Annotated in this window: 183 protein-coding genes, 3 tRNA genes and 1 riboswitch (2 of these 187 running past the window's edge); of the genes, 110 read left to right on the plus strand and 76 right to left on the minus strand. The window is 43.0% G+C overall.

Annotated features, from left to right (window positions below):
• Together frr and pyrH are read right to left on the minus strand one after the other, a co-directional pair.
• A protein-coding gene (frr, locus tag ACO6S0_RS00820; RefSeq protein WP_422350157.1) for a ribosome recycling factor crosses the window boundary here: on the minus strand, nucleotides 1-11 show its start. Its footprint begins 544 nt before the window's first position; the window shows 11 of its 555 coding nt (coding positions 1-11); it begins with the start codon at nucleotides 9-11; its stop codon lies beyond the left edge, outside the window.
• 42 nt (nucleotides 12-53) lie between these two features.
• Complete coding sequence (gene pyrH / locus ACO6S0_RS00825) at nucleotides 54-761, minus strand: UMP kinase (protein ID WP_422350158.1); 708 nt, start codon at nucleotides 759-761, stop codon at nucleotides 54-56.
• 164 nt (nucleotides 762-925) lie between these two features.
• Between pyrH and ACO6S0_RS00830 the strand changes: the two genes are divergently transcribed.
• From ACO6S0_RS00830 to ACO6S0_RS00845, 4 genes are read left to right on the plus strand one after another with little or no spacing between them, the layout of a single operon-like run.
• Nucleotides 926-1477 carry an RNA polymerase sigma factor gene (locus ACO6S0_RS00830; protein ID WP_422350159.1) on the plus strand — a complete coding sequence of 184 codons (552 nt, stop codon included), beginning with the start codon at nucleotides 926-928 and terminating at the stop codon, nucleotides 1475-1477.
• Nucleotides 1478-1481: 4 nt separating this feature from the next.
• Nucleotides 1482-2276, plus strand: a complete 795-nt coding sequence (locus ACO6S0_RS00835; RefSeq protein WP_422350160.1) for a hypothetical protein — start codon at nucleotides 1482-1484, stop codon at nucleotides 2274-2276.
• Nucleotides 2277-2332: 56 nt separating this feature from the next.
• Nucleotides 2333-3199 (plus strand): DUF4097 family beta strand repeat-containing protein, encoded by an 867-nt coding sequence (locus tag ACO6S0_RS00840; protein WP_422350161.1) that lies wholly within the window; start codon nucleotides 2333-2335, stop codon nucleotides 3197-3199.
• 3 nt (nucleotides 3200-3202) lie between these two features.
• Nucleotides 3203-4018, plus strand: coding sequence for a DUF4097 family beta strand repeat-containing protein (locus tag ACO6S0_RS00845; protein WP_422350162.1), 816 nt, complete (start codon nucleotides 3203-3205; stop codon nucleotides 4016-4018).
• 68 nt (nucleotides 4019-4086) lie between these two features.
• Here the strand turns inward: ACO6S0_RS00845 and tsf are convergent, their stop codons facing one another.
• The 4 genes from tsf to rplM all read right to left on the minus strand — a co-directional run bounded on the left by tsf (nucleotide 4087) and on the right by rplM (nucleotide 7196).
• Nucleotides 4087-4911, minus strand: a complete 825-nt coding sequence (gene tsf, locus ACO6S0_RS00850) for a translation elongation factor Ts (RefSeq protein ID WP_422350163.1) — start codon at nucleotides 4909-4911, stop codon at nucleotides 4087-4089.
• A 106-nt stretch (nucleotides 4912-5017) separates the two neighbouring features.
• Complete coding sequence (rpsB, locus tag ACO6S0_RS00855; RefSeq protein ID WP_422350164.1) at nucleotides 5018-6145, minus strand: 30S ribosomal protein S2; 1128 nt, start codon at nucleotides 6143-6145, stop codon at nucleotides 5018-5020.
• Nucleotides 6146-6354: 209 nt separating this feature from the next.
• Nucleotides 6355-6741: a 30S ribosomal protein S9 gene (gene rpsI, locus ACO6S0_RS00860; protein ID WP_422350165.1), complete on the minus strand. Its 387-nt coding sequence runs from the start codon at nucleotides 6739-6741 to the stop codon at nucleotides 6355-6357.
• Complete coding sequence (gene rplM / locus ACO6S0_RS00865) at nucleotides 6741-7196, minus strand: 50S ribosomal protein L13 (RefSeq protein WP_138835580.1); 456 nt, start codon at nucleotides 7194-7196, stop codon at nucleotides 6741-6743. Before rplM ends, rpsI begins: the two co-directional genes overlap by 1 nt.
• A gap of 248 nt (nucleotides 7197-7444) precedes the next feature.
• Between rplM and ACO6S0_RS00870 the strand changes: the two genes are divergently transcribed.
• A complete protein-coding gene (locus tag ACO6S0_RS00870; RefSeq protein ID WP_422350166.1) occupies nucleotides 7445-10096 on the plus strand; it encodes a DUF5916 domain-containing protein in 2652 nt (883 codons plus the stop codon).
• Nucleotides 10097-10109: 13 nt separating this feature from the next.
• Here ACO6S0_RS00870 and ACO6S0_RS00875 read toward each other — a convergent pair whose 3' ends face one another.
• The 5 genes from ACO6S0_RS00875 to hppD all read right to left on the minus strand — a co-directional run bounded on the left by ACO6S0_RS00875 (nucleotide 10110) and on the right by hppD (nucleotide 15857).
• Nucleotides 10110-11222 carry a pyridoxal phosphate-dependent aminotransferase gene (locus tag ACO6S0_RS00875; protein ID WP_422350167.1) on the minus strand — a complete coding sequence of 371 codons (1113 nt, stop codon included), beginning with the start codon at nucleotides 11220-11222 and terminating at the stop codon, nucleotides 10110-10112.
• A complete protein-coding gene (locus ACO6S0_RS00880; RefSeq protein ID WP_422350168.1) occupies nucleotides 11219-12130 on the minus strand; it encodes a flavin reductase family protein in 912 nt (303 codons plus the stop codon). Before ACO6S0_RS00880 ends, ACO6S0_RS00875 begins: the two co-directional genes overlap by 4 nt.
• A 30-nt stretch (nucleotides 12131-12160) precedes the next feature.
• Nucleotides 12161-13381, minus strand: a complete 1221-nt coding sequence (fahA, locus tag ACO6S0_RS00885) for a fumarylacetoacetase (protein WP_422350169.1) — start codon at nucleotides 13379-13381, stop codon at nucleotides 12161-12163.
• A gap of 95 nt (nucleotides 13382-13476) precedes the next feature.
• Nucleotides 13477-14634, minus strand: coding sequence for a homogentisate 1,2-dioxygenase (locus tag ACO6S0_RS00890; protein ID WP_422350170.1), 1158 nt, complete (start codon nucleotides 14632-14634; stop codon nucleotides 13477-13479).
• Between the two features lie 89 nt (nucleotides 14635-14723).
• Entirely contained in the window at nucleotides 14724-15857 is a 1134-nt protein-coding gene (gene hppD, locus ACO6S0_RS00895; protein ID WP_422350171.1) for a 4-hydroxyphenylpyruvate dioxygenase, read from the minus strand.
• A 188-nt stretch (nucleotides 15858-16045) separates the two neighbouring features.
• Here hppD and ACO6S0_RS00900 point away from each other — a divergent pair, with 188 nt between their 5' ends.
• Nucleotides 16046-16498: a MarR family winged helix-turn-helix transcriptional regulator gene (locus ACO6S0_RS00900; protein WP_422350172.1), complete on the plus strand. Its 453-nt coding sequence runs from the start codon at nucleotides 16046-16048 to the stop codon at nucleotides 16496-16498.
• Nucleotides 16499-16527: 29 nt separating this feature from the next.
• Here ACO6S0_RS00900 and ACO6S0_RS00905 read toward each other — a convergent pair whose 3' ends face one another.
• The 4 genes from ACO6S0_RS00905 to ACO6S0_RS00920 all read right to left on the minus strand — a co-directional run bounded on the left by ACO6S0_RS00905 (nucleotide 16528) and on the right by ACO6S0_RS00920 (nucleotide 22474).
• Nucleotides 16528-16890, minus strand: coding sequence for a nuclear transport factor 2 family protein (locus ACO6S0_RS00905; RefSeq protein ID WP_422350173.1), 363 nt, complete (start codon nucleotides 16888-16890; stop codon nucleotides 16528-16530).
• Between the two features lie 49 nt (nucleotides 16891-16939).
• Nucleotides 16940-18475 carry an arylsulfatase gene (locus ACO6S0_RS00910; RefSeq protein WP_422350174.1) on the minus strand — a complete coding sequence of 512 codons (1536 nt, stop codon included), beginning with the start codon at nucleotides 18473-18475 and terminating at the stop codon, nucleotides 16940-16942.
• Between the two features lie 13 nt (nucleotides 18476-18488).
• Nucleotides 18489-21329, minus strand: a complete 2841-nt coding sequence (polA, locus tag ACO6S0_RS00915; RefSeq protein WP_422350175.1) for a DNA polymerase I — start codon at nucleotides 21327-21329, stop codon at nucleotides 18489-18491.
• Nucleotides 21330-21481: 152 nt separating this feature from the next.
• Nucleotides 21482-22474 (minus strand): isoaspartyl peptidase/L-asparaginase family protein, encoded by a 993-nt coding sequence (locus ACO6S0_RS00920; RefSeq protein WP_422350176.1) that lies wholly within the window; start codon nucleotides 22472-22474, stop codon nucleotides 21482-21484.
• A 109-nt stretch (nucleotides 22475-22583) separates the two neighbouring features.
• Here ACO6S0_RS00920 and ACO6S0_RS00925 point away from each other — a divergent pair, with 109 nt between their 5' ends.
• The 3 genes from ACO6S0_RS00925 to ACO6S0_RS00935 all read left to right on the plus strand — a co-directional run bounded on the left by ACO6S0_RS00925 (nucleotide 22584) and on the right by ACO6S0_RS00935 (nucleotide 24983).
• Complete coding sequence (locus ACO6S0_RS00925; protein ID WP_422350177.1) at nucleotides 22584-23306, plus strand: copper homeostasis protein CutC; 723 nt, start codon at nucleotides 22584-22586, stop codon at nucleotides 23304-23306.
• 55 nt (nucleotides 23307-23361) lie between these two features.
• Nucleotides 23362-24597 carry a metallophosphoesterase gene (locus tag ACO6S0_RS00930; RefSeq protein ID WP_422350178.1) on the plus strand — a complete coding sequence of 412 codons (1236 nt, stop codon included), beginning with the start codon at nucleotides 23362-23364 and terminating at the stop codon, nucleotides 24595-24597.
• Nucleotides 24598-24686: 89 nt separating this feature from the next.
• The gene (locus tag ACO6S0_RS00935; RefSeq protein ID WP_036382448.1) at nucleotides 24687-24983 is read left to right on the plus strand and encodes a thioredoxin family protein; all 297 of its coding nucleotides are present in this window, start codon (nucleotides 24687-24689) and stop codon (nucleotides 24981-24983) included.
• A gap of 24 nt (nucleotides 24984-25007) precedes the next feature.
• Here ACO6S0_RS00935 and ACO6S0_RS00940 read toward each other — a convergent pair whose 3' ends face one another.
• Nucleotides 25008-28337 (minus strand): DUF2723 domain-containing protein, encoded by a 3330-nt coding sequence (locus tag ACO6S0_RS00940; protein ID WP_422350179.1) that lies wholly within the window; start codon nucleotides 28335-28337, stop codon nucleotides 25008-25010.
• A 206-nt stretch (nucleotides 28338-28543) separates the two neighbouring features.
• On the opposite strand from ACO6S0_RS00940, the gene ACO6S0_RS00945 reads away from it, so the two are divergent.
• Nucleotides 28544-28615 (plus strand) — tRNA-Gln (locus tag ACO6S0_RS00945).
• Nucleotides 28616-28788: 173 nt separating this feature from the next.
• Here the strand turns inward: ACO6S0_RS00945 and ACO6S0_RS00950 are convergent.
• A complete protein-coding gene (locus ACO6S0_RS00950; protein ID WP_422350180.1) occupies nucleotides 28789-29028 on the minus strand; it encodes a CBU_0592 family membrane protein in 240 nt (79 codons plus the stop codon).
• Entirely contained in the window at nucleotides 29028-29630 is a 603-nt protein-coding gene (locus ACO6S0_RS00955) for a TetR family transcriptional regulator (RefSeq protein ID WP_422350181.1), read from the minus strand. Before ACO6S0_RS00955 ends, ACO6S0_RS00950 begins: the two co-directional genes overlap by 1 nt.
• A 270-nt stretch (nucleotides 29631-29900) precedes the next feature.
• Here ACO6S0_RS00955 and ACO6S0_RS00960 point away from each other — a divergent pair, with 270 nt between their 5' ends.
• The 7 genes from ACO6S0_RS00960 to infB all read left to right on the plus strand — a co-directional run bounded on the left by ACO6S0_RS00960 (nucleotide 29901) and on the right by infB (nucleotide 42591).
• A complete protein-coding gene (locus tag ACO6S0_RS00960) occupies nucleotides 29901-31148 on the plus strand; it encodes an alkaline phosphatase family protein (protein WP_422350182.1) in 1248 nt (415 codons plus the stop codon).
• A 36-nt stretch (nucleotides 31149-31184) separates the two neighbouring features.
• Entirely contained in the window at nucleotides 31185-34406 is a 3222-nt protein-coding gene (locus ACO6S0_RS00965) for a SusC/RagA family TonB-linked outer membrane protein (protein WP_422350183.1), read from the plus strand.
• Between the two features lie 30 nt (nucleotides 34407-34436).
• Nucleotides 34437-36227 carry a RagB/SusD family nutrient uptake outer membrane protein gene (locus ACO6S0_RS00970; protein WP_422350184.1) on the plus strand — a complete coding sequence of 597 codons (1791 nt, stop codon included), beginning with the start codon at nucleotides 34437-34439 and terminating at the stop codon, nucleotides 36225-36227.
• 213 nt (nucleotides 36228-36440) lie between these two features.
• Entirely contained in the window at nucleotides 36441-38024 is a 1584-nt protein-coding gene (locus ACO6S0_RS00975; RefSeq protein WP_422350185.1) for a sulfatase family protein, read from the plus strand.
• Between the two features lie 128 nt (nucleotides 38025-38152).
• Nucleotides 38153-38614 (plus strand): ribosome assembly cofactor RimP, encoded by a 462-nt coding sequence (rimP, locus tag ACO6S0_RS00980; protein WP_422350186.1) that lies wholly within the window; start codon nucleotides 38153-38155, stop codon nucleotides 38612-38614.
• A 13-nt stretch (nucleotides 38615-38627) separates the two neighbouring features.
• Nucleotides 38628-39860, plus strand: a complete 1233-nt coding sequence (gene nusA / locus ACO6S0_RS00985) for a transcription termination factor NusA (protein WP_422350187.1) — start codon at nucleotides 38628-38630, stop codon at nucleotides 39858-39860.
• A 43-nt stretch (nucleotides 39861-39903) separates the two neighbouring features.
• Nucleotides 39904-42591 carry a translation initiation factor IF-2 gene (gene infB, locus ACO6S0_RS00990; RefSeq protein ID WP_422350188.1) on the plus strand — a complete coding sequence of 896 codons (2688 nt, stop codon included), beginning with the start codon at nucleotides 39904-39906 and terminating at the stop codon, nucleotides 42589-42591.
• Nucleotides 42592-42985: 394 nt separating this feature from the next.
• Here the strand turns inward: infB and ACO6S0_RS00995 are convergent, their stop codons facing one another.
• Nucleotides 42986-43357 (minus strand): SPOR domain-containing protein, encoded by a 372-nt coding sequence (locus ACO6S0_RS00995; protein ID WP_420402136.1) that lies wholly within the window; start codon nucleotides 43355-43357, stop codon nucleotides 42986-42988.
• A gap of 235 nt (nucleotides 43358-43592) precedes the next feature.
• On the opposite strand from ACO6S0_RS00995, the gene ACO6S0_RS01000 reads away from it, so the two are divergent.
• The 20 genes from ACO6S0_RS01000 to ACO6S0_RS01095 all read left to right on the plus strand — a co-directional run bounded on the left by ACO6S0_RS01000 (nucleotide 43593) and on the right by ACO6S0_RS01095 (nucleotide 73919).
• Nucleotides 43593-44933, plus strand: coding sequence for a cytochrome c3 family protein (locus ACO6S0_RS01000; RefSeq protein WP_422350189.1), 1341 nt, complete (start codon nucleotides 43593-43595; stop codon nucleotides 44931-44933).
• 32 nt (nucleotides 44934-44965) lie between these two features.
• Nucleotides 44966-48091: a TAT-variant-translocated molybdopterin oxidoreductase gene (locus ACO6S0_RS01005; protein WP_422350190.1), complete on the plus strand. Its 3126-nt coding sequence runs from the start codon at nucleotides 44966-44968 to the stop codon at nucleotides 48089-48091.
• Between the two features lie 33 nt (nucleotides 48092-48124).
• Complete coding sequence (nrfD, locus tag ACO6S0_RS01010; RefSeq protein ID WP_422350191.1) at nucleotides 48125-49849, plus strand: NrfD/PsrC family molybdoenzyme membrane anchor subunit; 1725 nt, start codon at nucleotides 48125-48127, stop codon at nucleotides 49847-49849.
• Between the two features lie 2 nt (nucleotides 49850-49851).
• A complete protein-coding gene (locus ACO6S0_RS01015; protein ID WP_422350192.1) occupies nucleotides 49852-50379 on the plus strand; it encodes a DUF3341 domain-containing protein in 528 nt (175 codons plus the stop codon).
• A gap of 4 nt (nucleotides 50380-50383) precedes the next feature.
• Nucleotides 50384-50953 carry a c-type cytochrome gene (locus tag ACO6S0_RS01020; RefSeq protein ID WP_422350193.1) on the plus strand — a complete coding sequence of 190 codons (570 nt, stop codon included), beginning with the start codon at nucleotides 50384-50386 and terminating at the stop codon, nucleotides 50951-50953.
• Between the two features lie 15 nt (nucleotides 50954-50968).
• On the plus strand, nucleotides 50969-52309 hold the full coding sequence (locus ACO6S0_RS01025) for a quinol:cytochrome C oxidoreductase (RefSeq protein ID WP_422351858.1): 1341 nt from the start codon (nucleotides 50969-50971) through the stop codon (nucleotides 52307-52309).
• Nucleotides 52310-52336: 27 nt separating this feature from the next.
• On the plus strand, nucleotides 52337-53395 hold the full coding sequence (locus ACO6S0_RS01030; RefSeq protein ID WP_422350194.1) for a cytochrome c oxidase subunit II: 1059 nt from the start codon (nucleotides 52337-52339) through the stop codon (nucleotides 53393-53395).
• 41 nt (nucleotides 53396-53436) lie between these two features.
• Nucleotides 53437-55254 carry a cytochrome c oxidase subunit I gene (locus ACO6S0_RS01035; protein ID WP_422350195.1) on the plus strand — a complete coding sequence of 606 codons (1818 nt, stop codon included), beginning with the start codon at nucleotides 53437-53439 and terminating at the stop codon, nucleotides 55252-55254.
• A 104-nt stretch (nucleotides 55255-55358) separates the two neighbouring features.
• Nucleotides 55359-56198, plus strand: a complete 840-nt coding sequence (locus tag ACO6S0_RS01040; RefSeq protein ID WP_422350196.1) for a GIN domain-containing protein — start codon at nucleotides 55359-55361, stop codon at nucleotides 56196-56198.
• Between the two features lie 7 nt (nucleotides 56199-56205).
• Nucleotides 56206-57231 carry a Holliday junction branch migration DNA helicase RuvB gene (gene ruvB / locus ACO6S0_RS01045; protein ID WP_422350197.1) on the plus strand — a complete coding sequence of 342 codons (1026 nt, stop codon included), beginning with the start codon at nucleotides 56206-56208 and terminating at the stop codon, nucleotides 57229-57231.
• Nucleotides 57228-58556 (plus strand): cytochrome P450, encoded by a 1329-nt coding sequence (locus ACO6S0_RS01050; RefSeq protein WP_422350198.1) that lies wholly within the window; start codon nucleotides 57228-57230, stop codon nucleotides 58554-58556. The genes ruvB and ACO6S0_RS01050 overlap by 4 nt, the downstream gene beginning before the upstream one ends.
• Nucleotides 58556-59473, plus strand: coding sequence for a tRNA epoxyqueuosine(34) reductase QueG (gene queG / locus ACO6S0_RS01055; protein ID WP_422350199.1), 918 nt, complete (start codon nucleotides 58556-58558; stop codon nucleotides 59471-59473). Before ACO6S0_RS01050 ends, queG begins: the two co-directional genes overlap by 1 nt.
• Before the next feature lie 147 nt (nucleotides 59474-59620).
• A complete protein-coding gene (locus ACO6S0_RS01060; RefSeq protein WP_422351859.1) occupies nucleotides 59621-61279 on the plus strand; it encodes an MFS transporter in 1659 nt (552 codons plus the stop codon).
• A gap of 104 nt (nucleotides 61280-61383) precedes the next feature.
• Nucleotides 61384-63684 (plus strand): NADP-dependent malic enzyme, encoded by a 2301-nt coding sequence (locus ACO6S0_RS01065; RefSeq protein WP_422350200.1) that lies wholly within the window; start codon nucleotides 61384-61386, stop codon nucleotides 63682-63684.
• A 95-nt stretch (nucleotides 63685-63779) separates the two neighbouring features.
• Nucleotides 63780-64361, plus strand: coding sequence for a Holliday junction branch migration protein RuvA (ruvA, locus tag ACO6S0_RS01070; RefSeq protein WP_422350201.1), 582 nt, complete (start codon nucleotides 63780-63782; stop codon nucleotides 64359-64361).
• A gap of 26 nt (nucleotides 64362-64387) precedes the next feature.
• Nucleotides 64388-71485 (plus strand): cell surface protein SprA, encoded by a 7098-nt coding sequence (gene sprA, locus ACO6S0_RS01075; protein ID WP_422350202.1) that lies wholly within the window; start codon nucleotides 64388-64390, stop codon nucleotides 71483-71485.
• A gap of 111 nt (nucleotides 71486-71596) precedes the next feature.
• Nucleotides 71597-71977, plus strand: coding sequence for a glycine cleavage system protein GcvH (gene gcvH, locus ACO6S0_RS01080; RefSeq protein ID WP_422350203.1), 381 nt, complete (start codon nucleotides 71597-71599; stop codon nucleotides 71975-71977).
• On the plus strand, nucleotides 71970-72371 hold the full coding sequence (locus ACO6S0_RS01085; RefSeq protein ID WP_422350204.1) for a VanZ family protein: 402 nt from the start codon (nucleotides 71970-71972) through the stop codon (nucleotides 72369-72371). Before gcvH ends, ACO6S0_RS01085 begins: the two co-directional genes overlap by 8 nt.
• A 52-nt stretch (nucleotides 72372-72423) precedes the next feature.
• Nucleotides 72424-73128 carry an energy transducer TonB gene (locus tag ACO6S0_RS01090; RefSeq protein WP_422350205.1) on the plus strand — a complete coding sequence of 235 codons (705 nt, stop codon included), beginning with the start codon at nucleotides 72424-72426 and terminating at the stop codon, nucleotides 73126-73128.
• 221 nt (nucleotides 73129-73349) lie between these two features.
• Complete coding sequence (locus ACO6S0_RS01095) at nucleotides 73350-73919, plus strand: hypothetical protein (RefSeq protein ID WP_422350206.1); 570 nt, start codon at nucleotides 73350-73352, stop codon at nucleotides 73917-73919.
• A gap of 24 nt (nucleotides 73920-73943) precedes the next feature.
• Here the strand turns inward: ACO6S0_RS01095 and ACO6S0_RS01100 are convergent, their stop codons facing one another.
• On the minus strand, nucleotides 73944-74366 hold the full coding sequence (locus ACO6S0_RS01100) for a hypothetical protein (RefSeq protein WP_422350207.1): 423 nt from the start codon (nucleotides 74364-74366) through the stop codon (nucleotides 73944-73946).
• 120 nt (nucleotides 74367-74486) lie between these two features.
• On the opposite strand from ACO6S0_RS01100, the gene ACO6S0_RS01105 reads away from it, so the two are divergent.
• Both ACO6S0_RS01105 and ACO6S0_RS01110 read left to right on the plus strand, forming a co-directional pair.
• Nucleotides 74487-74726 (plus strand): helix-turn-helix domain-containing protein, encoded by a 240-nt coding sequence (locus tag ACO6S0_RS01105; RefSeq protein ID WP_422350208.1) that lies wholly within the window; start codon nucleotides 74487-74489, stop codon nucleotides 74724-74726.
• A gap of 19 nt (nucleotides 74727-74745) precedes the next feature.
• Nucleotides 74746-74985 carry a helix-turn-helix domain-containing protein gene (locus tag ACO6S0_RS01110; RefSeq protein ID WP_422350209.1) on the plus strand — a complete coding sequence of 80 codons (240 nt, stop codon included), beginning with the start codon at nucleotides 74746-74748 and terminating at the stop codon, nucleotides 74983-74985.
• A 411-nt stretch (nucleotides 74986-75396) separates the two neighbouring features.
• Here the strand turns inward: ACO6S0_RS01110 and ACO6S0_RS01115 are convergent, their stop codons facing one another.
• Nucleotides 75397-76287: an MBL fold metallo-hydrolase gene (locus ACO6S0_RS01115; protein WP_422350210.1), complete on the minus strand. Its 891-nt coding sequence runs from the start codon at nucleotides 76285-76287 to the stop codon at nucleotides 75397-75399.
• A 127-nt stretch (nucleotides 76288-76414) separates the two neighbouring features.
• On the opposite strand from ACO6S0_RS01115, the gene cyoE reads away from it, so the two are divergent.
• The 17 genes from cyoE (at nucleotide 76415) to tsaB (ending at nucleotide 92108) form a co-directional block, all read left to right on the plus strand.
• Entirely contained in the window at nucleotides 76415-77317 is a 903-nt protein-coding gene (cyoE, locus tag ACO6S0_RS01120; RefSeq protein WP_422350211.1) for a heme o synthase, read from the plus strand.
• 4 nt (nucleotides 77318-77321) lie between these two features.
• Nucleotides 77322-77903 carry a cytochrome c oxidase subunit 3 gene (locus ACO6S0_RS01125; protein ID WP_422350212.1) on the plus strand — a complete coding sequence of 194 codons (582 nt, stop codon included), beginning with the start codon at nucleotides 77322-77324 and terminating at the stop codon, nucleotides 77901-77903.
• A gap of 93 nt (nucleotides 77904-77996) precedes the next feature.
• Nucleotides 77997-78971 carry a cytochrome c oxidase subunit 3 gene (locus tag ACO6S0_RS01130; protein ID WP_422350213.1) on the plus strand — a complete coding sequence of 325 codons (975 nt, stop codon included), beginning with the start codon at nucleotides 77997-77999 and terminating at the stop codon, nucleotides 78969-78971.
• 46 nt (nucleotides 78972-79017) lie between these two features.
• Nucleotides 79018-79401, plus strand: coding sequence for a cytochrome C oxidase subunit IV family protein (locus ACO6S0_RS01135; RefSeq protein ID WP_422350214.1), 384 nt, complete (start codon nucleotides 79018-79020; stop codon nucleotides 79399-79401).
• A gap of 71 nt (nucleotides 79402-79472) precedes the next feature.
• Nucleotides 79473-80105: a hypothetical protein gene (locus ACO6S0_RS01140; protein ID WP_422350215.1), complete on the plus strand. Its 633-nt coding sequence runs from the start codon at nucleotides 79473-79475 to the stop codon at nucleotides 80103-80105.
• The gene (locus ACO6S0_RS01145) at nucleotides 80086-80832 is read left to right on the plus strand and encodes an SCO family protein (protein ID WP_422350216.1); all 747 of its coding nucleotides are present in this window, start codon (nucleotides 80086-80088) and stop codon (nucleotides 80830-80832) included. The genes ACO6S0_RS01140 and ACO6S0_RS01145 overlap by 20 nt, the downstream gene beginning before the upstream one ends.
• On the plus strand, nucleotides 80832-81365 hold the full coding sequence (locus ACO6S0_RS01150) for a DUF420 domain-containing protein (protein WP_422350217.1): 534 nt from the start codon (nucleotides 80832-80834) through the stop codon (nucleotides 81363-81365). The genes ACO6S0_RS01145 and ACO6S0_RS01150 overlap by 1 nt, the downstream gene beginning before the upstream one ends.
• An 85-nt stretch (nucleotides 81366-81450) precedes the next feature.
• Nucleotides 81451-81633: a hypothetical protein gene (locus ACO6S0_RS01155; protein WP_422350218.1), complete on the plus strand. Its 183-nt coding sequence runs from the start codon at nucleotides 81451-81453 to the stop codon at nucleotides 81631-81633.
• 114 nt (nucleotides 81634-81747) lie between these two features.
• Entirely contained in the window at nucleotides 81748-82992 is a 1245-nt protein-coding gene (locus ACO6S0_RS01160; protein WP_422350219.1) for an ABC transporter permease, read from the plus strand.
• A 17-nt stretch (nucleotides 82993-83009) separates the two neighbouring features.
• Nucleotides 83010-84269 (plus strand): ABC transporter permease, encoded by a 1260-nt coding sequence (locus tag ACO6S0_RS01165; RefSeq protein ID WP_422350220.1) that lies wholly within the window; start codon nucleotides 83010-83012, stop codon nucleotides 84267-84269.
• A gap of 37 nt (nucleotides 84270-84306) precedes the next feature.
• On the plus strand, nucleotides 84307-85419 hold the full coding sequence (locus ACO6S0_RS01170; RefSeq protein WP_422350221.1) for an efflux RND transporter periplasmic adaptor subunit: 1113 nt from the start codon (nucleotides 84307-84309) through the stop codon (nucleotides 85417-85419).
• Nucleotides 85420-85516: 97 nt separating this feature from the next.
• On the plus strand, nucleotides 85517-86218 hold the full coding sequence (locus ACO6S0_RS01175) for an ABC transporter ATP-binding protein (RefSeq protein WP_422350222.1): 702 nt from the start codon (nucleotides 85517-85519) through the stop codon (nucleotides 86216-86218).
• Nucleotides 86211-87440: an ABC transporter permease gene (locus ACO6S0_RS01180; RefSeq protein WP_422350223.1), complete on the plus strand. Its 1230-nt coding sequence runs from the start codon at nucleotides 86211-86213 to the stop codon at nucleotides 87438-87440. Before ACO6S0_RS01175 ends, ACO6S0_RS01180 begins: the two co-directional genes overlap by 8 nt.
• A 58-nt stretch (nucleotides 87441-87498) precedes the next feature.
• Nucleotides 87499-88698, plus strand: coding sequence for an ABC transporter permease (locus ACO6S0_RS01185; RefSeq protein WP_422350224.1), 1200 nt, complete (start codon nucleotides 87499-87501; stop codon nucleotides 88696-88698).
• A gap of 43 nt (nucleotides 88699-88741) precedes the next feature.
• Nucleotides 88742-89857 (plus strand): efflux RND transporter periplasmic adaptor subunit, encoded by a 1116-nt coding sequence (locus tag ACO6S0_RS01190; protein WP_422350225.1) that lies wholly within the window; start codon nucleotides 88742-88744, stop codon nucleotides 89855-89857.
• Between the two features lie 40 nt (nucleotides 89858-89897).
• Entirely contained in the window at nucleotides 89898-91247 is a 1350-nt protein-coding gene (locus ACO6S0_RS01195) for a TolC family protein (protein WP_422350226.1), read from the plus strand.
• A 183-nt stretch (nucleotides 91248-91430) separates the two neighbouring features.
• A complete protein-coding gene (gene tsaB, locus ACO6S0_RS01200; protein ID WP_422350227.1) occupies nucleotides 91431-92108 on the plus strand; it encodes a tRNA (adenosine(37)-N6)-threonylcarbamoyltransferase complex dimerization subunit type 1 TsaB in 678 nt (225 codons plus the stop codon).
• On the opposite strand, the gene ACO6S0_RS01205 is transcribed toward tsaB, so the two are convergent.
• From ACO6S0_RS01205 to ACO6S0_RS01220, 4 genes are all read right to left on the minus strand, one after another.
• Complete coding sequence (locus ACO6S0_RS01205) at nucleotides 92105-92926, minus strand: mechanosensitive ion channel family protein (RefSeq protein ID WP_422350228.1); 822 nt, start codon at nucleotides 92924-92926, stop codon at nucleotides 92105-92107. The genes tsaB and ACO6S0_RS01205 overlap by 4 nt on opposite strands.
• A 24-nt stretch (nucleotides 92927-92950) precedes the next feature.
• The gene (locus ACO6S0_RS01210) at nucleotides 92951-95059 is read right to left on the minus strand and encodes a thioredoxin domain-containing protein (RefSeq protein WP_422350229.1); all 2109 of its coding nucleotides are present in this window, start codon (nucleotides 95057-95059) and stop codon (nucleotides 92951-92953) included.
• 63 nt (nucleotides 95060-95122) lie between these two features.
• Nucleotides 95123-95323, minus strand: a complete 201-nt coding sequence (locus tag ACO6S0_RS01215; protein ID WP_136466086.1) for a dodecin family protein — start codon at nucleotides 95321-95323, stop codon at nucleotides 95123-95125.
• Nucleotides 95324-95393: 70 nt separating this feature from the next.
• The gene (locus ACO6S0_RS01220) at nucleotides 95394-96290 is read right to left on the minus strand and encodes a NifU family protein (protein ID WP_422350230.1); all 897 of its coding nucleotides are present in this window, start codon (nucleotides 96288-96290) and stop codon (nucleotides 95394-95396) included.
• A 124-nt stretch (nucleotides 96291-96414) separates the two neighbouring features.
• Here ACO6S0_RS01220 and ACO6S0_RS01225 point away from each other — a divergent pair, with 124 nt between their 5' ends.
• Entirely contained in the window at nucleotides 96415-97410 is a 996-nt protein-coding gene (locus ACO6S0_RS01225; RefSeq protein ID WP_422350231.1) for a type IX secretion system membrane protein PorP/SprF, read from the plus strand.
• 50 nt (nucleotides 97411-97460) lie between these two features.
• Here the strand turns inward: ACO6S0_RS01225 and ACO6S0_RS01230 are convergent, their stop codons facing one another.
• Nucleotides 97461-98630 carry a VWA domain-containing protein gene (locus ACO6S0_RS01230; protein ID WP_422350232.1) on the minus strand — a complete coding sequence of 390 codons (1170 nt, stop codon included), beginning with the start codon at nucleotides 98628-98630 and terminating at the stop codon, nucleotides 97461-97463.
• Nucleotides 98631-98867: 237 nt separating this feature from the next.
• Between ACO6S0_RS01230 and ACO6S0_RS01235 the strand changes: the two genes are divergently transcribed.
• The 7 genes from ACO6S0_RS01235 (at nucleotide 98868) to ACO6S0_RS01265 (ending at nucleotide 112239) form a co-directional block, all read left to right on the plus strand.
• Nucleotides 98868-101045, plus strand: coding sequence for a tetratricopeptide repeat-containing sensor histidine kinase (locus ACO6S0_RS01235; RefSeq protein ID WP_422350233.1), 2178 nt, complete (start codon nucleotides 98868-98870; stop codon nucleotides 101043-101045).
• Entirely contained in the window at nucleotides 101045-101776 is a 732-nt protein-coding gene (locus ACO6S0_RS01240) for a LytR/AlgR family response regulator transcription factor (protein ID WP_422350234.1), read from the plus strand. Before ACO6S0_RS01235 ends, ACO6S0_RS01240 begins: the two co-directional genes overlap by 1 nt.
• Before the next feature lie 13 nt (nucleotides 101777-101789).
• Nucleotides 101790-102308: a gamma carbonic anhydrase family protein gene (locus tag ACO6S0_RS01245; RefSeq protein WP_422350235.1), complete on the plus strand. Its 519-nt coding sequence runs from the start codon at nucleotides 101790-101792 to the stop codon at nucleotides 102306-102308.
• 220 nt (nucleotides 102309-102528) lie between these two features.
• On the plus strand, nucleotides 102529-103410 hold the full coding sequence (gene fabD / locus ACO6S0_RS01250; protein ID WP_422350236.1) for an ACP S-malonyltransferase: 882 nt from the start codon (nucleotides 102529-102531) through the stop codon (nucleotides 103408-103410).
• A 165-nt stretch (nucleotides 103411-103575) separates the two neighbouring features.
• Nucleotides 103576-109293, plus strand: a complete 5718-nt coding sequence (locus tag ACO6S0_RS01255; RefSeq protein ID WP_422350237.1) for a Calx-beta domain-containing protein — start codon at nucleotides 103576-103578, stop codon at nucleotides 109291-109293.
• 7 nt (nucleotides 109294-109300) lie between these two features.
• Nucleotides 109301-110290, plus strand: coding sequence for a type IX secretion system membrane protein PorP/SprF (locus ACO6S0_RS01260; protein ID WP_422350238.1), 990 nt, complete (start codon nucleotides 109301-109303; stop codon nucleotides 110288-110290).
• Between the two features lie 2 nt (nucleotides 110291-110292).
• Nucleotides 110293-112239, plus strand: a complete 1947-nt coding sequence (locus ACO6S0_RS01265) for an OmpA family protein (RefSeq protein ID WP_422350239.1) — start codon at nucleotides 110293-110295, stop codon at nucleotides 112237-112239.
• Here the strand turns inward: ACO6S0_RS01265 and ACO6S0_RS01270 are convergent, their stop codons facing one another.
• Nucleotides 112240-113493 (minus strand): NRAMP family divalent metal transporter, encoded by a 1254-nt coding sequence (locus ACO6S0_RS01270; RefSeq protein WP_422350240.1) that lies wholly within the window; start codon nucleotides 113491-113493, stop codon nucleotides 112240-112242.
• Between the two features lie 728 nt (nucleotides 113494-114221).
• On the opposite strand from ACO6S0_RS01270, the gene ACO6S0_RS01275 reads away from it, so the two are divergent.
• From ACO6S0_RS01275 to ACO6S0_RS01320, 10 genes are all read left to right on the plus strand, one after another.
• Entirely contained in the window at nucleotides 114222-114815 is a 594-nt protein-coding gene (locus ACO6S0_RS01275; RefSeq protein ID WP_422350241.1) for an RNA polymerase sigma factor, read from the plus strand.
• A 200-nt stretch (nucleotides 114816-115015) separates the two neighbouring features.
• Nucleotides 115016-116080: a FecR family protein gene (locus tag ACO6S0_RS01280; RefSeq protein WP_422350242.1), complete on the plus strand. Its 1065-nt coding sequence runs from the start codon at nucleotides 115016-115018 to the stop codon at nucleotides 116078-116080.
• A gap of 195 nt (nucleotides 116081-116275) precedes the next feature.
• The gene (locus ACO6S0_RS01285; RefSeq protein ID WP_422350243.1) at nucleotides 116276-119677 is read left to right on the plus strand and encodes a TonB-dependent receptor; all 3402 of its coding nucleotides are present in this window, start codon (nucleotides 116276-116278) and stop codon (nucleotides 119675-119677) included.
• A 4-nt stretch (nucleotides 119678-119681) separates the two neighbouring features.
• Entirely contained in the window at nucleotides 119682-121421 is a 1740-nt protein-coding gene (locus tag ACO6S0_RS01290; protein WP_422350244.1) for a RagB/SusD family nutrient uptake outer membrane protein, read from the plus strand.
• Nucleotides 121422-121525: 104 nt separating this feature from the next.
• Nucleotides 121526-124831 carry a VCBS repeat-containing protein gene (locus ACO6S0_RS01295; protein ID WP_422350245.1) on the plus strand — a complete coding sequence of 1102 codons (3306 nt, stop codon included), beginning with the start codon at nucleotides 121526-121528 and terminating at the stop codon, nucleotides 124829-124831.
• Between the two features lie 59 nt (nucleotides 124832-124890).
• Nucleotides 124891-125943: an alpha/beta hydrolase gene (locus tag ACO6S0_RS01300; protein ID WP_422350246.1), complete on the plus strand. Its 1053-nt coding sequence runs from the start codon at nucleotides 124891-124893 to the stop codon at nucleotides 125941-125943.
• Between the two features lie 63 nt (nucleotides 125944-126006).
• A complete protein-coding gene (locus tag ACO6S0_RS01305) occupies nucleotides 126007-126606 on the plus strand; it encodes a TetR/AcrR family transcriptional regulator (RefSeq protein WP_422350247.1) in 600 nt (199 codons plus the stop codon).
• A 196-nt stretch (nucleotides 126607-126802) separates the two neighbouring features.
• Nucleotides 126803-129187: an efflux RND transporter permease subunit gene (locus ACO6S0_RS01310; protein ID WP_422350248.1), complete on the plus strand. Its 2385-nt coding sequence runs from the start codon at nucleotides 126803-126805 to the stop codon at nucleotides 129185-129187.
• Between the two features lie 28 nt (nucleotides 129188-129215).
• Nucleotides 129216-129998, plus strand: coding sequence for an outer membrane lipoprotein-sorting protein (locus ACO6S0_RS01315; protein ID WP_422350249.1), 783 nt, complete (start codon nucleotides 129216-129218; stop codon nucleotides 129996-129998).
• 139 nt (nucleotides 129999-130137) lie between these two features.
• Complete coding sequence (locus ACO6S0_RS01320) at nucleotides 130138-131346, plus strand: hypothetical protein (protein ID WP_422350250.1); 1209 nt, start codon at nucleotides 130138-130140, stop codon at nucleotides 131344-131346.
• Nucleotides 131347-131449: 103 nt separating this feature from the next.
• Here the strand turns inward: ACO6S0_RS01320 and ACO6S0_RS01325 are convergent, their stop codons facing one another.
• The 9 genes from ACO6S0_RS01325 to ACO6S0_RS01365 form a co-directional block, all read right to left on the minus strand.
• Nucleotides 131450-131887, minus strand: a complete 438-nt coding sequence (locus ACO6S0_RS01325; RefSeq protein ID WP_422350251.1) for a DoxX family protein — start codon at nucleotides 131885-131887, stop codon at nucleotides 131450-131452.
• Nucleotides 131888-131954: 67 nt separating this feature from the next.
• On the minus strand, nucleotides 131955-132506 hold the full coding sequence (locus ACO6S0_RS01330) for a Crp/Fnr family transcriptional regulator (protein ID WP_422350252.1): 552 nt from the start codon (nucleotides 132504-132506) through the stop codon (nucleotides 131955-131957).
• A gap of 146 nt (nucleotides 132507-132652) precedes the next feature.
• Entirely contained in the window at nucleotides 132653-133513 is an 861-nt protein-coding gene (locus tag ACO6S0_RS01335; RefSeq protein WP_422350253.1) for a hypothetical protein, read from the minus strand.
• Between the two features lie 165 nt (nucleotides 133514-133678).
• Nucleotides 133679-134554: a DMT family transporter gene (locus ACO6S0_RS01340; protein WP_422350254.1), complete on the minus strand. Its 876-nt coding sequence runs from the start codon at nucleotides 134552-134554 to the stop codon at nucleotides 133679-133681.
• Nucleotides 134555-134663: 109 nt separating this feature from the next.
• Entirely contained in the window at nucleotides 134664-136898 is a 2235-nt protein-coding gene (locus ACO6S0_RS01345) for an alpha-L-fucosidase (protein ID WP_422350255.1), read from the minus strand.
• A 21-nt stretch (nucleotides 136899-136919) separates the two neighbouring features.
• Complete coding sequence (locus tag ACO6S0_RS01350) at nucleotides 136920-138083, minus strand: alpha-hydroxy acid oxidase (protein WP_422350256.1); 1164 nt, start codon at nucleotides 138081-138083, stop codon at nucleotides 136920-136922.
• Between the two features lie 35 nt (nucleotides 138084-138118).
• Nucleotides 138119-138973: a fumarylacetoacetate hydrolase family protein gene (locus ACO6S0_RS01355; protein ID WP_422350257.1), complete on the minus strand. Its 855-nt coding sequence runs from the start codon at nucleotides 138971-138973 to the stop codon at nucleotides 138119-138121.
• A 114-nt stretch (nucleotides 138974-139087) separates the two neighbouring features.
• The gene (locus ACO6S0_RS01360; protein ID WP_422350258.1) at nucleotides 139088-140419 is read right to left on the minus strand and encodes an L-fuconate dehydratase; all 1332 of its coding nucleotides are present in this window, start codon (nucleotides 140417-140419) and stop codon (nucleotides 139088-139090) included.
• A 93-nt stretch (nucleotides 140420-140512) separates the two neighbouring features.
• Complete coding sequence (locus tag ACO6S0_RS01365) at nucleotides 140513-141379, minus strand: AraC family transcriptional regulator (protein WP_422350259.1); 867 nt, start codon at nucleotides 141377-141379, stop codon at nucleotides 140513-140515.
• 412 nt (nucleotides 141380-141791) lie between these two features.
• Here ACO6S0_RS01365 and ACO6S0_RS01370 point away from each other — a divergent pair, with 412 nt between their 5' ends.
• The 5 genes from ACO6S0_RS01370 to ACO6S0_RS01390 all read left to right on the plus strand — a co-directional run bounded on the left by ACO6S0_RS01370 (nucleotide 141792) and on the right by ACO6S0_RS01390 (nucleotide 149640).
• Entirely contained in the window at nucleotides 141792-142796 is a 1005-nt protein-coding gene (locus ACO6S0_RS01370; RefSeq protein ID WP_422350260.1) for a LacI family DNA-binding transcriptional regulator, read from the plus strand.
• Nucleotides 142797-142898: 102 nt separating this feature from the next.
• Nucleotides 142899-145853, plus strand: coding sequence for a PSD1 and planctomycete cytochrome C domain-containing protein (locus tag ACO6S0_RS01375; protein WP_422350261.1), 2955 nt, complete (start codon nucleotides 142899-142901; stop codon nucleotides 145851-145853).
• A complete protein-coding gene (locus tag ACO6S0_RS01380; RefSeq protein ID WP_422350262.1) occupies nucleotides 145853-147304 on the plus strand; it encodes a DUF1501 domain-containing protein in 1452 nt (483 codons plus the stop codon). Before ACO6S0_RS01375 ends, ACO6S0_RS01380 begins: the two co-directional genes overlap by 1 nt.
• A gap of 11 nt (nucleotides 147305-147315) precedes the next feature.
• Nucleotides 147316-148239 carry a hypothetical protein gene (locus tag ACO6S0_RS01385; RefSeq protein WP_422350263.1) on the plus strand — a complete coding sequence of 308 codons (924 nt, stop codon included), beginning with the start codon at nucleotides 147316-147318 and terminating at the stop codon, nucleotides 148237-148239.
• 9 nt (nucleotides 148240-148248) lie between these two features.
• Nucleotides 148249-149640 carry a c-type cytochrome domain-containing protein gene (locus tag ACO6S0_RS01390; protein ID WP_422350264.1) on the plus strand — a complete coding sequence of 464 codons (1392 nt, stop codon included), beginning with the start codon at nucleotides 148249-148251 and terminating at the stop codon, nucleotides 149638-149640.
• 15 nt (nucleotides 149641-149655) lie between these two features.
• Here ACO6S0_RS01390 and iolG read toward each other — a convergent pair whose 3' ends face one another.
• Nucleotides 149656-150657 carry an inositol 2-dehydrogenase gene (iolG, locus tag ACO6S0_RS01395; protein WP_422350265.1) on the minus strand — a complete coding sequence of 334 codons (1002 nt, stop codon included), beginning with the start codon at nucleotides 150655-150657 and terminating at the stop codon, nucleotides 149656-149658.
• Between the two features lie 426 nt (nucleotides 150658-151083).
• Between iolG and ACO6S0_RS01400 the strand changes: the two genes are divergently transcribed.
• The 5 genes from ACO6S0_RS01400 (at nucleotide 151084) to ACO6S0_RS01420 (ending at nucleotide 159177) form a co-directional block, all read left to right on the plus strand.
• Complete coding sequence (locus ACO6S0_RS01400) at nucleotides 151084-151674, plus strand: RNA polymerase sigma-70 factor (RefSeq protein ID WP_422350266.1); 591 nt, start codon at nucleotides 151084-151086, stop codon at nucleotides 151672-151674.
• 139 nt (nucleotides 151675-151813) lie between these two features.
• Nucleotides 151814-152959, plus strand: a complete 1146-nt coding sequence (locus tag ACO6S0_RS01405) for a FecR family protein (RefSeq protein WP_422350267.1) — start codon at nucleotides 151814-151816, stop codon at nucleotides 152957-152959.
• A gap of 184 nt (nucleotides 152960-153143) precedes the next feature.
• On the plus strand, nucleotides 153144-156722 hold the full coding sequence (locus tag ACO6S0_RS01410) for a SusC/RagA family TonB-linked outer membrane protein (RefSeq protein WP_422350268.1): 3579 nt from the start codon (nucleotides 153144-153146) through the stop codon (nucleotides 156720-156722).
• A gap of 11 nt (nucleotides 156723-156733) precedes the next feature.
• Nucleotides 156734-158731, plus strand: coding sequence for a SusD/RagB family nutrient-binding outer membrane lipoprotein (locus tag ACO6S0_RS01415; protein WP_422350269.1), 1998 nt, complete (start codon nucleotides 156734-156736; stop codon nucleotides 158729-158731).
• A 107-nt stretch (nucleotides 158732-158838) separates the two neighbouring features.
• Nucleotides 158839-159177 carry an SdrD B-like domain-containing protein gene (locus tag ACO6S0_RS01420; protein ID WP_420398679.1) on the plus strand — a complete coding sequence of 113 codons (339 nt, stop codon included), beginning with the start codon at nucleotides 158839-158841 and terminating at the stop codon, nucleotides 159175-159177.
• 295 nt (nucleotides 159178-159472) lie between these two features.
• Here ACO6S0_RS01420 and ACO6S0_RS01425 read toward each other — a convergent pair.
• The 3 genes from ACO6S0_RS01425 to mutS form a co-directional block, all read right to left on the minus strand.
• Nucleotides 159473-159557, minus strand: a tRNA-Leu gene (locus ACO6S0_RS01425).
• A 72-nt stretch (nucleotides 159558-159629) separates the two neighbouring features.
• Nucleotides 159630-159702 (minus strand) — tRNA-Gly (locus ACO6S0_RS01430).
• Nucleotides 159703-159898: 196 nt separating this feature from the next.
• Nucleotides 159899-162481: a DNA mismatch repair protein MutS gene (gene mutS / locus ACO6S0_RS01435; protein WP_422351860.1), complete on the minus strand. Its 2583-nt coding sequence runs from the start codon at nucleotides 162479-162481 to the stop codon at nucleotides 159899-159901.
• A 143-nt stretch (nucleotides 162482-162624) separates the two neighbouring features.
• Here mutS and ACO6S0_RS01440 point away from each other — a divergent pair, with 143 nt between their 5' ends.
• Nucleotides 162625-163176, plus strand: coding sequence for an RNA methyltransferase (locus tag ACO6S0_RS01440; protein ID WP_422350270.1), 552 nt, complete (start codon nucleotides 162625-162627; stop codon nucleotides 163174-163176).
• Nucleotides 163177-163280: 104 nt separating this feature from the next.
• On the opposite strand, the gene folK is transcribed toward ACO6S0_RS01440, so the two are convergent.
• Entirely contained in the window at nucleotides 163281-164426 is a 1146-nt protein-coding gene (gene folK, locus ACO6S0_RS01445; protein ID WP_422351861.1) for a 2-amino-4-hydroxy-6-hydroxymethyldihydropteridine diphosphokinase, read from the minus strand.
• 67 nt (nucleotides 164427-164493) lie between these two features.
• Here folK and sppA point away from each other — a divergent pair, with 67 nt between their 5' ends.
• From sppA to ACO6S0_RS01460, 3 genes are read left to right on the plus strand one after another with little or no spacing between them, the layout of a single operon-like run.
• Nucleotides 164494-166254, plus strand: a complete 1761-nt coding sequence (gene sppA, locus ACO6S0_RS01450; RefSeq protein WP_422350271.1) for a signal peptide peptidase SppA — start codon at nucleotides 164494-164496, stop codon at nucleotides 166252-166254.
• Nucleotides 166255-166256: 2 nt separating this feature from the next.
• The gene (locus ACO6S0_RS01455; protein WP_422350272.1) at nucleotides 166257-166964 is read left to right on the plus strand and encodes a queuosine precursor transporter; all 708 of its coding nucleotides are present in this window, start codon (nucleotides 166257-166259) and stop codon (nucleotides 166962-166964) included.
• Nucleotides 166965-167003: 39 nt separating this feature from the next.
• Complete coding sequence (locus ACO6S0_RS01460; RefSeq protein WP_422350273.1) at nucleotides 167004-169682, plus strand: AsmA-like C-terminal region-containing protein; 2679 nt, start codon at nucleotides 167004-167006, stop codon at nucleotides 169680-169682.
• Here ACO6S0_RS01460 and ACO6S0_RS01465 read toward each other — a convergent pair.
• Together ACO6S0_RS01465 and ACO6S0_RS01470 are read right to left on the minus strand one after the other, a co-directional pair.
• Nucleotides 169679-170503 carry an endonuclease/exonuclease/phosphatase family protein gene (locus ACO6S0_RS01465; protein WP_422350274.1) on the minus strand — a complete coding sequence of 275 codons (825 nt, stop codon included), beginning with the start codon at nucleotides 170501-170503 and terminating at the stop codon, nucleotides 169679-169681. The genes ACO6S0_RS01460 and ACO6S0_RS01465 overlap by 4 nt on opposite strands.
• A gap of 24 nt (nucleotides 170504-170527) precedes the next feature.
• Nucleotides 170528-171322, minus strand: a complete 795-nt coding sequence (locus ACO6S0_RS01470) for a DUF2797 domain-containing protein (RefSeq protein WP_422350275.1) — start codon at nucleotides 171320-171322, stop codon at nucleotides 170528-170530.
• Between the two features lie 101 nt (nucleotides 171323-171423).
• Between ACO6S0_RS01470 and ACO6S0_RS01475 the strand changes: the two genes are divergently transcribed.
• Nucleotides 171424-172944 (plus strand): GH3 auxin-responsive promoter family protein, encoded by a 1521-nt coding sequence (locus ACO6S0_RS01475; protein WP_422350276.1) that lies wholly within the window; start codon nucleotides 171424-171426, stop codon nucleotides 172942-172944.
• A 165-nt stretch (nucleotides 172945-173109) separates the two neighbouring features.
• Entirely contained in the window at nucleotides 173110-173649 is a 540-nt protein-coding gene (locus tag ACO6S0_RS01480) for a hypothetical protein (protein ID WP_422350277.1), read from the plus strand.
• Here ACO6S0_RS01480 and clpX read toward each other — a convergent pair.
• The 7 genes from clpX to ACO6S0_RS01515 all read right to left on the minus strand — a co-directional run bounded on the left by clpX (nucleotide 173646) and on the right by ACO6S0_RS01515 (nucleotide 180729).
• Complete coding sequence (clpX, locus tag ACO6S0_RS01485) at nucleotides 173646-174881, minus strand: ATP-dependent Clp protease ATP-binding subunit ClpX (protein ID WP_422350278.1); 1236 nt, start codon at nucleotides 174879-174881, stop codon at nucleotides 173646-173648. The two genes, ACO6S0_RS01480 and clpX, sit on opposite strands and share 4 nt — an antisense overlap.
• A gap of 92 nt (nucleotides 174882-174973) precedes the next feature.
• The gene (gene clpP, locus ACO6S0_RS01490; protein ID WP_422350279.1) at nucleotides 174974-175654 is read right to left on the minus strand and encodes an ATP-dependent Clp endopeptidase proteolytic subunit ClpP; all 681 of its coding nucleotides are present in this window, start codon (nucleotides 175652-175654) and stop codon (nucleotides 174974-174976) included.
• Nucleotides 175655-175744: 90 nt separating this feature from the next.
• Complete coding sequence (gene tig, locus ACO6S0_RS01495; protein WP_422350280.1) at nucleotides 175745-177067, minus strand: trigger factor; 1323 nt, start codon at nucleotides 177065-177067, stop codon at nucleotides 175745-175747.
• A 99-nt stretch (nucleotides 177068-177166) separates the two neighbouring features.
• Entirely contained in the window at nucleotides 177167-177511 is a 345-nt protein-coding gene (locus ACO6S0_RS01500) for a phage holin family protein (protein ID WP_422350281.1), read from the minus strand.
• 76 nt (nucleotides 177512-177587) lie between these two features.
• A complete protein-coding gene (locus ACO6S0_RS01505; protein ID WP_422350282.1) occupies nucleotides 177588-179111 on the minus strand; it encodes a G-D-S-L family lipolytic protein in 1524 nt (507 codons plus the stop codon).
• 131 nt (nucleotides 179112-179242) lie between these two features.
• Entirely contained in the window at nucleotides 179243-180013 is a 771-nt protein-coding gene (locus ACO6S0_RS01510) for an alpha/beta fold hydrolase (protein WP_422350283.1), read from the minus strand.
• Nucleotides 180013-180729, minus strand: coding sequence for a pyridoxine 5'-phosphate synthase (locus ACO6S0_RS01515; RefSeq protein ID WP_422350284.1), 717 nt, complete (start codon nucleotides 180727-180729; stop codon nucleotides 180013-180015). Before ACO6S0_RS01515 ends, ACO6S0_RS01510 begins: the two co-directional genes overlap by 1 nt.
• A gap of 88 nt (nucleotides 180730-180817) precedes the next feature.
• On the opposite strand from ACO6S0_RS01515, the gene ACO6S0_RS01520 reads away from it, so the two are divergent.
• From ACO6S0_RS01520 to murI, 8 genes are all read left to right on the plus strand, one after another.
• Nucleotides 180818-181474: a CBS domain-containing protein gene (locus tag ACO6S0_RS01520; protein ID WP_422350285.1), complete on the plus strand. Its 657-nt coding sequence runs from the start codon at nucleotides 180818-180820 to the stop codon at nucleotides 181472-181474.
• A 1-nt stretch (nucleotide 181475) separates the two neighbouring features.
• Nucleotides 181476-182357 (plus strand): NAD kinase, encoded by an 882-nt coding sequence (locus ACO6S0_RS01525; protein ID WP_422350286.1) that lies wholly within the window; start codon nucleotides 181476-181478, stop codon nucleotides 182355-182357.
• A 112-nt stretch (nucleotides 182358-182469) separates the two neighbouring features.
• Nucleotides 182470-183156 carry a DUF6089 family protein gene (locus ACO6S0_RS01530; RefSeq protein WP_422350287.1) on the plus strand — a complete coding sequence of 229 codons (687 nt, stop codon included), beginning with the start codon at nucleotides 182470-182472 and terminating at the stop codon, nucleotides 183154-183156.
• Nucleotides 183157-183158: 2 nt separating this feature from the next.
• On the plus strand, nucleotides 183159-183899 hold the full coding sequence (locus tag ACO6S0_RS01535) for an isoprenyl transferase (RefSeq protein WP_422350288.1): 741 nt from the start codon (nucleotides 183159-183161) through the stop codon (nucleotides 183897-183899).
• Nucleotides 183871-186540 (plus strand): BamA/OMP85 family outer membrane protein, encoded by a 2670-nt coding sequence (locus tag ACO6S0_RS01540; protein WP_422350289.1) that lies wholly within the window; start codon nucleotides 183871-183873, stop codon nucleotides 186538-186540. Before ACO6S0_RS01535 ends, ACO6S0_RS01540 begins: the two co-directional genes overlap by 29 nt.
• Nucleotides 186541-186640: 100 nt before the next feature.
• Entirely contained in the window at nucleotides 186641-187477 is an 837-nt protein-coding gene (locus ACO6S0_RS01545) for an OmpH family outer membrane protein (RefSeq protein ID WP_422350290.1), read from the plus strand.
• A gap of 49 nt (nucleotides 187478-187526) precedes the next feature.
• Nucleotides 187527-188036, plus strand: coding sequence for an OmpH family outer membrane protein (locus ACO6S0_RS01550; RefSeq protein WP_420398708.1), 510 nt, complete (start codon nucleotides 187527-187529; stop codon nucleotides 188034-188036).
• An 88-nt stretch (nucleotides 188037-188124) separates the two neighbouring features.
• On the plus strand, nucleotides 188125-188904 hold the full coding sequence (murI, locus tag ACO6S0_RS01555) for a glutamate racemase (RefSeq protein ID WP_422350291.1): 780 nt from the start codon (nucleotides 188125-188127) through the stop codon (nucleotides 188902-188904).
• 3 nt (nucleotides 188905-188907) lie between these two features.
• Here murI and ACO6S0_RS01560 read toward each other — a convergent pair whose 3' ends face one another.
• Together ACO6S0_RS01560 and ACO6S0_RS01565 are read right to left on the minus strand one after the other, a co-directional pair.
• Entirely contained in the window at nucleotides 188908-189399 is a 492-nt protein-coding gene (locus tag ACO6S0_RS01560) for a dihydrofolate reductase (protein ID WP_422350292.1), read from the minus strand.
• Nucleotides 189396-189785 (minus strand): 2TM domain-containing protein, encoded by a 390-nt coding sequence (locus tag ACO6S0_RS01565; RefSeq protein WP_422350293.1) that lies wholly within the window; start codon nucleotides 189783-189785, stop codon nucleotides 189396-189398. The genes ACO6S0_RS01560 and ACO6S0_RS01565 overlap by 4 nt, the downstream gene beginning before the upstream one ends.
• Before the next feature lie 53 nt (nucleotides 189786-189838).
• On the opposite strand from ACO6S0_RS01565, the gene ACO6S0_RS01570 reads away from it, so the two are divergent.
• Together ACO6S0_RS01570 and ACO6S0_RS01575 are read left to right on the plus strand one after the other, a co-directional pair.
• The gene (locus ACO6S0_RS01570) at nucleotides 189839-190918 is read left to right on the plus strand and encodes an aminotransferase class V-fold PLP-dependent enzyme (protein ID WP_422350294.1); all 1080 of its coding nucleotides are present in this window, start codon (nucleotides 189839-189841) and stop codon (nucleotides 190916-190918) included.
• Between the two features lie 162 nt (nucleotides 190919-191080).
• Nucleotides 191081-191377, plus strand: coding sequence for an isoamylase early set domain-containing protein (locus tag ACO6S0_RS01575; RefSeq protein WP_420398713.1), 297 nt, complete (start codon nucleotides 191081-191083; stop codon nucleotides 191375-191377).
• A gap of 70 nt (nucleotides 191378-191447) precedes the next feature.
• Here ACO6S0_RS01575 and ACO6S0_RS01580 read toward each other — a convergent pair whose 3' ends face one another.
• Genes ACO6S0_RS01580 through ACO6S0_RS01600 form a run of 5 tightly spaced genes read right to left on the minus strand, consistent with a single transcriptional unit; the run spans nucleotide 191448 to nucleotide 196138 of the window.
• Nucleotides 191448-191729, minus strand: a complete 282-nt coding sequence (locus ACO6S0_RS01580) for a DUF427 domain-containing protein (protein WP_422350295.1) — start codon at nucleotides 191727-191729, stop codon at nucleotides 191448-191450.
• Nucleotides 191730-191733: 4 nt separating this feature from the next.
• A complete protein-coding gene (locus tag ACO6S0_RS01585; RefSeq protein ID WP_422350296.1) occupies nucleotides 191734-192702 on the minus strand; it encodes an L-histidine N(alpha)-methyltransferase in 969 nt (322 codons plus the stop codon).
• 16 nt (nucleotides 192703-192718) lie between these two features.
• Nucleotides 192719-193879: an ergothioneine biosynthesis protein EgtB gene (gene egtB / locus ACO6S0_RS01590; RefSeq protein ID WP_422350297.1), complete on the minus strand. Its 1161-nt coding sequence runs from the start codon at nucleotides 193877-193879 to the stop codon at nucleotides 192719-192721.
• Between the two features lie 37 nt (nucleotides 193880-193916).
• Nucleotides 193917-195410 (minus strand): sensor histidine kinase, encoded by a 1494-nt coding sequence (locus ACO6S0_RS01595; protein ID WP_422350298.1) that lies wholly within the window; start codon nucleotides 195408-195410, stop codon nucleotides 193917-193919.
• Nucleotides 195411-195412: 2 nt separating this feature from the next.
• On the minus strand, nucleotides 195413-196138 hold the full coding sequence (locus ACO6S0_RS01600) for a response regulator transcription factor (protein WP_422350299.1): 726 nt from the start codon (nucleotides 196136-196138) through the stop codon (nucleotides 195413-195415).
• Nucleotides 196139-196363: 225 nt separating this feature from the next.
• Here ACO6S0_RS01600 and ACO6S0_RS01605 point away from each other — a divergent pair, with 225 nt between their 5' ends.
• Nucleotides 196364-198106: a hypothetical protein gene (locus tag ACO6S0_RS01605; protein WP_422350300.1), complete on the plus strand. Its 1743-nt coding sequence runs from the start codon at nucleotides 196364-196366 to the stop codon at nucleotides 198104-198106.
• 75 nt (nucleotides 198107-198181) lie between these two features.
• Here ACO6S0_RS01605 and ACO6S0_RS01610 read toward each other — a convergent pair whose 3' ends face one another.
• The 4 genes from ACO6S0_RS01610 to ACO6S0_RS01625 form a co-directional block, all read right to left on the minus strand.
• Nucleotides 198182-198994, minus strand: a complete 813-nt coding sequence (locus tag ACO6S0_RS01610) for a phytanoyl-CoA dioxygenase family protein (protein ID WP_422350301.1) — start codon at nucleotides 198992-198994, stop codon at nucleotides 198182-198184.
• A gap of 75 nt (nucleotides 198995-199069) precedes the next feature.
• On the minus strand, nucleotides 199070-200143 hold the full coding sequence (locus ACO6S0_RS01615) for a hypothetical protein (RefSeq protein ID WP_422350302.1): 1074 nt from the start codon (nucleotides 200141-200143) through the stop codon (nucleotides 199070-199072).
• A 156-nt stretch (nucleotides 200144-200299) separates the two neighbouring features.
• Nucleotides 200300-201103, minus strand: coding sequence for a helix-turn-helix domain-containing protein (locus ACO6S0_RS01620; protein ID WP_422350303.1), 804 nt, complete (start codon nucleotides 201101-201103; stop codon nucleotides 200300-200302).
• A gap of 37 nt (nucleotides 201104-201140) precedes the next feature.
• Nucleotides 201141-201617 carry a DinB family protein gene (locus tag ACO6S0_RS01625; protein WP_422350304.1) on the minus strand — a complete coding sequence of 159 codons (477 nt, stop codon included), beginning with the start codon at nucleotides 201615-201617 and terminating at the stop codon, nucleotides 201141-201143.
• 162 nt (nucleotides 201618-201779) lie between these two features.
• Here ACO6S0_RS01625 and ACO6S0_RS01630 point away from each other — a divergent pair, with 162 nt between their 5' ends.
• The gene (locus tag ACO6S0_RS01630; protein WP_422350305.1) at nucleotides 201780-201983 is read left to right on the plus strand and encodes a hypothetical protein; all 204 of its coding nucleotides are present in this window, start codon (nucleotides 201780-201782) and stop codon (nucleotides 201981-201983) included.
• A gap of 14 nt (nucleotides 201984-201997) precedes the next feature.
• Here ACO6S0_RS01630 and ACO6S0_RS01635 read toward each other — a convergent pair whose 3' ends face one another.
• The 12 genes from ACO6S0_RS01635 to ACO6S0_RS01690 all read right to left on the minus strand — a co-directional run bounded on the left by ACO6S0_RS01635 (nucleotide 201998) and on the right by ACO6S0_RS01690 (nucleotide 213933).
• Nucleotides 201998-203935, minus strand: a complete 1938-nt coding sequence (locus ACO6S0_RS01635) for a hypothetical protein (RefSeq protein WP_422350306.1) — start codon at nucleotides 203933-203935, stop codon at nucleotides 201998-202000.
• Nucleotides 203936-204084: 149 nt separating this feature from the next.
• Nucleotides 204085-204513, minus strand: a complete 429-nt coding sequence (locus ACO6S0_RS01640; protein ID WP_422350307.1) for a hypothetical protein — start codon at nucleotides 204511-204513, stop codon at nucleotides 204085-204087.
• A gap of 61 nt (nucleotides 204514-204574) precedes the next feature.
• Complete coding sequence (locus tag ACO6S0_RS01645; RefSeq protein ID WP_422350308.1) at nucleotides 204575-205282, minus strand: hypothetical protein; 708 nt, start codon at nucleotides 205280-205282, stop codon at nucleotides 204575-204577.
• Between the two features lie 10 nt (nucleotides 205283-205292).
• Nucleotides 205293-205724, minus strand: a complete 432-nt coding sequence (locus ACO6S0_RS01650; protein WP_422350309.1) for a hypothetical protein — start codon at nucleotides 205722-205724, stop codon at nucleotides 205293-205295.
• A gap of 26 nt (nucleotides 205725-205750) precedes the next feature.
• Entirely contained in the window at nucleotides 205751-206332 is a 582-nt protein-coding gene (locus ACO6S0_RS01655) for a cysteine hydrolase family protein (protein ID WP_422350310.1), read from the minus strand.
• A 6-nt stretch (nucleotides 206333-206338) separates the two neighbouring features.
• On the minus strand, nucleotides 206339-206842 hold the full coding sequence (locus tag ACO6S0_RS01660; protein ID WP_422350311.1) for a hypothetical protein: 504 nt from the start codon (nucleotides 206840-206842) through the stop codon (nucleotides 206339-206341).
• A gap of 136 nt (nucleotides 206843-206978) precedes the next feature.
• A complete protein-coding gene (locus ACO6S0_RS01665; RefSeq protein WP_422350312.1) occupies nucleotides 206979-208745 on the minus strand; it encodes an arylsulfatase in 1767 nt (588 codons plus the stop codon).
• Between the two features lie 52 nt (nucleotides 208746-208797).
• Nucleotides 208798-209622 carry a thymidylate synthase gene (locus ACO6S0_RS01670; protein ID WP_422350313.1) on the minus strand — a complete coding sequence of 275 codons (825 nt, stop codon included), beginning with the start codon at nucleotides 209620-209622 and terminating at the stop codon, nucleotides 208798-208800.
• Nucleotides 209623-209951: 329 nt separating this feature from the next.
• A complete protein-coding gene (locus tag ACO6S0_RS01675; protein ID WP_422350314.1) occupies nucleotides 209952-211415 on the minus strand; it encodes a NupC/NupG family nucleoside CNT transporter in 1464 nt (487 codons plus the stop codon).
• Between the two features lie 8 nt (nucleotides 211416-211423).
• The gene (locus ACO6S0_RS01680; protein WP_420398745.1) at nucleotides 211424-212056 is read right to left on the minus strand and encodes a bifunctional nuclease domain-containing protein; all 633 of its coding nucleotides are present in this window, start codon (nucleotides 212054-212056) and stop codon (nucleotides 211424-211426) included.
• 89 nt (nucleotides 212057-212145) lie between these two features.
• Nucleotides 212146-213114: an electron transfer flavoprotein subunit alpha/FixB family protein gene (locus ACO6S0_RS01685; protein ID WP_422350315.1), complete on the minus strand. Its 969-nt coding sequence runs from the start codon at nucleotides 213112-213114 to the stop codon at nucleotides 212146-212148.
• A gap of 72 nt (nucleotides 213115-213186) precedes the next feature.
• A complete protein-coding gene (locus ACO6S0_RS01690) occupies nucleotides 213187-213933 on the minus strand; it encodes an electron transfer flavoprotein subunit beta/FixA family protein (RefSeq protein WP_422350316.1) in 747 nt (248 codons plus the stop codon).
• A 171-nt stretch (nucleotides 213934-214104) separates the two neighbouring features.
• On the opposite strand from ACO6S0_RS01690, the gene ACO6S0_RS01695 reads away from it, so the two are divergent.
• The 4 genes from ACO6S0_RS01695 (at nucleotide 214105) to ACO6S0_RS01710 (ending at nucleotide 220837) form a co-directional block, all read left to right on the plus strand.
• Nucleotides 214105-215082 carry a pyruvate dehydrogenase complex E1 component subunit beta gene (locus ACO6S0_RS01695; RefSeq protein WP_422350317.1) on the plus strand — a complete coding sequence of 326 codons (978 nt, stop codon included), beginning with the start codon at nucleotides 214105-214107 and terminating at the stop codon, nucleotides 215080-215082.
• A gap of 164 nt (nucleotides 215083-215246) precedes the next feature.
• Nucleotides 215247-217742: a DUF5686 family protein gene (locus ACO6S0_RS01700; protein ID WP_422350318.1), complete on the plus strand. Its 2496-nt coding sequence runs from the start codon at nucleotides 215247-215249 to the stop codon at nucleotides 217740-217742.
• A 77-nt stretch (nucleotides 217743-217819) separates the two neighbouring features.
• Nucleotides 217820-218347 (plus strand): inorganic diphosphatase, encoded by a 528-nt coding sequence (locus ACO6S0_RS01705; protein WP_422350319.1) that lies wholly within the window; start codon nucleotides 217820-217822, stop codon nucleotides 218345-218347.
• A gap of 114 nt (nucleotides 218348-218461) precedes the next feature.
• On the plus strand, nucleotides 218462-220837 hold the full coding sequence (locus ACO6S0_RS01710) for a sodium-translocating pyrophosphatase (protein WP_422350320.1): 2376 nt from the start codon (nucleotides 218462-218464) through the stop codon (nucleotides 220835-220837).
• Nucleotides 220838-220936: 99 nt separating this feature from the next.
• On the opposite strand, the gene ACO6S0_RS01715 is transcribed toward ACO6S0_RS01710, so the two are convergent.
• The 3 genes from ACO6S0_RS01715 to ACO6S0_RS01725 form a co-directional block, all read right to left on the minus strand.
• Entirely contained in the window at nucleotides 220937-221641 is a 705-nt protein-coding gene (locus tag ACO6S0_RS01715; RefSeq protein ID WP_422350321.1) for an energy transducer TonB, read from the minus strand.
• 127 nt (nucleotides 221642-221768) lie between these two features.
• On the minus strand, nucleotides 221769-223145 hold the full coding sequence (locus ACO6S0_RS01720; RefSeq protein ID WP_422350322.1) for a TlpA family protein disulfide reductase: 1377 nt from the start codon (nucleotides 223143-223145) through the stop codon (nucleotides 221769-221771).
• 73 nt (nucleotides 223146-223218) lie between these two features.
• Complete coding sequence (locus tag ACO6S0_RS01725) at nucleotides 223219-223833, minus strand: deoxynucleoside kinase (RefSeq protein WP_420398754.1); 615 nt, start codon at nucleotides 223831-223833, stop codon at nucleotides 223219-223221.
• A 327-nt stretch (nucleotides 223834-224160) separates the two neighbouring features.
• Between ACO6S0_RS01725 and metK the strand changes: the two genes are divergently transcribed.
• The 4 genes from metK to thrA all read left to right on the plus strand — a co-directional run.
• Nucleotides 224161-225414 carry a methionine adenosyltransferase gene (gene metK / locus ACO6S0_RS01730; RefSeq protein ID WP_422350323.1) on the plus strand — a complete coding sequence of 418 codons (1254 nt, stop codon included), beginning with the start codon at nucleotides 224161-224163 and terminating at the stop codon, nucleotides 225412-225414.
• A 106-nt stretch (nucleotides 225415-225520) separates the two neighbouring features.
• Nucleotides 225521-227455 (plus strand): CocE/NonD family hydrolase, encoded by a 1935-nt coding sequence (locus ACO6S0_RS01735; protein ID WP_422350324.1) that lies wholly within the window; start codon nucleotides 225521-225523, stop codon nucleotides 227453-227455.
• 99 nt (nucleotides 227456-227554) lie between these two features.
• Nucleotides 227555-227688, plus strand: a riboswitch (SAM riboswitch).
• Between the two features lie 158 nt (nucleotides 227689-227846).
• Nucleotides 227847-229121: an O-acetylhomoserine aminocarboxypropyltransferase/cysteine synthase family protein gene (locus ACO6S0_RS01740; RefSeq protein ID WP_422350325.1), complete on the plus strand. Its 1275-nt coding sequence runs from the start codon at nucleotides 227847-227849 to the stop codon at nucleotides 229119-229121.
• A gap of 21 nt (nucleotides 229122-229142) precedes the next feature.
• Nucleotides 229143-230686, plus strand: partial view of a bifunctional aspartate kinase/homoserine dehydrogenase I gene (gene thrA, locus ACO6S0_RS01745; RefSeq protein WP_422350326.1) — the 5' end (the start) only. Its footprint extends 1843 nt past the window's final position; 1544 of the gene's 3387 nt are visible here — the first part of the coding sequence; the start codon lies at nucleotides 229143-229145; the stop codon falls past the right edge of the window.

A 230686-nucleotide genomic window follows, 5' to 3' on the forward strand; every position in this document is an offset into this window, starting at 1 on the left:
TCTTCGTTCATAATCCTAAATTTTTACTTCTGGCATCAAAGCTCGTACCAATTTTAGATATTGACCACGGTTCCAATGTTCTCCCCAGAAACTATTCGCATAAGGTTGCCCCGGGTATTCATATCAAAGACCACAATGGGCAGCTCGTTTTCTTGGCTTAACGTAAAGGCGGTGGTGTCCATCACTTTCAATCCTTTGGAGAGGACCTCGTTAAAGGAAATGGAATCAAATTTGGTCGCGGTTTTGTCTTTCTCTGGATCCGACGTGTAGATACCATCTACCCGGGTACCTTTGAGAATCACATCGGCCTTGATTTCAATGGCTCGAAGTACCGCTGCAGAATCTGTGGTGAAATACGGATTTCCAGTTCCACCTCCAAAAATTACCACTCTTCCTTTTTCCAAGTGACGCATGGCCCTCCTTCTGATAAACGGTTCGGCTACCTCATTGATTTTGATGGCAGACTGCAATCGTGTTTCCACGCCTTGCAATTCCAGTGCGCTTTGCAGGGCCAGACCATTGATTACCGTTGCCAGCATGCCCATATGGTCACCTTGAACACGGTCCATGCCTTGGCTTGCTCCGGACAGGCCCCTAAAAATGTTGCCACCTCCAATAACAATGGCAACCTCAATGCCCTTTTCCACTACGGCCTTTATATCTTCCGCATATTCTGCAAGCCGTTTGGCATCTATTCCATATTGTTGTTCGCCCATTAGGGCTTCTCCACTAAGTTTTAGTAAAACTCTTTTGTATTGCATTGAGGATATCTTGAAGTCCGGACAAAAATAATCAAAAATATTTATGGGAATTGGTGGAACTAACGATGGTTTTCCATCAAATTGAACAAAAAAAATCATAGATTCTGTAACCATCTAAAAAATGGGCAGTATATCATTCAACAAGCCAAAAAAACACCATCAAATTGCAAAACCTAACCGACGACATGCTCATGCTCAAAGTAAAATCCGGGGATTTGGATAAGTTGGGCTTATTGTATGAGCGACATAAAAAAAGGCTCTTTGGATTCTTTTACAACTTGGGCAACAATCCGTCGGTTAGTGAGGATTTGGTTCAGAATGTATTCGTACGCATGCTCAAATACAGAAGTTCGTATGCTGGAAACGGGTCGTTTGCAGCTTGGATGTTCAGAATGGCGAGGAATGTCAATTATGATTACCACAAAAAAACTGCGAAAAACAAAATAGCAGTGGGTACCGATCCCGAGGATGTCCGTGTTGAAACTGATACGTTTTCGGAAAAGGTGGATATGGAGGATAAGGCCTATCAAATTAAAAGGGCCATGGCGCAACTGCCTGATGAAAAAAGGGAACTGTTGGTACTCAGTAAATACAGGGAAATGAAATTCAAGGAAATTGGAGAAACCATTGGATGTTCCGAAGGTGCAGCCAAGGTAAGGGTGCATAGGGCCTTGAAGGAGTTAAGAAATATTTTTTTACAACTAGAAACGGTTTAAAGACATGGATAAGGAACAATTGAAAATACAAATGATGGATTACCTGTCAGGCAGTATGCATGAAAACGAGATGAAGGAGTTTGAAAAACTGTTGCAAGATTCCCCAGGGTTACAATTGGAAATGCAAGCGCTGATGGATACTTGGGATATGGTTGGAAATCTAAAAACACCCGAACCATCCGAAGCCATGGATACTGCTTTTTTTGACATGCTTTCCAAAGAAATGGACAAGCAGAACCAGAAAGCGACAAGCAAAAGTTTTCCCCTTTGGTTTTGGCCACTCCCTAAGGCACAATGGGTATTTGGACTTTTGCTTTTGGGTTTGGGAATAGCAGTAGGGTATTTTTTGAATTCCAAGAACGAGGAGTTGCCTGTGGACAATGTTGTGGTCAATGAGGAAACGGAAAGTGTTAGGCAGAAATTAGTCTTGACCTTATTGGAACAACCTTCCGCCAATCAGCGATTGCAAGGCGTAAGCGAAGCCAACAAATTTGAAGATGCCGATGAGATTGTAATTAAGGCATTGCTTCAAACCCTTAACCAGGATTCCAACGTAAATGTTCGCTTGGCAGCCATAGAATCCCTGACCAATTATGTTGACCATCCGATCGTGCGTCAGGGGTTAGTGCAGTCCATCCCCAATCAGGAATCGCCAATTCTTCAGATTACCCTGGCCAACTTAATGGTGGCCCTACAGGAGAAAGCATCCATTGAACCTTTTAGGCAATTGCTCCAAGAAAGAAAGTTGGATACAACGGTGCAGAAGAAAATCAAAAATTCAATAGAATCAATAATCTAGCTTATTTATCAATCGCCCTTGTGGCATAATCAAATCACGAACAGTCAAATTAAAAAATGATGAAACAATTAATTTTTATGGCAAGTCTGAGCCTTTTGGTGGCCTTGCCTGGGTTGCATGCCCAAAAGAAGGAGTTTAGGGAAATGATCAAGAAGGAAATTGCCTTTTCCAACCAATCCGATCATAGCCTGATTGTAAAGAATGTCTTTGGGAATATTACTGTTGAAGGTTATGGTGGTACCCAAGTTGTTGTGGAAGTGGAGAAAATCATTTCAGCAAAAAACCAAGCGGATTTGGACTTGGGGAAGCAAGAGTTGAATCTAGGGGTCATTGAGAAGACCGGGCAAATAGTTTTATATGCTGATGCCCCATATGCGGATTTTGATGGGGAAAACTTAAGATTCAATTGGTGCAACAACCACGATGAACCTTCTTATGGGCATATCTTGAATTTTAAGATTAAGGTCCCAAATAAAATTCATGTCAATGTAAGCACCGTCAACGATGGAGAGGTGACCGTTAAGAACACCCGTGGAGAAGTTGTAAGTGCGGAGAACATCAACGGAGGTATTACCCTTACGGATATTACAGGAACAACTAAAGTCCATTGTATCAACGGGGATGTTAACATATCCTATGCCACCAACCCCAAGAATGCCTCAACCTATTATTCCTTAAATGGGGATATAACCATTGCGTATCAAAAGGCATTGTCTGCCTCCATCTCATTTAAAAGTATGAATGGGGAGCTATATACCGATTTTGATGTGAACAAACAGTTCATGAAAACGGATAAGACCATGGAAAAGGGAAATAAGCCCAAATACAGGTTCGAAGCTAAACCCGTGGTGCAAATAGGCTCTGGACTGGTAGACCACGATTTTGAAACTTTAAATGGAAATGTATTCATCAAAAAAATATAAGTCATGAAGAATATTAAAGCATTAGTAATTCTGGCCGTTACCATTTGTATGGTTGAGGGTACCGCACAAGAAAAGAGCATAGATTTGTTCGCTGTGCCATTGAGTAATCCACAAAACCCTGGAAAATTGGTTATTGACCAAATATCGGGTTCCATTTCCGTTGAAGCGTATGACGGGAAAGAAGTGGTGATCAAGGCTTCTTTTGGAGGGGAGCATGACCATGATGATGGGCACAGGGAAAAGAATGGCCTGAAAAGAATCAATAGTTCATCATTGAACATTGGTGCCGAAGAAAAAGATAATGTGGTGCATGTGATCAATGAGCAATGGAACAAGGCAACCCACCTTCATGTAAAGGTGCCAAAGGCCTTTTCGGTTAAACTCTCCACAGTCAATGATGGTGATATTAGTGTGAAAGGAATCAGCGGTGAAATGGAAATAACCAATGTCAATGGGGAAATTGTCTTGGAAGGAGTCAGTGGTTCTGCCACCGCAGATACGGTAAACGGGGATGTTAAGGTAGATTTTCAGAGCATAACCCAAGATGCCAACATGGCTTTTAGTAGTTTAAATGGAGATTTGGATATTACCTTTCCCAACAGCCTTAAGGCCAACGTGAAGGCTAAAACGGATATGGGGGATATTTACACCGATTTTGATATGAAAGTTGCTGCCAATCAACCTGAGGTCAACCAGAATTCTTCTTCTGGAACGTATAAGGTAAAGATTGAACAATGGGTCAGGGGTACCATAAATGGAGGAGGCCCTGAAATGCTGTTCAAAACCTTTAATGGAGATATTTTGATAAAATCGAAATAAAATAGCTCAGGCATAAACAAAAAAACGCTCCCAATGGGGAGCGTTTTTCTTTTATGGGTTTAGGAAGTTTATCCTAAAGCTACTCTTTGGAATCCGGTTACCTCCAAATCGGAGTCAACAGATTTTACGTATTGTGCAACACTTTGCTTGCTGTCCTTGATAAAGGCTTGGTTAACCAAGGTGTTGTCTTTGAAGAAACGCTTCAATTTTCCTTTGGCAATGTTTTCCAACATAGCTTCAGGCTTTCCTTCTTGACGCAATTGATCTTTGGCAATCTCAATTTCCTTGTCAATAACGGACTGATCTACACCTTCCTCGTTAAGGGCAACAGGGTTCATAGCTGCGGCTTGCATGGCAACATCTTTAGCTGCTTCAGCGGCACCATCAACAGATGCTGACAAACCTACCAATGTAGCAATTTTGTTACCAGCGTGGATGTACGATCCAACGAATGGGGCGTCCAATTTCTCAAAGCTTCCAATTTCGATTTTCTCACCGATCACACCAGTTTGCTCTGTTAATTTTTCAGCAACGGTCATCCCGTTAAAGGGAGCAGCCAAGAAAGCATCTTTGTTGTCAAAACCAAGGGCTAGATCAGCTAGATCGTTGGCAAGGGTAACAAAGCTCTCGTTTTTGGCCACAAAATCAGTCTCACAGTTCAAGGAGATAATCACACCAGTAGAGCTTTCTGCGTTTACTTTTGCAATAGCAGCTCCTTCAGAGGAATCCCTGTCCGCTCTTTTGGCAGCTACCTTTTGTCCTTTTTTACGAAGGATTTCAATTGCTTTATCAAAATCACCATCAGCTTCAACCAAAGCATTTTTGCAGTCCATCATTCCCGCTCCGGTGGTCTTTCTTAGTTTATTTACTTCTGCGGCGGTAATCTTTGCCATAATTTGATTTTTTTAGTCTTTTCCGCTAAAGCGGAAATCTTTTTAAAATTTATGTAAAATAAACACTGTTGGCAGTGTTTTGTTTTAGCCTAATGTTATCAATTGATTATTCTACGCCTCCTTTGGCGTTGTCTTGCCATTCCTTTAGCTCATCCCACTTGCCATCGGCAGCCATTTGAGCTTGTTTTGGCCAAGAAGTTGGATCCAAATGCGCCATTCTTGAGCTGGCTTCCGTTAGGATTTCCTTGATTTTCTCAGGATCCGCTTTCGCCAATTTTGCATAGGTGTCAATTCCGCTATTTACAAGAGCTTCTGCTGCTTTGGGTCCAGCGCCTTCAATTTTGGTCAAGTCGTCGGCTTTAGCTGCTTTTGGCTCCTCCTTGGTTTCCTCTTTGGCAACTTTCTCTACTTTAGGCTCTTCTTTTTTAGCCTCAACAGCAGGTTTTTCCTCTTGCACTGGCTCAGCTGCCTTCTCGGCTTTAGCAGGAGCTTCCTCTTTAGCTGGCGCTTCCTTGGCAGGTGTTTCTTTTTCCTCTTTGTCGTTTTTGCGTTCTGCCAAACCTTGGGCAACAGCTTCCGTTACCTGTCCCATGATCACCTCAATGGATTTTCCAGCATCATCATTGGCAGGAATTACATAGTCAATTGGTCTTGGGTCTGAGTTGGTATCCACTATCGCAAAGATTGGGATGTTCAACTTTTGGGCCTCTTTAACTGCAATGTGCTCTCTCATGGTATCCACGATGAAAATTGCACCTGGCAATCGGGTCATATCAGCAATGGAACCCAAGTTTTTTTCCAACTTTGCTCTTAGACGGTCTACTTGCAATCTTTCTTTTTTGGAAAGCGTGTTGAACGTTCCGTCTTTTTTCATGCGGTCAATGGCCGCCATTTTCTTAACCGCCTTACGGATGGTTACGAAATTGGTCAACATACCACCTGGCCATCTTTCAGTGATGTAAGGCATGTTGATTTTGGATACTTTGTCTGCGACAATATCCTTAGCTTGTTTTTTTGTGGCTACAAAAAGAATTTTTCTACCGGAAGCAGCAATTTTCTTGAGGGCTTCGTTGGCCTCATCAAGTTTCGCTACTGTTTTGTAGAGATTGATCACGTGAATCCCGTTACGCTCCATATAGATGTAAGGAGACATGTTTGGGTTCCACTTTCGGGTTAGGTGTCCAAAGTGCACACCTGCTTCCAATAAGTCTTTAACTTCGACGTTACTTGCCATTTTTTTGTACTTAGTTTACGTTCCGTTGTAGTAGCAATGGATTGGTGGTTGCAAAACTGCGCGCCCAGCCCATTTAGATGCTAAACTAAATTCCAAAAAGTTCGTTTTTTCCTTTTTGGAACAACGACAACTTGGTTAAAAATATAACCCTGAAATGCATCAGGGTTTTCAATGAACTTATAATATGTGGTGCAAATGCACCGAAAATCCTAACGTTTGGAGAACTGGAATTTCTTACGGGCTTTCTTCTGACCGAATTTCTTCCTTTCCACCATTCTTGGATCCCTGGTCAAAAGACCTTCGGGCTTAAGAACGGTTCTGTTCTCTTCATTTATTTCGCACAAAGCTCTGGACAATGCCAAACGAACAGCTTCCGCCTGTCCAGTGATTCCTCCACCGTAAACATTTACCTTAACATCGTAAGTGTCTTCAGTTTCGGTCAAGGTAAAAGGTTGTTTTACCTTGTATTGCAATGGAGCAGTGGTAAAGTAATCCTTTAATTCCTTTTTGTTTATGGTGATGTTTCCTTTTCCTTCAGAAACATATACTCTTGCTACAGCAGTTTTTCTTCTACCAATCTTATGAACCACTTCCATTATTTGTAGTCGTTTAAGTTTATTGCTTTTGGCTTTTGTGCCTCTTGACCGTGCTCTGCACCGGCATATACTTTAAGGTTTCTGAATAAATCAGCTCCCAATCTGTTTTTGGGCAACATTCCCTTAACAGACTTTTCAATAAGTCTTTCAGGATGCTTTTCCAATATTTCTTGTGCAGTAGTGGAACGCTGTCCTCCTGGGTATCCAGTATATCTTTGATACTCTTTGTCGGCCCATTTGTTTCCGCTCAAGTTAATTTTTTCAGCATTGATAACAACGATGTTATCGCCACAATCTACATGGGGGGTAAAGTTTGGCTTGTGTTTACCTCTTAGCAACTTGGCTACTACAGATGACAATCTACCTAATGTCTCTCCCTCAGCATCAACCAATAACCATTGCTTATCAACGGTAGATTTATTGGCAGAAATAGTCTTATAACTTAATGTGTCCACTTCTAGAATATTAGTGATTTAAAAACCTATCCCGAATTACGGGCTGCAAATGTACAATTATTAGATTGAATTACAAATGGTTGATTGGGAATATTTTTGACTTTTTGTTTAGTCACGAAAAAGCTTGCTTTGGAAGGGTCAAAACTATCCCATTCTTTTGTTAAAATTAAGCAAATGTTGAAGCCTACTGTAACTGTTCCAAAATTTGCTGGTCTTTAGGGTAGCAAATCAATCAAAAAACATTTAAAGTGTCCAGACTAATCATCTTTGTACCTTTGCTTTTTCTTGGCCTTCAACTAAAAGCACAGGACTCAACAGCCGTAGTTCCCAAGAAGATTTATGTTACAACATCCATAGGAGGAGAACAGCCTCCTGCAATAGATGGTCGGTTGGATGACCCGGTTTGGAATCTCGTGGAATGGGCTGGAGATTACATCGAATTGCAGCCCGATGAGAATACTGCCCCAACCCACCAAACCAGGTTCAAAATTGTATATGACAACAAGAACCTATATATAGGTGTACGCTGCTACGATTCTGAACCGGATAAAATTGTAAAGCGAATGTCCCGTAGGGATGGTTTTGAAGGCGATTTTATCGAATTCAATATTGACAGTTATCATGATAAACGAACGGCGTTCTCATTTACCACAAGTGTATCTGGGGTTAAGGGGGATGAGTTTGTCTCCAATAACGGAACCAATTGGGATGAAAGTTGGAACCCCATTTGGTATACCAAAACCAATATTGATGAAGAGGGTTGGACTGCTGAGTTCAAAATTCCATTGAGCCAATTAAAATTCGGCTCTTCTGAAAACCAAGTTTGGGGGCTGCAGTCCACCCGAAGGATATTCAGGGCAGAGGAACGTTCCGTGTGGCAGCGAAAGCCCATCGACCAGCCAGGTTGGGTTAGTGAGTTTGGTGAACTACATGGATTAAAGAATATTGAGCCTCAAAAGCAGTTGGAAATCCAACCGTACACCGTTACCAGCGGCGAAACCTATGAGGCGGAGGATGGGAATCCCTTTAGGGATGGAAACGAAAGTGATTTTACCCTTGGCTTGGATGCCAAAATTGGAGTGACCAATGACCTGACCATGGATGTGACGGTAAATCCCGACTTTGGGCAGGTAGAAGCAGACCCATCGGCCATTGCCCTGGACGGATTCCAAATTTTCTTTAGGGAGCAGCGGCCATTTTTTGTGGAGAACAAAAACATATTCGATTTCCGACTTTCGGAATCAGAGGCGGGGAACACCTTTGGATTTGATAACCTTTTTTATTCACGGCGAATAGGCAGAAGCCCCCAAGGCTCTGTGGATGCAGGGGATGATGAATTTGTGAACCAACCTGACAAAACACCTATTATTGGAGCAGCAAAATTCAGTGGTAAAACCAAAGATGGTTGGGCCATAGGGATTCTGGAAAGTGTGACGGCTAAGCGATATGCTGCCATCAGAAATGAAAATGGAGAAGAACGTAGGGAAATGGTGGAACCGCTGACCAATTATTTTGTGGGCCGATTGCAAAAGGACTTTAATGACAGAAACTCATATATCGGAGGGATATTTACCGCCACAAATCGAGACAATCTTAACCAAGCACTTGATTTTCTGCATAAATCGGCCTTTACTGGGGGGTTGGATTTTAAGCACCAATGGGCCAATCGGGATTGGTATGTGGAAGGGAATGTCATATTCAGCCATGTAAAAGGAAGTCCAGAGGCAATACAAAACACACAGGAATCCATTACACATTTGTTTCAACGGGTAGGGGCGAATCACGTGGAGTTGGACGCTGAAAGAACATCCTTGTCGGGAACTGGTGGGAATGTTCAAATTGGAAAAATTGGAAATGGTCATTGGAAGTTTGAATCCGGAGGTACGTGGCGATCCCCAGAACTGGAAATAAATGACCTTGGGTTTCAGCGGCAATCCGATGATATCAGGCACTATACCTGGATTGGGTACCAGACCCTTAAACCTGATAGCACTTTTAGAAGGGTGGGCATTAATTATAACCATTGGACGGCATGGGATTTTGGAGGGAATCACAATTACTTGCAATTCAATACCAACAGTTGGCAAAACTGGAAAAACAACTGGTTTACCAACGTCGGGTTCAATTATGCACCCATTGAATATGACAATTTTGCCCTACGTGGTGGCCCAAGATTAAGATCCTCCCCTTGGATTAGTTTTTGGAACAGTATAAACACGGACAATAGAAAAAAGCTTCGCTTTAGCGCTTTCCATAGAGGGACAAAGACAGTGGACAACTCCTTGAAATTCTATTTGATAGAAGCGGGGTTTGTTTATCAGCCTATCAATGCGTTACGTATTTCGGCCTTTCCCTCATTGAGCATCAACCATAACAAGCTCCAGTACATCGATAATTTTGATGAGGTCAATGGCTCGGCCCGCTATCTAAATGGGGAGGTCAACCAGCGTACTTTGAGCATGTCCCTACGTTTGAATTATAACATTAGCCCTAATTTGACCATTCAATACTGGGGACAACCGTTTATATCCAGAGGGCGTTATTCCAACTTTAAACATATCTCCAATGCTGGGGCCAAGACTTTTGAAGACCGATTCACGGCTTACGCCCCAGAGCAAATTAGCTTTTCAGAGGATGTGTTCTCGGTGGATGATGATTTGGACGGGGATGTGGATTTTACCTTTGATGACCCCGACTTTTCCTTTGTGCAATTCCGCTCCAACCTTGTTGTTAGATGGGAGTACATCCCGGGTTCAGAGATTTTTCTGGTCTGGTCCCAAGACGTGTCCCAGTCTGGGGATCCCACGGCTGGACTGCTACCAAGTTTGGGGGACAATATTTTTGGTCAGAAACCACAAAACATCTTTTTGTTAAAGGCGACGTACAGGTTTGTGCTTTGACCAAGCTTATATTTTATTGCTTTGCAAGCGTCTTGATCTTTTCCAGCGCCATCACCAATGCTTCATTGGCCTCATGGTCACCAATAGTAATCCTTACTTTTCCAGGTGCCCCAAATTGGGAAACAGGCCGGACCATTATACCTTGCTCCATCAAGATTTCGGTAAACTCGAGTTCTGGTAACGGAGGATCTATTAGAAAAAAGTTGGCTTGGGAGGGCCAGTGGGCAATTCCCATCCTATCAAAAGCTTCGGAAAGAAATTTACGGCCCTCGTGAACTGTTTCTACCGTCTTTTGGATAAAAGCCACATCTTCCAAAGCGCCAATACCAGCTTCAAGGGAAGTAAGCGGCAACAGAAAGGGTTTGTGAATCTGTCCGAGGTATTTTGCAATTTTTTCGGTGGTATACCCATAACCAATACGTTGTCCGGCCAATCCATAGGTCTTGGAAAAACTGTTGATGCCAATGATGTTCAAACCCTTTTGCACATATGGTAAAGCGGTTACATAATCCGGGGCGTCCGCAAAATGTCGGTAGACCTCATCAAAAACCACTAAAATGTTATTTGGGATTTTATGGAAAAAGTCATCTAGAACCGACTTTGGAATATAGGTGCCCGTAGGGTTATTGGGGCTGGTCAAAAAGACAATTTTTGTTTTTGGGCCAATGGCATTTAAAATACCTTCCAGGTCCAAGGTGTAATCTGGTTCCAATAGCGGAATATCCACCTGTACCGCACCATACCATCTAGAAAAAACGGAATAGGGCAGAAAACAGGGATTGGAAAAAATGACCTCATCCCCCTCATTGATAAACGCCCTTAAGACCATATCAATAACCTCGGAACCGCTGTTGCCACAGATGAACTGATCGGCCGCCAGTTGGTGGTCAAAATCCTTTACCAGGGCTTCCCGTAGTCTAATATCGGTCTGGTCTGGATAAATATGTACTTTTTGGGCAGCCTTGAGCAAAGCCTCCGTTGCTTTGGGAGATTGTCCCAAAGGATTCTCGTTGGAAGAAAGCTTATATATTTTTTTGTCCTTGGAAGGAGGAATGCCTTTTCCGCCTTCGTAAGCTTTTTTGGGCTGCAGATATGGTTTAAAAATGGACTCGATTCCTTTGCTCATGCTTCAAGTTTTTCAGCATACATAAGAACTGCCAATGCCTTTTCTGTTTGTTCGTCCATCAACATACGTTGTGATAACCAGTGCAGTTCTTTTTTCAATTTCTGTGGATTTCCGTTCAATTTCTTTTGCATCATTCGGATTTCATCATCTTTGGCTACCATGTCAATTTCATCCGCAGTGGGTAACTGTTCCAAATTGCCCAGTCTTCCCAAATTGTTACCTGTTAAAACAGGACTGTTTCTGATCCCGGAAGGTAATCCATCCACCCCCATACCTTTAGTTCTAATGGGTTTGGGAATTTCAAAAAGTGAGGCGGTGCTGGCTCGGGTATACCAACTTCCACCCATTCTTCCTACCAAGTCCAATTTTAAGGGATCCAATTTGCCCTCCTCATCCAAAAACTGATCCTGAATATGTATCAATTCAACCTTGGCCATGATAAGGTTGCCGGCTCCCTGGCCATCGCCCAATTCAATGATTCGATCTACGGTACACTCAAATGAAACCGGTGATTCACCTACTCTTGGAGGTTTTACTTTTGCGCTGGGCACTTGGGTCAGTCCGGATTTGACAAATTCATTGACGTCCTTATCATAGGCCGTGCTGGAGAGGGACATTTGCTCTACAATTGGGAAATCCACAATATTGATGACTGCCTCCGGAACTTCCTGTACATTTTGAAGCGAATGTTTGGGTATATTGTTCCTACCCCTAGCTGGAGAAAATATCATGATTGGGGGATTGGAACTAAAAACATTGAAAAAGCTGAATGGACTTAAATTCACATTTCCATCGGAATCAACAGTACTTACAAACCCGATCGGCCTAGGGGCTACGGAAGTAAGTAAGTACGAATGCAATTCAGGCTGGGAAATGGAATTGGGATCAATGGTCTTTATGCTGGACATGGATTGGATTTATGTAGTGCTAAGATAAATCTATTTTGCCGGAAGCACCTTGGTGGAAACCTCTCCAAAGCCAACGCGAACTCCATCTTTTTTTGCATGTCCGCGCATGATCACTGTATCTCCGTCCTGGATGAACTTACGTTCGGTACCATCCTTCATTTGAAGGGGTTTGGTTCCCATCCAGGCCAGTTCCAGCATAGAGCCATAGGATTTCTCATCTTTCCCTGAAATAGTGCCAGAACCGTACAAGTCCCCAACATTGATGTTACAGCCATTCACCGTATGGTGAGCCAATTGCTGTGCCATGTTCCAATACATGTATTTGTAATTGGAATTGCAGATAGTCTGTTCTTCCACTCCCTCGGGCTGAAGGGCAACTTCCAAGTTGATGTCGTAGTTTTTGTCGCCCTCAAACTCCAGATAGGATTGCACCTTGGGCTCCTGGACGGGTCCGGCAACACGGAAGGGCTCCAAAGCCTCCATGGTTACGATCCAAGGCGAAATGGATGAGGCAAAGTTCTTGGCCAAAAATGGCCCTAGCGGAACATACTCCCACTTTTGAATATCCCTGGCCGACCAATCGTTGAAAAGCACCATTCCGAAAATGTAATCCTCAGCTTCTGCCGTCGAAACGGATTCACCCAGAGTTGTGTTTTTTCCTGTGATAAATGCCATTTCCAGCTCAAAATCCAAGCGAGCCGATGCTTGGAACACGGGAGTTGAAGCATCCTTTGGCAAAACCTGACCTTTGGGTCTGTGAATAGGTTCGCCACTTAAAATAATGGAAGATGCCCTTCCATGGTATCCCACGGGAATGTGCTTCCAATTGGGCAAAAGTGCATTTTCTGGATCACGGAACATCATGCCCACGTTGGTGGCGTGTTCAATGCTGGAATAGAAATCGGTATAGTCCCCAATGTATACGGGCATATGCATTTGAGCCTCGGACTGAAGGACAAAGAGTTCTGGTTTTCCGGCTAAAATGGAACTTTCATCTTTTAACCAATGCTGAATATCAATCCTAACTTTTTTGGTAATGGATTTTCCCAAAGCGATAAAATCGTTAAGCGTGTCCTTCTCCAGAACGGCGGTATTAAACTCGAAAACATCCAACTCCGCGACTGCAGCTAGGTCTAAAATGTGTTCTCCGACTGCTATTCCAGCCCTTGGGCTTCTATCTCCAGTGGAAAAGATTCCGAAGGGAAGGTTGTGTATTGAAAAATCTGAATTTTCAGGTATGTTGATGATCATTTTTTATAGATATTAGATTTGAGACATTAGATATTAGAAACGTTCATTGAATCTGAAAGAACTCTCACATCTAGATTCTAACGTCTAACTTCTTGCTACTCCACCCAAGATTTGTAATAACTTCCATCATCAATCTTGAGTGCATTCTCAGTGACTTGTAGTGTTTTAAAGGTATCTATCATCACGGCAAGTTCTTCCGTGCCCTTTTTGCCAATACTAGCTTCATAGGTGCCAGGATGTGGTCCATGCGGAATTCCAGCTGGGTGCAAGGAAATATATCCTGGTCCAATTCCTGTTCTACTCATAAAATCCCCATCCACATAGTACAGCACTTCATCGGAGTCTATGTTGGAATGATTATATGGTGCTGGAATGGCTTTTGGGTGATAGTCGTACAATCGCGGACAGAACGAGCAGATGACAAAGGCACCGGTTTCAAAAGTTTGGTGCACAGGAGGCGGTTGGTGCACACGCCCCGTAATAGGCTCAAAATTGTGAATGGAGAACCCGTATGGGAAATTATATCCATCCCAGCCCACCACATCAAAAGGGTGGGTGTTGTATACCAAACTGTGCAGCATGCCCTGCTTTTTTACCTTGATGACAAAATCACCTTTTTCATCATAGGTTTCCAGGTCTTGTGGTAGTTTATAATCCCGTTCACAGAAAGGGGAATGCTCCAATAATTGTCCAAACCAGTTACGATACCTTTTTGGGGTGTAAATAGGGTGGAAGGACTCGGCATATAAAATGCGGTTGTCCTCTGAATCAAATTCTATCTGATAGATCATCCCTCTGGGAATGATCAGGTAATCCCCATATTCGAATGGAATATTGCCCAAAAACGTTCGCAAAGTTCCAGTGCCTTTGTGGATAAAGAGCATTTCATCTGCATCCGAGTTTTTATAGAAATACTCGGTGAGGGATTTTTTTGGAGCTGCCAGTCCAATATGAACGTCACTATTGACCAAAAGCGGTTCTCGAGCATCCAAAAAATCATCTTTTGGCTTTACATCGAACCCAATTAATTTACGGGAAGCAATGTTGTGGCTCACGGCTATTTTTGGATTTACATCAATAGAATCACCTATGGCAGAAACCTGTGTAGGCCTGTGCTCATGATAGATTAAGGAAGACATCCCATCAAAACCAATGGTGCCAAACAATTGTTCATAATAAAGACTTCCGTCCGGCTTGGTGAACTGGGTATGCCTTTTCTGTGGAATTCTTCCAAGTTTGTGATAAATCGGCATGGATTTTAATTTTGAGTTGGGAGTAAAGAGTTATGAGCTTAAGTAAACAACAATGTACCTTAACCCATAACTCAGCACTCTTAACCTAATTAATGCAAAGTACCTCTTACTTCTTGTTCGCGTTCAATGGCTTCGAACAGTGCCTTAAAGTTACCTTTTCCAAATGATTGTGCACCCTTTCTTTGGATGATTTCGAAGAACATGGTAGGTCTAGGCTCCACAGGACGGGTAAAAATCTGTAGCAAATACCCCTCATCATCGCGGTCAACCAGGATGCCAAGCTCTTTTAGCGGAGCAATGTCCTCATCAATTTGTCCCACACGATCCGTAACGGCATCGTAGTAAGTGTCCGGGACGCGAAGAAATTCGACCCCACGGCTTCTCAATTGACGCACTGTGGTAATAATATCGTCCGTGGCCACCGCAATATGCTGCACGCCTTCGCCTTCATAAAAATCAAGGTACTCCTCAACCTGGGATTTCTTTTTACCCTCGGCAGGTTCGTTGATCGGGAACTTGATACGTCCGTTGCCGTTGCTCATTACCTTGCTCATCAAGGCGGTGTATTCTGTGGAAATATCGTTGTCATCAAAGGATAGAATGTTCACAAAGCCCATTACTTTTTCATAGAACTCTACCCAGTAGTCCATTTTGTTCCATCCTACATTGCCCACCATATGATCAACATATTTTAAGCCTGTGGGTTCTGGGTTGTAGTCTGGAGTTTCCCATTTCTTGTACCCGGGCATAAAAGTGCCTTCATAATCCTTGCGCTCCACAAAAATATGAACGGTCTCTCCGTAGGTGTAGATTCCAGAGCGGACGATTTTGCCCGTTTCATCTTCCATCACTTCTGGTTCCATATACGATTTGGCCCCTCTTTCCATAGCCGCGTTGTAGGCATAAGTGGCATCGTCTACCCATAGGGCAACTACCTTGATACCATCTCCGTGTTGATCAATATGTCTACCTATATCCGTCCCACTTTTAAGGGGAGAGGTAAGCACCAAGCGAATCTTGTCTTGAATTACCACATAACTTTCGCGATCGGTAAGTCCCGTTTCCAAACCGGCATAGGCATATGACTGAAAACCAAAAGCGGTCTTGTAGAAATGGGCTGCTTGTTTGGAATTGCCCACGTAGAGCTCAATGTAATCGGTGCCGTTGATGGGCATAAAATCCTGAGCGGAGTCATGAATTTTAGGGATTGCAGTAGTTTCCATAGGTGTTATATTTTGATGTGAGATAAAAATTGTTGTTAATGCAACAAAAATATGAAATTTGAATTGATCTTTTGGGATTGGAAACATAATTTTTGTTAAAATTGACAAGGGTTTTACCTGACGGGTGAAAATGGATACATTAGTAAGGTGATTTTCAAAAAGGTGATGGACGAAAACAGGCGTAGTGAATGCTGAATCAAATTGATGAAATATCGGGTATTGGGCTTCATTTGGACTTGGTTCTGAGAAGGATTCAGGAGGCCTATCTAAAAAAGTTCGAGGAACTTGGAGTGGATCTGACCATTGAGCAATGGGTGATTTTGCACCGCATATCCGAATTGGGCAAAACGGCTTCCCAAAGGGATATAGTACGTTCCAATTTTCGAAATCGTGCGACTACCTCAAGAGTTATTGGAAAGCTGGAGAAAAAAGGTTGGATAAGCAAAACTCGGTTTGATGGAGATCAAAAACGCTTCAAATTGGAACTCACCAGAAAGGGAAAGAAGATTATTAAATTGGTTTTGCCCCATGCAGTAAACCTTCGTAAACTCGCTATCAAGGATTTGGACAATGAGGACTTTGAAATATTCCTAAAGGTCTTAGTCCAGATTGGTTACAATTACTACTCCAATGAGATGTAGTTAAGGTAGCTGCGCTTCTTTAATTGATTTCAATTGGGCATGGATAGTTTTCTGTCTTCGTTGATCTCGCCCTCAATATTGTAATAGGCCACTATCTTGTAGATAAGGTTGTTCATGGTATAATGCCACTCCGTTACTTCTAATCTAAATGCTTCTTTTATGGCCGTGTATCGGATGCATGCTTTGTTTGAGTCCGAAATCAAGTCATGGATTTCAAATGTATGCCCCAAGAATTTATCCTTGTTTGCCTTTACCAGATCCAGATATGCCGTTTTTCCTTCAATGGTCCCATAGGGACTGGTGTGGGCAAAATCATCGGAAATAGGTAAATCCTCAAACTCACCGGTTTCCCAAAGTCGAAACCACTCTTTTGCCAATGCTTTGGATTCCATATTTGTATGAATTAAATACCTTTCTACATGATTGGAGACTGGGGTCAGCTTACTTATCTCCCAGCTCAGCAAACTTAAAGCGATCATTGACCGCCGGCTCGTGTTCCTGCTCCATGATTCGGATTATTTTTTCAACAACCTCTGGATATTGGTCCGCCAAATCGTGGGCTTCCTTAAGGTCATGGTCCAAATCATAGAGCTCTATTTTAAGATTGCCCTCAAAAATGTTTTTCCGGATGCCTTTCCATTTGCCCATTCTAACAGCTTGCTGCCCTTTGTAGCTGGGGAATTCCCAATAAAGAAAATCATGTTCTTGCTGTTTGGAACCTAGTAGCGTTGGTTTAAAACTTATCCCATCCACATTGTTGGGAAGTGGAACATCCACTATGTCGCAAAGTGTGGGCAGTACATCATAGAAAACGGAAATGTGGTTGGACACACTCCCTGCCTTGATCTTCCCAGGCCAGCTGGCCACAAACGGAACACGGATACCCCCTTCATAGACGTGGCCTTTGGTTCTTCCTGCACCATTGGTAAAAGGTTTTGAGCTCTCGAAATACTCAAAATCAGCACCTCCTGTATAGGTAGGGCCGTTATCGCTGCAAAACATGATCAAAGTGTTTTCGTAGAGCCCCAATTCCTTCAGTTTGGCAACCAGTTCTCCCAACTGCTGGTCTAACATAGTAATCATAGCAGCATAGCTTGCCCGAGGATAGGGATTGGGGAAATAGCCTTTGTTCCCAACATATGGCTCTTCATCGCCAATTTGCTCTCTGTACGGAGCAGCGTATTTTTTTGGAATCTGTAGCGGTAAATGGGGAAGGGGGGAAGCGTAATAAAGAAAGAAATTGTTGTCTTGGTGCTGCGCTATAAATGAAAGTGCCTTTTTGTGGATCAAGTCAGGGGCATAATCTTTTTGATAATACATATCATAATTAGATTCATCCCTGGGATCTGCCGAAGCATCCAGCCTGGCATGGGGAGCAATAAGCTCGTTGTTCAAATAGACTTTGGTTTCATTTTCCCATAAATGGCTGGGATAAAGATTGTGTGCCTGTCTTTGGCAGTTGTACCCATAAAAGGAATCAAACCCCTGTTTGGTAGGAACCCCTTCGGTTTCCGGAGCCCCAAGACCCCATTTGCCAAACACTCCAGTGACGTAATTGGCCTCTTTGAGTTTTTTGGCCAAGGTGACCGTGTTTTTGGGAATTGGGCGCTGTCCTTCCAGCTTGGTATTGGTAAAAGCCTTTTTGTAATCCCAAACCTCTCCACGTTCCCGCCATTCATCATTTCCTCGGATGTACGCATGGCCCGCATGCTTGCCGGTCATCAAAATGTAACGGGCAGGGGCACAAACGGGTGCTCCGGAATAGTGCTGCGTAAAAAGCATGCCCTCTTTGGCCAAGGCATCAATATGCGGGGTTTTGATTTTTTCCTGACCATAAACGCCAACCTCACCATAACCCAGGTCATCAGCCAAAAAATAGATAATGTTGGGTTTTTTAACGGGCTGTTGGGCATTAAGTTCTGGAACCAAGCAAAAGGTGACTAGAATGAATAATGCAATCTGTAGGATTCTTGACATGTTAAATATTGGATTAATGCGCCTCCAGCCAGTTATCCCCAAGACCCATTTCTACATCTAGGGGAACAGCTAGCTCATAGGCATTTTCCATTTCGGTTTTGATTAATTTTTTGACTTCCTCCAACTCGGGTTTATAGGCATCAAAAACCAATTCATCGTGAACCTGTAATAACATCTTGGTTTTAAAGCCACCTTCGGTGAGTTTTTTGTGGATGTTGATCATGGCAATTTTGATGATGTCAGCGGCGCTCCCTTGAATGGGTGCGTTCACCGCGTTTCGTTCCGCTGCGCCCCGCACTACTTGGTTACCCGCGTTGATATCCTTCAAATACCTTCGTCGGCCCAATACGGTTTGGACATATCCGTTGTCGCGGGCAAAATCCACTTGGTCTCCCATGTAATTCCGAAGTTTCGGATAGGTTTTGTAATAGGTCTCAATAAGCTCTTTGGCCTCAGTTCGGTTAAGATCCGTTTGATTACTCAATCCAAATGCCGAAACCCCATAAATGATTCCGAAATTGACGGTTTTGGCATTGCTCCGCTGTTCCCGGGTCACCTCTTCAATGGGCACATTGAAAACTCTGGAAGCCGTGGACGCATGGATGTCCTCCCCATTTTTAAAAGCTTCTATCATGGTATCCTCCTCACTCAAGGCCGCAATAATGCGGAGCTCTATCTGGGAATAATCCGCAGCAAGCAAGGTGTAGTTTTCATCCCTCGGGATAAACGCTTTTCTAACCTGTCTTCCCCGCTCCGTTCGGATAGGGATGTTCTGCAGATTGGGATTGTTACTGCTCAAACGGCCGGTAGCGGCCACGGTTTGCATATAATCGGTATGGACCCTGCCACTATGCGGTTGGACCTCATTGGGTAAAGCATCTACATAGGTGCTTTTAAGTTTGGTAAGGCCTCTAAAGTCCAAAACGTTTTGAATAATTTCATGGTCCTTGGCCAAATAGGAAAGCACGTCTTCCGCTGTGGAATACTGACCCGTTTTGGTTTTTTTGGGTTTGTCCACCAATTTCAGTTTCTCGAACAGTATTTCACCTAACTGTTTGGGTGATGCTATATTGAATTGTTCGCCGGCTGCCTCATAGATTTTTTGTTCCAACGATTTAATGTCCTTGTCTAGCTCCTCGGATAGGTCATTGAGAAAAGCTTTGTCCAGATTGATGCCTTCGGTTTCCATATCAGCAAGTACCCTGAGCAGTGGAACTTCAATATTTTCGAAAAGCTCGTCGGTTTTTGCTTCTGCCAATTCGGGTCTGAAATGCTCCGCCAGTTGAAGGGTGATATCGGCGTCTTCGGAGGCATACTCCGTTTGCTTATCCAAAGGCACCTGACGCATACTCAATTGGTTTTTTCCTTTTTTGCCGATAAGCTCCGTAATGGAAACAGGAGTATAGTTAAGGTAGGTCTCGGCCAAAACATCCATATTGTGGCGCATATCCGGATTGATGAGGTAATGGGCCAGCATGGTATCAAAGAGCTTTCCTTTGACCTCAATCCCATAATTTTTCATCACTTTGATGTCGTATTTCAGGTTTTGCCCTACCTTTTCTATGGCCTCTGATTCAAAAAATGGCCTTAGTATTTCCAAAATTTCCATGGCCTTTTCCCGTTCTTCGGGAATTGGAACATAATAACCTTTTTTGGCTTCCCAGCTAAATGCAATACCCACGAGTTCTGCTTCCAACGGATTGATGGAGGTGGTTTCCGTATCAAAACAAACCGAAGTCTGTTGCATCAACTTTTCCATAAAAATTTGAAGCCCAAGACCGGGCAGGATGCTTTGGTACAGATGGGAAACATCGGATACCGTATTTCTACTGTTGGCATCTTTGATGGTGGCTGGAGCTGCGCTGGGATCTGCTCCAAACAAACTGAATTGGCCACTACCGGCCGCTTGGGGTTTGGGAGCGGTGGGCTTTCCTTGGGTAGGCGTAGTTGTAGCCGGGACTTCAGCTTCACCAGAAAATATCTTAATGAATTGCTCTTTTAGTCTCCTGAATTCCAGATCATCAAAAATCTGCTGCACTTTGTTTCCATCGGGTTCAGACATTTCATAATCGTCCGCATTGAAAGTGACATCACAATCCGTTTTGATTTCGGCCAACTTTCGTGACAATCGGCCCAACTCAGCATTGGCTTCTACTTTCTCCTTCATTTTTCCCTTAAGCTGGTCGGTATTGGCCAAAAGTCCTTCCAAAGAATCGAATTCGGCCAGGAATTTCTTCGCCGTTTTGTCTCCAACTCCGGGTAGGCCAGGAATATTGTCACTAGCATCGCCCATCATTCCCAAATAATCGATCACCTGTTCCGGGCGTTGCACCCCAAAGCGTTTTTGCACCTCTGGAATGCCCCATATTTCAATTCCATTGCCCATTCGGGCTGGACGATACATGAAAATATTTTCGGAAACCAATTGCCCAAAATCCTTATCCGGGGTAACCATAAAAACTTTGTAGTCCTCTTTTTCAGCCTGTTTTGCCAAGGTGCCGATAATATCATCGGCCTCATAACCTTCCAAGACCACCACGGGAATATTCATGGCCCTTAAAATATCCTGGATGTAGGGAACCGCTATGCGGATGGCATCCGGAGTTTCGTCACGGTTGGCTTTATACTCTTCAAAGAGTTCGGTACGTTCCACGCTTCCGCCCTTGTCAAAACAAACCGCCAAATGGTCCGGCTTTTCCCGTTTGATCACATCAAAAAGGGAATTCACAAACCCCATAATGGCAGAAGTATCCATCCCTTTGGAGTTTATCCTAGGGTTTTTTAGCAAGGCATAATATCCTCTAAAAATAAGGGCGTAGGCATCCAGAAGGAAGAGTCTTTTCTGATCGGACATAGTGTTGGGTTAGAAGTATGAAATTAAAAATGCGAAGCTTGTTTTCACCATAGTAATCGCACAGTTTTTAAAGGTAGAAAAAGAAGTTGAAATCAAGAAACAAGAGCCAAGAACTCTTGTATCCAGAAGCGAAGCGGTCCAACATCTCCTGTCTAACCTTGATAAAAACTTTCCACCGTTTTGTTTTCGTGTCCTTTTTCGGAATATTCCCGATAGGTGAATCCAGGATGTACACAGTAACCCCCTGTTTCCCCCTTTTTGTTCACCGCTATAAAGCCAATCTGGAAATCCTTTCGGCCTTCATTTTTTTTCATGATCCGCTTAACCCCTTCTTCGCAAGCTTCTTGGGGCGATTTTCCTTGACGCATGAGTTCCACGATCAGAAAACTGCCTACCGTTCGGACTACTTCTTCCCCAACTCCAGTTGCTGTGGCTCCTCCAACTTCATTGTCCACAAATAAACCAGCACCAATAATAGGGGAGTCCCCTACACGGCCGGCCATTTTGTAGCCCATTCCGCTCGTGGTGCAGGCCCCGGCAATGTCCCCATTTTCATCAATGGCCAACATTCCAATAGTATCGTGGTTTTCAATATTGATAATGGTCTCATACTTGGAAGTTTTTTTCCATTCCTCCCATTCTTTTTTGGATTGCTCGGTGAGTAGGTTCGTCTTTTCAAAACCCTGTTCGTAGGCAAAAAGTTCGGCACCTAATCCAGCCAACATTACATGGGGTGTTTCCTCCATGACCTTTCTGGCCACCGAAATAGGGTGGGCAATGTTTTCCATGCACAAGACCGCGCCGCAATTGGCATCTTTGTCCATAATACAGGCATCCAAGGTAACTCGGCCTTCACGATCAGGTCTTCCCCCTACGCCTACGGTTTGATTACTGGTATCTGCCTCTTCCACCATTACTCCGGCTTCTACGGCATCAAGAGAGCTGCCGGAATTGCTCAATACTTCCCAAGCCTTTGCAGAGGCATTTTGAAAGTTCCAGGTACAAATAACTATGGGTTTTACAGCGTTGGTTTGGGGCAAAGCGGGTGCTTTTGTGGTTTCGGTTTTACAGGAGGCCAAAACAGGGGTGGACAATAATCCCGCCGTGGTCAAGCCAGATTTTTTAAGAAACTTTCTTCTTTGCATGGATCGTTAAGGTTTGGATGGTTTGTTCCTGATGCTTTTCCCGTTCCGAATTTTGCAGCATCGGAAGTCAATATTTTTGTTGTTATTTTGAGTTTATAAATATAGGAATATGCTGGTAGAAGTTTGCGCCAATTCGCTGGAATCTGCACTGAATGCCCAAGAAGCTGGGGCAGATAGAATTGAACTTTGCTCCGAGTTGGGGGTAGGGGGAATCACCCCTTCCGCTGGACTTATCACATTGGTAAAAAAGGCCTTGAAAATCCCGGTGCACGTGCTTATAAGACCCCGTGGAGGTCATTTTACCTATACCGATGCGGAATTCAGGACCATGAAGCAGGATATAGAAGTTTGTAAGGACTTGGGTGTGGAAGGTATTGTTTCTGGGGTTTTGCATCCGGATTTTGGACTGGATGTTGATCGCACCCGGGAATTGATCAATGTGGCAAGACCTATGCGATTCACATTTCACCGCGCCTTTGATTGGGTGCCTGACCCTCAAAAAACCTTCAAGCAATTGGAAGCAATGGGAGTGGATTGTTTACTGACTTCAGGTCAAGAAACCTCTTCAGAAATAGGGTTGGAACTTTTAAAGGAGCTGAATTCCATTTCCAAGGGAGTAAAAGTTATGGCGGGCGGTGGTATCAAATTGGGGAATGCGGAGCAATTTAAGTCTGCGGGTCTAACGGCCATTCATTTGTCCGGAACCTCTTTTGGAAACACCATTGCGTTGGAGAGTAAAATTTCAATGAATTCCAATACCCATCTTCGGGAAGATCAGGTGGCCGTAACAAATTTGGAAACCGTTCGTCAAATTGTACGGCGCGTTAAATAAACGCAAAAAGCCGATTGTTCGTTAAGGAAAGAAATATCTTTATAAAAAAGTTTGCATGCCCAGGTTTTTAATCATTTTATCCATTGTTTATATAGTACTGGCCATTTATGGTTTTCAAGGTTTTAAGACCCTTTTTAAAAGTACTTGGATTCAAATGCTGTATGGGGGACTGTTTTTAGCGGCCTTGCTCAATTTTATCATACGAGTGCTCAATTACACCCCAGGCGATGGGGTTCGTGGTCAGATAGCCACGGCAGGTGGAATTTTCTTTTCGTTTCTGATGCTGGGTCTCGTTTTGGGAATCGTCCTCTTGTTGGAGGATGTGGTGCGACTCTTTGTCTTTGGATATAACAAAATTGCGGGGTTGACAGAACTGCAGACCAAGTTTTTTCCATCCCGAAGAAAGTTTATAAGCGCGATTGGACTGGGAATTGCAGCCTTGCCATTTGGCGCTTTGCTCTATGGAATGTATAGGGGGAAATACAATTATAAGGTGCTTACCTATGAAATGGAATTTGACGATTTGCCAGATGCCTTTGATGGCTATCGGATAACACAAATCTCCGATGTGCATAGCGGAAGTTTTGATAACCGAAACAAGGTGGCCTATGGTATTGATCTGATCAATAAGCAACAAAGTGATGTGATTCTTTTTACAGGGGACATGGTCAACGATAAGGCGGTGGAGATGGAACCCTGGGCAGACCTTTTTTCGACATTGGAGGCAAAGGACGGCAAGTATTCCATTTTGGGGAACCATGATTATGGGGATTATACGGAATGGCCTTCGGATGAGGCCAAGGCCCAAAATCTTCAGGATTTAAAGGACCTTCAAAAAGAGATGGGCTTTGACCTGCTTTTGGATACGCATCGCTATTTGGAAAAGGATGGCCAACGCATTGCTCTTCTTGGTGTTGAGAACTGGGGTAGGGGCGGATTTAAAAAAGCAGGTGATTTGGAAAAAGCTAAGGCCGGTGTGTCCAAGGATGACTTTAAAATTTTGATGAGCCATGACCCCTCGCATTGGGAAGATGTGGTGATTCATGACGATTACCATTTTCATTTGACCCTTAGTGGGCATACGCACGGAATGCAGTTTGGGGTTGAGATTCCGGGCTGGGTAAAATGGAGTCCGGTAAAATGGCGTTACAAATATTGGGCTGGGGTGTATGAAGAGCTCAACCAATTTATTAACGTGAACCGAGGGTTTGGATTTATTGGTTATCCGGGGCGTGTGGGTATCTGGCCGGAGATTACTGTGATTACCTTAAAAAAGAAAGGTTTAACGTGAAATTAACGTTGTCTTTTCTCGGTTATATAAGGGCCTATACAGGATTTTAACAAATTTTCTTACTTTTGGTTGGTAAACCCAGATAATACATGTCAAAATTCGGCGAACTTATCGATTTAAAAGTACCAGTATTATTGGACTTTTATGCGGAATGGAACGAACAATCCACTTCTATGCACCCTGTGCTGCGTGATGTTGCTGCGGCTTTAGGTGATAAGGGAAAAGTGATTAAGATTGATGTTGATAAAAACAAGGAGTTGTCGCAGGCACTTCGAATCAAAGGTTTACCTACCCTTATGATTTACAAAAAGGGTGAGATGGTATGGCGGCAGAGTGGAGAGCAAGATGCCAATACCCTGATTGGGATTTTAAATGAATATATTTAAAGCGCAAGGTTTAACCTCGCTTTTTTATTCCAAGATTTCCGCAGAGTCCTGAACTGCTTCAATAGTGTCCAACGGAATGGAATCTCCCATATCTGGATCAGGTACCGGTTCTTCAAACATTTCCTCATCATCCCCCACAAACTGAGAGAACTTGTCAATGTATTCATTGAATATTATGGTTTCCGATTCGGCTTTCTCACGGTCTTGGTTTTCAATTAGGATGTCGATGTTTCTTCGGTAAGCCTGCATGTCCGCTAAAATATCATCAATTCTGTCGTATTGCTCATCCAGCGGTACTGCGGAATAGTATTCCAAGCGCTCTTGATACACCTTTTTAAGTTTTTCAAAAAGAGCATGAGCCTTTTCTGTTTCACCTACCTTGTAATACCCATCCACATAAGGTTCTACAAAGGCGTAAAACCCAAACTCTTCCACGGGCATATTGGTAATGGCAATATCAATGATGTCTTTGGCTTTATCGACTTTTCCCTCTTCCAATAATTTCTCCATTAAACGCGCCAGATTGCTTCTAAAAGACAGTCCTTGGGAACGGGTTTGCGGGTCATGATAGATTTCAGTGTCCCCAGAATTTCCCCAATCCCATTTTTTGACAATGTTGTACATAAGGTCGGAGTCAATTCTACCCATTTCAAAAGAGCTTTCATTTTTTGTCTTGATGGGAACTAATTTATAGACCAAACCATCCAACTGAAGATAGTCTTTCATCCAGATGTATTCCGCTCTATCAAAACTTCCCCCTGAAAAGTAAATAGGTCGTTTCCAATCATTGTTGGCAATCAAATCCAACATTAGGATGCGGTTTTTGGGCAAAGCCCCTTGCGGCAAATCAATATCAATATAGTCCAATATCTGGTCGGCATCCTCTGGCTTAACCAATCCGCTCTCCAATACATTTTGCTTGTTGACGGGAATACGGATTTTGTTGGTGGGATAGTAGATGACATTGAGTGTACCTTCTGGAATCTCGCTGATATCCACACCCTGTTTTTCCAATAGATAGCGGTATTTGTTCTGCGGCTTGTCGCTGTCAATCCAGTTCACAAAATCCTTGATGTCCCATCTGCTATCGGTAATAGCTTGATAATAGACAGCATCCCTTGAACCATATCGGTATTTATCATGGGTTAGCTGCGAAGGAATGGGCTCACTTTCATAAGCTTTTCGTTTCATTTGGTCTATATACCAATCGGTGGCGAACAAACTGGTGTTTACAATACGTACGTCAGTTCTATGGCCTTCAATTTCTTGTGCATACCACAATGGGAAGGTATCATTGTCCCCAATGGTAAAGAGAATGGCGCCTGCATCTTCCTGACAAGAATCCAAATAGGCTTTGGCCGTGGAATTGGCTGTATAGCGATTGGAACGGTCGTGATCATCCCAGTTTTGAAATGCCATCAAGAATGGGACCGACAGCAGGCATATGGTGGTTAGTGCCGGTGCGGCAATTTTGGCTGAAATGAGCTTTCTGAATTCATCAAACAGGCCATAGACGCCCATACCTACCCACATGCTAAAGACGTAGAACGATCCTACTAAGGAATAATCCCGTTCCCTGGGCTGAAAAATGTACGGATTGGTGTAGAATTGAATGGCTATACCCGTAAACATGAAAAAGACAAACAGGACCCAAAACTGTTTCGGGTTTTTGGAAATCTGGAAGACCAGTCCTATAATCCCCAGAAGAAGGGGCAGGAAGAAATACGTATTTCGGGCTTTGTTGTTTTTCCAATCACTAGGTAAATTATCCTGACTGCCCAATCTTAGGCTGTCAATAAAACCAATGCCGCTCAACCAATTCCCGTTTTCGTCATAACGCCCTTGGACATCGTTTTGTCTACCTGCAAAATTCCACATAAAATAGCGCATGTACATATAGCCAAACTGGAATTCGATCATGTACTGAATATTTTGCCCCAAAGTAGGAGGCTCCACTTCAATATACTCTCCAAACTCACGAAGGAACCTGACATATTGCTCAGCATCCAGTTCTCCCCGATCATAGGCAGCTTTAAATTGCGAAACAGCCTCCCTTAGGTCATTTCGAGAAATGTATTCTGATTTAATCCTAAAATCAAGAACGCCAAAATATCGCATGTAATTTTCAGCATGCTGATCGCTCCAAAGTCTGGGCAAAAGACCCACATGCTTTTCATTGGGCCCTTGCATGGCCCCTTTATAATTGTTGACAATCACATATTTGCCCAAGGTTTCATCCTTTTCATATTTTGGGCGGTCATCCTTGTCCTCCCCGGCAGGCGCAAAGGTGTCTGAGTAATAGGCTCCGTAAAATGGACTCTCAACCCCGGGATACTGTTCACGGTTATAGTACGCCAAAAGAGAACGGGCATCGGAAGGGTCATTTTCGTTGACCACGGTCTTGGCATTGGCACGAATAGGCAACATTAACCAAGATGAAAATCCTAGAATCAGGAACATCAAACACAGCACAATGAGGTTTCCTGTGCGAAAATCATTTTTCCGTGTATAGCGAAGCGCAAAATAAAAGGCGGCCACAAAAAGCAATCCCATAATAATGGTTCCAGAGTTGAATGGCAACCCAATACTATTGATGAAAAATACTTCGCTCCATCCAAAGAGTTTTAGTACGTATGTAAGGGAAAATTTGTAGACCAACATCAACACGGCAATCACCGATATGTTGGCCAACAGAAAATTCTTGATGTTGGTTTCTTTATATCTCTTGAAATAGAACAATAAACCTATGGATGGAATGGCCAAAAAGCCCATGAATTGGATTCCGAAGGTAAGACCGATCACAAAGCAAATGAGCAATAACCATCGATGACCTCTTGGTTCGTCAAGGTTATCCACCCATTTAAGTCCAAGCCACAACAAAAGGGCCATGATCAGACTGGCCATGGCATATACTTCGGTCTCCACCGCGTTAAACCAAAAACTATCTGAAAAAGTAAAGGTCAAGGCACCCACAAGTCCACTTCCAAAAACAGCAATGGCCTTGCTGTTGCTAAGGCCCTTCTTCTTTACAATCAGTTTACGGGTCAGGTTGGTAATGGTCCAAAACGTGAACAGAACCGCAAATGCACTGGACACCACGGATACGGCATTCACCATAAGGGCAATCTTGGAGGGGTCGCCAAAGGCAAACATGGCAAAAAAGGCACCTATCATTTGCAATAGAGGCGCACCTGGCGGATGCCCTACTTGAAGTTTGGCAGAGGTGGTAATGTATTCACCGGCATCCCAAAAACTCCCGGTGGGTTCTATGGTAAGGGCGTAAACAATAAAAGCTATGGCGAAGGAAACCCACCCTAGGATGGTATCCCATTTTCTGAAGTTTGCTGCAAACATAAAGATGGTCTTAACCAGTTGGGGCGAATTTAGTAAATATAGTAGAGACGTCTGGCGAATTTTGGAAAAGCTTTAACATGGGCCACTCTGGAAAAATCCTTCGGATTCTTGTGAAATTATTTGCCGAAACAAAAGTTTGTTATAAATTTGCACGCTCAAATACCAAATCTTGTAATTGGTTTTTCAAGTGAGGTTGAGAATGGTACTGGCCTATGGTGTAATTGGTAACACAGCTGATTTTGGTTCAGTCGTTCAAGGTTCGAGTCCTTGTAGGCCAACAGAAAACCTCCTTATTTTCAAAATAAGGAGGTTTTATTTTTTATGGGATTATATTGGCGAACGGATCAGTTGGGCCCTATGGAACTGCTAATATGGGAAACGAAACCCTTCTTAGCCGGATGGTCCTCCACCAGCTCTTAAAGTACTGAATGAAAATTCCCCTCCCCAGTTTTTAGTTTCTGAAGAATTTAATCAATCCGTAGCACGCTATCATGCCCCAAGCCAAATTGATGAAAACAACCGCCCAAGCGGAATGGTGGGTACCGTTGATTACGAACAGGATACTTCCTGCAATATTGAACCAATGGTAAATAGGTTGGTCCGAACGCCATTTTTTGCTGATCAGCATATAATACGACCATAAAAAGCAAAAGGTGCCTACCCAACCCAGGGATTCAAAAAAGACATTCATTAATCTGGATACTTAAAGAGACTTAGACAATGGTCAATATAGATTTTCTGTTGTTTTTTATGTATCCTATCATTTTGATTGAATAGTCCCAAGTAGTAATATGAGCCGTCTATCAGAGCAAAAATGATTTCCGTCAGTTCATTGATATTTGTGTTTCTGATGACTTGGTTGGTATGGGCTTGTTGCAACTTTTCCTTCAGTACACCGTGTAGTTTAAGCAGATATTGTTTAAAACTGTCGTTGAAAGTTGTGTTCCTATAGATAAGGGCATAACAGTTGTAAAAAACCCCATCATCAAAATACTGGTTCCATTTTCTGGAGAAAAGGCTTTTGATCAGATTTTCCAAATCCTTACGTGTCTCGATCACACCACTGTTGTTTGTCGTCATTACATTTAAGTGCTGTTCCAGAATGTATTCATTGAGTCCGATCAACAACTCGTCCTTTGTGTTAAAGTAGTGCATGACCAAGCCATTGCTTATACCCATAAAATCGGCGACTTTGGCAATGGAAGCATTTTCAAGACCGGTTTCTTTGGCCACCTCATAAAAGGCTTCAACGATTTCCAATCTTCGGGTTGGTCCTAGTTTTTTTCTTCCCATACTGGTTTTTCTTGCTACAAAATTCTGAAGGTATTCCCTCTTAAATGATCGACAATGATACTTCTTTTTTGTGATATTTAAATTGAATGGTCATTCAATTTATTTTGCATAAAACTTTGTCCATTAATTGTTTTTTAATAATATTGAACGACCATTCAATTTATTTTACAATATAGTAACAATGAATTAAATATTTATTAATTGAGTGGTTGTTCAATTTATATTCCTTTGACCTGTTTTTAAAAATCACTAAAAAGCCACCAAATAATTATGAAAAGATCTTATGTACTTTTTATGGTCAGCCTTTTGATTCACAGTGTAGGCTGGGTACAACTTAAAGCTTCGGACTCTACTGCAAAGAAAGTAGTGTTCATAATTGTAGACGGTATTTCTGCTGATCAACTAAAAACCGCAAAAACTCCATACTTGGATGCTATCGGAGCTCTCGGCGCATACTCTGATGCCTATGTTGGCGGAATTGCAGGAACATATTCAGAAACCCCAACCATCTCTGCCGTAGGCTACAATAGTCTTCTTACCGGCACTTGGGCCAATAAACATAATGTTTGGGGCAATAGTATTAAAGCTCCCAACTATAACTACCCAACAATTTTTAAGCTTTTTAAAGATCAATACCCAAATGGCACCATAGGTGTTTTCTCTTCTTGGTTGGATAACCGGACCAAATTGGTTGGAGAAGGTTTGAAAGAGACTGGGGCCATTAAAGTTGACTATGCTTTTGATGGTTTGGAGCACGATACCATAAACTTTCCCCACGACAAGAGAAGAAACTTTATGAAACTCATTGATTACTCTGTGGCTGACCATGCTGCCGAGACCATTTTTGAAAAAGCACCTGACATTTCTTGGGTTTACTTGGAGTTTTCAGATGATATGGGTCACGGCTTTGGAGATAGCAAAAGATTCAATGCGGCCGTGCAGTTTGAAGATAAGTTGGTGGGCAAGATATGGAACGCTGTAAAAAAAAGGGAAAAAATGTATAACGAGGATTGGCTTTTGGTGGTAACCACAGACCACGGAAGGAGCGCCAAGGATGGAAGGCACCATGGAGGTCAAACGGAAAGGGAGCGTAGCACATGGATTGTCATGAATGAAAAAAATACCAACTCCTATTTTAAAAACCATACCCCGGCTATTGTTGATATCCTTCCCACCATACTGGATTTTATGGACATCGATGTTCCTGTTGATATCAAGAGGGAATTGGATGGGGTGTCACTCATACGTCCTGTCGATGTAGTTGCGTTGAAGGCCAAAAAACAGAAGCGACATCTTCAGGTTACCTGGAAGAACCTCTCAAAAACCAAAGGAAAGTTATATGTGAGTCCCAGCAATCAATTCAATTCTGGCGGCACCGACAACTACAAACTATTGGCTACTGTGTCCACAGAAAGTGAACAGATAAGCATTCCGCTAAAAAAAATCCCCAAGGACTTCGGTAAACTGGTATTGGAAACACCCAATACGTTGCTGAATTTCTGGATTACAGAAAAATAACCAAACCAAAACTAAAACAATCATAATTCGATGAGAATGAAAAACAATTTACTTCTAATACTGTTTTTGGCCATGGTTTCCCTTGTTCAAGCGCAAAGGGAAATTACGGGGAAGGTCGCAGATGAGTCCGATGTTCCCTTGGCCGGTGTTACCGTTATCATAAAGGGAACCACTGTGGGAACTGTAACGGATTTCGACGGCAATTACCTTATCAATGCTGAGGAAGGGCAGGCATTGATTTTTTCTTACCTAGGATTTTTGGAAAAAACTGTGACTGTTGGTGCTTCAGATACTATCCATGTTGTACTTCAAGAAGATGTGCAGGGACTGGATGAGGTCGTTGTGGTTGGATTTGGCACAGAAAAAAAGGTAAACTTGTCAGGGGCGGTCAGCAATGTTTCCATCAAGGATTTGGATACTAGGCCCATAAACAATGTCACGCAAGGTTTACAGGGTATTTCGCCAGGTTTGAACATTGATTTCAACAGTGGTGAACCTGGAGCAAACCCTGTAGTGAATATTCGTGGTTTTACCTCTATCAATGGTGGAGACCCACTTATTATTATTGACGGTGTTCCATCTGATGTTTCCCTGTTGAATCTAATAGCACCAGAGGATATCCAGAACATTTCGGTTTTAAAAGATGCCTCTTCGGCTGCAATCTATGGGGCAAGGGCCGCATTTGGGGTTTTGCTCATAACCACCAAGACCGGAAACAGTGAAAAAATGAATATCAATTATAATACCTATGCAACGGTAGGAACCCCAACGGTTGTCCCGAATAAGACCGCAGACCCCTATATTTATTTGGCACTTCAAAAGTTGGCGGAGGACAATACACCATGGACAGGAGTAGGAACTTCTGCCGAAAGGCTTATTTGGGCACGTGAACGAAGCGATGACCCCCACGGTACGGTAGGGGTAAGGGAAAGCGTTAACAATCCTGGTTTTTGGGAATATATGGGGAATAGGAACTGGGAAAACTATTTCTTGTCCAACAACACCTTTTCGCAAAACCACAACCTAAGCTTTACAGGTGGCTCCGAAAAAGTGAACTATTATATGTCCGCTTCGCACAATAAGCACAATGGATCTTTAAAAATAGCGGATGACTTTTTTACCCGGACCGGGATCAGAACCAAGGTAAATGCAAAACTTACCGATTGGCTTACTCTTGGGAACAATACCTCTTATTTGATTTCCAAGCGTAAAAACCCATCCTATTTCAATATTCAAACACTTTACAATTTTGCTCCAACCGACTGGGATAAAAATCCTGACGGTAGCTGGGCCAATACCGGTGTTGGGCGAATGGGCGCACGGTTGACCGACGGAGGAGAGGAAGTAGACCGAATAAACACTTTTCAGACAACCTTTAATGCGGAGGCTTGGTTGGTCAGAGATTTTTTAAAGGTTAACGGGGAATACACTTTTCAAAAAGAAAATGAAAATTACGACGCATTTTACTCCAAATACAATATAGGTTACGGTCCGGACGACGTTCGGGAGGAAGGTGTAAATGAAGTCTGGAAAGATCTAGGGGATAAACAGTATCAGGTTTTGAACATATATGCCACGCTTAAAAAGACCTTTGGAGACCACGCATTGACGATTCTCGGGGGATACAACCAAGAAGAGTACCGTTATGACTACACCGACTTGAAAAGAGAAGGCGTTATATCGTCCTCCCTCCCCACATTGCAATTGGCAACAGGAACACTTTTTGGCAATCAATATATACGTTCATGGGCGTTACGAGGTGTGTTTTATAGGGCCAATTATATCTATAAAGACAGATATATCTTGGAGTTCAACGGTCGGTATGACGGTTCGTCAAAGTTTCCGCAAGACAAGCGTTTCGGATTTTTCCCATCCGTTTCTGGGGCGTGGAACATAACTAAGGAGGGTTTCATGGAAAGTCTTCATCCTGCAGTAAGTTTGTTAAAGCTTCGGGCGTCCTACGGCTCTTTGGGAAATCAGGATGTGGGGCCATTTGACTATATACCTTCCATGAGCTCAAGTTTGGGCAACTATATTGTTGATGGGGAATTGCCGCTACAAATAACTTCTCCGGCCCTTGTTTCAAATAATTATACCTGGGAGGAAGTGGTGTCTAAAAACATTGGTATTGATTTGGGCTTGTTCAATAACAAGTTCAATGCCACCTTCGATTATTTTGTTAGGGATACCAAAGGAATGCTAACCCTTGGAAAAGATTTGCCCGGGGTTTTGGGGGCAAGTGAGCCCAAAGAGAATGCCGGAGACCTGAGAACAAAAGGTTGGGAGTTGGCTCTGACCTATAGAGACAGCTTTGGTGATCCGAACAAACCTTTCAATTTTGGAGCCAGGTTCAATTTGAGTGACAGTAAATCCACCATAACACGTTTTGACAACCCCAATAACAGCCTGTTGCAATATTATGAAGGAATGGAAATCGGGGAGATTTGGGGACTTACCTCCAATGGATTTTTCAGGAACCAGGCCGAGATTGATGCCTTGGACCAGACCAGTGTTATTCCGTGGGGAGCGTTGGATATTGTTGAGGGATGGCCAAAGTACGTCGATATGGATGGAAACCAAGTTATTGAAAAGGGTTTGACAGCTGATGATTCCAAAGACTTAAGAGTCATAGGGAATATGTTGCCGAGGTTACGTTTTGGATTGAACTTGGATTTTAATTGGAACAACTTTGATCTAGGGGTGTTCTTGCAAGGGGTTGCCAAAAGAGACTACTATCCACGGGATTACCTATACTGGGGCTTCTACCAGCAACCTTACTCAGGAGGCTACGTGCACTTGCAGGATTTTTATAGACCAGCCGATGACAATGGGAATCATTCCCAGTCGTATATCAATGCAGGATTGGCAAGCGCCAATACCGATTCAACATATCCCATTTTGCAGGCATGGTTGGCGGATAGAAACTTAGGAGAGCGAATAGATCAAGCGCAAGGATTGGCTATTCCACAAACGGCCTATCTGTTGGATGGCTCGTACCTCAGACTAAAAAATATCACTTTTGGATATACCATTCCATCAAAATTTATGAAAAAGACGGGAATCACGAGCTTGAGAGTTTACTTCAGTGGGGATAATCTGTTTGAATGGTCTGAGATTGCAGATTTCTTTGACCCAGAAGCCGTTTCTGATGTCACCGAACGGATAGATCCCGGTTATAGCCCGGGAAGAGGTGAAACCAGTGGGTATCAGTATCCCTACCAGAGGAAGTATTCCTTGGGAATCAATGTTAACTTTTAATTCAAAAAATAACGACTAACAGAAACAATAATGAAAAAGATTTTCAACTTAGGTTTAACCATGGTGCTGATATGGGTGTCATCGTGCAATGATGATTTTCTGGAGCGCCTACCTGAAACGGAGATAGCGGTGGACAATTTTTTCAATACGGAAGAAGACCTGTCCATCTACATCAATGGGCTGTACAATTTCCCTGGCTTCGGTATTTATTTTGATGATGAAGCTACTGATAATGCTGCCACTACCGGGAGCAGGGAAATAAAATTGATCATGACTACCGAAGCCAATTCATCCACTATAACATCTGGATGGGACTGGGGACAACTCCGGGATATCAATTTGTTTTTGGAAAATTCAGGGAAGGCCAGTGTTACAGAGGATGTAAGAAACCATTACAACGGTGTAGCCCGTTTTTTCCGGGCGCAATTTTACATGGAAAAAATTAAACGCTACTCCAATGTTCCATGGTATGATAAGGTCTTGACCACGGATTCGGAAGATTTATACAAACCAAGTGACCCGAGGGAAGTTGTGGTAAGCAAGATTTTCGAGGATTACCAATTTGCCATTGATAATGTTTTTGAAAGTCAACCTACCGGGGCAGTTAATAAATGGGTTGTTTTGGCCTACGCCAGCAGAAATGCACTGTTTGAAGGTACGTTCAGAAAATATCATGATGAACTTAATCTACAGGGTTCCGCCAATGCCTATTTAGAACTTGCCTCGAGTTATGCAAAACAAATTATGGACAGTGGCGTGTTCGCCGTCCACAATACCGGTAATCCCGCTACGGATTACTATAGTTTGTTTATCAGTGAGGATTTAGGCTCAAACTCTGAGGTGATTTTCTCCAACATTGCAGTGGCCAATGTTAAAAACAGTGGGTTTAGCGTAACCGTCTTTGGAAACTATGAAATGTCTCCCACTAAAGATTTGGTGGAAAGTTACCTGATGGCAGATGGCACCTATTTCAGCGATCAAGCAAATGCTGATACCATGACCTTTGTGGAAGAATTTACAGATAGAGATCCAAGATTGAGCCAGACATTTTCCTTTCCCGGTTGGGAACTGATTAATGTGACCAACTACTCCGCTGGGGTTAGCAATTATGTACAGCAGCTTAACAAAAACTTTACAGGGTACCATCAAATAAAAGGGTTTTTGAACAGTGTGGATCAGGATTACAGAAATGAAGTTGATGCCCCCATCCTTCGCTATGCCGAAGTATTGTTGAATTATGCCGAGGCCCAAGCTGAATTGGGAACCCTGTCACAAAATGTTTTGGATCTTACCATAAACCATTTGAGAAATAGGGTAGGAATGCCAAACTTGTCCATGGGAATTGCCCCAGACCCAATACAGGCTGGTAGATATCCTGGTGTTAACGACCCCGTATTGTTGGAGATAAGACGTGAAAGAAGAGTGGAATTTGCCCAAGAAGGAAGAAGGTTGGACGACCTTACCCGTTGGAAAGGAGGGAAGTTGATGGAAAAGGAACCTGTCGGGATGTACTTTCCTGGCCTTGGAAGATATGATCTAACGGGTGACGGAGAAGATGATATCATCTTAATTGATGCCACGGAAACAGTTCCCGAACCTGATAATAGGGAAACCAATGGGTTAGGAGTTACCTTGATATATTATCGCGCTGGGAACGTTGGTGATGACGTTGATGTCTATCTTACCAATGGTACAAGTGGTAATGTTATTGCTACCCCAGAGCGCGGAACTTTTGAAGAGCCAAAACATTATTACAGGCCTATTTCTGCCTCAGAAGTTACGCTGAATCCCAGTTTGGAACAGGTTTTTGGATGGGAATAGATTTTGTAAAGTTGATTTCATAGGTATAGTTTGAGTTAGTTATGTATGATGAAGGCGCAGTTTTTTAACTGCGCTTTTGTTATGTTTTATATTCCTCGGAGTCAAGGTTGGATGGCCGATAGAAAATGAAGCGAAATCCCGATTTCTAAGGAAATTGGGATTTTTTGTTTGACCTATTTTAGGTACATTCATCCCTTAAACCAACCTAGGGAAATGAAGAATCAACCAAACCTCCTTTTATGCCTTGTTTTACTGGTAATCACTATTAGTTGTGTCGAAAAAACGGAACCCAAAAAACCAGAGCAAAAACCAAACATTATTTTCGTTTTGGCCGATGATTTAGGCTACGGGGATATTACCGCTTTCAATGAAAACAGCAAAATCAAAACTCCACATTTGGACATGCTGGCCCAAGAAGGAATGCGATTTACGGATGCACATACCTCGTCTGCCGTTTGTACTCCAACCCGATATGGAATTCTTACGGGGAGATACAATTGGCGAAGCGAACTAAAACAAGGCGTACTTATTGGAGCCTCCAAGGCATTGATTCCAAATACAAGAACAACCGTGGCCGCTGTCTTAAAGCAGAGTGGCTACAACACCGCCTTTATTGGCAAATGGCATTTGGGATGGGATTGGGCTTTAAAGGATCCAAATCAGGAACCCACCACGGGTTGGCAAGACACTACCTTTGTCAATATTGATTACACCAAGCCTGTTACAAACACCCCCAATGACCTTGGATTTGACTATGCCTATGGGCATAGCGGCTCCTTGGATATGGCACCCTATGTTTATGTGGAAAATGGAATGGCCACCCAGGTACCGGATTCCAGTACGGTAAACACCGGGAAGTATTCTTGGTGGAGAAAAGGGCCCACTTCCAAAGATTTTATCCATGAGGATGTCACCCCAAACTTTTTCCGTAGAGGCATTAAATATGTAAAAGAACAAGCCAACAAGGAAAAGCCCTTCTTTTTATATTTGGCACTACCCTCACCGCATACACCTATCCTTCCCACGGAAGAATGGCAGGGGAAAAGTGGACTTAATCCGTATGGCGATTTTATGATGATGGTAGATGATTATATGGGGCAATTGAATGCGGCAATCAAGGAAGCGGGTGTGGAAGAAAACACCTTAATCGTGTTTACGAGTGATAATGGGTGTTCGCCAGCAGCAAAAATTGATGAGATGACCGAAAAAGGACATTATCCAAGTTATGTGTATCGAGGGCACAAAGCCGATATTTTTGAGGGCGGACATAGAGTGCCCTATATCGTAAAATGGCCCGCTAAAGTGCAAAAGGGCTCGGTAATGGATCAGACTATTTGTACTACCGACTTTATGGCGACTTCGGCCGCCATAGCAGGATATCAATTAAAGGATAACGAAGGGGAGGACAGCTATAACATACTACCTCTTTTAACACAACAAACAATTGAAGGGGATTTTAGGGAGGCCACGGTACATCATTCCATTAATGGAAGCTTTGCCATCCGAAAAGGAGATTGGAAATTGATTATGTGTCCAGGTTCCGGGGGATGGAGTTTTCCAACACCTAACAACAAGGAAGCTTTGGAGGACTTGCCCAAAATTCAGTTATACAATCTTAAGAATGACCCAGCAGAAGCCAAGAATTTACAAGCTTCAAATCCTGAAAAAGTGGAGGAACTAAAAACCTTATTGACCAAATATATTCAGGAGGGTAGGAGTACTCCCGGTTTGGCACAGCAAAATGATGGGGAGGACAAGAATTGGGACCAATTATGGTGGATGGATGAGGCCAACTAATGGAATTGCCCAGTAGGCTGTTGCCCACAATTTTGCAGACTCTTAAATTATTGTATCTTTGCACCACTGAACGGATATAAATGTATTCATGAGGGGACTTCGAGTCCCCTCTTTTATTACTTGATTTTATGTTGAGGGAAAAAGTGGAACAGCTACTGGACAAGGCTTTGGAGGAACGACCTTCCTTGTTTTTGATAGATTTCACGATAGGAAGTGACAGTACAATCCGCGTGGTGTTGGATGGTGACCAGGGTGTCAATCTTCAGGATTGTATGGACGTTAGCAGGGCCATAGAGCACAATCTGGATCGGGAAGAGGAGGATTTTTCTTTGGAGGTAACCTCTGCAGGAGCCACTTCCCCACTTCAATTACCGCGTCAGTTCAGAAAAAATGTGGGAAGAAAATTAAAGGTCAGGACCAGCGACAACGAATGGGAAGGTACGCTTACCCAGGCCAATGATGATCATATTACCCTGGAGTGGAAGGCGAGAGAGCCCAAACCCGTGGGTAAGGGAAAAGTTACGGTTCAGAAAAAAGAGGTGATTGCCTTTTCTGATATCCATCAAGCAAAAGTTATTTTAAAATTTTAATCGTAATTCAAAAATGGAAAACCTAGCGCTCATCGAATCCTTTTCGGAGTTTAAGGACGATAAGTTTATAGATAGGGTAACCCTTATGGCAATTTTGGAAGATGTTTTCCGAAATGCCCTGAAGAAGAAATTTGGTTCTGACGAGAACTTCGATATCATTATCAACCCTGATAAAGGGGATTTGGAGATTTGGAGAAACCGTATAGTTGTGGAAGACGGAGAAGTGGAAGAACCCAATGAGGAAATATCGCTTTCCGAAGCGAGAAAAATTGAGCCCGATTTTGAGGTGGGTGAAGATGTTTCCGAAGAAGTGAAGCTAATGGATTTGGGAAGAAGAGCCATCTTGGCCTTGCGCCAAAACCTGATTTCCAAGATTCACGAGCACGATAATACCACCATCTACAAGCAGTTTAAAGACTTGGAAGGTGAAATTTACACCGCAGAGGTGCACCACATTCGCCATAAAGCCATCATCTTGTTGGATGATGAGGGCAATGAGATCATTCTGCCCAAGGAAAAGCAAATCCCTTCGGATTTCTTCCGAAAAGGAGATAATGTAAGAGGAGTGATTGAAAGTGTGGAACTCAAAGGGAACAAGCCCGCCATTATCATGTCCAGAACTTCCCCCGTATTCTTGGAGCAATTGTTCTTCCAAGAGATACCAGAGGTATTTGACGGCTTGATTACCATTAAAAAAGCGGTGCGTATTCCTGGAGAAAAAGCTAAGGTTGCCGTGGACTCTTATGATGATAGAATTGACCCTGTTGGGGCTTGTGTGGGGATGAAAGGTTCAAGAATCCATGGAATTGTCCGTGAATTGGGCAATGAAAATATTGATGTGATTAACTGGACCAACAACTCCCAATTGATGGTGACAAGGGCGTTGAGTCCAGCCAGGGTTTCATCCGTTAAGTTGAACGACGAGAAGAAAACGGCCCAGGTTTATTTGAAGCCTGAGGAAGTTTCCAAGGCAATCGGTAGAGGAGGGCACAATATTCGTTTGGCTGGTCAATTGACTGGTTATGAGATTGATGTGTTCCGGGAAGGTGTAGAAGAAGATGTGGAGTTGACCGAATTCTCAGATGAAATCGAAGGTTGGGTGATCGAGGAGTTCAAGAAAATTGGATTGGACACAGCCCGAAGCGTTTTGGAACAAGACGTAGCCGATTTGATCAAACGTACAGATTTGGAAGAGGAAACGGTTGTTGAAGTGGTACGAATTCTTAAGGAGGAATTTGAAGATTAAACTATATATTAGCAGCAAATTTAAGGGCTAGGAAAAACAATTTATGGCAGGAAACCCAACAATAAGGCTTAATAAAGTTCTCAGGGAGTTGAACATTTCACTGGATAGGGCCGTGGAATATCTTGCGTCCGCAGGACACGAGGTTGAAGCACGTCCTACTACCAAGATTACAGATGAGGTGTATCAAGTGCTGTTGGATGAATTCCAAACGGATAAGAGCAAAAAAGTTGCTTCCAAAGAAGTAGGTGAGGAGAAAAGGAAGGAGAAGGAAGCGCTCAGAATCCAAATGGAGCAGGAGCAGGAAGAAAGAAGGCTTGCCAGGGAACGAAGAAACGCCGACCAGGTCATTAAGGCCAAAGCGGAACTTTCGGGACCTAAAACTGTTGGGAAGATTGATTTGGACCATAAGCCCGAGGCACCCAAAGAAGAGGAGAAGCCTGTTGTTGAAGAACAGCCCAAGGTTGAAGTGGAGAAAAAACCTGCCGAGCCCAAGGTTGAAAAAGCAGCCAAACCGGTGGAGGCCAAAAAAGTGGAGGCCGAACAACCCAAGGAGCCAGAGGCCATTCAAACCCAATACAAAAAGCTATCCGGTCCCAAGATTACTGGGGATAAAATTGACTTGTCCCAATTCAACAAGCCTAAGAAAAAGAAAGAGGAGACCAAGGCCAAAACTGGAGATGCTGCTGATTCAAGCGCAGACAGAAAGAAAAGGCGTAAGCGAATAATAAGCAAGAACAACCCGCAATCTGGGAACGGTCGTCCAAACCAAAGAGGTAACAACGGTCCTGGAAGAAGGGGGCAACGTTCGTCGGTTCCTAAAGTTGAGCCAACGGAAGAAGAAGTACAAAAGCAGGTACGGGAGACCCTTGAAAAACTTCAAGGCAAATCCAGTAAAGGAAAAGGGGCAAAGTATAGAAGGGAGAAAAGAGATCAGCATCGTCAGCAGACAGAGAAAGATCTGGAACAACAAGAACTGGAAAGCAAGATTCTTAAGGTAACAGAATTTGTTACGGTGAATGAAGTTGCTACGATGATGAATGTGTCCACAACCCAAATTATATCTGCCTGTATGTCCTTGGGGATCATGGTGACCATGAACCAACGTTTGGATGCGGAAACGCTTTCCATTGTTGCTGAGGAATTCGGCTTTGAAGTGGAGTTTGTCACAGCAGAAATTGAAGAAGCCATTGAAGAGGAGGTGGATGCTCCAGAGGACTTGCATCCAAGAGCACCGATCGTTACCGTAATGGGTCACGTGGACCACGGTAAAACCTCCTTGCTGGATTACATCAGGGAAGAAAATGTAATTGCAGGTGAAAGTGGTGGAATTACCCAGCACATTGGTGCTTATGGTGTAACCTTGGAAGGGGGGCAAAAGATAACCTTCTTGGATACTCCAGGTCACGAAGCCTTTACGGCCATGCGTGCTAGGGGTGCCCAGGTAACGGATATTGCTATTATTGTAGTTGCTGCGGATGACGATATTATGCCGCAAACCAAAGAAGCGATAAGTCACGCCCAGGCGGCCAATGTACCTATTGTTTTTGCTATAAATAAGATTGATAGGCCTACGGCCAATCCAGATAAAATTAAAGAAGGACTTGCAGCCATGAACCTTTTGGTGGAAGATTGGGGAGGTAAGATCCAATCCCATGATATTTCGGCCAAAACAGGTCAGGGGGTAAATGAGTTGTTGGAGAAGGTATTGTTGGAGGCAGAATTGCTTGAACTTAAGGCCAACCCTGAAAAATTGGCCTCTGGAACTGTGGTTGAAGCCTTCTTGGATAAAGGTCGAGGTTATGTGTCCACCATTTTGGTGCAGGCAGGAACCTTGGAAATTGGAGATTATGTTTTGGCAGGAACCTGTAGTGGTAAAGTAAAGGCCATGCAGGATGAACGAGGGAAGAATATCAAAAAAGCCGGGCCGGCAACGCCTATTTCCATTTTGGGATTGGATGGAGCGCCCCAGGCAGGAGATAAATTCAATGTATTGCAGGATGAACGTGAAGCGAAGCAAATTGCGACCAAGCGTTCCCAATTACAACGCGAGCAATCCGTTAGGACGCAGCGACATATTACCTTGGATGAGATTGGAAGACGAATTGCCCTTGGGGATTTCCAGGAATTGAACATTATTCTCAAGGGGGATGTGGATGGTTCGGTGGAAGCCTTGACGGACTCCTTCCAGAAGTTATCTACGGATGAGATTCAGGTGAATATTATCCATAAGGGTGTAGGAGCCATTACGGAATCTGATGTGTTGTTGGCGAGTGCTTCAGACGCCATCATTATCGGGTTTAACGTTAGACCAATGGGCAATGCCCGTGCGGTGGCCGATAAGGAGGAAATCGATATCAGAATGTACTCCATTATCTACGACGCCATCAACGATTTGAAGGATGCCATGGAAGGGATGTTGTCTCCAGAAATGAAGGAGGAGATTACCGGAAATGCAGAAATCAGGGAGACCTTCAAGATTTCCAAGATTGGGACCATTGCAGGTTGTATGGTGACCACAGGTAAGGTCTTTAGAAATTCCCAAATTCGTTTGATCAGGGATGGGGTAGTCATCTTTACAGGTGAGCTGGCGTCATTGAAACGATTCAAGGATGATGTTAAGGAAGTGTCCAAAGGATACGATTGCGGTCTTCAGATTAAAAACTACAACGATATTAAGGAAGGGGATATCGTAGAGGCCTTCCAAGAAGTCGCAGTAAAGAAGAAACTGTAATTTCGAAAATAATCACACTCCCGCTTCGGCGGGATTTTTTTTGCTTTAATGTTAGGTGCTGGGTGCTGGGTGCTGGGTGCTGGGTGCTGGGTGCTGGGTGCTTGGTGAGTTGAAGGAATTGAAAATTGAAAATAAAAAATTGATTATAGTAAGTTGGGATTTGGAATTTGGAGCTTGGTACTGGAAATTTAGAACTTGGAATCTTTAAGTCTTGAGTCTTTAGTCTTGGTTCCTGAGTTTTGAACTTGAACTTGAATTTTGAGCTTGAACTTACCTAATCTGCCCACCGAGTTGGAATTTGGTGCCTGTAATTTGGAATTTTATGACCTTAGCGCGAGTCTTGAGTCTTACATCTTGAATCTTGGGTCTTGGGTCTTGAGTCTTGAACTTGAGCTTACCTAGAATTGCTCTCCGGTTTTAGCAGCATCGCATCCGGGTACTTTTTCCGAACTTCAAGATATTTACGCTCGGCTTCCAATTTGGTTTTAAACTTTCCCAAACGAACACGATAGGTTGGGGATTCAAACTCAATTTTGGAGTACCACCCGGGAAAATCAATATCTATTTTTGACTTTAGGTTTTGTGCCTTTTGATAGCTTCCAAAGCCCACTTGGATTTGATAATAATCGGCTTTGGAATTTACTTGGGCGTAAAGTTTCATCAATTCGTCAATCCTTGGATCCTGATCAATCACAACCTGTCCTTCTTGAGCAGATAGGTTGTAAGTCAAACCAATCAAAATCAGTGCTAAAGCATAAGTTTTCATGTTATTTTCAAGCTTATCGGATTCGTCCTTGTACAAATGTAATTTTTTAGGGATTATTCCATCTACTTTCAACTTATTTAGAATAGTTATAAATTAGAAATTATAGATCCCTTAACATTTTGAAAAATGACCTTATTCCGTACTTTTGTCTGCGATTTTAGGCCACCCAAATGCTATTGTTCTCAGTATCAATTGGAATAATCGTGCCAAAGATTTCGATAGAAATTCTGTTAGTATGAAAAAGGTTTTATACCGCCATCTATTTTCAAAAGTTTTAGGTTTCTCTCTCCTACTTTTTTCCGTTTCATTTTATGCGCAAGAGGAAGCTTCTGCTGATGTTGCAGCGGGAGGTGATCCCGTAAAGGGAAAGCAGCTGTTCAATCAGAATTGTGCAGCCTGTCATGCCTTGGATCGTAAAATGACCGGGCCTGCCTTGGCCAACGTGGAAAGTAGGCTGTCCGAAGATGAAGGTTTGGACAAGGAGTGGCTTTACACATGGATTAAGAACAGTCCGGGAATGATTAAGTCCGGAGATGCATACGCCAATAAGATTTATGCGGAGTACAATCAGGCGGCGATGACCGCCTTCCCTACGCTGTCCAATCAAGATATTGATGATATTTTGGCCTATACCGCAGCTCCCCCGCCTGCTCCTGCAGTACCAGCGGCTACTGCTGCGGCAACTGGAACCGGGGAATCTGAAGGAGGTATTTCCAATGAAATGATTCTTGGGGCGTTGGCTCTAGTCTTTGGTCTATTGGTGGTTATGTTGATCTTGGTAAACAATACCTTGAGAAGAATCGCAGAGGCCAATGGGGTTGATTTGGAAAAAGACAAAGCCGAAAAAGGACTTCCTATCTGGAAAGCCTTCGTGAAAAACCAGTTCTTGGTTTTGGTCAGTGCTATTTTCTTGTTGTTGGCCAGTGGGTATTTTGCCTATGGATGGATGATGCAGGTTGGTGTTGACCAAGGATATGCTCCTGTTCAACCTATTCACTATTCCCATAAAATTCACGCGGGAGACAATAAAATCGAATGTAAGTATTGTCATTCATCAGCTAGGGTTTCCAAAACTTCGGGAATTCCTTCCTTAAATGTATGTATGAACTGTCACAAATCCATTTATGAGTACAAAGGCAATCCAGAAGGACCTAGTGCAGAGGATTTGGCAAACGGTTATACCAATGAGTTCTACACTGGCGAAATCAAGAAATTATACAAGGCCGTAGGATGGGATGAGGAAGAGCAAAGATATACTGGGGAAAGTCAGCCAGTGGAATGGGTTAGAATTCACAACCTTCCTGACTTTGCCTATTTCAATCACTCCCAGCACGTTTCCGTTGCAGGTATTGAGTGTCAGACCTGCCACGGTCCGGTAGAGGAAATGGAAATAATGGAGCAGTATGCGCCATTGACTATGGGGTGGTGTGTTAACTGTCACAGGGAAACCAACGTAAAAATGGAGGGTAACGAATATTATGCTGCCATCCATGCTGAGCTTTCCAAAAAGTACGGCGTTGAGGAATTGACCGCTGCAATGATGGGTGGTATGGAATGTGGTAAGTGTCACTATTAAGAATTAAAAGAAGATAATCTCAGATATATCGTATGGCATCAAACAAAAAATATTGGAAGAGCGAAGCGGAGCTAAATCCGAACGATTCCATTGTTGAGACGCTAAGACAAAACGAATTCATGGAACAAATCCCTGTGGATGAGTTTTTGGGCGACAAAGAAAATCTGTCGGCCACAACTACCAACAGAAGGGACTTCTTGAAATATGTTGGTTTCAGCACGGCGGCAGCTACCGTTGCAGCCTGTGAGGGACCTGTGCATAAATCCATTCCTTATGTGGTGCAGCCGGACAATATCGTTCCTGGTGTTGCCAACTACTACGCGACCACCATTGCGGATGGATTTGATTTTGCCAGTATTTTGGTGAAAACCCGTGAAGGGAGACCCATCAAGATTGAGAACAATACAGATGCCAAGATAAATGGAAGTGCCAATGCCAGAGTGCAGGCTTCTGTTCTATCCTTATATGATAGCAAGAGAGTTCAAGGGCCATCCCAAGGTGGAGAGCCTATAGATTGGAAGATATTGGATGCCAATGTAAAGGCTAAACTGGGTAACCTTAAGGGTTCCAACAGGCAAATTGTTTTGTTGACCCAAACCTATGCAAGTCCATCCACAGATAAATTAATTGCCGAGTTCAAGGCGGAGTATGGTGACAATGTAAATCATGTGGTTTATGATGCCATTTCTGAGGATGCTGCCTTAAATGCATTCAACGCGGCTTACGGAGAGCGTGCCTTGGCAGATTACAATTTTGAAAAGGCAGACCTGATTGTTTCTTTCGGTGCTGACTTTTTGGGAGATTGGCAAGGTGGTGGATACGATAGTGGATACGCCAAAGGTCGTGTGCCAAATCACGGTAAAATGTCCAAGCATGTGCAGTTGGAGGCCAATATGTCCTTGACTGGTGCCAATGCGGACAAGCGTTATCCAATGACACCGACCCAACAGAAAATAGCGTTGGCCAAACTGTATAGCAAGCTAAACGGTAGCAACTTGGGTGGAGGTACTTCGGATGTGGATGCCGCTGTGGACAGTGTTGCTGCGCAAATCAAAAAAGCTGGAAGCAAGGCTGTGGTGGTAACGGGATTGAATGATATTCATGCACAAACTGTGGTGTTGGCCATCAATAAATTGTTGGCCAGTGAAGCTTTTGATGCAGAAAATCCAAGATATGTTCGTCAAGGGGATTCGGCCAAAGTAAACAAGTTGATTACCGATATGAATGCCGGTCGTGTAGGGATTTTGATTATGGACGGGGTAAACCCAGCCTATTCTTTGCCGAACGCTGCAGAGTTCATTGAGGGTCTTGGAAAAGTGGATGTTTCGGTTAGTTTTTCATTCAATAATGATGAAACCGCACAGTCCTCCCAATTCGTGGCAGCTGCTTCCCATTACTTGGAGTCTTGGGGTGATGCCGAATTTAAAAAAGGACAATACAGCTTGACCCAACCCGCTATTCGTGAACTTTTTGATACACGTCAGTTCCAAACTTCTTTGTTGAACTGGTTGGGCAAGAATCAGACCTACTACGAATACATAAAAGAAAATTGGAATACTTCACTATTGCAAGGTGGGGATTGGAATCAGGCACTTCAAGATGGTGTTTTTGTTCCTGCTGCGGTTGAAGAAGAAGAGGCTGCTGTTGAAAGTGTTGCCGAAAGTACGGATGGAGATGAGGCGGAAAGCATTGCTCCAATATCTGCGGCAGTAAATTCTTTGGTAAACAGTACCAGTTCTGGAACGGAACTAGTGTTGTACTCCAAAGTAGGAATGGGGGATGGTAAGCAGGCCAACAACCCATGGTTGCAAGAATTCCCGGACCCTGTTTCCCGAGTTTCTTGGGACAACTATGTAACGGTATCCAAAGCTGATGCTGAAAATCTGGGTCTTGAAAACTACAATGTGGCCGATGGTGGATTGAACGGTAGTTATGTAAACCTTACTGTAGATGGTACAACATTAAATAATGTTCCTGTGATCATTCAGCCAGGACAGGCGCCAGGTACCGTGGGACTTTCCTTTGGGTATGGTCGTGAAGCTGGAATGAAAGCTGAAATGGCCACTGGAGTAAATGCCTATGCGTTGTACAAGAACTTCTCCGATGTTCAGTCCGTGAGCTTGGAAAAAGCTTCCGGTGACCACGAGTTTGCCTGTGTTCAGTTGCATAAAACCCTTATGGGAAGGGGAGATATCATCAAGGAAACTACCTTGGAGATTTTCAATACCAAAGACCATCACGAGTGGAACCCAATGCCGCACGTAAGCTTGAACCACCAGGAAATTCCGGTTACTTCTCCGGATGCTGATTTGTGGGAAGAGTTTGATCGTTCCATCGGACATCACTTTAACCTATCCATCGACCTGAACGCTTGTACAGGTTGTGGGGCATGTGTTATTGCCTGTCATGCAGAGAACAATGTTCCTGTCGTGGGTAAAGAAGAGATAAGACGTTCCAGGGATATGCACTGGTTGCGTATAGATAGATATTATTCTTCAGAAGAGACCTTTGAGCAGGACAATGAAAAGAAAGAGGGTCTAGAAGGCTTGTTTGGCGATCAAGGAACCTTGGGTGGATTAGGACAGATGGAAGATGCCTCTGCAAATCCTCAGGTTGCATTCCAGCCTGTAATGTGCCAGCACTGTAACCATGCACCTTGTGAAACCGTTTGTCCAGTAGCTGCTACCTCGCACGGTAGACAAGGGCAAAACCAAATGGCTTATAACCGTTGTGTAGGTACGAGATATTGTGCCAACAACTGTCCTTATAAAGTTCGGCGATTCAACTGGTTCTTGTACTATGACAATGACGAGTTTGATTTCAATATGAACAACGACCTTGGGAAGATGGTCATTAACCCGGATGTAAATGTACGTTCCAGAGGAGTTATGGAAAAATGTTCCATGTGTATCCAAATGACCCAAAAAACCATTTTGGATGCCAAAAGGGATGGTCGTGAGATTAAGGATGGGGAATTCCAAACGGCTTGTTCAGCTGCTTGTAGCAGCGGAGCCATGGTGTTTGGGGACATTAACGATGAGCACAGCAAGATTGCCGAATTGAAGGAGGATGATAGAATGTACCACTTGTTGGAGCATGTGGGAACCAAACCCAACGTGTTCTATCATGTTAAGGTAAGAAATACCAACGAGGCTTAATCAATTAATAAAGAAGTAACTAGAAGATAAATTATGGCGTCGCATTACGAAGCACCTATTCGAAAGCCCTTAGTACTTGGAGATAAAGGATACCATGATGTTACCGTGGATATTGCCGCTCCAGTAGAGGGAAAGGCCAATAAGCAGTGGTGGATTGTATTTTCCATTGCCTTGGTTGCATTACTTTGGGGTATAGGATGTATTATTTACACCATTTCCACAGGTATCGGGGTTTGGGGTCTGAACAAGACCGTAAACTGGGCCTGGGATATTACAAACTTCGTTTGGTGGGTAGGTATTGGTCACGCAGGAACCTTGATTTCTGCGGTATTGCTGTTGTTTAGACAGAAATGGAGAATGGCGATCAACCGTTCTGCAGAAGCAATGACCATATTCTCTGTTATCCAGGCCGGTTTGTTCCCAATTATTCACATGGGACGTCCATGGTTGGCCTATTGGGTATTGCCTATTCCAAACCAATTTGGTTCGTTGTGGGTAAACTTTAATTCACCTTTGCTTTGGGACGTATTTGCAATCTCTACCTATTTATCGGTATCCTTGGTGTTCTGGTGGACGGGTCTGTTGCCTGACTTTGCGATGATCAGGGATAGGGCCATTAAACCATTCCAAAAGAAAATATACAGCCTGTTAAGCTTCGGTTGGACAGGTAGGGCAAAAGATTGGCAACGATTTGAGGAAGTTTCCTTGGTATTGGCAGGTTTGGCTACACCACTTGTACTTTCGGTACACACTATTGTATCCTTTGACTTTGCCACCTCGGTAATTCCTGGATGGCACACCACCATCTTCCCGCCGTACTTTGTTGCGGGAGCTATTTTCTCAGGATTCGCCATGGTAAACACCCTCTTGATCATCATGCGTAAGGTATGTAACCTGGAGGCCTATATTACCGTTCAGCACATAGAGCTGATGAACATTGTGATCATGATCACGGGATCCATTGTGGGTTGTGCCTATATCACGGAGTTGTTCATTGCTTGGTATTCAGGAGTAGAGTACGAACAGTACGCGTTCCTAAATAGGGCTACAGGGCCTTACTGGTGGGCATACTGGTCTATGATGACCTGTAACGTGTTCTCGCCGCAGTTCATGTGGTTCAAGAAATTACGTACCAGTATCATGTTCTCATTCTTTATTTCCATTGTGGTAAACATAGGAATGTGGTTTGAGCGTTTTGTGATCATTGTAACCTCTTTGCACAGAGATTACCTGCCCTCTTCTTGGACAATGTTCTCACCAACTTTTGTGGATGTTGGAATCTTTATTGGAACCATCGGATTCTTCTTTGTATTGTTCCTGTTGTATTCCAGAACCTTCCCTGTAATTGCGCAAGCGGAGGTGAAATCCATATTGAAATCTTCAGGAGAACGATTCAAGAATCTTCGTGAAGCTGGAAAACCGCTATATGAAAAACCTTCAAAAGGAGGTAAAGTGGAAAAAGCAGCCGCAACAGAAGCAAAACCTGAGGCAGATGCGAAGCAAGTGGCATCCCTGTTGGGAGCTATCGGAACCTTTGATGCTGAAACAGATCAGGCAGACGATTTGAAAAAAGTTAAGGGGATTGGACCTCAAATGGAGGAAACCTTGAACCAAATCGGGATTTATACCTTCGCTCAGGTAAGTAAAATGACCGAGAAAGAATATGATTTGCTGGATTCGATCACAGGCTCGTTCCCAGGTAGGGCACAGCGGGATGATTGGGCTGGACAAGCTAAAAAATTAAACGATAAAAAGTAGTTATGGCTTCAAAAGTTATACAAGCACTTTATAATGATGACGATGTGTTGATGCAAGCTGTCAAAAAGGTGAGGGCGGAACATCATCATATTGAGGAAGTGTATACCCCTTTTCCTGTACACGGTCTGGACAAGGCCATGGGACTTGCGGATACACGGATTGCAATCACATCTTTTATGTACGGATGTTTGGGTCTTGCGGTGGCCATTACCATGATGAACTATATCATGATAGAAGATTGGCCCCAGGACATTGGTGGTAAGCCAAGCTTTAGCTACTTGGAAAACATGCCGGCCTTCGTTCCCATCATGTTTGAGATGACCGTTTTCTTTGCCGCTCACTTGATGGTGATCACATTTTACCTTAGAAGTAGAATGTGGCCTTTTAAGAAAGCTGAAAATCCAGATGTAAGAACAACTGATGACCATTTTTTAATGGAAATCGGGCTACATGATAACGAAGATGAGTTGACCGCCTTGTTGTGGGATACTGGAGCTGTGGAACTAAAAGTTACAGAAAAGGAGTCGTAATAATATGAAGCATTTAGGTAAAATAGGTGTTGTTTTAGTTTTGGTTCTGTCCATGGCTTCGTGCGCGGATAAGAATAGCCCAAACTACCAGTATATGCCAAACATGTACGAACCGGTTGGGTATGAAACCTATCAAGGAGTGGATAATGGTTTGTTCCCTCAAGGAACAGAAGCCCTTCTTCCACCGGAAAATACGATTTCTAGAGGCTATATGCCCTATAAGTTTGAGAACACCTTGGAAGGAAAGGATTTGGCCAGATTGGAGCCAAGCCCGTTGGATTCACTTCAAAGTCAGGCCAATTTGGCAAAAGGAAAGGAATTGTACGATATCTATTGTGCCATTTGTCACGGACCTAAAGGAAAAGGACAGGGTACTTTGGTAAAGCGTGAAAAAATATTGGGTGTGCCCAGCTATGATGATGTGGCCCGTAATATTACCGTGGGAAGTACCTATCATACCATATATTATGGTTTGAACTCCATGGGTTCATATGCCGCTCAACTTGCCAATGAGGAAGAAATGTGGCAAGTGTCCGAGTACGTGATGAAGTTAAAGGAAGACCTAACAAAATAATTGGATAAGTATACTATGTACACGTTTTCAAACAGACTTAAAATAGGATCTTTCATAGCCATGGCAGTAGGACTGATTTTTTTAGTGATCGGTTTTGCCTCTGCCCCAAGCACTGTGGAAGAAGCTAAGGCAATTGTGGCATCTGCCCATCATGATGATCATGGTGGTGGTCATGCCGAGGCAGCAGATGATGCACATGGTGAAGCAGCTGGTCACGGACAGGAAGCTGCACATGAAGAAGGGCATGATGCATCCCACGATGAGCATTTGTTGCACCAATTGCAAAACAGACCTTGGTCTGCCTTATATGTAGCCGCATTCTTTTTCTTTATGATTGCCCTTGGGGTTTTGGCGTTCTATGCCATTCAAAGAGCTGCTCAAGCCGGATGGTCGCCACTATTGTTTAGGGTAATGGAAGGGATTACGGCATATCTGGTTCCAGGTGGTATTATCGTATTTGTGATTTTGGTACTTTCAGTACTGCACATGAACCATATGTTTGTATGGATGGATGCGGATGTTGTGGCCCATGATAAGTTGTTGCAGGGCAAAGCAGGATATCTTAACCCAACGTTCTTTTTGGTAAGAGCTGCCATTTTCTTGGGAGGTTGGATTTTCTACAGGGAGATTTCCAGAAAACTATCCTTGGCTCAGGATGAATCTGATGACAATACCAACTTTGTAAAGAATTTTAGATGGTCTGCCGGTTTCTTGGTATTCTACCTGGTTACTGAGTCCATGATGTCATGGGACTGGATCATGAGTTTGGATCCGCACTGGTTTAGCACGCTGTTTGGCTGGTACGTATTTGCCAGTATGTTTGTTTCCGGTATCACGGTAATAGCTATTGTAAGCATCTACTTGAAGTCCAAAGGCTATTTGGAAAATGTGAACGACAGCCATATTCATGATTTGGCCAAGTTTATGTTCGCCATTAGCATTTTCTGGACCTACCTTTGGTTCTCGCAGTTCATGTTGATTTGGTATGCGAACATTCCAGAAGAAGTAACCTACTACATAGCAAGATTCCAGGATTACAAATTACCTTTCTTTACCATGTTGGTCATGAATTTCGTATTCCCATTATTGGTATTGATGAATAGTGATTACAAGAGAATAAACTGGTTTGTGATCATGGCCGGTATTGTGGTGCTGTTTGGTCACTATTTGGATGTGTACAACATGGTAATGCCTGCAACAGTGGGTGATCAATGGCATTTTGGAATTCCTGAAATTGGTGGAATACTGTTCTTTGGTGGATTGTTTGTTTTCTGGGTGTTCAACACCTTGACCAAGCATCCTTTACAGCCCAAGCGAAATCCATTTGTTGAGGAAAGTAGACAATTTCATTATTAATACGATTAAGTCTTAGAGCAATATACAATGACTGCATTATTAACATTGACTGTTTTAGTACTGGTGGCAATTGCAATCTGGCAAATGACCAAGATTTTTGAATTGTCCCAACTTAAAGCGGAAGAAACTGGAGTGGCAACGGACAAGGATAACAAGTACAATGGTTATCTAATGTTTACATTTTTATTCTTCATTTACGGTATTACCATCTTTAGCTTTGCGAAGTACTCCAAGGTATTGTTACCGGAAGCTTCTTCAGCGCATGGAGGTGGATACGACCAATTGATGTGGGTTTCCTTCGCCATCATTTTTGTGGTGCAGACCATTACCCAGGCTCTTTTGCACTATTTCGCGTACAAATACAGAGGTGAAAAAGGGAAGAAAGCCCTTTTCTTTGCGGACAATGACCGTTTAGAGTTCATCTGGACCATTATTCCAGTTATCGTATTGGCAGGTTTGATTCTTTGGGGATTATACACTTGGACCAATATCATGGATGTGAATGATGAGGACGATCCGTTAATTGTTGAATTGTATGCCCAGCAGTTTAATTGGACTGCCCGCTATGGTGGTGAAGACAATGTATTGGGAGATGCCAGTGTAAGACTTATTGATATTGATAGGGCCAACGTTTTGGGATTGGACGAATCCGACCCCAATGCAGCTGACGATATTTTGGTTAAGGAATTGCATTTACCAGTAGGTCGCAAAGTGAATTTTATGATGCGCTCACAAGATGTATTGCACTCCGCATATATGCCTCACTTTAGAGCGCAAATGAATTGTGTGCCGGGTATGATCACACAGTTTTCTTTTACGCCGACCATTACTACTGAGGAGATGAGACGCAACCCGGATGTAGTGGACAAGGTGAAAAGAACAAACGCATTAAGGGCCAAATGGGCTGCCGAAGGCAAACCCAACTCCGACCCTTGGGAATTCGATTATGTATTGCTTTGTAACAAGATTTGTGGAAAATCCCACTACAACATGCAGATGAAAATCATAGTGGAAACCGAGGAAGAATATAACAAGTGGATTGCAGAACAAGCTACTTTTAAGGAAACTGTAGCCTCTGCCGAGTAAGAAAGGCCATCAAAAAATAAAAACAAAATTTAAAGAAGATTATGTCAGCTACTGGACACGAACACGGACACGAAGATCACGGACATCATCATAAGGAAACCTTTATAACCGAGTACATCTTTAGTCAAGACCATAAGATGATTGCCAAGCAATATCTTATTACTGGGGTGTTGATCATGGGCTTTATTGGTATTGCCATGTCTTTGCTTTTCAGAATGCAATTGGCCTGGCCAGGTGAATCTTTTTCCGTTTTTGAAGGATTGTTGGGCAAATGGGCTCCAGGTGGAGTAATGGATGCCGACATTTATTTGGGCTTGGTGACCATGCACGGTACCATTATGGTATTCTTTGTGTTGACAGCTGGCTTGAGTGGTACCTTTAGTAACCTTTTGATTCCATTGCAGATTGGGGCCAGGGATATGGCTTCCGGTTTCTTGAACATGCTCTCTTTCTGGATGTTCTTTTTGTCTGCTGTGATTATGGTGATTTCACTTTTCGTGGAAGCAGGTCCTGCAGCAGCTGGATGGACCATTTATCCTCCCTTGAGTGCCCTGCCTATGGCGCAAGCTGGTTCAGGTGCAGGGATGACACTGTGGTTGGTCTCCATGGCCATATTCATTGCATCATCGCTATTGGGATCCTTGAATTATATTGTGACAGTACTGAATCTAAGGACCAAAGGGATGTCCATGACACGTCTTCCCTTAACTATTTGGGCTTTCTTTGTAACAGCGGTTATTGGGGTAATTTCTTTCCCAGTACTTCTTTCAGCAGCTTTGTTGCTGATTATGGACAGAAGTTTTGGAACATCCTTCTTCCTTTCGGATATCTTCATCCAAGGTGAGGTATTGCATTATCAGGGAGGTTCTCCTGTACTGTTTGAGCACTTGTTCTGGTTCCTGGGTCACCCAGAGGTATATATCGTAATTCTGCCTGCTATGGGTCTTGTATCCGAAGTGATGGCAGTAAATGCCCGTAAACCAATTTTTGGATATAGGGCTATGATTGCATCTATCTTGGCCATTGCCTTTTTGTCAACAATTGTTTGGGGGCACCACATGTTCATTTCAGGGATGAATCCATTCCTTGGTTCGGTATTTACCTTTACAACTTTGTTGATCGCAATTCCATCCGCAGTAAAAGCATTTAACTGGATAACTACACTTTGGAAAGGAAATCTGCAGCTCAATCCGGGCATGCTCTTTTCCATTGGTATGGTTTCTACCTTCATTACTGGTGGTCTAACAGGTATTATTCTAGGGGACAGTGCCTTGGATATCAATGTGCATGACACTTATTTCGTGGTCGCCCACTTCCACTTGGTAATGGGTATCTCGGCACTTTATGGATTGTTCGCTGGGGTGTACCACTGGTTCCCAAAACTCTTCCAAGGAAGAATGATGAACAAGAATTTGGGCTATGTCCATTTCTGGATTACGGCCATAGGTTCTTACGGTATCTTCTTCCCCATGCACTTTGTTGGAATGGCTGGAGTACCACGAAGATATTATGAGAATACAGCATTCCCTATGTTTGACGAATTAACCAATGTTCAGGTGTTGATGACGGTTTTTGCCATTATCACAGCTGGAGCACAATTGGTGTTTGCATTTAATTTCGTGTACAGTGTGTTCTATGGAAAGAGGGGATCATTGAATCCTTGGAAGGCTACTACTTTGGAGTGGACCGCACCACAGGAGCATATCCATGGAAACTGGCCTGGAGCCATTCCACATGTACATCGCTGGGCATATGATTACAGCAAAACCTATGAAAATGGGGAGTACATTATAGCTGGTCAGGATTTTGTTCCGCAGACCATACCGCTGCAAGACAATGAAGAAGAGCTGAATCATTAGCGAAAAAGATAAAACAAGGCCCATCCCATTAGGATGGGTTTTTTGTTTCCAGGGTTTGGTACGGCAATTGTTATTGCTAATTGTAATATCTTTAATAATCCGTAATGCGAACACTTTTGAAAAATCTAGCCATAGTTCTTTTACTGCTGTTTAATCTGACTGCATTCGCACAGCGCAAGCCCAAAATAAAGGGGAGCAGGATTGTAACGGAAGTCAACGGCGAACTTCCCATGTTTAATGCCGTACAGCTCAATGACGATCTGAATATTGTCCTGAAAAAATCATTTGGGCCGGGATATAAAATAGAAGCGGACGACAACTTGATTGATATCCTCAAGTTCAACGTTGTGGACGGTACCTTGATCATAAGCTCGTTTTATGATGTTACCTCCAAGAAGAAATTGGATATAACCATAGAATTTACCGAGTTACAGGCCATTGTGGTCAAAGAAGGCAGTATTACCTCTGAAGATATCATCAACAGCGATGAACTTTTTGTGGATGCTTTTGCGAACACAAGGTTAAACCTTCAGGCCAGCGCCGCGGTTATGGACATTCGCATGGAAGAAACCAGTCGTGGTGATTTTAATGTGGATGTGGACTCTCTCAACATTTCCGTAAATCAAAGGGCAGAGGCCTATGTGTATGCCGTAAATGAAGTGGGCTTGGTAGATTTGGAGCAGAATGGCTCTTTGACCTTGGAAGGTACTTCGGACAGGATTGAGGCCAATCTAACGGATAATTCCAGATTAAAGGCTGAAAGAATGGAAGCGGCAGCTGTCAAAGCAAAGTTGGAAAACAGTGCCACGGCTCGTTTGAATGTGTATCGTGAACTCGAGCTCAGCGCAATAGATAATACAAGGACCTATCTCTACGGGAATCCCCGCATAACTCTTCTTGAGTTCTTGAATACCGCACAACTTATAAAAAAGGAGGAACAATAATTACCCTATGAACGAAAACCTGGATCCAACATCGGAAAATTTTTCCCAGGAAGAGCTGGATATTGAAAGGGCTTTGAGACCTATTACCTTTGACGATTTTACCGGTCAGGAGCAGGTGCTGGAGAACCTTAAGGTCTTTGTGCAGGCTGCAAACCTTAGGGGTGAGGCATTGGACCATACCTTGTTTCATGGTCCACCCGGATTGGGCAAGACCACCTTGGCCCATATTTTGGCCAACGAATTGGGAGTGGGAATCAAGGTTACCTCCGGACCCGTTTTGGACAAACCAGGAGATTTGGCTGGACTGTTGACCAATCTGGAGGAGCGAGACGTATTGTTTATAGATGAGATCCATCGCCTGAGCCCAATTGTGGAAGAATATCTGTATTCGGCCATGGAGGACTACAAAATTGATATTATGATTGAAACGGGCCCCAATGCCAGAACGGTACAGATCAATTTAAGCCCGTTTACCCTTGTGGGAGCTACCACCCGTTCAGGCCTGTTGACGGCTCCTATGCGAGCGCGTTTTGGTATTCAAAGCCGATTGCAGTATTATCACACCGAACTGCTCTCTACCATTGTGCAGCGAAGTGCAGATATTCTTAAAGTTCCCATTACCAACGATGCAGCCATTGAAATTGCCGGAAGAAGCAGGGGAACACCCAGAATTTGCAATGCCCTTTTGAGGAGGGTGAGGGATTTTGCCCAAATCAAAGGGAACGGAAACATTGATATGGATATTTCCAAATTTGGATTGAAAGCCCTGAATGTGGATGCCCATGGCTTGGACGAGATGGACAATAAAATCCTTTCTACCATTATTGATAAATTCAAAGGAGGCCCCGTTGGTATAACCACTTTGGCCACCGCGGTTTCGGAAAGTGCGGAGACTATTGAAGAGGTCTATGAGCCATTTCTCATTCAACAGGGTTTTATTATGCGAACCCCAAGGGGTAGGGAAGTCACGGAATTGGCCTATAAACACTTGGGGAAGATCAAAGGAGGAACCCAAAGCGGTCTTTTTGAATGAAGAAGGTACCTTCCATTTCCACTTTTAAGGTTTTTGCCAACCGACGTACCATCCAGAAAAACCCGCTGAATTTCCATCACAGGAATTTTAAGAAATTGGGAGATACTTTTAGCGTGTCCATCCCCGCCGAAGGAGGGGTAATCTTTACCCGGGATCCAGAATTGGTGAAGCAAGTACTTCAGAAAAAGCACAGAAGCTTTGAAAAATCAAAGTTGCAGACGAGAGACCTGGCCAAATATATTGGGCAGGGATTGTTGACTTCAAACGGGGAGCATTGGCGAACCCATAGACGAATGATCCAACCGGCCTTTCATCAGAAAAAACTGAAAGGACTTATTGGAATTATGAGATCTGCCATTCAGGAAGAGTTGGATAGAATTGAGCCTGGCTCAGACGTCAATGTTATCCCGTTAATGGGGGACTTGGCTTTTCAAGTAGTGGCAAAGACCTTGTTCAGTCATAATGATATTAGGCAGCCCATGGCGGAGCTAAAACAAATCACCGAAGCCAATCAGAACATGTTGGTGACCGAAATGCGAAGACCCTATTTCAGATGGTGGTATCGTCTCACAGGAGAAATCGGCAAACATATAGGGTTCAGTGATCGCGCTCGGGATATTCTTAATGGCCTGGTGGAAAATAGACTGGCTCAAAATGTGGACAGGGATGATTTGTTGGACATGCTCCTGAAGGCCACTTACGAAGATGGGACGCACATGCCCAGAAAGCAACTATTGGATGAATTGATGATCTTGTTTACGGCAGGATATGAAACCACAGCCAGTGCCCTTTCTTTTACGTTGTATTTTTTGGCAAAGAATCAATTGGCACAGGAAAAAATATTGGACGAGATTACCAATTTGGGCAAAACGCAATTGGAGTGGCAAGACTTTGCCAAGCTGCCCCTGACATCTTCAAGCATTAAAGAAGCCATGCGGCTGTACCCACCAGCTTATTTTATGGATAGGGTGGCCACAGAAAACACGGACCTCAATGGGATTGAAATAAAAAAAGGAGGTATGATCCTACTTTCCATTTTCGAATTGCATCGACACCCATCATTTTGGGAAAGTCCCTATGAATATCAAGTGGACCGATTTGTAGGGCTGGACAGTAAAGAGTATGGTAACTACTTTTATCCCTTTGGAGCTGGACCAAGAATGTGCATTGGCAATGCCATGGCCACCTATGAAATGATTCTTACCGTGGGAGAAATCGTAAAAAACTTCAAATTGTCCACCAAAATGGAAAAGGTTGAAATAAACCCTTTGATTACCTTAAAGCCATTGGATATCCAAGTGAATTTTGAAAGAAGGAATAGCTAATGGGAGCCGCTGAAAACACTAGACGAATCAAAGCAGAGGCCAAACGCCTCGGTTTTTTGTCTTGTGGTATCTCCAAAGCCGTTTTTCTGGAAGAGGAAGCTCCACGTCTTGAGAAATGGCTCAAGCAGGGCATGCATGGGGAGATGCAATACATGGAGAACCATTTTGATAAGCGTTTGGATCCCACCAAATTGGTGGAAGGTTCCAAATCTGTGGTTTCATTGTTGTTGAACTATTTTCCGGAACAACATCAAATAGAGGATACATACAAGATTTCCAAATACGCCTATGGAACGGACTATCACTTTGTGATCAAGGATAAACTAAAATCCCTTTTACAATTTATCCAGGAAGAGATTGGGGATGTCCATGGCAGGGCCTTTGTGGATTCGGCCCCCGTTTTGGACAAGGCTTGGGCAGCCAAAAGTGGCCTGGGATGGATAGGCAAGCACAGCAATTTACTGACCCAACAAATGGGGTCTTTTTATTTTATTGCCGAGTTGATCATTGATTTGGATTTGGAGTACGATGCTCCAACCACTGACCATTGTGGTACCTGTACGGCTTGTATTGATGCCTGCCCAACTGAGGCTATTGTGGAGCCCTATGTGGTAGATGGTAGTAAGTGTATTTCCTATTTCACTATCGAGCTCAAAAATGAGATTCCAACCGAGTACAAGGGGCAGTTTGACGACTGGATGTTTGGTTGTGATGTATGCCAGGACGTATGTCCTTGGAACCGATTCTCCAAACCACACCAGGAACCTTTATTCAACCCGCATCCGGAATTATTGATCATGGAACGGAAGGACTGGGAAGAGATCACAGAAGAGGTTTTTAAAAAAGTGTTCAAAAAATCGGCGGTAAAAAGAACCAAATTCCAAGGGTTGACCCGAAATATTAAATTTCTGAAATAGGGAATTGCAAAATTTCAAACGTTTTCGTTGCCGATATCTCGATTTCAGTAGTGTTATTTTATAAATCCTCTATGGAAAACACTATATTGAAGGAACTTAAAGACAATAGGCGATACCTGGCCTTGGATTAAATCTCCCTCAGATATGATGAAGATCACAAAACCCCGATTGAGTTTTTGGCAAATTTGGAATATGAATGTGGGATTTTTTGGAATCCAGTTCAGTTTTGGTTTGCAGCAAACTGCGGTAAATCCAATATTCTCTTTTTTGGGTGCGCATCATGAAGAGTTACCGTTGTTGAATTTGGCAGGTCCTGTAACCGGTTTACTGATTCAACCCATTATCGGAGCCATCTCAGATAGAACGTGGTCGCCAAAATGGGGAGGCCGGAGAAAGCCATTCTTTTTAATTGGAGCTATTTTGGCCAGTTTGTGCCTTTTTGCATTTCCCTTCAGCCCAGAACTTTGGTTTGCTGTAGGGTTACTCTGGATTCTGGATGCGGGTAACAACACGGCCATGGAACCCTATAGGGCTTTTGTAGGGGACAAACTTCCAGATGAGCAATTGACTTTTGGATACCAAATGCAAAGTTTGTTTGTGGGTGCTGGAATCACATTGGCCAATTTTTCACTGTTCCTTTTTCAGGATTGGTTTAGCGTACCTACAGAAACTGCCGATTTGTGTAGTACCGGTGTTGAAGCTGCTAACAGTATTCCAAAATGGGTGTACTATTCCTTTTTCCTTGGAGCCATAGCATCCATTGGAACAGTGTTATGGTCGGTTTGGAAAACGCCTGAAATACCACCTTCTGATGAGGAGTTAAAAGAAATTAGGGAATTTAATGCGGGCAAACCATCCCCGGTAATTCAAATTTTTAGCGTTTTATTGGTGATTTTCTCTGTACCAATGGCCTTGGGATTTGTCTTGGGCGAAATGGCTCCAGTCCTATATGAGGATATCAATGTTTGGGTGATTATTGTACTCTTTTTTGCTTTTTTATGGCTTTTTGCACTTTATAAGATTATTAAAAGGAATCCGGATAAACCCAGTATAAAAAAATTGGGGGATGTTCTAAATCCCTTTGTTGAGGCCGCCGATGCAATTGGCGAAATGCCCAAATTTTTATGGAAGCTTTCCGCGGTATATTTTTTCCAATGGTATGCACTTTTTGTCTATTGGCAGTTTATCACACCTATGCTGCGAAACAGTTTATACGGAATTACCAATGCCGACAACGAAAAGTTTGAGGCCCTCACCGAAGCTTGTAGGGAAGGTGCTGTTTTAAGCACGGAGGATATGGCGTTTGCACAGAATGTACAAGCCCTGGCAGAACAGGCATTGGCCCAAACCGGTTTAATGAACGGGACGTATAATCTAGTGACTATGTTGGTAGCTTTGGCCCTTGTGCCCATTGCTTCCAAAATAGGCTCTAAATTGGTTTATGTTTTTTGCTTGTTCCTAACGGGCATTGCCATGCTGAGCATGCCCTACATTAACGATCAGTGGTTACTATTGGCCCCTATGGTGCTATTTGGAATTGGTTGGGCAGCAATGATGGGAATTCCTTATGCAATGGTTTCCAAAGTGATTCCTGAAGAACGCCGGGGAGTATATATGGGCATTGTGAACATGATGATTGTAATCCCCATGCTTATTCAAACCGTTTCTTTTGGCCCAATCATTAAGAACGTATTGGACAATGATGCCGTAAATGCCATTCTATTTGGAGGTATATTTTTTGTTATTGCAGGAGTCTTGGCCATGCGGTTGAATATTTCCAAAAATGAGGAGGTGAATACCCCATAATGGAATTACCATAAAGGTATTTATTGGAACATCTAAAGGGTAAGTTGCATTTTTGACTTATTATCTACTGGAATGCCATAAATTTACCCCTTCAAACTTTAGGTATGAGTAAAGAGAAACAACGACGGGAGGCATTATTGTACCATGCCAAACCCCAGCCCGGTAAGATAAAAATAGTTCCCACCAAACCCTATGCCACCCAGCGCGATCTGGCCTTGGCATATTCTCCAGGTGTGGCGGAACCCTGTTTGGAAATTGAAAAGAACAAGGAGGACGTCTATCGCTATACAGCCAAAGGTAACATCGTAGCCGTAATTTCCAATGGAACAGCTGTTTTAGGTCTGGGGAATATTGGCCCCGAAGCATCCAAACCTGTGATGGAAGGGAAAAGTTTGCTCTTCAAGATTTTTGCTGATATCGACGGAATGGACATTGAATTGGACACCACTGATGTTGATAAATTCATAGAGACCGTCAAGACCATCGCACCAACTTTTGGTGGGATAAACTTGGAGGATATTAAAGCTCCGGAAGCTTTCGAGATAGAAAGACGTCTAAAAGAGGAACTGGACATTCCGGTGATGCACGATGATCAACACGGAACAGCCATTATCTCTGCCGCCGCATTGATCAATGCGCTGGAAATAGCCCAAAAGAAAATCGAGAAAGTGAAGATCGTGGTCAGTGGAGCCGGGGCTGCGGCCGTTTCCTGTACCCGGTTGTACAAGGCATTCGGGGCCAAGGCAGAGAACATTGTAATGCTGGACAGTAAAGGCGTTATCCGAAAGGATCGGGAAAACCTTTCCCAGGAAAAAATGGAATTCGCTTCAGATCGGAAAATAGATACATTGCAAGAAGCAGTGAAAGATGCGGATGTGTTTATTGGACTGTCAATTGCCAATATAATGACTCCAGAAATGCTGTTGTCCATGGCCAAGGACCCCATAGTTTTTGCAATGGCCAATCCGAATCCGGAAATTGAATATGGCCTTGCCTGTAAAACGAGGAAGGACGTTATTATGGCTACCGGAAGGTCTGACCATCCCAATCAGGTGAACAACGTACTAGGGTTTCCATTTATTTTTAGGGGCGCTTTGGATGTTAGGGCCACCAAGATTAATGAAGAAATGAAAATGGCAGCGGTCCGGGCTTTGGCCGATTTGACCCGGGAACCCGTTCCGGAACAGGTCAACATAGCTTATGACACCACAAGATTGGCCTTTGGTAAGGAATATATCATTCCCAAACCTTTTGACCCCCGTCTGATTACCAAAATTCCACCCGCAGTGGCCAAGGCGGCCATGGAAAGTGGGGTGGCAAAAGCACCCATTCAGGATTGGAAAAAATATGTGGAGGAACTGTACCAAAGGTCAGGGAACGACAATAAAGTAGTGCGGTTAATGCATAATAGGGCACGGATGAATCCCAAGCGGATTGTTTTTGCCGAAGCAGAGCTCCTGGATGTGATGAAAGCAGCACAGATTGTTCATGAGGAAGGCATAGCAATACCCATTCTTTTGGGGAATAGGGAAATCATTGAAGGACTCAAAAAAGAATTGGATTTTGATGCTGAGGTGGAAATAATCGACCCTAGATCGGAAGAGACCAAGGAGGTGAGAACCCGATATGCCATGAAGCTGTGGGAATCCCGGAAAAGGAAAGGTGAAACCCAATACAGTGCCCGAATCAATATGGGGAAGCGAAATTATTTTGGCGCCATGATGCTGCTGGAAGGCGATGCTGACGGAATGATTTCAGGGTATTCCAGATCGTATCCCAAGGTGTTGAAGCCCGTTTTTGAGGTGTTGGGCAGGGCCAAAGGGGTTACTAATGCATCAACGGTCAATATTATGATCACGGATCGTGGGCCCTTGTTTTTGGCGGATACCTCCATTAACATAGATCCCAATGCCGAAGAATTGGCAGAAATTGCCCAAATGACCGCCAATGTTGCCGGTACTTTTGGATTTAACCCGGTGATGGCATTGTTGTCTTATGCCAATTATGGATCATCCAGCCACCCCAATGCCCGAAAAGTAAGAGAGGCAGTGCGCATCTTGCATGAGCGTAACCCAGATTTGGTGGTCGATGGGGAAATCCAAACCGATTTTGCGTTGGATCAGGATTTATGCCATAACAATTTCCCATTTTCCAAATTGGCAGGAAAAAAAGTGAATACCTTGATTTTTCCCAATTTGGATTCGGCAAACATTACGTACAAACTTTTAAAGGGATTGCATAATGCAGAATCCATTGGACCAATTATGGTAGGTCTGCGCAGATCGGCCCATATTTTACAATTGGGTGCCAGTGTGGATGAAATGGTAAACATGGCAGCAGTTGCCGTAATTGATGCCCAAGAGCGAGAAAAACGAAGAATGGCCCATATGCAAGGGGAAGATTAAACCTTATGTTTCAATAACCAATAACCAATAACCAATAACCAATAACCAATAACCAATAACCAATAACCAATAACCAATAATCCAAAACTCCAAACATGATTACCCATCTATCCGGAAAACTGGTCGAAAAAAATCCCACCTATGTAATTATTGAATGCAATGGGGTTGGTTATTTTTTGAACATATCCCTGCACACTTTTTCACTTTTAAAGGATGAGGAAAACATCAGACTTTTTACCCATTTGCAGGTTAAGGAGGATTCCCATACCCTGTTTGGATTTGTGGAGAAGGCAGAACGCGAGATTTTTAGACTTTTAATTTCAGTTTCAGGTATTGGATCGAGCACCGCACGAACCATGTTGTCTTCTTTATCCCCGACCCAGGTTAGGGATGCCATTGCCAACGGGGATGTCCCTTCCATACAGGCAATCAAGGGGATAGGAGCCAAAACTGCCCAACGGGTAATTTTAGATCTTAAAGACAAGATTTTAAAAGTCTATGATATGGGCGAAGTTTCCCTTCAATCAAACAATACTAGCAAAGAAGAAGCGTTATCTGCTTTAGAGGTTCTTGGTTTCGTTAGAAGACAATCTGAAAAGGTTGTGGACAAGGTACTGGCCCAAGACCCTGCACTAAGCGTTGAGGACATTATTAAACTGGCGCTGAAAAATTTGTAACTAGTTTGAAAAGAGGGGCAAAACCGATGCTTAAATCGCTGAGATTTAAGTACTTTTTCTTTTATATATGTTTTCTGATGGCCACTACCGTAATGGGCCAGGAAACTACCGAGCAGGTACAGGACTCTGTTAAAACAGGTGTTGCCCTTGGTAAGTTGATATTGGAAAACCCCAATAGTATTATTGCAAAATACACCTACGACCCCAAACTGGACCGATACATTTATACGGAAAGCATTGGGGATTTTGATATCACCCATCCCATTATTTTGACTCCCGACCAATATTTCGATTTGGTCCGAAAGGAGCAGATGAAATCCTATTTCAAGGAAAAAATAGATGCCTTTACAGGGAAAAAAGAAGGAAGCGAGGAAGCGCGTAAGAACCTTTTGCCCAATTTTTATGTGAACAGCAGCTTTTTTGAGTCCATTTTTGGAGGAAATACTATAGAAGTCATTCCGCAAGGTTCTGTTGCCATGGATTTGGGAATCTTATGGCAGAAAAATGACAATCCGGCCCTTTCTCCAAGAAACCGGACCAATTTGTCCTTCGATTTCGACCAGCGTATCAGCTTAAGTCTTTTGGGTAAAGTGGGGGAACGGCTTCAAGTCACTGCTAACTATGATACAGAGGCTACCTTCGATTTCCAAAATCTGGTAAAACTGGATTATACGCCCACCGAGGATGACATCCTGAAAAAGATTGAGATAGGAAATGTGAACATGCCACTCAACAGTTCGTTGATTACCGGTGCCCAAAGTCTATTTGGTGTTAAGACGCAACTGCAATTTGGAAAAACTACGGTTACTGCCGTTTTCTCCGAACAGCGTTCCCAAAACAATACCGTAGTGGCCCAAGGAGGGGGAACACTCAACGAATTTTCCCTCACCGCTTTGGATTATGACGAGGATAAGCACTTCTTCTTGGCCCAGTACTTTAGGGATAACTACGATCGCGCCTTGTCCAACTATCCTTTTATTAGGAGCGAAGTACAGATTACCCGTTTGGAGGTATGGGTCACCAACCGAAACCAACAAACCTTGAATGTACGTAACGTTGTTGCCATTCAGGATTTGGGAGAAGCAGAGTTGGGCCAAAACGGAAACCCCAAAACCAGAATTGGGATAGCGGGCGGTGCACCTGCGGGCTTTTTCAATGTTTTTGGCAATGATGTACCTCCACAAAACGGTGCCAACGATTTTGACCCCAACCAAATTGGAACCGGAGCGCTTACGGAATCCATTAGGGATATTGCTACCGTGGAACAAGGATTCAATGTTCCCGGATATCAAGTAAACCAAGGATTTGATTATGCCATTCTTGAAAATGCCAGAAAATTGGAGCAGGGGAGGGATTATCAATTCGATACCCAACTAGGGTATATCTCCCTAAACCAAAGATTGAGCAATGATGAGGTGCTTGGGGTGGCCTTCCAATACACTATAGGGGACCAAGTATATCAAGTAGGGGAATTTGCCAATGGCGGAGTAGATGCTACAACGGTGTCCGGAGGAGTAAATCCCATTATAGAAAACAATACGCTCATCTTGAAATTGCTCAAGAGTAACATCACCAATGTGGATGATCCCATCTGGGATTTGATGATGAAAAACATCTATGCCACAGGAGCTTTTCAGTTGAGTCAGGAAGATTTTAAATTGAATATCCTGTATTCAGATCCTACACCACGAAATTACATTACCCCGGTCGATCCCAACCAAGGATGGCCTACTGGGTTGGAGGAAAGAATATTGATCGATGTCTTCAACCTAGACCGATTGAACATCTACAACGATGTGCAGCCCGGTGGGGATGGTTTCTTTGATTACGTCCCGGGAATTACCGTGGACACGCAAAGTGGACGTATCATCTTTACCAAGGTGGAGCCTTTTGGGGAATTCTTGTTCAACCAACTGGGCGGGGGGACGTATGATGTTGAAAACGATCAGGGATACAATCCCAATCAGCAACGGTATGTGTTCCGTAATATGTATGCCAAAACCAAGGCAGCTTCCTTACAGGATGCCGAAAAGAACCGTTTCCAAATCAAGGGGCGATACAAATCCGAAGGAAACAATGGTATTCCCATAGGAGCCTTTAACGTGCCAAGAGGTTCTGTACGGGTCACGGCAGGAGGGAGACAACTTCAAGAAGGCATTGATTACACCGTGAATTACCAGGCAGGTACGGTTCAGATTTTGGACCCCAGCTTGGCAGCCTCCAACACCCCCATCAACATTTCGGTGGAGAACAATGCGGTGTTTGGGCAGCAGACCCGAAGATTTACCGGGGTGAACGTGGAGCACAAGTTCAATGACAAGTTTGTTTTGGGCGGAACCATTCTCAATCTGAATGAAAGGCCCCTGACCCAAAAATCCAACTTTGGGGTGGAGCCAGTCAACAATACCATTTTTGGTTTGAACGGAAACTTCAGTACAGAGTTGCCCTTCTTGACCCGGTTGGCCAACAAATTGCCCAATATTGACACCGATGTGCCTTCCAACCTATCGCTACGGGGAGAAGTGGCCTTTTTAAAGCCAAATTCACCTAAAAATGCTGATTTTCAAGGTGAAACAACGACTTATTTGGATGACTTTGAAGGGGCACAGGCCCTTATCGACATCCGTTCCAGCTTGGGTTGGTCCTTGGCCAGTCCACCTGTGGAATTCTTGCAGGACAGAACGGATATTGATGTGGGATATGAACGGGCAAAAATGGCTTGGTATACCATTGATCCCATATTCTATACCAACCAAAGACCTTCTGGAATTTCCGATAATGATATTTCCCTGAACGAAACCCGTAGGGTTTTTATCAATGAAGTCTTTACGGAAACCGATATAGCCCAAGGACAGACCCAGGTACAAGGAACCTTGGATATGGTCTATTATCCCAACGATAAAGGACCGTATAACGCGAATCCCAATTTTGCCGCAGAGACCCCCCAGGATAAATGGGCGGGTATTATGCGCCCATTAAGCAGTACCAATTTTGAGCAATCCAACGTGGAATTTGTCCAGTTTTGGGTATTGGATCCCTATATAGGCGGGCAAGCCAACCCAGCCAATTCTGGAGAGCTGGTCATCAATCTCGGGAATATTTCAGAAGATATTTTAAAGGATGGCCGCAAGCAATATGAAAACGGATTGCCGGCAAGCACCAATAACGAAATTCCTCGAGCCACTATCTGGGGACAGGTACCTTCCACCCAATCTCTGGTCTATGCCTTTGATGCCGATGAAAGCAATCGAACTTTACAGGATGTTGGTTTTGATGGTTTGAATGATGCCGAGGAAGCTGCCATATACAATGGCCCCAGTGAAGACCCTGCTTTGGATAACTATCAATACTATTTGAACCGTGAGGGTGGCATTTTGGAACGTTATTTTGACTTTAATAACCCAGATGGCAACTCGCCAGTGGCCGTGACCAACACCAATAGAGGTTCCACCACCTTGCCCGATGTAGAGGATATAGACCGTGACCTTACCATGAACACGGTAAACAGTTATTACGAGTATCGCATCCAAATTAGGCCAAACACCGATATCAATGATCAATATGTTACCGATATCAGGGAGGGACTTACACCAGACCTTCCCAATGGAACCCAATTGAACCGAAGATGGATTCAGTATAAAATTCCTTTGAGCGATTTTACAGAAGCAGTTGGGGGAATCACGGATTTCCGTTCGATTAGTTTTATGCGGATGTATATGACCGGTTTTCAGGATGACATGGTCTTGCGTTTTGCCACCTTGGATTTGGTAAGGGGAGATTGGAGAACCTATACAAATTCCTTGCAGCCCGATATTGATAACGATCCTTCGGATGATGGTACCGTAACGGATGTGAATACCGTTAATATTGAAGAGAATTTTGGACGTCAACCCATTCCTTATGTGTTGCCTCCGGGCGTTGTTCGGGAGCAGTTGAACAACAATAACACCATCATTCGCCAAAATGAGCAATCACTTTCATTTGTGGTGGAGAATTTGGAATCCCAGGATTCCAGGGGGGTGTTTAAAAATGTCAACATTGATGTAAGGCAGTATGAGCGAATCAAGATGTTCATGCACGCCGAAAAGATTTTAAATGGGGATTATTCGGATGACGATACACCCCTTGTTGGTTTCCTACGGATTGGAACGGACTTTTCGGAAAACTTCTATCAGATAGAACTCCCGCTTCAGTTTACATCCTTTAATGTGACCTCCGCAGATGAGATTTGGCCCGATGTAAACCAAATCAACGTTGCCCTGAGTGATTTGAACAAGGTGAAGTCGAGAGGCATTGCTGAACAGACCCTAAATCAAATCAACTATTATGAAATTGTGGATGGCGAAGCTGTTCCAGTAGATGAATTTGCCCCTAGAACATTGGGAAGGTTACGAATTGGTATCCGAGGTAATCCATCTTTGGGAAGTATAAGGGGGATGATGGTAGGGGTCAAAAATATTGATGACTTGCCTGCACGAGGAGAAGTTTGGTTCAACGAACTGCGTTTGGCTGGTTTGGATAACAATGGAGGTTGGGCTGCCATAGCCGCTATGGACGCCAATATGGCCGACTTTGCCAATGTTACGGCAACAGGAAGCAAAAGTACTTCTGGCTTTGGTTCAATAGATCAAATGCCTAACGAGCGATCTAGGGAGGACGCCATTTCCTATGATGTGGTCACCAATGTGAACGTGGGCCAATTGCTCCCTAAAAAATGGGGCATCCAGGTTCCGTTCAACTATGGAATATCAGAAACCTTGATCACCCCGGAATTTGATCCTGTATACGACGATCTTAAATTGGATGACAGAATTGCCGCCGCAACTACAGCAGAAGAGGCAGAAAGCATTAAGGAACAAGCTGAAGACTATACCAAAAGAAGGAGTATAAACTTGATCGGAGTTCGAAAAAATCGCGGTGCCGAGGCGAAGGAGAATTTCTTTGATGTTGAGAACTTTACCTTTAACTACTCCTATAACGAAACCAACCATCGGGATTTTGAAGTGGCTGACCTGCGTGATCAGAATGTCACCACAGGATTTGTATATAACCACAATTTTAAGCCAGCACCGGTGGCGCCTTTCGCCAAAAACGATTCTTTGTTGACGGGCAAATATTGGCAGTGGCTCAAGGATTTGAATTTTAATTTGCTACCTACCAGTCTTTCGGTAAATGCCAATTACAATCGCTCATTTAACCAGCAACGTTTTAGGGATGTGTTGGAACCTGGAGTGGATGCCTTGGAATTGCCCTTGTTACAACAGCGTAATTACCTTTTCAATTGGCAGTACACTTTAAACTATAGTATCAGCAAGTCTTTACGATTGAATCTGACCGCTTCCAATAACAATATTGTCCGCAATTATTTTAATGTGGATGCAGACCCGGATTCAGGAATCAACGAAGCCCTTGATCTATGGGATGGATTTTTTGATATTGGGGAACCCAATCGTCATCAGCAGAATATGCAGTTGAACTATGACCTCCCCACAGCTAAGATTCCGTTTTTGGATTTTGTCAACGCCCAATACAGCTACACTAGCAATTTTGATTGGCAACGAGGCGGGGATGCCCTGCTTGAGGTGGCTGGTGAAAACATTAACACCGTTCAAAATGCCAGCACCCATAATTTAACCGCTAATTTGACCATGCAGCGTTTTTACGACTACTTGGGATTGAAAAAGCGGGATGGCAAAGTCACCGCAGCCCAAGCACGTCAGCGTAGGGACAAAGCAGGAAACCCAGCTTCGGGAACGGATGAAAAACCTATTAAGAAGACCAGTAAAGGTTTCAATACCTTGGTGGATGTGTTGACCATGGTGAAACGGGTGAATGTAAATTACAGCAGAAATAGCGGAACGGTATTGCCTGGGTATACCCAGTCCATTGGATTCATTGGAACTGCAAGACCTAGTTTGGGCTTTGTTTTCGGAAGTCAATCTGACGTGCGGTACGAGGCAGCACGAAATGGATGGTTGACCACATTCCCTGAATTTAATTCGCAGTACATGCGAAACACCAACCGTCAACTGAACATTACGGCCACGGCCCAACCAACCCAGGATCTGACCATAGATTTGACTGCTGATCGATTGTTGACCAGTAGCTCACAGGAAAACTATAGTCCGGAAGAATGGATCAATCAACAGGATGGGCTGATCAATGAGTTGGGAAATTTCAGTATTTCCACCATCATGATCGGAACCATTTTCAATAAAAGTGACGAGTTTGATTCCAAAACCTTTGAGCAGTTCAAGGCCAATCGTATTACCATTGCCAATAGACTGGTTTCGGACAGGGGACAAACCCCAGGGCCTTTGGATGATGATGGCTTCCCGCAACGTTATGGAAAAACGCAGCAAGAAGTCTTGTTGCCTGCCTTCTTTGCAGCCTATACTGGTCAGGATGTAAACCGGGTGAATTTGGATACCTATCGCGAAATTCCCATCCCCAATTGGAACATCAAATACACAGGTTTGATGAAAAACCGTTGGTTCAAGAAGAAATTCAAGCGATTCTCATTGAGCCATGGCTATAGGGCGTCTTATAGCGTCAATTCCATCCAGAGTAATTTGGAACGCCAAAACGGGCAGTTTGATCCTGAGACCGAAGACCTATTACCTGAAAATATTATCAACAATGTGGTATTGACAGATCAGTTTAATCCGTTGATCCGCATGGATTTTGAGATGAAAAACTCCTTTAGTTTCTTGGCCGAAGTACGTACGGACAGGGTATTGACCTTGAGCTTTGACAACAATTTGATGACAGAGATCAATGGAAAGGAATATACCTTGGGATTGGGGTACCGATTCAAAGATGTAAAATTTGTAACCAATATTGGGGGTGAAAGAACCCGACTTAAGGGTGATTTGAACCTAAAAGCGGATCTGTCCTTGAGGGACAATATTACCATTATCAGAAATCTTGATATTGATAACAACCAAATTACTTCGGGCCAGAAATTGGCTTCTCTAAAGTTTACCGCGGATTATGCATTAAGCAAAAGTTTAAATGCCCTGTTCTTCTACGATCATTCCTTCTCTAAGTTTGCGGTTTCCACGGCATTCCCACAGACTACCATCAACGCAGGATTCACGCTTAGGTACAATTTCGGGAACTAAAATATATCGGAATTTGAGCCGGTTTATAAAGCCAATATTTTTGTTGCAAAGTTTACTTGAAAAGCTATATCCGATCCGTTACATTTGTCACTGGACTAATACAAATTAATAATGAACATACCAGCAGAATTAAAGTACACCAAAGACCACGAATGGATCAAGATTGACGGCGATGTTGCCACCGTGGGAATCACGGATTTTGCCCAAGGGGAACTTGGGGACATTGTTTATGTGGAAGTGGAAACTGTGGATGAAACCTTGGACAGGGAAGAGGTTTTTGGAACGGTTGAAGCCGTAAAAACCGTATCGGATTTGTTTTTGCCCTTGAGCGGCGAAATCATCGAGTTTAACGAGGCTTTGGAAGATGAACCGGAGAAGGTAAATACAGACCCTTATGGTGAAGGGTGGATGATCAAGATCAAAATCAGTGATGCTGCTGAAGTTGATGATTTAATGAGCGATACAGATTACAAAGCATTGATTGGTGCTTAAAAAAAATATTTATACCGTACTTTTTATAGGCTGGGTCTTGTTTTTAACAACACTCAGCTTATTTTCTTTTTCAGGGCTGGATACGGGTTCCATTCGCATACCTTATGCAGATAAGATTACCCATTTTATTTTTTATCTGATTTTTGGGGTACTTGCCTGCCTAATGTTGCGTGAGAAAACCCAAGGCCAAATGGAACTGGGAAAGGCTATGCAGTGGGCATTGATCGCTGCCATAACTTACGGTATAATTATTGAGGTATTACAGTACGCACTAACGCAGGATCGCATGGCCGAATTGGGAGATGTGGTTGCCAATACATTGGGGGCATTTGCAGGAGTTCTCTTAATTAAATGGTATTTTTCCAAAGAAAGGCCGTTAAAATGGAAATTTTAATTGTTTATTTCATCAATTAATAATTAAATTAGCAAACACTAAATTCAGAACGATGGAACTAAAAAAGAATCCAAAAGCAGACGTAGGAAAAAACAGTTCACTCTATTTTGTGATAGGGTTGGCCGCTGTTTTGGGGTTGGTTTATGGAGCCATGGAGTGGAAGAAATATGACAAATCCAATGATTATGACATCTCTATGAATGTTGAAGATCAGTTGGATGAGGAGGTGCCCATGACGGAGCAGATCAAGACACCACCACCACCACCGCCACCAGCTGCACCTGAAGTTATCGAGGTTGTTGAAGATGAGGAGGAAGTTGAGGAAACCGTAATCGAATCTACAGAAACCAGTCAGGAAGAAGAAGTTATGGAAGTGGAAGAGGTTGAAGTGGAAGAAGTAGAGGAAGATATCTCCGTTCCATTTGCCGTAATTGAAGACGTACCGGTATTCCCTGGTTGTGAGGGGGCCAGCAATAAAAAACAGTGTTTCCAGGATATGATGCAGAAGCACATCCGTAAAAACTTCCGTTATCCGGAAATCGCCCAAGAAATGGGAGTTCAAGGAAGGGTAAACGTAATTTTTGTTATCCAAAAGGATGGAAGTATCGGAAACATTAGAATGCGTGGGCCGGACAAAAACTTGGAGAAAGAAGCGATGAGAATTATCCAAAAGCTTCCTAAAATGACTCCTGGAAAGCAGAGAGGTAGAGCTGTAAAGGTTCCTTTCAGTATTCCAATTACCTTTAAGCTACAGTAAAAGAAGATTTACAATTCCTGTTGAGGCAGGAATGAAAAAGCCCTGATGGAAACGTCAGGGCTTTTTTTGCGGGTTTAACTAACACATGCTTAGCTTTGTAGATATGACCACAAGATGCAATCTTGCGGTAGCGGGGCTTTAAACAATTTTTATAGAGCAAAAAAGTTAAAGTATTGGAAAGCGGCAAGAGATTTTAAACGACAACATCCAAATTTGAAATAATGATAATTGCTTATGATTTATTTGGGCATGACAATTTGAGTTTTATGTGGCCCAATTCTGTACCAGCTAACTTGGAACGATGTCCTTGTGACGATTTAGTTCTAAACAATGAAAAGGCGGTGTCTTCTGATTTTAAAATTAAAAAGAAGCTGGACGTTTCCTATACCTATGATGGATATTTAATTGTTTCAGAAAGATTTAAGGAATTTGTTCAAACAGAAAAAATTACTGATGTCAATTTTTATGGTTTGCCTGCAAGTCCCGGGTATTACCTTTTTACCGCAAAGAATATTCTAGAATTTGATGCTTTACGCAGAAGGGTCAAATTTTCAAAACCTTGTGAGGTTTGTAATCAAAGTTTGGAGGTTATCGGGTCAAGTCCAGTTTGTTTGAAGCAAAATGAAGTTATTAAGAGGGGGATATTTAGATCAGATGTAGAATTTGGAGAAAAGAACAATAAGTTTCCTATAATCATTATTGGAATTGATACACATTCTAAACTTATGGCTAGCGGTATGACAGGAATCGATTCTCATGAGATATTGGACAAATATGATTGGGAGAAATAGGTGGAAGTTGCTTGATAGGTGAAATCAACCGAATTTCAATACCTCTGAAGGGAGTTTGTAAGAGTGCCTCACCCGTAATTCCCTTTGTTTCTCTGGAGGTTCAATGGTAAACTCCAATTCTAGGGAATGAGGTTTAATACCGAGACTCCCGTGGTTTAAGGGCCGTGGGAGTTTTTGCATGCTTGCGGTTTTGCCAGCCAGCGCTTCTTTGGGATCAAAAGCAAAGAGAAAGGGAAACACCAGATTGTCCACCACATCCATCGTTAGGAGAGTTGAGTCTTTGGATTTTTGAAGGATAAGCTCGGCATCCCGTCGTATATGTTTGTCAAGCGGATTGCCATGGTTTAACAAAGTGATTTCCAAAGTTTCAAAGGTCAGTTCTAGGGTAGTGTGGGAGTTGCTTTCCCAAAAGTTTTGGATTCCCTCTAAAATAGAAATAGGTGTCATAGCCAATGGTGTTGGATAATTGGGGGGCTATGCTCGGTGTCTGTTTAAAGATATATAAATAATTTAGCAAAGCGCAACGATGTAACCGAATTTTGACATAAAAGATGCCATTTTGGAGTTGTGTATAGAGAGTATCAGCCAGAGGACTTGGCAATTATAAAGAAAGTAGGTAAAAGGATTCGTTTTCTACGTGAAGAAAAAGGCATGTCCCAACATGATTTATCCATAGAGGCAGATATACCGAAAACTCAGGTAGGTCGAGTAGAAAGAGCTGAAAACAATACAAGTTTGGTTACCTTAAACCGAATAGCAAATGCGCTAGAAGTTCCTTTGGCCAATTTGTTTTTACTTGACGACTAAGAATTGTATTTGATTCTGTATGCGAAGAAAGTATACCGAAAAAGATTATGAATTTCTAAAAAAGCTTGGAAACCGCATTAGGGAACTTCGAGAGCAAACCGATTTGTCACAAGCGGCGTTGGAAATCGATTCAAAAATGTCCAAAAACCAAATTGGACGCATAGAAAGAGGTGAAATCAGTACTTCAGTTGCTACTTTGAATTTAATAGCCAAGGCGTTACAGGTAGATATTCAGAGTTTCTTCGATTTTGAAGGCTAGTTTTGATGAAGTTCAAACTCAAGTTCAGGTGCAAGTGTCTTTTATCTTTTATCTTATTTCTTGGGTCTTCAGATTTCAGATTTCAGACTTCAGATTTCAGATATCTGATTTTCGTCTTCTGACTTCCAGCATCTAACTTCTAACATTCAGCATCTGGCATCCATCATCAAACAACCTTCAAATCCCAAATTCCGCCAATCCAATCATCGAGCGTTCCACTTTAAGTTCAAACTCAAGTTCAGGTGCAAGGGTCTTGTTTCTTGGGTCTTGTTTCTTGGTTCTTCAGAAATCAGAGTTCAGACCTCCAACGGCCAATTTCCAAATCCCAACAATCGAACAATCCAAAAATCTAACCATCTAGCTTCTGACCTCCAACATCAAGCATCGAACATCTGGCACCATTTTCCATTTTCAATTTTCCATTTTCAAACTTCTGTACACTGCCTCCCGCATCTTTTCCGGATTTATATAGGCTTTCCCATGGGTTTCATCATACTTGGCTAACAGCGCGCTGTTGTTTTTTACCTCTTCCAAACCTTTACCCGCATCAATTTCTTTCTGGATAATGCTGCGTATATCCTCCAACATGGCCACAAAGCCTTGCAGTTCTTTTTTGTTTGAAGGTCTACCATGCCCAGGGATAATTTGGGTTTCGGCATCAATCACCATGAGCGCATTTTTACTGGCAGCGATATACCCATCAATGCTTCCCCCGCTGTTGATGTCGATATAAGGGTAACGACCCGCAAAATAAGTGTCGCCCATATGCAGCACATTTTCGTTGACAAAATAGACTTGGGTATCCCCATCGGTATGGGCATTGTGCACGTGCATGAGCATAATAATCTCATCACCCTCGTAAAAGGTCATCCCATCGGCATGTGTGATTTCAGGTAGGCTCTTTTCGTAATCGGATTGCGATAACTTTTTATCGGCCACATTTTTTTGCCCACGTTCTTGTAGTCGTTTGCGCACATTGTCCTGTGCCACAATGGTGGTTTCATAAGAATTGAAATTTGCATTTCCTCCTGTATGGTCACCATGCATATGGGTGTTCACCAAAAAGGAAACGGACTTGTTGGTTAAGGAAGCAATCGTTTTTTTGATTTTATCGCTTAAGGGGGCAAACTGGTCATCGATCATATAAACTTTATCCTGCCCCACATAAATCCCAATGTTACCGCCTCTACCCGTAAGCATATAGGTGTTGGAAGTTAGGGTATCCACGGTAATGGTCACCTCTTCCATTTGGGCATTGAGAAAGGCTGGAAAAACAAAAAGCAGGGTTAAAAGGAGGCGCATGATGATGGTTTTAAGGGTTGTTACCTATTCTTGGACGTACCGTCCCATCAAAAATAACACAAAGACCGTCAATAGGTTGGAAAAGAGATAGGCTGGCGTTATCTTTGCCTGCCATTAAAAAATGAGGATGAAATCTGCCGTAGGTTCTGTAAAAAGCACTTCCCTTTCCTTGATTTTTACCGATTTTAAGGAAATCACCAAGGCCAAACTGGCCGTAAGTGTGGTGTTTTCGTCCATTGCAGGTTATTTTTTGGGAGCCTATCAAATCGACATGGTCTCTTTGATGCTCCTTGCCTTTGGCGGCTATTGCATGGTTGGGGCTTCCAATGCGTACAATCAGGTGATAGAAAAGGATTTGGATGCGCTCATGAACCGCACCAAAAATCGACCCATCCCATCTGGTCGGATGACAGTGGCCACAGCCATGACCATTGCCATTGTAATGACCATCCTTGGCGTGATCGCCCTATACATTTTGAGCCCCAAAACGGCCATGTTCGGGGCCATTTCCATTTTTCTGTACACCAGTGCCTATACGCCTCTTAAGACCAAAACTCCGCTTTCGGTATTTGTAGGAGCTTTGCCAGGGGCCATTCCCTTTATGTTGGGATGGGTGGCGGCTACCAACGATTTTGGCATTGAACCGGGAACCTTGTTCATGATTCAGTTTTTTTGGCAATTCCCCCATTTCTGGGCATTGGGCTGGATGTTGGACGAAGATTACAAAAAAGGCGGCTTTAAAATGTTGCCCACTGGAAAAAAAGATGCAGGTACCGCCCTTCAAATTATACTGTACACCATTTGGATGATCGTAATTTCCATTATGCCCGCATTTGGGTTTACAGGAAGATTGCATTTGTCCATTCCAGCAGCGGTACTGGTGTTGTTGGCAGGGCTGGTGATGCTGGTTTTTGCTTTCAAACTGTACGAAAAAAGGGATAACCCAGCCGCAAGAAAGTTGATGCTGGCCAGTGTTACCTACATCTCATTGATTCAGATTATTTACGTTATAGATAAGTTTATTGGTTAAGCCTATGGATTTCACCGAAGTGGATATTGAAGTAAAGAACAAAAGAGCCAAAAAAATGTTGCTCTGGTTTGGAATTGTGAGCCTGATCATGGGTTTTGCAGGATGGACGAGTGCCTACATTGTAAGCAGCAAACGGGAGGATTGGATCAGTGATCTGGAACTGCCCCAGGCCTTTTTTGTGAGCACGGCGATCATCATATTGAGCAGCATCACTTATTTTTTGGCCAAACAGGCGGTAGCTGCGGGCAACGCAAAAAGAGGAACGCTGCTGTTATTGGGAACCTTGGTACTGGGCATTTCCTTTATTGTGCTGCAGTTTATTGGATTTTCCCAAATGTTGGAGAACGGCTATTACTTTACAGGGCCAACCAGTAACATTAAAATGTCCTATGTGTTTTTGATCGCTGCGGTGCACATTGTCCACGTGGTGGCCGGGCTTATTTCATTGTTGACGGTTTTGGTTCAGCAGCTTAGGGGGAAATATTCACCGGACAATTTGTTGGGCTTGGAACTGGGGGCTACCTTCTGGCATTTCTTGGATTTCCTTTGGGTATATCTCATACTTTTTATGTATTTCGTGAAATAAATTTTTGATGAAGTAGTTTTCATTCAACTTTGTCTTTTTCAATACAGCAAAAGATGTATTTTTGCTAAAGTTTTATTAAAACGACCTTTTTATATGGATACAACGGTAACTACCGGTAATGAAGAAAGCGTTTGGGGAGGCGGAAACAGGCCCCTAAATGCGAGTTATGGAAAAATGATGATGTGGTTTTTCATCGTCTCGGATGCCTTGACCTTCTCTGGATTCTTGGTTTCTTACGGTTTTTCCAGGTTCAAGTTCATTGAAACCTGGCCCATTGCCGATGAGGTGTTTACCCACGTTCCTTTCTTCCACGGTAATTATCCCATGTACTATGTGGCCTTTATGACCTTTATTCTGATCATGTCTTCCGTAACCATGGTATTGGCTGTGGACGCTGGACATAAAATGATTCAAAAAAAGGTCATTCTTTATATGTTCCTTACCATTATAGGTGGTGCCATCTTCGTTGGTTCACAGGCTTGGGAATGGGCTACTTTTATTAAAGGTGACTTTGGGGCGATTGAGACTAAAGGGGGTAGGATACTTCAATTTGTAAATGCCGAAACTGGCGAAAGGGCTGCCTTGGCAGATTTTGCCAAAACCTTGCCAGAAGACCGGATTAAGCATGTAAAGAGCGAGGGTGTTTGGTTTATGCAAGAAGGCTACAAAACCAGCTATTCCTTAAATGAAGTAGTTGAAGGGTTCAAGGCTTCACCAAATATTTTGATTCGTACCGAGACCATTAACGAACATGGTGAAAAGACTGTTTTGGATCGAGCAGGTTCATTGGCAAAATTAGCAGATGCCTCTCAAGTGGTGGAAGGTGCAAACCTTATCCATAACGAATACGGAAGCCGACTTTTTGCGGATTTCTTCTTTTTCATCACGGGATTCCACGGGTTCCACGTATTCTCTGGAGTAGTGATCAACATCATTATCTTTTTCAATATCATTTTGGGAACCTACGAAAGAAGAGGTCATTATGAAATGGTGGAAAAGGTTGGACTCTACTGGCACTTTGTAGATTTGGTGTGGGTATTCGTATTTACGTTCTTCTACCTGGTATAATTGATTTTCATTTCCGAGAAGTCGGAAATCCAATAAATAAAAACACATGGCGCACGAGCATAAACTTGAAATTTTTAGAGGACTGGTAAAGTTCAAGTCCAACGTCCAAAAGATTTGGGGAGTACTGATTTTTCTAACCTTGGTAACCGCAGTTGAAGTAGGCTTGGGTATCGCCAAACCAGCGGCTTTGACGGGGAATTTCTTCCTTGGAATGAAACTCCTCAACTGGATATTCATTATTCTTACCTTGGTGAAAGCCTATTATATTGCCTGGGATTTCATGCACCTAAGGGATGAGAAAAGTTCTTTGCGTAGGGCTATTGTTTGGACACCGATATTCTTGATCTGCTACCTGATATTTATATTGCTCTTTGAAGCGGATTATATTTACAACGTGTTCAAGGATGGGTATATGTCCTGGAATTTCTAGTAAAGGATTAACAATATGAAAAGGCGGTTTCTTGACCGTCTTTTTTTATTTTTGCACTCAGCAAATTCATCATGAAAAAGGCCTCTGTTTTAATCGTTCTCTTTGTCTTTCCCCTAGTGGCCTATTTGTTTTTTGCCTCTGGCGTAAACAACTTTGGGAGATTGCCCATTTTAACCCAAAACATACCTGAGCTGGATAATTTTGAAGGAAGTGCAAGGCTCAACAACAAGATTACCGTTCTGGGTTTTCTGGGGAACAATATTGACTACAAAAAAGGAAATGCCTTTAATCTGAACCAAAAGATTTATAAGCGCTTTGGTAAATTCACCGATTTTCAGATCATCATGGTGGTTCCCGCGGGTGAAGAGGAAAAGGTGGAGGTGCTTAGAAAGGATTTGGGCAAACTTTCCGAAACCGACAGATGGAATTTTGTGTATGGTACGGAAGGGGACATAAAATCCCTGTTTGAAAGCTTGAAAACCAATTTATCCTTGGACGAAGATTTGGGTACCGCCTATGTGTTTATTGTGGACAAAGACCGTAACCTTAGAGGAAGAACAGATGATGAGGATGAAGGAACCAAATATGGATTCAATACCACATCTGTAGCTGATCTGAACAACAAGATGGAAGATGATGTAAAGATCATTCTTGCCGAATATCGCCTTTCTTTAAAGAAAAACAATGCCGACAGGAGCAACTAAGAAGAAGAAATACAACTACGTTTGGGTATCCGCCATCATCCTGATTTTTGGGATATTTGCGGTGAGTGAGATTACTAAGACCCTAAAAAAGGGAACTGTAGTGGAAACGGATCGCATGAGTGCGGTTCCCCAACAATCCAAATTGGGATATGTGATCAGCAATGGCAAGAAGAGAAAGGTTCCCAACTTTTCCTTTTTGAACCAGGATAGTGTATTGGTTTCCAACAAGGATTATTTGGGGAAAGTTTATCTGGTGGACTTCTTTTTTACCACCTGCCCTACCATTTGCCCAATTATGACCCAGAACTTGGTGGAATTACAAGATACGTTTAGAGAGCATCCCGAGTTTGGCGTGGCATCGTTTACCATTAACCCAAGATATGATACCCCTACCGTGTTGAAGAAATATGCAAGCAAGTATGGGATTACCGATGAAGATTGGCATTTGTTGACAGGGGATAGGGACTCCATTTATACCTTGGCCCAAGAAGGCTTCTATATTGTGGCCAGCGAGACAGAGGATGCTCCAGGTGGTTTTGAGCATTCGGGTATGTTTGCCTTGGTGGACAAGGAGGGCTATATCCGTTCGCGCGATGACGAATTTGGAAATCCAATGATATATTATCGGGGAACTATAACGGAAAAGCAAGGGGTAAATAAAGAAGGAGAGGCCCAACAGATTACCATGCTCAAGGAAGATATTCAAAAATTATTGCTCGAGGACTGATGGAACATGATTTAGCCAAGGAAAAAAGATTTAAGCGTTGGATTACCATAATTTCAATCGCTATACCGGTAGTGGTTGCCCTATTATTCGGGTATAAGATTCCCAATGCCAAACCACTTTCTTTTTTACCGCCAATTTATGCTTCCATTAATGGACTGACAGCCATACTGTTGGTTTGGGCGGTGATTGCCATTAAAAATGGAAAAAGGAACTTGCATCAAAAATTGATGACCACCTGTATTGTGCTCTCAGCACTCTTTTTGGTGATGTATGTGGCCTATCACATGACATCGGATAGTACTAAGTTTGGAGGTGATGGTGCAATCCAATACCTATATTTCTTTATTCTAATCACGCATATCGCCCTCTCTATTGCTGTAATTCCATTGGTATTGGTCACCTATTCCAAGGGATATCTAGGGGATTTTCAAGGTCATAGGAAATGGGCCAAATTCACTTTTCCCATTTGGCTGTACGTGGCAGTAACCGGGGTTGTTGTTTATCTCATGATATCACCCTACTATGCACATTAAACTGACCAAATTAAGCTTCTCTCCTATTAGGAGAGGTGTCCTGATAATTTTATCAGGACGGAGAGGTGTTTTTATACTTCTTGCTATGTTTTTCCTTTTCCCCCAACTCACCGAAGCCCAATGTGCCATGTGTAGGGCCGTAGTGGAAAGCGATGCCGATGGAAAAACCGCGGAAGGGATCAATAACGGCATCGTCTATTTAATGGCAATTCCCTATATTTTGATAGGCGGATTGTTCTATTTCGTGTATAAAAAGCTCCGCGCTTAAGAAAAATCTAAAATTTTCACATATTTTTTGCAAAAAGGTGTAACAATTTGATGGTAGCTTTGTCTTATTGAATATACGTTTACGTATTTCATCAATCATCAAACACCAACCATCATGTTCGACATTGAAAGGTGGCAAGAAATATTTGACACCATACGGAAGAACAAACTGCGTACTTTTTTGACCGGGCTTTCCGTGGCTTCCGGTATATTTATTCTTGTCATATTATTGGGTTTTGGACAAGGGATGCAGAATGGTATTGAACACGAGTTCAAACAGGATGCAACCACTAGCGTATGGGCTTGGCCCGAGGCGACTTCAAAAGCGTACAAGGGACTCAACCCGGGAAGGGTTATCCGCTTCAAAAATGCGGATTATGAAACTGCTGGAAGAATGTTCAAGGAGGATATTGAATATGAATCCCCGCGTGTTTTTGTGCGCAACGTCAACATCAACTACGGTAGCGAATCCTTGGTCTATGGCATTCAAGGGGTATCCTCCGAATTTCAGTTTATAGAAGGTTTCTCCACTATAGAAGGGCGGTTTATCAACTACAAGGACGAAGTGTCCCTGGGTAAGGTGGCCGTTATCGGAAAGAAAATTCGGGGTGATGTTTTCAAAGATGTGGAGACACCCGTTGGAGAGCGCATTGAAATCGCGGGAATCCAGTTTACAATTATCGGTGTCTTTAAAGAACAAAACGAAAGGGAAGAAGAGCGTATTTACATACCCTTGACTACGGGCCAAAGGGTGTTTAATGGGGATGACAAATTAAACACGCTTTCCTATACTTTACCTCCAGTAGAAAATTTTGATCAAGCCGTAGCCCAAGCTGTAGCGTTTAAGGACAACCTCCGAAAATTCTTGAAAGAGGAGCATCTGGTTGCACCAGAAGATGAATCTGGAGTGAGGGTTTGGAGTGCCATGGAGGAGGCCAAGCGCTACTATGGTATTACCAACAATATGAAACTATTTTTCTGGTTTGTGGGCGTTTGCACCATTATTGCCGGAGTGGTTGGGGTCAGCAATATTATGCTGATCGTGGTCAAGGAACGTACCCGTGAAATTGGAATTCGGAAAGCTTTGGGTGCCAAGCCTTGGTCCATTGTGGGCATGATTTTGCATGAATCCATTTTTGTTACCGCAATTTCCGGTTTTTCAGGTTTGATTTTTAGCATGTTGATACTGGAGTTTTTGGGACCCCATGTTCAAATTGAATATGTAAAGAATCCGTCTGTGAATTTTACGGTGGCATTTTCCACGGTTATGGTGCTCATTTTTGCAGGAGCTCTTGCAGGACTTGTACCAGCACTGCGCGCCGCTAGGGTTCAAGTGATAGAATCGTTACGGGATGAATAACCTTAAAACCAATTACCATGTTTAACAGGGATAGATGGCGGGAAATTTTGGAAGTGCTCACCAGCAATGTGGGCCGAACCATTCTTACGGCTTTCGGGGTGTGTTGGGGTATCTTCATCCTAATTGTGCTTCTGGCCGCTGGGAAAGGCTTTGAAAATGGAATCCGAGCGGATTTTGGAGACATTGCCACCAATACCATGTTCATGTGGACCCGCAGAACCACAAAACCTTATGAAGGCCTTCCCAAAGACAGAAGATTTGAATTCAAAGTAAGTGATGTCCAGGCCATTTGGGATAATGTGCCCAACCTTCGGTTTGTCTCCCCAAGGAATCAATTGGGCGGGTTCCGCGGAGGCGGAAATGTAATCAGGGGCATTCGCGTGGGAGCCTATAATGTCTATGGCGACTATCCCGAAATCATCAATCAAGACCCCATGACCGTGACCTCGGGGCGGTTTATCAACCACAATGACCTCAGGGAGAAAAGAAAGGTGGCCGTAATTGGGCAAGGGGTTAAGTCCGAATTGTACGAGAAGGGAGAAGAAGTACTTGGTAGTTATATCAAGATTCAAGGGGTCAATTTTATGGTCATAGGCACCTATAAAAAGAAAAATAACGATGGGGATGGGGAAGAGGCCCAAAAGGAAATATATGTACCCTTTACCGCTTTTGCACAGGCCTTTAATCGAGGTGAAGATGTAGGCTGGATGGCTATAACCGCCCACGATGGCAGTTCCATTTCCCGTTTAAAGGAGGATATTATCAGAGTTATGAAGGAACGGCATAAGGTGCATCCAGAGGATAACCGGGCCATTGGCCATTTTGACCTATACGAGCAGTTCAATAGGGTGGAGAGCTTGTTTGTGGGATTAAAAGCCATTGCCTACCTGGTTGGAATTATGGTGTTGCTTTCCGGAATTATTGGCGTCAGTAACATTATGCTCATTGTGGTGAAGGAACGCACCAAGGAAATTGGGATTCGCAGGGCGCTGGGGGAACAACCTTGGTCCATTAAAAAGCAGATTTTAATGGAGTCCATTTTCCTGACTATTATTTCAGGAATGGCGGGCATTATATTTGGGTCGCTGGTCATTTATGGAATCAATTCGCTTTTGGACAGTGTGGGGCCCGTGGACATGTTTATCAATCCCAGTGTAAGCGTTGGGGTGGTAAGCGGAGCACTGGTCATTCTTATGGTATCTGGACTTTTGGCTGGATTCATACCCGCCAATAGTGCCATCAAAGTGAGGCCCATTGAAGCACTTCGAACAGATTAAGATAACTTGAATCAATCAAATAACAATAGGAATTAAAATGAAAAAGTCAGTAACCATCATCATCTTGTTGCTCATCGTTGTGGTATTCGGTGGCTCCATGTATTACTTGTATCAAAAAAATTCTGAGGATCCCGTGGTCTACGAAACGGAAAAGCCCTCCAAACAAAATATCGTTAAAAAAGCTGTGGCCACAGGGAGTATTCTTCCTTTGGAAGAAGTGTTGATCAAACCCAATATCTCTGGAGTCATCGAAGAGATTTATGTGGAAGGGGGCGATTACGTTAAATCGGGCGACCTTTTGGCAAAAATCAAGGTTGTTCCCAATTTGAATGCACTTAATGATGCCCGAAATGCCATTGACGAGTCCAAAATCAATTTGGATGACCAAAAAAGAAATTACGAAAGACAACTGTCCTTGTTCAACAAAGGGGTTATATCCAAGGCCGATTTGGAGCGCGCCCAAGTAACCTATGATCAGGCCAAACAGGCTTATGGCGCAGCCAATAAACGCTATGATATTGTGAAAACAGGAACCACTAGGGGGTTGAGCAATGCGGCCAACACCTTGATTCGATCCACAGTGAGCGGAATGGTATTGGAGGTGCCTGTGGAAGTGGGGAACCAGGTGATTGAAAGCAACAATTTTAACGAGGGTACAACCATTGCCGCAGTAGCCGATGTGGAAAAGATGATTTTTGAGGGGAAAGTGGACGAATCCGAAGTAGGAAAAATTACCGAGGACCTACCTCTGGAAATTACCGTTGGAGCCATAGAGAATGAAGTTTTTGATGCTGTTTTGGATTATATCGCGCCCAAAGGCAAAGAGGAGAACGGTGCCATTCAATTTGAAATTAAAGGGACGCTCAAGAAAAGGGATTCCGTATTTATTAGGGCAGGGTTGAGTGCCAATGCATCCATTATTTTGGCCCGTGCAGATAGTGTTTTGGCACTGAAGGAAGCTTTGGTGCAGTTTGATCGCGAGACCAAGGAACCCTATGTGGAAATAGAAACTTCAGAACAACAATTTGAGCGCAAGGATGTGGAGTTGGGTATTAGCGACGGCATTTTTGTGGAGGTAAAATCCGGCCTCAATTCCGATGATAAGGTGAAAATATGGAACGCCGTTGAGGAGGAAGAATCTGCCAATTAATCATTTAACAAAAATTTTCAAATAATCTTGTAACATTTTAACAACTTGTAAGTCATATTACAGGAGTTAAAATGCCAGATAGCTAATAGCACCAATCATGATAGAAATCAAGGACCTTCACAAATCCTATAGAATGGGAAGCAATTCCCTTCATGTACTCAAAGGCATCAATTTTAAGGCAGAATCAGGCGAACTAGTGGCCATTATGGGATCCTCGGGTTCCGGCAAATCTACCTTGTTGAATATTTTGGGAATGTTGGATGTGGCCGATTCAGGGGAGTATACATTGGATAATGTTCCGATCAAGGATTTAAGTGAGACCAAAGCGGCCCAATACAGGAATAAGTTCTTGGGATTCATCTTCCAATCATTTAACCTGATCAATTACAAGTCGGCATTGGAAAACGTGGCCTTGCCCTTGTATTATCAAAAAGTGGGCAGGAAAGAACGACAGGAAAAAGCCATGAGCTATTTGGAAAAAGTAGGTCTTAAAGAATGGGCAAGCCATTTACCCAGCGAACTTTCAGGGGGGCAAAAGCAAAGGGTGGCCATTGCCAGAGCCATGGCCGCAGAACCTAAAGTACTGTTGGCAGATGAACCTACGGGAGCCTTGGACAGTACAACTTCCTATGAGGTTATGGACCTTATCCAAAAAATAAATGACGAAGGGAATACCATTTTGGTGGTGACCCACGAAGAGGATATTGCACATATGTGCAAGCGAATTGTGCACCTTAAGGACGGTGTTATTGTAGAAGACAAAAAAATAGACCAGGTAAGAGCACAACAATATGTTTGATCGGGACATTTGGCAAGAAATCTTTCACACCCTCAAGAACAACAAACTCAGAACGTTCTTGACCGGTTTTTCTGTGGGATGGGCCATCTTTATTTTGGTGATGCTGTTGGCTTCCGTAAACGGGATGCAGAACGGATTTACAAGCCAATTTAATGATGATGCCACCAACTCCATTTTTATTAGACCCGGTACTACCGCCCAAGCCTATGGAGGTTTTGAAGCAGGAAGAAGGATTCAGCTGAAAAATGACGATTATCAATACATAAAGGAGAGCTTTCCCAAGGATGTTGAATATATCAGCACCCGTTATTTTACAAATACAACGGCTCGCTATAAAAGTGAGACTGGGAACTACTCCGTGCAAGCCGTACACCCGGACCATCAGATCATAGAAAAAACCCTTATTACCAAGGGGAGGTTTTTTAACAATGCCGATGTGGTCAATAGGGCCAAGGTGGCCGTGATTGGAAGAAAGGTGGCCGAGGATTTGTTTAAGGATGAAGATCCGTTGGGCCAATTTGTTGAGTTTAACGGGTTGCCTTTTAGGGTTGTTGGGGTCTTTACAGATGATGGCGATGACAATGCGGAGCGAGGTATTTATGCTCCAATAACAACCTATCAAAGAATTTTTGGGGATACCAATGACGTCCACCAAATTGTGTTGACCTACAACCCAACTTACGACCTTACCAAGGCTTTGGAATTTTCCGATCGTTTGGAGGATTTAATGAAAAGAAGACATAAAGTGGCTCCAGAGGATCAGGCTGGAATCAATGTTTGGAACTATGCGGAAGCCTTTGATGACATCAGCAGTTTTTCTGCGGTTTTAAGTGCGATAAGTATTGGTGTGGGCTTTCTAATATTGATTGCTGGAATTGTGGGCATTGGGAACATTATGGTATTCACCATCAAGGAGCGAACCAAGGAGATTGGGGTTCGAAAAGCATTGGGTGCACAGCCCAAGCAAATTATTAATTTGGTGCTTTTGGAATCCACATTTATAACGGCTTTATCTGGTTTTATCGGACTGGGATTTGCGTGGATTATTTTGTCCTTGATAGGACCGACTATAAACACGCCCGCCTTTACCAATCCAAACGTTAGTTTGTCAACAGTGATCACAGCAACCATTATTCTAATTGTTGCCGGGGTACTGGCCGGATTGATTCCTGCAGTAAAAGCTGCCAATGTCAAACCTATAGTGGCCTTAAGCGATAAGTAATATGTGGTTATTCGATAGAGATTTATGGATTGAAGTTTTCCACACCCTTGGAAAGAACATGTTTCGCACATTCTTGACCATGTTGGGGGTCATCTTTGCCATGATCATTTTGATGCTGCTTTTGGGATCTTCCAATGGAATGACCAACGGATTCGACAAAATTTTTGCGGGTACGGCTTCCAACAGTCTTTTTGTTTGGGGACAGTCCACCTCTGAACCTTATAAGGGCTTTGAAAGAGGAAGAAGGATTCGCTATAAAATTGAGGATGCGGAGATTCTTAAACGTGAAATTCCTGAAATTGAGGTCTTGGCACCAAGAATCGAATTGGGAAGTCACAGAAGTGTGGTCACTGTATATAGAAAGGGCCAAACCAGCGGATCCTCCGTGTATGGCGATTATCCCGAAATCGATAATATCACCAAAAAGAGACTGGTTGAAGGACGCTTTTTGAACCAAACAGACATTGACAATTCCAAAAAAGTCTGCGTGATTGGGGAGGAAACGTATAAACTTTTATTTGAGAAAGGCGAAGATGCTATTGGTGAGGATATCAGGATCAATGGAGTGTTCTTCTCCGTGGTGGGTATCTACAAGCCCAACAACAATATCAATATTGATGGGGAGAATGCGGTTTTTATCCCATTTTCAACCTTTCAAAAAGCCTTCAATTCCGGAGATCGGATGGGATGGATGGCGATCGCAGTGGAACCCAACACCAAGGTTCCCGTAGTAGAAAGTAGGATCAAGGACATTCTCAAAAACAAATACGATATACACCCCAATGACGAGAGGGCGATTGGAAGCTTTGATATGTCTGAGATATTCAACAATATTTCTTCCTTTACCATGGTACTAAGAGGGTTCTCCTACTTTGTGGGACTGCTCACCTTATTGGCAGGGGTGATTGCCATTAGTAACATCCTGTTGATTACTGTAAAGGAACGGACCAAGGAAATTGGAGTGAGAAGAGCTTTGGGTGCAACCCCGAGATTGGTACTAAGGCAAATCTTGATGGAAGCGGTAGTGTTGACTTCCTTTGCCGGATTGGTTGGATTTGCCATTTCCGTCGGAATTTTGGCCATCCTGGATTCGCTGTGGGGAAGTGGGGAAGATTTTCCCTTTGTCAAGCCCATGGTGAGCATAGGACAGTTTAGTTTCTCCTTCTTTTGGATGGTGTTCCTAAGCTTGTTGATTGGGTTGATACCAGCGATCAAAGCTATTAAAGTCCGTCCCATTGAAGCCTTGCGGGAAGAATAAGTTGATATTAAAAAAAAATTAGATAACGATCAAATAAGTAGTAATGAACAAATACGTAAAATACGGGTTAATCACGATTGTATCGGTCGGAATTTTAGGCGCTGTGGTTTATTTCCTTAAACAAAACAGTACCCCAACCCAGATTTATGAAACGGAATCTCTGGAACGCAAAGACATTGTAAACAAAGTAATTGTTACGGGCAAGGTTATTCCGGAAGATGAAATCAACATTAAGCCACAGATTTCCGGGATTATAGATAAAATATACTTGGAGGAAGGCGTTGAGGTCAAGGCTGGGGATTTGATCGCGGTCATCAAAGTGGTGCCCAATGAGCAATCCCTGAACCAAGCAGCGGGGCGGGTAAGAAATGCAGAATTGGCTTTGAACAATGCCAAAATCGAGTTTGATCGCAACAAAGCCCTGTTTGACAAAGGCGTTATTTCTAGCCAAGATTTCAACAACCAAAAGTTGACTTATGATCAAGCAGTGCAGGAGCTTACCAATTCCAGAGCGGATTATCAGATTATCAGAATAGGTTCTGCAGGTGGATCCTCAAGCGCAAATACTAATATCAGGGCTACCGTATCCGGAACCATACTGGAAATCCCTGTGGAAGAAGGAGATCAGGTTATCCAGAGTAACAATTTTAACGATGGAACCACTATTGCCACCATTGCGGACATGACCAAAATGATTTTTGAGGGAGAAGTGGATGAAGCCGAGGTTGGTAAACTAAGCGTGGGAATGCCCTTGGAAATTAGCTTAGGTGCCTTGGAAAAGAACAAATTTGATGCGGAACTAAAGTTTATCGCTCCCAAAGGAGTAGAGGAAGAAGGTGCGGTTCAGTTTAAAATAGAAGGCGATTTGGTGGTGAATGACAGTACCTATGTAAGAGCGGGATACAGTGCCAATGCCTCCATTGTTTTGGAAGAAAAGAAGGATGTTTTGGCCATCAAGGAAGCATTATTGCAATTTGATAAGGAAACAGAAAAACCCTATGTGGAAATAGAAGTGAGTGAGAATGAATTTGAGCGAAAGGATTTGGAGTTGGGTGTTAGTGATGGAATTGATGTAGAAGTGGTTTCCGGAATTGAGGAAGGAGACAAAATAAAGGTTTGGAACAAATTGGAGAAGAAGAGCGATGAGGATGATTCCTAGAATGGCCCAAACAATAATCAATCAAAAAATCAAAAAACGAATGAAATTTAAGATCACAGTGATCATGGCACTATTTGCCATGCTCGCCACCAACGCTCAAATGAAAAAGTGGACCCTGCAGGAATGTGTAACATTTGCCGTGGAGAACAACTTGACCATTGAACAGTTTGAATTGGACTTGGAAAGCGCCAAAATTGATAAGTCGGATGCCATTGGAAACATGCTTCCCAATTTAAATGGGTCATCCACAATCTCAAGTAACACGGGTTTTTCCATTAATCCAACTAATAACCTGCCCACCAACAGTACAGCTTTCAACGTGAATGGGTCATTGAGTTCCAATGTAACCTTGTTTGACGGCTTGCGTAACATGCGCCAATTGGAAAGGGCCAAATTGAACGCTATTGCCAGTCAGTATCGCTTGGACGATTTGAAAGATGATATTCGCTTAAACGTGGCCAATGCGTATTTGCAGGTAATTTCCAATAAAGAACAGTTAAAGACCTTCCGGGCACAATATGCAGTTACTGAACAGGATTTGAAGCGAACTAAGGAGTTGGTGGAATCCGGGGTGGTGCCTAGAGGGGACTTGTTGGAAATTGAGGCCACCGCCGCCAATCAAGAGCAGCAAATTGTAAATGGGGAGAGTCTGGTGTTGATTGCCAGAATCAATTTGGCACAGTTGCTTCAAATTACCGACTACGAAAATTTTGATATTGCTGATGAGGAGTTTGAGATTCCGCCATCGGATATTTTGGATAATTCTGCCAAGGTCATTTTTGATAAAGCACTGGGCTTTAGAAACGATATCAAGTTCTCTGAGTCCAACGTAAAACTTGCAGAAGAGGACTTGAAAATTTCCAAAGGAGCCTATTACCCTACACTGTCGGCATTTTTCCAATATGGAACAAGATATTCTGATGTGACCCAAATCCCAGATCAGAATGGAGTGCCTTTTACACCAAGTTTCACCGATCAGTTGTGGATTTTTGATGGGGTTTCCTATGGTGCCCAGTTGAATGTGCCCATTTTTAATGGTTGGAGTACCCGGAACAATGTAAAGCGCTCACAAATCAATCTGGAGAAGGCCAAATTGCAGTTTGAACAGGATAAGCTGGATTTGGAAACCAACATCCAACAAGCCTATGTAGATGTTACCACTTTTTTTAAGGCCTATGAAGCCGCTGAAAAAACCTTGGAAGCCAGAAGATTGGCTTATGAATATGCCAAGGAACGTTTTAATGTGGGGTTGATGAATGCCTTTGATTTTAGTCAAGCGCAGTCCAGGGTGGACAATGCGGAAGCGGATGTAATTCGTACCAAATATGACTATATCTTTAGATTGAAAATATTGGAGTTCTACTTTGGCATTCCCATTTCCCTAAACTAACAGGGTAGACTATTGAACTGTAAACCTTTTATTTTCCAGTGAATTTTGTCAGGTCGAGCGGAGTCAAGACCTATGGAATGGATAGACTTCTCGACTGCCTGCCTGTCGGCAGACACAGCGCTCGAAGTGACCGTTGGATTTTGGCTATGAGACTTCCTCTAAACTAGTATCTTTGTGGCCGCTATGGCCATAATACTCAATTTAGAAACCGCAACAACCAATTGTTCTGTAAGTATTTCCAATGGAAAGGAAATTCTGTGTATAAAGGAGAATAATGCAATAAACTATTCCCATTCAGAGCAGTTGCACGTCTTTATAAAGGAAGCCTTGGAAGCGGCTTCTTTGTCTTTTTCAGACCTGGATGCCATTGCCGTGAGCAAGGGCCCTGGTTCGTACACCGGACTTCGGATTGGGGTATCCGCGGCCAAAGGGCTCTGTTTTTCGCTGGATATTCCCCTGATTTCCATTCCAACACTTCAGGGTATGGCACTACAAGTGAAGCTCAATACAGGGGAGGTTGCCATTCCTGTTTTGGATGCCAGGCGAATGGAAGTGTATTCCGCTGTTTTTGATGATCAAGGAGAAGAAATCCGTGAAACAAGGGCAGAAGTAGTGGATGACCAAACTTTCAACGAGTTTGCCAACTTCAAAGAAGTACATCTGGTTGGGAGCGGAGCGGAGAAATGCAAAGAAGTACTTCAACGTTCCAATTTTCAATTTCATACCAAAGTAGTTCCTTCAGCAAAGGAAATGGCGGAATTGGCTTATACCAAATTCAAAGCAAGGGAATTTGAGGATGTGGCCTACTTTGAGCCATACTACCTCAAAGATTTTGTATTGCAAACCAAGAAAAAAGCTTAATCCACTTCGTGAACCACTCTTTGTGGGAATGGAATTTCTATCCCCGCTTGGTCAAAACGAAGTTTGGTTTCCTCAATGACATAAAAATGGGCTGGCCAGAAAACGTCGTTGTTTGCCCAAAAACGCAATGTAAGGTCAACGGAACTATCTCCAAGGTTTCCCACATACACTTCGGGAACGGGGTCGGTCAAAATATTTGGGTTGTCCGCACAGATTTGCAATAAAACTTCCTTTGCTTTTTTTATATCGGAGCTGTACCCAATGCCCACGTCAAATTTACCACGTCGGGTGTTTTCCATATTGTAGTTTACAATGCTACCGTTGGACAACTGTCCGTTGGGTATAATGGCCACCTGATTGCCAAAAGTGTTGAGTTTGGTGTTAAAAATACTGATCTGTTTCACCGTTCCCTCCAGGCCTTGGGCAGAAATCCAATCGCCAACCTTGAAAGGTTTGAAAATAAGGATGAGGACTCCCCCCGCAAAATTGGATAAAGATCCCTGAAGCGCCAGACCAATGGCCAATCCAGCGGCACCAACAATGGCCACCAAGGAGGATGACTTTACCCCTAATTGGGTTACGACAACCACAAAAAGCAGTACTTTGAGGGCTATGCTAATAAAACTCTGAAGAAAGCTTTCGAGGGTAGGGTCATAGTCTTTCCGTTCAAAAAATCGGTGAACCATCCTGTTGATCAACCGCACTATCCAAAATCCAACAAAAAATATGACAACTGCCAATATCAGATTGGGCATAAAGCCCCAAAACCATTCTATGGCATGCTCTAAATGTTGCTCAAAATCCCTGAGTTCTTTCATAACTTGAAGCAGAAAATAAGTTTATTAGTTGTTTATCAGTGCTACGGCCTTATCTGCCGTTTGCACCGGAAGTTTGCAAGTGCCTTCAATACAGACATATACAAAGGTTTCTCCTTCTGCATATCTATTGGTTAATAATTCTACAGGGCCATCCTTGGCCGATCCCACCAAAATGCTATTGGGAATATAGGTTTTGCTAATTTCCTTCCCAAGGGCTTTATAGTTTTCCCCAACCACGGCAATCTCGTAGAAATTCTGATTCTCAAAAAGGACCAGGTTCATCCAATTGGCGTATCCCTGTGCACTTTCCACAAAATCGTCCTGTACATTTTTAAGCATCTGTTTGGCCATGTCCCCATAGCCTTCATTTGGATACAGCTTATGGAATTTTAGGAGATTTTTTGCCATGATGGAATTGGATGAGGATATTTCCTTGTCAACAGTCTCGATGGATCGTCTGATAAGAGAGGTGTCCGCATCCGAAGTATAGAAGAACATTCCGGATTTAGGGTCCAAAAAGTGAACTTTGGCATACTCCACCAACTTTTTGGAGTGATTCAGCCATTTTTCGTCAAAAGTTACCTCGTAGAGCGATAAAAAAGCCTCGCTGATAATGGCATAGTCTTCCAAAAATGCATCAATGTCACTTTTACCATCCTTATGGTTTCTAAACAGCGAATAATCGTCTTTGATCATTTCCTTTTCAAGAAATTCTGCATTTTTCAGGGCCATATCCAAGTATTCCTGGTTCCCCAAGTACCGATGTGCGTCTATCAATCCGCTTAACATAAGGCCGTTCCAGGAAGTGAGGATTTTATCGTCCAATCGGGGTTTGGAGCGTTTGGCACGTTCTTTTTTCAGGACTTGCTGGGCATTTTGCATTTTCTGCTTCAATTCTTCCACAGCAATGTTGTGTTTATTGGCTATTTCAGCATCTTCTTTATCCCGAATCAGGACATAATTACCGTGTTCCCAAAGGCCATAGGAGTTGATATTGTAATAATCCTTGAAAACGTCAAAATCTGCTCCAAGAAGTTGACTAAGTTGTTCCTTGGTCCACACATAGTAGGCACCTTCCTCCAATTCGCCGTTTACATCCAAGCTGTCTGCATCCAAAGAAGAGTAGAATCCGCCATTTTCATCCAATAGTTCCTCTTTCACAAAGGCAATGGTCCGTTCAACAACATCCCGATACAGCTCATTTTTGGTGACCGCATAGGCCCTGGCGTACAAGCTGGTTAAGGGGCCATTGTCATAAAGCATTTTTTCAAAATGGGGAACATGCCATTTGGTATCCACGGCATATCTGGAAAAACCACCGCCAACATGATCAAAAACCCCACCAAAGGCAATACGTCTTAGGGTAACATCCACCTGCTCCATGAGTTCAGGTTTGTTGTTGGTATTGGCATAGTGCATTAAAAAATCCCAATTGTTGGGCATCATGAACTTTGGAGCCCGTTTATAACCTCCCAAAAAGTTGTCAAAGTGCTTGGCCCAATTCTCCACCGAAGCATCCAGTTGCTCCATGGTAAATAAACCGGAATCGGGTTTATGCTCCACCAAATTAATGGCGTTGATCCCATTGGATAGGTCCGTTGCATACTTGACTATCCTGGATTTATCATTTTGGTATAGCTCGATGAGTTGTTGAAGGGATTTTATCCAATTGTCCTTGGGTACATAGGTGGCGCCCCAAAAAGGTCTACCGTCTGGTAGGGCAACAATGTTGAGGGGCCAGCCTCCGTTTCCGGACATCATGGTTATAGCGTCCATGTAAATTTGGTCCACATCGGGTCTTTCCTCCCGATCAATTTTTATGTTGATGAAATTTTCATTCATCATTTGGGCCACTTCCTCATCCTCAAAACACTCCTTCTCCATAACATGGCACCAGTGGCACGATGAATAGCCAATACTGATAAGCAAGGGTTTATCCTCTTTTTTGGCCCTTTCCAGCACTTCGGGTCGCCAAGCTTCCCAGTTCACCGGATTATGCGCATGTTGAAGCAGATAGGGACTGGTTTCATTGATTAAGGCATTGGTGTGTTTATGGGTCACTTTACTGGTTTTTTGGGTGCAGCCCTGGTTCAGTGACATTATCACTGATAATAGGATAATTCTTTTGATCATAACAATTCTTTTGGACATAAAAAAAGCGCCCACAAAGGGCGCATTCTTTTTCTTGCCCTTTGATTATTTTACCTCAAAGGTAATCTTTACATTGACTCTGTATTCATCAATTTTGCCATCTTTAACAGAAGCACTTTGCTCGTTAATGTAAACAGAACGTATGTTTTTTACCGACTTTGATGCCTGATCCAGCGCATTTTTTGCCGCTTGTTCCCAACTTTCATCCGAGTTGGCCAATACTTCGATTACTTTTAATACTGCCATAATAGTTAATGATTTTAAATTTATTCAATTTAACAAAAATTGATCACAACTATGGCAGGATAGCTTGAAATCAGCCGTTGATGGCGACCACTTCGTTTACCTTGTCGCCCAACATATTTTTCAGCATGGTTTCAATACCGTTCTTAAGGGTGAATGTTGATGACGGGCAACCACTACAGGCCCCTTGGAGGATAACGTTGACCGTTTTACTGTCAGCTTCATAGGACTGGAACAGAATATTGCCCCCATCACTTGCAACCGCTGGCTTTACGTACTCGTCCAAGATGTCAATAATTTGTTTGGAAGTATCATCATAAGCGGTTTGTGCTTGGTTTTGACTCGCGTCTTCTTTGGACTTTTGAATACTTTCCGCGGAAATCACTTCTTTACCATTGGCCAAAAAATCCCGGATAAACTCACGTACTTCCATGGTCACGGTATCCCATTCAGCGATGTCAAATTTGGTAACGGAAACATAGTTTTCATCCAAAAACACCTCTTTGACAAACGGAAAGTGAAAAAGTTCCTGTGCAAGCGGACTGTCCTTGGCCTCATCTATATTCTTGAACTCGTAAGTTGCAGGCACTATTTTCTTATTGGAAACAAACTTCATTACTCCCGGGTTGGGCGTTACTTCGGCATACACGGTAATGGGTTGTTTCTTTTGCACTTCCTCTTCAAGAATCACCGGCTGGCCGTCGTTTAGATATTCCACCAATTGTTGGGCCACTTCATCCTTGACATCTTCCCACTCCACAATATCAAATCGCTCTAGGGCAATAAAATTTCCGGAGATATATACCGTCTTAATAAAAGGAAGGTAGAAAAGTTGTTGGGCTAAAGGCGAATTCTTTGCCTCGTCTATGTTTTTGAGCTCATAATTGCCTTTTGCAAGGAACTGATTTGCCTCAAATTTTATGATTTTTGGGTTGTTGGTGGGTACAACCGTGATGTTATAGTCGTTCATAGCCAAAATTTGTACAAAAATACCAAAGTAAAGATGAGGGGCAAAATATATAATAATGTATGCCGGAGGGCGTTATTTAAATGTTTGATTACCTTTAAACCCCAACTATAGCCCCAAACACTGCATGAGACGCTATGTAACCTCACTGATCGTAGCCCTTACCATAGGGCTTTCCGCTAAGGCCCAAGAGGGCATTCCTGTTTATTTTGATTATTTGGCGGACAACTACTATTTGGTGTATCCCTCAATGGCTGGTATTGCGGAAGGAACCAAGATTAGGCTTACTGCCAGAAAACAATGGTTTAACGTGGATGAAGCACCCAGTTTGCAGACCTTGAACTTTAATTCAAGGGTAGGGGACCGTAGCGGAATTGGTGCTATTTTGTTCAATGATAGCAACGGTTATCACTCCCAAACAGGATTTAAGGGCACATTTGCCCAACATCTTCAGTTGGGTGGAGATTTTAGGACTTTGAACCAGATTTCGTTGGGACTTAGTGCTGGGGTAATTTTAAGTAGTTTGGACGAAACCGAGTTTCGTTCCATAATTCCTGATCCGGTGGTTACCGGTACCAAGAACACCGTTAGTTATTTTAATGTGGATTTGGGAGCTTCCTATAACTATATGGAGTTCTACGCGCACTTTGCTGTTTTGAACGTACTGGGCAGTGGTAGGGATTTGTACAGTTTGGAAGAATTTGATAACCTCAGAAGATATTTACTGTCTGCAGGCTACATTTTTGGAAGAAAGACCAGGATTGAACCTTCCATTTTGTTCCAGCTAACAGATTTTACCCGTGAAAAGACGGTGGATATCAACGCCAAGGTATATAAAGATGTAAGTTTTGGTACCGTTTGGGCAGGACTTTCCTATAGACGAAGCTTTGATGGGGCGCAATTTCAGACCAATGGCGGATTTGGAGAGCAACGTTTACAGTTGTTCACTCCCATTGTAGGGGTAAACTGGAACCAATTTTTGTTCTCCTATAACTATTCTTATCAATCCGGGGATATTCGTTTTGACAATGGTGGTTTTCATCAAATTACCTTGGGCTACGAATTTGGACAGAATGATCAAAGCAAACGCTACGATTGTTATTGTCCCGCCGCCAATAACTAAAAATGGCCCATCGGTTAGGATGGACCATCTTAACTACAATCAACACAAAACTAATCCCACTTGTAGTTTTTCTTGGCTGCCTGGTTTTTAATGGCCGATAAGAGCGCATTTTCCAATTCTCCAGTCTCTTCTTTTTGGTTTTTGGCAATATAGGCCTCGCGTTTTATGTTCAAATCCTGGATTTGTTTCTGGATCTTTTCACGCTCCTCTTTTTTGTCTTCCACATATTCCTTGATTTCCTTCTCTGATTTACCTTGAAGTTCCTTGGGCAGGTCTTCCACAGCTATTTCGGAAACTTCCATCTCATCCTCTTCAATGGCGTCCACCAAATCCCATTTGGAGTTTTTATAAAGCCTGGAGCTTTTGCTTACCGATCGTTTTACGGCAACGCCTTTGTTCATTTCATTTGCCCTCATATCTTGCGCCGCTTGTGCAGCTTCCTTTTCGGCGCCAAGGTATCCGTAGGAAACATAGGTCTTGTTGAGCTTGGAATTGAGCTGAATAATGATATCATCATAGGGAGTTTCAATATGGACCACCTGTCTGTTATGGTCAATGGCCATATACTCACCACCAGTCAAGGTGGCGCCGTTTTTCCATTCCGTTGAGATACCTTGCTCGTAATTTCCGCAAAAGATGGTATTTACAATAACATCGTTCTCCTTAGCAGTATGGGCGGCATCCCTGTAATTCAATTTTCCTTGGGTAAAGGGCTCGTTCCCCGCAATGAATATCATTTTAAGGTCGTCGGCATTTTTGCCCCATTCCAATTGCTTTAATGAAGTTTGAATAACTTCTCCACAGAATTCTTCCCCACCATTGGTGGTCAAGGAAAACAGTTTTTCGGAAATCTCATCCAAGTCTTCGCTGAATCCCAGCACTTGACGGATATAGCCTTCGCTCGAAGCCAAATTATCATTGCCGTACTCGTAAAGTGCGATTTGAAGTAATGGGCGTGTCTCGTTTCCGCATCGGGCATGGGTAAATTCGTTGACAATGTCCCAAAGTTGCGCTTTTGCCTGGTTAATAAGTCCGTCCATACTGTTACTGGTATCCAATAGCAGAGCTATTTTCACATATTGCTTTGCCGGCTTTTCAACTACTGCTGTGGTTACCAAAGAAGCCGTTTCCGGTTGATGTGCCTTAAGATTGCAACCATATAGTGTTCCAGTCGCCATAGTCATAAGGGCTATTCCAAATAGGTGTTTCAAATGTTTCATAGTTCAATGTTTTAAATCTGCCCTAAAACTATTTCCAACTTTTTTGAATTAAAATCCAGAATGAGTGAACAGGTCATTTTGGTGAGGGAGCAGGGCAAACCATTTTGTGACGTGGGGAAAAAGGCTAAAAATTGCTGTGTTTTCAGGGGAACACCATTTTTTAAAAAGCTTGGGATGAACTAAGTTTACAGGAGTAATAAAGAAATGGGACACCGTCATATTATATTAATTCTTGTTTTGGCTTTTACCAGCATTGGTTTAGGGCAGCAGAACGGACGCAAATTGGTGGAAATCAAAGGCTCTGTAAAGGGCAAGGAGAACTATGAGCCCATTTCTGGTGTGGATGTGTCCACGGATTCGGGGTATTATACCACGACCAACAGCCTGGGAGAGTTCAGAATTAGAGCGGCTATTGGAGATCTGCTCATTTTTGAAAGCGGGGAGTTTGAAACTGCAAGGCACAAGATTACTTCCGATGAGGATGTGGATGTATTGGTGGAAGGTTATGCTCCCTCTAGAAGCAGTAGAAAAGAGAAAAAGCTAAGTTCAATTTCCAGAAAAGTGGAGGATCATCAGCGTTTTTTGGATTCTGCCAACCAGTATAAAAGAACCGATTTGGAAAAAAGTATCGACTTCATTGCGCAGTCCATCTCCCTTTTGGGTAAACAGGGAAACAAAATAGAACTCTCCAATTCCCTTACGGCACTGGGCGAAATTTATTTATATCATCAACAATACGATTTGGCCATAAGCAGTTTCAAGGATGCTCTTGCCGCAAGAAGAACGGTAAAAACAGAGTTGCTTTTAGGTCAGGCCCATATTTTGAACAAGGAGTTTGGGAATGGCGAGTCCACGCTGGCCCCACTGGTAGATGTCAAAGGTCTTGTGCCTTATCAGCGAATTGAAATTTATGAAGGCCTGGGAGATGCCTACAAAGGCTTGGGAGATGTCCAGAAAGCGTTGGAATTCTATCAAGAAGGGCTTCAAATTGCCGAAAAAAATCAGATTTCCCCTAAAGTAATCGATTTGAATTCCAAAATTGCTGATACCTATGCTAGGGATAACAGGCTTGTAGAGGCGGAAGGTTTTTTTGCCAATTCCTTGAACCTCTCCAAAAAAGTGGCTCCAGAACGCCAAATCCAGGAAAATGAGAAAGTGGCGGATTTCTATAACGAGAAAAACCGTTATGAAGATGAGATTCAATTGCGCAAACAGAGTTTGAATGAGCTACAGCAACTCCCCAGTGTTTCCGTTAATAAAGAAAATGCCGCTGCAGGACTGCCGGATTCCATCACTTCCCAACAGATAAATTATAAGATCGGTAGGGCGTATATAGCCCAAGATAAGCTGGATGAGGCCATACCCTATCTACAAAAGAGTATCGTAGAGGCAGACAACGAGGACGATTTGGTAGTGCAAAAGGATGCCACAAGAAGATTGTCCGAAGCATACCGGTATAAAGGTGATTTTGCCAAAGCCTTGGAAACCTATCAAGATTACGTGGCGGTGGTGGATAGTTTGTATGCAAGAAAAGAGCAGGAAATTTCAAGGGCGGCCCGATTGAATCGTGAAATAGCTACCAAACAAAACCGTATTTCAAGCCTGGAGCAAGAAAGGGAATTATCGCAAAGCAAGTATAGCCTGGCCTTAACAGAGCAGCAATTGTTTGAGGAAGCCAGTAAAAGGCAAAAATGGATCATTTACTCCCTGATTTTTGGAATGGTATTGATGGCCTTGACCGCATTTCTGTTCTATAGAAACAATCAGCAGCAAAAACTGGCCAACAATCTTTTGGCACTGAAGTCGCTTCGAACCCAAATGAACCCCCATTTTATCTTCAATGCGCTCAATTCAGTGAACAACTTTATTGCTAAGAGTGATGAACGGAGCGCCAATCGTTTCTTAAGTGATTTTTCCGTTTTAATGCGAAGTGTTTTGGAAAATTCCGAAGAGGATTTTATCCCCTTGCCCAAGGAACTGGAACTTTTGGAACTCTATGTAAAATTGGAGCACTCCCGTTTTTCGGACAAGTTTGATTTTTCCATAGAAATTGATGATAAAATTGATGTAGAGGCTTTTGAGATTCCGCCAATGCTCTTACAGCCCTATATTGAAAATGCTATTTGGCACGGACTTCGATATAAGGAGGAGAAGGGGTTTTTGAAAATTAAGGTAGGTGAAGTGTCCAAGGATAAGTTGAAAATCGTGATTGAGGACGATGGGATTGGGAGAAAGAAGTCGGCTGCATTGAAGACCGAAAATCAAAAGAAACAGAAGTCCAAGGGAATGGGAAATATCAAAAAACGGATTCAAATCCTAAACGATATGCATAAGAATAAGGTGGAAGTGTCCATAACGGATTTGAAGGAAGATCAAACGGGGACAAGGGTTACCTTAAATCTAAGAAAGGACTGATGGATTTGACAGCAATTTTAGTTGAGGATGAGGCTAATAGCAGGGAGATTCTACGAAATTATCTGGCGAAGTATTGCCAAGGGGTGAAACTTTTGGGAGAAGCTTCCAATATTGACGAAGGGCTTGAGCTCATTAAGAAAAATGAGCCTGACCTGGTCTTTTTAGATGTGGAAATGCCATTTGGAAATGCTTTTGATTTATTGGACAAGCTACCTGACAGAACTTTTGAAACCGTTTTTGTTACGGCTTACAACCATTACGCGATGGATGCCCTGAACAGCCATGCGGCTTATTATTTAATGAAACCCATCAATATTGATGAATTGATTAAGGCCGTGGATTACGTAAAAGAGATCAAAGAAAAGGAAAATGCTTTGGAAGGACGGGTGCTCAGCGCAGGACCTATTAAGGCGGAGGGAAAAATCACTTTGCCCCAACAAGATGGGTTTCAAGTGTTGGAAGTAGGGGATATCTATTTTTGTAAAGCTGATGACAACTATACCGAAATCTATCTGGAGCATAAGAAGATATTGGTGAGCAAAACCCTTAAATATTTTGAGGATGCCCTCAGCTCCTATGCCTTTGCTCGAATACATAAATCCTATTTGGTCAACGTAGCAGAAGTGGTTAAGTACAAAAAAGGAAAAGGGGGGAGCGTGGTGTTGTCAAATGGAAAGGAATTGTCAGTTTCGGCATCAAAAAAGGCTACATTGCTCTCTTATTTTAAATAAGAATGGAAGAATTATGATTGTAAAATCAGTAAGGGGTAAAACCCCGGAATTTGGTAACGATTGCTTTATTGCAGAAAATGCCACTATTGTTGGGGAAGTAACCATGGGAGACCAATGCAGTATTTGGTTTAATGCAGTGGTTAGGGGCGATGTTAACTATATAAAAATGGGAAACAAGGTCAATGTGCAGGATGGAGCGGTGATTCATGGAACCTATCAAAAAGCGGCAACAACCATTGGAAACAATGTTTCCATTGGCCATAATGCAGTGGTGCACGGCTGTACCATTAAGGACAATGTGCTGGTTGGTATGGGAAGCATAATCATGGATAATTGTGTTGTGGAAAGCAATTCCATAATAGCGGCAGGTGCAGTGGTTACTCAGGGAACCCGCGTGGAGGCCGGAAGCATATATGCAGGTATGCCGGCAAAGAAAATTAAGGATATAAGTCCCGAACTCAGCTCTGGGGAAATTGATCGCATTGCCAACGCTTATGTGACATATTCAGGTTGGTTCAAAGAAAGTGATTAATCTATCCTTCACCCATTGCCCATTACCCATTACCCATTACCTGTCACCTATCACCTAACACCTAACACCTAACACCTAACACCTAACACCTAACACCCATCATCTAAGCCCCATCATCTAGCACCCTTGGCCCTTTGCCCGCTACGCACAACTCCTCGTCAAAAATGCGCAGTAACATTCCAAAATATCCCTATTTTAGCAGAATCAAAACCAGACTATAATGAAAGCACATATATTTCCCGGACAAGGCGCCCAGTTTGTTGGAATGGGACTGGATCTTTATGAAAACCACTCCTTGGCGCAAGAATTATTTGAACAAGCCAACGATATTTTAGGGTTCTCCATCACCGATATTATGTTTGAAGGTACAGCAGATGACCTGAAGCAAACCAAAGTTACCCAACCAGCAATATTTTTACATTCAGTAATATTGAGCAAAGTGTTGGGAGATGGGTTTACGCCCGAAATGGTGGCAGGCCACTCTTTGGGGGAGTTTTCCGCCTTGGTTGCCAATGGAACCCTTAATTTTGAGGATGGACTTAGTTTGGTTAGCCAGCGTGCTTTGGCCATGCAAAAAGCCTGTGAGCTAAAACCTAGCACCATGGCAGCTGTATTAAGCTTGGCCGATGAAGTGGTGGAAGAAATATGTGATAGCATTAATGGTGTTGTTGTGCCTGCAAATTATAATTGTCCTGGACAGCTTGTTATTTCAGGAGACATAGAAGCCGTAAATAAAGCCTGTGAAAAGATGAAAGAAGCAGGAGCCAGAAGGGCATTGTTACTTCCCGTTGGGGGCGCTTTCCATTCCCCATTGATGGAGCCGGCAAGAGAAGAATTGGCAGCAGCCATAGACGCTACTAATTTTAACGAACCAAATTGCCCCATCTATCAAAATGTTCCTACCACAGCTGTAACCAGTGCCTCTGAGATCAAAAAAAATCTAATGTTGCAGCTTACTGCCCCGGTCAAATGGACGCAGAGCGTGCAACAAATGATCAAGGATGGAGGAAATACTTTCATAGAAGTTGGTCCAGGCAAAGTATTACAGGGCTTGGTAAAGAAAATTGACTCTGGGGTTGAGACTTCATCCGCAGTCCTCTAGCATACTATTTATCCACGAATTACTACAGTTCAGCCAATAAACCTAGATTTAATCCACAATTTTCTGGGCTTCCTTTATTTTTTAGTAATATTGGTGCTTCCCAAATCACTAAATTAATGGATTAAAAACGTCACAAATTTACTTGGATAGGTAATGCTGCCAGTCATGAAAAAAAGCACAAATTTCATCACAAACCTCCTGGTTGGCAAAGGTCATGGGCTAAAATTCTTCTTTTTGTTTTTTTGCGTAGCCACCTTTTCTCAAACGGTTTCCATTACCCCCAGTATCCCAACGGCTAGTGAAGTGGGGCCAACCTCAGGGGAGTTTACAATTTCCGTCACAGGAGCAGGCATAATTTCCAATCTAGAGGTTTTTCTGGAAGTGAATGTATCCAGTAGTGCAACTTCCGGTGTTGACTACACTGCGTTACCGGCATCTGTGAATGTTCTTTTGGTTTTGGGGGCTGGCTCGGCCACAGTTGATCTGGATGTTTTACAAGATGGGCTGGCAGAGGGGGTAGAAAGCGTTATTTGGGATATCACTCCAGATGTCTCTTACACTATAGATGCGGGCAACCCCTCAGCAACAATAAATATAGACGACAGTGTTTCCATTGAATTTTCACAAGCTGCAGGGTCGGATGATGAGAATGTGGGAGGAAATCTCCCGACTTTGATTCTTAATGGAACAGTTACAAATGCCACAACCGTTACTGTGACAGATGACGGGACAGGTGACGCAACCTCAGGTGTTGACTACAATTTTACGAGCCCTCAAGTAATTAATATTCCTCTTGGTTCGCATAGCGGGACGGTTGTTCCAATACCAACGCTTGCCATAATAGGTGACGCTGTTTTAGAGCCAGATGAGGATATCGATTTATCACTGGGGGGGGCAACAGGTGATGCAGTCCTTGGATCCCAACTCACAACAACATACACAATAAACAACGACGACAGTGCAACGCTGACGATAACGAACGAGACGGAGTCGGAGGACGTTGCCGGTGGCAACATGGTCTTCACGGTGACCCTTGACAACGCCGTTGCGGGGGGCACGGACGTGGCCTACAGTTTTGCCGACGGCTCCGCCACGGGCGGGGGCACGGACTACGACAGCACCGGGGGCACCCTGAACTTTGCGGGGAACGCGGGGGAGACCCAGGATATCACGGTGGCCCTGAACAACGATGCCATAGTTGAGGGCAGCGAGGACTTCACGGTCACCTTGGGGACACCGACCAACGGGGTGGGCACTTCTGGCTCGCCTGCCACGGGCACGATCACGGACGACGACGGCGCGACCCTTACGATAACGAACGAGACGGAGTCGGAGGACGTTGCCGGTGGCAACATGGTCTTCACGGTGACCCTTGACAACGCCGTTGCGGGGGGCACGGACGTGGCCTACAGTTTTGCCGACGGCTCCGCCACGGGCGGGGGCACGGACTACGACAGCACCGGGGGCATCCTGAACTTTGCGGGGAACGCGGGGGAGACCCAGGATATCACGGTGGCCCTGAACAACGATGCCATAGTTGAGGGCAGCGAGGACTTCACGGTCACCTTGGGGACACCGACCAACGGGGTGGGCACTTCTGGCTCGCCAGCCACGGGCACGATCACGGACGACGACGGCGCGACCCTTACGATAACGAACGAGACGGAGTCGGAGGACGTTGCCGGTGGCAACATGGTCTTCACGGTGACCCTTGACAACGCCGTTGCGGGGGGCACGGACGTGGCCTACAGTTTTGCCGACGGCTCCGCCACGGGCGGGGGCACGGACTACGACAGCACCGGGGGCACCCTGAACTTTGCGGGGAACGCGGGGGAGACCCAGGATATCACGGTGGCCCTGAACAACGATGCCATAGTTGAGGGCAGCGAGGACTTCACGGTCACCTTGGGGACACCGACCAACGGGGTGGGCACTTCTGGCTCGCCTGCCACGGGCACGATCACGGACGACGACGGCGCGACCCTTACGATAACGAACGAGACGGAGTCGGAGGACGTTGCCGGTGGCAACATGGTCTTCACGGTGACCCTTGACAACGCCGTTGCGGGGGGCACGGACGTGGCCTACAGTTTTGCCGACGGCTCCGCCACGGGCGGGGGCACGGACTACGACAGCACCGGGGGCACCCTGAACTTTGCGGGGAACGCGGGGGAGACCCAGGATATCACGGTGGCCCTGAACAACGACGCGATAGTTGAGGGCAGCGAGGACTTCACGGTCACCTTGGGGACACCGACCAACGGGGTGGGCACTTCTGGCTCGCCTGCCACGGGCACGATCACGGACGACGACAGTGCAACGCTGACGATAACGAACGAGACGGAGTCGGAGGACGTTGCCGGTGGCAACATGGTCTTCACGGTGACCCTTGACAACGCCGTTGCGGGGGGCACGGACGTGGCCTACAGTTTTGCCGACGGCTCCGCCACGGGCGGGGGCACGGACTACGACAGCACCGGGGGCACCCTGAACTTTGCGGGGAACGCGGGGGAGACCCAGGATATCACGGTGGCCCTGAACAACGATGCCATAGTTGAGGGCAGCGAGGACTTCACGGTCACCTTGGGGACACCGACCAACGGGGTGGGCACTTCTGGCTCGCCTGCCACGGGCACGATCACGGACGACGACGGCGCGACCCTTACGATAACGAACGAGACGGAGTCGGAGGACGTTGCCGGTGGCAACATGGTCTTCACGGTGACCCTTGACAATGCCGTTGCGGGGGGCACGGACGTGGCCTACAGTTTTGCCGACGGCTCCGCCACGGGCGGGGGCACGGACTACGACAGCACCGGGGGCACCCTGAACTTTGCGGGGAACGCGGGGGAGACCCAGGATATCACGGTGGCCCTGAACAACGATGCCATAGTTGAGGGCAGCGAGGACTTCACGGTCACCTTGGGGACACCGACCAACGGGGTGGGCACTTCTGGCTCGCCAGCCACGGGCACGATCACGGACGACGACGGCGCGACCCTTACGATAACGAACGAGACGGAGTCGGAGGACGTTGCCGGTGGCAACATGGTCTTCACGGTGACCCTTGACAACGCCGTTGCGGGGGGCACGGACGTGGCCTACAGTTTTGCCGACGGCTCCGCCACGGGCGGGGGCACGGACTACGACAGCACCGGGGGCACCCTGAACTTTGCGGGGAACGCGGGGGAGACCCAGGATATCACGGTGGCCCTGAACAACGACGCGATAGTTGAGGGCAGCGAGGACTTCACGGTCACCTTGGGGACACCGACCAACGGGGTGGGCACTTCTGGCTCGCCTGCCACGGGCACGATCACGGACGACGACACAGCTACAGTTACTATTGCCAATGCCTCCGGTAATGAAGATGATGGGGCCATTCAGGTTACGGCCACTTTGGACTTGGAAGTTGATGGCGGCTTTACCGTTCAAGTAGCTTCTTCTGATGGAACTGCTACCTTGGCTAACAGTGATTATACAGGCCTTTTGCAGACCCTAAGTTTTGGTGGAACCGCTGGGGAAGTCGAAAATTTCAACATTATACCTACAGCTGATGCGGCTATTGAAGGGGATGAAACGGTAAACGTTTTCATGCAAAACTTGGGGAGTACCAGTTTGCCTGTTGATATAACGGATACGGCCATAATTACGATAAACAATGATGATAGCTGTGCTGCAGGAACAACAGCACCGGTACGGGATGGTTTGGTAAACACTACATTTTGTGACTCCTTTGTACAGGATTTGGATGCATATGTCACTAATGCCCCGCCAGCAGGATCTAGTTTAATGTGGAGCACCAATTCGGATACTTCTGAGGAGGATGACTTTCTTCCTACTAGTACGGTAACTACTGCAGGAAGTTATTTTGGTTTTTTCTATGACACCCTTAACAATTGTGCAAGCCCTACTTTAAGCGTAACCTTGGTTTCAAACAGTACACCTTCAGCGGGCACCACAACCAACATTTCAGCCTGTAGCAATTCCGCAGATGGAAATAGCATTGTGGATTTGGATGATCAATTGACAGGAGCGGATCCAGGAACTTGGTCCTTGTCCAATGCTCCCGGAGGGGCTTCCATAACCATCAACGCAAGTAATATTGTAAACTTCAATGGCCAACCGGAGGGAGATTACGAGTTTAGTTACACAACAACAGGAGCAGATGCACCCTGTGTCAACCAGGTTTCAACCTTGACCGTGACGGTTATTGATTGTTCCATTCCTTGTGATGCTGGTGACTCTGCACCCGAATTGGATACATCCCAACCTACCAATTTTTGTGATGTGGTTTCAGCGGACCTTAATGATTATGTAACCAACACAGCTCCTACCGGAAGTGTGCTTACATGGAGCACCAATCCTGATCCATTGGAAACCAATGCCCATAGAAGCAGTGTTGTAATTGCACCTGGATCCTATTTTGGATTCTTTTATGATGAAGTAAATGGATGTGCCAGTCCAACCTTAACAGTAACCTTGGTATTGAACAACACCCCTGCTGTTTTAAGCTCATCGGGAGCTTCCAGATGCGGGGAGGGTACTTTGACTCTTACAGCTTCAACTACTGATGATGCCTTGTTAAATTGGTATGATAGCGCAACAGGAGGAACCTTCCTGGGCAATGGAGACACTTTTGAAACTCCTATTATTTCGGAAACCACTTCCTTTTTTGTTGAAGCTTCAGCCAACGGTTGTAACTCTGTGAGAACAGAGGTAGTGGCCACAATCAACCCGAACCCTGCCACGGGGACTCCTACCAACACCGTTGCTTGTAATACTACTGGAAATGGAGGGCCAACGATTATCGACTTGGATGATACCCTGACGGGTGAAGGAGAGGGAACATGGTCTATTGTTACCGATCCATCTGGAGGGACGCTTGTTATTGATTCCGAAAACAATGTGGACTTTGAGGGCCTAGCTGCAGGGGATTACGTATTTGAGTTTACCACCACAGGTGCCGTTGCCCCTTGTGTCAACTCTTCTGTGCAGGTAACTATCGCGGTAAGTGATTGTATTGTTGATTCGGATGGTGACGGACTAACAGATGGGGAGGAAGCCAGTTTGGGTACGGACCCCAACAACGCGGATACCGATGGGGATGGATTAACGGATGGGGAGGAAGTTTTAGTGGTAGATGACCCCAATACAACGGCAATTCCAGAAAACGCATCGGATCCTTTGGATAGCTGTGACCCATTCCTTACTCCAGATTGTAATCCATCAGATATTGATTTGGCGATTACCAAAGAGGTGGATAATGCAACACCGTTATTGCAGACGAACATAACATTTACGCTTACCTTGGAGAATACAACCATGGATAGGGTTTTGGATATTGTGGTCAACGATTTGATTTCTACCGATGCTGGCTTTCAGTATGTTTCCCATACGGCCTCCAGTGGAGTGTACGATCAAATCACGGGAGTATGGTCCATTGATGAAATGGGTCCAGAGGAAGTCATCACCTTGGAAATCACCGTAACGGTTTTGGTTACCGGAACCCTTCAAAATACAGCATCTATAACAAGTTCCTTTCCTACGGATGGGGTGGCATCCAACAATACGGCGTCCGTTTCGGTGCAAGCCAACCGAAGTCCATGTGAAACCCCCGGAACCTTGTGCAATATATTTTCACCCAATGGTGATGGAATAAATAATACATTGGTCCTAGTCAACCATCAGGACTTCCCTCAAAACAACCTCCAAATTTTTGATCGCTATGGCAACAGTGTTTTTGAAATGACCGGATACGATAGTTCATGGGATGGTACAAGGGGTAGTGGGGATGTTCCCGATGGCACCTATTTTTATGTCCTGGACCTTCTGGGAGATGGCACAGAAATTGTTAAAGGTTGGATTCAAATAATAAGATAAGCTGAATATGCCCAAAACTTTTGGTTCAAAGACATATAGGTTTTTCGCGTTAACATTCATGGCTGTTTTGGGTATGGGTTACGCACAAAAGGAGCCGCAATACACCCAGTACATGTATAATATTGGAAGTTTCAACCCTGGATATGTGGGTTCTGTTGAGACTCCTGAGGTTTCTGGCCTATACCGCGCCCAATGGGTAGATATTCCAGGGGCACCAACCACCATGAGATTTGGGGCCAATGTTCCATTGGCCAATGAACGTTCTGGATTGGGGCTTAATGTGGTACTTGATGAGTTGGGGCCGTCCAAGCAGACCTACGCCAATGTTTCGTACAGTTATGAGATCAGCCTTACCGATATCACCAAACTATCATTTGGAATGGTTGCCGGGGGGTCATTTTTAAGCTTGGATTATTCCGAGGGAAGTTTTGTTGATCCTTCCGACCCCACCATTCTTGGGGAGAATTATAGCAATTTTTATCCGACCGTGGGAGCTGGATTGTTTATGTATGAAGAAGACTGGTATCTGGGGCTTTCGGTGCCTAATTTCTTAACAGAAGGGCTTTATAATGAAGAGATTGCCACTGTAGTGGAAGGTAGTTGGCAGTACCACTTTATTGGAGGGTATGTGTTCCAGATTTCCGACAGGACCAAGTTTAAACCGGCATTTTTATTAAATTACCTTCAAGGATCGCCTGTTACGGTCAATTTATCCGCTAACTTTCAGTTCATTGATGCGCTTACCGTTGGCGCTTCGTATAGATTTGATAATGCTATAAGTGGTTTGGCCGGGTTTCAGGTTTCCAATTCGCTTTTTATCGGGTACTCCTATGATTACAATACCAATGGTCTTGGAGATTTTACAGGAGGGTCGCACGAGGCTATTTTGAAGTTTTATATTGGTCGTGAAGGAAGCAATAGAGGCCCACGAACAAAGAACAAGGACAGAAAATTAAAAGGTAAACCTAAACAAATAGATTCCCCCAGATTTTTCTAGCTATGTTTAAAGTCAAAAAAATATTCCCCATTTTATTTACCTTTTTATTGGGTACCGTTGTAGGCAGCGGCCAGTCCAAAAAGTCTAAGGGCGATGATTACTTTTTTCAATACGAATACCAAAAAGCAGTGACCGCCTACGAAGCGGATTTGGCTGAGGGAAACTTGTCCTTGGAACAGTATCTGAACCTAGCAGATTCCTATTATAAAACCAATAATTTTGAAAAGGCTTCTGAGGCCTATATGAAGTTGTACAAGCAAGATACGCTGTTGGGCAACCATCACTTTAATAAGATGTTGCAAAGTTTTGCCAGAACTTCCAACAAAGAACGAACCGAAGCTGTTTTGTCCACAAAATCAACCAATTTTGAAAAAGAGTTTTTACAGAACCTGGAGTTCAATACCCAGCTGTTGGGCGGCTCCGACCCCTCAGAAACTATGGACTTCCGAATATTCAATTTGGAAGGGAACAGTCCGCAATCTGATTTTTCACCTACATTTTATGGAGATAAATTACTTTTCTCAAGTGCAAGGTCCCAAGACAAAAAACGGAGATATGTTCCCACTGGAGAAGGGTATTTGAATATTTATGAGGGAACACTGCAACCAAACGGACAGTTTTCCACCGCCACTCCATTCACGGGAATACCCACTTCAAAATATCACAAGGCAACGCCCTATTATACAGAAAAATTGGAAAGTGTGTTTTACGTCCTTTCCAACACCCAAAATGGCGAATTAAGCTTTGATGAGAACGGGAAAAATGCCTTGGCGATTGGTATGCAAACTAAGGAAGGGCCCTTTTACCTCTTATTAAAAGATTTAAGCACCTCTTTTTATTATCCATTCTATGATGATAAAGATGACAAACTTTATTTTTCTGCAAACTTTGAGGATGGTTATGGGGGTACTGATATTTATTATGTACATACCAATAAAGGGCAGATCATGTCGGCCCCAATAAATCTTGGCCCAAGAATAAACTCCCCAGGGAATGAAATAGCCCCTTTTATTTTTGAAAACAGTTTCTATTTTTCTTCTGATGTTTTTTATGGTTTAGGGGGAATGGACATCTATAAATCCAATATGGAGGGCAGCGGTTTTAGCATCCCCATAAATCTAGGTAAGGGAATCAATTCTTCAAAAGACGATTTTGGATTCATCATGCGTAACGATGGCGATGGGCTTTTAGGATATTTTTCTTCCAACAGACCTGGAGGAAAGGGAAATGATGACCTTTATGGGTTTAAGGTAGATGAGAAACCAGGACTAAGAACCCTTATTGTAAAGGGGAAGGTTGTAAAGTCGAACAAGCCAACAGAAGTGGTGGGCAAAGCGGCGGTTCAATTGGTGGATACGGTTGGAAATCTCTTGGCCGAAACCTATTCGGATGAGGATGGAAGCTATCGATTGGAAATTCCATGGACGAAGGAGCTGGTTTTGAAAGCGGTAAAAGATCGTTTTTCTGAGACTACGCAACAGTTTAATGAGGAAGAATTGGAAGCTATGGAAGGTAATAGCTATGATGTTCAATTGGCAGCATACGATGATCTTGTGGAGGAAAGGGAAGGACAGACTGTGGTAAAACTGAAGGATTTCTACTTTGGGCGGGGAAGAACCCAACTTACCCCAGAAATCAAAACCGAACTGGACAAGGTGGTAACCTTTGTAAAGGATTTTCCCTTTGTGCAACTAAGAATTGAAACCTATACTGATAGTAGGGGAGGAAGCAGTACCAACTTTAGATTGACGCAAGGGAGGTCTGATGCCATAAAAAGTTACCTGATTCAAAATGGAGTGCCGGAAACCAGTGTTTTATACTCCATTGGACATGGGGAAAATAAAATTCTGAATAATTGTACCAACGGCGTATACTGTTTGGAAGTCCTGCACAAACGAAACCAGCGGTCGCTCATTGTGGTATTGAACGACAATATCCTGTTCAACTGATCACCTGATCAGCATCCAACAATAGTAAAGGGCAAATACCAATAAAAAAAACATTCCCAGATAAGTTAGGAACCGCAGCCCCCTTTTTGGTCTTTGCGCGACTGGAACATCTTTACCCATTACCGTTTTAAGGTTCATCCAGCCAATTAATGGGGCCATTACAAAGGAAACAAAAGTGGCCAAAGCTACCAGGTTGCCCATGTTGGCTCCAAAACCGGCAATAACGATCCAATTGATTACCGCCATTAGGATTACCGTGACGGCAAAAGAGTTTTTATGACTGAATACAGGTTTTTTGGGAAATAGCTTTTGCAAAACGTCCAAGCTTACCCGTGAAACGGCATCATGGGCCGTCATACAGGTACTGAACATAGTGGCGAAAGCGGCTACTGCGATTAAAACGTAGGCCCAGTTTCCAATATGGGTGGTAAACAGGTTAACCACTTGATCTGCAAATACTGCAGCTTTTCCGCTCAGTTCTGTTCCGGTTCCATATAAGGTCATCCAACCAATGATCAAGAAGAACACGGCCAACAAGGCGGTCATTATGTAGCCCACATTAAACTCGTGAAGCGCATCTTTTAAGGTGGGTTTTTCCTTCATGGTCTTTTGGTTCTCCATACTCCATAAGCTCACCCATCCCGATGCCTCTACAGCAGTTGGCATCCAACCCACAAGACTGATCAGGAACAAGACTCCAACCTCATTGAATATTTCAGGTCTTTGGTAGGTTTCCGAACCTGGTACAGTACCTTTTTGGATAACCATCACTGTGGTGATCAAAAGGGCCACAAATAAAATGGAAATCACCGCTTTGAGGGAGTTTTCAAGAAATCGGTATTTCCCTATAATCAATAGCGAACCAATAAAAATGAAGAGGCAGAGTGCCACAAAGCCCTCTCCAACTTCGGTAATGCCAAACAAATTCATTAACAGGCCAGCCGTAACCACATAGAGTGCAGCCAGAATGGTAAATGTGGAGACTACCGTCACCAAGGCGTAAATCCACAGGTACTTTCTGCCCATGTTTAAATAGCCCTGGATAAGACTTTGATCGGTTACGGAAGTATACCGAATGCCAAATTCAAAAAAGGGGTATTTAAGCACATTGGCCAACACAATGGGTACGATCATGATCCAACCATACTGGGCACCGGCCTTTGTGGACAACACCAAATGGGAGGTGCCAATGGCCATACTGGCAAAAAGCAATCCAGGCCCTAGATTTTTGAGAAGCACCCTAATTTTTGACATGAATATCAATACGTGTTGGCAACGAAAATAACTTTTTTGTTGAGACAAGGAAAATAGCCTCCTGAATTATCCTATAGAATTTGAAAATGAAATCGGAAATCTGCTATGAATCAATTGGCTTTAACCAAGCGCAAAGTACTTTGGAAGATGATATCAAATATTTAGGAAACCTTGGAATATTTCTTTTTTTGTTAGAAAACAACTTCAAGTTAGGGATTGTTTAACCCTTAAAAAGCTCAATGGGTTCAGTTTAAGGAAACTGCTGGAAAATGCTTCATTCAGGTCTATTCTAGATAATTTAATAGAAAAAATCTTGAGGAGTATGGAATTCCTAAAGAGATAGGGCTTTGGTTTTTTTTGTGAGAAAATATCCCGCCAATTTTTATATATTTATCAATAATAAACTCAAAACAGTGTACTTATTGTGGTGTTGAACCACTAAATACAGGAACTCAAAGAATCTATCTAACTCAAACTAACTCAAACTATGACTGGAAACTTCTGTTGACTTTTTTCCCTTAATCAAGGTCTGTTTGGAAGAATGTAATTTCTTCTTGTTAACCAATTATTAGGATGGGAGGTGTTTGCCAAACCTTTCCTTACCTATGCTTGGTGAAATTAGGGAGCCATTTTCTTTTTTATGGCTCCGTGCTAAGAATAGTATCTATTTAACGCAGTATATGTTGTGTCCCATTGGTAGGGATACATCTAAAGTATATTGATTGGTTATGTTGGAAAACCAAAATACGAACGAACTTGCTTTATGGAATGAGATAAGGAAAGGAAATGTCCTGGCCCTGGGCGAAGTGTATGACATTTACATTGACGATCTTTTTTCATATGGCATTCAGTTTTCGGAGGATAGAAGCCACGTAATGGATTGTATCCACGACCTCTTTTTGGATTTGTACAAGTATCAATCCCGATTGGCGGCAACCACCAATGTCAAGTATTATCTGCTGACATCCCTCAAAAGAAAAATAATCCGTCGGCACAATAGCAAGCTTACGCATTATACCAACGAAACTCCACTACTTCCAAATGATCAACGAAACCATATACCATCTCCAGAAGAGGAGCTTATAGAGATGGAAAATGATTGGTTACGAAGTCACAGCTTACTGAAAGCAACGGAATTCCTTACCAAAAGACAGCAAAAAGGATTATCCCTGCGGTTTTATGAGAAAAGATCCTATGAGGAAATCGCGGAGATAATGAATACTTCCGTGGAAACTTCCAGGACTATCATATATAGGGCAATTAAGTCACTAAGAAAAAACATTGTTCTTCCCATAGTGATTTTGGTGAGTTACTTTTTATAAAGTCTTGATAGTTAGTAGGGTAACTGGTATCTGACAACCCTATTTTATTCAAAATCTCAATTTTGAAGCACTGGAATTAAAGATTTCTTAAAAAAAATCTAAAAAATTTGTCTATAAATCAAGTATTGAATGCTTTTATTAATAAGGACAGCTTTTGGAATTTGGCTTGGATGTAGATTTCAAAGGTGTCAGAGAACAAAATGAGAAAAGAAGAAACTACAGAAAATCATTCCGCTCCAATTAATCAAGAGGAAAAGGAACACCTAAAGAAAAAGATCACCCATTCCATTTTTAGGTACCAGCGTCATAGGAGACGGGTTCGGTTTGGATTTGGAGCTGCGGCTTCAGTCCTTTTGATTGCATCCGCAGGTTTTTATTTGTACAATTCCGAATATAATCCCACTTCCATTGAGTCCTATGTCAAGGCTACAAGTTGCAAAGTGGACGCGGGAAGCTCAACGGAGGTTACACTGATCTTGGACAACGAGACGAACATCCATGTGGATCAGGACAATACCAATATTAAATATTCCAATACAGGGAGCAAGGTACAGATAGGCTCCTTAAAAGAGGTTGATCAGGTTACAGAGAAAAACAATGAAATTGTTTACAACACCCTTCTGGTCCCTTACGGTAGACGCTCTCAAATAGAGTTGTCCGATGGGAGCAAGGTTTGGCTGAATTCAGGGTCTAAACTGGTCTACCCAGTTATTTTCAAAGGTAAGAATAGAGAGGTTTACCTTGAAGGAGAAGGTATTTTCGAAGTGGCCCATAATGAGAAACAACCTTTTATTGTAAAGGCGGAGAACCATGAAATTGAAGTATTGGGCACCATCTTCAATGTGAGCAACTATCTGGATGATAGGAACATTAGCACAACCCTAAAAAGTGGAAGTGTTGAGATTCACTATGGGGAGGATTCCTTCTTTGGACAAAAACAAGCGTTGAAAATTGCACCAGGAACCCAAGCTGTTTATACCAAAAATGCCAAAAGGATCGCAGCTAGAAAAGTGGACGTGGAAAACTACTTTTCATGGCGTAGGGGTGTATTTATCTTCAAGAGCGATGACCTAAAACATATCATGAAAAGACTTTCCAGATACTACAATGTGGATATTGTGATCAACAATGTGGAGCTGGAAAACCAAACATTCTCCGGTTATCTGGATTTAAAGGAAGATGTGGAGAATGTGGTGAAAATAATAAAGGAAACAACCGATTTTGAATATACCACACAAAATGAAAATCAAATAATAATCAACTAAAGTGCACTATATGACGTAAAAAAGACCACAAAAAAAACCAGAAGATGCGCCAACATCCTCTGGCTTAAAGCAAACATTGCTGAAAACTTATGTTCAGCAACATCAACTAACAAAAAAAACTAAATTATGAATAAAATTGTTAACCTCAGTCCTTTAGGTACAATAACACCCTTGAGGTCTTATTTCTGGACTATTATGAGAGTTCTTCTTTTATTAATTGGAATTGGCCTCAGTACTGCATATGCCAATTCTTCCTATGCACAGACCAAAATAGACATTGATGTAAATGATGTTGTGCTTGAAGATTTGTTCAAAGAGATTCAGGCTAAGACAGAGTATATATTCTTTTATAAAGATGATGTCTTGGACAAAAAGAAAAAGGTGTCCCTAAACTTAAAGAATGTAAAACTTGGTGATATCCTTAGAAAGGCTTTTAGAAATACCGATTTAAGCTATAAAATTGACGATCGGCAAGTGGTTATCGTCAAAAAGTTGCCAGAACCCGAAAAAATATGGGATGATGATTCCAAGTTTGCACAATCGGACATCAGTGGTACGGTGACCGACGCAGATGGACAACCTCTGCCAGGTGCGAATATCGTGGTTAAGGGAACTACCAACGGTACCCAAACCGATTTTGATGGGAACTATACCATTTCTGCTGCGCCCGATGCCACTTTGGTATTTAGCTACATTGGATTTGCTACACGGGAAGTTCCGGTGAACGGTCAAACCACCGTCAACGTTAGTATGGAAGAGGATTCCAGCAAATTATCGGAGGTGGTTGTTTTGGGATATGCTTCCCAAACCCGAGGTGATGTTACCGGTTCGGTTGCCTCTGTTGATATTGATGAAGCAGTAAAAACTCCTGTGGTAAATGCCGCAGAAGTACTTCAAGGACGGGTAACTGGGGTTCAAGTAATCACTAGTGGTGATCCAGGAACTGCTCCAAAAATCAACGTACGTGGTTTTGGTACAACCAACAACACGAATCCACTTTACATTATTGATGGTGTACAAACAGATGATCCAAACGTTTTGAACAATATCAACCCAACGGATATTGAGCAGATGAATGTCCTTAAGGATGGTGCGGCTTCCATTTATGGAGCTAGGGCCTCCAATGGTGTTGTTATTATTACTACCAAAGGTGGTGGTTACAATATGGAAAAGGCCGAGGTTTCCGTTGACCTTTATACTGGTTTTTCCAAGGTTAGCAACCCTATAGACCTATTAAATGTGCAGCAGCATGCCGATATGATTTGGCAGAGTAGAATAAATGACGGTATTGCTCCAAGCCATCCGCAGTATGGTGATGGTGCTACTCCAGTCATTCCTTCTTCCATAGTGGGATATACTAGGGTGCAGTCTTATGACCCCATTGTTTTCTTCCCTGCTGGCCAGGTAAATGCAACTGTACAACCCGGAGGTACCGACTGGGTGGATGAAATTACCCAAACAGCTCCTATTTCAAATGCTTCCATTTCTATTGCAAATGGTAATGAGCATGGTAAATACTTTATGTCGGCGTCCTATCTGAGCAGAGAAGGTGTTGTAAACCATACTGGATTCAAGCGTGGTGGAACAAAACTAAACTCTGAATTCAAAATAGGTGAAAAATTACGTATTGGGGAGCATGTGAACTTTTCATTCTCCAATAATTCACCAGGTAATTCGGAGGCCATAGAAATGGCTTATCGTATTTCCCCATTGGTACCTGTACGCGATGACGATGGTTTCTTTGCGGGATCAGCTCCTCCAGGAATTGGAAATCCAAGGAATCCAGTTGCTCAATTGTACAGAACAAGAAATGATTATGATAAGCGCTATACTGGTATCGGTGACATTTATCTAGATTATCAAATTATCGATGGTCTTTCCTTTAAGTCTACACTAGCTGGTGGTTTTGAAATTTTCGATTCAAGACGATTTACGTCCTTGGATCCTGAAAATGGAGAGCCGATTTCCACCAACACTTTGACGGAAAGAGATCAAACCCGTTATAACTGGAGTTGGACAAACATCCTGAATTTCAATAAAACGTTCGGGGATCATACCATCAATGCCATTGCTGGTATCGAAGCCTTGGAGGAGGGTCAAAAGAGTAAGGAAGTCTCACGTACTGGTTTCTTATTTGAAGACCCCAACTTTTATTTGTTAAGCAATGGATCGGGTGCTCCCAATGTTCCAACTACCGTAGATAACGTAGATGTTACTTTTGATCGGCAGAATACGCTTTACTCCCTTTTTGGCTCTGTAAATTATTCCTATCTAAGTCGTTACTTCCTAACAGGTACTTTGCGTAGGGATCAATCATCCAGATTTTTGGGAGATAACCAAACTGGGGTATTCCCCGCTGTAAGTGCCGGATGGCTTATCAGTGATGAAGACTTTTTTCCTACGGATGGTATTGTCAATCGCTTAAAACTGAAAGCATCTTGGGGAGAATTGGGTAATCAAACTTTACCTGCCAACAACCCAACCATTAATATTTCTAGTTTGAGTGAGCAATTTGCCAACTACTCCTTTGACGGAACAAGCATAACCACGGGAGCCTTATTGACCCAAGTGGGTAATGCCGATTTGAAGTGGGAAACTTCGCAGACTACAAACTTTGGAGTTGAGCTTTCATTGTTTAACAGTAGTTTGAATATTTCTGCCGAGTATTTTAACATCAAGACCGAAAACTTAATCACAAGAGACTTCAGTTTGATCAGCTCAACAGCAATAGATGCTGAAGCTCCTTTGGTAAACTTGGGAGATGTTGAGAACAAAGGTTTCGACCTATCTATTGGTTATGGGAATATAACAGCTGGTGGCTTCTCCTATGATATAGCGTTGAACTTGTCGCATTACAAGAACGAGGTGACAAGGTTGATCAATGACGCACCAGTACCTGGAAGGGGCGATTTAAGAAATGGATCGGTGACCCGTACAGAGGTTGGTGATGAGCTTTCTTTCTTCTATGGAAGAAGAATTACTGGTCTGGATAGTAACGGTAGATTCATGTATGAAGATATCGATGGTGATGGCGAGTCCCTTGTGGATGGTGATGACAGAACTAAGATAGGTTCTCCGCATCCAGATTTCACCTATGGTATCAATGCCAATCTTTCCTACAAAGGATTCGATATGCAGTTGTTCTTTACTGGCTCTCAGGGTAACGACGTCTACAACTATAGCAAGGTATTTACAGACTTTGGACTATTCTTTAATAGTAACAGAAGTACAAGGGTGCTCAATGCTTGGACGCCCTCCAACACCAACACAAGTGTTCCAGCTTTGACCGCTTCTTATCCATTGGAAGAAGCTTCCGCCAATACATACTTTGTTGAGGATGGATCTTACTTAAGGTTAAAGAACATGCAAATTGGCTATACCCTACCAAGTGATATTACCAATAAGATTGGTTTGAGCTCTTTACGACTTTACCTTCAAGGAACCAATATCTTCACGATAACTGACTATGAAGGCTTTGACCCAGAAGTGATTCCGATTGATGCGGATGGAGTCGGTCAAAATTTAAATTTAGGTATAGATAGAAGGGTTTACCCTCAACCAAAGATCTACACCTTAGGGATTAACTTAAAACTCTAAAAAAATGAAAAAGAAAAATTTTATCAATTTATTTCTGGTTTTACTGGTCCTGGTAATTGGATGTAGCGATGATTTTACAGAGACTCCAGCGGTTGGAGCATTATCTGACGATGCTTTGGCCAATGAAGATGGACTTGCATTATTATTAACAGGAGCTTATTCCTCATTGAACGCTGTAAGCTCAACCAGCTATGGAAATGGCTGGGGTAGAGCTGCGGACAATTGGTGGATGGATGTATTGTCTGATGACGCACATAAAGGGAGTACCAATGATGACCAAGCAGATTTGAAAGAAATCGAAATTATGAACTGGTCATCAGCTAATGGTTATTTTTATGCGCGCTGGGGCGAACTATTTACCTTGGTAAATCGATCTAATGCTGTTATGGCACTATCAAGTTCCTTGGAAAACCCTGGGGATTTTATAGATCAAGTTGCACAAGCCAGGTTTTTAAGAGGATTGGCATATTTTCAACTTCAAGTAATGTATGGAAATGTACCCTTCATTTCAGAAGAGAATTATGCTGCATCTGAATTCAATCAACCCAATCCCGGCCCAGTATGGGACCAAATTGAAGCTGATTTTCAATTTGCCATAGACAACCTACCTAACACCCGTGATAGCGGGAATGTTGGTAGGCCAACTTCTTGGACGGCCAAGGCATTTTTGGGAAAAACGCATTTGTATCAATCTGATTGGGCTGCTGCTTTAACGTTGCTAAATGATGTGATCAACAATGGGCCATATGCGCTTCTGGCAGATTTTGTGGAAAACTTTAGATTGGCTGGAGAGAATGCTTCCGAGTCGGTATTTCAAATTCAGTTTACTACAGATAGCGGTCAGTCATACAATGGAAATGTAGTTGGGGCGCTTAATTTCCCCAATCCTGGTCCTTTTGGCTCTTGTTGCGGATTTTATCAACCAACACAGGATTTGTTGAATGCGTTTCAAACAGATGCCAATGGTCTTCCGTTGCTTGACACCTACAACCAAACAGATGTAACGAGCGATTGGGACATTCTTTCTTACGTTCCGGATACAGACCCTCCACAACCTACGGATTTTACTCCGTTTGAGGGCAATCTAGACCCAAGAGCAGATTATACTGTAGGAAGAAGAGGAATTGATTATAACGGTTATGGTGAGCATATTGGCGAGGCCTGGATCCGTGCCAAATTTGCCAATGGGGATATTTCAGGCCCATATTTGCCCAAAAAGAACGTCTACTGGGCTGATGATGCTGGAACACAGCAGGCAACAGGTGCTTGGGGACAGCAACTTTCAGGTGTTAATTATAATGTGATGCGCTATGCCGATGTGCTGTTGATGGCTGCGGAAGCTGCAGTAGAAACAGGCGACTTGCCCACGGCTCTCAACTATGTAAATTTAGTTAGGAACAGGGCAAAAAATTCCAATTATATGCAAGCAACAGATGGTTCCGGCGATGCCGCCAATTATGTGATTGAGCCATATGCATCTTTTGCTGATGCAAATTTTGCAAGAGACGCAGTTCGTTTTGAGCGTCGTTTGGAATTGGGCATGGAAGGTCACCGTTTGTTTGACCTTAGAAGATGGGGTGCTTCTCAGGCTATCCTGACGGAATATTACACAAATGAAGCACGTACTATTCCCGGATTTGGGGCTTTGATCAACCCTTATGACAGTAAGCATGATCTATTCCCAATTCCAATTGGGGCAATAGACCTCAGTGGTGGAAGTTTAACACAAAACCCTGGTTATTAAGAATTAGTAGTTTGGTTAGTTTACATGGTTAATTAAATTAAGTTTAAGTTGACTAAGAAAACAGGGTGTAAAAACCCTGTTTTCAAATTTATTACATCTCTCTAATGAAGTACAAAGGCAAGGTAGTTTTCATTGTAGGTTTGACAATTTTATTGTTTTTGTCATGTAATCGACAAAACAAGGATCAAAAGCCTCTATTATTTTCAAAAATTGGTTCCCAAGAATCAGGGATTGAATTTGCCAATAATTTAATTGAAAATGATTCCCTCAATTACTTTACATACGCCTATATCTATATGGGAGGAGGAATTTCTGCCGGAGACATCAACAATGATGGCCTGGTGGATCTATATTTCACTGGGAACATGGTTCCCAATAAATTATACCTGAACAAAGGAAATCTGAAATTTGAAGATATTTCCGAATCTGCTGGAGTTTCAGGTGATGATAGGTGGTATACGGGTACCACCATGTCCGATGTGAACAACGATGGTTTTCTTGACATTTACTGTTCGGTTGGTGGAAAATTTGGACCCAAGGAAAATCAATTGTTTATTAACAATGGCGATAACACATTTACTGAAAAAGCCGAAGAATTTGGGATAGATGACCCCAGCAATAGTGTTCAAAGCACCTTTTTTGACTATGATTTGGATGGGGATTTGGACTTATATGTCGCCAATTACCCCCCTACACGATTTAATGCCCCTAATTTTTACTATGCATTCAAACAAAAGTTTCCAAAACCTTTGGAAACGGATAGATTATTCAAAAATGAGGACGGAATATTCATTGATGTAACAGAGGAAGCCGGTTTAAAGACCTTTGGTCTTTCTCTAAGTGCAACCGTGGGAGACCTCAATCAAGATGGCTGGCCGGACCTTTATGTGTCCAACGATTTTAGTAGCCCGGATTACCTTTTCATCAACAATAAAAATGGAACCTTTTCGGAACAAGTAAGAACGGTGACCAAGAACACTTCATTTTATGGAATGGGAGTGGATATTGCCGATTTCAATAACGATTTGCTGTTGGATGTACTGCAGGTGGACATGACGGCCAATATAAACCGAAGGGCCAAGGCCAATATGGCCAGTATGAACCCGGATTTGTTTTGGAGTACCGTAAATGCTGGCTTTCACTATCAGTACATGCAAAATAGCCTTCAAATGAATAATGGGAATCTTTTGGATTCCTTACCTGATTTTAGCAATGTGTCCCGTTTGGCGGGGATTTCCTCTACCGATTGGAGTTGGGGACCCTTATTTGCCGATTTGGACAATGACGGGTGGAAGGATATCTTCATTTCCAACGGAACTAGACGGGAAATAAACAATAGGGATTTTTTCAAAAAGATAGAGAAAATGGGCGTAAGCGAAGACAGTACACTGATCAAGAGTCTTGCAATTCCATCTGAGAAAATAGACAACTTCGTCTTTAAAAATAAAGGGGACTTAACCTTTGAACGGAAAAATAAGGAATGGGGCATTGAGCATTTAGGTTTTGCCAATGGCTCGGTTTATGTGGATTTGGACAATGATGGGGACCTTGAAATTGTCACCAATAATATTGATGATGTGGCCACGGTTTTTGAAAACAGAAGTTCAGAAAAGAACAACCACCTGACCTTAAAGTTTAAGGGCACGGACAAAAACCCCTTTGGGATAGGAACAAAGGCAACTTTATATGCCAACGGTGGCCATCAATATCAGGAAATGACACTGACCAGGGGATTTCAGTCCTCCGTGGCCCCACAGCTGCACTTTGGTCTTGGAAATACACAAAAGATAGATTCCATTAAGATTGTTTGGCCAGATAATAAGGTGCAGCTGGTGAGGGGACCCAAAGTCAATTCTTCGTTAACTATGGATTACCGTATGGCCATTGCCATGGAGGAAGGCCAGAAGCCGCCCAATTCCGCTCAGCTGTTTCAGCAGGTGGATCCATCGATGGTTGTAGATCATCGTCACATGGAAAATCCCTACAATGATTTTGACAAGGAAATATTATTGCCCCACCAAATGTCCATGTTGGGTCCCAATGTAGCAGTGGGAGACCTTAATGGTGATCAGTTGGACGATTTTGTTGTTGGAGGTGCGGCACAAAGTCCTGCGGCCATTTTTTACCAAAATTCAGAAGGGTTCCGGAAAGAGGAAATGGATATTTTGAATGAGGACAGTGCCCATGAGGATATGGGGATTCACATCTTTGATGCGGACAATGATGGCGATAATGACATTTATATGGTAAGTGGGGGCAATGAATTTTCGTCTGATTCCCATTTACTTCAGGATAGGCTCTATGTGAACGATGGTACCGGAAACTTTGAAAAATCGGATTCGGCCTTACCTCAGATGGGCAGTAGCGGATCACGGGTACATAGTCTGGATTATGATAAGGATGGGGATTTGGATTTATTTGTCGGGGGCCGATTAGTGCCAGCAAACTACCCTTTACCGGCCAACAGCTATATTCTAGAAAATATAAGCGAAAAAGGAATGCCCAAATTTGTGGATGCAACCCCAAAAGTGGCACCCATGTTGGAAAAATTGGGAATGGTTACCGATGCAGTCTGGTCTGATTTTGATGGCGATGGGTGGACAGATTTGATTGTAGTGGGCGAGTGGATGCCCATTACCGTACTTAAAAACGATCAAGGCTATTTTTCAGACGTTTCCCAAGCATATGGACTGGAAGATTCCAGAAGCTGGTGGTTCAGCATTGAGGAAGGAGATTTTGATCAGGATGGAGATAAGGACTACATCGTAGGAAATTTGGGATTGAATTATAAATACAAAGCAAGCAAGGACGAGACTTTTGATATCTACCTCAATGATTTTGACAATAACAATACCAACGATATTGTTTTGAGCTACTTCAATGAGGGCGAAAAGTTTCCCTTACGGGGCCGGGAGTGTTCCTCCCAGCAAATGCCAGGAATTAAGGATAAGTTCAAGGATTATGAGTCCTTTTCACAAGCTACCCTTACGGATGTGTATACGGAAAGAAGCCTAGAAGAATCCTTGCACTATCAGGTAAAATCCTTTGCAAGTATCTACTTGGAAAATAAGGACGGTAAATTTATAAGTCATGAGCTGCCCAAACTGGCTCAATTGTCCTCCATCAACCAAATTCTGGTAAAAGACTATACCCATGACGGTCATTTGGATGTACTTATTGCCGGGAATCTTCACTGCTCAGAGGTGGAGACCCCAAGAAACGATGCCGGAAACGGACTCCTCTTAAAAGGTGATGGTGCAGGTGGTTTCACTCCAATAGAAGGGCATACCAGCGGTTTTTATGTGCCCGGGGATGTCAAGGACATGCAATCCCTACAAATGGATGAAAAAGAATATATTGTAGTGGTAAAAAATTCCGATTATATTCAGTTGCTGCAGTCCGTACCCTAGATGAACGTTTTCCAAGGGTTGATTGTGGGAACAAATCCGAAATCATTGCAAATACCTGAATGAAACTAATTTTAAGAATCCTCAAAGGCCTGCTGGTAGTATTGGCTGTGCTGCTTGTGATTTTCTTTCTGGGGCCAAAAGTGGAAAAGCCGGATTTGGACATTACATTGCCCGAAGTAAATACCAATTTATTGGTATTGGACCAGGAAATTAAACAAGGAGAAAAAGCAATTCCCAATATTAAACCGGATAACGATGCCCGTATCGTGTGGTTTGATAGCATCCCCAATAAAACACCTTATAGCATTGTGTACCTTCATGGGTGGTCAGCGAGTAGGGAAGAGGGGAACCCCATCCATATAAACACAGCCAAGGCCTATGGGTGTAATTTATACCTGCCCAGATTGGCCGGACACGGATTGCAAGAAGAAGAGGCTATGCTGGATTTAACCGCCAATCAAGTATTGGAGTCCGCAAAAAAGGCCATTGCCGTGGCAAAACAGTTGGGAGACAAGGTGATTATTATGGCTACTTCTACCGGGGGTACCCTCGCATTACATTTGGCGGGTGGAGATCCGGATGTAGCGGCCATGCTTTTATATTCCCCAAATGTTGAGATTTATGACCCCAATGCCAAACTACTTTCCGGGCCATGGGGATTGCAGTTGGCCAAGGCGGTCAAAAAGAGCGATTATCATGAATTTGAGGCCAAAGAGGACAAGATGAAATATTGGACCACCAAATACAGATTGGAAGCACTGACCCATCTGCAATCCTTGGTGGACAATACCATGGTTCCTGAAACTTTTGCCAAGGTTAGCCAGCCTGTATTTTTAGGTTATTTCTATAAAAACGATTCCATCCAGGACAATGTGGTTTCTGTTCCTGCCATGCAGGCCATGTTTAACCAATTGGGAACGGCCGCAGAGCTAAAACGAAAAGTTGCTTTTGACAAGGTGGGGGATCATGTAATGACCAGCCACATTACTTCCAAGGATTTGGAATCGGTGCAGCAAGAAACCGAAAATTTCTTGGAGGAGGTGTTGGGCCTTGAAAAGGTCAAGGTTTTGGATACTATTGCCAACATAGTTGCCGAGGAAGTGGTTCCATAGAATTGTTAAAATTTTTAAAGATCCTTTGGTTACTAGACGACTGGTCATATATTTGTGCTCGCTATGGAGACAAAAACACTTAAGGGTGAATTAAAATGCAACGAGCTTTTGGAAAAAGGGATGGAGGTCCTTTGGTCCAAAGGTTACAATGCCACAAGTGTGAATGACATAGTACAGGCAGCAGGAGTACCAAAAGGCTCCTTTTACTTTTATTTTGATAGCAAGGAGGATTTTGCGGTTAAAGCCATAACCACCTATTTCAATTTGAATTATACGCCAGCCAAGGAGATTTTGGATGATTCGTCCAAATCACCCAAGCAACGACTGTTGGACTTTTATGAATTCCGATGTTCTGTAATCAAGAATGAATTGGAGTGCAAAATGGGCTGTTTAGCTTGTAATCTGGGTAATGAAATGGCCGAACATAGCGAGAAGATTAGATCAGCTATTGCGGCCAAGGAGGAAACCATAAGAAATGAGATAGCGGCCGTTGTCTTGGAGGCGCAGCAAAAAGGGGAAATAAATAGCGCAATAAATGCTATGGATATTGTTGCCTTTTTTGAAGATGCAGGAAAGGGAGCAATGACAACCATGAAGGAAATGAAAAGTGCCTATCCTGTGGATAATTATATGTCGATGCTGCGGAAGTTCATGTTTAGTTAAATTTTTTTTGATTTTTTATAGATGACTGGTCAATTTTTAATTTGGCCATCATTGTTTTTCATCTATAAATAGTCCCACCAAAAGTTAAAGTTGACCGGACAGTTATTTATAAAAAAAATAAAAATAAATGTCCAAAGCGCATAAGTCAGAACGTCAAAAAATAAACATCATCATAAACCTTAATCAATCCTAATCAATGAATGCAATTCAGAAAACCAAAAATGCAGCCAATGCATTTGCGAAGAATTGGGCCAATTTTGTAATCAAGTTCAAATGGCCTGTTCTCATTTTAACTATTTTACTCGCCATGGGTCTTGCCTCCCAAGGCAAGATGGAGTTCGATGGGGACTATCACGTATTTTTTAGCGAATCCAACCCGGAGTTGGAAGCCTTTGATGCCCTTCAGGAAAAATACACTAAGGACGACAATATTATTATTGTACTTGCCCCGAAGGACGGTAACATTTTTACTAGGGAAAACCTCGTTGCCATCGAAGAACTTACCGCCGAAGCTTGGAACACGCCTTACTCTTCACGAGTGGACGCCGTGACCAATTTTCAGCACACAAGCGCACAGGGCGATGACCTTTATGTGGATGATCTATCCTATGATTCCGCAAACAAAACGGACGCTGAAATCGCTGAAATCAGGGAAAAAGCCTTGAAGGAACCGCTACTCGTCCATAGAATCATTAATGAGGAAGGAAGTGTAACCGCAATTAATATCACCGTACGCCTTCCAGGGGAAAATAGCGCAGCGGAGATTCCGGAAGTGACCATCGCCACCCGCGAGATGATGTCAAAATTTCAGGAAGATCATCCCAATTTTGATGTGTATACCACTGGTCTGGTACCGTTGAATACTGCATTTTTCGAATCGTCTCAAAAAGACCTGATGCTCACCATGGTTATGTTGTTGATCGTGGTCATCGTAACCTTGATTCTGACCCGTAACTTTTTCGCTACCCTGGCCACCCTCGTAGTGGTGTTGTTTTCGATCATGAGTGCGGTAGGCTTTATCGGCTTGAATGGAATCAAATTAACGCCCCCATCAGCAGTGTTCCCAACCATGATATTGACCTTGGCCGTTGCCGATAGTATCCACATTCTGGTTACCTATCTGCAAAAAGTTCGAAAGGATGGATTGGATAAAAAAGCGGCCTTGGTAGAGTCTATGCGACTCAATTTTATGCCGGTTTTCATTACCAGTTTAACCACGGTCATCGGATTCCTTACCCTAAATTATGGCGATGTTCCACCGTTTTGGGATTTAGGTAATATTGTGGCGTTCGGAATGGCCATGGCCTTCTTGTTTTCAACTACCACCCTTCCTGCGCTAATGGCCATTTTCCCAATTTGGAAATCCAAAAAGGCAGCCAAGAAACAGGATAAAGAGCTGCACACGGGTATGTATGCACGATTGGGTCAGTTTGTGATCAAGCAACCTGTAAGACTCACTATTATATCCTTAGTGATTATTGGCATGCTTACCTATTTGGCCAGTAAAAATGTCTTTAACGATGAGTTTGTAGAATATTTTGATACCACGGTAAAGTTTAGACAGGACAGTGATTTTATCAATGAGAATCTGACTGGGTTTTACAATGTGGAATTCTCCGTGGGAAGTGGAGAAAGTGGAGGAATCAACAACCCCGAATACCTTCAAAAACTCAATGAGTTTGAGGACTGGTTGGAAGAACAACCCGAGGTAGTGCACGTGAATGCCTTTAGTGAGGTAGCCCGAAGGGTAAACCGTTCCATGCACGGCGATGACCAAAGTTTTTATAAGGTACCCGAGAATAGGGAGGAAGCAGCACAATATCTTTTGTTGTATGAACTTTCCCTTCCTTTTGGCTTGGATCTGAATAACCAAATCAATGTGGATAAATCAGAATCCAGGGTAACGGTTACCTTGGAAAACAACTCCAGTGCCGAGATGATTGCATTTGCAGAACGATCGGAGCAGTGGTTGAAGGACAATACTTCTGAAGCGATGCATTCGCTAGGGGTAAGCCCTACCTTAATGTTCTCCAAACTTGGTTTTCGTCAGGCAGAGAGCATGTTTAAAGGAAATATCATCGCCTTGATATTGATTTCTTTGGTGTTGATGATCGCCCTGCGAAATGTCAAGCTTGGATTCTTGAGTATTATCCCCAATGTGACCCCTGTTTTGGTTGGTTTTGGACTTTGGTTTCTGCTTAAAGGGACTATTAACACCGGGATGGTTATCGTGTTCGGGATGACATTGGGAATCATTGTGGACGATACCGTGCACTTTATGAGCAAGTTCCTACGTGCCAGAAGAGAACTGGGCTATGACGCCAAGGATGCCATTATTTATGCTTTTGAAACGGTTGGTAAGGCGCTGGTAACCACTACTATAGTGCTTCTGGCTGGGTTTGTGGTATTGTCCACTTCCACCTTTGCATTGAACAGTTATATGGCAAGAATAACCGTAATCATCATTATTGCAGCCTTGGTTATCGACTTTATTCTCCTCCCGTCTTTACTGATTTTGGTCAGCAAAAAAGAAGAGAAAATGGTGACCGAACCAAAGATGCAAATGCAACTCGATAAATAATTTAAAAACACACAATTCGAATTTAATCATGAAAAAGAGTAGAATTTTTATATCAACAATTGTCTCGGTCTTTGCCGTGATGACTACAAATGCCCAATCTGCGGAAGAACGTGGATTACAGATTGCCAAAGCCGCCGAGAAAGCAGACGAAGGCTTTGGAAGCTCTATTGTGGAGCTTAAAATGACCTTGAAGAACAAAAACGGTCAGACCAGCGAACGGTTTTTGACTACCCGCACTTTGGAACTAACGGAGGACGGTGATAAGTCCTTGATCGTATTTGAAAGCCCAAAGGATGTTAAGGGAACTGCAACTTTGACATTTACCCATAAAATTGGAGCGGATGATCAATGGCTGTATCTGCCGTCAATAAAAAGAGTGAAAAGGATTTCCTCCAACAACAAATCAGGTCCTTTTGTGGGCAGCGAGTTTGCCTATGAAGATTTGTCTTCCCAAGAGGTGGAGAAATATGCCTACAAATTCCTAAAAGAGGATGGAGATTTGTTAGTGGTGGAGCAGGATCCCGTGGATCCAAAATCAGGGTATACGAGAAGAGTGGTCACCTATAACCAAAGCAAAGGATATCGCCTGGAAAAAATAGAGTTTTACGATCGTAAAAATGCCCTGTTGAAAACCTTGGTCTATAGTGATTACAAACTCTACAAAAACAAATTCTGGAGAGCTGCTACCTTCAATATGGTTAACCATCAGAGCAATAAGGAGACCCTGTTGAAGTTTGGGGAGTACAACTTTGGTGCAGAATTGGCCGAGGAGGATTTTACCGAAGTGGCTTTGAAAAGAGCGGGTAGCTAGTCCCGTTCCATTTTTGTCTGATTCAGAATGTTAAGGCCAAGGTATGTTCGCCACAAGCTTGTTAATGTGGTTGTGTGATGGTACAGGCTTGTAAATACCTTGGCTTTGATTTTAAATCCAAAGAATTTTGAAGATAAACATGCATAAAAAGTTACTTTTTTGGGTAGCCTTGGTTTTGATGGGAACCAGTGTTGGTTTTGCCCAGGAAAAGGAAAAACCCAAACCCGTCCATGAGTTGGAGTTGGAATTGGAGGCGGAATACCGTTATTTTTTGGATGATGCCCAATTTACAGGACAATTGGACCATTACCCCTCATTTGCCCTGCGACCCGATTACTCCTTGGAGTGGAATAAAGGGTATGAAAGTATCAACTTTACTGGTTTTTTTAGGCTGGATAGGGATGACGAGCGTACCCATTGGGACATTCGTGAACTCTATTACCAAAAGGCCAAAGGCAATTGGGAATTAAGCGTTGGACTCAAAAAAATCTATTGGGGTGTTGCAGAGAGCAATCATTTGGTAGATATCATCAACCAGACCGATGCGGTGGAAACCTTTGATGGGGAGGAAAAGTTGGGACAGCCCATGGCCCAGTTCAGCTACATAACCAACAAATTTGGGACTTTTGATTTTTTTTATTTGCCCTATCATAGAAAACGAACATTTCCAGGTGAGAAAGGTAGATTACGGTTTGGAACTGTAGTTGATCAGGACGATTTGGGTTATGAAAGTGGAGCGGAAGAGTGGCGTCAAGATGTTGCAGTACGTTGGAAACATTACTTCGGCATTTTTGATGTGGGAATTTCCCATTTTTACGGGAACGGACGGGAACCACTTTTTGTCTTTGATAACCAGGGAAATATCAATGCCTTTTATCCCGTAATTAACCAGACCGGGTTGGATGTACAGATTACCCATGATGCGTTCCTTTGGAAATTGGAGGCCATTTACCGTAATGCAGATGCACAGGATTTTACGGCTTTGGTGGCGGGACTGGAATATACCTTCAGCAATATTGATGGCAATGGCCTGGATATTGGACTTTTGGGGGAATATCTGTACGATGAACGGGATGAATTGTCCCTAAATGCGCTTCAAAATGATATATTTTTTGGAAGCCGAATCGCTTTTAATGATGTGCAGGACACCTCTATTTTAATTGGGGGAATAACGGATTTGGAGTCGAGCAGCAAGATTTTTAGTTTGGAAGCTTCGAGGCGTTTTGGTTCCAATTGGCGAGCGGAGGTTGAGGCCAGGATATTTAGCAAGATTGATAACACGGAGCTGATTCTGTCCAATTTTAGGGAAGACAGTTTTTTACGCTTCACTATTTCGCGTTTTTTTTAAAAAACTGGATGATGGGTTGACTAACTCAAATCATCTAGGGTAGTTCCTATCCAAGAAAGCCCCAACCAAAGGTTGGGGCTTCTTATATGCTCTGGAAACTTAACTATTGTTGGTCTTGACCCGAAAACAGGACAGTATCCAATTCCAGGTATTTATCTTTCATCAAAGCCAAGGCAAATGCGGCGGCTGATGCGGTAAAGACGGAATAGTCAAAAGAGCCTTTAATGCTCGAAGAAAAGGTAATGGCCAAAGCAAATGCCAGCAACAAATAGCCGGACAGTTTGGCCGTCAATTCTGTTTTTAGACCCAAAAGCAGGAAGAAGGCAAAAATAACTTCCAAAGCTGTGGCCAAAAAGGCGACTGCAGGGATGATTGCTTCGGGAAACCATGGGTTCATGGCCTGGGTACTTTGTACAAAAACCTCCCAATTACCCCAGGAATAAAGCCCTTCTGGCCAAAAACCAAGACGGTCGGCAACTGCGGATAGAAATGCGGTGGATAAGGATAGTCTTAAAAATAACTTGACAAATTTTGAATGCATAAGATTGATGTTTTCAACAAAGTTAACGATCCATCAGGCCATCATTCTTTGATAAATGTCAAAAAAATTAAGGGGCTTTTCTAATCCTGCTCAAAGTTTCCTGGGTCATGCCCAAATAGGAGGCGATATGACCCAAATTTACCCGTTGGATGAGTTGCGGCCTTGTCTTGACCAGATTGTCATAACGCTCTTTGGCAGAAAAGAACAAAAACTCCTCAATACGATCTGCACCTTCGGTGTACATGCGTTCCAAAACAAGTCGCACGTACTTTTCGTATTCTGGATGCTGCGATAATAAACGCTGCAGGTCGGCATAGGAAATGGAGAATACCTCACTATCTTCCAACAATTCCACATTGTACCGACTCTTTTTCAAGCTTATAATACTATCCACCGCAGTAATGATTTCGCCTTCGGAGGCCAGATGAACCGTGATGTCTTTTCCATCTTTATAAAAAAAAGTTCGGGCCAGACCTTTCTGGATTAGGTAGATATGTTCGCAAATAGCCCCTTTTTTATGAAGTAGATGGTTTTTGGAAAAACTTTGCTTTCCCATTCGGTCAAAAATTTTTAAAACCAGTTCCAAGGGAACAATACCATTCAAGTTGTTGAAATTCATGCTTAGGGTGTAGGGTTTCTGTTAGGTGGATGGCTATAAAGGTAAGAAGGGAATTATTGAAAAGGCATACTAATTTCATGGCAATTGAAAAAAGTCCAACAACACAATTGTTATTGGACTTTACTCGATATATAAATCCCAAAAAATTACCCTATATCTTCTAACAGCCTTACATCTGCTGAACCGGAAATATCCAAATTATGTAAGGTGTCGTTTTGATCTCCATCGGTGGAAGTAAACGAATAATCAAAAGTGAGATGCATTGTTTCCAAGTCATAATCCACATTTGAAATCTGGAAATTTAACACTGTATTGTCTTCCATATCAAAATTGCCTGTAATCGTGAAGTACTTGCTATCACTACCAATAACAGCATAGTGTTCCAATAGAAAAGTTCCAGATTGAACCAACTCATCGGTACCACCAAGATCTACAATACTAAAGCTAATCTCAACAAAGGTGTCTTGTGGTGTGATTCCAGGGGTACTGATATAACGCCTTAAGACAAAGTCATGAACCGTCCCATCAGGAGTGTCGATGGCTTCCACATGATTGTAGAACAACTGGAAGTTTCCGTTAACCGGAAGAAATTTAAAGGTCTCGTTGTCCTCAAATGGTTCATCATCTGGTCGAATTCCATCTAAGTTTAGCGTAATGTATCCGTATTGGGTCATAATTTCAAGACTTTCCCCACTTGCACCATCCATACCTTGGCAGTCCAACCCGTTAAGCTCGTTATCATTGTTGACATCCTCGCCTGGATCTACTTGTCCATTGCCATTGGTGTCCCAGCAACTAATTCCGTTGTCACCATCATTTCCCTGATCACCTGTTAACCCTTGGCAATCCAAATAGTTCCATTGTCCATCATTGTTAATGTCCTCAGAATCTTGGTTTATTCCATCCCCGTTGATATCATGGCAGTCCAGGCCAGCTAATCCATCTAGTCCATTTGCCCCATCTTCAGGGTTACAGGCTATCGATACCAACAGAAATATTGGAATCATGCATCGAAATAATCTAAAAAAATTCATATCGTTTCAGTTTAATGTGATTCCATTAAACTAGACTGGATTCAAGAAAATTAGGTGGTTCAATTGACGGATACCCTGTTTCAATTGACGGATGTAGTGCTTAGCTCAGAAAACCTTAAGGAAAGTGAGCAATTTTGGCTAGTTGGCTTTGGAGGAACCTCGATTTGTTATCAATAATCCAGTGATAATCAAAAGTCCTCCAATAAGGTGGTAGAAATACAAGTTTTCATTAAAGAAAAAGGTGAGTACGGCGGCAGAAAGCGGAACAACGTTCATGTAAATACCGGCTTTATCCGCCCCAACAATATGTACTCCTTTTTGCCAAAGGTAGTAGGCAAAGGCAGTCCCCAGACATCCAATTCCCAGCACCGCCATCCAGAATTTAGTGCTGTGGTTCAGTACATTTTCCATTCCCGTTAAAGGAAGCAAAAATGCAAACCCAATTAGACAACACACACCCGTGAGCATGGTGAAATTGATGCTGGAAAAATGGCCAGCAAATTTTTTTACCCATACATGGTGAAGGGCAAAGAAAACATTGGCAATAAAAATCAAAATATCCCCCTTATTGAACTTAAGGTTGGCCAAGTCCGTAATATTCCCCTTGATGATGATATAAATGGCCCCCAAAAATGCGATGGAAATGCCCAACAACTGGATTTTCTCAATCTTGGTTTTAAGGATTTGACGAGATAACAGTAACGTTATGGCCGGGTTCAGACTTATGATCAATGCTGCATTGATGGCGGTGCTATATTTGAGGCCTAAAAAGAAGAAAAAATTAAAACCAAACAGCCCAATCAAACCAGGAAGTGCCACACCTCTAAGATTGTTTTTTATGGAAAGTAAACTAGGAAGACTCCGAATCCCAACAAGGGCCAAAGTCCCTGCTCCAAACAGAAAGCGCCAAAATCCCGCTTCAATGAACCCTACTTCCGTAAGAACAACCCTCGCCAAATGGAAATTGAGACCCAATAAGGAGGTCGCTATGATCAAATAAAGAACAGCTCTCATGAATTAGTCGCTAAGTCTCCACGAATATGCAAAGGAAAGTTCCAAAAAGACCTTTTATGCTCCATTTTTTTTAGATGAAGTCATAAAATATTTCTATTTCAGGTGCTGACTATTCAAAAAAGTCAAGCTCTGCGATGGCGGCAACGGTATGATCACCCGCAATGGTTTTGGATTCAATTCGGATGAATTTAGCCGTTATCGGTGAATTAAAGTTATGACGCCTTGTTACGGGGTCGTTGATGAGGTTGCCAAACTCAAAATCTTCTACTTTTTTCCAATCGGTACCATTGCTGCTGATACTGATGGAACCTGCTTCGATCATGCCGTCAGCGTGGGCTGTTTGAGGAGTATAGGCAAAACCGCTTAGTGTTTTAACGCTGCCCAGATCAATTTCCAAATGATGTTTTTGGCGCGACCCGGAATTGGATTGCCAATAAGTGTCCGGGTCTTCATCAATGGCCAAATCGGCCCCATGATCTTCAGCTTCACTGTCTGCTCGGACAATTTTCCATTGATTTTTTAGTAGTCCAAAGGTTTTGGCAGCTACGCTTCCCATTTCCTCTTTTTCGAAGGCCACTGCCTTTACTTCCACTGAAGCAACTGGAACAGGTTCGGAATATAGTTTGGAGTTTTTATTTGGGATGCTTCCATCGGTCGTATATCGGATTTCGGTTTTGGAATTTAAATTTTCCACTGCATTTTCACCATGGGGTTTCCAACCAAAATCGTGTTGCTTTGGTGCTATTCTCAATAGCCCTTCCTTAGATCTTGAAATGTCAAGCTGCGGAGGTCTGGTGTTGTAATAATGGGCCGATATATTGGCCAGGGCAGGATTGGCCCGTGATTCCAATATTTGGATTTTGAATTGATCCGATGTGACTTCAGGAAATCTCAAAATCCGTTTATAGCCCACATTGGTAGCTTGTGCCAAGGTGACCCATTCTCCATCAACCTTGGCCTGGACCAAATGTTGTTCAATCCGTTCACCATGACTTTGTATGGCTTCCTGCAATACTAACCGGTTGATCGTAATGGGTGATTTGGTGCTCATAACAATTTCGTTGGAGGTTGCAGTCAACAACTCATAAGTTTCGGTATTTCCATCCAAAACGTTTTTGGGTCCTATGGCACCTTGGAGCAAATTAGTTTGATAGGTTGCCGTAATGCGTTGTCCCACTTCTTCGAGAACACTTACATCTTCTGGGGAAAACTTTCCATCACGGTTCGGTGGGATGTTCAGCAAGAAAGTGGAATTTCCGCCTACCGATCTTTCGTAAATGTCAAAAACATCGTCAGCACTTCTAACTTTTTGGGAGTCCTCATCCCGGTAGAACCAACCCTCGCGAATAGAAGTGTTGGTCTCCGCTTGCTGGTAGTGTAAATACTTGGCATTGTACAATTTTTCCCTGCTCCCTATGTCTTCTTCCATGATATCGGCAAAGCGATTCATCTCATGGGGATTGGTCTCGTACGGAATTACGTTCCATTCCGTATCCCGGGTAGCTCCGGCCTCGTTCCCACACCATCTTATGTCTTGCTTTCCAAAGATTACGGCTTTAGGAGCCAATTCGGAAATCAATTCTTTCCAAGCCAGGTAATTGTATTTTTGCCCTCCTTTGCGTTTGGGATGGGCTCCGTCAAACCACACCTCGTGAATAGGGCCGTATTCGGTTAAGAGTTCAAACAACTGGTTAAGAAAATACTCATTATAATCATCCACATTAAAGGTGAACGTCCTTTGGTTTTTAAAGGGTCTGCCCTCAACAGGCCTTGGGATAATACGGTCTGAGTATTCACTTAAATTCCCGTAAAGACCTTCGGCGTTTTCTATTTGATACAAGTCGGCTGGGGAGAGGTAAACCCCCAACTTTAGTCCATGTTTTTGACAGGATTCAGAGAGTTCCTTTAAAATGTCGCCCTTGCCATCTTGGTAGGGAGTGGACATAATGCCGTGTTTGGTGTATCTGCTTTGCCATAGCACAAAACCGTCGTGGTGCTTTACGGTGATAATGACCATTTTCATGCCGGCTGCCTTCATAGCCTTGCACCATTGGTCCGCATCCAAATTTTGAAGATTGAAAATCTTGGGATCTTCAAATCCGTTGCCCCATTCTTTTCTGGTGAAGGTATTTGGTCCAAAATGGATAAAGGCAATAAACTCGTTTTTTAGGGCCTGTAGCTGGTTTTCTGTGGGAACCACGTGAGCGGCCTTTAGAATGATGGAATCTTTGGAATCATCATCGTCAATGGCAATGGTGGAACTTGTGGCCATGAGTGACCCCTCTTCTTGTTTACAAGAAAACAAGGCTACGACCACAAAGGCTAGAAGAAATATTTTTTTCATGATAAGGTTATGCTAATCCAATTAATGACCTGATAAATAATTTTGAAGCTCATGGGTTTTGGTGCAACCTAGTTGTTCCATCACTTGCTTTAGTTGTGTTTTGAGGAGGGAAATGGTATGATCGCCTCCGGTCTTTCCCAGAGCTGCCGCCCCGTACATAAAGGAACGTCCCATAAAGGTGAATTGTGCCCCACTGGCCAAGCAACGGGCTACATCCGGCCCTGAACGGAGTCCGCTGTCCATCATTACCGTAATTTGATCTCCAAATTTGTGCGCAATACGTGTCATGGGTTTAATGGTAGATTCCCCTGCATCCAATTGTCGGCCTCCATGATTGGAAACAATAATCCCATCCAATCCCATTTGAAGCGCCAGTTCGGCATCCTGTTCACAGGCTACCCCCTTTAGTACCAATTTGCCCTTCCACAAATCACGAATGGGCTTAATTTTCTCCATATCCATTCGTTTGCTAAACATTTGATCCATGAATTGCCCTAGTTGCTTGAGATTTAGATTGCCCGGCATATAGGGTTTGAGGGTTTCAAAGTTCGGTTGTCCATGGCGTAAGGTCTCTAAAGCCCATTGCGGTTTACCTAAAATTTGCAGCATGTTTCGAATGGACATTCTTGGGGGCATGGAAAGCCCATTTTTGATCTCCTTGGGCCTGAATCCAAAAGTTGGGGTATCACAAAGCAATACCATTACAGGGTATTCTGCTGCTTGGGCTCGTTTGATCATGTCGTCCCGAACCGCAAGATCGGCAGGATGGTAGAGTTGGTACCAAGCTTTTCCTTCCGTTATCTCACTTATACGTTCAATGCTACTGGTGCTTACGGTACTGAGAACAAAAGGAATATTATGCTCTACTGCCGCTTTGGCCAAAATTTCTGCCGAGTTGGGCCACATTAGACCTTGTAGCCCTACTGGGGCAATGCCAAACGGAGCCGAATACGTATGGCCAAAAAGTTCCGTTTCCAGTGCTGCTTGGGTGTAGGCACCCAGATAATGGGGAATTAATTCCACATCCCTGATTTCCCGAGTATTTTTTCTAATGTTTACCTCTTCGTTGCAACCTCCGTCCAAATATTCAAAAGCAAATCGCGGAATACGTTTGCGTGCTTTTTCCCTCAATAAATCAACAGAAGGGTGTTTAGGGTCGAATGCTATTTGTTTTTGGTTTCGCATAGGGTAAGGTAAACTTTTTGAAGGAACCTTAAATATTACTTAAATGCCTTGGCCTGTTGTTTTGAACTTCCCAGACCTTCTATGCCCAATTCCACAACATCACCCGGTTTAAGGTATCTTGGAGGCTTAAGTCCCAGTCCCACTCCGGCGGGAGTTCCGGTGGATATGATATCTCCAGGAAGCAAGGTCATAAATGAACTGATATAACTAACCAAGGTGGGAATATCAAAAACAAAATCGGAAGTGTTGCTATGCTGAAGCACCTCCCTGTTTAGTTTGAGCCACAGGTCAAGATTATGCGGGTCTTCAATTTCGTCCTGGGTTGCAATGAATGGACCAACCGGGGCAAAAGAATCACAGCTCTTGCCTTTGACCCATTGTCCTCCACGTTCCAATTGAAACTCACGTTCACTATAATCATTGTGGAGGGTGTAACCAGCAACATGATCCATGGCCGATTCCTCACTCACATATGAGGCCTTTTTGCCAATTACCACCGCCAGTTCAACCTCCCAATCTGTTTTTTGACTGTTTTTGGGGATGATTACATCATCATTGGGACCAACAATGGACGAGGTGGCCTTAAAAAAAAGCAAGGGTTCCTCTGGGATATCCATACCGCTCTCTGCAGCATGTTTGGCATAATTAAGGCCAACACAAATAATCTTGGAAGGACGGACCAGTGGAGCTCCCAACCGGACATCTTGCCCTATAACAGGACAGTTTTCCTGATTTAAGGAAAACCATTCCTTTAGTTCTTCCAATCCATTCCCTCCAAAAAAGTCCTCGTCATAGTCGCGGCCAAATCCGCTTATATCCAAACGTGAGCCGTCTTCGAGTTGAACCCCTGGTTTCTCATGCCCTACGGCTCCAAATCGTATTAGTTTCATATCTCTTGTTTAAGGTAGGCTTTTGCCTTTTCAGGATAATTTATAGTGGTACATTTTCCGAACCTGCTTACTTAAGAAATCCAAGTATTTCATCAAGCTAGGAAACTGTTAGATTCAAATAGTGTTGTTATGATCCAATACTTCAGCTTGCCAAACGATTCCATTTGGAAATTCATGATCTCTCAAGGAATCTTCTTTCATTTCAATACTATATCCGGGTAACTGGGGAGGCATATAGCAGCCATCCTTGATTTCCACTGGATCTAAAAAATGTTCGTGGAGGTGATCTACATATTCAATGATTCGGTCTTCCAAGGAACCGCTGATGGCAATGAAATCGATCATGGATAGGTGTTGAACATATTCACAAAGGCCAACACCTCCTGCATGGGGACAAACAGGCACACCGAATTTGGCAGCCATAAGGAGCACCCCCAATATTTCATTGACACCTCCAATTCTACAACTATCTATCTGGCAGAAACCAATGGCATTGGCCTGCATTAATTGTTTAAAGATAACCCTGTTTTGGCAGTGTTCCCCTGTAGCTACTTTAATGGGAGCTATGGCTTGGGCAATTTTCGCATGGCCAAGCACATCATCAGGACTAGTGGGTTCCTCAATCCACCATGGGTTGTACTGGGCCAATTGCTCCATATTGGCTATGGCTTCATCCACATCCCATTTCTGGTTGGCATCCATCATCAGTTTTAGCTCGTCTCCAATTTCCTCACGGATAATGGCGGCACGACGCAGATCATCTGCCAAATCTGACCCTACTTTCATTTTCATATGCTTGAAGCCTGCATCCTTGGCTTGTCTGCAAAGCGTCCTCATTTTCTCATCGGAATATCCCAACCAACCGGCAGAGGTGGTATAAGCAGGATAACCATATTGGGTTAGGTAATCTATCCGCTCCTGTTTGGTGGCGGCATTATTTTTAAGTAATTCCAATGCTTCTTCTGGAGTGATGGCATCGGTTATATAGGTAAAATCGACACAGGAAACCAATTCTTCCGGCGTCATATCGGCCAAGAGCTTCCACAATGGTTTTTGTTCAACTTTGGCATAAAGGTCCCAAACGGCATTTACCAAAGCTCCGGTAGCCAAATGTATAACCCCTTTTTCCGGGCCTAACCAACGAAGCTGACTATCTCCCGTGATCATGCGCCAAAATTGGGCCATATTGCTGGTGAAACTCTCCAACGATTTCCCAATAACAAGATGGGAGAGGGACTGTATGGCCGCCACGCAAAGTTCATTCCCTCTCCCAATGGTAAAAGTCAAACCATGTCCTTGAAGTCCTTCCGCATGATCAGTTTCCAAAATCACGTAAGCAGCTGAATAGTCCGGATCTGGGTTCATGGCGTCAGAACCATCCAGATTCCTACTGGTGGGAAAGCGTACATCTTTGACTAAAATGTTGGTTATTTTGGTTGTTGGCATAGCAAAAGTTATTGATCAAAGATACCCCCGGCAATACGCCCAACTTTTCATTTTATCGCCTTTTATGGTACTTTTTTTGCCAAATTGCAAGGTCTAAGCGTGAATGTGCTTTTTTCTGTATTGGGAAGGAGACATTCCGGTTATTCTTTTGAACTGTCTGTTGAAGTTGGAGATGTTGTTATAGCCAGACTCAAAGCAAATCCGGGTAATATTGTACTTGTCCTCAGAAATCAGCTTGCAAGCGTAGCCTACGCGTAGTTCGTTTAGATATTCTTTAAAGGTCTTTCTATTGACTTTCTTAAAAAATCGGCTAAAAGCGGAAGGGTTCATACTGGCTACCTCTGCTACCTCATTAAGGGTAATGGATTTGTTGAAATTTTTAAAGATAAACTCATAGGTCTTATCCATGCCCTGCCCTTTAAGTCCTTTTAATGTATTTAGGTACCCTTTACTGGCCAGAAGAATCTTGTTTTCATGCTTGGCAAGACCATTGAGAATTTTAATAAAGCTAATCATCCTTTCAAAAGGGTCTTTATCCACTAGGAGACCTATTTCATTTCTAATGGAAATGTCAAGGTCAACAAACTTAATGCCTTGTTGAGCGGTATCAACAAGGTTGTTTATTGCTTTAAGCTCTGGTGCATTTAAGAACTCATTGCCCAAAAAATCCCTACGGAAATGTACGGAGTACCCCTCTGCTATTAAATCCGAGCTTTCATCAAAATACGGTTCGTCATTTAGCCACATATGTGGTAAATTGGCACCTATAAGCACAACTTCATCTTCCCGAAATCTTTCTATGCTGTCCCCAATAAACCGTGTGCCTTCACTTTTAAGGATATAAACCAGTTCCAATTCGGGATGGAAATGCCACAATCGCAAGAAATAAGGGTAATAATTGTGTTTTGCAGAGAAGGAGTTGTCCCTTAAACTGCTTCTATCCAAGAATTGAAGTTTCATAAAACTGTATAAAAAGTATGACTAAATAACGAGTTTTTTAGACAGAAACATCACCTATTGCAAAAAAAGTACAATATTCAGTAGAATTTTTATAGTTGCGACATTGGATTTTTAACTTAATTGTGATGGTTTTCATTGTAGTTTGATTCCGATAGCAATGAATAAACTTATAGGAGTCAGGCAGTACATAAATAAATAGTTAATAGTTTGATTTAGTTGAGTTTTAAAAGGTCGAGTTAATCGGCCTTTTTTAATGACTGAAAATTAGAGGTTTGGAGATGCAGATTATAAAGAACCGTTTGGATTTTGATGCGATTTTTATTGTAGGAGACACTAAGGTCAAAAGTTAAAATGTACTTTAGGCCTTGCAAAGCTCACGTGAGCTTTTTATATTCGCCCTAGTCAAAACCCAATGAAAAACAACATTACCATTAAGGATGTGGCCCGTGAACTGGGGATTCACCATGTGACGGTATCGCGTGCATTGCGTGATACGGGTTCGGTAAAGAAGGAAACTAGGGAGTTAATCAAGGAAAAGGCCAATGAACTGGGATACAAACCCAACCGCTTGGCCCAAGATTTTAGAAATAAACGGAGCAATGTACTGGCGGTGGTGGTTCCTGATATACGGCCTTACTTTTTTGCAAAGTTTGTTTCGGACTTTATGGAGACGGCCCAAGAAGCGGGTTATACGGTGATGATATTCCAATCGAGCGAAAAGCCAGGAGTTGAAAAGGAGATAATTGATTCCTTAATAGGATATAGGGTTTCCGGGGTTGTCGCTTCCGTGACCAAGGATACGATCCATGAAGGCCATTTTGATGCACTAAAGGACGAAAACATTCCCTATGTCTTCTTTGATCGGGCACCCGAAGCGTCTAGTGCTCCGCAGGTGTTGGTCAATAACTACCAAGGGGCCTATGATGCGGTAAAGGCCATGGTGGAGTCTGGGAAAAGTAGGATTGCCTACATTTCCACGCATTACAAGCATCAGATATTTGGAGAGCGTCTGGCAGGATATAAACAGGCATTGAAAGACTACGGTTTACCTGATGATCCGAATTTGGTAGCAGAAGGAGGTTTTTTTATGAAAGATGGTTTTGAGCTGGCGCAGCAGTTGATGGGATTGAAGGAGAAGCCAGACGGAATATTGGCTGTAAGGGATGAAATTGGAATAGGGGTGATCAAATATTTGAAAAAAGCAGGAATGCGCGTACCGGAAGATGTTGCTGTTATCGGATTTGACAATGATCCCATGGGCATAGCTTGCGAACCGGAGTTGACCACTGTGCAACAATGTATACCCTCCATGGTTTCCAGTTCTTTTGATTTGTTACGGGGCCATATGAATAACAAGGTTATGGGTTTTGAGAAGAAAATAATTGAACCCAAAATAATTTTCAGAGGGTCGGCGTAATTTTTTTGTTTAGGTACGCACACGTGAGCATAGAATGTAACATTACAATTGGCAATGACAAAGGAAATTTCGCGATCAAAAGATTTTTTTAACTTGATTAGGATGTTTGGATGTACACATACGATACGGGCGATTAGAAAATTGGGAGGACTATGTTTTTTCGGCGTTCTGCTTTCGTCTTGTAACATATCTGACCCTTCCTATGAGCCCTTGCCCAAACAGGTTGATTTCAATTTTCATATTCGCCCTATACTGGTTCAGAACTGCTATTTATGCCATGGTCCGGATCCTAGCAGCAGAAAAGCGGATCTAAGATTGGATACCTATGAAGGTGCCACCGCTGCATTGAAGGAGGGAGACTTTGCCATTGTTCCGGGAAAACCAGGTCAAAGCGAACTGATGTTTCGCATCAACCATGAGCATGAGGATAAAATCATGCCGCCCCCGGAGACCAATAGCATATTGACCCAACGTGAAAAAGATCTTCTGGAAAAATGGATCAAGCAAGGGGCGGAATGGAAACCGCACTGGTCGTTTATTCAACCTCAAGTTGCAGAGGAATATGGCGATGCCAAGATTGATCAGTTTATTGATGAGGCCATAGAACAGAAAGGGCTGCAAAAAGCTCCAATAGCTAACAAGTATACCTTGATTAGAAGGGTTGCCTATATATTGACCGGGTTGCCTCCAGCTCCAGAAGATGTTGAAGCATTTGTGATGGATTCATCTGAACAGGCCTATGAAAAAATGGTGGACCGTTATTTGAATGCGCCAGCCTATGGCGAGCGATGGGCAAGGCATTGGATGGATTTGGTAAGATATGCCGAGACCAAGGGCCATGAGTTTGACTATCCCATTACGGGGGCTTGGAAGTACCGTGACTATCTGATTAGGGCATTCAACAACGACTTGCCGTATGATCAATTTTTAAAAGAGCATTTGGCCGGCGATCTTTTGGAAGAGCAACGATATGATTCCGAAAGTGGACTTTTGGAATCGCAAATTGCAACCGCTTTTTACGCTATGGGGGAGGGAACCCACAGTCCGGTTGACATTAAACAAGACGAGGCCAATCGAATTGATAATATGATAGATGTCACCACCAAAACCTTCCAGGGGTTGACCGTATCCTGTGCAAAATGTCACGATCACAAGTTTGACCCGATTACCGCCGCGGACTATTATGCCCTCTATGGGGTTATGGAAAGTACTCGATTTACCCCCTTGGATGCCGATCAAACCCTTGCCAAGGAAATTACAGCAAAAGAGGTACTGGGTATTGAGGCCTATGTGCAAAAAACGGTGGCTGATAAAATAACTGAAAAGTACTCTGAAATAGCCTTCAACAAGGAAAAGATACTTTTGGAAACTCCAAATTATAAAGCCATAGGCGATTTCAGGGGCACCGATTTGGATGGTTGGAACACTACAGGCTTAGCCTTTGGAAGTAGAACAACGCTAGGTAATCCCATCATCCATCCAACAACTGGAAAGCTAATGGCACTGGATGAAGGAAAGGCGTCCAGTAAGATTTTTGGTTCGGGTAAAATGGGAACATTAAGATCTCCTGATTTCATTCTAGATACAGATTTTATCGGGGTTAGAGCCAGGGGGAAGCAGAGCACAATTCGAATCATAGTCGATAATTTTCAACTGATACAATGGCCCATTTATGGAGGACTTACCCATGAAGTCAACAATTCAAAATGGGAAAACTATACGTTCAATGTAGAGCCGTGGAAGGGGCATAAAGCTTATATAGAAATCCTTCCGGGAGAGTACCAGCAACACAATTATAAACTCCCTCCGGAGGCCTATATTGAGGCTCAATATGCCATTGCATTTAATGGCGATTGGCCTTCGAAAGTCGCATCAAATCAGACCAAATCTGCTACTGCCTTCTCGGAAAAGCAAGTCAATAGGTACAATGCTATGCTAAAAAAGGGTCAAATGAACCTGAGCTTCCCAGAGTTGATTACCGCTTTGGACAGTACCAAGAACTTGTCAAAAACTATCGAGAACTCCACTTTTATTTATGGAGTTTCAGATGGATCTGCCACCGATAGTCCCGTATTTATTCGCGGAAGGTATCAGGAACCCTCGGAGGAAAACGTACCGCGCAGATTTTTGTCAGCACTCCCGCACGGCAATGAACCGTTCCAATCTAAGGGAAGTGGGAGACTGGAACTTGCAGAGGCCATGTTGCAGGCTGATAACCCACTTACGGCAAGGGTAATGGTAAATCGCATTTGGCATCATCTGTTTGGAAAGGGTATTGTGGAGACGGTTGACAACTTTGGACTTCAGGGAAAACTACCAACCCATCCCGAACTGTTGGATCATCTTGCCATTACCTTTCAAAAAGAGGATTGGTCCATTAAAAAAATGATTCGGTACATTGTTACTTCCGAGGCTTTTAAAAGAAGTACAATTACGGAGGACGAAATGTCCGACAAAGATCCCAACAATCTCTATTTGGCCTCCTTTCCAATCAGGCGGCTGGAGTCAGAGGCAATTCGCGATGGTATTTTGGCGGTATCCCAAAGTTTGGATTCCACCCTTTTTGGGCCTCCAATCCCAACCTACCTCACAGAGTTCATGGGAGGTAGGGGTAGACCAGAGGAATCAGGGCCTCTGGATGGCGCTGGCCGAAGAAGTATCTACCAAGAGGTAAGAAGGAACTTTTTAGAGCCTATGATGACCACCTTTGATAGGCCCATTCCGTTCACAACTTTTGGAAGGAGGGATGTGACGAATGTTCCGGCACAATCCCTTATCCTGATGAATGATCCCTTTGTGATTCAGCAATCGGAAATTTTGGCCCAAAATGTACTGGCTCAAACGGACTTGTCCTTTGACCAGAAAGTGGCGTGGATTTATATGCGCACCTTCTCTAGAAAACCAACTGAAAAGGAAGTGGACAATGCATCCCAATTCATGGATAAAATAACAGCAATGAAAAAATCGGAATTGGATAAAACTGATTTGGATTTAGAAGTTTGGAAGGAGTATTGTCATAGCATTTTTAACCTAAAAGAATTTATATACCTGATCTAATGAGCAAGTACCACAATTTTATGCGAAAGCCACTTTCACGTCGTGAAATGTTGTCCATATGCAAAGGCGGATTTGGCTCTTTGGCTTTTATGAGCCTGTTTGGGGTTTCCGCCATTTCCTGCAATCGGTCCAAGTATGGTGCCCTAGGTTCAGGTTCCGATATTCTTTTGGGGCCGCATTATCTGCCCAAAGCCAAGAATGTAATTTTTCTATATATGGACGGTGGGGTTTCCCAGGTAGATTCCTTTGACCCCAAACCCCGTCTTGCCAAAGAAAATGGTCAAGATCCCCGGAAAAAATTCAAAGTGGATGCCACGCAGTTTGACAATGTGGGCAAGATTCTAAAGAGTCCTTGGGATTTCAAACAATATGGGGAGTGTGGTATGCCGGTCAGTGAGCTGTTTCCGCATATAGCCACCTGTGTGGACGATATTGCCTTGATCAGATCCATGACCTCGCAATTTCCAGAGCATACCAATGCTAACTATTTTCTGCATACGGGAAGTGGTCTGCAAGGGAGGCCTAGCATGGGCTCTTGGATGACCTATGGTTTGGGGAGTGAAAACAAGAATATTCCAGGCTACGTGGTTTTGGATGGAGGGTTGATTCCTCCAGGGGGACTTGATAACTTTAAGAATGGGTTCTTACCGGCTTCATACCAAGCTTCTATTCTTAGGGCTGGGCCGCAACCCGTTGCCAATATCATACCCAAAGAACAAATTCCCAATCTTCAAGAACAGAAATTGGATTTCATCAAAGAGCTGGATGAAAAACAACTGAATGCCATTGGGGAAGCCGATGCCATAGAATCAGCTATTTCCAACTATGAATTGGCCTATAAAATGCAGTCCTCAATTCCAGAATTAACCGAATTCAAAGAGGAAACCAAAGCAACAAAAAAGCTCTACGGATTTGATTCGGACGATCCCCATACCCGAGGATATGCTGCCCAATGTTTGTTGGCCAGAAGATTGGTGGAAAGAGGCGTACGCTTTATAGAACTTACCTGTCCCAAGGTCAGTGCGGATCGTTGGGATCAACATGGGGATTTAAAAGACGGACATGAGAAAAATGCACATGCGGTAGATCAGCCCATTGCCGGATTGCTAAAAGACCTTAAATCCAGGGGCATGCTTGAGGAAACCTTGGTGGTTTGGACAGGTGAATTTGGAAGAACCCCATTTGCCCAAGGCTTGAACGGACGGGATCACAATCCATCGGCATTTAGCATGTGGATGGCAGGAGCGGGAATAAAAGGCGGAACCATTTTTGGGAAAACAGATGAATACGGCTATCGCGTTATTGAAAACGAAGTTACCATACATGACATGCACGCCACCATAATGCATTTGATGGGAATAGACCATGAGCGCCTCACCTTCCGTTTTGGTGGCCGTGATATGCGGTTGACCGACGTGCATGGACACGTAATCAAAGATATTTTAGCATAAACAAATACCAGATGAGAACAAATTCAATTCTAAAGACTGTTATAACCCTATTCTGTTTGATACCCGTGCTGGTCATCGGGCAAAAATCTGCATCAGGAATCAGCCATTCTTTTTTTATAGCAGGCCCTCAGTTTACAGGAATCATTGGTGAGGCAGGCGAGGTGGTTTGGGATTCCCAAAAAGCTGGCGCAAGGGATGGTTATGTGCTAAAAAATGGAAATATCCTGGTTTGTTGGGCAGATGAGGTAAAGGAATTCAATAAAAAAAAGGAAGTGATTCTTAGCTATAAACGGGCCGAAGAACATATGGAATTGGGAACTGCTGTACGCCTTTCCAATGGACATACTTTGATAACGGAATCAGGAACCAAGCCCAGAATTGTGGAAATTGACAAAAATGGAGCAGTGGTAAAAAGTGTTCCGCTCCAACCGGAAACAGACAATGTTCATATGCAAACCCGAATGGCCAGAAAGCTCAAAAATGGAAATTATTTGGTGCCACACTTGCTTGCCTTTGCGGTAAAAGAGTATCAACCTGATGGAACTGTGGTGAACACATTTAGTACGGATTACGAACAATTTGGAGGCCGCACAGCGGAAACTTGGCCTTTCACAGCAATTCGGATGGAGAATGGCAATACCTTGGTCACACTGACCCATGGAAACAGGGTGGTTGAGTTGGACACCAATGGAAATATCGTTTGGGAAATTGATAATTCCTTGTTTTCTGAAAAACCTTTGGTAGACCCCTGTGGTGCGCAAAGATTGCCCAATGGAAACACGGTAATTGCAAGTTATGGGGCGCAAAAAGGAATCAAGATGTTTGAAGTGGATCCGGACAAGAACATCGTATGGACTTACGAAGCCCATCGTGCACATCATTTTCAAATATTAACCACCAATGGTAAACCTGTAAAGGGAACACCACTCAAATAAGGAACAGTATTGCTAACTATTTTACTTAACAGCACTGGGGAAGCACCCGCTGACATTCTCATTTTTTTTGGTAGGATACACCCTTTGGTAGTTCATTTACCTATTGGATTTTTGTTGTTGGCTGCATTGGTGGAAGTAGTTGCAAAAAGACCAAAATTCCAGCCTTTGGGAAATTTCACCCATTATCTATGGGCCTTGGGAAGTCTAAGTGCTTTGGTGGCGGTTGTCTTGGGGTATTTTCTTTCCTTATCTGGGGATTACAATGAACATACCTTATTCTGGCATAAGTGGGTGGGCGTTGCGGTTTTTGTGTTTTCCCTTGGGTGCTATTACATATCCAAAAAGCAAGTGAAGCTGCCATTTTATGGTAAATCTTTGCTCATAGGACTAATGGTATTTGCGGTATTTTATACAGGTCATCTGGGAGGAAATTTAACCCATGGTTCCACGTACTTATTGGAATATGCCCCAAATGTTGTCAGAAATCTTGCGGGAATGCCAGACAAAGCGGTTCCACGAAAAAAAGTGACCGTCCTGGATTCTGCGGATGTTTATCTGGATTTGATATCACCCATAATGGATAGCCGTTGTGTAAGCTGTCATAACAAGGATAAAAAGAAAGGTGATTTGGATTTGACAACTTTTTCAAACCTTATGGCGGGAGGAGAAAATGGTGAAATCCTGATTCCAGGAGACATCAATTCCAGCGATCTGTACAGACGAATAACCCTGCCAGAATCCCATGACGATTTCATGCCCTCGGAGGGCAAACCGCCATTATCCGAGGAGGAGGTTGCCCTGATAGGATGGTGGATCAGTGTCCAAGCCCCGGCACAAGGTTATTTTACAGCATTGAACCCAGATCAGGAAATGAAGGATTTGGTTGAAAAGTATTTGGGATTGGATCAGAACAAACTACTGAACCAACAAGTAGAAGCTCCCAATCCGAATGTTGTGGATTCGTTGACCAACCTTGGTTTTATCTTGAATCCATTGATGATAGACAATCATTTTTTGGAGGCCAATTTTAGCTTGAGCGAGCAGGAGTTCACTGATAAAGCTTCCGAAACCCTACTTCTGCTCAAGGAACAAATCATTTGGTTGAATTTGAGCAACTCCGGGATTGAGGATGGGCACTTGCAAAAAATTGGTCAATTGGAAAATCTGATCAAATTGAATCTGAGCAAAACTGATATTTCTGATGAGGGGTTGCGCCATCTCTCCAATTTGACAAATTTGGAATCCCTAAATCTGTATAAAACAAAAATTTCTGTTGGATTATTGGAAGTAATCCCAAAACTAACCAACCTGAAACGGCTATATATTTCGGAAACTATGGCCGATAGTACCGTGGTTAATCAATTACAGCAGCATAAAGATCTAAGGGTAGAATTTGATTGAATTGCCACAGTCAAATTATACCTTACCCAAACGCACAGGTCTATTTTCTTTTAAGGATTGGTTCGCTGCCTCGGCAATTTCCATAGCTCTAAGGCCATCTTCCCCAGTTACGGGCATAGGCTGTTTATTGATAAGGGCATCCACAAAAACCCGAATCTCCTCAAGGTAAGAGCTTTCATAACGATCCATAAAAAAGTTCAAATGACGATCAAAGGTGGAACCGGTTTCTGTGGCAAAGCTTACATTGCTTTTTAGTGGATTGTCCACTTTTATGACCCCTTTGGACCCAAAAACTTCCAAACGTTGGTCGTACCCGTATTTGGTTTCCCGACTGTTTTCTATGGTAGCCATCGCTCCATTTTCAAACTTAAGCAGCACCGTGGCAGAATCAATATCGCCTGCCTCGCCAATGGCGGAATCTACCAGGCAGTTGCCCGAAGCATATACCTCAGCCACTTCGCACCCCATGATAAACCGAGCCATATCAAAATCGTGGATGGTCATATCCTTGAACAAGCCTCCAGATTTTTTAATATAGGAAATGGGAGGTGGTTGGGGATCTCTACTTACAATATGCAGATTACGTAAATCCCCAATTTTTCCATCTGAAATTACTTCCCGTACTTTTGCAAAGTTGGTATCAAACCTTTGGTTGAAACCAATCATCAAGGGAACATTCAAGGCGGAAATTGCAGCAACGGTTTCCCTTGCTTTGTCCAAGGATTTGTCAATGGGTTTTTCGCAGAAAACCGCTTTTCCCGCTTCTGCCGCCTTGACGGCATATGCTGAGTGGGTGTCGCTTGGAGAACTTATGAGTACGGCATCAATTTCGGGATTGTTTAGAAGGATACCAATGTCATCTGATACATTCGGAATTCCTAAGTCATGTGCGAATTTTTGCCCTTCTTTCCCTGGGTTGACTGCGGCCATCAAATGCACGCCTTCAATTTTTCTGGAGAGATTTTCGAGGTGGATTTTTCCCATTCTACCTACCCCGATAATTCCAATATTTACCATGTAATACTGTTTATATAAATATACGTTTCACAGCCTACAAATACAACAGAATTTTGTTGTGAAAACAGGAAAATTCCTTGTAATATCAAGGGCTTGAGTCCATTTTTGACATTGGAATCATATAGCAAACCAATTGGATTTGGAAACGGGACAAATTCCTTGCATAAAATGGACTAAAATCTAGATGGTTTAGGGTAAAATTGATGCTGGATTGGTCCGGTACACCTTCAACATGGCTCTAAAAAATTTATCCTGGTCTATGTAATCTTAGTAATGTTAAATTCTTAAATTTTGGTAAACAAGATGTGTTAAATGCAAAAAAAGTATATAAAAGTGCTAAAAAATGGTAAAGCGCGTGTTTGGTTTTTTCTTTTACTTTGGCTTTAGGATTTTATTGCTGATAGTTTTTTATGTAGCATTTCCGTCATGACCAAACAAACAAAAACGTTCCTCCTACACACTGATGAGGCCCTTTTAAATCGTCTTAAAAATGACGATGAAGGTGCCCTTACGGCCTTTTATGATAGGTATTGGGATGCTGCGTTTTTGGCTGCTTATAACATCTTGAAGGATAAGAAACTTTGCGAGGATGTGGTTCAAGATGTCTTCCTGGATATATGGAACCGTCGGCAAAAAATAAAAATTACTAACACGTTCAAAAGTTATTTCTTTTCCTGTGTACGCTATCAGGTTTTTGCCCAGATTCGAAGAAAGAGCAAAAATGTCCGGGTTGAGGTATTCGAAAACCTTGGGCCACGGGTACATTATGGTTGCCCAGAATCCGAATATTTATACCAAGAGTTGGTAGCCCAAGTGAACAGTAGGGTGGAGCAATTGCCAAAGAAGTGTAGGGAAGTTTACAAGCTGAGCCGGAATGAGCAATTAACACATGCCGAAATCTCGAGTCGCTTGGATATTTCAACCAAGACCGTTGAGAACCACATGACCAAGGCTCTTAAAATACTGAGAAATACCGTGGGAAGTTTTTTGATTCTCATCGGTTTTCATCTCTTTTGATTCCCCTTTCCGCGTCTAATATTTCCCTTTGCATTTAGCCCTTTGAAAAAAAAATGAAAAAAAATTCATTTTTAAATAGGGGATACCTTCCATAATTGACACTATACAATAAAGGCCCATCAGGGGCTAATTGATTCGTATGGATAAAAAGAGCTTTTTAGCCTTATTGGAAAAACATCTAGAGGGAAAAACCACTAAGGAAGAAGAAAGATTTTTACTTAACTATTTCAATAGTTATCAGGAGGATGATTCTGAAAGTTGGCCCGAAGAATTAGGAGATAGACAGGAGTTGAAGGATAGGATGTTGGACCGGTTGACCGAAGGGATGGCAAAGAAATCCAAAAGAAGCATTAAAGCAAAGCCCTTACGGTCCACAAGGTTGCTGAAATATGCTGCCACTGTAGCTGTCGTTTTTGGGGTGCTCTACGTTTTCCAGCATTATAAGGAAACAGGACTGTCCGCTACGCCCCATCCGGACAATTCCAATGCCATAGTTCTGACTTTGGATAATGGTAATGTGGACGTGATTTCTGAGAACGACCAAAAGAAAATTACCGATTCCAAGGGCAACGTGGTGGGGTATCAAAAGGGAAACACCATTGCCTATGAGCAAAAACCAAATTCTAAAGAATTGGTTTACAATGAATTGACTGTCCCATTGGGTAAAAGATTTGATTTGGTGTTGTCAGATGGCACCACTGTAAAAGTCAATGCGGGAAGTACTATAAAATATCCTGTTCAATTTATTGAGGGCAGCCCTAGGGAAGTCGAAGTTTGGGGTGAGGCATACTTTGATGTTATCAAAGATATAAACCATCCATTTTTGGTCAATGCCAACAATATTCAGGTGGAAGTGTTGGGAACCAAGTTCAATGTTTCGTCCTACCCAGAAGATGAGGATATCAGTACGGTTTTGGTGGAGGGATCCGTGAAGTTATCCGCCCGTAATACTGATGAAGTTCGGGGCTCCTTGGTCATAACACCCAACCAAAAGGCATCTTGGAACAAAATAACGGCAGAAATGATGGTGACGGAGGTGGAGACGGACATCTATACCTCATGGATCAACGGAAGAATTGTCTTTAAAAACAGTCCGTTTAAGAATATTCGAAAAAAACTTGAAAGGAGATATAATGTTTCCATAATCAACAACAACACCTCTTTGGATGAGAAATTTTACAACGCTTCTTTTGACATTGAGACCATTGAGGAAGTAATGGAGGCGTTCAAGGAGAATTACGCTATTGATTACACCATATCTAACAATCAGATAATTATTAATTAAAACAAACTTGCATGACCAAAAACTAACGAACCAAAAAATCACAAAATCGGAGGATGGGCCAACATCCTCCGATGGTCAAACGTGATTCAAACTAATGTTAAACCACAATAACGCTATTAAAAGTATGAAAAAAACAACTAATTCGGGTGTGCCGTTATGGGGCATCCCGAAATTTGACCTCAAAATGAAACTGACAACAATTTTGGTAATTGTTTCGTTTTTCCAAATTCAGGCCAGTACATACTCTCAAACCACAAAAATTTCGTTGGACCTAACGCAGGTGAGGGTAGAAAAGGTGTTGGATGAGATAGAACGAAATACCGATTTTAAGTTCTTGGCCGATACCCAGGAAGTCAATCTGGGAAGAATTGTTTCCATCAAAGCAAAGAATGAAAGGATTAAAACAATCTTGGATAGAATTTTCACTGATGGCAATGTCGTTTATTCGATATTGGGCAAACAGATCGTGCTCAAAAGGAACACACAGATCCAAACTGATGACAACAATGCGGTTGTCCAGAGATCCATATCCGGAACCACGGTAGATGCTGAGGGGCAACCGCTTCCGGGGGTTAATGTTATTGAAAAAGGAACAGGCAATGGAACATCTAGCGATTTTGATGGTAATTACACCCTTAATGTGTCCAGTGATTCCGCCACCTTGGTGTTTTCCTATATAGGTTTTGTCACTGAAGAAGTTCCTGTTGGGGATCAGACCACAATCAATGTGACCATGAAAGAAGACGCAGGTCAGTTGGATGAAGTAGTGGTCACCGCATTGGGTATTAGAAAAGACGCTAAAGCACTGGGTTATGCGGTTTCCAAGGTGGATTCCGAGCGAGTTCTTGCCAGTGGATCTCCTGTTAATGCCTTGCAATCACTTTATGGAACCGCTTCCGGTGTGCAAGTGGCCAGTACGGCTAGCGGACCTACGGGAGGTTTTAAAATCAATATCCGTAATGCCGTATCCTTTGACCAGAATTCTACCACGCGGCCTTTAATTGTTGTGGACGGTATCCCAATTTATGATCAAGATACTGGGATTACTCGAAATGCAAGAACAGGAAGGGACAATGGAACGGGAATAAATGATATTAACGCGGAGGACATTGAGTCCATGGAAATCCTTAAAGGGGCAAAAGCCTCTGTGCTTTATGGTAGTGAAGGAGCCAATGGGGTAATATTGATTACTACTAAATCGGGATCCAGAAGTAGGGGACTTGGTATTAGTGCTTCCATGACCACAACCATAGAACAAAGTGCGTTTACACCAGTCCTTCAAGATCAGTACGGAACGGGTCGTAGCGCAAGTATAGATGCAAACGACGACCAAGGCTTTTATATCAATGAAGCGGGCGAAAGGGCTCTAGATGTTAGTGGCCCTGGCTTTGGCCCCAGATATGACCCCAGTGTACAACTTCGCTGGTGGGATGGTTCCCTTCGTCCGTGGCAACCCACAAGAAAGGATGTTTTTGATCAACTTTTTAGAACAGGTAGTCAAAGACTTCTTAATGTTGCAGTGAGTTCGGGTGGAGAAAAGGGTTCTGTTCGTTTTGCATACACCAATATGGATTACAAGCCCATTACAAGAGGTGGAGATTACGACCGAAATACCTTTAGCGTAAATGCTTCTTATAAACTTAATGATGCCATTTCGCTTAAATATGTGGGGAACTATTTTGTGACTGATAACTTAAACGCCTCTTTTGAGGGGTCTGCTGACGCACAAGGTTCCACCTCCGGTCTGGGAGGTTATACCCGTGATGTTGATGTAGATCTTTTGAGGAGGTATCTGGTTACGGAAAATGGATTTAACTTTTTCCGAGGCGAAGATCAGCAAAGGGAATTTATCTCTACAGGGAGACAAACTGTAGTAGGCTCCCTTTGGGATTGGACCCAGAATGAAAGTGAATTTAGACGTATTCACGGTATTCAGTCTTTAACCTTGGACATAACCTTGAGCAAAGTCTTTAGTGCACAAATCCTGGCTGGGATCGATAATACCGATGAAAGAAGTATTTATAAAGGTAAATTGGAAGACCCCAGTTTAATAGGGCCAAATAGTGGCTCAGTGTTCAGGGATCAAAATCGTGAGATCAGAAGGTCCTATATTCAAGGAACACTTAATTTTGATACTCGCTTTAATGACTGGGGCATTTCTGGTCTTGTAGGTGCCATACATAGAGATAATCGCTTTCAGACTAAAGGGGCGGAGCGTATAGGTGGATTTGTAATCCCTAACTTCTTCTCTTTTACCAACCTGCCTTCTGGTCAGCAGCCCAATTACATTAACGATAATGGGCGTGATATACTGTATGGAGTTTTGGGATCTGTCCAGGTAGATTGGAAGGATCAGATTTTTGTTGAGGCGCAGGCACGTCAGGACTGGTCCTCTATCCTGCCACCGAATAACAACAGCTATTTTTACCCAGGTTTAAGTACTACTTGGATTGCTTCCAACTCCTTGAATCTTCCTTCTTTTGTTAAGTTTTTAAAACTGAGGACTTCTTGGGCAGATGTAGGAAGACCAGGACCATTGTACTTTGGTAATGTAAACCTTGGAGTATCGCAATCTGGGAATGGATTCATTCTAAGTCCTCCAAGTTCCCTACCACCAATCGATGCCCAGTTTGTACAAAACCTGAAGCCAGAAAGAAAACGTGAGTTTGAAGCAGGTCTTGAAGCCTACTTATTTGAAAACCAAAGAATAGGTATTGACTTCTCCATATATAGAGCAAATACCTATGATCAAATTATGGCGATTACTGCTCCACCAGGACTTGGGGTAAATACGGTTAGGGTAAATGCAGCTGATGTACAGAACACCGGATGGGAATTGGGGCTTAGGACCAAGCCAATCTTCAACAAGAATTTCCAATGGGGATTGGATATGACCTTTGCGTCAGCCCAGACCAAGGTAAATGGTTTAACCGATGATCTTACTTCCCAATTGTTGTTCGAGAGAAATGGCCTTAACTATGTTGCCGAAGTAGGGGGCGAGTACGGGACGATCATCCAACAACAAGGATTCCGGAACTACATAAACCCATCTGATGACAACGATCCCAATAACGGTGCTCGCATTGTTGAAAACGGTGGAGCTCGTTACGCATACAGCAGAAGCAGCAACAGAAAGGTTGGAAAATTGCTTCCCGATGTTACAGGGGGTGCGTTCAATAGATTTAGCTATAAGAACTTCACTTTAGTGGCCAATATAGATTATTCTTTTGGTGCTACTTTCGTAAGTGAAGCTGAGACATACATGTTGGCCGCAGGAGTCTTGCGGGAAAGCTTACCCTTTAGGGACGCTGCTACAGGAGGTCAAGCCTATTATATAAATGATGAAGGTGCCAGAGTAGCGGGAACAAACCCAGGAACTGGGGCAACTTTTAACGACGGAGTTATATTGGATGGTGTACGCAGCGATGGGACACCAAATACCCAAGTTGTATCCGCCGAGGATTATTATGGGTCATCTTACTTTTCCAATGGTTTCTTCCCGGAAGATCGAATTTTTAAAAGTGATTATATAGCGTTACGTAATGTGTCGTTGGATTATAGGCTTCCCGTTATTGCCCAGAAAATGGGGTTGTCTGAAGCTGTAATCTCTGTTTTTGCCAATAATGTTGCTTATCTGTATAAAGCTGCGCCCAACTCTATTCCTGAAGCGAGCAATGGAACTGGGTGGTCGGCTGGTGCTTTTTCTACCACAGCATTGCCCTTGCAGAGATCGTTGGGATTGTCCTTAAGAGTTAAACTATAAAATTGCGTATTATGAAAAATGTATTAACTAAATTGACTTTATGTGTTCTGGTTTTGGCCACATCTTATAGTTGTCAAGATCAGCTAGAGGAGCTGTACCAAGATCCAGACGGTTTTTCCAAAAGCCAAGCAGATGCAGCCGGAGTAAGTATTATTGCTGGATACTTTACCTCCCAGTTGACCCAAGGATTTTATCTAAGGGGTGATTATGGTGCCCAATATCATCAGATGCGAAGCGGATCTCGTGTAATGGGAACCGGAGTGCAATTGTATTACATGGCACCTGAAGCATTTGGTGTTTCATACACCTTACGTGATGTTGAAAACGATTGGGGATCCAATGGGTTTAATCAATCAGTTTTTAATCAATTGAACAGTAATTGGGTAAAGGGTATCCTTTGGGCTCAAAAGGAGTTCAATAACATTGCTGAAGCGGATCGTACCAAGTTGGATGTACTTTTTATGCGATTGTTGCATGCCTTGAAGGGATATGCCTACCAACGCGGAATTGACGGCTATGACAATGTTCCTTATTTTCAGACGGGATCTGCTGGAGCCTTGGATGGCGAAAGAGCTGAATGGTTGGGTCAAGAGGAAGTGTACCCTATTATAATTGCTGAACTAGGTGAAATTGAGGAATATTTATCCACTTTGGAATTGGATGCTAGCGAACTAAGTGTTTTCCAAAATCAGGATGTTATTTTTAATGGTAGCATTATGCAATGGAGAAAGTATATAAACTCCTTGCGATTAAGATGGGCCATGACCGTTAGTGAACGACTTCCCGACCTCACTACGGCAACCATCAATGAGTTGATAGGGAAACCACTTTTTGACGAGGCAAATGACGTAGCGGGATTAGCGGATATTGCTATTGTTGATCCTGCTCGCTTGCAACGTGAATTAGGAATAACAAGGGCTTTCAGGGAAAGAGCAGATGAATGTCGTGCTCCAAAACGTTATTTGGAAGATACCATGTTTTGTATCCCAACGGAAGAAAGTGTGGAAGTTGAAGGTGAAACCTTGTACTATTTTAGTGGTGATAACGCTGCTGAAGGGCTTGAGAACGGAACAGTGGATCCCAGAATCAAATACGTTTTCTCTTCGGATATCTTAGGACGGTATATCGGTGCTGAAACCAGCTGGGATAATGGTAACGACCCCAATAGTTATTTGAACAAAATAATAAGGACTTATTACATTAACCATCCAATTATGACGGATGTAAATGTTACTGAAGTTTCTTTTGGTTCTGAAGATGGTGACGAGCAGACCATTGCACTCAGTGCAGAATTGGAAGGTACCTTGGTGGGTCGCGAAGCCTTTTTGCTAAATGCTTTCCGTGGGTATCTTACAAGTTCTAGTGATACTAATTTTCAGATTGGTACTGATAATAACATGATTGCAGAATTCAACGTGCGTCCTTTGTACAACTTTGACATTAGATACCCCACCTTGCATGCTGTAGAAACTGAACTTTCATTGGCCGAGGCTGCAGTACGTGGTTTTGGAAATGCAGGATCGGCTCGTGAACATTATGCAAATGCCATTAAATTGTCTTGTGATTATTGGTATGACGTTAATAATGACAACACGTATAGCCAGCAAACTGTACCTGCGTTCCCAAGTAACATGGATCCCTCCCGTATTGAAAGGGATAGACCTACAAAGGAATATGATGCTGCCGCTTTTGCTGAATATGCCGCCCAGCAATTTGATACTATGACAGATCAAGAGAAGGTTCAGGCTATCTTCAATCAATTGCAGTTGCACTACGGTCTATTCAACTTTGAGGTGCCATGGACAGCTGCCCGACGTTTAATAAACTATCTAGGAGATAACCCTGGATCACCTTATGAAACATTTCGATGGAAGGAGCGCTTTTTGTACAATCCCAATATTCAGGCGACAGATCCTGCGGCTTGGGCAATCATTAGCCAAACGGACGATCCCGATATTCCAGTTTGGTTTACCGGACGCGATACTAAATGGAAAAATGTACTTGAATAAAATCTAAACATGATCGAATAGACATCACGAGGCCAAAATGATTAGAACAGTTCCTGTTGTAAGTAAAATTTTGGCTTCTAGTCACGGTCAATAAATAAAACAAACAAATGAAGAGAGTTTTTTATGTCATCCTCACATTGCTTTTGGTAGTTTCTTGTACCAAAGATGATGAAGGATCTATATTCGGAAATGCAAGTGGAGATAATGGCAACATACTATCGGGTATCACCGTAAAGTTGTATTCCGAGAATACAGCCTTGCTCCAACAAACAACAACGGATGCCGAAGGTAACTTCAACTTTACGGGCTTGGATGCGGCCAATTATTATGTGGGTGCTACCATTACTGTTGGTGATGTTGTTTGGGATACAGGTAATACTCCCCAAATTGTGTATGTAGGAGGAGAAGTTGCAAAGGAAGTTGTACTTACCTTGAATCAGAAATAGCGGGCTTACTTTGTTTTAAAAAACTAGCAGTTATTGAAACAGAGTTCGCAACGCATATTGTTTGAGTTATGTTAGTTGGATTGCCGGCCGTTTATGGCCGGCTTTCTTTTTACGGAATATTAGAAAGCTGTAAGTTTTCTGTGAAAAAAAGAAAACCATACGGCAAAAAAACCTTTCGTAGTAAGGGTTTTGTACTCGAGGCGGGTACCGATTTTCATAGGCAGTGGACACAAGTCCTCTTTATGTCACTTTGTTCCATAAAAAAGCCCTTACAAAGTAAGGGCTTCCCTCGCTGTACTCGAGGCGGGACTTGAACCCGCACGGCCACAATGGCCATTGGATTTTAAGTCCAACGTGTCTACCAATTCCACCACTCGAGCTTGCTTGCCAAGGCACGGCTTTGGACTCCAAAAAAAAACTCCACCCGTAAGCACTGAGCGGAGTTGAAGTCGAGCGAAAAACGGGATTCGAACCCGCGACCTCCACCTTGGCAAGGTGATGCTCTACCAACTGAGCTATTTTCGCTTGTAAAGCGAATAGCTTCAGAGCTAAATCTCTTTAAGATTTCATGCTCTACTCCCGATATGCATCGGGAAGCTATTTTCGCATTTTAAAGAACTATGCACCCCTTTTCGCTGGTGCGGATGCAAATTTAATATATTTCTTCAATTCCGAAAGAATTTTTAAGCAAAAGAGATCGCAAGAATTCAAGAAAAATGTTCTACGAACTGGCTGTCTTCTTTTTACTTAACAGCCGTTTAATTTCATTTAACTTCATCAAAGCCTCCACAGGGGTCAAGGTATCAATGTCCAAATGCAGGATTTCTTCCTTGATTTCCTCCAAAAGGGGATCATCCAGATTAAAGAAACTCAATTGCATTTCGTTTTGGGTGGCCTGTAGCTTATCCGTGATTTCCTCGCTGGAATGGGATTTTTCCAGTTTTTTCAGGATTTTATTGGCTTTTTGGATCACCTGCTGAGGCATGCCCGCCATTTTGGCCACATGGATTCCAAAGCTGTGCTCACTTCCCCCGGGAACCAATTTTCTTAGGAAAAGCACATTGTCTTTCAACTCCTTTACCGAAACGTTGAAATTCTTGATACGCTCAAAGGTTGTGGTCATTTCATTGAGTTCGTGGTAATGCGTGGCAAAGAGCGTTTTGGCCTTGGCTGGATGTTCGTGCAAATACTCCGAAATGGCCCAAGCAATGGAGATACCATCGTAAGTGCTGGTGCCACGTCCAATCTCATCCAGGAGCACTAAGCTCCTTTCCGATAAATTGTTCAGGATGGAGGCCGTTTCGTTCATCTCCACCATAAAAGTGGACTCGCCCATGGAAATATTGTCACTGGCGCCAACTCGGGTAAAAATCTTGTCCACCAAACCAATATGGGCCTTGGAAGCGGGAACAAAGCTGCCCATTTGGGCCAAGAGTACAATAAGCGCGGTCTGTCTCAAAATAGCCGATTTACCACTCATATTGGGTCCGGTAATCATAATGATTTGTTGCTCTTCCCGGTTCAATAGCACATCATTGGTGACATAACTTTCACCCAAGGGCAATTGCTTTTCAATAACCGGGTGCCTACCGTCTTTAATTTCCAAAGTGGTGGAATCGGAGATTGTGGGCTCCACATAATCATTTTCACGAGCCAATTGTGCAAAACCACAAAGGCAATCTAACTGGGCCACCAAGTACGCATTTTGCTGCACGGGTGCGATGTATTCCTGCATCCAGACCAACAGCTGTTCAAACAATTGTTGCTCCAATTGGTAAATTCGTTCTTCGGCCCCAAGGATTTTGGCCTCATATTCCTTAAGTTCCTCGGTAATGTAGCGTTCCGCATTGACCAGGGTCTGCTTACGGACCCAACTTTCGGGAACCTTGTCCTTATGGGTGTTCCTAACCTCAATATAATACCCAAAAACGTTGTTGGAAGCTATTTTAAGAGAAGTGATCCCCGTTTGTTCGGTTTCCCGTTCCAGCATTTTATCCAGATAGTCCTTACTGGAAAAAGCCAGATTGCGCAGTTCATCCAATTCGTTGGAGTAGCCTTCCGCAATGGTGTTCCCCTTGGCAAGGTTTACTGGGGCCTCTTCGTGCACCACTTCTTTTATTTTGGTCCGAAGCGCTTCACAGGCATCCATATCCTCCCCAATTTGTTTCAATGAGGGGTTGGAACTTTCCTGGGCCAATTGTTTGATGGGAACCAAGGCTTCCAAAGAATTCTTTAACTGGATTACCTCCTTTGGGTTGATTTTCCCCGTGGCCAGTTTGGAAATCAAGCGTTCCAAATCCCCCATTTGCTTGATCCAATGCTGCAGCTTTTCCAGTTGTGGCTCCTCCGCTTTCAGATGGGCCACCACCTGATGTCTCCTGCGGATTTTATCCTGATTTTTAAGGGGAAGGGCAAGCCATCTCTTCAATAACCGTCCCCCCATGGGTGAAAGGGTTTTGTCAATGATGTCCAACAGTGTTACCGCATTGAGGTTGGTGGAATGGTAAAGTTCCAGATTTCGAATGGTAAAGCGATCCATCCAAACGTATTCTTCTTCTGCTATACGCTGGATTTTGTTGATGTGCTGCAGTTGCTTGTGTTGGGTTTCAGATAAATAATGGAGTACCGCCCCTGATGCCACAATTCCATGGGCCAAATGATCAATGCCAAAGCCTTGGAGGGTTTTGGTCTTAAAATGGGAGTTGAGACTCTCTAGGGCATAATCGTCCTGAAAAATCCAATCTTCCAGAAAAAAACTGTGCAATTGGCTGCCAAATACCTCCAAAAACTCCTTTTTGTGATTTTTTGAGACCAATACCTCGTTAGGGGAAAAGTTTTGCAGGAGCTTGTCCACCTGTTCGGCGGAACCCTCGGAAGTTAGAAATTCGCCTGTTGAAATATCCAAGAAAGACACCCCAAGTTTTTGCCTTCCAAAGTGAACGGCACAAAGAAAGTTATTGTTTTTGGCGGATAGAATATCATCGTTGAGGGCCACCCCGGGTGTAACCAATTCGGTGACTCCCCGCTTTACAATGCTCTTCGTCAATTTGGGATCCTCCAACTGATCGCAAATCGCCACTCGCTGTCCTGCCTTGACCAGCTTGGGCAAATAGGTATTTAGGGAATGGTGGGGAAAACCGGCCAATTCAGTTTTATCGCCCCCATTATTCCTATGGGTAAGTATAATACCCAAAATTTTAGAGGCCTTGATGGCATCCTCCCCGAAGGTCTCATAAAAGTCACCAACCCTAAAAAGCAACAACGCATCAGGATGCTTGGTCTTGATGGTATTGTACTGCTGCATTAAAGGAGTTACCTTTTTCGATTTTGAAGAAGCTGCCAAAGCGCTGTTATTTTGGTTAAAAATGAAGAGGTTGAAACGAATGTAGCTTTTTCAGGCATTCCCCAAAATAATTGTTGATATTTTTGCCACAATAGTTGAAAAATATGAGTCGGAAACTGGAAAACAGGGAATTGGATAGATTGGACCTCGAGGGATTTAAGTCAGCACAAAAATCCCCAATCATACTTATTCTGGACAACATCCGAAGTCTGAACAATATTGGTTCGGTCTTTAGGACAGCGGATGCCTTTTTGGTACAAAAAATCTATTTGTGCGGAATTACAGCGACCCCGCCCCATAAGGACATCCGAAAGACGGCTCTGGGTGCTTCCGAAAGTGTGGAATGGGAGTACCGAAAAGACACCTTGGAATTGGTTGAGGAACTCAGGGTTTCAGGAGTTAAGACCATAGCTGTAGAGCAAGCGGAAGCTGCCATCATGTTGAATGACTTTGAACCCCAATTGGATGCACCTTTAGCCTTAATTTTTGGTCACGAAGTCAAAGGAGTTTCCCAAGATGTAGTCTCCGCCTGTGATGCTGTTTTGGAGATTCCACAATTTGGCACCAAGCATTCTTTAAATATCTCGGTAAGTGCTGGGGTAGTGGTGTGGCATGTTTGGAACAAAATGAATGCCCAAAAAACAAAAAAGCCCTGAAAAATCAGGGCTAAACATATAGTTTGAGTTAGTTAGTTTCTCGATTAGAGAGGTCTAATAAAATAAAACCATTCGTTATATCCAAACATTTTGCAAAAATTCTCCTAAAAATTGAGGCTTAAAATCTGGTTCTCAAGAGCTTGCAAAACCCTCTGATAATCTGAAGAATCGTTTACGAAATCTAAGTCGCTCATATCCAAAATCATACTGTTCTGGTTGGGGTGTCCCTTGATAAAATCCAAATAGCCTTGGTTTATTTTTGCGAGATAATCCGGAGGGATGTTTTGCTCATATTCCCTCCCTCTTTTTTTGATATTGGACAACAATCGCTCCGTATTTTGATAGAGATATAAATAAATGTCCGGTTTTTTGACCTCCCTGTACATAAAGTTAAAAACCTTGCGGTATAACTTAAATTCCTCCTTTTGCAAGGTGATCTTGGCAAAGATCAACGATTTGAAAATATCGTAATCGCTGACCATAAAACTTTTAAAGAGATCAAATTGGGAAGTGTCATCCGTAAACTGCTGGTAGCGGTCTGCCAGAAAGGACATTTCCAAAGGAAAGGCATAACGGGCTTGGTCCTTATAAAATTTGGGTAAAAAAGGGTTGTCCGCAAAACGTTCCAAAACCAACTTGGCATTAAATTCTTCAGCAATCATTTTACAAAGCGTGGTCTTGCCCGCTCCAATATTCCCTTCAATGGCGATGAATTGCAATTGGGAAAACAAATCCAGGCGACTCTTATAGAGTTTATGCTTGGTTTTTTCAAGTTGGTTACGGTCCTTACATTCCTGAAGCAGGTTACGGATGTCCTTGTTCAAAACAGGATGGTACAACTGGGGGGCAATGTCGGCAAGGGGTTTCAAAACAAAATTACGATCTTGCATGCTTGGATGCGGGATGTTTAAGGCAGCATCTTCAACTATTTCTGTGCCGTATAATAGGATGTCGATATCCAAGGTGCGCGATTGGTATCCCGTTTGACTTTTTCTCTCCCGTCCAAAATCCTTTTCCAACTGTAAAAGTTGCTGGAGCAAGTCGGAGGGGGAAAGCTCGGTTTGAACACCAATACACGCGTTGAGAAAATCACCTCCTTCAAATCCCACGGCAGCATTTTCATAAACTGAGGAAACCGCTGTAATATCCCCTACTTTTTTGGCAATTTCCAGCACGGCCTTTTGCAAGTTTAGTGCGCGTTCGCCCAAATTGCTTCCAAGGGATAAATATGCCTGCTGTTTTGGTGCCATAATCAGAAAGGCAAAATAACAAAACAATCCACAATGGTTATCTTTGGCCTTTAATAAAATTTGTTGCATGAAGTTTTTGAGAAATCTCTTGGCCGCTATTTTGGGGTGTTTGATGGCGTTTGGAATCCTGATGGCCATGTTTATGATTTTCCTGACCTTGATTGGAAGTGCCGATCAGGGCGTTGTGGTGAAACAAAATTCCATTTTGGAATTGAGTTTTACCGAACCTATCCGTGATTATGTGGGACGGGATGATACTGACCCTTTTGCCGGGCTTTGGAGTAACGAGGTTGGATTGGACGATATTATTCACGGAATTAACGTGGCTGCCACGGACGATAACATCAAAGGAATAAGTTTGACCACCAGTTTCTTGCAGGCTGGTTTGGCCCAAGCCCAAGAAATAAGGAAGGCACTATCTGATTTTAAGTCAACAGGAAAGTTTATTTATGCCCATTCCGATTTCTTTACCCAAAAGGATTATTACTTGGCCAGTGTGGCCGATGAACTCTACCTAAATCCGGTGGGCGCCATGGACTTTAAAGGCTTGGCTACCGAAGTGCTCTATTTTAAGGACCTGCAAGAGAAAGCCGGTATAAAGATGGAAGTAATCCGCCATGGTAAGTACAAAAGTGCCGTGGAACCCTATTTATCCAATACCATGAGCGAGGAAAACAGGGAACAGATTAGGGAATTGATCGGTTCTATCTGGGGACAAATGTTGGAAGATATAGGAGCTTCCCGTGACATGGGCACTGACCGTCTGAATGTTATTGCGGATACCTTGGGTGGTAGAACCCCAAAGTTTGCGGTACAATCGGGTTTGATTGATGGGGAAATTTATTTTGATGAATACGAAACCTTGCTGAAGGCTCAGGTGGGCCTGGAAGCAACGGAACCCCTTAACTATGTCAAGTTTGATGATTATTTGCAAGTATCCGGATCCAAAAGATTAAGAAGTGGAAGGGATAAGATTGCGGTTATCTATGCAGAGGGAGAAATCTATTATGGAGAAGGTGGCAAGGAATTTATAGGTCAGGGTTTGATTACCCGAGCTTTGCAGAAAGCAGTGGACAATGAGGATGTAAAGGCTATTGTGCTGCGCGTGAACTCTCCTGGGGGTAGCGCCCTGGTATCTGATATCATTTGGCGCCAGGTGGAATTGGCCAAGAAAGAAAAACCAGTGGTCGTTTCCTTCGGAAACGTGGCGGCCTCTGGCGGCTATTATATTGGGGTTGCCGCGGATAAAATTTTTGCAGAACCCACTACCATTACAGGTTCTATTGGGGTTTTTGGCACTATACCCAATGCGCACGAACTGGCTGGGAACATTGGAATAAATGCGGAGCAGGTGGGTACCAACAAAAACTCGGTAGACTACTCTTTGTTCGAGCCCATGAGCGATACGTTCCGGGATGTGGTTCAAGAGGGTATAGAAGATACTTACGAAACCTTTTTGGCAAGGGTGGCAGCAGGAAGAAATATGAGTTTGGAAGCTGTGGATGCCTTGGCTCAAGGACGGGTTTGGAGTGGGGTAGATGCTGTGGAAAACGGATTGGTGGATGCATTGGGAAGTTTGGACGATGCCATTGAAGCTGCTGCAGAAATGGCCGATTTAGGGGACTTTGGCATTCGGAAGTACCCCAGGTATAAATCCGATTTCCAGCGGTTTATGGATGATATGGCCGGAGCAAAGTCCAAAGTGGGAGAGGTTCTTATCCAAGAGGAAATTGGCGGGGAAGCATATCGTATTTTAAAGGAGTTTAAAAATATTACCGAACAAAAAGGAATTCAGGCCAGAATGCCGTTTAGTCTAAATATCAAATAAGAATGACCCAAGAGGACAAGAAAGTTGCCTTTTCCATCTACCTCTATCTTGGGGCTTTGTTTATCACCTCCTTGGTGGTGTCCAATCTTATTTTTCAAAAGTTCTTTTATTGGAATCCCTTTGGGGAAATTGAAGTTGTTGGAGCTCCCTTGTTTGAAATTTCCGTGGGGATTTTACCCTATCCCATTACTTTTTTGATCACGGATTTAATATCGGAAATTTTCGGCAAGAAAAAGGCCAATCAAGTGGTCATTGCAGGGATTTTTGCCTCATTTTTTTCCTTATTGATTGTCACCGTGGCTAATATTGCCCCTGCAACGGATTGGTCACCGGTGAACAACGAAATGTTCAAATCCGTATTTGGGAACACTATTGTGGCCGTTTTTGCTTCCATGATGGCCTACCTGTTGGCCCAATTTATAGATATCCAACTCTACCACTTTTGGAAAAGGATAACCAAGGGCAAGTACCTTTGGCTGCGAAACAACTTTTCCACCTTTTCATCCCAGTTTATAGACACCTTTACGGTAGTGCTTCTGCTCTGTATTTTTGGGGAGATTCCATGGGAACTTTTCTACGGTTTGGTCATCAGTGGATTCCTCTTTAAAGTTTTTATTGCGCTGTTGGACACCCCTTTGCTCTATCTATTCGTATATCTCTTTAGAAAAAGATTTAACTTAAAAATAGGGGAGGAGATTAGTCTGGATTGAGCAGTTCTTCCTTATTTTGTGGTAATTAAATCCCAAATTATGAAACGAAAGCTGCTAAAAATTGTAGGCATCGGCCTGCTTGTACTTATCGCCTTGGTAATTTCCTTGCCCTTGCTCCTGGAAGGGAAGGTTGCCGAAATCATTAAAAACAAGGTAAACCAAAATATAAACGCCACCTTGGATTTTGAGAAGGCCAACCTAAGTTTGCTCAAGAGTTTTCCCAACGCCCATGTGGAACTCCGCAATATTTCTTTGGTCAATAAGGCCCCATTTGAAGGGGATACCTTGTTTGCATCAGAGGGCATAGCCCTTAAAATGGGAATTTCGGAGCTTTTTAAATCGGCCGAGGAACCTATTGGCATCAAAAGTTTGGAAGTAGAAGCTGCTAAGCTGCGTATTGTAGTGGATGAAAATGAAAATGCCAATTATGATATTGGTAAAGATGATGGGGGAGAAGCGGCAAGTTCCGAAGCGACTTCTGACAGTTTTACCCTTTCCATGGATTCCTATGCCATAACCAATTCTGAAATCATTTATCACGATTTGTCCAGTGGAATGCGTTTGGCCATATCTGAAATGAATCATTCCGGAACCGGTGACCTTTCCCTGGAGCAATCCCAATTGAAGACCTTGACGGATGCCTTGGTATCCTTTGAAATGGACAGCACCAAATACTTGAACAACAATAAAATCTTTCTGGATGCCTTGATTGGCATCGACCTTAAGGAAAACAAATACTCCTTTTTGGAAAACAAGGCTATGGTGAACCAATTATCTCTTGTGTTTGATGGCTTTGTACAGGTGAATGAAGAAAACCAGGAAGTGGATATTAGTTTCAAGACCCCTTCTTCGGATTTCAAAAATTTCTTGGCCGTTATTCCAGAGGCGTATTCAAAAAACATTGAAAATGTTAGCACTACAGGGAATTTTGAGGTGGCAGGTCAATTTAAGGGAATTGTGGATGAGGAACACATTCCAACATTTCATATCAGCGTTAATTCAGAAAATGCGTCTTTCAAATATCCAGATTTGCCCAAATCGGTACGCAATGTCCATATTGATACGGAGATTCATAACAAAACAGGGATTACAGAAGACACCTATGTGGATATCAACAAGCTATCATTTACCATTGATCAGGATAAATTTGACCTAAACGCCAAGATTAGGGACTTAATGGGCAATACCAAGGTGAATGCCCAAATGGATGGTAAGATCAATTTGGCGAATATTTCCCAGGCCTATCCGGTGTCAGAAGATTATGGGTTAAAGGGAATTTTAACGGCAGATGTGACCACTGCATTTGATATGGCCTCATTGGAAAAAAAACGATATGCTAATACCCAAACCCAGGGGGATTTGGCCCTGGAAGGTTTTGAATACCGCTCTGATGAGCTTAAAAATCCCATACAGATTAATTCAGCCGCGGTCAATTTTACACCAGAGCGGGTTAGACTGAGCAATTTTAAAGGGAAAACAGGAAGTACGGATTTTAACGCGCAGGGAACCCTCAATAATTTATTGGGCTTTATGTTCAATAAGGAGAATGTGGAGGGGAACTTCACTTTAAGTTCGAACACCTTTGCCCTGAACGATTTTATGGTGGAGGAATCTGGGGAGGAATCTGGAGAAAATACGGGAACTGTTGAGGAACGAATCAAAATTCCATCTTTTTTGGATTGTACCATTGATGCTACGGCCAATACGGTATTGTACGATAATCTCAGCTTGAAAAACGTAAAAGGGAAATTGATCATCAAGGATGAAACGGCTACCGTTCAAGGCCTGCAGTCCGATTTGTTCGGGGGCACGTTGGGACTTACTGGTTCCGTGTCCACCAAAGAGGAAGTTTCCACTTTTAATATGGATTTGGGAATGGACAATTTTAATATTGACGATTCCTTTGCTTCTCTGGAACTGTTTAAAGTGTTGGCACCTTTGGCCAATGCGCTGCAAGGTAAATTGAATTCTGATGTGAAGATTTCGGGAAATCTGAAAGAGGATTTTACACCTAACCTAGCCACTATTTCCGGGAATGTGTTGGCGGAGTTGTTGTCCACCAAAGTGAATGCCCAAAAGGCTCCATTGCTTTCGTCATTAACCGGGCAGCTCAGTTTTTTAAATACGGAGGATTTGGATTTGAGCGATTTAAAAACCGCTTTGAGCTTTGACAACGGTTCTGTTAAGGTGAAGCCCTTTAGTTTAAAATACAAGGACATAGCCATAAACGTGGATGGTAGTCACACCTTTGATAAGCAGTTGAACTACAACGCCACCTTGGATGTCCCGGCCAAATATTTGGGACCAGAGGTAAACAATTTGATTGCTAAAATTGACAATTCGGATTTGGAAAACTTGACCATTCCTGTGGTGGCAAGCATAGGGGGCAATTACACCAGTCCTTCGGTCCGTACAGATCTAAGTTCCGGAGTGACCAAACTGACCAATCAATTGGTGGAGATTCAAAAGCAAAAATTGGTCAATCAGGGCAAGGACAAGGCCAAAGATTTGATTGCCGATGTATTCAAATCGGATAAAAAAGACTCTACGGCTACCAAATCTAAAGGGGTTACAGAAACTTTAGGAGATTTGTTGGGCAACAAAAAGGAAACCACGGATTCCACGGAAACCCAGGAAGATCCAGTGAAAAATACCGCCAAATCCATTTTGGGCGGATTGTTGGGCAAAAAGAAAAAGGATACCGTGAATAATAACTAGTCCACCCTAACTAAAACAGGCAAATGGTCGGAAACAAAAAAGCCATTTTTTCTTTTGTCATCAATGGCAATATAACTTTTCACGGTCAAGTTCTTGACCAGGATGTAGTCTATTCTACGCTCAAGATTGTCCATGGATTTAAAGCTGTTGAAGGTGCCAACAGGGCCGTAAGGTGATTTTTTACTGGTCTCAAAAGCATCATGGAGCTCTTGTGTCAGTACCTGAATGGGCTTGCTGTCGGGAAGACTGTTCAAGTCACCAATCACGGCTACCCGTTCGTTGCTTACTCCCATTTTTTTGATCAAATCAAGAACCAATTTGGAGGAATTTTCCCGGGCCAAAGGGCCTATATGATCATAGTGACAATTGAAAACATGCAGTATTTTCTGGGTATGTTTATCCTTGAACTTCCCGTAGGTGACTATGCGTTCCATAGCGGCATCCCATCCTATCGAAACCTGGTCTGGAGTATCGGAGAGCCAATAGGTTTTGGTATCCAATAGTTCAAGCTTGTCCCGATTGTAGAAAAGGGCTGCATATTCACCTTTCTGTTTGCCATCGTCCCTTCCAACTCCAACGTAGTCGTATTGGGTAAGAAAATCATCCAAAAAAGCCACCTGTTCATGTAACCCTTCTTGAATTCCCATTACATCGGGTTGATAGAAGTTGACCAAGGCCCCAACATCCGCTTTTCTTTTTTCCCACCAATTTTCACCATCCTTGGGATTGTTGTACCTAATATTGAAAGTCATGATGGATTGCTGGGCATTCATGCCCAAAGCAAATCCAATACAAAGAGAAATTAGAGTGATTTGTTTCATTAAATAATTGAATAATTGTCACATTTACATAATTCCTATGCCAACAAAATAACCTTCGTTGCCACGAACGTTAAAAACGGTTTGGTCTTCAAATATGAGGTATTGGCCTTTAACTCCTTTTAAAATACCAGAATAGCTTGGGGTCTTGTCCAGATTGAGGCTTTTTACCTTTTCTGGGTATTGGAGCACCGGAAATTCCAAATGGGTCTCCGTATTGGAATCAATAAAATAACCTGCAACTTCTTCCGGGATGTGGGTTTTGAGTTTATCCCGCCATTCAGCCAAATCTACGTCTTCAATATCGTTTTTGAGCATTTTTTGCCAACTGGTCTTATCGCTTACATGTGCTTTTAGGGCCACTTCGGTAATTCCTGCCAAATAACGGTTGGGGACTTCCACAATTTCTATGGCCTCATGGGCGCCTTGATCGATCCATCTAGTAGGCACCTGATTTTTACGGGTGACTCCAACTTTTACGTTGCTTGAATTGGCCAAATACACAATATGGGGCTGCAATTGGGTCTTTTTTTCATATTCCAAATCCCGATCTTCCTTGTCCAAATGGGCGGTGCTCAGTTCAGGTTTCATGATCCAATCCCCAGCTGCCGGGCTTTCGTAAAAACAGGATTTGCAAAATCCTTGCCGGTAAATGGGTCGTTCCCTGCCACAGTTTAAGCACTGGTATTTAATAAAATCGATTTGGATTTCTTTGTTTAAAAGTTGGTTGACATTGATAAAGTCGTTTTCAAAAACCAGAAAATATTGAATGGGATTCCCATTTTCGGTTCGCATTTTTCGGAGCACTCCTTGATAAAGCATGTTAAAATGGCTGTTTTTAAGCGTATTTTGAAAATAAGGGGTAGATGCCCTATTTTAGCTACAAGACCCCTAACCCCAAACTCGGTTAAAGATACCCAAAAATGCCAATACCTTTATTTAATTCCATAGCATCTTGGTTGTTGAAAAAACGCTATCATCAAATAGAACTTTTTTTGAAATACCCTTTGGATGTTCAAAAAGAGGTTTTGTTCCATCTAGTGGATTTTTCAAAGGATACCCAACTGGGCAAAGCATATGGGTTTAGGGACATTGGCCAATATGAGGAATTTGCCGAAAGGGTGCCCATAAGAAATTATGAGGGAGTGGCGGAGCTGATTGAACGGTCAAGAAGGGGGGAACAAAATCTTTTTTGGCCCACAACGATCAAATGGTTTGCCAAAAGTAGTGGAACTACCAACGCCAAGAGCAAATTTATTCCGGTCAGTAGCGAAGCTCTGGAAGATTGTCATTACAAATCCAGTAAGGACCTTTTGTGCCTCTATTTGAACAACAACGAGAATTCGCAGCTTTTTACAGGGAAAAGTCTAAGGCTTGGGGGAAGTAAGGAACTCTATAAGGACAATGGTACTTTTTTTGGGGATCTCTCAGCTATTTTAATTGACAACATGCCCCTCTGGGCCGAGTTTAGCAGTACGCCCAGCAACAAGGTTTCCTTAATGGCAGAATGGGAATCCAAGTTGGAAGCCATCATTGAAGAGAGCATCCAGGAAAATGTTACCAGTTTGGCCGGAGTGCCCTCGTGGATGTTGGTCTTGTTAAACAATGTCTTGCAAAAGACAGGCAAAAACCACCTTTTTGAGATTTGGGAGAATTTGGAGGTGTACTTTCATGGGGGAGTGAGTTTTGCGCCCTATCGAGATCAATATAAAAAGTTGTTGCCCAGAAAGAGCTTCAATTTCTATGAAATCTATAACGCTTCGGAAGGATTCTTTGGGATTCAGGATAGAAATAATAAAGACGATTTACTATTGATGTTGGACTATGGTATTTTTTACGAGTTTATTCCCATGGATACCTACGGCAAGGAAGAAAAAGCAGTTCCTCTTTGGGATGTGGAAACAGGAGTAAACTATGCCATGGTAATAACCACCAACGCCGGACTATGGCGCTACAAAATAGGGGATACGGTACGTTTTACTTCCAAAGACCCTTATCGCATACGCATAACCGGTAGGACCAAGCACCATATCAATGCCTTTGGTGAAGAATTGATCATAGAAAATGCAGAGGAGGCCTTGAAACAGATCTGCCAAAAGACGGATGCAGAAATCATGGATTATACCGCCGCACCCATTTTTATGAACGGGCAGGAAAAAGGAGCTCATGAATGGATCATTGAGTTTCGTAAGCCACCTAAAGATGTTGATTACTTCACAGAATTTTTGGATAATGCCCTAAAATCACTGAATTCGGATTACGAAGCCAAGCGTTACAACAATATTACCCTTAAAATGCCCAAGGTTCATATGGCCCGTAAAAATCTCTTTCATGATTGGTTGAAATCCAAAAACAAACTTGGTGGACAACATAAGATTCCCAGATTATCCAATGAACGTTGTTATGTGGATGAATTATTGGAAATGAACATGGAGGGCAAGTAATACAAAGAATAACGGATTTACGAAAACGTTTTCGCAAATCTTCCCCATTCGTCGAACAATCCTTCCTTTTGGACAAATAAATGCGGTTTTTTAGCGTTTAAGCTTGAAGTTTGGATGAGCAAACAAAGTTCCCTCATCTTAAAACTAAACTAAATTATAACTGGCATGGCTGAAAAACTAGTTGTTATCTCCGATATGTGGGGGGTAAAAAAAGGACTCTGGATAACTTCGTACTTCGGGTACCTGCAGCAGTATTACAATATTAAATTTTATGACTGCCAGCAATTGGCCGATATAGATGTTCCTGTATCTACAGAAGAGAACATCCATAAGGCCTTTGTTGAGGGCGGTATTGATACCGCTGTTGCCCATTTACTGAAAAAAGAATCAGAACCCAGTCATTACCTAGCGTTTAGCACAGGGGGAACCATTGCATGGAAAGCGGCCCTTAAAGGACTTCCCATGAAATCCTTGACGGCCATTTCGCCAACCCGCATCCGCTACGAAAAGCAAAGACCCAATGTGCCCATGAACCTTATTTTTGGGGAATGTGATAAATTCAAACCTGGCATGAAATGGGCCAAACAACTGGAGGTCGATTTGAACGTGGTCCCAAGTTTTGGACATCAGCTCTACTCTGACGAAAAAATTATTTCCGAAGTTTGTTTGGACCTTTTGGAAAAAGTGACCAAAAAAGCAATCTAAGAAACTGCCTTTAACTTTTTGATGGTCTCGTGGGATAACTTTTCCTCGGCATAAGCCTTGGTGACCTTAAATTCCTTTTCTTCGGTACTGGGCATTTCAAACATGGCATCGGTAAAGACGGCCTCGCATAAGGAACGGAGTCCACGAGCACCCAATTTGTATTCCACCGCCTTATCCACTATATAAGAAAGTGCTTGTTCCGTGATGCTGAACGTGATTCCGTCCATGGCAAACAATTTTTCGTATTGTTTGATAATGGCATTCTTGGGTTCGGTAAGGATTGCACGCAGAGTTTTGGAATCCAATGGATTCATGTGGGTCAGTACAGGAAGTCTTCCAATAATTTCTGGGATCAAACCAAATTCCTTTAAGTCTTTTGGAATGATGTATTGTAATATGTTTTCATTATCCAATCGATCTTCAGCCTTAGAGGCACTATAGCCCACAGCCTGCATGTTCAAACGTTTGGTAATGATTCTTTCAATACCGTCAAAGGCCCCACCGGCCACGAATAGGATATTTTCAGTATTTACTTCAATGAACTTTTGGTCTGGATGCTTACGCCCTCCCTTAGGTGGAACGTTGACCACCGTACCTTCCAATAATTTCAAAAGTCCTTGTTGCACTCCTTCCCCGGATACATCACGGGTAATGGATGGGTTGTCACTTTTACGGGCAATTTTGTCAATTTCATCAATGAAGACTATCCCTCGCTCCGCTTTCTCCAGGTTATAGTCAGCCGCTTGAAGCAAACGGGTTAGAATGCTTTCAACATCTTCCCCAACATATCCGGCCTCTGTAAGCACCGTTGCATCAACAATGGCTAAAGGAACATTTAACATGCGGGCTATGGTTTTGGCAATCAATGTTTTACCGGTACCGGTCTGCCCCACCATTACAATGTTGCTCTTTTGGATTTCTACTTCATCCTCCTTGTTTTTGGGCTGAAGCAATCTTTTATAGTGGTTGTAAACGGCAACGGACATTACTTTTTTGGTGCGTTCCTGCCCAATTACAAAAGTGTCCAAAAAATCACGAATCTCCATAGGTTTCTTCAAAACCAACTCTGAAGAAAGATCCTGATTCTTGGATTGCTTGGACTCTTCCGCTACAATACTATGGGCCTGTTCAATACATCTGTCACATATGTGTGCATCCAGTCCGGCGATCAAAAGATTGGTCTCCGGCTTCTTTCTTCCACAAAATGAACATTCCAAATTTTCCTTTGCCATATAAGACTAACTCATAAAGTTCAACCACAATAACGGAAAAAAACTCGATTTGGTTTGTGCCAAACGCCTGTTTTTAACCGTTTTGTTCGGTTTTAGGACTTATCCCTTACTAAAATTTCATCTATCATGCCATATTTTTTGGCCTCATCTGCCTTCATCCAGTAATCCCGATCACTGTCTTCGCTTACTTTTTCAAATTTTTGGCCAGAGTGTTTGGCAATAACACGGTATAGCTCCTCTTTTAGCTTTAATATTTCCCTTGCAGTAATTTCAATATCACTGGCCTGTCCTTGGGCTCCGCCCATAGGTTGGTGTATCATAACACGGGAGTGGGTCAGTCCGCTACGCTTGCCTTCGTGTCCAGCACAAAGCAATACAGCGGCCATGGAAGCGGCAATTCCTGTACAGATAGTGGCCACATCCGGTTTAATGAACTGCATGGTATCGTAGATGCCCAGACCGGCATAAACGCTACCCCCGGGCGAATTGATATAAATTTGAATGTCCTTGGAGGCATCTGCACTTTCCAAAAACAGCAGCTGCGCCTGGACAATATTGGCCACCTGATCATTGATTCCCGTACCCAAAAAGATGATACGATCCATCATCAAACGAGAGAAAACGTCCATTGCAATGGCGTTCAATTGTCTTTCCTCAATGATATTGGGGGTCATGTTCACAGGATACATGCTGCTCATGATCTTGTCATAGTACATGCTGTTTATCCCGTGGTGTTGGGTGGCATATTTTTTGAATTCTTTTCCGTAATCCATAGGATTTCTTTCGATTTTGCTTAAAAAAAAGGTGCCGAAAAAAAAGCTTTCCGGCACCGTAAAGATACTTAATTTTCTTTTAGCCGAATCCTAGCTATAGGCTTCCTTTACAAAGTCCTCATAGGTCACTTCCTTGACCTTAAGGTTCGCTTTTTCCTTGAAGAGATCCAGAAGTTTCTGGCTCATCAACTGCTCTGATAGCCTTTTTACCTCGTCCTGATTGCTCATAACCCTGTTGGCCACATTTTCCAACTCCTCTTCTTGGGGATTTAAATGACCGTATTGTGCCATTTGGGATTTGATGAAACCTTTGGCAAATTCCTTCAGCTCATCAAACTGTACTTGAAGATCATTTTCCTTAATGATTTTTCCTTCGATCAATTGATAGCGAAGGCCTTTTTCAGACTTTTCAAATTCTTCGCTGGCCTCGTCATCGGTCAATGGGTTTTCCCCACTTACCTGAATCCATTTTTTAAGGAATTCCGAGGGAAGTTCAAATTTGGTGTCCTCAATCAGTTTTTCTGTAACGTCGTTCAATAATTTTTGGTCGGACTGTTGTTCAAACTGCTTTTCAGAGTCTTCTTTGATGCGCTCACGAAGTTCCTTTTCAGATGTTACATTGTCCTTGCCAAACAATTTGTCAAACAACTCTTGATCAAGTACCGCAGGTTCCCGCTCATTGATTTCATCAATAGTGAAAGTAACCTCGATGTTCAGTTTTTCGGCCTTTTCACGGTCAATGCCCAAGGCACTTGAAAGCAGGTAGTCTTCCTTGAACAATCCTTTGGTCTTAAGCGCAACACTTTCACCAACCTTCTGTCCAACTAAGGCGTCAACAGCCTTTTTGCTTTTTATTTTATCAAGCTCAATGGTGGTCTTATGCTCAATTTCCTCGGCTTCGTTTACAAACGTGCCAGTGATTTCATCCTGTTTGCCAATTTCCGTTTTGGAAACCAGTTTGCCATACTGCTTTTGAATACGATCCACTTGCTCATCGATCATTTTCTTGTCGGCAACAATCTTGTATTGGGTTATGGCTTTTTTGGTTTTTACTTTAACCTCAAAACTTGGAGCAAGACCTAACTCAAATTCGAAATCAAGGTTTTCACTGTCCCAGTCAAAATTATCTTGCTGCTTGGGTAGGGGATTCCCCAATACGTCCAATTTTTCTTCTGTAAGATATTTGTTGAGGTTGTCCTGAAGCAATTTGTTTACTTCGTCCACCAAGACGGCTTTACCATACTGTTTTTTAATAAGGCCCATGGGAACCTGTCCCTTACGAAAACCAGGGATATTGGCCTGTTTTCTATAATCCTTAAGAATTTGATCAACCTTTTCTTGATAATCATCCTTGCTAATGGCAACTTTCACCACCGCATTTAGCTCATCAATCTGCTCTTTTGTGATATTCATCTCCTACCTTGTTTGCTATTCAAAAATGGGTGGCAAAAGTAAAGCATTTTAATCAGTGGGGCAACTTTTTAAAGTGTTGAATTTCAAACGAAATCTTTTCTATTTGTCTTCTTTCAGTAGCGAATGCAAAATAGATTGCAAAAATGAGAGCAAAAGGCTAAAAATAATGGCCCATAAAACACCAGAAACTTGAAAACCTGAGATAAAATGTGCCGCTGTTAAAATGATGATGGCATTGATGATCAATAGGAAGAGCCCCAAGGTCAATATGGTTATGGGCAGGGTAAGAATGATCAAAATGGGTTTGACCAATATGTTGAGAACACTGATCACAAGAGCTACAACAATAGCAGTTTGATAGGTGTCCACGTCCACTCCGGGAAGGACATAACTTAGAATGATTACCGCCAAGGCATTCAAAAGGAGTCTTATAATAAGTTTCATGAGGTTTGGATTTTTAACATAAAAAAAGCACCGTGTAAACGGTGCCCTTAATATAATGAAATTAAGTGTTGTCCAACTAGTCAATATAAAGTCCTGTAAAATTCAATGGGTCAACAGGAGGAAGATTTGAACCATATTTTGCATTGATTACATCCAAGAAGGCATTGGCAACAATGGCATAGCCTCTTGGTGCTGGGTGTACCCCATCCAGGGAAAAACCTCCACCGGTGGCAAAAACATTGGTTACCACACTACCATCGGTCTGTGGAAACCCGGTTTCTCTTAATTCCGTCAATTTGGCATTCATGTCAACAAATCCAAGATCATACTGGGTGGCCAGTGCTTCAATGGTTGCATTGTATGCGGTCAATGCGGTTTCAACAGAGGCTTGTTCTTCTGGGGTTAGCACCCAATTGTCCGCCAAAGGAATAGCAACCCCATTGATGGAAGTTGGATCAGCTTCGTTTGCTAAAGTCCCAATAAAAGAACTTGAAGGTAAAATCAGCAAATCCTCAGTGGTTGCCTGCCTCATGTTGATCAGGGCGGGATTTATTCCTGTCAAGTCGGTTAGGTCTTCATCAAGTAGAACTACTGCGTTGGTATCTCCAGCAGCGAAAGTAATGGTTCTCTTTGCGATTTCAGCATCTGCATCCTCTTGGGAAATGGCCATTTGGCTCACAAGAAAATTCAAAGCCCCTGCTACCCCAGCATTGTAAGCCGCGTAAGACCCATTTAAGAGCGCTGCCGTACCTTCATCCAAAGGTACTGGATTATGTGGTACCGTAGTGAAGTAAGGCAAATCCCTGACATCTGGAATATTTGCAATTACCCCATCCGCATTACCAGCGGTTAGGGCTTGCAAAATGGCATTCAGCGAGCCTGCAAAAACATTAGGGTCTGTAATGTCGTTTCTTTCGTATGATGAGGGATCCAAGTTTCCGGTCCGGTCCGTTCCGGACCCGCCGTTAGTGGCATACAATAGAATATCATTGGCTCCTGTCCATAGGGTGAAAAAGGTAGGAGCTTGTGCTACCGCATCCCCAATCACTGTGGCATCTTCACCAGAGGAGAACCGTGCGAAATAAGGATTGGCTGTTCCCAAACCTACCCCGGTCACGCTCCCATATCCTGGGGCCAACAGTTCATAACTCTTGGAACCGGGTACCCCCATGTTGTTGAACGACCCAGAGAGTTTGGTTGAAATCTCAGTGGTGCCCGTTCCGCTTTTAGGGGTGGGCGTAGGGCCATCTGGAGTGAACAGTAGAATCAATCGGTTGCCTAAAATTGGATTTCCGCCCAAAGTGGCTCCACCTAAATCATCTGCCATAAACGGAATATTGAAGTTGCCTCCTCCAGCCAACGCAAATTGGGTGGCCAACATATTGGGGAAAGAGGCTGCCTGCCCTGATTCAAAGAGCGCATTATCCGAAAAACCGGCGGTTAGGGAATTCCCCACGGCAACATAGTTGGCAAAGTTTGCAGAACCGGAGGTATATTCTATCGGATCTGGATCTGGCGTCACTATGGCCACTTCATCATCATTTTCACAAGCTACCATCAACCCTAGTACGGGGAGAAGCAGGGCATAAAACTTTTTCATCTTAATATCTGTTAGAGTTAGTTTATGTTAACAAGGGGTTAATCCAATGGTACCAAATCTAGATCAAAATTGTTATCCAGACAATAAAATGGGCAAAAAAATTATGCATGCATAATAAAATGCGGCAAATTTTATGAATTCAAAAAATGGAGCGACTTTTCAAAAAACTGTCTTGGATTTTCGGCATGAAGCCAATGCCCCGCTTTTTCCACAGTTTGTATATCGGCATTGGGAAAATGTCTATGTATGCCTGGAAAGTCATCGGGAAGTATATATTCCGAACGATCACCCCTTAGAAAAAGGGTAGGGCCATCAAAGGTGGCGGTGGAAGATATGTTTTCCCCTATCTCGTCCATTTTATCCTTAAGGATATCCAGATTGAACCGAAGGCCGAGTTGGCCTGCTTCCACCCAGTACAGATTTTTTAGCAAAAATTGACGAATCCCTACTTCGCTCAAGTGCTGCGCCAATGATTCATCCGCTTCTTTACGGGAGCTGATGTGATCAAAGTCCAACTGTACCAAGGCGTTTATTATGGGTTGGTGGTGCGGAGGATAGTATTTGGGGGAAATATCGGCTACCAGCAATTTTTCCACCCGTTGCGGTTGCTCAGTAGCTATTTGCATGGCAGTTTTACCTCCCATGGAGTGACCTATGATGCTGGTTTTCTCAATTTGATGTTGGTCCAAATAGCGAAGAACATCCTGACTCATTACCTCATAATCAAATTTCTCGGAATGAAAGCTTCGGCCATGGTTCCGTTGATCTGCCAAATGCACTTGAAATCCATTTTGGGCATACTGGTTTCCCAATGTTTTCCAATTGTCGGACATCCCCAAAAAGCCATGCAATATGACCAGTGGTTTTCCTTCTCCAATAATTTTTGAATGCAGTATTTCCATTATTTCAACCGGTGTAAATACATGTTGACCACGTTTTCAAGTCCAAGGTAAATAGATTCACAAATTAGTGCATGGCCAATGGACACCTCCAAAAGGTTGGGAATATGTTCCTTGAAAAATTGGATGTTGTCCAAACTTAAATCGTGGCCTGCATTTATTCCCAGCCCCAAGTCGTTGGCAACATGTGCAGCTTTAGCAAATGCAGCTATGCTTTCTTCCTTTTTACCTTGTGAAAAGGTATGCGCAAAACTTTCGGTGTACAATTCTATTCTATCCGTACCAGTTTCCGCAGCACCTTGCACCATCTTGTCATCTGGGTCAACAAAAATGGAGGTGCGGATTCCGTGGTCTTTAAAAGTCTTGATGACATCCACAAGAAAGTCCTTGTGTTTGATGGTTTCCCATCCGGCATTGGAGGTGATGGCATCTTCAGCGTCCGGCACAAGGGTTACCTGGGTTGGCTTTACCTCTAGCACCAAGTCCACAAATTTGGGAATTGGATTTCCTTCAATGTTGAATTCCGTGCTTACCACATCTTTAAGGTCACGTGCGTCTTGATAACGTATATGCCGCTCATCGGGCCTTGGATGAACCGTGATGCCTTGCGCACCAAAAGACTCTATGTCCTTGGCGGATTGGATAAGGTTTGGAACATTGCCGCCTCTTGAATTTCTTAAGGTTGCCAGCTTATTGATATTGACACTGAGTTTTGTCATGAACTTCCTTGGTTTAGAAAGCCAAAAATAAGAATTAGGCACGCCTTTTGCGATTTAAAATTAGTATTTTGCGCCTAATAGAATTGTTATGCAAATCCAAAATAGAATAATAAACTCGGTTCCAGTTTTTGAGGTTTCGGAAACGCTGGCAGATGTGATTCGTTTTTTTGAGGAAACGACCTTTTCGCATGTGGCGGTTTCGGAGAATGGGATTTATATCGGTTCCCTTTCTGAGAACGACCTAGCCTGTTTTGAAGCGGATAAGACCATTGAAGATTTCAGAATAGATTTGGAGTTCTTTTCAGTGACCAAGGAAACCTTGTGGCTGGATGTTCTGGAGATGTTTTCACGAAACCAAGCCAATATTCTTCCCGTTTTGGATGATAATCAAGTAATCATCGGCTATTACGATTTGGAAGATGTGGTAGCGGATTTTATTGACACTCCCTTTTTTAAGGAGCCTGGGGGCATATTGGTAGTGGCTACTGGAATCAAGGATTACTCGTTTAGCGAGATTGCGCAGATCGTGGAAGGTAACAACGCCCGCTTACTTGGTGCTTTTATCACCGACTCCCAGAACGATGTGGTTCAGATTACCCTGAAAATAGGTACCCTAAACCTGAACGAAGTCGCCCAAACCTTTAGGAGGTACAACTACACCATCGTTTTTGGCAATAGTGATGATCAATTTTTGGAGGATTTGAAGCAACGATCCGATTACTTGGAAAAATACCTTAACGTTTAGCATGAAGGTCGCAATTTACGGTCAGACTTTCCAAGAGCAGGACAAGGCTTTTGTTTTGGAGCTGTTGGAGGAACTTCAGGGAATAAAAGCATCCATTTGTATTGAGGAAGATTTTTGCAGAAAGATTGATGGCTGTCTGTCCCAATATCCCCATGGAAAATTTTCACAAGCATCTGGCTTGGATAGTTCCTTTGATATGTTCGTGAGTTTTGGTGGGGATGGAACCATGCTCAGGGCTGTTACCTATATTAAGGATTTGGGGATTCCCATTGTTGGTGTGAATACGGGAAGATTGGGTTTTCTTTCCACCTTTAAAAAAGAAGATGTTAGAAAAGTAGTCACAGAATTTGTGGCCGGACAGTATAGTATTGTTGAGCGAAGCTTGGTTGAAGTGGCCCTGGGCCCGGATTTGGAAGAATTTGGGGATTTGAACTTTGCTTTAAACGAAATCACCGTAAGCAGAAAGGATACCACTTCGATGATTACGGTGGAAACCTATTTGAATGAAGAGTATCTCACCTCGTATTGGGCAGATGGCTTGATTGTGTCTACCCCCACGGGATCTACCGGATATTCCTTGAGTTGTGGTGGGCCGGTAATCGCGCCCTCGGCAAAATCCTTGGTGCTCACGCCCATTGCGCCGCATAACCTTAACGCAAGGCCATTGGTTATTTCGGATGACACCCAAATTAGATTAAAAGTTTCTGGTCGAGAGGAAAACCATTTGGTTTCCCTGGATTCCAGGATCGCGAGCATCGCCAACGGCAAGGAAATCCGAATAAAAAAATCGGATTTCACAGTAAAGATGATAGAATATAAATCGGAAAGCTTCTTGAAGACACTTCGCAACAAATTGCTTTGGGGCCAAGATAAGCGCAATTAACCCGTTCAAAACAATAAAAGAAGCCAAAAACTGTTTAACAAAGGAGAACGTTTATAACCCAGTATTCTATTGACCTTCCTCTACCTCTAATATGTATAATTTTCTGGATAGTATGCGAATAGTTTTGTTTGCTATTTTTTTGGGCGGTATGTTCATGGTCAATGCACAGACCTATGAAATAGGTGTATTTGCAGGCGGAGCCAATGGCATTGGGGATGTGGGGCGCACCAATTACATTTCACCTTCGGGTCCGGCGTTTGGCGGAATCTTTAAATGGAACAAAAGTAAAAGATATGCCTGGCGTGCAAGTGTATTGTACGGATCCATGTCTTTTGACGATTCCAAATCCAGCAAAAGTTCACGGGTACAACGGGGCTATTCCATGGACAATTCGGTATTGGAAGCTTCTGTTGGCTTGGAATTCAACTTTGTTGAGTATAATCTTCACAAGCTTGGTCCGGCCTTCACGCCTTATCTTTACACGGGTTTTACCTATTTTAGGTACGATTTTAATTATTTTGATGCCCTTGTGGTGCAGGATATTAACCAAAAAGAAGGTAGTTTTGCAATTCCAATGACGGTGGGGGCTAAGTATCGCTTAAATCAGTTTTTGATTCTTGGTGCGGAAATTGGGGCCAGATATACCTTTACGGACAATCTGGATGCCAGTAATCCTGCAGGCTCAAATTTTGAACCTTTTAGGTTTGGAAACATTTTAAGCGATGACTGGTATGTCTTTACAGGTTTTACATTGACGTATACCTTTGGACGTAAACCTTGCCAGGATTGTTTTGAATAGAAATGCACACTTTAGAGGACGTAGACAAGCATAAACTTCCCCAACATGTTGCCGTTATAATGGATGGCAATGGCCGCTGGGCCAAACAACGTGGAAAATTAAGGGTTTTTGGACATGAGAATGGCGTGGAAGCTGTAAGAAGAACAGTGGAGAACTGTGCCAAACTGCAGATATCCTATCTAACATTATATGCATTCTCCACCGAAAACTGGAATCGCCCTAAAGTTGAAGTGGAGACCTTGATGAAACTACTGGTAGCTTCACTTCGCAAGGAACTTAAAACCTTGAACAAAAACAACATACGCCTAAATACCATTGGTAATATTGAATCTTTGCCAGCAAAGGCACAAAAAGAGCTTACCGAGGTCATAACCAAAACAGCAAACAACTCTGGAATGACGCTCACTTTAGCTTTGAGTTATGGGTCGCGGGAGGAGTTAAAATCTGCCGTAAAGGACATAGCGTTCAAAGTTAAAAATAATATAATTTCACCCGAAAATATTGACGAAGCCGTTATAAATACACATCTTTACACGCATTTTTTGCCAGATGTGGACTTGCTAATTCGGACAAGTGGCGAACAAAGAATCAGTAATTTTTTACTTTGGCAAATTGCATACGCCGAATTATATTTTATTGACGTATTTTGGCCCGATTTTAGTGAGCATCATTTGGTAGAGGCAATATTAAGTTACCAAAATAGAGAACGACGATTTGGAAAAACTAGCGAACAACTCAATTGAACTAATAAAAAATAGCACCCAAGTATACCTTAAACTACTCCTTCTACTCCTTTTTACCGCCCAGAGCTTTGCACAAGAAACCTCCTTTGAGGATGGGAAGGAATACATTTTAGGTGGGTTGACCGTTACAGGGCTCCAAAGTTATAACGAGCAGACGGTTAAAACATATACTGGACTTCGTGTAGGGCAGCCCATAACCGTTCCTGGGGACCAAATCAGTGCTGTCATTAAAAAGCTCTGGAGTTTGGAGTTGTTTAGTGATGTCAATTTTTATTATACCAAAATTGAGGGCAACCAGATTTTCTTGGAATTGAACATTCTGGAACGTCCAACACTTTCCAATGTAACAGTTTACGGAGTCAAAAAACGTAAGGTAGAGGATATCATCAATGATACAGACCTCAAAAAAGGCAAGAAAATTACGGAGAGCCTTATTGCCAATACCAAAAACTACCTTCAGAACAAATACAAAAAACAAGGATTCCTGAACGCCCAAGTGCATATTGTAACCGCATCGGATACCACAGGGACCAATACGGAAAACATGGTCATCAATGTAAAGAAAGGTGACAAGGTAAAGATCAGGAACATTGTTTTTGAAGGCAATGAAAAGTTGACGAACAAGCGTCTTCGGAAGACTTTGAAGAAGACCAAGAAGAAGAAAATTTACCGTTTCTGGAAAAAATCAAAATATATAGAGGCCGATTACAGGGAAGACCTTTCCAACATGGTAGACGCCTACGCGGAGAGAGGGTATAGGGACGCCCGAATACTTTCCGACACCTTCGTAAAGGTGGATGAAAATAACATCGACTTAAAAATCAAGGTTGAGGAAGGGGACAAGTATTACTTTGGAGACATCAATTTTGTTGGTAACTCAGTGTATACTGATAGACAGTTGAGCCAGGTCTTGGGAATTCGAAAAGGATCCACCTACAACGGAGTGTTGCTCAAAAAACGAGTTGCGGACGATTCAAAACCAGATGGCCAAGATCTTACAAACTTGTACCAAAATAACGGCTACCTTTTTTCCAGCATCAATCCTGTTGAAGTTTCAGCGGTAAATGACACCATCGATTTTGAAATAAGGATTATTGAGGGGAAAGAGACCTTTTTGGATCACGTGACCGTTGTGGGTAACGATAAAACCAATGACCACGTAATCTTTAGGGAATTGCGTACCCGTCCAGGTCAAAAATACAGCAAGGACAATATTGTACGTAGTATTCGGGAATTGGGTCAATTAGGGTTCTTTGATGCAGAACAGATTACTCCGGACATCCAAAACCCTGATCCCAACGCGGGAACTGTGGATATTCAATATAGCTTGGTGGAGTCCGGCTCCAGCCAAATTGAGCTGCAAGGCGGATTTGGTGGTGGAGGTTTCATTGGAACCCTAGGGCTTTCTTTCAGTAACTTCTCTTTAAAGAACATCTTTAATGGCGAGGCCTATAAGCCGGTTCCTATGGGAGATGGGCAGACCTTTGCCTTACGCCTGCAAGCAAGTAGAACTTTTAGGGTGTACAGTCTAAATTTCGCGGAACCTTGGTTAGGTGGTAAAAAACCGGTTCGATTTAACCTATCGCTTTCCAGAACACAGCAATTTGCCACCAGTTTCACCAATAGAGGTAGAATTGATGTGGACAAGGATCGTGGGTTTGCCATTACGGGAATTTCCGCAGGATTGGCAAAGCGGGTACAATGGCCGGACGATTTCTTTACCATTTCCCATTCGGCGAGCTACCAATTGTATGATTTCAACGACTTTAACAACGGGCTTTTCAACTTTGGAAATGGAAGCTCCAATTCCTTGAGTTACACCTTGGGGATTTCAAGGAGCTCGCAAGGTCCAAGTAGAATTTTCCCGCTTACGGGTTCCAATTTTGAGCTTACAGCCAAGTTTACTCCACCATATTCTTTATTTGGAGGCAAGGACTTCAAGCAGATTCGTTCGGATATTGATGACATTACCGCAAGGCTGTTCGAGATTGGTCCCAATCCAGCAAGCGTGGAAGAACAAATCGAATTTGCCGATTTGAGTAATCAGTTGGAACTGTTGGAGGAAGAACGTTTTAAACTATTGGAATTCTACAAGATCAAGTTCAAGGGGGATTGGTACACCAACCTAGTGGATAAATTGGTGCTTAGGACCAATGCCGAGTTTGGATTCTTGGGAAGCTATAACAATGATATTGGAGCCGTACCCTTTGAGCGTTTCTTTGTAGGGGGCGATGGTCTTGGAAACTTTACCTTGGATGGTAGGGACGTAATTCAGTTGAGGGGATATGAGAATAGTTCACTTACGCCATTTAGTACAAATCCAGTGACTGGAAACCAAGAGCGTGATGGCGGAACCATCTACAATAAATTTTCCATGGAATTGCGTTATCCGCTTACCTTGAAACCCTCTGCATCCATTTATGCCCTATCATTTTTGGAAGCAGGTAACGCCTTTAACAATTTTAGTGAGTATAATCCGTTTGAATTAAAAAGATCTGCCGGAGTGGGGCTACGTATTTTTATGCCGGCATTCGGTCTATTGGGTATCGATTTTGGATATGGATTTGACACAGATGCCAATCCATCCTCAAGCGGACCAAGTGGCTGGCAAACGCACTTCATTATCGGGCAGCAGTTTTAACCAAAGAATAATCGGGTCTTAAAACAGATGTAAATAACTCATTTTAAATTAATTAGTTATTTTGGCACGATATTTTCTTTTTAAAAAGCGGAATCAAAAAATGAAGACCAAAGTTCTTTTGACATTAACTGTTGTATTGGTGTCCATTAATGGCTTCTCCCAGCGAGGTGTGCGTATCGGATATGTAGATATGGAATACATCCTGGAAAATGTGGAGGAATACCGGGACGCCACGGAACAATTGGATGCCAAGGCCGTAAAGTGGAAACAGGAGATTGAGCTCAAACAAAGTGTAATTGAGCAGATGAAGAAGGATCTTATGGCAGAAAAAGTTCTGCTAACGGATGAATTGATAGCTGAACGTGAAGAAGAAATCCAGATTTTGGAAACCGAGATGTTGGATTATCAGCAGGATCGGTTTGGACCGCAAGGGGATTTGGTGTTACAAAAAAAGCTGTTGATTCAGCCCATACAGGACCAAGTGTTCAATGAAGTACAAAAAATAGGCGGTAATAAAAGATACGATTTTATTTTTGATAAATCCGCAGATGTTGTAATGTTGTACTCCGAAAAAAGACACGATATCAGTGACTTGGTTTTAAGGGAGATAGGGCGAACCAGAAAGGTGAGCAAATCCAACAAAAAAGCCAAAGAAAAAAATAGGCTGGATCAGTTTAGGGAGGAGCAGGCCGAAGAGGAAAAAGAGATTAGTGAAGCCCTCAAGGACCGCCAGGCCAAGGCAGAGGAAGCACAAGCAGCCAAAGCCAAGGCAGCGGAGGATAGAAGAGCTGAGCAGTTAAGGCTTCGGGAAGAACGCAAGAAGGCTTACGAAGCACGAAGAAAAAAATTATTGGAAGAGCGCGATGCCAAGCGGAAAGCCAAATTGGAGGAACGCAAAAATGCGCAAGAACAACAAAAGGATTCAATACAACAATAATATTGAAACACTAAATAGTAACATTCAAAATAGTATAACTTAGAGAATCATGAGAAATGTAAAGAAGATTGCTGTAGCCCTAGTCTTATTTGTAGCAGCTACGGGTTTTGTAAACGCACAGAGCAAGGTTGCCCACATCAATGTACAGCAATTGCTATCTGATATGCCGGAGATGAAAGCTGCCCAAGCGGAGCTTAAAAAATTGCAGGAAACCTATAGAGCGGATATAGAAAGCTCCATGACAGAATTTAGAAATAAGGCCACCCAATATCAAAATGAATCCAGTGCCAAATCTCGGGAAGAGAATGAAAAAAGAGCATTGGAACTTCAAGGGTACGAAAAAAATATCCAAGCAGCAGAGCAGGCCGCCATTCAGGAAATGCAGAAAAAACAACAAGAATTGTTTGCTCCTATTTCCGATAAAGCCAAAGCAGCCATTGAAAAAGTTGCCGCAGCGGAAGGCTTTGATTACGTAATTGATGCTAGCCCAGGATTGAGCTTGATCGTTGCCAAAGGAAAGGACTTGCTTCCATCTGTAAAACAGGAATTGGGCTTCTAAGTTTTACTTTATGATATTTGAAACCGCTTTTTCTTCTGAAAAGCGGTTTTTTTATGTCCAAACTTAACAATAGTACTTACTTTTAAACATGGTTAAACCCATTGGTATTTTTGATTCCGGTATCGGGGGCACTTCCATTTGGAGAGAGATTGAAAAACTGCTTCCCTATGAGGACACCATATATCTTGCCGATAGTGCAAATGCGCCATACGGGGCTAGACCCAAAGAACAAATCCTTGAACTGAGTATCAAGAATACAGAGCTTTTACTTCAAAAGAACTGTAAACTTATCGTGGTGGCCTGCAACACGGCAACCACCAACGCGATTGATTTTCTTCGCGCCAACTATGACGTTCCCTTTATAGGTATTGAACCGGCAATTAAGCCCGCTGCATTGCACACCAAAACCCAAAAAGTGGGAGTGTTGGCCACTAAGGGCACCTTGTCCAGTGCTTTGTTCCACAGTACTTCCAAAATGTTTGCGCAAGGGATTACCGTATTGGAACAGGAGGGAACTGGATTGGTAGAACTGATAGAGGATGGCAAAACACATTCGGAGGAGACCAGGACGCTCCTAAAAAAGTATCTAGACCCCATGTTGGAGGAGCACATTGACTGTCTTGTGCTTGGTTGTACCCACTATCCGTATTTGATTCCTTTGATCAAGGAATTGGTTCCTCCCGGACTAACCATTATTGATTCGGGAGAGGCTGTTGCAAGACAAACAAAGGCGGTATTGGAGAAGAACAAGCTGGCGGCTCCAACAAAAAATAAGGCCACTCATCGGTTTTACATCAATGCAGATACAAATGCTTTATCTTCTTTGGTGTCTGGTCCAGGTATCTATGTAGAACAGCTGGACTTTTAGCAACTACTTTCTACGGTAAGTCAAGTAGGTAAAACTGTGTTTGTGCTTTTCATCCGCCGGGTGAAAATCTTCATGCACCAATTCCCAAACCTGTTCATCAATTTCGGGAAAAAAGGTGTCGGCTTCCACTTCAGTATGCACCCGGGTCAGTTCAATTTTTGTGGCAAAATCCATCCCCAGTCGGTAGACTTCTCCCCCACCAATAATAAATGCGGTTTCTTCCGAGCCAACAAGATCCAAAGCACTTTCCAAGGAATGTACAATTTGACAGGGAAACTTGGGCTGGTAATTTTTGTCCCTAGTTATGGCAATATGCTCCCTATTAGGCAAGGCCTTGGGGAAGCTTTCCAGGGTTTTTCGACCCATAATTATTTTATGGCCCGAGGTAAGCTGCTTGAATCGTTTAAAGTCATCCGGTAAATGCCAGGGAAGGTCGTTGTTGATACCAAGGGCATTGTTCTCCGCTGCCGCGGCAATCATGATCAATTGCTTCATTGATCTTTTTTTTTATTGATGCTGGACAACGGGAATTCGGTCTCGATCTCCTTCTGAATTTCTGAAATGCGTTGCTTTTGTTGGTTCACTAGCTTTTCACGCTGTTTGCGTTCCCAATCCTGTCCCATGAATTTGTGGGTAACAAAAACATTGAAGGCATGAAAAATGAACAAAAATGCCCATATAAGAATACCCCAAACAAACCAATCGTAAGCTTCTCCGTATTTGAGTATTTTGTTGATCAAGACCAAAAAAATACTTCCAATCAAAAAAATCACAAAGTGGGAAAACAACCTTTTCTTCTGCTTGATCCGCTTTTGGGCATGTTCCAGCAGCTCGTGTTGTTCTATATCCACAGATTTTTCTTGTTTCTTTTTTGAGAACATGGAATGGCTATCTTTAACAACAAATATAACTGAATTACGACCAAAATAACCTTATGCAAAACCTCAGAAAAAAGTTCCCTGTCCTGCAACACTGCATCTATGCCAACACGGCGGCAACTGGCCTGTTGTATGAAGATTTGATGGAATGGCGGCAAGAGCATGATTTGGATTACCTCATTGGAGGTAGCCAAATGAAGCAAAAATGGTATGGTAAAATGAACGAGGTGAGGAGCACAGTGGGCCAATTTTTTGGCTGCAAGGCCTCCAATGTTTCCTTGGTGCCCAATTTCACTTTGGGGCTTAATCTGTTGCTGGAAGGATTACCTACGGACTCTAGGGTGCTTCTTGTCCACAACGATTATCCATCCCTCAATTGGCCTTTCGAAACCAGAAAATTTGAGAAAGATTATGTATCCATCGAGGCAAATTTGGAAGAGCAGATTCATGAGAAACTTAGCGCTGGAAACTTTGATATATTGGCACTTAGTTTGGTACAATGGATCAATGGCATTAAAATCGATTTGGCGTTTCTAAAGAAACTAAAGCAAGAGTTTCCCACACTTTTGATTATCGCGGATGCCACTCAATTTTGTGGCAAGCAAGAGTTCAATTTTGAGGAATCGGGAATTGATGTCTTGGGAGCAAGCGCCTACAAATGGTTGTTGGCCGGTTATGGCAATGGATTCTTTTTGGTGAAGGAGGAAGCCAAGAAAAGGTTCAATTTAAATGCTGTGGGCAATTGGTCTGTGGATAGAATGGGGGACGATTTTCAAAACAGCCCTTTTTGCAAGCGATTGGAGCCCGGACATTTATCATCCATGAGCTTCGGGAGTCTTCAGTTTTCCTTGAACTTCTTGGAAACTGTGGGCGTGGAAAATATTCAAAATCAACTCAAACTATTATCCCAAAAAGCAAAACAGGAATTCACCTCTTTGGGCCTATTGGAGGATAGTGTGGCCAAAAGGGACATCCATAGTACCATTTTTAATATAAAGGGAGATCAGGCCCTCTTTGAAAAACTAAGTCAAGAAGAAGTGGTCTGTGTGCTTCGCGGAAACGGAATTCGCTTAAGTTTTCACTTCTATAATACGGAAAATGAGATTGATGCGATTGTCGATATCTTAAAATCTTAGCCGACGGATATTCTATTTTGTGAAAATTCACACCTTAATTTTGTAAAGGTAATCCTATTGTTAGGAGCATTTTATCAATATGATAAATCGGTTTTAACTTATTGTACGTAAACGGTTTTATCTTTTGTTTTGCGGAGATTTTAATACGAAAATTAAAGTACCATGGCAATAAAGAAACAATACCTGAAAAGCAAGCCAGTATGTAAAGTTACATTTACTGTGCCTGCGGAAGAAGCTAAAAAAGTAGCTGTTGTTGGAGATTTCAACAACTGGAACCCAAAAGAAAGTACTTTGAAAAAGTTGAAAAACGGAACTTTCAAAGGAACCTTCGACCTTCCACAAGAGAACACTTTCGAGTTTAGATATTTAGTGGACGGAACTTACATTAATGATGCAGAGGCTGATCGTTACCAATGGAACGATTACGCTGGGACGGAAAATGCTGTTCTAGAGCTTTAGTCAAAAAAAGAACCAAGAAGCAAGACTTTGTCTTGTTTCTTGGCTCCCCATTCTTATTCGTTTAAGAGTGCTATTCCACCACTGAAACTCCTTTCCAAAAGGCCACTCTTCCTTTAATGGTCTTGGCCAACTCACTCACTTCAGGGTAGTACCAGGCGGCATCCACATTTTCTTTTCCATCCACCTCCACGGTATAGTAGGAGGCAACCCCTTTCCAAGGACAGGTGCTATGCGTTTCACTGGATTTAAAGTATTCTTTCTTAATGCTTTCAGCAGGAAAGTAATGATTGTTCTCAATCACAACGGTATCGTCGCTTTCTGCAATAATGGTATCGTTCCAAATAGCTTTCATGCTCTTATTTTTTAAATACATAGTTTTTGTACTGATTCTGGCTGTCGACAAACTCGGTTACAATTTGTAAGCCGGATTGCTCTGCCAACCATTCCACAGTAGCGTCATCATATTTTTGGGAAATCTCCGTATGAATGGTTTCCCATTTTTTAAGACGTATTTGAAGTTGTAAACTTTCAATATTGATGGTTTGGGCCTCTTTGGATACCAAATAACTCTTCGCCGTTCCCGTCTCTGGGTCATAAACCTCCCAATGCAAGAAATTGTCCAGAACAAAATCTCCGCCCAATTCCCTATTGATTCGGGCCAAAATGTTTTTGTTGAAGGCTTCCGTGATTCCTGTCTTGTCATTGTAGGCATCCAAAATGGTCTGCGGATTCTTTTTTTGGTCAAACCCCATCAAGATCAGATCTCCTTCGTTAACAGAATCCCGTAGGTTTTTTAAAAACTCTATGGCAGGTTCATGGAGCAGATTGCCAATGTTGGATCCCAAAAATAGAATAACCTTTTTGCGGCCATTTACCTTGTCAATATCCCTTAAAGTATCAAAATAGGTGCCTTGAAGCGTATTGATTTCCACTGCTGGGATTTCCTGCTTCAATGCCGTTTCCAATTGGTCAAGGGCATTTTGGCTAATGTCAATGGGCCGGTAATCAAAGGGAACCTTATTGTCTACAAGATATTGCAGCAATATTTTGGTCTTTTTCCCGTCACCCGCACCCAATTCAAAAAGACTAAAGGCTTCCCCATCTTGGGAGAAAAGCGCTGAAATCTCGGCTTTATTGGCTTTTAGAATATCAAACTCACAATTGGTAAGATAATATTCCGGCATAGCCATTATATCCTGAAATAGCTTATCCCCGATCTCATCGTAGAAATATTTGGACGATAAATGTTTGGGAAAACTTGTCAATCCCTCATAGACCTCTTGTTCAAAAGCTGAGGCGAAAGTCCTAGTTTGGTTGTTTTGCATGGGAGCTTTGTCGAAATTATTTGACCAACCTTAATCCAGTAAATTGCCATCGCAATTGCGGATGGAAAAAGTTGCGATACGTATGTCGGGTGTGTTTGGAAGGGGTAGCGACGGAACCACCTCTAAGTACTTTTTGGTTTACCATGAACTTGCCATTGTATTCCCCTAGCGCACCTTTGGCTTTTTGATAATTGGGGTAGGGGAGATAGGCACTTTCTGTCCATTCCCATCGTTTGCCCCAAGGGAAAAATGCCTGGGCCGCCTCCCATTCAAATTCAGTGGGGAGCCGCATCCCTTTCCACTGGGCAAAGGCAAAAGCCTCGAAATATGAAATATGGGTTACAGGCGCATCCTCATTCACTTTTTGGAGCCCCGTGGCCGTATAGTGCCACCATGCACCATCAATTTTATGCCAATACAGGGGAGATTTTGCATCTTGTTGGTTCACCCAGTCCCAGCCTTCGGCATGCCAAAGGTCAAAACGTTGATATGCACCTGCTTCAATAAATGACATGAATTCCCCGTTGGTAACCAGCATGTTGGAAATTTCATAGGGCTGCAGATAAACCTTATGCCTTCCCAACTCATTGTCGTAACAAAAGGCGTTGGAATCATGACCAATTTCGTAAATCCCTTCCTCCATAGAAATCCAATCCTGTTGATGGGTCTCCACGGGATGATCAACAAACTTTTCTGAATACATAGGCAGCAGTGGGTTGTTCCCAAGAATGTATTTAATATCGGTCAGCAATAATTCTTGATGTTGTTTCTCGTGATGGATTCCTATTTCGAGTAGATCGCTCAGTTCTTGGGTTTGGGCATGGCCAAAAAACTCCTTGATTCCTTCGGTCACATAAGCACGGTAGGCATAAACCTTTTTTACGGAAGGACGGGACAAATTACCCCTATCGGAACGCACTACCCGCTTCCCCACGGTTTCGTAATAACTATTGAAAACAAAGGAAAAATCAGGATCAAACTCACGGTAGCCTTTGGCATGGGGTTTTAGGATAAATTCTTCAAAAAACCAGGTAGTATGGCCCAAATGCCATTTAGGGGGACTCACATCCACCACAGGTTGCACCACATAATCCTCAATTTCCAGAGGTTCACAAATGGCTTCGGAAGCTTTTCTGGTCTCCAGGAAGAAATCCAAGAGGGAATCGGTAAGAATCATAAATGATTTTTTCTACTTAAAGATAGGGAATAATGGCTTAGCCAACAGCGTAAACAGGTAGGCTAAAACTAAAGGAAGTCCCCTCGTTGGGTTTGCTGAAGACCTTGATGCTGCTGTCATGGATTTCCATGATCTTCTTTACAATGGCAAGGCCTAGACCTGCACCTTCCTTTTCCTGACCCGCCTTGGTTTGTCTATAGCGTTCAAAAATCAACGCCTGGTTGTCTTTTTTGATTCCAGGGCCGGAATCTTTGATGGTGACCTCCACATGGTCTTCTTCCGATTCCAGTTTTACGGTAACCTCTCCGCCTTCAGGAGTGAATTTCAAGGCATTGTCCATCAAGTTTTGAATGGCACGTTCTACCAGTGAGATATCAGCAAAAACCAGGGGAACATTATCAGCCATGGACAATTTCAAATCGATATTCTTTTGCTGCGCAAGCAAGGAGTAATTTCGGTGGATGTCATTGGCCAGTTCGCTGATCAAGAATGGTTCTTTTTCGGGCTGGATCTGATTGGCCTCCAATTTGGAGTATTCAAAGAGTTGCGAGACCAATTTGGAGAGTCGCTCGCTACTTTTTGAGACCATGCTCAAATATTCGGCCCGTTCTTCAGATGAAAGCTCGGAATCTTTCATGTGAAGTGTCTCAATATAACCTTGTATAATGGAAAGTGGTGTTCTTAGGTCGTGGGAAATGTTTGCGATCAGTTCTTGACGCAGTTGTTCCACGGATTTTATTTTTTCAATATCGGACAGAATGGTATCTGCCATATTGTTGTAAGTGGTAGCTACGTTGGACAAATCGGTTTTTTCGGCGTTTTCAATGCGATATTCCAAATCTCCCTGCTGAAAGCGTTTGGCGGCATAAATGATTTTGCGAAGACTTCGGGTCAGGTACCAAATAGCCAAAATTCCCAAGAGGGTGGCAAAAATGAGGGTAAGTACAGAACCGCCAAGTCCAAGTCGCATAAAGTAGCTGTTGAAAAGATCACTGCGGGTAGCCAAAAAATCCTCTCCTGCCAAAATGATATAGATATACCCTTCGTGCCCATCTTTATTGAATTGGGCCGCCGAAAAAATGGTCTGCTTGGTCAAATCCTTGGGGTCATCACCCAATACATAATTACTTCCACTTTCCGTAATAAATTGTTTTATAGGAGCCAGATTTACCCTTTTCTCTTTGGTTTCCGGTGCATCGTGATCCAATACCACGGAATACTTCACTTGTCCATCCAGGTCCAAAAGATAGACCTCAATGGCCCTATTTACGGCCATCATATCGTGCATAATATCCCCAAACAGGGCTTTGTTCACATTGCCTATGGAATCAAAGGGTTGGGTATCTTTAAATTTTTCCTCAATAAGGTCTTGGGCCAAGTTGGCATGCAACCGTTGGGTAGTTTCGTAGAAGTACTTATTGGAGAGATAAATGGAGGTAATGGTATATCCTATTCCCGCCAAAAGCAAAATTGCTAAAAAGGAGAGGGTCAGTTTTAAAATAAATCGAACGGAAAGTATATTGTTTTTCATGGTCAGTGGTTGGCTTGGGTTTCCAAAAGTTCTTCGTTGAATTTATAGCCCACGCCCCAGGTGGTAAGGATAAACTTAGGATTGCTCATATCCGGTTCAATTTTGGAACGAAGTCTGTTAATATGCGAATTCACCGTGTGCTCGTAGCCTTTAAAATCGTATCCCCATATCATATTAAGAAGCTTACCTCGATCATAGCTTTTCCCTGGATTGGAGGAAAGCAATACCAGAAGCTCAAATTCCTTGGGTGAAAGCTCTACTTTTTTACCATCCAAAAGCACTTTTCGCATATCAATGTCAATGGAAAGCATATCAAATTGCATCAATTTGGGGTTCTTTTCCCCCGCGGTTTCCACTACATCCATTTTTTGCCTTCTGAAAATGGCCTTGACCCTGGCAATAAACTCCCGAACACTAAAAGGTTTGGTGAGGTAATCATCTGCTCCGACTTCCAATCCCAATACCTTATCGATTTCCTCGGAACGTGCAGTGAGCATCATTATAGGTGTGGTGACGTTGTGGGCTCGGATTTTTTGACAGATTTCAACGCCATCCATACCAGGAAGCATCACATCCAAAATAATAAGGTCTGGATTTTCTTTGAGTGCTTTTTGCAATCCAATATCCCCCCGAATGGCGGAAAGCACCTGACAACCTAAATCCTTAAGGTGTATTTCCAACAAACGAACGATTTCGATATCATCCTCTACGATCAACACTTTTTTCATGATATGGCGAATTAAAGGGTAAAGTATCACGGAAAGTTCACCTTTCCATTAAAAATTTGACAGATTACTTTCTAAAAAGTCCTTTTTAAGCCCAATTCTTTACAAAAAATACAATTTTTTCATGTAAGCAGCTCGTAGTCAACGCATAAGCAATTTTGATTTTTATGTGATATTTCTGCAACATCTTCCCCCGTCATTTGTGTTGCAAATAAAAAAACACGTAAAATGAGCAACTTAAAATCTATTTGGACTCTTGTGGCCATCCTGGTTCTAGCCGCAGGATGTAGCAATGATTCCGACGACGAACAACCAATTGCACTGGAAGCGGGAACACTTTCAGGCGGACCTTTTACCATCACCGTTGATGGCACTCCGGATATGATTTCCGGAATTACTTTGGATGATAGCAATGTGGTGGGTAGTAACCGCACCTATGTCATTACGGATGACTCCAGAAATATTTTGGGCCTACCACCTGATTTAACAGCCCTTGGAGGTGTGGATTTCGATGCAGCTGGAGTGGGTATTTGCTTTGTTTACCATTTGGTATATGAAGCTGGACTTACTGGGTTGGAGCCCGGAATGAACTTGGACAACCTATCGGGAGACCATGATCTTTCCAATGCCATTACAGTAAACAGAAATGGGCTTAATGCCGGAACACTTTCAGGAGGACCCTACACCATTTTGGTGGATGGCAACCCGGATATGATTTCAGGGGTTAGCTTAGACAGTTCTGAATTGACCGGAACCAACCAGACCTATGTGATCACCGATGATGAACAAAATATTTTAGGCCTACCGCCTACGATTGAAGCCTTGGAGGGTGTGAATTTTGATGGAGCTGGTGTAGGGGTATGTTTTGTGTACCATTTAACGTATGAAGATGGGCTCACCGGTTTGGAAGCTGGAATGAATCTTGACGATTTTAGCGGGACCTATGCCCTGTCCAATTCCATTACGGTAAACCGCAACGGATTAAATGCTGGTGTTATTGGGGGTGGACCCTATACCATTACCGTGGATGGCAATCCGGACATGGTCAGTGGAATTACCTTGGATGACTCCGAATTGACAGGTTCCATGCAGGGTTGGGTAATTACCGATGATGCCAACAACATTTTGGGCTTGCCACCTACAATTGAGGCTGTTGAAGGAGTGGATTTTGATGGTGCAGGCGTTGGAACTTGTTTCATCTGGCACATTACCTATGAAGAAGGCCTTACTGGATTGGAAGCCGGAATGAACGTTGCTGACTTGGAAGGCTTCTACGCACTGTCCAACTCTATCACCGTAAATAGAAATGGACTGAATGCCGGTTCCATTGCTGGCGGTCCTTTTACCATTTTGGTGGATGGAACTCCCGATATGGTCAGCGGAATTACTTTGGATGATTCGGAACTGACGGGCTCCAAACAAGGATGGGTTATCACGGATGATGCCAACAACATTTTAGGTCTGCCGCCTACCTTGGAGGCTGTTGAAGGAGTGGATTTTGACGGTGCCGGTGTGGGAACTTGCTTGATCTGGCATATTACCTATGAAGAAGGCCTTACCGGATTGGAAGCTGGAATGAACGTTGCTGACTTGGAAGGTTTCTACGCCCTGTCCAATTCCATTACCGTGAACAGAAATGGACTTAATGCAGGAACTTTGGCAGGCGGTCCCTTTACTTTTGATGTGGATGGTACTCCGGACATGGTGAGTGGAATTACCTTGGATGACTCCGAACTCACAGGAACAAATCAAACCTATGTGATCACGGATGATGCAAACAACATTTTGGGACTTCCCCCAACCTTGGAGGCTGTTGAAGGTGTTGACTTTGATGCCGCAGGAACTGGAGTTTGCTATATCTGGCATATTACCTATGAAGATGGACTTGTAGGGTTGGAAGCAGGAATGAACGTTGCTGACCTGGACGGGTTTTACGCTCTATCCAACGGTATTTCGGTGACAAGAAACTGATTTTTGAAAAAGAAAATTATTTGCTTTACTTGTTTCCAAGAAGGCGCCCGGACGAAAGTTCGGGCGTTTTTGCTTTTAGGCTCTTGTGTATAGCACAGGATTGAGCGGAGTGTCAATTGCATGTCCGATCTGCGCTCCCGGGCACCAAGTTTCCCAATCATTGACCTGCCCATCGTTTTCGGGTTTTTTAAGGAGCATGTCCTTGTCCATATAAATAGAGGTCATCACTTTTCTTGTTTGATTGGTGGTGTTGGGTCCGGCCCTGTGGAAAATCCATCCAGAATGAAAACTGACCTCCCCAACATCAAAGGGTTCGGAGATTTTGGGACAATCCGATACACGGAGCTTTTCTCCGATCAGGGTTTCGCTTTCATCACTTATGGACAGATCACGTCCCGTTAAGATATTTTGACTACCCGCTGCAAATTCCAAAGGCCCCATTTCTGAAGGAACCGCCTGCAAGGGAATCCAAACGGTGATGACCTTGTCCGTGGACAAAGGCCAGTAGTATTGATCTGCATGCCAAGGGGTGATGCCACCGCCCCCTTCCTTAAACAAGGCCTGATCATGGTACATGCGCACCCCATCTACTTCCATTAGGTCTGCGGCCAATTGTGCCAATCGTTTGCTAAACATCAATTCTTTGATTTGCGCATCCTGAGTCCACAAATTAAAAATCTGCAAAAAGGCCTTGCCATAGGTGTCCCGGTCTTTGAGTTCTTTGGTTTGGGTGTTGAGCTCGTCCACTTTAGCAGATATTACCTTATTGAAATGGGAGACCACCTCCGGAGATAACACTTTCTTGATTTTGATAAAGGCGTTGTGCTTGTAAAAATCGAGTTGATCTTGGTTAAGGGTGTACGGTTGACTTAGAATATTGAGATTCATTTGGCTATTGGTAAAAGGTAGAAGTCAAGGGACTTTACCATTGTAAGTTAACCAAAAGTCCTAAGAAATTTAATACTAAACCTCAATCAGTGATTGCGCTTCCTTTCCAATGGATTTTAAGGTCTTGGTATTTTTCTTCAGCAGTTGCCCCGCGGCTTTATTGATTTTCTTAACGCTTATCTTTTCCCACTTTTCGCGGGATGTCTCAAAATCGGATTCAAACAGTTTTTGGGACAAGTCCCGAATAACACAATAATTGGCCACCTGACGCCCATTTTCACTTTCCTTGTTCGCATTTTTGGCAAAAAAGGCAATCAATTCGAAGAGGGTGTCTTGGGCCAAATTTAATTCGGTAAGTTTTGCCCTGTATTCCAAATCAGCAGATTTTAAATCGGGCCATCTTTTCTTGTCTGCAAAATGCCTTGCCTCATGCGTCAAGTAGCTGATTTTGAAATTTTCGCTGCTTACGTCGTAGGCTTTTTTTACACAGTAAATACCTTCATCTTCTGTCCAGCCTCCTGGATGATGGGCTCCCAAGGTGGCGTATTCCATCCAACCCAAGGTGGCAAAGTCCTCCAAAAAAAATACGGTTACTTCTTGCATTTCTCCTTTACCTAAGTCCACTTCGTAGACTTTTGGGGTTTGTTTTTTCCAGATTACCAAATCTATAAGCCGGCCATGGTAGGTGACTTCATCCGTAGTGTATAGCCCTTTCGAGCGGATATAATCCCTTAGAAAGTAGCCCAAACTGTCCCGGGTCACTTTTTTGCCCCGAACTGGCGGATAGTTTTGCATTAGGAAAGGCACAACACTTCCTCCTAATTCCCGCTCAAAGTTCCCACTTGTATTAAGAAGGGATTTTCGCCAATAGTTTTTGAAGTGGGAAATCAAGGTTTCTATTTCCGACTCAGGGCTTGATGCTCCCAAATCGGATTCCCCTTTGAACCGGGCTTCAAAATCGGTTTTAAATTTTTGGTCTTTGGCATTCAATCCGTCTACTTCCAACAAAGGGAAAATAGGGGTAACGTCAGTATCCATGCCATAGGCATAGATTTCATTATAAGGAAGGGTGTTCTTTTTCTGTTGCGCCATGGCTCCGGTAAAAAGGAGCGTCAGAAGGGCACAAAGGGTTCTATTTCTTTTAGACATGTTTCGAGATTTGATTGATAACACAAAAATCAATCTCAATCAGAACAAGAAATTGTACCAGATTAACTATTTATGTGCGTAAGTCACTTCGAGCGCAGTCGAGAAGTCATTTAAACTGGGTTCTTTGATTAGGTCTCGACTGCGCTCGACCTGACATCATATATTGGTTGTCAAGACTTTCCGGAAGCGATTGGGTGAAATCCCATAAGCCATTTTAAACGACCGGATAAAATGCGCATCGTCAAAAAAACCATTAGCGAAAGAAACATCCGAGATGGATTGTTGGGTGGTAGATAACAAATACACCGCATTGTGCAACTTTGATTTCAATTGGAACTCCCCTATGGTCATGCCTTTTTCCGCTTTAAATGCGCGGGCCATATATACGGGATGCACATGAATACGTTCCGACAGCGAAGCCAAGGAATGAAATTGGGTCAGCTCGTGTTTCAGAATGCGCTCTACTTTTTGAACCCAAGATTTGGAATGAACTCTAACTTGATTCGGACTGATAGTACACAACCAGTCCAAGATCAATTCAGTGCTGGGGTCGGCATTGTGATCAATTTTAAAGTTTAATAGTAGCTTGTACAAAGAGGGAAAGGCCGTTTTGTTGAAATGGATATGGGTATTCGGTAGTTCCACATCCCAGTCCAACCGTTCTTGCCAACCTTTTTTGAATTCGATATTGAAACAGGTGGCAGAATCCTCCAAAAAAGTGTTTTGATGGCACCAAGATGTAGGCCGAAACAGGACATCCGAAGCTTTCACCAATTGGGTTGAGCCGTTGATGCGCTCCAAATAACTGCCTGAAGTGAGTACACTGATATAGCTGTTGTCGTGATAATGGTCCTCCAAGACACTATCTGGGGAATAAGCCGTTAAACTCAACTTAAAGAGCTCGTTTTCCCGTGTATCCAGATATTCTCCAAAATAATTGCCTTCTTTAAGGATGAGCATTTTTTGCCACTTTTTTGTTGCTTATAGGTATGAAAGTTTAACCATCCGTTACAGCAATCATCTTTTTAAGCATGGAAATTTGCCCCAGGTGGTAATAGCTGTGTTCAATGATTCCTTCAATGTTTCGGAGGTAGGTTCCATATTTTTCCTCCACAAAAGGTTGATCCAAAATGCCGTCCGATAGCTTGGCCACTTCTTGGACAAAGGTCTCGGAATTTTCCAGAAATTCCTTCACCAACTTTTCCCAGTCCGCCTGGGAAGTGATGGGCGGTAGGTCAAAACTGTATTTATCCCGGATTTCTAGTGTCCCGCCTTGGAACACTACGATCAGTCCCGCCAAATAATAATTGATATGAAAGGTGAGCGCCGCTATGGTGTTGAGGTTTCCCACCTTTTGCGTAGCTTGTTCCCAGTTGAGATTTTCCAGTTGTGCTTTGCAATTGGTGTTGGTTACCCAACGTCCGTCCAACAGTACTTCTCGGGCCCTATTGGAGAGCGCTTTGGTTCTTTCCATTATTGATCAATTTTTTCATTTGGTTTCTGCCTACCAAAGTACATTTTTAGAAATCAAAAAGCTGTTTAAGTTCAAGTTCTGTGTGAATAAGGCAAAGTCATAATTTGTTATGACCCTTAAAATCAGTAAGCTAAATATATTTGGGTTCAAATAACTAAGACGATGAAGCTTTCCGATAAAATAAACGTAACCGAAGAATTAACCGAACTGATTGAAGATGGCTATGGCGGCCCTGCTGAATTTGCCAAAGTCCTAGATCTCGGGATTGAAATGCTGTTTTATGTGGAACAAGAAGCCTTTGCCCAACGGGAAGTTCAACAAGTGGTGTCTGCCCTAAGAGGGATTATTGGGGTGTTGAGGGGGTGAGATGTCGACAGCCGTTATTTTGCAAATTCAGCAATGCTATGATCATTGATTTCATTTCGAACAAACACTTGTCCCGTTAAGGTGTCTATTTCAATCACGTGCCACCAGTCGCCAGCATTACCAGTAGCATTTTCAATACGATAGATTTCGTTTCCCATCCTTAGTTGGACTTCGGATTCCTTTAGGCTCGAATCCTTGGAATAATTGTGGACAGATACATAGTACTTTCCTGTTAGCCACTTGTTTATTGTTATGGTTTCAGTCCCATTTCCGTCTAGAATGTCCTTGTTCAATAAAAGAAAGGGGTGCTTGTTGAAAGTTCCTTTGTTGTTATAGTTGATCTCAAAAGTAGCTTGTTTGTCTTTAAACAATAAATGAAGATCAAGGTCCCTGGCTCCTTTTTCCCAGATCATTTCAATAGACTTATTCTCTTGATCAAACGGTGAGGATTTTGGCTGCGCGGAAATATTGCTCTGGTTTCCTAGGTAATTCTTATTGATGGAATCCAGGATGATACTTTTGAACAAATTGATTTGCTTTTGAAATTTCGGATTTAAGTTTCCGATCATAAGTGCACGATCAAATATTTCATTGGGAATGGAGTTTTGAATGCTATCTGAAATTGCCCCATAGTTGACAAGGACAATCTGAGCATATGGTCTTCCTTTGGCGTAATCTATTAGGGCCGAAATGAAATTGTTCTTAGAGGCCTTTTTGTACTGTTTGCATTCTATTTCCAAGATTGATGATTTTGGACTGCTTACCGGGTCTTTCAGTAAGGAATAATCCGGTTGGATCGCTTTTTTACGGTATTTGCCCACAGGATTGGACAGTGGTGAACGCAGTTCGGACCAGAAATGCAGGTTGGGTAAAAGTTGGTCAACTGTGGCTACATGTGTTCCCGAAAATGAAAACACCAACTTTTGGTCCACAGAATGGACCCTAATCGGGTATTTCTCCTTGATAACATTTAATGTTTTGATCCCAACCCATACGGAATACAATTCATGTCTTTGTTTCCAAATGGGCAGGTCCAAAAATTCAAGGATGTCCTCAACTTGTTCATGTATGGTCTTTATGGTTTGGTTTGTGTTGTTGAAAACCCGGTCAAGGTCTTTTTTAAGTGATTGTGCAAATGCATCTCTCCGGTTTGGCTCAATCTGGTAGTACTCCTTTGCCTTACTGTACAGTCCATTGATAAAGGATGAGGCCCATCGATCATGATCAATGCCGGCCAGGATATTTAAACTGCCGTTGTCCTCAGTTAAGTTCTCTGATTGATTCTGGGTGCTGCTCCAGCGCATTTTCCAGAATTGCTGCCGATCTGTATGAAACGCTTTGGATTCATCCTGAACCAGCTTAAAAATTTTGAAAGCTCTTTTAAACGCGGGTTCCAACTCTTCAGGAACAGATATGGGAAAGGGTGGATAGAAATCTGGCCATATAAGATCATCTTCATACATGCGTTCCCATTCACTTAGTTCAGGATGTTTGTCTTTTATGGAATTAGAGCGTAACACCCCGTTAAGGTTCCATAGGTTTTCAGAATCCCATTCAACAGTTACAATTGTGGATTCAATATTTCTCCATTGGGTGACCCAATTTTTAAATGCATTAATATCAAACTGTAACTGGGAAAAGTCCTTGCCAAAATCCAGTTCTATGTCCAAATTGTCGTTGGTTGATTTAATGGCGAATTCTTCGAAAAAGGAGAGGATTTCGGACATCATCATGGAAAAAGGTTGGACTACAACGAAAAAAGCTGTGATTAAATCTTCTACGGATATAGCTTCATTTTTCAAAGCTGAGTTCAACGAGGAGGCCTTTACGTTTAGTTCATTCAGGATATTGGATTCAATTTCAGTGTCGTAATGCTTAAGGTCAATTTTTCCAATAGTGACCATTTCATTCCAAAGACTGAGAGCATCTTTAATCCTGTTTTTTTGTTTCATCTTGGTGGTGCATTTAATTGAAATCCAATGGTTTCAGAGCCTACTAAAAGTAAATAAAAACAATGGTTTTTGTAGCTGTTCTGCTACGGATTTTGGCTTTAAGAGAAGGTATTGGGGTTTTGAGGGGGTTCTCTGGAATCAAGATTTATCTAAACCCGTTGTTTCCATCCTTTATAGGTGATGACTATTCCAAAGAGACAGAGTCCGATTCCGCTTATCCAATTGTGCTCCTTTTCATATTCATTTAGGAAAATCAACTTGCTTTTTTCTGCGTTTGTGAGCATAACAATTTCCTTTTTTCCCTCGACCAATTCGCAGAATTTGTGCCCAGTTCTTTTTATGATTTCCCTGCCGTTAAATTTCAGCGTGCAATATCCGCCACGCCTTCCTATACGATCACAATCCGCAGGTGACTTTAAAATTTCTACGGGAACCCTTCGCCCTTCTTCAGTAAGATTCATTTGGGTTCTGGCTTTGTTCATTACGATAAAGCCAATCAATACCATAAAAAGTCCACCAAGTATTAGTCCGTAATTGCCAAAAAAAAAGATAAGGGCAGAAGTGATTTTGGATTTCATTGCAATACTATTTTATTTTTTGAAGTTAAGACTAGAACTTTGTTGCACAGTTTAAATAAACCTATTTTTTCCACCCATCCATCCCATAATCCATATCGCCCCGTAGTTCCACGTCCACAATTTGGTCTCCATAGCCCATAAAATCGTTGAACAAGGCCATGTTCACTGTACAATTTTCTTTGTCCAAATGGTATACCTCCAGCCCCTGGATTCTGGATTGCCCAATGTAGAATGGCACCAAGCGATACCCTTTGAACTGTTTCTTTATTTTTTCTTCAACCGCCTCAAAATGGTTTTTAAAATCATCAATAGGGGAAACAATGACCTCCTTAACATTCTCCACTTGATAAGGCATGACCTCGTCCTCATACGACAGTTGGGTCTTTTCAATCCCATAGATCTGAAAATAGTTGCCCAACAGGCTCACCGAAAAATGGAGTTCCTTGTAATTGGAACGGTTGCCGTCCTTTTTCCAATCCAGTATCAGATATGCGCTGTAGCTGGGTGCTTGCCCATAGGTGGTTCCAAAAGTCTTTTTTTCAAGTTCTGAACCCAACTTTTTGGTAAAGGAGACCCAATTGCTTTTCCAAGTCTTTTCATCGTGAATGTTTTCCACGAGCAAACGTTCCAAGGCCTTATAACCTTCATATTCCCTATGAATCCCCTCGCCATAATTTTTTAGGATACCGATGGGATAAAATTTTTGAATGGTCTGGTAAAGGGGCCAAAAATCGTAAGCTTCGAAATCAAAGTCAAAGGTGTTGGTCATGGAGTAAACTTCATTTAGAAATGATGGTTGTTGCTAGCCAAACACCAATTAAAAGCCCAGTACCTGCAAATAAATCGGGAAAACCTAAAAAATAGATTTTTTGATGAATAATACCAACAACTAATATTTTGACAAGACTTTGGAATAAAATTATATAGCCACCAAATTGAAATAAAATAAGACTGGCTCCAGGTTTGAGAAATCTAATTTTTTTGTTCCAACTTGGCCTTTCGAATTTTCTGCCAAAGAGGCTTCCCAACTTTACTACAATTGGAATAAATAGTAATGGAAACACAAATGCTATAGTACTTACTGCGAGGGAGTGTTCCGTATACCGTTCTATATCTTTTGAAATACTTATTGATATAAATATTGAATAAAAGCAAATAATAAAGACGATTACGGCCTTTATCTTTCCTGTTCTATTCCATTTATCAAGCATAAGTTTAAAATGAGGGTGGCGCTGATTTAAGATTGGATGTTCGAATTTAGGTTTTCGCCCACAATTTTTTTGATGATCGTCTCAAAATCCTCCACTCTAATGTTCCCTTTAGTGGGAATCATGTTTTGCCATACCCAATTGTAGTGTTCAATCACTTTTTGGGCGGGCAAATGAGGTCTGTCGCCCGTGGTATGCCCGTCTGCCACCACGGTAATGTTATAATCCTTGGCCAAGGCAGATTGTACGGTGGCCTCCACACAAAAGTCGGTGGCGCAACCTGTGATCAGCAGTTCTTGGGTTCCCCAAGCCGTCAATAACTCTTGTAGATGGGATCTATAGAAGACATCATTGGCATATTTGTCCAGTAAGGTGTCTTGGGGTTCGGTTTGGAGTTCGTCCAGCAATTCCCAATCCCAGGTGTTTTTTTCAAACTCGCCTGTCCCTGTACCATCGTGCTGTACAATCACCCCGGGCCAACCCTTTTGCCGAAACAGTGCTGCCAACTTGTTGATACGAGCTACCACGCCCTCGGTATCAAAACGTGGGGTTTTGGGCGTAAAAGAGCCTTTTTGCATATCGATGACCAGAAGGGCTTTGTTGAGGTTCATGAGTTTTTACAATTTTTTAGGGATGTATTTGTTTATAAGATCCCAACTTATGCTATCCTTTTCCAATCTCACGAATCCGTTACTATGGCTCCAGTAAAATCTAGAAACACTTTCATTTTTATCAGATTCGGTTATCTGTTCAATTCCTATTACATCATTAAAGGTTCCAGCCTTAGTTATTATTGTTGTTTGGGGATAGCTCAAAATTTCCTCTGCAGATTTCTCCCAATGACTTAAATGGACATCATTAAAAAAACAATTAATCTCAAATTTGGTTGGGGTTTCAGAAGTTGAGGCAGAGATGTCAATTATTTTCCGACCCCCATCCAGCTTTTCGCTCGCATAAACTCTAAGCGATTGTTCATAGAAATCTAAGGGAGTGGGTCCGTCTGGAAAGACATTATCAAGTATTTCCGTTATAAAAAGTGAATCAATCTGACCGCTTGATGATTCGAAAATCAAAACCTGATTGACTTGATATGGATTTAATTTCCGTTCTTCTTCTGTCAAAAAAATCTTTTTTCCACAACCCAATACCAAAACAAGAAATAACAGGTAGCACTTTTTCATTCTTTAAGAAGTAAACTAGCTTTTTTGGCAATTTGAAAAATACAGTTTATGACCCATTTTTTGATAAAATTTAGAACTATTCTATCTTCTCCATCTCCACCCAAAACGGCATTATATGTTTGCCATCAATAGCATAGTGGGCCAGTAGGTCACAGTCCATTTGGGGAAGGTACACGTTTTTTAGTTCCAACACATCCACGTTATCTTGGGTGTTCGCTTGCTGTTTTACCAGAGTGTTGGCTTCCAAATAGAGTCGGCCACCGGCTTTTACAGGCTTTACAAACTTCATACGTATGTTGTAATGGCCTTCTGCTATGCTCACCTTCCAAGTTCCATAAATTTCTTCTTGGTTCCAGATACCACGTTCCCCTCCGGCATCGTTCCGGTTCAGGAAAATGGGATTTTCCGCTTTGCTCCCCACAACAATTCGGGGTTGGTTTACCAAATTTTCAGAAGTGATGAGTTCATTGTACAGTTCATCCAACTCCGTTTTAAGAGCTGTGGCTTTTGTTTTGTCTTTCAAAACCAAGTTGTTTTGCTCATAAGGGTCGGTTTTGAGATTAAAGAGCTCAAAATCTTCCAGTTTTGCATTGTAATTCGTCTTTCCCACCAATTTGTAGCCATCTTTTTGCAGAGCCATGTTGTAGTAGGGTTCGGGATAACGGCGCGTCCAGTAGAAAAATAGGGAACGGTCTGCCCAGTCCACATTTTTGCCCTGAATCTGGGGCAACAGGCTTTTGCCATCTAGTTGCCGGTCTTGTGGCAAGTCCACTTTACACAGTTCAGCTAAGGTCGGTAGCACATCAATATGGGCGCTCATGGTCTCAATGTCCTTGTTTTGGGCGAATGCCGCTGGATATTTTACATAAAAGGGTACCCGCACTCCACCTTGATATACATTGCCCTTTCGGCCTCGCATCCCTGCCACATAACGACGCTGCTGCGGGCCATTGTCCGTCATAAAAATCACAAGGGTATTTTTGGAGATCTTTAGCTCGTCCAATTTTTTGAAGAGCTTGCCCAGATTATCGTCAATATTGGTGACCATGGCATAAATCTTTCGGGCGTCTTCCTTATCCTTTTCGCTCATTTCAGGGAAAGGGCGGTTGTCTCCGTCAAAACCAGAGGATGGGTCAATGTCCTTGTACTTTTGGTAATATTCATCGGGTACCTGCAGGGGGGTATGCGGTGCATTAAAGGAGAGATAGCAAAAGAAGGGCGATGCCTTGTTGTTCTCAATAAATTGGATGGCCTGATCCGTGAAAATATCCGAACAGTAGCCCTCATAGGCCTCTTGTTGGTTGTTGTGCCAAAGCACGGGATCAAAATAGCTGGTATCTCCCTTAAAATAGGTGGTAATGTCGCCCACCTGTCCCATACCTCCGGAAAGGTGGATCACGGACTCGTCAAAACCTTGGTCGCTGGGTCGGCTGGGGTGGTTGTCGCCCAAATGCCATTTGCCAAATACGCCGGTGGTATAACCACCCTGTTTGAGCATTTCGGCAATGGTCACCTCGTTGGAGGCCATGATGGCACCGCCATTGTAGGTGTCGCGCACGCCTGTACGCAAAGAGTAGCGACCTGTCATAAGGCTAGAGCGGGTGGGCGCACATACGGGAGAGACGTAAAAATTATTGAAACGGACACTTTCGGTTGCCAATTGGTCAATGACTGGGGTCTGCACATGGGGGTTCCCGGTAATGCCCAAATCCCCGTAACCTTGATCATCGGTAATGATCACAATTACGTTGGGTCGTTCTTGGTTTTGGGCAAATAGGGGTACAATGAAAAAGGACCAGCAGCAGAATACCAGTCCAAGTATTTTTTTAAAGTTGATTTTCATTTTTAAAGGTTGGTTTGGATGGTACTTGCTTTTATGTGATGCCGTGCTTTTGCTACACCGCCACAACACCTTTGATGTGGGGATGGGGGTCGTAGTTCAGCAGTTCAAAATCCTCAAAGGTAAAATCGAAGATATTTTTGACCGCTGGGTTCAATTTCATGGTGGGTAAAGGCCTTGGTTCGCGGCTTAGTTGCAGTTCCACTTGATCACGATGGTTGTTGTAGATATGCGCATCCCCGAAAGTGTGGATAAAATCACCGGGTTCATAACCGCAAACTTGGGCCATCATCATGGTAAACAAGGCATAGGAGGCAATGTTAAAGGGTACACCCAAAAAGATATCGGCACTACGTTGATACAATTGGCAGGACAATTTCCCATTTGCCACATAAAACTGGAAAAAAGCATGACAGGGGGGAAGGGCAGCCTTGCCATTGGCCACATTCTCACTAAACGAAATGGAGGTATCCGGCAAAACGCTGGGATTCCAAGCCGAAACCAACATCCTGCGGCTGTTCGGGTTGGTTTTCAAGGTTTCAATGACCTCTTTTATCTGGTCGATTTCCTCGCTGTTCCAGTTGCGCCATTGGTGTCCGTAAACAGGGCCCAAGTCCCCATTATCATCCGCCCACTCGTTCCAGATACGTACCCCGTTTTCTTGAAGGTAGGCCACATTGGTATCGCCCTTTAAAAACCACAACAGTTCATGGATAATGGATTTTAGGTGCAATTTTTTGGTGGTGACCATAGGGAAGCCTTCGGAAAGGTCAAACCGCATTTGATAGCCAAAAACACTGGCGGTTCCTGTTCCTGTGCGGTCTCCTTTGGCATTTCCTTCGGTAAGTACGTGTTTGAGTAAGTCGTGGTATTGTTTCATGCTACATGCTGCTAATTCGTCATTTCGAGTGTCCCGAAGCTTTGCTAGGGACGTTTCGAGAAATCTCTGTTGGGAAAGCCTTGTTTTCGATAGATCCCGAATACGATTCGGAACACTCAAACCGACGGCTTTCTTTTAACCCAACTAATTTACTTCAAGTCTTAGGTCTAATAAAGTTAATGAAGTTGGACTTATAAAGATTTTATTAACGTCATTTCGAGTGGTTTCAGCTTGCTGAAATTATATCGAGAAATGGTTGTGGGAAGGCCTTGTTTTCGATATATCCCGAAGCGGGTTCGGGAACACTCAAACTGACGGCTTTTGCCCTTTTACCCCAAGATCATCCCAGCAATAGTAGCCGAAAGTAGAGAGGCCAAAGAACCGCCCAATACTGCTCGCATCCCAAATTCGGAAAGGGTTTTGCGTTGACCTGGTGCCAAGGAGCCGATACCCCCAATTTGGATACCGATAGAAGCAAAATTGGCAAATCCGCAGAGCATATAAGTGGCCATGATTACGGATTTATTATAGGTAAAGTGAAGGTTGTTGGTCATGGTCTTTAATTCTGCAAGTTGGATATAGCCAACAAACTCACTAGCGGCCAATTTGATACCCAAAAGTTGCCCCATAAGCATAATGTCCTCGTTAGCAACACCAATCAGCCACATAAGGGGAGCGAATATGGTTCCTAAAATGGCTTCCAAAGAGAAGCTATCATAAGGCGAGTTCGCTGCAATCCAATTATTGAAGGTGGTGAGGTCACCAATCCAGCCTAAAATACCATTGATCATGGCAATAAATGCCACAAAGACCAGTAACATGGCTCCAACGTTCATGGCTAGTTTCAAACCTTCTGTGGTGCCGTTGGAAATGGCGTCCAAAATGTTGGCTCCAATTTTTTCCGAGGAAACGTGTACATCTGTATTGACCTTCTCCGTTTGGGGGTACAAAATTTTAGAAACTACAATGGCGCCTGGTGCAGCCATTACGGAAGCTGCCAAAAGGTGTTTGGCAAAAACCAATCGTAGTGCAGGATCATCTCCGCCCAAAAATCCGATGTATGCTGCCAAAACAGCGCCTGCCACGGTGGCCATTCCCCCAATCATGACGAGCAGGATTTCGGATTTGTTCATTTTTTCCAAATAGGCCTTGATGAGCAGTGGTGCTTCGGTCTGACCCAAAAAAATGTTCCCAGCTATGGAAAGACTTTCCGCTCCGGATATTCCCAAGGATTTGGATAACAACCATGCCAATGCCCGAACTACTTTTTGGATGATTCCCAAATAAAATAGCACGGAAGTCAAGGCTGAAAAGAAAATGATGGTCGGTAATACCTGAAAAGCAAATATGAACCCAAAGGTGTCCATATCCACAACCAATCCTTCGAATAAAAATTTACTCCCAACACGGGTAAAATCCAGAATGCTCACAAAGACCTGTCCAATTTTCTCAAAAACAAGTTGGATAAAGGGAACCTTTAAAACTCCGATGGCAATTAAAAGTTGTAATCCCAAGCCAATACCAACTGTTCTCCAATTAATGGCCTTACGGTTGGCACTAAAAAGGAAGGAAATTAATATCAAAACCGCCATTCCCAGAGCCCCACGCCAAAGCGTGTTGATAGAAAACCCTTGGTTGGGCACCAATTGAGGGGTTTCCTTTGGGCTAATGTCGTCAATTATGGTGGTATCAATGGCCGCATTGATAGAATCCGCAGGAAGCAAATCCTGACCCAAGGCAACGGTACTTGTAAAACATAATAGGGCAAGGAAAACCTTGATGGATTTTGGCATGCAGTGTTTTATTTTCGTTTGGAGATTTCGTCCCGAAGTTTGGCAGCCTTTTCGTAGTCTTCATTGGCCACTGCCTTGTCCAGTTCTTTATGGAGTTCTTCCAAGGTCATTTCTCGATAGCCTTGTGAAGATGCGCCGGATTCGATTTCCACAGTTTCGCCCTCTTGCAATATCTCGTCCACCACAATGCTGTCGTCCTCCTCGTTTTCCTCACTTTCCTTGGAAGAGAACTTCAAATAGATTCCAGCCTTGTCCAAAATGGTCTTGTACGTGAAAATGGGAGCGTCAAACCGAAGGGCCAATGCTATGGCATCACTGGTGCGGGCATCCACAATTTCCTCCACTTTATCGCGCTCGCAAATAATACTCGAGTAAAATACCCCATCCACCAGTTTATGGATGATGACCTGCTTGACCACAATCTCAAATCGGTCCGCAAAATTCTTGAACAAATCGTGGGTAAGGGGTCTTGGAGGTTTTATTTCCTTTTCCAACGCAATGGCTATGGACTGGGCTTCAAAGGCACCAATGACAATGGGGAGCTTTCTATCCCCTTCAACTTCATTCAAAATAAGGGCATACGCGCCATTTTGGGTTTGGCTGTAGGATATCCCCTTTATTTTCAAACGTACTAAGCTCATATATTCTTCCTAAAACGAAAAAAGGCCGTTCAAATAAGTGGCACTACCATTATCTGAACAGCCCCTTGCTAAAGGCAAATTAACAAAAATTAAGTGTTCTGGGCTTTAAATTCCTTTAATTTTTCGATGAGTTCCGGTACCACTTCAAAGGCATCTCCAACGATTCCGTAATCCGCAGCTTTAAAGAAAGGTGCCTCTGGGTCGTTGTTGATCACTACTTTGGTTTTGGAGGCGCTCACCCCTGCCAAATGCTGGATGGCTCCTGAAATACCCACGGCAATGTACAGGTTGCTGGCCACAGGCTTTCCTGTTTGTCCTACGTGCTCGCCATGCGGTCTCCAACCCAAATCGGATACAGGCTTGGAACAAGCGGTGGCTGCACCCAGTACATCGGCCAATTCCTCGATCATACCCCAATTCTCTGGGCCCTTTAACCCTCTTCCACCAGATACCACGATATCCGCGTCCGCAATGGTCGCTTTTCCAACCACTTTGTCCACTTCTACAGATTTTGCAGTGAAATCAGCATCTCCCAGCGAAGGAGTAAAATCTTCCACTGTAGCGGAAACGTTGTTTTCATGTACGCCGTAAGCGTTGTTGGATACCCCAATTAATTTGGTGTCCGAATTGATTTCTGTATGCGCGAAACCTTTATTACTGAATGCTGTTCTTTTTACCGCAAAAGGAGAGGTGCTTTCCGGAGCGGCTACCACATTGGGTACATATCCCGCATTTAGTTTTGCGGAAAGAATGGGCGCCAAAAATTTGGCATCGGCACTGGAACTTACAATAATGACTTTTGCGCCTTCTGCTTCGGCCGCTTGGGCCAACACATGGGCGTAGGCCTTGGCGTTAAAGGTATCCAAATCCCCATTGCTAACCTTTAAAACCTTGGAAACACCATAATTTCCCAAAGAGGTCTCATCTCCAGCGTTGATGGCCACTGCGGTAACGGATTCACCCATATCTTGGGCCACTTTGTAAGCGTAGGATGCAACCTCCAAAGCGTTCTTTTTAAATGCTCCCTTATCGGATTCTGTATATACTAGTACTGACATAATTTTCTGAAATTACAATAGCCAAATTCCAAATTCCAAGTTGGTGCTTGGTGCTTGGGATTTGAGATTTTATTAAATGACTTTTGCCTCGTTATGTAAAAGATTGACCAATTCGCCCACATTTCCTGCATCCACCAACTTTACGGGGCCTTTGGCAGGTGGTTTTTCAAATTTTTGGTCTTGGGTAGGCTGTGGCGCATCTACGGGTTCTACCACATTCAACGCCTTTTTCCGAGCCATCATGATTCCGCGCATATTGGGAATTCGGAGATCACTTTCGGCGACCAACCCTTTTTGTCCACCGATAACAAGTGGCAAGGAGGTACTGATAGTTTCCTTTCCGCCGTCTATTTCCCTAATGGCTGTGGCTGAGGTGCCATCCACTTCCAATCCTATACAAGTGTTTACAAAGTTCATGTCCAACAGGGTAGCCAAGATACCTGGAACCATACCTCCGTTGTAGTCGATGGATTCACGTCCCGCTATGATTAGGTCATACCCTCCATTTTTGATTACTTCGGCCAACTGACGGGCCACAAAGAAACCGTCTGTAGGTTCCGCATTGATTCTGATAGCCTCATCGGCCCCAATGGCCAATGCTTTTCTAATGGTAGGCTCGGTTTGTGCACCTCCTACAGTGGCAACATGTACCGCAGCTCCTTGTTTTTCCTTGAACCACATGGCACGGGTCAATCCAAACTCGTCATTGGGATTAATAACAAATTGAACCCCGTTTGTATCAAACTTGGTATCCCCATCCGTAAAATTGATTTTGGAAGTGGTATCCGGTACGTTGCTAATGCAAACTAAAATCTTCATATCTTGTATATGTTTATCGCTTCAAAGATAGCTATAAAAATCATAAATTTATTATGCATGCATAATAAATTTTGTACTTTTTTTTGTTTTTCCTACTTCCGTTGTTCGTTTGGATTTTGCTATTTTTGCTTGCATTTTTAAGCACACAACTAATCTTAGTAGTACTACTTAATGAAAACATTACAATTTAGGCAAGCCATAGCCGAGGCCATGTCCGAGGAAATGCGAAGGGACGATACTATTTATTTGATGGGTGAGGAGGTTGCCGAATACAACGGAGCCTACAAAGCTTCCAAGGGAATGTTGGATGAATTTGGCCCTGAACGCGTGCTGGATACCCCGATTTCGGAATTGGGATTTGCAGGTATAGGTGTAGGTTCTGCCATGATCGGGAACCGTCCTATCATAGAATTCATGACTTTCAACTTCTCCCTAGTGGGAATAGATCAAATCATAAACAATGCGGCCAAGATCAGACAGATGTCGGCCGGTCAATTTCCATGCCCTATCGTTTTTAGGGGGCCTACTGCTTCCGCAGGTCAGTTGGCGGCCACGCACTCACAAGCTTTTGAAAGCTGGTATGCCAATTGCCCAGGATTGAAAGTGGTGGTGCCATCCAACCCAGCTGATGCCAAAGGTTTGTTGAAATCCGCTATCCGTGATGATGACCCTGTGATTTTTATGGAATCCGAGCAGATGTACGGTGATAAAGGTGAAGTACCAGAAGGTGAGTATACCATTCCGTTGGGTGTTGCGGATATTAAAAGGGAAGGAACCGATGTAACCATTGTTTCCTTCGGAAAGATTATCAAAGAGGCTTATAAGGCAGCGGATGAATTGGAGAAAGAAGGCATAAGCTGTGAAATTATTGACTTGCGTACAGTAAGACCAATGGATCATGAGGCCATTCTGAATTCTGTAAAGAAGACCAACCGTTTGGTGATTTTGGAAGAAGCCTGGCCTTTTGGTAATGTTGCCACCGAAATTACGTATCAGGTTCAAGATAAGGCATTCGATTATTTGGATGCCCCAATTGTAAAGATCAACACAGCCGATACCCCGGCACCGTACTCACCGGTCTTGTTGGCCGAATGGTTGCCCAATCATAACGACGTGATCAAGGCTGTTAAGAAAGTGTTATATAAATAAGTTACATATATTTGTAGGGTATATTAGCCTCGTCGCTCCCGACCGCCGTCGGGATTGATGGGGCTTTTTTAAGGAATAGTTTTTGATAGAAAATTACTTTTAAACAAAAATGATCAAGCACTTTTGAAAAACCATCTCGGTGTGGAGTGCCTATTTATCAGAACATGAGAAGATTCCTTGTCCCTATTTTTCTTTTATCCTTTTATTCCCTTTTCTCACAAACCAAAGTCAGTGGTATTGTGGTGGATGCTGATGGTTCACCCATAGCCTTTGCCAATATTGTGTTTCCCAATTCTACAGAGGGGACCATTACCAATGACAATGGTCGTTTTTATCTGGAATCGGATAACACGTATTCGTCGGTGGAAGTATCTTTCATTGGCTATGAATCTATGGTGATTGAACTGGCCCAAAGGGTCAACTACGACATGGAGGTGGTATTGGAGGAATCCACCGAGCAATTAAAGGAAGTTATTGTATATACAGGCAAGCAATCAAAAAAAAACAATCCCGCCATTGATATCCTAAAGAAAATATGGGCCAAGAAACGGGAAAATGGAGTGCGCAAGTTCAAGCAATACCAATATGATAAGTACGAGAAAGTAGAGTTTGACCTAAACACGATCGACAGTGCCCTGATTAAAAGTAAGCTCTTTAAGGGATTGGAATTTATGTTCGAAAACCTGGATACCTCTCGGGTTACAGGGAAAACCTATCTTCCCATGTTCCTAAACGAAACCTTTTCCAAAGTTTATGGCGATAACCTTTTAGGTGAAGAAAAAGAGGATGTGCTGGGGAATAAAAGCTCTGGTTTTGATGGGCATCAATCCATTACCGCTTTTGTGGAAGACCTGTACTCCGATTATGATGTATACGAGAACTATCTGAAGTTTTTCGATAAGAGTTTTACAAGCCCGCTCTCAAAAACTGGTGTGGATACCTATAATTATGTGTTGTCGGACAGCACCTATATTGATGACAAGTGGTGTTATAACATTATTTATTACCCAAGACGAAAGAACGAGTTGACCTTTAAAGGCGATTTTTGGGTTGCGGATACCACATATGCCATCAAAAAAATAAACCTTCAGGTCACCAAGAGTGCCAATATCAACTGGGTCAAGGAAATTTATATTGAACAGGAATTTGATGTGGTCAACGATTCTGTTTTTCTGCTGAAACGGGATTATATGTTGAGCGATTTCAGTTTTTCCAAAAAGGAGAAATCCCGGGGAATTTATGGAAAGCGGACATCCGTTTATGATAATTACCAGTTTGATACCCCTAGACCTGAGGACTTTTATAAGGCTGTTTCAGACCCGTATGACCCTAGGGTATTTGCAAGGGATAGCACTTTTTGGAGCAATGCCCGTTTGGAGACGCTGAATGAGGACGAATCAGGGATTTTTAAGCTTTTGGATACCCTAAAGACTGTGCCCAAATTCCGTACTTATTATGACATAGTCAGTATTCTCGGTTCTGGCTATGTGGAGATTGACAAATGGAATATTGATATCGGCGACATTTATAGCACTTTCGGGTTCAATGACGCAGAGGGAACCCGATTAAGGGCTGGTGCACGGACTTATTTTGGCCAAAATGATACCTGGCGGTTGGAAGGTTATATGGCCTATGGCTTTACGGATAAGAAGTTCAAACATGGACTTTCCGCCAAGTTTTTGTTGGATAGAAAGTCACGATTGATTTTGTCCGGTGGTCATCGTAGGGATATAGAACAGTTGGGATTGAGCCTAACCAGTACCAACGATGTTTTGGGCAGAAGTATAGCCTCGTCCTCCCTGGTCACCGTTGGGAACAATAATAGATTGACCAATATTGACCTCGCCACGGTCAATGTGGAACTGGAGCCCGCGAAGAACTTTAGGGTTCGGTTTGGGAGTTCCATGCGTACCCTAAACTCTGCTTTGCCAGATGATTTTAACTTGGATTATATAGATCCTGAAGCTCCTGGAGGAGTTTCATCAGAAGTCAAACAATTTGATATCAACACCACCTTGATCTATACCCCGGGAAGACGGATCATTGGATATGGGGTGGAGCCTGTTTCGGTGAACGATGATTACAGTACCATTCTTCTCAACTATACCAAAGGTATTAGTGGATTTTTGGAAAGTGATTTCGATTACGAACGGATTCAATTCTCCTACCGCCAACCTTGGCAAATAGGGGGTTTTGGAAGGTTGACCAGTAGTGTGGAACTAGGGAAAACATTTGGGGAGGTGCCTTTAAGCTTGCTCAGTGTAGTACCGGGCAACCAGACCTTGTTTTCTTTGTACAATACCTTTCCTAACCTCGATTTTTATGAATTCGTGACGGATACCTATGCCACGCTTCATCTGGAGCATAACTTTAATGGGCGTTTGTTCTCAAGAATACCAGTACTTAGAAATTGGAATCTTCGTGAAATTGTTGGGTTACGAGGAGCTTGGGGACAACTTTCAGACGAAAACCGGGCCTTGAGTGCACCGGCCAATATTCCTTTAATGGCACCTGAAGATCAGATTTATTGGGAATACTCCTTTGGGATTGGAAATATCTTTAAAATCTTCAGGATTGATTTCAATTTCCGTGGCAATTACCTCGATAATCCGGATGCACGGCGCTTTGGGGTTACCGGAACCTTCGGATTTAACTTTTAATCAACATAATCAGTGCGATTTGTTGACGCAAATCTTGGGTTTGTGGCTATTTTTGCAAAAAATTAAATAACACGTTCATGGCGAAAAACGCAGAAGTTACCTTTGATGTACTGATAGAAATCCCAAAAGGAAGTCGTAACAAATACGAATACGATTTTGCCCTCCATAAAATCCGATTTGATAGAACCCTTTTCTCATCCATGATGTATCCTGGTGATTATGGATTTGTTCCTGAAACCTTGGCTTTGGACAAAGACCCCTTGGATATTCTGGTATTGGGAACCGAACCTACCTATCCCATGGTAGTAATGGAAGTTAAACCTATTGGGGTTTTCCATATGACCGATGAAAAAGGTCCGGATGAAAAAATTATCTGTGTTCCGGTAAATGACCCCGTTTGGAACAAAAAGAACAACATCACAGATATAAACCCTCACCGCCAACAGGAAATTGAGCACTTTTTTGCCGTATATAAAGACCTTGAGGAAAAGAAGGTGGACACAGGCGGATGGGGAGATGCCAAGGAAGCCGTTGAAATCTATCACCAATGCGTGAAACGTTACGAGGAAAGCGAACATAAAAAGAAACGCACCTTTACCATTTAGATAAAATTTGGACAAGATTTATGCGCTATTGACCGTCAATGGCGCATTTTTTTTATTAGTCTGTATTTTACTACTTTTGCTGCCACTTAAAAACTCATAAATAACTACATAATTATGGAACTAATCGTAAAATTTCTGCCCGCATTCGGTGTTTTGGGCTTGTTGTACGTATTGATTAAAAACGTATGGGTCTCAAAACAAGAAGTAGGAGATGATAAAATGGCGAGGATCGCCAAAAATATAGCCGATGGGGCAATGTCATTTTTAAAGGCAGAATACAAAATACTCAGCATATTCGTGGTCACCGTTGCCGTACTTCTTTATTTTAAAGGGAGTAATGAGGCGGGTTCCAATGGCATGGTGGCCGTATCCTTTATTGTAGGGGCCATTTGTTCAGCTTTGGCTGGTTTTATCGGGATGAAGGTTGCCACAAAAGCCAATGTTAGAACAACCAATGCTGCAAGAACTTCTTTGGGGAAAGCACTAGAGGTTGCTTTTGCCGGTGGTGCTGTAATGGGGCTTGGTGTTGTAGGATTGGGCGTACTTGGTTTGAGTGGCCTTTTCATGGTATATAGCGGACAAGGATGGGCGCTTGGCGAAGTACTCAATGTACTTTCCGGTTTCTCTTTGGGTGCTTCTTCCATTGCACTTTTTGCCCGTGTAGGTGGTGGTATTTATACCAAAGCTGCTGACGTAGGCGCTGACTTGGTAGGTAAAGTTGAGGCTGGTATTCCCGAAGATCACCCATTGAACCCTGCAACTATTGCGGATAATGTTGGTGACAACGTAGGAGATGTTGCCGGTATGGGTGCAGACCTTTTTGAATCTTACGTAGGATCCATTATTGGTACCATGGTTTTGGGAGCCATTATTGTTACGCCCGGTTTTGATGGACTTGGTGCCGTTTATTTGCCCTTGGCCTTGGCCGCGGTTGGTATTGTGATGTCGATCATTGGTACTTTCTTTGTTCGTGTTAAGGACGGAGGTAACCCACAAACCGCTTTGAACATTGGTGAATTTGGTTCTGCTGCCTTGATGTTGGTAGCTTCCTACTTTTTGATCAAGGCCTTTATTCCAGAATCCATTGAAGGGCTTCCATTTGGAGCTATGGGTGTTTTCTGGGCCACAATTTCCGGTTTGGTTGCCGGTTTGTTGGTAGGAAAGGTTACTGAATATTATACGGGAACGGGTACTAAACCTGTTAACTCCATTGTTCGTCAGTCCGAAACAGGCTCTGCTACCAACATTATTGCAGGATTGGGTGTTGGAATGATGTCTACTATGATACCTATTATCTTGATTGCAGCAGCCATCATTGTATCTCACCACTTTGCTGGATTGTACGGAATTGCTATTGCTGCTGTGGGGATGCTGGCCAATACAGGGATCCAATTGGCGGTTGATGCTTATGGACCAATTTCTGATAATGCCGGTGGTATTGCCGAAATGGCCGAATTGCCAAGTGAAGTACGTGAAAGAACCGATAAGTTGGATGCTGTAGGTAACACCACTGCGGCTATTGGTAAAGGATTTGCGATTGCTTCTGCCGCCTTGACGGCTTTGGCACTTTTTGCGGCCTTTATGCAAACTGCAGGTATCCAATCCATCGACGTTTCCCAACCAAAGATTATGGCCGGTCTGTTGATCGGGGGAATGCTTCCATTCGTTTTCTCCGCCCTATCCATGAATGCTGTTGGTAGAGCTGCTATGGCAATGATAGAGGAAGTTAGGCGTCAGTTTAGGGATATCCCTCAATTGAAAGCTGCTTTGGAAGTAATGGTGAAATACGATTCTGATATTTCCAAAGCTTCCGAAGAAGATAGAAAGATATTTGATGCTGCAGATGGTGTAGCGGAATACGATAAGTGTGTTGAAATTTCCACCACAGCTTCCATTAAGGAAATGGTATTGCCAGGTCTATTGGCCATCGCTGTACCTGTTGCTGTTGGATTCTTGGGTGGTGCCAACATGTTGGGTGGTTTGTTAGCTGGTGTAACCACTGCAGGTGTGTTGATGGCTATTTTCCAATCCAATGCAGGCGGTGCTTGGGATAACGCCAAGAAAACCATAGAAAGTGAAGGACGCAAAGGTTCCGATGCCCATAAAGCTGCGGTTGTAGGTGATACGGTTGGAGATCCATTCAAGGATACTTCTGGGCCTTCCTTGAACATCTTGTTGAAGTTGATGTCCGTTGTGGCCTTGGTTATTGCTCCTAGCTTGGTTAGCTTGTCTTCTGATGAGGTGAGCATGCTTAAGGAAGATGGAACTACTATTTCCATTACTGAGGATGGAATCAAGGAAACCATTCCTGTAGAAAAACAAATCAAGGTGGAAATGAGCAACACCGCTGAAGGAGAATTTAAAGCTGTGGTTACTTCCACTTATGAGGTTGCTGGAGAGCAAAAAGAAGAAGTAGAAGAGTTTGTTGCAGCTACCAAGGAAGAAGTTCAAAAATTGGTGGACGACTACAAAACAGCAAGTAAAGGATAAACCTTTTATCAAACAATGAACAAAAAACCACGCCAAAGGCGTGGTTTTTTGTTAGGGTTTGTCAGTTCGAGCACAGTCGAGAACGTCTAATAAGCTCTATTAATTCAATCTAAATGTTATGGGAATGGAAAAGGGAACTTTAACGGGCGTTCCCCGTTGTTTTCCGGGGGTCATTTTTGGAAGTTTTGAAATTATTCTGGAGGCTTCAGTTTTTAATACTTCATGCGGCCCACGCATTCTTACATTGCCAATACTTCCATCCTTTTGAATGGTAAAAACCACGTTGACCCGACCTTGCAAGCCCATTTCTTGGGCAGGTTCTGGATAGCGGAAGTTTTTACGGATGTGTTTCTGGATCATATTTTGAAAACATTCTCTTTGGTCAGCTGCATTTTCACAGCCTGGGAACATTGGGGCTTCTTCCACTGTTTTCCAGGGAACAATTTCAGGTTCTTCCTCCTCAACGACAGATACATCATCTATAGCTATCACTGCCGTGTCCTGATCGGGTTCATTCGCTTCAATGGTAGTTTCTGGAATGTCCAAATCATCCTGAGCAATTTCTATAATTGCCGGTGCTTGGATTTTAGGCTTTGGAAGTTCCGGCTGTTGGATGGTTACTGGGGGTAATTCATCCAATTCCGATAGCACATCCGCTTTGGCAATATCAATGTAAGGTGATTTCTGATAGGATTTCCATTCCAAAGCAACATAGGTCAGCAGGAGAACAGCGGCCAATCCAATGCTAAAATAGAGCAGACTATTTCGTTTCAATTCCAATTCTTGATTCTTTTTGGGTTCCATAATTTTCAAATTTTTTCCTTTTGAAAGAAAAAGGGAGTTATTAACTAGAACCAAGCTAGCTTGAAAATCAACCTTAAAAAGCCAAGAATGAGGGAATGCACCCTTTTGTTGAGGGAACAGGACTTACTTATAGATTTAGTGCTTCTAGGGTAGTCTCCAATTCATCCGTAGCAGGGCTTGGAGCCATGGCATTCACAATTTTGCCCTCTGGATCAATCAAAATATACCGAGGAATACCCTTGATTTGGTAATCTTTTATAAATTCCGAATCCCAGGCCTTGTCTGCTATCAATTGAACCCCTGTCAACTCTTTGTCAACTACCATTTTTTTCCAATCGTCATAGCTACGGTCGGTATCAACGGAAATACTTAGAAATTCTATGTTTTTACCTCGGTATTTCTTTTCCACTTCCTTTAAGTCTGGAATTTCCTTGATACAGGGAGCACACCAGGATGCCCAAACATCAACATACACGTATTTGCCTTTAAAATCCCCTAAAGAGGAATATCCACCGGCATGGTTCTCATAAGCTTCAAATGTGGGGGAGTAAGAACCCGGCTTTATTTTTTTTATCCGGTTGTAGGCATCCGTGATTTCCTTTTTATGGGTCTCATTAGTGGATATGGACATGAATTTTTCATAATAGGAATCCACATTTTGGATGTAGGGCATGCTGCCCCAAACCGTTCTATAAAGAACTGAATTTCTGATATTTTCCACTGGAATTTCCCCAACCACTTGAAAAAAGGCTTCATTGGGGTCCACCAAACTGTCTTTTTGTATTTGTTCCTTGTAATGCAGATGTACCAGGGAATTGTAAAATACTGAATAGTTAAAATCTTCCTCGTTCAAAAAAGACATGCTGGATCTTTCGTCCTTAAAGTTCTCCGAAACCGTGAAATTTGGATTTGCCGTAACATCGGCATGGGCAAAATCCTTATACTGCGCAAGTTGAATTATACTGTAATGGTCAATGGCTCTTTTCTCTTTTTCCCGAACATATTCTGGAATGTTCGCTGTAGAGGCGAGCAATTCATTGATTGCAAGGTTTAATTCCTCTACTTTTTGGATGAAGTGGGACTCTTCCAGCCCATAAAAACTTTCAAAATCCGTTCCTTCTATTTCCCGGTTTTTATCCTGTTTTTGGAGATAGTAACGGTTCAGGTCGGCCCCTTCCCCCTCAAATTGGATGGTATGGGCAAAATCCTTGGGGTTGTAATCAAGATGGACAGCATAGCCTTTTTCAAGATAAAGTACAATGTGGTTGATGCCGTCAGTCAATCTGTGCGGCATATCTGCCGTTAAAAAAAGAGTGTCCAAAAATTGACCTTCATTGCTCACGGGAATTTCCTTGTTGAAATCCCCATTAATTGAAATCAGCCTTACCGATTCGATGTCCGAATTGGAAAGCTTGCCTGAAACGATGGTGTATTCTTTTCTATCTTCCTTTTGGGCGCAAGAGGCCACAAAAATGGCGAGCAGAATGGCAATAGTACTTCTCATGGTTTTACTTTTATGCTCCGTCCAATGCCAGAAATGGGATGGTGATCATCTGAAACGTTGGTGCAGCGCATCATCAGAACAATCCGTGCAGTTCCGCATCAATACGGTTAATGACCTTGCCTAAATCCTCAGGGTCATCAACAAAGTTGATGTTGTCCACATCAAAAACCAGCAATTTGCCTTTTTCGTAGGTATTGACCCAGGCTTCATACCGTTCGTTCAATCGACTTAGGTAGTCAATGGAAATGCTGTTTTCATAATCCCGACCCCGTTTATGGATTTGGTTCACCAAATTGGGAATGGAGCTTCTTAGATAAATAAGAAGGTCCGGGGGCTGCACCAAACTTTCCATGAGCTCAAACAGGCTGGAATAATTTTCAAAGTCCCTATTGGTCATCAGTCCCATGGCATGCAAGTTGGGCGCAAAAATATGGGCATCCTCATATATGGTCCGATCCTGTATCACGTTCTTTCCGCTTTCCCTGATTTTGAGAATCTGTCTGTAACGACTGTTCAGAAAGTAAATTTGAAGATTAAAACTCCACCGTTCCATCTGGGTGTAAAAATCATCCAGATAAGGGTTGTCCACCACGTCCTCAAAATGGGCCTCCCATTTGTAATGTTTTGCTAGTAAATTGGTTAGTGTAGTCTTTCCAGCGCCAATGTTTCCGGCTACAGCAATGTGCATGGGGTAGTAGTGTTTTTTAGATTGGTGTTTGTACTATGGGGAAACCCTAAGCGCAATATACAAAGTATATCCAGTTGAAGAAAAAAAACAGATATAAATGGGGCTAAAAGATGATTTCAACAAAGTTTTAAAAATTACTTCCAAAGGTGTATTTTTGCGCATCAAAATGAGGATAGATTTGACTGATTGCAACCTCATAAACTGATTCAAATTCAGCAGCAAAAAATGCTAAAGCAGTTTACCCGGACAGGCTTTCGGGCTTCTCACAAGAGATTTGTAAACTCCTTTATACTTTTCCGTCAAATCCTATCCAACTAAAAATGGACTATGGCATATTTGTTTACTTCAGAATCGGTAAGTGAAGGACACCCGGATAAAATTGCGGATCAAATCAGTGATGCCTTATTGGATAATTTTCTAGCCTTTGACCCCGAAAGCAAAGTGGCATGCGAAACTTTGGTCACTACCGGTCAAGTGGTATTGGCAGGTGAGGTAAAGAGCAACACCTATTTGGATGTGCAAAACATTGCCCGAGAGGTAATCAATAAAATTGGATATACCAAGGGGGAATATCAATTCAGCGGAGATTCCTGTGGGGTAATTTCGTTGATTCATGAACAGTCCCAAGATATCAATCAAGGTGTTGATAGAGGCAGCAAGGAAGAGCAGGGTGCAGGAGATCAAGGAATGATGTTTGGTTATGCCACCAAGGAAACCGAAAACTATATGCCCTTGGCCCTTGATATTTCCCATAAAATCCTTCAGGTTTTGGCCGAGTTAAGACGAGAGGGATCCCAAATTGGGTATTTGCGCCCAGATGCCAAGGCTCAGGTAACCATAGAATATTCTGATGAGAACGTTCCGCAACGGATTGATACCATTGTGGTCTCTACCCAGCATGATGAGTTTGACTCAGACCAAAAGATGTTGAACAAGATCAAAGAGGACATCATAGCTATTTTGATTCCCAAAGTAAAGGAGTTACTGCCTAGAAATATCCAGGCCTTGTTCAACGATGACATCAAATACCATATCAACCCAACAGGAAAATTTGTGATTGGAGGTCCTCATGGAGATGCGGGCCTTACTGGGCGAAAAATCATTGTAGACACTTATGGGGGCAAGGGAGCCCATGGTGGTGGAGCCTTTAGCGGTAAAGACCCAAGTAAGGTGGACCGCAGTGCTGCCTACGCCGCCAGACATGCAGCTAAAAATTTGGTTGCTGCTGGAGTAGCCGATGAGATTTTGGTGCAGGTGAGCTATGCCATTGGAGTGGTGGAGCCTACCTCCATTTTTGTGGATACCTACGGCACTTCCAACGTTGATTTTTCAGATGGGGAAATAGCGGAAAAGACAGCTAAATTGTTCGACATGCGACCTTCGGCCATTGAAGACCGACTTAAATTGCGAAACCCCATTTATTTGGAAACAGCAGCCTATGGCCATATGGGCAAACAACCCCAGACTTTGACCAAGGTGTTTGAGTCCCCGTACAATGGTCGTGTAGAAAAAGAAGTGGAACTTTTTACTTGGGAGAAATTGAACATGCTGGATGATGTAAAAAGAGAATTTGGAATTTAAAATCCCCCGTGTTCATCATAAACAGGAAAAGGGAACCTTTTGGTTCCCTTTTTTATTTGGCATACTCCTTTGAACTTTAGTAGCTTTAGCAACTAAAATTTTCCACATGAGATTTCCCATCCAGACTTTGGTAGTGATTATTGGTCTATTGTTGACCATTTCAAGCTGTAAAAAAACAGTCAAAACTGAAACAGCGGCAGAGGTCAATTTTGTTCAAGAGCATTATACCAAGCAAGAGGTGGATATTGAAATGCGGGACGGGGTAAAATTGCACACTACCATATACACACCAAAGGACACGTCAAAAGAATATCCCATTTTGATGCAGCGCACACCCTATAGTTCCAGACCTTATGGAGCAGGCAACTATCGGACGCAAATTGGTCCTAACGAACATTTGATGAAGGAGGGTAACATCATAGTCTACCAAGATGTCCGCGGAAGATGGTTGAGCGAAGGCCACTATGAAAATATGCGGGCCTACATACCCAACAAGACTTCCAATGAACAGGTGGATGAAAGTTCGGATACCTATGACACCATTGAATGGCTGGTGAACAATGTGGAACATAATAATGGAAAAGTAGGTGTTTGGGGGATTTCCTACCCAGGGTTTTACGCCACTTATGCTACGGTGGATGCGCATCCCGCGCTAAAAGCGGCCTCGCCACAAGCTTGTATCGGGGATTTCTTTTTTGATGATTTTCACCATAACGGAGCCTATTTATTGAGCTACTTTAGGGCCACTTCCCTTTTTGGTACGCCAAGACCCAATAACGACCAACCCATTGACACCGCCTGGTATGTTTTACCGGATATTCAGACGGAAGATCAATACCAGTTCTTTTTGGACAATGGCCCGCTCAAAAACCTAAATTCCTTTTTTGAGTATGAAACGGTGGATACCCCAACCTTGAGGCCAGATGGAGTGACAGATGATTACTTCTGGAATGAGCTGAAGGAACATCCAAACTATGACGAACTCTGGCAAAACAGGGGTATTATCCAACATTTGAAAAATGTAAAATCCCATGTGGCCACCATGATTGTAGGGGGATGGTTTGATGCAGAAGACCTCTATGGACCGTTGGAAACCTATAAAAACATTGAAAAACACAATACTGGAAACTACAATACCATGGTATTTGGACCATGGGATCATGGGGGTTGGGCTAGAAAAAAGGCCAGAAATGCAGTAGGAAATTACTATTTCGGCGATTCCATTTCCCTGTTTTATCAGAAAAACATCGAAACCAAGTTTTTCAATCATTTCTTAAAAGGAGAAGGTGACCAAAACAGCGGTCTTCCTGAAGCCTATGTGTTCGATTCCGGGAAAAAAGAGTGGAGTACTTTGGATGCCTGGCCTCCAAAACAAGCCGAAAAACAAACATTTTTTCTTTCGGAAGGCCAAGAATTGACCCAAGTGGCTGAAAGTACCGCCCCACTTAAATTTATTAGTGACGTTAAGAAACCGGTACCTTATTCTGAAGACATCAAATCGGTTTTCACACCAAGAAAGTATATGACGGATGACCAACGTTTTGCCGCCCGAAGGTCGGATGTGTTGGTGTTTGAAACCGAAGTTTTGGAAGAAGATCTCACCCTTGCTGGAGATATCATGGCCAAATTGAAAGTGGCCACAACGGGAACCGCCGCTGATTGGATAGTCAAGGTCATTGATGTGCATCCCACCAATGTGGAGACCAATGAAGAAATGCAAGACCATCTAAAATTGGCCAACTACCATTTAATGGTTAGGAGTGAGGTATTACGGGGCAGGTTCAGAAACAGTTTCTCCAAGCCAGAGCCATTTGTGCCCAATCAAAAAACGGAGGTGAACATCAAATTACAGGATGTTTTCCATACCATCAAAAAAGGACATAAGCTTCAAGTGCAGGTACAAAGCACCTGGTTTCCTCTAATCGATTTAAACCCGCAAACCTATGTGGACAATATCTTTAAGGCAGAAGAAAGCGATTTTAAGACCCAAACACATACGGTTTTTACCGACTCACAAATTGAGTTTTCAGTTTTGAAGTAGGATATATGCACAGGTTTTAGGGCTAATTTTTTCAAAATCATTAGGATTTTAAATTTTTCTGACGTTATCTTTGTCTTGTAAGTTCAAACACGTATTGAATAGTTATCAAGAAAGGTGGAGGGAATAGACCCTATGAAGCCTTAGCAACCCTTGGCCCTAGTCCAAGAAGGTGCTAAATTCTATCCTAGTCCTGAACTCGTTTCAGGACCTCAAACCGGATAAAACCATAATTGAGACAGGAATAGATAACAACAATCGAAAATCTTCGATTTCTCTTTCTTATAACTTTTTGATTTTACCCGTAGGACGCGTATTTCCTATAGGGGTTTGGCTTTTTTGTGTTTTTAAATGGAATTTAAAACGGAAAAGTATTAATTAAAACGAAAAAATCATGAGTGATCAAAACTTTGCAACCAATGCCCTTCATGCCGGGCATGATGTTACCACCAACGGCGGAACCAGGGCCGTTCCCATTTACCAAAGCACCGCATATGTGTTCAACAATTCGGATCATGCGGCCAATTTGTTCTCCCTGGCGGAATTCGGGAATATTTACACGCGTATAAACAACCCTACCAACGATATTTTGGAGCAACGTTTGGCGGCCTTGGAAGGTGGAATTGCTTCCGTGGTTTGCTCTTCTGGAACGGGAGCGATCAATACCGCTCTTTTGGTATTGCTTAAAGCGGGAGATCATATTGTGGCCTCCAATAGTTTATATGGGGGAACTTATAATCTTTTTAGCGTTACCCTTCCCAGATTGGGAATCACCACAACCTTTGTGGATCCATCAGACCCTGCCAATTTTGGAAAAGCGGTTCAGGAAAACACCAGAGCCTTTTTTGTGGAGTCCTTAGGGAATCCGAAACTCGACGTATTGGATCTAAAAGCTATTTCAAAAGAAGCCAAGGCCGCGAAAGTTCCATTTATTGTGGACAATACTGTGGCATCCCCGGCACTACTAAACCCTATTGAGCACGGGGCAAATATTGTAATCCATTCCTTGACCAAATACATCAACGGAAATGGTACCGCATTGGGTGGAGCCATAATTGATGCGGGAACCTTTGATTGGGCCAATGGAAAATTCCCAGAGTTTACTGAACCTTCTCCGGGTTACCATGGATTGGTATATCATGATGCCCTGGGGCCAGCTGCGTTTATTGCCAAGGTTAGGATAGAAGGGCTTCGGGATCACGGGGCATGTTTGAGTCCGTTCAATGCCTTCCAGATTATCCAAGGACTAGAAACCTTGGAAGTGCGTATGAAAAAACATAGCGAAAATGCTTTGGCCTTGGCCAAATGGTTGGAAACCAAGGATGAGGTTACTTGGGTAAACTATCCTGGCTTGGAATCCAGCAAATACAAAAGGCTGTCGGATGAGTATTTGCCAAAAGGACAGAGCAGTATTCTGACCTTTGGGGTTAAAGGTGGATTTGAATCCTCCAAAAAAATAGCCGATGAAACCAAGATTTTCTCGCTACTGGCGAATATTGGGGATACCAAATCCTTGATCATTCACCCGGCCAGTACCACGCACCAACAATTGGATGAAGCCGCACAGGAATCCACAGGGGTGACCAAGGATTTAATCCGATTGTCCGTGGGCTTGGAGAATCTTGAAGATTTAAAGGCTGATTTGGAAAGTGCTTTCGCAACGTTATAATTCTCAACTGATTTTCTTGGAATGCTCCATAAAATAGACATAAAGAAATACACAACCCTAAGCGGAATCTCCCAGGACCTGCAATTGTCCTATCAGGTTTTTGGTCGGGAATTGCACACCGCTCCCATTGTTTTGGTCAATCATGCGTTAACGGGTAACTCCAATGTTACGGGCGAAAATGGTTGGTGGTCAGACATTATTGGGAAGGACAAGTGCATCGATACGGAAACCTACACCATCCTGGCTTTTAATGTTCCTGGAAACGGATATGATGGTTTTGTGATTGACAACTATAAGGATTTTGTGGCAGGTGACATTGCCAGAATCTTTTTGCAAGGTTTGGAGAGGCTTAAGGTAGAACAGCTTTTTGCGATCATTGGTGGATCTTTGGGAGGAGGGGTTGCTTGGGAAATGGCAGCATTAAATCCTAAAATTACCAAGCATCTTATTCCTGTCGCTTCGGATTGGAAATCCACGGATTGGTTGATCGCCAATTGCCAGATCCAAGAGCAATTTTTAGTCAATTCCAAGCAACCTGTACACGATGCGCGTATGCACGCGATGCTCTGTTACAGGACCCCAGAATCCTTTAAGGAACGATTCAAGAGAAGTACCAACGAAGAACTTCAGGTGTTCAATGTGGAAAGCTGGCTTATGCACCATGGCAAGAAGCTTCAGGAGCGTTTTCAGCTCTCAGCATACAAATTGATGAACCAGCTCCTAAAAACCATTGATATTACCAGGGATGGTGACAAAGCCTTTCAAGAATTACAGGCTAGTGAAACCAGGATTCATATTATTGGGGTTAATTCGGATTTGTTTTTTACGGCTGAAGAAAACAAGGAAACCTTTAGGCATTTGGCCCAGGCCAATGCCAATGTCACCTATGGTGAAGTGCAATCGCTCCATGGACATGATGCCTTTTTAATAGAATTCCAACAACTGGAAAACCTGTTAAAACCAATTTTCCATGAGCAAACCGTTAAGGAGCGAATTAAAATCCTGAAGTTTGGAGGTAAGTCGCTGGCCAATGGGGATGGACTTGAAAATGTACTGTCCATTATAACCAAAAGAGCCCAAGAAAATGAGCATTTTGGAGTAGTGTTATCTGCCCGGGGTAAGGCCACGGACCAACTGGAGGCTCTGCTAAAAATGGCAGCTAGAGGAGAGGATTTTTCAACTTCGTTCAACGAGTTTTCCACCTACCAAAAAGCGGCCTTGCCAAAAGCGGATTTAGCACAGGAACTCCAAACTATTGAAAAGTTGTTGAAAGGAGTTTCCCTTACCGGGGATTATAGTCTAAAGACCAAGGATGAACTGCTGGCGTATGGCGAGCTGATATCGGCGAAGGTGGTTACAGCTTTGCTATTGGAACGGGGTGTAAAGGCAAAGTTCGTTGATTCTCGGTCCCTGATCAAAACAGACGATACCTTTAACAATGCTGAGGTGGACGAAGCGGTTTCCAAAGAAAATGTGATACGATATTTTAGGGAATTGGAAGCTGGAGCAGTTGCGATTACCACTGGGTTTATTGCGTCCACCCATGAAGGAGAGACCACTACCTT

It is taken from the genome of Flagellimonas sp. (assembly GCF_965233845.1).
Taxonomy (GTDB): Bacteria; Bacteroidota; Bacteroidia; order Flavobacteriales; family Flavobacteriaceae; genus Flagellimonas.

Excerpts from the sequence above, each read along its gene's own strand:
- ACO6S0_RS01050 (WP_422350198.1), top strand. The coding sequence starts at position 57,228 with ATGAAGAAGGTACCTTCCATTTCCACTTTTAAGGTTTTTGCCAACCGA.
- ACO6S0_RS01625 (WP_422350304.1), bottom strand. The coding sequence starts at position 201,617 with ATGGAAAGAACCAAAGCGCTCTCCAATAGGGCCCGAGAAGTACTGTTG.
- ACO6S0_RS01330 (WP_422350252.1), bottom strand. The coding sequence starts at position 132,506 with ATGAATTTCAACAACTTGAATGGTATTGTTCCCTTGGAACTGGTTTTA.
- rpsB (WP_422350164.1), bottom strand. The coding sequence starts at position 6,145 with ATGGCAAGTAACGTCGAAGTTAAAGACTTATTGGAAGCAGGTGTGCAC.
- ACO6S0_RS01595 (WP_422350298.1), bottom strand. The coding sequence starts at position 195,410 with ATGAAAAACAATATACTTTCCGTTCGATTTATTTTAAAACTGACCCTC.
- ACO6S0_RS00840 (WP_422350161.1), top strand. The coding sequence starts at position 2,333 with ATGATGAAACAATTAATTTTTATGGCAAGTCTGAGCCTTTTGGTGGCC.
- ACO6S0_RS01400 (WP_422350266.1), top strand. The coding sequence starts at position 151,084 with ATGACCAAACAAACAAAAACGTTCCTCCTACACACTGATGAGGCCCTT.
- ACO6S0_RS00890 (WP_422350170.1), bottom strand. The coding sequence starts at position 14,634 with ATGCCGATTTATCACAAACTTGGAAGAATTCCACAGAAAAGGCATACC.
- ACO6S0_RS01065 (WP_422350200.1), top strand. The coding sequence starts at position 61,384 with ATGAGTAAAGAGAAACAACGACGGGAGGCATTATTGTACCATGCCAAA.
- ACO6S0_RS01455 (WP_422350272.1), top strand. The coding sequence starts at position 166,257 with ATGACCCAAGAGGACAAGAAAGTTGCCTTTTCCATCTACCTCTATCTT.
- ACO6S0_RS01635 (WP_422350306.1), bottom strand. The coding sequence starts at position 203,935 with ATGAAACAAAAAAACAGGATTAAAGATGCTCTCAGTCTTTGGAATGAA.
- ACO6S0_RS01640 (WP_422350307.1), bottom strand. The coding sequence starts at position 204,513 with ATGAAATCCAAAATCACTTCTGCCCTTATCTTTTTTTTTGGCAATTAC.
- ACO6S0_RS01240 (WP_422350234.1), top strand. The coding sequence starts at position 101,045 with ATGGATTTGACAGCAATTTTAGTTGAGGATGAGGCTAATAGCAGGGAG.
- ACO6S0_RS01440 (WP_422350270.1), top strand. The coding sequence starts at position 162,625 with ATGAGTCGGAAACTGGAAAACAGGGAATTGGATAGATTGGACCTCGAG.
- ACO6S0_RS01260 (WP_422350238.1), top strand. The coding sequence starts at position 109,301 with ATGCCCAAAACTTTTGGTTCAAAGACATATAGGTTTTTCGCGTTAACA.
- ACO6S0_RS01600 (WP_422350299.1), bottom strand. The coding sequence starts at position 196,138 with ATGAAAAAAGTGTTGATCGTAGAGGATGATATCGAAATCGTTCGTTTG.
- ACO6S0_RS01350 (WP_422350256.1), bottom strand. The coding sequence starts at position 138,083 with ATGCGAAACCAAAAACAAATAGCATTCGACCCTAAACACCCTTCTGTT.
- ACO6S0_RS01375 (WP_422350261.1), top strand. The coding sequence starts at position 142,899 with ATGTTTGGATGTACACATACGATACGGGCGATTAGAAAATTGGGAGGA.
- ACO6S0_RS01290 (WP_422350244.1), top strand. The coding sequence starts at position 119,682 with ATGAAAAAGAAAAATTTTATCAATTTATTTCTGGTTTTACTGGTCCTG.
- ACO6S0_RS00975 (WP_422350185.1), top strand. The coding sequence starts at position 36,441 with ATGAAGAATCAACCAAACCTCCTTTTATGCCTTGTTTTACTGGTAATC.
- ACO6S0_RS01150 (WP_422350217.1), top strand. The coding sequence starts at position 80,832 with ATGGAACATGATTTAGCCAAGGAAAAAAGATTTAAGCGTTGGATTACC.
- ACO6S0_RS01245 (WP_422350235.1), top strand. The coding sequence starts at position 101,790 with ATGATTGTAAAATCAGTAAGGGGTAAAACCCCGGAATTTGGTAACGAT.
- ACO6S0_RS01610 (WP_422350301.1), bottom strand. The coding sequence starts at position 198,994 with ATGAATCTCAATATTCTAAGTCAACCGTACACCCTTAACCAAGATCAA.
- ACO6S0_RS01645 (WP_422350308.1), bottom strand. The coding sequence starts at position 205,282 with ATGACCAACACCTTTGACTTTGATTTCGAAGCTTACGATTTTTGGCCC.
- ACO6S0_RS01140 (WP_422350215.1), top strand. The coding sequence starts at position 79,473 with ATGAAAAAGGCCTCTGTTTTAATCGTTCTCTTTGTCTTTCCCCTAGTG.
- ACO6S0_RS01370 (WP_422350260.1), top strand. The coding sequence starts at position 141,792 with ATGAAAAACAACATTACCATTAAGGATGTGGCCCGTGAACTGGGGATT.
- ACO6S0_RS01475 (WP_422350276.1), top strand. The coding sequence starts at position 171,424 with ATGCCAATACCTTTATTTAATTCCATAGCATCTTGGTTGTTGAAAAAA.
- ACO6S0_RS00950 (WP_422350180.1), bottom strand. The coding sequence starts at position 29,028 with ATGAATGTCTTTTTTGAATCCCTGGGTTGGGTAGGCACCTTTTGCTTT.
- ACO6S0_RS01030 (WP_422350194.1), top strand. The coding sequence starts at position 52,337 with ATGACTGCATTATTAACATTGACTGTTTTAGTACTGGTGGCAATTGCA.
- ACO6S0_RS00920 (WP_422350176.1), bottom strand. The coding sequence starts at position 22,474 with ATGCAAAGAAGAAAGTTTCTTAAAAAATCTGGCTTGACCACGGCGGGA.
- ACO6S0_RS01545 (WP_422350290.1), top strand. The coding sequence starts at position 186,641 with ATGAAGACCAAAGTTCTTTTGACATTAACTGTTGTATTGGTGTCCATT.
- ACO6S0_RS01520 (WP_422350285.1), top strand. The coding sequence starts at position 180,818 with ATGCAAATCCAAAATAGAATAATAAACTCGGTTCCAGTTTTTGAGGTT.
- ACO6S0_RS01270 (WP_422350240.1), bottom strand. The coding sequence starts at position 113,493 with ATGTCAAAAATTAGGGTGCTTCTCAAAAATCTAGGGCCTGGATTGCTT.
- ACO6S0_RS01185 (WP_422350224.1), top strand. The coding sequence starts at position 87,499 with ATGTTTCGCACATTCTTGACCATGTTGGGGGTCATCTTTGCCATGATC.
- ACO6S0_RS01530 (WP_422350287.1), top strand. The coding sequence starts at position 182,470 with ATGCGAATAGTTTTGTTTGCTATTTTTTTGGGCGGTATGTTCATGGTC.
- ACO6S0_RS01060 (WP_422351859.1), top strand. The coding sequence starts at position 59,621 with ATGAAGATCACAAAACCCCGATTGAGTTTTTGGCAAATTTGGAATATG.
- ACO6S0_RS01715 (WP_422350321.1), bottom strand. The coding sequence starts at position 221,641 with ATGGAACCCAAAAAGAATCAAGAATTGGAATTGAAACGAAATAGTCTG.
- ACO6S0_RS01725 (WP_420398754.1), bottom strand. The coding sequence starts at position 223,833 with ATGCACATTGCTGTAGCCGGAAACATTGGCGCTGGAAAGACTACACTA.
- ACO6S0_RS01505 (WP_422350282.1), bottom strand. The coding sequence starts at position 179,111 with ATGAAAAAGTTTTATGCCCTGCTTCTCCCCGTACTAGGGTTGATGGTA.
- ACO6S0_RS01095 (WP_422350206.1), top strand. The coding sequence starts at position 73,350 with ATGATAATTGCTTATGATTTATTTGGGCATGACAATTTGAGTTTTATG.
- ACO6S0_RS01025 (WP_422351858.1), top strand. The coding sequence starts at position 50,969 with ATGTACACGTTTTCAAACAGACTTAAAATAGGATCTTTCATAGCCATG.
- murI (WP_422350291.1), top strand. The coding sequence starts at position 188,125 with ATGGTTAAACCCATTGGTATTTTTGATTCCGGTATCGGGGGCACTTCC.
- ACO6S0_RS00995 (WP_420402136.1), bottom strand. The coding sequence starts at position 43,357 with ATGAAAACTTATGCTTTAGCACTGATTTTGATTGGTTTGACTTACAAC.
- ACO6S0_RS01205 (WP_422350228.1), bottom strand. The coding sequence starts at position 92,926 with ATGAAAGAACTCAGGGATTTTGAGCAACATTTAGAGCATGCCATAGAA.
- ACO6S0_RS01365 (WP_422350259.1), bottom strand. The coding sequence starts at position 141,379 with ATGAAACTTCAATTCTTGGATAGAAGCAGTTTAAGGGACAACTCCTTC.
- ACO6S0_RS00940 (WP_422350179.1), bottom strand. The coding sequence starts at position 28,337 with ATGTTTGCAGCAAACTTCAGAAAATGGGATACCATCCTAGGGTGGGTT.
- ACO6S0_RS01175 (WP_422350222.1), top strand. The coding sequence starts at position 85,517 with ATGATAGAAATCAAGGACCTTCACAAATCCTATAGAATGGGAAGCAAT.
- ACO6S0_RS01335 (WP_422350253.1), bottom strand. The coding sequence starts at position 133,513 with ATGATTCCAATATTTCTGTTGGTATCGATAGCCTGTAACCCTGAAGAT.
- ACO6S0_RS01720 (WP_422350322.1), bottom strand. The coding sequence starts at position 223,145 with ATGAGAAGTACTATTGCCATTCTGCTCGCCATTTTTGTGGCCTCTTGC.
- ACO6S0_RS01605 (WP_422350300.1), top strand. The coding sequence starts at position 196,364 with ATGAGCAACTTAAAATCTATTTGGACTCTTGTGGCCATCCTGGTTCTA.
- ACO6S0_RS01655 (WP_422350310.1), bottom strand. The coding sequence starts at position 206,332 with ATGAACCTCAACAAAGCCCTTCTGGTCATCGATATGCAAAAAGGCTCT.
- ACO6S0_RS01160 (WP_422350219.1), top strand. The coding sequence starts at position 81,748 with ATGTTCGACATTGAAAGGTGGCAAGAAATATTTGACACCATACGGAAG.
- ACO6S0_RS01575 (WP_420398713.1), top strand. The coding sequence starts at position 191,081 with ATGGCAATAAAGAAACAATACCTGAAAAGCAAGCCAGTATGTAAAGTT.
- gcvH (WP_422350203.1), top strand. The coding sequence starts at position 71,597 with ATGAACATACCAGCAGAATTAAAGTACACCAAAGACCACGAATGGATC.
- ACO6S0_RS01570 (WP_422350294.1), top strand. The coding sequence starts at position 189,839 with ATGCAAAACCTCAGAAAAAAGTTCCCTGTCCTGCAACACTGCATCTAT.
- ACO6S0_RS00910 (WP_422350174.1), bottom strand. The coding sequence starts at position 18,475 with ATGTCAAGAATCCTACAGATTGCATTATTCATTCTAGTCACCTTTTGC.
- ACO6S0_RS01630 (WP_422350305.1), top strand. The coding sequence starts at position 201,780 with ATGAAGCTTTCCGATAAAATAAACGTAACCGAAGAATTAACCGAACTG.
- ACO6S0_RS01170 (WP_422350221.1), top strand. The coding sequence starts at position 84,307 with ATGAAAAAGTCAGTAACCATCATCATCTTGTTGCTCATCGTTGTGGTA.
- pyrH (WP_422350158.1), bottom strand. The coding sequence starts at position 761 with ATGCAATACAAAAGAGTTTTACTAAAACTTAGTGGAGAAGCCCTAATG.
- ACO6S0_RS01000 (WP_422350189.1), top strand. The coding sequence starts at position 43,593 with ATGAAAAAGGTTTTATACCGCCATCTATTTTCAAAAGTTTTAGGTTTC.
- ACO6S0_RS01210 (WP_422350229.1), bottom strand. The coding sequence starts at position 95,059 with ATGATCAAAAGAATTATCCTATTATCAGTGATAATGTCACTGAACCAG.
- ACO6S0_RS01465 (WP_422350274.1), bottom strand. The coding sequence starts at position 170,503 with ATGAAACAAATCACTCTAATTTCTCTTTGTATTGGATTTGCTTTGGGC.
- ACO6S0_RS01040 (WP_422350196.1), top strand. The coding sequence starts at position 55,359 with ATGCGAACACTTTTGAAAAATCTAGCCATAGTTCTTTTACTGCTGTTT.
- ACO6S0_RS01355 (WP_422350257.1), bottom strand. The coding sequence starts at position 138,973 with ATGAAACTAATACGATTTGGAGCCGTAGGGCATGAGAAACCAGGGGTT.
- ACO6S0_RS01500 (WP_422350281.1), bottom strand. The coding sequence starts at position 177,511 with ATGAAACTTATTATAAGACTCCTTTTGAATGCCTTGGCGGTAATCATT.
- tig (WP_422350280.1), bottom strand. The coding sequence starts at position 177,067 with ATGAATATCACAAAAGAGCAGATTGATGAGCTAAATGCGGTGGTGAAA.
- ACO6S0_RS01125 (WP_422350212.1), top strand. The coding sequence starts at position 77,322 with ATGGATTTCACCGAAGTGGATATTGAAGTAAAGAACAAAAGAGCCAAA.
- egtB (WP_422350297.1), bottom strand. The coding sequence starts at position 193,879 with ATGATTCTTACCGATTCCCTCTTGGATTTCTTCCTGGAGACCAGAAAA.
- ACO6S0_RS01705 (WP_422350319.1), top strand. The coding sequence starts at position 217,820 with ATGGCGAAAAACGCAGAAGTTACCTTTGATGTACTGATAGAAATCCCA.
- ACO6S0_RS01710 (WP_422350320.1), top strand. The coding sequence starts at position 218,462 with ATGGAACTAATCGTAAAATTTCTGCCCGCATTCGGTGTTTTGGGCTTG.
- ACO6S0_RS01255 (WP_422350237.1), top strand. The coding sequence starts at position 103,576 with ATGAAAAAAAGCACAAATTTCATCACAAACCTCCTGGTTGGCAAAGGT.
- ACO6S0_RS01320 (WP_422350250.1), top strand. The coding sequence starts at position 130,138 with ATGCATAAAAAGTTACTTTTTTGGGTAGCCTTGGTTTTGATGGGAACC.
- ACO6S0_RS01680 (WP_420398745.1), bottom strand. The coding sequence starts at position 212,056 with ATGAGCTTAGTACGTTTGAAAATAAAGGGGATATCCTACAGCCAAACC.
- ACO6S0_RS01665 (WP_422350312.1), bottom strand. The coding sequence starts at position 208,745 with ATGAAAATCAACTTTAAAAAAATACTTGGACTGGTATTCTGCTGCTGG.
- ACO6S0_RS01650 (WP_422350309.1), bottom strand. The coding sequence starts at position 205,724 with ATGCTTGATAAATGGAATAGAACAGGAAAGATAAAGGCCGTAATCGTC.
- ACO6S0_RS00970 (WP_422350184.1), top strand. The coding sequence starts at position 34,437 with ATGAAAAAGATTTTCAACTTAGGTTTAACCATGGTGCTGATATGGGTG.
- folK (WP_422351861.1), bottom strand. The coding sequence starts at position 164,426 with ATGGCACCAAAACAGCAGGCATATTTATCCCTTGGAAGCAATTTGGGC.
- infB (WP_422350188.1), top strand. The coding sequence starts at position 39,904 with ATGGCAGGAAACCCAACAATAAGGCTTAATAAAGTTCTCAGGGAGTTG.
- fabD (WP_422350236.1), top strand. The coding sequence starts at position 102,529 with ATGAAAGCACATATATTTCCCGGACAAGGCGCCCAGTTTGTTGGAATG.
- rpsI (WP_422350165.1), bottom strand. The coding sequence starts at position 6,741 with ATGGAAGTGGTTCATAAGATTGGTAGAAGAAAAACTGCTGTAGCAAGA.
- ACO6S0_RS01675 (WP_422350314.1), bottom strand. The coding sequence starts at position 211,415 with ATGCCAAAATCCATCAAGGTTTTCCTTGCCCTATTATGTTTTACAAGT.
- mutS (WP_422351860.1), bottom strand. The coding sequence starts at position 162,481 with ATGCAGCAGTACAATACCATCAAGACCAAGCATCCTGATGCGTTGTTG.
- ACO6S0_RS01315 (WP_422350249.1), top strand. The coding sequence starts at position 129,216 with ATGAAAAAGAGTAGAATTTTTATATCAACAATTGTCTCGGTCTTTGCC.
- ACO6S0_RS00900 (WP_422350172.1), top strand. The coding sequence starts at position 16,046 with ATGCTGAATCAAATTGATGAAATATCGGGTATTGGGCTTCATTTGGAC.
- ACO6S0_RS01700 (WP_422350318.1), top strand. The coding sequence starts at position 215,247 with ATGAGAAGATTCCTTGTCCCTATTTTTCTTTTATCCTTTTATTCCCTT.
- ACO6S0_RS01415 (WP_422350269.1), top strand. The coding sequence starts at position 156,734 with ATGAAAAATGTATTAACTAAATTGACTTTATGTGTTCTGGTTTTGGCC.
- iolG (WP_422350265.1), bottom strand. The coding sequence starts at position 150,657 with ATGGTAAATATTGGAATTATCGGGGTAGGTAGAATGGGAAAAATCCAC.
- tsf (WP_422350163.1), bottom strand. The coding sequence starts at position 4,911 with ATGGCAAAGATTACCGCCGCAGAAGTAAATAAACTAAGAAAGACCACC.
- ACO6S0_RS01220 (WP_422350230.1), bottom strand. The coding sequence starts at position 96,290 with ATGAACGACTATAACATCACGGTTGTACCCACCAACAACCCAAAAATC.
- ACO6S0_RS01560 (WP_422350292.1), bottom strand. The coding sequence starts at position 189,399 with ATGAAGCAATTGATCATGATTGCCGCGGCAGCGGAGAACAATGCCCTT.
- ACO6S0_RS01110 (WP_422350209.1), top strand. The coding sequence starts at position 74,746 with ATGCGAAGAAAGTATACCGAAAAAGATTATGAATTTCTAAAAAAGCTT.
- ACO6S0_RS01035 (WP_422350195.1), top strand. The coding sequence starts at position 53,437 with ATGTCAGCTACTGGACACGAACACGGACACGAAGATCACGGACATCAT.
- ACO6S0_RS01310 (WP_422350248.1), top strand. The coding sequence starts at position 126,803 with ATGAATGCAATTCAGAAAACCAAAAATGCAGCCAATGCATTTGCGAAG.
- ACO6S0_RS01620 (WP_422350303.1), bottom strand. The coding sequence starts at position 201,103 with ATGCTCATCCTTAAAGAAGGCAATTATTTTGGAGAATATCTGGATACA.
- ACO6S0_RS00925 (WP_422350177.1), top strand. The coding sequence starts at position 22,584 with ATGCTGGTAGAAGTTTGCGCCAATTCGCTGGAATCTGCACTGAATGCC.
- tsaB (WP_422350227.1), top strand. The coding sequence starts at position 91,431 with ATGGCCATAATACTCAATTTAGAAACCGCAACAACCAATTGTTCTGTA.
- cyoE (WP_422350211.1), top strand. The coding sequence starts at position 76,415 with ATGAAATCTGCCGTAGGTTCTGTAAAAAGCACTTCCCTTTCCTTGATT.
- ACO6S0_RS01325 (WP_422350251.1), bottom strand. The coding sequence starts at position 131,887 with ATGCATTCAAAATTTGTCAAGTTATTTTTAAGACTATCCTTATCCACC.
- ACO6S0_RS01020 (WP_422350193.1), top strand. The coding sequence starts at position 50,384 with ATGAAGCATTTAGGTAAAATAGGTGTTGTTTTAGTTTTGGTTCTGTCC.
- nrfD (WP_422350191.1), top strand. The coding sequence starts at position 48,125 with ATGGCGTCGCATTACGAAGCACCTATTCGAAAGCCCTTAGTACTTGGA.
- ACO6S0_RS01225 (WP_422350231.1), top strand. The coding sequence starts at position 96,415 with ATGAGACGCTATGTAACCTCACTGATCGTAGCCCTTACCATAGGGCTT.
- queG (WP_422350199.1), top strand. The coding sequence starts at position 58,556 with ATGGGAGCCGCTGAAAACACTAGACGAATCAAAGCAGAGGCCAAACGC.
- ACO6S0_RS01460 (WP_422350273.1), top strand. The coding sequence starts at position 167,004 with ATGAAACGAAAGCTGCTAAAAATTGTAGGCATCGGCCTGCTTGTACTT.
- ACO6S0_RS01305 (WP_422350247.1), top strand. The coding sequence starts at position 126,007 with ATGGAGACAAAAACACTTAAGGGTGAATTAAAATGCAACGAGCTTTTG.
- clpX (WP_422350278.1), bottom strand. The coding sequence starts at position 174,881 with ATGGCAAAGGAAAATTTGGAATGTTCATTTTGTGGAAGAAAGAAGCCG.
- ACO6S0_RS01550 (WP_420398708.1), top strand. The coding sequence starts at position 187,527 with ATGAGAAATGTAAAGAAGATTGCTGTAGCCCTAGTCTTATTTGTAGCA.
- ACO6S0_RS01300 (WP_422350246.1), top strand. The coding sequence starts at position 124,891 with ATGAAACTAATTTTAAGAATCCTCAAAGGCCTGCTGGTAGTATTGGCT.
- ACO6S0_RS01295 (WP_422350245.1), top strand. The coding sequence starts at position 121,526 with ATGAAGTACAAAGGCAAGGTAGTTTTCATTGTAGGTTTGACAATTTTA.
- ACO6S0_RS01345 (WP_422350255.1), bottom strand. The coding sequence starts at position 136,898 with ATGAAAAAAATATTTCTTCTAGCCTTTGTGGTCGTAGCCTTGTTTTCT.
- ACO6S0_RS01480 (WP_422350277.1), top strand. The coding sequence starts at position 173,110 with ATGGCTGAAAAACTAGTTGTTATCTCCGATATGTGGGGGGTAAAAAAA.
- ACO6S0_RS01145 (WP_422350216.1), top strand. The coding sequence starts at position 80,086 with ATGCCGACAGGAGCAACTAAGAAGAAGAAATACAACTACGTTTGGGTA.
- ACO6S0_RS01230 (WP_422350232.1), bottom strand. The coding sequence starts at position 98,630 with ATGAAACATTTGAAACACCTATTTGGAATAGCCCTTATGACTATGGCG.
- ACO6S0_RS01535 (WP_422350288.1), top strand. The coding sequence starts at position 183,159 with ATGCACACTTTAGAGGACGTAGACAAGCATAAACTTCCCCAACATGTT.
- ACO6S0_RS00930 (WP_422350178.1), top strand. The coding sequence starts at position 23,362 with ATGCCCAGGTTTTTAATCATTTTATCCATTGTTTATATAGTACTGGCC.
- ACO6S0_RS01510 (WP_422350283.1), bottom strand. The coding sequence starts at position 180,013 with ATGGAAATACTGCATTCAAAAATTATTGGAGAAGGAAAACCACTGGTC.
- ACO6S0_RS00905 (WP_422350173.1), bottom strand. The coding sequence starts at position 16,890 with ATGGAATCCAAAGCATTGGCAAAAGAGTGGTTTCGACTTTGGGAAACC.
- sprA (WP_422350202.1), top strand. The coding sequence starts at position 64,388 with ATGCTTAAATCGCTGAGATTTAAGTACTTTTTCTTTTATATATGTTTT.
- ACO6S0_RS01190 (WP_422350225.1), top strand. The coding sequence starts at position 88,742 with ATGAACAAATACGTAAAATACGGGTTAATCACGATTGTATCGGTCGGA.
- ACO6S0_RS00835 (WP_422350160.1), top strand. The coding sequence starts at position 1,482 with ATGGATAAGGAACAATTGAAAATACAAATGATGGATTACCTGTCAGGC.
- ACO6S0_RS01735 (WP_422350324.1), top strand. The coding sequence starts at position 225,521 with ATGAGATTTCCCATCCAGACTTTGGTAGTGATTATTGGTCTATTGTTG.
- ACO6S0_RS00935 (WP_036382448.1), top strand. The coding sequence starts at position 24,687 with ATGTCAAAATTCGGCGAACTTATCGATTTAAAAGTACCAGTATTATTG.
- ACO6S0_RS00880 (WP_422350168.1), bottom strand. The coding sequence starts at position 12,130 with ATGTCCAGCATAAAGACCATTGATCCCAATTCCATTTCCCAGCCTGAA.
- fahA (WP_422350169.1), bottom strand. The coding sequence starts at position 13,381 with ATGATCATCAACATACCTGAAAATTCAGATTTTTCAATACACAACCTT.
- hppD (WP_422350171.1), bottom strand. The coding sequence starts at position 15,857 with ATGGAAACTACTGCAATCCCTAAAATTCATGACTCCGCTCAGGATTTT.
- ACO6S0_RS00960 (WP_422350182.1), top strand. The coding sequence starts at position 29,901 with ATGAAAAGATCTTATGTACTTTTTATGGTCAGCCTTTTGATTCACAGT.
- ACO6S0_RS01380 (WP_422350262.1), top strand. The coding sequence starts at position 145,853 with ATGAGCAAGTACCACAATTTTATGCGAAAGCCACTTTCACGTCGTGAA.
- ACO6S0_RS01385 (WP_422350263.1), top strand. The coding sequence starts at position 147,316 with ATGAGAACAAATTCAATTCTAAAGACTGTTATAACCCTATTCTGTTTG.
- ACO6S0_RS01135 (WP_422350214.1), top strand. The coding sequence starts at position 79,018 with ATGGCGCACGAGCATAAACTTGAAATTTTTAGAGGACTGGTAAAGTTC.
- ACO6S0_RS01195 (WP_422350226.1), top strand. The coding sequence starts at position 89,898 with ATGAAATTTAAGATCACAGTGATCATGGCACTATTTGCCATGCTCGCC.
- ACO6S0_RS01525 (WP_422350286.1), top strand. The coding sequence starts at position 181,476 with ATGAAGGTCGCAATTTACGGTCAGACTTTCCAAGAGCAGGACAAGGCT.
- ACO6S0_RS01685 (WP_422350315.1), bottom strand. The coding sequence starts at position 213,114 with ATGTCAGTACTAGTATATACAGAATCCGATAAGGGAGCATTTAAAAAG.
- ACO6S0_RS00965 (WP_422350183.1), top strand. The coding sequence starts at position 31,185 with ATGAAAAACAATTTACTTCTAATACTGTTTTTGGCCATGGTTTCCCTT.
- ACO6S0_RS01470 (WP_422350275.1), bottom strand. The coding sequence starts at position 171,322 with ATGCTTTATCAAGGAGTGCTCCGAAAAATGCGAACCGAAAATGGGAAT.
- ACO6S0_RS01090 (WP_422350205.1), top strand. The coding sequence starts at position 72,424 with ATGGAACTAAAAAAGAATCCAAAAGCAGACGTAGGAAAAAACAGTTCA.
- ACO6S0_RS01360 (WP_422350258.1), bottom strand. The coding sequence starts at position 140,419 with ATGCCAACAACCAAAATAACCAACATTTTAGTCAAAGATGTACGCTTT.
- rimP (WP_422350186.1), top strand. The coding sequence starts at position 38,153 with ATGTTGAGGGAAAAAGTGGAACAGCTACTGGACAAGGCTTTGGAGGAA.
- ACO6S0_RS01740 (WP_422350325.1), top strand. The coding sequence starts at position 227,847 with ATGAGTGATCAAAACTTTGCAACCAATGCCCTTCATGCCGGGCATGAT.
- ACO6S0_RS01585 (WP_422350296.1), bottom strand. The coding sequence starts at position 192,702 with ATGCAAAACAACCAAACTAGGACTTTCGCCTCAGCTTTTGAACAAGAG.
- ruvB (WP_422350197.1), top strand. The coding sequence starts at position 56,206 with ATGAACGAAAACCTGGATCCAACATCGGAAAATTTTTCCCAGGAAGAG.
- ACO6S0_RS00845 (WP_422350162.1), top strand. The coding sequence starts at position 3,203 with ATGAAGAATATTAAAGCATTAGTAATTCTGGCCGTTACCATTTGTATG.
- sppA (WP_422350271.1), top strand. The coding sequence starts at position 164,494 with ATGAAGTTTTTGAGAAATCTCTTGGCCGCTATTTTGGGGTGTTTGATG.
- ACO6S0_RS01580 (WP_422350295.1), bottom strand. The coding sequence starts at position 191,729 with ATGAAAGCTATTTGGAACGATACCATTATTGCAGAAAGCGACGATACC.
- ACO6S0_RS01155 (WP_422350218.1), top strand. The coding sequence starts at position 81,451 with ATGTTTTTCCTTTTCCCCCAACTCACCGAAGCCCAATGTGCCATGTGT.
- ACO6S0_RS01130 (WP_422350213.1), top strand. The coding sequence starts at position 77,997 with ATGGATACAACGGTAACTACCGGTAATGAAGAAAGCGTTTGGGGAGGC.
- ACO6S0_RS01420 (WP_420398679.1), top strand. The coding sequence starts at position 158,839 with ATGAAGAGAGTTTTTTATGTCATCCTCACATTGCTTTTGGTAGTTTCT.
- ruvA (WP_422350201.1), top strand. The coding sequence starts at position 63,780 with ATGATTACCCATCTATCCGGAAAACTGGTCGAAAAAAATCCCACCTAT.
- ACO6S0_RS01115 (WP_422350210.1), bottom strand. The coding sequence starts at position 76,287 with ATGCGCCTCCTTTTAACCCTGCTTTTTGTTTTTCCAGCCTTTCTCAAT.
- ACO6S0_RS01215 (WP_136466086.1), bottom strand. The coding sequence starts at position 95,323 with ATGGCAGTATTAAAAGTAATCGAAGTATTGGCCAACTCGGATGAAAGT.
- nusA (WP_422350187.1), top strand. The coding sequence starts at position 38,628 with ATGGAAAACCTAGCGCTCATCGAATCCTTTTCGGAGTTTAAGGACGAT.
- ACO6S0_RS01405 (WP_422350267.1), top strand. The coding sequence starts at position 151,814 with ATGGATAAAAAGAGCTTTTTAGCCTTATTGGAAAAACATCTAGAGGGA.
- ACO6S0_RS01690 (WP_422350316.1), bottom strand. The coding sequence starts at position 213,933 with ATGAAGATTTTAGTTTGCATTAGCAACGTACCGGATACCACTTCCAAA.
- polA (WP_422350175.1), bottom strand. The coding sequence starts at position 21,329 with ATGTCCGATCAGAAAAGACTCTTCCTTCTGGATGCCTACGCCCTTATT.
- ACO6S0_RS01275 (WP_422350241.1), top strand. The coding sequence starts at position 114,222 with ATGTTGGAAAACCAAAATACGAACGAACTTGCTTTATGGAATGAGATA.
- ACO6S0_RS01180 (WP_422350223.1), top strand. The coding sequence starts at position 86,211 with ATGTTTGATCGGGACATTTGGCAAGAAATCTTTCACACCCTCAAGAAC.
- ACO6S0_RS01285 (WP_422350243.1), top strand. The coding sequence starts at position 116,276 with ATGAGAGTTCTTCTTTTATTAATTGGAATTGGCCTCAGTACTGCATAT.
- ACO6S0_RS01410 (WP_422350268.1), top strand. The coding sequence starts at position 153,144 with ATGAAACTGACAACAATTTTGGTAATTGTTTCGTTTTTCCAAATTCAG.
- ACO6S0_RS01005 (WP_422350190.1), top strand. The coding sequence starts at position 44,966 with ATGGCATCAAACAAAAAATATTGGAAGAGCGAAGCGGAGCTAAATCCG.
- ACO6S0_RS01280 (WP_422350242.1), top strand. The coding sequence starts at position 115,016 with ATGAGAAAAGAAGAAACTACAGAAAATCATTCCGCTCCAATTAATCAA.
- ACO6S0_RS01565 (WP_422350293.1), bottom strand. The coding sequence starts at position 189,785 with ATGTTCTCAAAAAAGAAACAAGAAAAATCTGTGGATATAGAACAACAC.
- clpP (WP_422350279.1), bottom strand. The coding sequence starts at position 175,654 with ATGGATTACGGAAAAGAATTCAAAAAATATGCCACCCAACACCACGGG.
- ACO6S0_RS01615 (WP_422350302.1), bottom strand. The coding sequence starts at position 200,143 with ATGTCTAAAAGAAATAGAACCCTTTGTGCCCTTCTGACGCTCCTTTTT.
- ACO6S0_RS01165 (WP_422350220.1), top strand. The coding sequence starts at position 83,010 with ATGTTTAACAGGGATAGATGGCGGGAAATTTTGGAAGTGCTCACCAGC.
- ACO6S0_RS01695 (WP_422350317.1), top strand. The coding sequence starts at position 214,105 with ATGAAAACATTACAATTTAGGCAAGCCATAGCCGAGGCCATGTCCGAG.
- ACO6S0_RS01670 (WP_422350313.1), bottom strand. The coding sequence starts at position 209,622 with ATGAAACAATACCACGACTTACTCAAACACGTACTTACCGAAGGAAAT.
- ACO6S0_RS00875 (WP_422350167.1), bottom strand. The coding sequence starts at position 11,222 with ATGAGCAAAGGAATCGAGTCCATTTTTAAACCATATCTGCAGCCCAAA.
- ACO6S0_RS01015 (WP_422350192.1), top strand. The coding sequence starts at position 49,852 with ATGGCTTCAAAAGTTATACAAGCACTTTATAATGATGACGATGTGTTG.
- ACO6S0_RS01265 (WP_422350239.1), top strand. The coding sequence starts at position 110,293 with ATGTTTAAAGTCAAAAAAATATTCCCCATTTTATTTACCTTTTTATTG.
- ACO6S0_RS01515 (WP_422350284.1), bottom strand. The coding sequence starts at position 180,729 with ATGACAAAACTCAGTGTCAATATCAATAAGCTGGCAACCTTAAGAAAT.
- metK (WP_422350323.1), top strand. The coding sequence starts at position 224,161 with ATGGCATATTTGTTTACTTCAGAATCGGTAAGTGAAGGACACCCGGAT.
- ACO6S0_RS01100 (WP_422350207.1), bottom strand. The coding sequence starts at position 74,366 with ATGACACCTATTTCTATTTTAGAGGGAATCCAAAACTTTTGGGAAAGC.
- ACO6S0_RS01340 (WP_422350254.1), bottom strand. The coding sequence starts at position 134,554 with ATGAGAGCTGTTCTTTATTTGATCATAGCGACCTCCTTATTGGGTCTC.
- ACO6S0_RS00955 (WP_422350181.1), bottom strand. The coding sequence starts at position 29,630 with ATGGGAAGAAAAAAACTAGGACCAACCCGAAGATTGGAAATCGTTGAA.